The 226558-nt window shown below is 74.1% G+C and carries 211 protein-coding genes, 3 tRNA genes and 6 pseudogenes (1 of these 220 cut by a window edge); 82 read left to right on the forward strand and 138 right to left on the reverse strand.

Annotated features, from left to right (window positions below):
* Positions 1-854 (reverse strand): RNA-guided endonuclease TnpB family protein (locus ACVCAH_RS09095; protein WP_447135812.1); only part of this gene is annotated, 854 nt, incomplete at its 3' end.
* A gap of 384 nt (positions 855-1238) precedes the next feature.
* Positions 1239-2465 carry an MFS transporter gene (locus tag ACVCAH_RS09100; RefSeq protein WP_447135620.1) on the reverse strand — a complete coding sequence of 409 codons (1227 nt, stop codon included), beginning with the start codon at positions 2463-2465 and terminating at the stop codon, positions 1239-1241.
* Positions 2466-2585: 120 nt separating this feature from the next.
* On the opposite strand from ACVCAH_RS09100, the gene ACVCAH_RS09105 reads away from it, so the two are divergent.
* Positions 2586-3188, forward strand: a complete 603-nt coding sequence (locus ACVCAH_RS09105; RefSeq protein WP_447135813.1) for a PadR family transcriptional regulator — start codon at positions 2586-2588, stop codon at positions 3186-3188.
* 143 nt (positions 3189-3331) lie between these two features.
* Here the strand turns inward: ACVCAH_RS09105 and ispG are convergent, their stop codons facing one another.
* The 5 genes from ispG to ACVCAH_RS09130 form a co-directional block, all read right to left on the reverse strand.
* A complete protein-coding gene (gene ispG / locus ACVCAH_RS09110) occupies positions 3332-4504 on the reverse strand; it encodes a flavodoxin-dependent (E)-4-hydroxy-3-methylbut-2-enyl-diphosphate synthase (protein ID WP_447135621.1) in 1173 nt (390 codons plus the stop codon).
* 9 nt (positions 4505-4513) lie between these two features.
* Positions 4514-5764: a M50 family metallopeptidase gene (locus tag ACVCAH_RS09115; RefSeq protein WP_447135622.1), complete on the reverse strand. Its 1251-nt coding sequence runs from the start codon at positions 5762-5764 to the stop codon at positions 4514-4516.
* Complete coding sequence (dxr, locus tag ACVCAH_RS09120; RefSeq protein ID WP_447135623.1) at positions 5764-6975, reverse strand: 1-deoxy-D-xylulose-5-phosphate reductoisomerase; 1212 nt, start codon at positions 6973-6975, stop codon at positions 5764-5766. The genes ACVCAH_RS09115 and dxr overlap by 1 nt, the downstream gene beginning before the upstream one ends.
* An 88-nt stretch (positions 6976-7063) precedes the next feature.
* Entirely contained in the window at positions 7064-7555 is a 492-nt protein-coding gene (locus tag ACVCAH_RS09125) for a YcxB family protein (RefSeq protein WP_447135624.1), read from the reverse strand.
* Between the two features lie 72 nt (positions 7556-7627).
* Entirely contained in the window at positions 7628-8173 is a 546-nt protein-coding gene (locus tag ACVCAH_RS09130; RefSeq protein ID WP_447135625.1) for a GNAT family N-acetyltransferase, read from the reverse strand.
* A gap of 51 nt (positions 8174-8224) precedes the next feature.
* On the opposite strand from ACVCAH_RS09130, the gene ACVCAH_RS09135 reads away from it, so the two are divergent.
* Entirely contained in the window at positions 8225-9067 is an 843-nt protein-coding gene (locus ACVCAH_RS09135; protein ID WP_447135626.1) for a YhjD/YihY/BrkB family envelope integrity protein, read from the forward strand.
* A 73-nt stretch (positions 9068-9140) separates the two neighbouring features.
* Here the strand turns inward: ACVCAH_RS09135 and ACVCAH_RS09140 are convergent, their stop codons facing one another.
* Both ACVCAH_RS09140 and ACVCAH_RS09145 read right to left on the reverse strand, forming a co-directional pair.
* Positions 9141-10307 (reverse strand): alkaline phosphatase PhoX, encoded by a 1167-nt coding sequence (locus ACVCAH_RS09140; protein ID WP_447135627.1) that lies wholly within the window; start codon positions 10305-10307, stop codon positions 9141-9143.
* Between the two features lie 67 nt (positions 10308-10374).
* Complete coding sequence (locus ACVCAH_RS09145; protein ID WP_447135628.1) at positions 10375-12534, reverse strand: MMPL family transporter; 2160 nt, start codon at positions 12532-12534, stop codon at positions 10375-10377.
* Between the two features lie 101 nt (positions 12535-12635).
* On the opposite strand from ACVCAH_RS09145, the gene ACVCAH_RS09150 reads away from it, so the two are divergent.
* On the forward strand, positions 12636-13355 hold the full coding sequence (locus ACVCAH_RS09150; protein ID WP_447135629.1) for a TetR/AcrR family transcriptional regulator: 720 nt from the start codon (positions 12636-12638) through the stop codon (positions 13353-13355).
* A gap of 93 nt (positions 13356-13448) precedes the next feature.
* On the forward strand, positions 13449-15044 hold the full coding sequence (locus ACVCAH_RS09155) for a phytoene desaturase family protein (RefSeq protein ID WP_447135630.1): 1596 nt from the start codon (positions 13449-13451) through the stop codon (positions 15042-15044).
* Between the two features lie 44 nt (positions 15045-15088).
* Here ACVCAH_RS09155 and ACVCAH_RS09160 read toward each other — a convergent pair whose 3' ends face one another.
* From ACVCAH_RS09160 to ACVCAH_RS09170, 3 genes are all read right to left on the reverse strand, one after another.
* Entirely contained in the window at positions 15089-15709 is a 621-nt protein-coding gene (locus tag ACVCAH_RS09160; RefSeq protein ID WP_447135814.1) for a TMEM175 family protein, read from the reverse strand.
* 192 nt (positions 15710-15901) lie between these two features.
* Positions 15902-17482 carry a Rieske 2Fe-2S domain-containing protein gene (locus ACVCAH_RS09165; RefSeq protein WP_447135631.1) on the reverse strand — a complete coding sequence of 527 codons (1581 nt, stop codon included), beginning with the start codon at positions 17480-17482 and terminating at the stop codon, positions 15902-15904.
* 188 nt (positions 17483-17670) lie between these two features.
* Positions 17671-18537: a tetratricopeptide repeat protein gene (locus ACVCAH_RS09170; protein WP_447135632.1), complete on the reverse strand. Its 867-nt coding sequence runs from the start codon at positions 18535-18537 to the stop codon at positions 17671-17673.
* 92 nt (positions 18538-18629) lie between these two features.
* Between ACVCAH_RS09170 and ACVCAH_RS09175 the strand changes: the two genes are divergently transcribed.
* Entirely contained in the window at positions 18630-18851 is a 222-nt protein-coding gene (locus ACVCAH_RS09175; RefSeq protein ID WP_447135633.1) for a DUF2631 domain-containing protein, read from the forward strand.
* A 105-nt stretch (positions 18852-18956) separates the two neighbouring features.
* Here ACVCAH_RS09175 and ACVCAH_RS09180 read toward each other — a convergent pair whose 3' ends face one another.
* From ACVCAH_RS09180 to ACVCAH_RS09220, 9 genes and pseudogenes are all read right to left on the reverse strand, one after another.
* On the reverse strand, positions 18957-20012 hold the full coding sequence (locus tag ACVCAH_RS09180) for a DivIVA domain-containing protein (protein ID WP_447135634.1): 1056 nt from the start codon (positions 20010-20012) through the stop codon (positions 18957-18959).
* A 31-nt stretch (positions 20013-20043) separates the two neighbouring features.
* Positions 20044-21195 carry a 23S rRNA (adenine(2503)-C(2))-methyltransferase RlmN gene (gene rlmN / locus ACVCAH_RS09185; RefSeq protein WP_447135635.1) on the reverse strand — a complete coding sequence of 384 codons (1152 nt, stop codon included), beginning with the start codon at positions 21193-21195 and terminating at the stop codon, positions 20044-20046.
* 104 nt (positions 21196-21299) lie between these two features.
* On the reverse strand, positions 21300-22508 hold the full coding sequence (locus ACVCAH_RS09190) for a phosphatidate cytidylyltransferase (protein WP_447135815.1): 1209 nt from the start codon (positions 22506-22508) through the stop codon (positions 21300-21302).
* A gap of 323 nt (positions 22509-22831) precedes the next feature.
* A complete protein-coding gene (gene frr, locus ACVCAH_RS09195) occupies positions 22832-23389 on the reverse strand; it encodes a ribosome recycling factor (protein ID WP_109904139.1) in 558 nt (185 codons plus the stop codon).
* A 78-nt stretch (positions 23390-23467) separates the two neighbouring features.
* Entirely contained in the window at positions 23468-24235 is a 768-nt protein-coding gene (gene pyrH / locus ACVCAH_RS09200; RefSeq protein ID WP_447135636.1) for a UMP kinase, read from the reverse strand.
* 161 nt (positions 24236-24396) lie between these two features.
* Positions 24397-25251, reverse strand: a complete 855-nt coding sequence (gene tsf, locus ACVCAH_RS09205) for a translation elongation factor Ts (RefSeq protein ID WP_447135637.1) — start codon at positions 25249-25251, stop codon at positions 24397-24399.
* Between the two features lie 137 nt (positions 25252-25388).
* Positions 25389-26234, reverse strand: a complete 846-nt coding sequence (rpsB, locus tag ACVCAH_RS09210) for a 30S ribosomal protein S2 (RefSeq protein ID WP_447135638.1) — start codon at positions 26232-26234, stop codon at positions 25389-25391.
* A 403-nt stretch (positions 26235-26637) separates the two neighbouring features.
* Positions 26638-27759: a hypothetical protein gene (locus ACVCAH_RS09215; protein ID WP_447135639.1), complete on the reverse strand. Its 1122-nt coding sequence runs from the start codon at positions 27757-27759 to the stop codon at positions 26638-26640.
* A 445-nt stretch (positions 27760-28204) separates the two neighbouring features.
* A pseudogene (locus tag ACVCAH_RS09220) lies at positions 28205-28387 on the reverse strand (alpha/beta fold hydrolase); the annotation flags it as partial.
* Here ACVCAH_RS09220 and ACVCAH_RS09225 point away from each other — a divergent pair.
* A pseudogene (locus ACVCAH_RS09225) lies at positions 28310-29050 on the forward strand (DNA-processing protein DprA); the annotation flags it as partial. The pseudogenes ACVCAH_RS09220 and ACVCAH_RS09225 sit on opposite strands and share 78 nt — an antisense overlap.
* 47 nt (positions 29051-29097) lie before the next feature.
* On the opposite strand, the gene ACVCAH_RS09230 reads toward ACVCAH_RS09225, so the two are convergent.
* Positions 29098-29475, reverse strand: coding sequence for a hypothetical protein (locus ACVCAH_RS09230; RefSeq protein WP_447135640.1), 378 nt, complete (start codon positions 29473-29475; stop codon positions 29098-29100).
* Between the two features lie 276 nt (positions 29476-29751).
* Between ACVCAH_RS09230 and ACVCAH_RS09235 the strand changes: the two are divergent.
* The 3 genes and pseudogenes from ACVCAH_RS09235 to ACVCAH_RS09245 form a co-directional block, all read left to right on the forward strand.
* Positions 29752-30223: pseudogene (locus ACVCAH_RS09235) on the forward strand (site-specific integrase); the annotation flags it as partial.
* Positions 30224-30372: 149 nt separating this feature from the next.
* A pseudogene (locus tag ACVCAH_RS09240) lies at positions 30373-30867 on the forward strand (tyrosine-type recombinase/integrase); the annotation flags it as partial.
* Positions 30868-31020: 153 nt separating this feature from the next.
* On the forward strand, positions 31021-32202 hold the full coding sequence (locus tag ACVCAH_RS09245) for an aminotransferase class V-fold PLP-dependent enzyme (protein ID WP_447135641.1): 1182 nt from the start codon (positions 31021-31023) through the stop codon (positions 32200-32202).
* Positions 32203-32222: 20 nt separating this feature from the next.
* Here the strand turns inward: ACVCAH_RS09245 and ACVCAH_RS09250 are convergent, their stop codons facing one another.
* The gene (locus ACVCAH_RS09250) at positions 32223-32813 is read right to left on the reverse strand and encodes a murein hydrolase activator EnvC family protein (protein ID WP_447135816.1); all 591 of its coding nucleotides are present in this window, start codon (positions 32811-32813) and stop codon (positions 32223-32225) included.
* A gap of 364 nt (positions 32814-33177) precedes the next feature.
* On the opposite strand from ACVCAH_RS09250, the gene ACVCAH_RS09255 reads away from it, so the two are divergent.
* Positions 33178-33822 carry a methyltransferase domain-containing protein gene (locus ACVCAH_RS09255; protein ID WP_447135642.1) on the forward strand — a complete coding sequence of 215 codons (645 nt, stop codon included), beginning with the start codon at positions 33178-33180 and terminating at the stop codon, positions 33820-33822.
* 101 nt (positions 33823-33923) lie between these two features.
* Positions 33924-35030 (forward strand): sulfite oxidase, encoded by a 1107-nt coding sequence (locus ACVCAH_RS09260; RefSeq protein ID WP_447135643.1) that lies wholly within the window; start codon positions 33924-33926, stop codon positions 35028-35030.
* A gap of 112 nt (positions 35031-35142) precedes the next feature.
* Here ACVCAH_RS09260 and ACVCAH_RS09265 read toward each other — a convergent pair whose 3' ends face one another.
* From ACVCAH_RS09265 to proS, 12 genes and pseudogenes are all read right to left on the reverse strand, one after another.
* A complete protein-coding gene (locus ACVCAH_RS09265) occupies positions 35143-35466 on the reverse strand; it encodes a DUF2469 domain-containing protein (protein ID WP_007075222.1) in 324 nt (107 codons plus the stop codon).
* On the reverse strand, positions 35463-36275 hold the full coding sequence (locus tag ACVCAH_RS09270; RefSeq protein ID WP_447135644.1) for a ribonuclease HII: 813 nt from the start codon (positions 36273-36275) through the stop codon (positions 35463-35465). The genes ACVCAH_RS09265 and ACVCAH_RS09270 overlap by 4 nt, the downstream gene beginning before the upstream one ends.
* Positions 36269-36745, reverse strand: coding sequence for an NUDIX hydrolase (locus tag ACVCAH_RS09275; protein WP_447135645.1), 477 nt, complete (start codon positions 36743-36745; stop codon positions 36269-36271). Before ACVCAH_RS09275 ends, ACVCAH_RS09270 begins: the two co-directional genes overlap by 7 nt.
* A 74-nt stretch (positions 36746-36819) precedes the next feature.
* Positions 36820-37455: a signal peptidase I gene (gene lepB / locus ACVCAH_RS09280; RefSeq protein ID WP_447135646.1), complete on the reverse strand. Its 636-nt coding sequence runs from the start codon at positions 37453-37455 to the stop codon at positions 36820-36822.
* A gap of 9 nt (positions 37456-37464) precedes the next feature.
* A pseudogene (lepB, locus tag ACVCAH_RS09285) lies at positions 37465-38333 on the reverse strand (signal peptidase I).
* 183 nt (positions 38334-38516) lie between these two features.
* Positions 38517-38873, reverse strand: a complete 357-nt coding sequence (gene rplS, locus ACVCAH_RS09290) for a 50S ribosomal protein L19 (RefSeq protein ID WP_447135647.1) — start codon at positions 38871-38873, stop codon at positions 38517-38519.
* Between the two features lie 143 nt (positions 38874-39016).
* A complete protein-coding gene (trmD, locus tag ACVCAH_RS09295) occupies positions 39017-39790 on the reverse strand; it encodes a tRNA (guanosine(37)-N1)-methyltransferase TrmD (protein WP_447135648.1) in 774 nt (257 codons plus the stop codon).
* Between the two features lie 15 nt (positions 39791-39805).
* Positions 39806-40357, reverse strand: a complete 552-nt coding sequence (gene rimM / locus ACVCAH_RS09300; protein ID WP_447135817.1) for a ribosome maturation factor RimM — start codon at positions 40355-40357, stop codon at positions 39806-39808.
* Positions 40358-40359: 2 nt separating this feature from the next.
* Positions 40360-40620, reverse strand: a complete 261-nt coding sequence (locus ACVCAH_RS09305) for an RNA-binding protein (RefSeq protein WP_447135649.1) — start codon at positions 40618-40620, stop codon at positions 40360-40362.
* Positions 40595-41053, reverse strand: a complete 459-nt coding sequence (gene rpsP / locus ACVCAH_RS09310) for a 30S ribosomal protein S16 (RefSeq protein WP_447135650.1) — start codon at positions 41051-41053, stop codon at positions 40595-40597. Before rpsP ends, ACVCAH_RS09305 begins: the two co-directional genes overlap by 26 nt.
* Before the next feature lie 268 nt (positions 41054-41321).
* Positions 41322-41969, reverse strand: coding sequence for a DUF402 domain-containing protein (locus tag ACVCAH_RS09315; RefSeq protein ID WP_447135651.1), 648 nt, complete (start codon positions 41967-41969; stop codon positions 41322-41324).
* A 111-nt stretch (positions 41970-42080) separates the two neighbouring features.
* Complete coding sequence (gene proS / locus ACVCAH_RS09320; RefSeq protein WP_447135652.1) at positions 42081-43487, reverse strand: proline--tRNA ligase; 1407 nt, start codon at positions 43485-43487, stop codon at positions 42081-42083.
* Between the two features lie 104 nt (positions 43488-43591).
* On the opposite strand from proS, the gene ACVCAH_RS09325 reads away from it, so the two are divergent.
* A complete protein-coding gene (locus tag ACVCAH_RS09325; protein ID WP_447135653.1) occupies positions 43592-44188 on the forward strand; it encodes a TetR family transcriptional regulator in 597 nt (198 codons plus the stop codon).
* 130 nt (positions 44189-44318) lie between these two features.
* On the opposite strand, the gene ACVCAH_RS09330 is transcribed toward ACVCAH_RS09325, so the two are convergent.
* The 11 genes from ACVCAH_RS09330 to ftsY form a co-directional block, all read right to left on the reverse strand.
* Positions 44319-45398, reverse strand: a complete 1080-nt coding sequence (locus tag ACVCAH_RS09330) for an amidohydrolase family protein (protein WP_447135654.1) — start codon at positions 45396-45398, stop codon at positions 44319-44321.
* A gap of 161 nt (positions 45399-45559) precedes the next feature.
* Positions 45560-47110, reverse strand: a complete 1551-nt coding sequence (ffh, locus tag ACVCAH_RS09335; protein ID WP_447135655.1) for a signal recognition particle protein — start codon at positions 47108-47110, stop codon at positions 45560-45562.
* A gap of 166 nt (positions 47111-47276) precedes the next feature.
* Positions 47277-47933: a response regulator gene (locus tag ACVCAH_RS09340; RefSeq protein ID WP_447135656.1), complete on the reverse strand. Its 657-nt coding sequence runs from the start codon at positions 47931-47933 to the stop codon at positions 47277-47279.
* Positions 47930-49069 (reverse strand): sensor histidine kinase, encoded by a 1140-nt coding sequence (locus ACVCAH_RS09345; RefSeq protein ID WP_447135657.1) that lies wholly within the window; start codon positions 49067-49069, stop codon positions 47930-47932. Before ACVCAH_RS09345 ends, ACVCAH_RS09340 begins: the two co-directional genes overlap by 4 nt.
* A gap of 17 nt (positions 49070-49086) precedes the next feature.
* A complete protein-coding gene (locus tag ACVCAH_RS09350; protein WP_447135658.1) occupies positions 49087-49908 on the reverse strand; it encodes an ABC transporter permease in 822 nt (273 codons plus the stop codon).
* A complete protein-coding gene (locus ACVCAH_RS09355; RefSeq protein ID WP_447135659.1) occupies positions 49898-50800 on the reverse strand; it encodes an ABC transporter ATP-binding protein in 903 nt (300 codons plus the stop codon). The genes ACVCAH_RS09350 and ACVCAH_RS09355 overlap by 11 nt, the downstream gene beginning before the upstream one ends.
* A 93-nt stretch (positions 50801-50893) precedes the next feature.
* Complete coding sequence (locus ACVCAH_RS09360; RefSeq protein WP_447135660.1) at positions 50894-53221, reverse strand: [protein-PII] uridylyltransferase; 2328 nt, start codon at positions 53219-53221, stop codon at positions 50894-50896.
* A gap of 16 nt (positions 53222-53237) precedes the next feature.
* The gene (locus ACVCAH_RS09365) at positions 53238-53576 is read right to left on the reverse strand and encodes a P-II family nitrogen regulator (protein WP_170839442.1); all 339 of its coding nucleotides are present in this window, start codon (positions 53574-53576) and stop codon (positions 53238-53240) included.
* Positions 53577-53601: 25 nt separating this feature from the next.
* Positions 53602-55068 (reverse strand): ammonium transporter, encoded by a 1467-nt coding sequence (locus ACVCAH_RS09370; RefSeq protein WP_447135661.1) that lies wholly within the window; start codon positions 55066-55068, stop codon positions 53602-53604.
* A 222-nt stretch (positions 55069-55290) separates the two neighbouring features.
* The gene (locus ACVCAH_RS09375; RefSeq protein ID WP_447135662.1) at positions 55291-56154 is read right to left on the reverse strand and encodes an aminoglycoside phosphotransferase family protein; all 864 of its coding nucleotides are present in this window, start codon (positions 56152-56154) and stop codon (positions 55291-55293) included.
* Between the two features lie 7 nt (positions 56155-56161).
* Positions 56162-57349 (reverse strand): signal recognition particle-docking protein FtsY, encoded by a 1188-nt coding sequence (gene ftsY / locus ACVCAH_RS09380; RefSeq protein WP_447135663.1) that lies wholly within the window; start codon positions 57347-57349, stop codon positions 56162-56164.
* A 148-nt stretch (positions 57350-57497) separates the two neighbouring features.
* Between ftsY and ACVCAH_RS09385 the strand changes: the two genes are divergently transcribed.
* The 5 genes from ACVCAH_RS09385 (at position 57498) to ACVCAH_RS09405 (ending at position 62483) form a co-directional block, all read left to right on the forward strand.
* The gene (locus ACVCAH_RS09385; RefSeq protein ID WP_447135664.1) at positions 57498-59210 is read left to right on the forward strand and encodes an alkaline phosphatase D family protein; all 1713 of its coding nucleotides are present in this window, start codon (positions 57498-57500) and stop codon (positions 59208-59210) included.
* A 21-nt stretch (positions 59211-59231) separates the two neighbouring features.
* Positions 59232-59672 (forward strand): MarR family winged helix-turn-helix transcriptional regulator, encoded by a 441-nt coding sequence (locus tag ACVCAH_RS09390; protein WP_447135665.1) that lies wholly within the window; start codon positions 59232-59234, stop codon positions 59670-59672.
* A gap of 126 nt (positions 59673-59798) precedes the next feature.
* Positions 59799-61418, forward strand: coding sequence for an MFS transporter (locus ACVCAH_RS09395; RefSeq protein ID WP_447135666.1), 1620 nt, complete (start codon positions 59799-59801; stop codon positions 61416-61418).
* Position 61419: 1 nt separating this feature from the next.
* Positions 61420-61917 (forward strand): universal stress protein, encoded by a 498-nt coding sequence (locus tag ACVCAH_RS09400; RefSeq protein WP_447135667.1) that lies wholly within the window; start codon positions 61420-61422, stop codon positions 61915-61917.
* A gap of 44 nt (positions 61918-61961) precedes the next feature.
* Complete coding sequence (locus tag ACVCAH_RS09405) at positions 61962-62483, forward strand: DinB family protein (protein WP_447135668.1); 522 nt, start codon at positions 61962-61964, stop codon at positions 62481-62483.
* Positions 62484-62511: 28 nt separating this feature from the next.
* On the opposite strand, the gene ACVCAH_RS09410 is transcribed toward ACVCAH_RS09405, so the two are convergent.
* From ACVCAH_RS09410 to ACVCAH_RS09420, 3 genes are all read right to left on the reverse strand, one after another.
* Positions 62512-63132 (reverse strand): HAD family hydrolase, encoded by a 621-nt coding sequence (locus tag ACVCAH_RS09410; protein ID WP_447135669.1) that lies wholly within the window; start codon positions 63130-63132, stop codon positions 62512-62514.
* Positions 63133-66732 (reverse strand): chromosome segregation protein SMC, encoded by a 3600-nt coding sequence (smc, locus tag ACVCAH_RS09415; RefSeq protein ID WP_447135670.1) that lies wholly within the window; start codon positions 66730-66732, stop codon positions 63133-63135. It lies immediately after the preceding gene.
* Between the two features lie 325 nt (positions 66733-67057).
* Positions 67058-67252 (reverse strand): hypothetical protein, encoded by a 195-nt coding sequence (locus tag ACVCAH_RS09420; RefSeq protein WP_120778149.1) that lies wholly within the window; start codon positions 67250-67252, stop codon positions 67058-67060.
* A 372-nt stretch (positions 67253-67624) separates the two neighbouring features.
* Here ACVCAH_RS09420 and ACVCAH_RS09425 point away from each other — a divergent pair, with 372 nt between their 5' ends.
* Entirely contained in the window at positions 67625-69043 is a 1419-nt protein-coding gene (locus ACVCAH_RS09425) for a CAP domain-containing protein (protein ID WP_447135671.1), read from the forward strand.
* 106 nt (positions 69044-69149) lie between these two features.
* Positions 69150-69992: an endo alpha-1,4 polygalactosaminidase gene (locus ACVCAH_RS09430; RefSeq protein WP_447135672.1), complete on the forward strand. Its 843-nt coding sequence runs from the start codon at positions 69150-69152 to the stop codon at positions 69990-69992.
* A gap of 81 nt (positions 69993-70073) precedes the next feature.
* Here the strand turns inward: ACVCAH_RS09430 and ACVCAH_RS09435 are convergent, their stop codons facing one another.
* The 9 genes from ACVCAH_RS09435 to rsmD all read right to left on the reverse strand — a co-directional run bounded on the left by ACVCAH_RS09435 (position 70074) and on the right by rsmD (position 77903).
* On the reverse strand, positions 70074-72293 hold the full coding sequence (locus tag ACVCAH_RS09435) for an MMPL family transporter (protein WP_447135673.1): 2220 nt from the start codon (positions 72291-72293) through the stop codon (positions 70074-70076).
* Positions 72294-72514: 221 nt separating this feature from the next.
* Positions 72515-73372, reverse strand: a complete 858-nt coding sequence (gene mutM, locus ACVCAH_RS09440; RefSeq protein WP_447135674.1) for a bifunctional DNA-formamidopyrimidine glycosylase/DNA-(apurinic or apyrimidinic site) lyase — start codon at positions 73370-73372, stop codon at positions 72515-72517.
* On the reverse strand, positions 73365-74150 hold the full coding sequence (gene rnc, locus ACVCAH_RS09445; protein WP_447135675.1) for a ribonuclease III: 786 nt from the start codon (positions 74148-74150) through the stop codon (positions 73365-73367). The genes mutM and rnc overlap by 8 nt, the downstream gene beginning before the upstream one ends.
* Complete coding sequence (locus tag ACVCAH_RS09450; protein ID WP_447135676.1) at positions 74147-75136, reverse strand: phosphate acyltransferase PlsX; 990 nt, start codon at positions 75134-75136, stop codon at positions 74147-74149. The genes rnc and ACVCAH_RS09450 overlap by 4 nt, the downstream gene beginning before the upstream one ends.
* Before the next feature lie 113 nt (positions 75137-75249).
* Positions 75250-75423: a 50S ribosomal protein L32 gene (gene rpmF, locus ACVCAH_RS09455; RefSeq protein ID WP_447135677.1), complete on the reverse strand. Its 174-nt coding sequence runs from the start codon at positions 75421-75423 to the stop codon at positions 75250-75252.
* A 5-nt stretch (positions 75424-75428) separates the two neighbouring features.
* Positions 75429-75992 carry a YceD family protein gene (locus ACVCAH_RS09460; protein ID WP_447135678.1) on the reverse strand — a complete coding sequence of 188 codons (564 nt, stop codon included), beginning with the start codon at positions 75990-75992 and terminating at the stop codon, positions 75429-75431.
* A 109-nt stretch (positions 75993-76101) separates the two neighbouring features.
* Positions 76102-76599, reverse strand: coding sequence for a hypothetical protein (locus ACVCAH_RS09465; protein WP_447135679.1), 498 nt, complete (start codon positions 76597-76599; stop codon positions 76102-76104).
* Positions 76600-76854: 255 nt separating this feature from the next.
* Positions 76855-77343, reverse strand: coding sequence for a pantetheine-phosphate adenylyltransferase (gene coaD, locus ACVCAH_RS09470; RefSeq protein ID WP_447135680.1), 489 nt, complete (start codon positions 77341-77343; stop codon positions 76855-76857).
* Positions 77340-77903 carry a 16S rRNA (guanine(966)-N(2))-methyltransferase RsmD gene (gene rsmD / locus ACVCAH_RS09475; protein ID WP_447135681.1) on the reverse strand — a complete coding sequence of 188 codons (564 nt, stop codon included), beginning with the start codon at positions 77901-77903 and terminating at the stop codon, positions 77340-77342. Before rsmD ends, coaD begins: the two co-directional genes overlap by 4 nt.
* 316 nt (positions 77904-78219) lie before the next feature.
* On the opposite strand from rsmD, the gene ACVCAH_RS09480 reads away from it, so the two are divergent.
* Positions 78220-79728, forward strand: coding sequence for a cell wall anchor protein (locus tag ACVCAH_RS09480; RefSeq protein WP_447135682.1), 1509 nt, complete (start codon positions 78220-78222; stop codon positions 79726-79728).
* Positions 79729-80047: 319 nt separating this feature from the next.
* Here the strand turns inward: ACVCAH_RS09480 and recG are convergent, their stop codons facing one another.
* A complete protein-coding gene (gene recG, locus ACVCAH_RS09485) occupies positions 80048-82246 on the reverse strand; it encodes an ATP-dependent DNA helicase RecG (RefSeq protein WP_447135683.1) in 2199 nt (732 codons plus the stop codon).
* Positions 82246-83853, reverse strand: coding sequence for a DAK2 domain-containing protein (locus ACVCAH_RS09490; RefSeq protein ID WP_447135684.1), 1608 nt, complete (start codon positions 83851-83853; stop codon positions 82246-82248). Before ACVCAH_RS09490 ends, recG begins: the two co-directional genes overlap by 1 nt.
* A 272-nt stretch (positions 83854-84125) precedes the next feature.
* Between ACVCAH_RS09490 and rpmB the strand changes: the two genes are divergently transcribed.
* The gene (rpmB, locus tag ACVCAH_RS09495; RefSeq protein ID WP_088963534.1) at positions 84126-84317 is read left to right on the forward strand and encodes a 50S ribosomal protein L28; all 192 of its coding nucleotides are present in this window, start codon (positions 84126-84128) and stop codon (positions 84315-84317) included.
* Positions 84318-84506: 189 nt separating this feature from the next.
* Positions 84507-85760, forward strand: coding sequence for an ATP-grasp domain-containing protein (locus tag ACVCAH_RS09500; RefSeq protein ID WP_447135685.1), 1254 nt, complete (start codon positions 84507-84509; stop codon positions 85758-85760).
* A 22-nt stretch (positions 85761-85782) separates the two neighbouring features.
* On the opposite strand, the gene ACVCAH_RS09505 is transcribed toward ACVCAH_RS09500, so the two are convergent.
* Together ACVCAH_RS09505 and ACVCAH_RS09510 are read right to left on the reverse strand one after the other, a co-directional pair.
* Positions 85783-86244 carry a GNAT family N-acetyltransferase gene (locus ACVCAH_RS09505; protein WP_447135686.1) on the reverse strand — a complete coding sequence of 154 codons (462 nt, stop codon included), beginning with the start codon at positions 86242-86244 and terminating at the stop codon, positions 85783-85785.
* Between the two features lie 28 nt (positions 86245-86272).
* Positions 86273-87211, reverse strand: coding sequence for a thiamine-phosphate kinase (locus ACVCAH_RS09510; RefSeq protein WP_447135687.1), 939 nt, complete (start codon positions 87209-87211; stop codon positions 86273-86275).
* Positions 87212-87387: 176 nt separating this feature from the next.
* Here ACVCAH_RS09510 and ACVCAH_RS09515 point away from each other — a divergent pair, with 176 nt between their 5' ends.
* On the forward strand, positions 87388-87621 hold the full coding sequence (locus ACVCAH_RS09515; protein WP_013284547.1) for an Lrp/AsnC ligand binding domain-containing protein: 234 nt from the start codon (positions 87388-87390) through the stop codon (positions 87619-87621).
* A 9-nt stretch (positions 87622-87630) separates the two neighbouring features.
* A complete protein-coding gene (locus ACVCAH_RS09520) occupies positions 87631-88251 on the forward strand; it encodes a DUF3515 family protein (protein ID WP_447135818.1) in 621 nt (206 codons plus the stop codon).
* Positions 88252-88272: 21 nt separating this feature from the next.
* Here ACVCAH_RS09520 and ACVCAH_RS09525 read toward each other — a convergent pair whose 3' ends face one another.
* Positions 88273-89373, reverse strand: coding sequence for a D-alanine--D-alanine ligase family protein (locus tag ACVCAH_RS09525; protein ID WP_447135688.1), 1101 nt, complete (start codon positions 89371-89373; stop codon positions 88273-88275).
* A gap of 209 nt (positions 89374-89582) precedes the next feature.
* Between ACVCAH_RS09525 and ACVCAH_RS09530 the strand changes: the two genes are divergently transcribed.
* Complete coding sequence (locus tag ACVCAH_RS09530) at positions 89583-90872, forward strand: ATP-binding protein (RefSeq protein ID WP_447135689.1); 1290 nt, start codon at positions 89583-89585, stop codon at positions 90870-90872.
* A gap of 50 nt (positions 90873-90922) precedes the next feature.
* Here the strand turns inward: ACVCAH_RS09530 and ACVCAH_RS09535 are convergent, their stop codons facing one another.
* Positions 90923-91141: a hypothetical protein gene (locus ACVCAH_RS09535; protein ID WP_447135690.1), complete on the reverse strand. Its 219-nt coding sequence runs from the start codon at positions 91139-91141 to the stop codon at positions 90923-90925.
* 278 nt (positions 91142-91419) lie between these two features.
* Between ACVCAH_RS09535 and ACVCAH_RS09540 the strand changes: the two genes are divergently transcribed.
* Entirely contained in the window at positions 91420-92265 is an 846-nt protein-coding gene (locus ACVCAH_RS09540; RefSeq protein WP_447135691.1) for a helix-turn-helix domain-containing protein, read from the forward strand.
* A gap of 4 nt (positions 92266-92269) precedes the next feature.
* Positions 92270-92470 (forward strand): DUF397 domain-containing protein, encoded by a 201-nt coding sequence (locus ACVCAH_RS09545; RefSeq protein WP_447135692.1) that lies wholly within the window; start codon positions 92270-92272, stop codon positions 92468-92470.
* Positions 92471-92524: 54 nt separating this feature from the next.
* Here the strand turns inward: ACVCAH_RS09545 and ACVCAH_RS09550 are convergent, their stop codons facing one another.
* The 6 genes from ACVCAH_RS09550 to ACVCAH_RS09575 all read right to left on the reverse strand — a co-directional run bounded on the left by ACVCAH_RS09550 (position 92525) and on the right by ACVCAH_RS09575 (position 99021).
* The gene (locus ACVCAH_RS09550; RefSeq protein WP_447135693.1) at positions 92525-93577 is read right to left on the reverse strand and encodes an ROK family protein; all 1053 of its coding nucleotides are present in this window, start codon (positions 93575-93577) and stop codon (positions 92525-92527) included.
* A 102-nt stretch (positions 93578-93679) separates the two neighbouring features.
* Complete coding sequence (locus ACVCAH_RS09555) at positions 93680-94909, reverse strand: trypsin-like serine peptidase (RefSeq protein ID WP_447135694.1); 1230 nt, start codon at positions 94907-94909, stop codon at positions 93680-93682.
* 270 nt (positions 94910-95179) lie between these two features.
* On the reverse strand, positions 95180-95965 hold the full coding sequence (locus tag ACVCAH_RS09560; RefSeq protein ID WP_447135695.1) for a putative protein N(5)-glutamine methyltransferase: 786 nt from the start codon (positions 95963-95965) through the stop codon (positions 95180-95182).
* Positions 95966-96164: 199 nt separating this feature from the next.
* Complete coding sequence (locus ACVCAH_RS09565) at positions 96165-97280, reverse strand: cystathionine gamma-lyase (protein WP_447135696.1); 1116 nt, start codon at positions 97278-97280, stop codon at positions 96165-96167.
* Between the two features lie 5 nt (positions 97281-97285).
* Positions 97286-98284 (reverse strand): NAD(P)H-dependent glycerol-3-phosphate dehydrogenase, encoded by a 999-nt coding sequence (locus ACVCAH_RS09570; RefSeq protein ID WP_447135697.1) that lies wholly within the window; start codon positions 98282-98284, stop codon positions 97286-97288.
* Positions 98281-99021: a lysophospholipid acyltransferase family protein gene (locus ACVCAH_RS09575; protein ID WP_447135698.1), complete on the reverse strand. Its 741-nt coding sequence runs from the start codon at positions 99019-99021 to the stop codon at positions 98281-98283. Before ACVCAH_RS09575 ends, ACVCAH_RS09570 begins: the two co-directional genes overlap by 4 nt.
* A gap of 127 nt (positions 99022-99148) precedes the next feature.
* On the opposite strand from ACVCAH_RS09575, the gene cofC reads away from it, so the two are divergent.
* From cofC to ACVCAH_RS09595, 4 genes are read left to right on the forward strand one after another with little or no spacing between them, the layout of a single operon-like run.
* Positions 99149-99784, forward strand: a complete 636-nt coding sequence (cofC, locus tag ACVCAH_RS09580) for a 2-phospho-L-lactate guanylyltransferase (RefSeq protein WP_447135699.1) — start codon at positions 99149-99151, stop codon at positions 99782-99784.
* 23 nt (positions 99785-99807) lie between these two features.
* Positions 99808-100005, forward strand: coding sequence for a cold-shock protein (locus ACVCAH_RS09585; protein WP_447135700.1), 198 nt, complete (start codon positions 99808-99810; stop codon positions 100003-100005).
* A 54-nt stretch (positions 100006-100059) separates the two neighbouring features.
* Complete coding sequence (locus ACVCAH_RS09590; RefSeq protein ID WP_447135701.1) at positions 100060-102387, forward strand: RNA degradosome polyphosphate kinase; 2328 nt, start codon at positions 100060-100062, stop codon at positions 102385-102387.
* A gap of 24 nt (positions 102388-102411) precedes the next feature.
* Positions 102412-103347, forward strand: coding sequence for an NUDIX hydrolase (locus tag ACVCAH_RS09595; protein WP_447135702.1), 936 nt, complete (start codon positions 102412-102414; stop codon positions 103345-103347).
* A gap of 126 nt (positions 103348-103473) precedes the next feature.
* On the opposite strand, the gene ACVCAH_RS09600 is transcribed toward ACVCAH_RS09595, so the two are convergent.
* The 4 genes from ACVCAH_RS09600 to leuC all read right to left on the reverse strand — a co-directional run bounded on the left by ACVCAH_RS09600 (position 103474) and on the right by leuC (position 108448).
* Positions 103474-105423: an endonuclease/exonuclease/phosphatase family protein gene (locus ACVCAH_RS09600; protein ID WP_447135703.1), complete on the reverse strand. Its 1950-nt coding sequence runs from the start codon at positions 105421-105423 to the stop codon at positions 103474-103476.
* A gap of 179 nt (positions 105424-105602) precedes the next feature.
* Entirely contained in the window at positions 105603-106220 is a 618-nt protein-coding gene (locus ACVCAH_RS09605; protein ID WP_447135704.1) for an HU family DNA-binding protein, read from the reverse strand.
* A 173-nt stretch (positions 106221-106393) separates the two neighbouring features.
* Positions 106394-106981 (reverse strand): 3-isopropylmalate dehydratase small subunit, encoded by a 588-nt coding sequence (gene leuD / locus ACVCAH_RS09610; RefSeq protein WP_447135705.1) that lies wholly within the window; start codon positions 106979-106981, stop codon positions 106394-106396.
* Between the two features lie 15 nt (positions 106982-106996).
* Entirely contained in the window at positions 106997-108448 is a 1452-nt protein-coding gene (leuC, locus tag ACVCAH_RS09615; RefSeq protein WP_447135706.1) for a 3-isopropylmalate dehydratase large subunit, read from the reverse strand.
* Between the two features lie 49 nt (positions 108449-108497).
* Between leuC and ACVCAH_RS09620 the strand changes: the two genes are divergently transcribed.
* Entirely contained in the window at positions 108498-109184 is a 687-nt protein-coding gene (locus ACVCAH_RS09620; RefSeq protein ID WP_013284529.1) for an IclR family transcriptional regulator, read from the forward strand.
* A 165-nt stretch (positions 109185-109349) separates the two neighbouring features.
* On the opposite strand, the gene ACVCAH_RS09625 is transcribed toward ACVCAH_RS09620, so the two are convergent.
* The 4 genes from ACVCAH_RS09625 to ACVCAH_RS09640 all read right to left on the reverse strand — a co-directional run bounded on the left by ACVCAH_RS09625 (position 109350) and on the right by ACVCAH_RS09640 (position 110766).
* Positions 109350-109425 (reverse strand) — tRNA-Glu (locus ACVCAH_RS09625).
* Between the two features lie 151 nt (positions 109426-109576).
* Positions 109577-109649, reverse strand: a tRNA-Glu gene (locus ACVCAH_RS09630).
* Between the two features lie 133 nt (positions 109650-109782).
* A tRNA-Gln gene (locus ACVCAH_RS09635) sits at positions 109783-109854 on the reverse strand.
* Between the two features lie 108 nt (positions 109855-109962).
* A complete protein-coding gene (locus ACVCAH_RS09640; RefSeq protein WP_447135707.1) occupies positions 109963-110766 on the reverse strand; it encodes a fumarylacetoacetate hydrolase family protein in 804 nt (267 codons plus the stop codon).
* A gap of 175 nt (positions 110767-110941) precedes the next feature.
* Here ACVCAH_RS09640 and ACVCAH_RS09645 point away from each other — a divergent pair, with 175 nt between their 5' ends.
* Together ACVCAH_RS09645 and ACVCAH_RS09650 are read left to right on the forward strand one after the other, a co-directional pair.
* Complete coding sequence (locus tag ACVCAH_RS09645; protein WP_447135708.1) at positions 110942-112252, forward strand: hypothetical protein; 1311 nt, start codon at positions 110942-110944, stop codon at positions 112250-112252.
* A 34-nt stretch (positions 112253-112286) separates the two neighbouring features.
* A complete protein-coding gene (locus tag ACVCAH_RS09650; RefSeq protein ID WP_447135709.1) occupies positions 112287-113231 on the forward strand; it encodes a 3-methyladenine DNA glycosylase in 945 nt (314 codons plus the stop codon).
* Here ACVCAH_RS09650 and ACVCAH_RS09655 read toward each other — a convergent pair.
* The 9 genes from ACVCAH_RS09655 to ACVCAH_RS09695 form a co-directional block, all read right to left on the reverse strand.
* Complete coding sequence (locus tag ACVCAH_RS09655; RefSeq protein ID WP_447135710.1) at positions 113188-113784, reverse strand: TetR family transcriptional regulator; 597 nt, start codon at positions 113782-113784, stop codon at positions 113188-113190. The genes ACVCAH_RS09650 and ACVCAH_RS09655 overlap by 44 nt on opposite strands.
* A 73-nt stretch (positions 113785-113857) precedes the next feature.
* The gene (locus ACVCAH_RS09660) at positions 113858-114856 is read right to left on the reverse strand and encodes an aldo/keto reductase (protein ID WP_447135711.1); all 999 of its coding nucleotides are present in this window, start codon (positions 114854-114856) and stop codon (positions 113858-113860) included.
* A 126-nt stretch (positions 114857-114982) separates the two neighbouring features.
* Positions 114983-115408: an alternative ribosome rescue aminoacyl-tRNA hydrolase ArfB gene (gene arfB, locus ACVCAH_RS09665; protein WP_447135712.1), complete on the reverse strand. Its 426-nt coding sequence runs from the start codon at positions 115406-115408 to the stop codon at positions 114983-114985.
* Between the two features lie 9 nt (positions 115409-115417).
* Complete coding sequence (locus ACVCAH_RS09670) at positions 115418-115714, reverse strand: hypothetical protein (RefSeq protein WP_447135713.1); 297 nt, start codon at positions 115712-115714, stop codon at positions 115418-115420.
* Positions 115715-115826: 112 nt separating this feature from the next.
* Positions 115827-116690: a S1C family serine protease gene (locus ACVCAH_RS09675; RefSeq protein WP_447135714.1), complete on the reverse strand. Its 864-nt coding sequence runs from the start codon at positions 116688-116690 to the stop codon at positions 115827-115829.
* A gap of 28 nt (positions 116691-116718) precedes the next feature.
* On the reverse strand, positions 116719-117678 hold the full coding sequence (locus tag ACVCAH_RS09680) for a VWA domain-containing protein (RefSeq protein ID WP_447135715.1): 960 nt from the start codon (positions 117676-117678) through the stop codon (positions 116719-116721).
* Complete coding sequence (locus tag ACVCAH_RS09685; protein ID WP_447135716.1) at positions 117675-118688, reverse strand: DUF58 domain-containing protein; 1014 nt, start codon at positions 118686-118688, stop codon at positions 117675-117677. Before ACVCAH_RS09685 ends, ACVCAH_RS09680 begins: the two co-directional genes overlap by 4 nt.
* Positions 118685-119734 carry an AAA family ATPase gene (locus tag ACVCAH_RS09690; RefSeq protein WP_447135717.1) on the reverse strand — a complete coding sequence of 350 codons (1050 nt, stop codon included), beginning with the start codon at positions 119732-119734 and terminating at the stop codon, positions 118685-118687. The genes ACVCAH_RS09685 and ACVCAH_RS09690 overlap by 4 nt, the downstream gene beginning before the upstream one ends.
* A 154-nt stretch (positions 119735-119888) precedes the next feature.
* A complete protein-coding gene (locus ACVCAH_RS09695; protein ID WP_447135718.1) occupies positions 119889-120386 on the reverse strand; it encodes a hypothetical protein in 498 nt (165 codons plus the stop codon).
* Between the two features lie 372 nt (positions 120387-120758).
* Here ACVCAH_RS09695 and ACVCAH_RS09700 point away from each other — a divergent pair, with 372 nt between their 5' ends.
* Positions 120759-121751, forward strand: a complete 993-nt coding sequence (locus ACVCAH_RS09700; protein WP_447135719.1) for an endonuclease/exonuclease/phosphatase family protein — start codon at positions 120759-120761, stop codon at positions 121749-121751.
* A 65-nt stretch (positions 121752-121816) separates the two neighbouring features.
* Here ACVCAH_RS09700 and cimA read toward each other — a convergent pair whose 3' ends face one another.
* On the reverse strand, positions 121817-123400 hold the full coding sequence (gene cimA, locus ACVCAH_RS09705; protein ID WP_447135720.1) for a citramalate synthase: 1584 nt from the start codon (positions 123398-123400) through the stop codon (positions 121817-121819).
* A 339-nt stretch (positions 123401-123739) separates the two neighbouring features.
* On the opposite strand from cimA, the gene ACVCAH_RS09710 reads away from it, so the two are divergent.
* The 4 genes from ACVCAH_RS09710 to ACVCAH_RS09725 all read left to right on the forward strand — a co-directional run bounded on the left by ACVCAH_RS09710 (position 123740) and on the right by ACVCAH_RS09725 (position 126227).
* Positions 123740-124300 carry a peroxiredoxin gene (locus ACVCAH_RS09710; RefSeq protein ID WP_447135721.1) on the forward strand — a complete coding sequence of 187 codons (561 nt, stop codon included), beginning with the start codon at positions 123740-123742 and terminating at the stop codon, positions 124298-124300.
* A gap of 2 nt (positions 124301-124302) precedes the next feature.
* Positions 124303-124833: a carboxymuconolactone decarboxylase family protein gene (locus ACVCAH_RS09715; protein ID WP_447135722.1), complete on the forward strand. Its 531-nt coding sequence runs from the start codon at positions 124303-124305 to the stop codon at positions 124831-124833.
* Between the two features lie 142 nt (positions 124834-124975).
* A complete protein-coding gene (locus tag ACVCAH_RS09720; RefSeq protein ID WP_447135723.1) occupies positions 124976-125428 on the forward strand; it encodes a PRC-barrel domain-containing protein in 453 nt (150 codons plus the stop codon).
* Between the two features lie 61 nt (positions 125429-125489).
* The gene (locus ACVCAH_RS09725) at positions 125490-126227 is read left to right on the forward strand and encodes a tyrosine-protein phosphatase (protein WP_447135724.1); all 738 of its coding nucleotides are present in this window, start codon (positions 125490-125492) and stop codon (positions 126225-126227) included.
* A gap of 84 nt (positions 126228-126311) precedes the next feature.
* Here the strand turns inward: ACVCAH_RS09725 and ACVCAH_RS09730 are convergent, their stop codons facing one another.
* Positions 126312-127409, reverse strand: coding sequence for a branched-chain amino acid aminotransferase (locus ACVCAH_RS09730; RefSeq protein ID WP_447135725.1), 1098 nt, complete (start codon positions 127407-127409; stop codon positions 126312-126314).
* 170 nt (positions 127410-127579) lie between these two features.
* Positions 127580-128611, reverse strand: a complete 1032-nt coding sequence (locus tag ACVCAH_RS09735; protein ID WP_447135726.1) for a 3-isopropylmalate dehydrogenase — start codon at positions 128609-128611, stop codon at positions 127580-127582.
* 152 nt (positions 128612-128763) lie between these two features.
* Here ACVCAH_RS09735 and ACVCAH_RS09740 point away from each other — a divergent pair, with 152 nt between their 5' ends.
* Positions 128764-129609: an FAD:protein FMN transferase gene (locus ACVCAH_RS09740; protein WP_447135727.1), complete on the forward strand. Its 846-nt coding sequence runs from the start codon at positions 128764-128766 to the stop codon at positions 129607-129609.
* Positions 129610-129962: 353 nt separating this feature from the next.
* Entirely contained in the window at positions 129963-130319 is a 357-nt protein-coding gene (locus ACVCAH_RS09745) for a hypothetical protein (protein WP_447135728.1), read from the forward strand.
* Between the two features lie 82 nt (positions 130320-130401).
* On the opposite strand, the gene serA is transcribed toward ACVCAH_RS09745, so the two are convergent.
* The gene (serA, locus tag ACVCAH_RS09750) at positions 130402-132000 is read right to left on the reverse strand and encodes a phosphoglycerate dehydrogenase (protein WP_447135729.1); all 1599 of its coding nucleotides are present in this window, start codon (positions 131998-132000) and stop codon (positions 130402-130404) included.
* 273 nt (positions 132001-132273) lie between these two features.
* Between serA and ACVCAH_RS09755 the strand changes: the two genes are divergently transcribed.
* The gene (locus ACVCAH_RS09755) at positions 132274-133623 is read left to right on the forward strand and encodes a hypothetical protein (protein WP_447135730.1); all 1350 of its coding nucleotides are present in this window, start codon (positions 132274-132276) and stop codon (positions 133621-133623) included.
* 111 nt (positions 133624-133734) lie between these two features.
* Here ACVCAH_RS09755 and ilvC read toward each other — a convergent pair whose 3' ends face one another.
* From ilvC to ACVCAH_RS09775, 4 genes are all read right to left on the reverse strand, one after another.
* The gene (gene ilvC, locus ACVCAH_RS09760) at positions 133735-134748 is read right to left on the reverse strand and encodes a ketol-acid reductoisomerase (protein ID WP_447135731.1); all 1014 of its coding nucleotides are present in this window, start codon (positions 134746-134748) and stop codon (positions 133735-133737) included.
* 85 nt (positions 134749-134833) lie between these two features.
* Complete coding sequence (ilvN, locus tag ACVCAH_RS09765; RefSeq protein ID WP_447135732.1) at positions 134834-135349, reverse strand: acetolactate synthase small subunit; 516 nt, start codon at positions 135347-135349, stop codon at positions 134834-134836.
* Complete coding sequence (locus ACVCAH_RS09770) at positions 135349-137235, reverse strand: acetolactate synthase large subunit (protein ID WP_447135733.1); 1887 nt, start codon at positions 137233-137235, stop codon at positions 135349-135351. Before ACVCAH_RS09770 ends, ilvN begins: the two co-directional genes overlap by 1 nt.
* A gap of 232 nt (positions 137236-137467) precedes the next feature.
* Positions 137468-139816 (reverse strand): putative bifunctional diguanylate cyclase/phosphodiesterase, encoded by a 2349-nt coding sequence (locus ACVCAH_RS09775; RefSeq protein WP_447135819.1) that lies wholly within the window; start codon positions 139814-139816, stop codon positions 137468-137470.
* 129 nt (positions 139817-139945) lie between these two features.
* Between ACVCAH_RS09775 and ilvD the strand changes: the two genes are divergently transcribed.
* Positions 139946-141793: a dihydroxy-acid dehydratase gene (gene ilvD, locus ACVCAH_RS09780; RefSeq protein WP_447135734.1), complete on the forward strand. Its 1848-nt coding sequence runs from the start codon at positions 139946-139948 to the stop codon at positions 141791-141793.
* Between the two features lie 55 nt (positions 141794-141848).
* The gene (locus ACVCAH_RS09785) at positions 141849-142559 is read left to right on the forward strand and encodes a hypothetical protein (protein ID WP_447135735.1); all 711 of its coding nucleotides are present in this window, start codon (positions 141849-141851) and stop codon (positions 142557-142559) included.
* A gap of 63 nt (positions 142560-142622) precedes the next feature.
* Here the strand turns inward: ACVCAH_RS09785 and ACVCAH_RS09790 are convergent, their stop codons facing one another.
* The gene (locus ACVCAH_RS09790) at positions 142623-143816 is read right to left on the reverse strand and encodes an ROK family transcriptional regulator (RefSeq protein ID WP_447135736.1); all 1194 of its coding nucleotides are present in this window, start codon (positions 143814-143816) and stop codon (positions 142623-142625) included.
* Between the two features lie 192 nt (positions 143817-144008).
* Here ACVCAH_RS09790 and ACVCAH_RS09795 point away from each other — a divergent pair, with 192 nt between their 5' ends.
* Genes ACVCAH_RS09795 through ACVCAH_RS09820 form a run of 6 tightly spaced genes read left to right on the forward strand, consistent with a single transcriptional unit; the run spans position 144009 to position 148996 of the window.
* Positions 144009-144737, forward strand: a complete 729-nt coding sequence (locus ACVCAH_RS09795; protein ID WP_447135820.1) for an amino acid ABC transporter ATP-binding protein — start codon at positions 144009-144011, stop codon at positions 144735-144737.
* 17 nt (positions 144738-144754) lie between these two features.
* Complete coding sequence (locus ACVCAH_RS09800; protein ID WP_447135737.1) at positions 144755-145708, forward strand: glutamate ABC transporter substrate-binding protein; 954 nt, start codon at positions 144755-144757, stop codon at positions 145706-145708.
* Between the two features lie 15 nt (positions 145709-145723).
* Positions 145724-146368, forward strand: coding sequence for an amino acid ABC transporter permease (locus ACVCAH_RS09805; RefSeq protein ID WP_447135738.1), 645 nt, complete (start codon positions 145724-145726; stop codon positions 146366-146368).
* A complete protein-coding gene (locus tag ACVCAH_RS09810) occupies positions 146365-147234 on the forward strand; it encodes an amino acid ABC transporter permease (RefSeq protein ID WP_447135739.1) in 870 nt (289 codons plus the stop codon). Before ACVCAH_RS09805 ends, ACVCAH_RS09810 begins: the two co-directional genes overlap by 4 nt.
* A complete protein-coding gene (locus ACVCAH_RS09815; RefSeq protein ID WP_447135740.1) occupies positions 147231-148253 on the forward strand; it encodes an asparaginase in 1023 nt (340 codons plus the stop codon). Before ACVCAH_RS09810 ends, ACVCAH_RS09815 begins: the two co-directional genes overlap by 4 nt.
* Positions 148253-148996: a copper homeostasis protein CutC gene (locus ACVCAH_RS09820; protein WP_447135741.1), complete on the forward strand. Its 744-nt coding sequence runs from the start codon at positions 148253-148255 to the stop codon at positions 148994-148996. Before ACVCAH_RS09815 ends, ACVCAH_RS09820 begins: the two co-directional genes overlap by 1 nt.
* 45 nt (positions 148997-149041) lie before the next feature.
* Here ACVCAH_RS09820 and ACVCAH_RS09825 read toward each other — a convergent pair whose 3' ends face one another.
* Both ACVCAH_RS09825 and ACVCAH_RS09830 read right to left on the reverse strand, forming a co-directional pair.
* Positions 149042-150745 (reverse strand): SulP family inorganic anion transporter, encoded by a 1704-nt coding sequence (locus ACVCAH_RS09825; RefSeq protein WP_447135742.1) that lies wholly within the window; start codon positions 150743-150745, stop codon positions 149042-149044.
* Complete coding sequence (locus tag ACVCAH_RS09830; protein WP_088995600.1) at positions 150742-151080, reverse strand: ArsR/SmtB family transcription factor; 339 nt, start codon at positions 151078-151080, stop codon at positions 150742-150744. Before ACVCAH_RS09830 ends, ACVCAH_RS09825 begins: the two co-directional genes overlap by 4 nt.
* A 258-nt stretch (positions 151081-151338) precedes the next feature.
* Here ACVCAH_RS09830 and ACVCAH_RS09835 point away from each other — a divergent pair, with 258 nt between their 5' ends.
* Positions 151339-152358 carry a LacI family DNA-binding transcriptional regulator gene (locus ACVCAH_RS09835; protein ID WP_447135743.1) on the forward strand — a complete coding sequence of 340 codons (1020 nt, stop codon included), beginning with the start codon at positions 151339-151341 and terminating at the stop codon, positions 152356-152358.
* A gap of 12 nt (positions 152359-152370) precedes the next feature.
* Here the strand turns inward: ACVCAH_RS09835 and ACVCAH_RS09840 are convergent, their stop codons facing one another.
* On the reverse strand, positions 152371-154032 hold the full coding sequence (locus ACVCAH_RS09840; RefSeq protein ID WP_447135744.1) for a putative bifunctional diguanylate cyclase/phosphodiesterase: 1662 nt from the start codon (positions 154030-154032) through the stop codon (positions 152371-152373).
* Positions 154033-154247: 215 nt separating this feature from the next.
* On the opposite strand from ACVCAH_RS09840, the gene ACVCAH_RS09845 reads away from it, so the two are divergent.
* On the forward strand, positions 154248-154625 hold the full coding sequence (locus tag ACVCAH_RS09845; RefSeq protein WP_447135745.1) for a PH domain-containing protein: 378 nt from the start codon (positions 154248-154250) through the stop codon (positions 154623-154625).
* Positions 154626-154643: 18 nt separating this feature from the next.
* On the opposite strand, the gene ACVCAH_RS09850 is transcribed toward ACVCAH_RS09845, so the two are convergent.
* A complete protein-coding gene (locus ACVCAH_RS09850) occupies positions 154644-155570 on the reverse strand; it encodes a 2-hydroxyacid dehydrogenase (RefSeq protein WP_447135746.1) in 927 nt (308 codons plus the stop codon).
* Positions 155571-155761: 191 nt separating this feature from the next.
* On the opposite strand from ACVCAH_RS09850, the gene ACVCAH_RS09855 reads away from it, so the two are divergent.
* The 3 genes from ACVCAH_RS09855 (at position 155762) to ACVCAH_RS09865 (ending at position 160449) form a co-directional block, all read left to right on the forward strand.
* Positions 155762-157582, forward strand: coding sequence for a SpoIIE family protein phosphatase (locus ACVCAH_RS09855; RefSeq protein WP_447135747.1), 1821 nt, complete (start codon positions 155762-155764; stop codon positions 157580-157582).
* Between the two features lie 66 nt (positions 157583-157648).
* On the forward strand, positions 157649-158824 hold the full coding sequence (locus ACVCAH_RS09860; RefSeq protein WP_447135748.1) for a PQQ-dependent sugar dehydrogenase: 1176 nt from the start codon (positions 157649-157651) through the stop codon (positions 158822-158824).
* 47 nt (positions 158825-158871) lie between these two features.
* A complete protein-coding gene (locus ACVCAH_RS09865) occupies positions 158872-160449 on the forward strand; it encodes a metallophosphoesterase (RefSeq protein ID WP_447135749.1) in 1578 nt (525 codons plus the stop codon).
* An 85-nt stretch (positions 160450-160534) separates the two neighbouring features.
* Here ACVCAH_RS09865 and ACVCAH_RS09870 read toward each other — a convergent pair whose 3' ends face one another.
* The 3 genes from ACVCAH_RS09870 to ACVCAH_RS09880 form a co-directional block, all read right to left on the reverse strand.
* Positions 160535-162904, reverse strand: coding sequence for a transketolase-like TK C-terminal-containing protein (locus ACVCAH_RS09870; protein ID WP_447135750.1), 2370 nt, complete (start codon positions 162902-162904; stop codon positions 160535-160537).
* 75 nt (positions 162905-162979) lie between these two features.
* Positions 162980-164479 (reverse strand): Asp-tRNA(Asn)/Glu-tRNA(Gln) amidotransferase subunit GatB, encoded by a 1500-nt coding sequence (gene gatB, locus ACVCAH_RS09875; protein WP_447135751.1) that lies wholly within the window; start codon positions 164477-164479, stop codon positions 162980-162982.
* 149 nt (positions 164480-164628) lie between these two features.
* The gene (locus tag ACVCAH_RS09880) at positions 164629-165735 is read right to left on the reverse strand and encodes a WD40/YVTN/BNR-like repeat-containing protein (RefSeq protein ID WP_447135752.1); all 1107 of its coding nucleotides are present in this window, start codon (positions 165733-165735) and stop codon (positions 164629-164631) included.
* Between the two features lie 15 nt (positions 165736-165750).
* Here ACVCAH_RS09880 and ACVCAH_RS09885 point away from each other — a divergent pair, with 15 nt between their 5' ends.
* Positions 165751-166797: a helix-turn-helix domain-containing protein gene (locus ACVCAH_RS09885; RefSeq protein WP_447135753.1), complete on the forward strand. Its 1047-nt coding sequence runs from the start codon at positions 165751-165753 to the stop codon at positions 166795-166797.
* A 111-nt stretch (positions 166798-166908) separates the two neighbouring features.
* Here the strand turns inward: ACVCAH_RS09885 and gatA are convergent, their stop codons facing one another.
* From gatA to ligA, 4 genes are all read right to left on the reverse strand, one after another.
* Complete coding sequence (gatA, locus tag ACVCAH_RS09890; RefSeq protein WP_447135754.1) at positions 166909-168390, reverse strand: Asp-tRNA(Asn)/Glu-tRNA(Gln) amidotransferase subunit GatA; 1482 nt, start codon at positions 168388-168390, stop codon at positions 166909-166911.
* The gene (gatC, locus tag ACVCAH_RS09895; RefSeq protein WP_447135755.1) at positions 168387-168692 is read right to left on the reverse strand and encodes an Asp-tRNA(Asn)/Glu-tRNA(Gln) amidotransferase subunit GatC; all 306 of its coding nucleotides are present in this window, start codon (positions 168690-168692) and stop codon (positions 168387-168389) included. The genes gatA and gatC overlap by 4 nt, the downstream gene beginning before the upstream one ends.
* Positions 168693-168852: 160 nt before the next feature.
* Entirely contained in the window at positions 168853-171555 is a 2703-nt protein-coding gene (locus ACVCAH_RS09900) for an EAL domain-containing protein (protein ID WP_447135756.1), read from the reverse strand.
* 195 nt (positions 171556-171750) lie between these two features.
* The gene (gene ligA / locus ACVCAH_RS09905; RefSeq protein ID WP_447135757.1) at positions 171751-173886 is read right to left on the reverse strand and encodes an NAD-dependent DNA ligase LigA; all 2136 of its coding nucleotides are present in this window, start codon (positions 173884-173886) and stop codon (positions 171751-171753) included.
* 512 nt (positions 173887-174398) lie between these two features.
* Between ligA and ACVCAH_RS09910 the strand changes: the two genes are divergently transcribed.
* Positions 174399-175022, forward strand: coding sequence for a type II toxin-antitoxin system PemK/MazF family toxin (locus tag ACVCAH_RS09910; RefSeq protein WP_447135758.1), 624 nt, complete (start codon positions 174399-174401; stop codon positions 175020-175022).
* Between the two features lie 272 nt (positions 175023-175294).
* On the opposite strand, the gene ACVCAH_RS09915 is transcribed toward ACVCAH_RS09910, so the two are convergent.
* From ACVCAH_RS09915 to ACVCAH_RS09935, 5 genes are all read right to left on the reverse strand, one after another.
* Positions 175295-176311, reverse strand: a complete 1017-nt coding sequence (locus tag ACVCAH_RS09915) for an ADP-ribosylglycohydrolase family protein (protein ID WP_447135759.1) — start codon at positions 176309-176311, stop codon at positions 175295-175297.
* 111 nt (positions 176312-176422) lie between these two features.
* Positions 176423-176788 (reverse strand): VOC family protein, encoded by a 366-nt coding sequence (locus ACVCAH_RS09920; protein WP_447135760.1) that lies wholly within the window; start codon positions 176786-176788, stop codon positions 176423-176425.
* A gap of 36 nt (positions 176789-176824) precedes the next feature.
* Positions 176825-177829 (reverse strand): methionine synthase, encoded by a 1005-nt coding sequence (locus ACVCAH_RS09925; RefSeq protein ID WP_447135761.1) that lies wholly within the window; start codon positions 177827-177829, stop codon positions 176825-176827.
* 103 nt (positions 177830-177932) lie between these two features.
* A complete protein-coding gene (gene mnmA / locus ACVCAH_RS09930; protein WP_447135762.1) occupies positions 177933-179006 on the reverse strand; it encodes a tRNA 2-thiouridine(34) synthase MnmA in 1074 nt (357 codons plus the stop codon).
* Between the two features lie 232 nt (positions 179007-179238).
* A complete protein-coding gene (locus tag ACVCAH_RS09935; protein ID WP_447135763.1) occupies positions 179239-180414 on the reverse strand; it encodes a cysteine desulfurase family protein in 1176 nt (391 codons plus the stop codon).
* Between the two features lie 74 nt (positions 180415-180488).
* Here ACVCAH_RS09935 and ACVCAH_RS09940 point away from each other — a divergent pair, with 74 nt between their 5' ends.
* Positions 180489-180719: a hypothetical protein gene (locus tag ACVCAH_RS09940; RefSeq protein WP_447135764.1), complete on the forward strand. Its 231-nt coding sequence runs from the start codon at positions 180489-180491 to the stop codon at positions 180717-180719.
* 62 nt (positions 180720-180781) lie between these two features.
* Here ACVCAH_RS09940 and ACVCAH_RS09945 read toward each other — a convergent pair whose 3' ends face one another.
* The 5 genes from ACVCAH_RS09945 to ACVCAH_RS09965 all read right to left on the reverse strand — a co-directional run bounded on the left by ACVCAH_RS09945 (position 180782) and on the right by ACVCAH_RS09965 (position 187063).
* Entirely contained in the window at positions 180782-183490 is a 2709-nt protein-coding gene (locus tag ACVCAH_RS09945; protein ID WP_447135765.1) for an HAD-IC family P-type ATPase, read from the reverse strand.
* Between the two features lie 233 nt (positions 183491-183723).
* Positions 183724-184683: an electron transfer flavoprotein subunit alpha/FixB family protein gene (locus ACVCAH_RS09950; protein WP_447135766.1), complete on the reverse strand. Its 960-nt coding sequence runs from the start codon at positions 184681-184683 to the stop codon at positions 183724-183726.
* A gap of 11 nt (positions 184684-184694) precedes the next feature.
* Complete coding sequence (locus tag ACVCAH_RS09955) at positions 184695-185474, reverse strand: electron transfer flavoprotein subunit beta/FixA family protein (RefSeq protein WP_447135767.1); 780 nt, start codon at positions 185472-185474, stop codon at positions 184695-184697.
* A gap of 381 nt (positions 185475-185855) precedes the next feature.
* Positions 185856-186269, reverse strand: coding sequence for a hypothetical protein (locus ACVCAH_RS09960; protein WP_447135768.1), 414 nt, complete (start codon positions 186267-186269; stop codon positions 185856-185858).
* Positions 186266-187063 carry a GNAT family N-acetyltransferase gene (locus tag ACVCAH_RS09965; RefSeq protein ID WP_447135769.1) on the reverse strand — a complete coding sequence of 266 codons (798 nt, stop codon included), beginning with the start codon at positions 187061-187063 and terminating at the stop codon, positions 186266-186268. Before ACVCAH_RS09965 ends, ACVCAH_RS09960 begins: the two co-directional genes overlap by 4 nt.
* A gap of 40 nt (positions 187064-187103) precedes the next feature.
* Here ACVCAH_RS09965 and ACVCAH_RS09970 point away from each other — a divergent pair, with 40 nt between their 5' ends.
* From ACVCAH_RS09970 to ACVCAH_RS09985, 4 genes are read left to right on the forward strand one after another with little or no spacing between them, the layout of a single operon-like run.
* Complete coding sequence (locus tag ACVCAH_RS09970) at positions 187104-187496, forward strand: YidH family protein (protein WP_447135770.1); 393 nt, start codon at positions 187104-187106, stop codon at positions 187494-187496.
* A complete protein-coding gene (locus ACVCAH_RS09975) occupies positions 187493-187873 on the forward strand; it encodes a DUF202 domain-containing protein (protein ID WP_447135771.1) in 381 nt (126 codons plus the stop codon). Before ACVCAH_RS09970 ends, ACVCAH_RS09975 begins: the two co-directional genes overlap by 4 nt.
* Before the next feature lie 27 nt (positions 187874-187900).
* Entirely contained in the window at positions 187901-188320 is a 420-nt protein-coding gene (locus tag ACVCAH_RS09980; protein ID WP_447135772.1) for a PLDc N-terminal domain-containing protein, read from the forward strand.
* 26 nt (positions 188321-188346) lie between these two features.
* Positions 188347-191646 (forward strand): AfsR/SARP family transcriptional regulator, encoded by a 3300-nt coding sequence (locus ACVCAH_RS09985; RefSeq protein ID WP_447135773.1) that lies wholly within the window; start codon positions 188347-188349, stop codon positions 191644-191646.
* On the opposite strand, the gene ACVCAH_RS09990 is transcribed toward ACVCAH_RS09985, so the two are convergent.
* From ACVCAH_RS09990 to ACVCAH_RS10005, 4 genes are all read right to left on the reverse strand, one after another.
* Positions 191630-192439: an ABC transporter permease gene (locus ACVCAH_RS09990; protein ID WP_447135774.1), complete on the reverse strand. Its 810-nt coding sequence runs from the start codon at positions 192437-192439 to the stop codon at positions 191630-191632. The two genes, ACVCAH_RS09985 and ACVCAH_RS09990, sit on opposite strands and share 17 nt — an antisense overlap.
* Complete coding sequence (locus tag ACVCAH_RS09995; protein WP_447135775.1) at positions 192436-193410, reverse strand: ATP-binding cassette domain-containing protein; 975 nt, start codon at positions 193408-193410, stop codon at positions 192436-192438. The genes ACVCAH_RS09990 and ACVCAH_RS09995 overlap by 4 nt, the downstream gene beginning before the upstream one ends.
* Positions 193411-193603: 193 nt before the next feature.
* Entirely contained in the window at positions 193604-195226 is a 1623-nt protein-coding gene (locus tag ACVCAH_RS10000; protein WP_447135776.1) for an acetolactate synthase, read from the reverse strand.
* A gap of 104 nt (positions 195227-195330) precedes the next feature.
* Complete coding sequence (locus ACVCAH_RS10005) at positions 195331-196104, reverse strand: enoyl-CoA hydratase-related protein (RefSeq protein ID WP_088997912.1); 774 nt, start codon at positions 196102-196104, stop codon at positions 195331-195333.
* A 98-nt stretch (positions 196105-196202) separates the two neighbouring features.
* On the opposite strand from ACVCAH_RS10005, the gene ACVCAH_RS10010 reads away from it, so the two are divergent.
* Positions 196203-196679, forward strand: coding sequence for a DUF6232 family protein (locus ACVCAH_RS10010; protein ID WP_447135777.1), 477 nt, complete (start codon positions 196203-196205; stop codon positions 196677-196679).
* Here ACVCAH_RS10010 and ACVCAH_RS10015 read toward each other — a convergent pair.
* Positions 196676-197077 (reverse strand): nuclear transport factor 2 family protein, encoded by a 402-nt coding sequence (locus ACVCAH_RS10015; RefSeq protein WP_447135778.1) that lies wholly within the window; start codon positions 197075-197077, stop codon positions 196676-196678. The genes ACVCAH_RS10010 and ACVCAH_RS10015 overlap by 4 nt on opposite strands.
* Positions 197078-197160: 83 nt before the next feature.
* On the opposite strand from ACVCAH_RS10015, the gene ACVCAH_RS10020 reads away from it, so the two are divergent.
* Entirely contained in the window at positions 197161-197643 is a 483-nt protein-coding gene (locus ACVCAH_RS10020; RefSeq protein WP_447135779.1) for a DUF6232 family protein, read from the forward strand.
* A gap of 44 nt (positions 197644-197687) precedes the next feature.
* A complete protein-coding gene (locus ACVCAH_RS10025; protein ID WP_447135780.1) occupies positions 197688-198416 on the forward strand; it encodes a hypothetical protein in 729 nt (242 codons plus the stop codon).
* Between the two features lie 21 nt (positions 198417-198437).
* Here ACVCAH_RS10025 and ACVCAH_RS10030 read toward each other — a convergent pair whose 3' ends face one another.
* Positions 198438-198896, reverse strand: a complete 459-nt coding sequence (locus ACVCAH_RS10030) for a rhodanese-like domain-containing protein (protein ID WP_447135781.1) — start codon at positions 198894-198896, stop codon at positions 198438-198440.
* 78 nt (positions 198897-198974) lie between these two features.
* Here ACVCAH_RS10030 and ftrA point away from each other — a divergent pair, with 78 nt between their 5' ends.
* The gene (gene ftrA, locus ACVCAH_RS10035; protein ID WP_447135821.1) at positions 198975-199967 is read left to right on the forward strand and encodes a transcriptional regulator FtrA; all 993 of its coding nucleotides are present in this window, start codon (positions 198975-198977) and stop codon (positions 199965-199967) included.
* A gap of 51 nt (positions 199968-200018) precedes the next feature.
* On the opposite strand, the gene ACVCAH_RS10040 is transcribed toward ftrA, so the two are convergent.
* A complete protein-coding gene (locus ACVCAH_RS10040; protein ID WP_447135782.1) occupies positions 200019-200588 on the reverse strand; it encodes a hypothetical protein in 570 nt (189 codons plus the stop codon).
* 185 nt (positions 200589-200773) lie between these two features.
* Between ACVCAH_RS10040 and ACVCAH_RS10045 the strand changes: the two genes are divergently transcribed.
* Positions 200774-202129: a BTAD domain-containing putative transcriptional regulator gene (locus ACVCAH_RS10045; protein ID WP_447135783.1), complete on the forward strand. Its 1356-nt coding sequence runs from the start codon at positions 200774-200776 to the stop codon at positions 202127-202129.
* A gap of 112 nt (positions 202130-202241) precedes the next feature.
* Here the strand turns inward: ACVCAH_RS10045 and ACVCAH_RS10050 are convergent, their stop codons facing one another.
* Positions 202242-203138 carry a ribokinase gene (locus ACVCAH_RS10050; RefSeq protein WP_447135784.1) on the reverse strand — a complete coding sequence of 299 codons (897 nt, stop codon included), beginning with the start codon at positions 203136-203138 and terminating at the stop codon, positions 202242-202244.
* Positions 203139-203159: 21 nt separating this feature from the next.
* On the reverse strand, positions 203160-204002 hold the full coding sequence (locus ACVCAH_RS10055) for an ABC transporter ATP-binding protein (RefSeq protein ID WP_447135785.1): 843 nt from the start codon (positions 204000-204002) through the stop codon (positions 203160-203162).
* A 131-nt stretch (positions 204003-204133) separates the two neighbouring features.
* Here ACVCAH_RS10055 and ACVCAH_RS10060 point away from each other — a divergent pair, with 131 nt between their 5' ends.
* Both ACVCAH_RS10060 and ACVCAH_RS10065 read left to right on the forward strand, forming a co-directional pair.
* The gene (locus ACVCAH_RS10060; RefSeq protein WP_447135786.1) at positions 204134-205162 is read left to right on the forward strand and encodes an ABC transporter ATP-binding protein; all 1029 of its coding nucleotides are present in this window, start codon (positions 204134-204136) and stop codon (positions 205160-205162) included.
* Positions 205159-206172, forward strand: a complete 1014-nt coding sequence (locus ACVCAH_RS10065) for an ABC transporter permease subunit (protein ID WP_447135787.1) — start codon at positions 205159-205161, stop codon at positions 206170-206172. Before ACVCAH_RS10060 ends, ACVCAH_RS10065 begins: the two co-directional genes overlap by 4 nt.
* A 147-nt stretch (positions 206173-206319) precedes the next feature.
* Here ACVCAH_RS10065 and ACVCAH_RS10070 read toward each other — a convergent pair whose 3' ends face one another.
* Entirely contained in the window at positions 206320-207495 is a 1176-nt protein-coding gene (locus ACVCAH_RS10070; protein ID WP_447135788.1) for an ROK family transcriptional regulator, read from the reverse strand.
* Positions 207496-207672: 177 nt separating this feature from the next.
* On the opposite strand from ACVCAH_RS10070, the gene ACVCAH_RS10075 reads away from it, so the two are divergent.
* Positions 207673-209124, forward strand: coding sequence for a glycoside hydrolase family 3 N-terminal domain-containing protein (locus tag ACVCAH_RS10075; protein WP_447135789.1), 1452 nt, complete (start codon positions 207673-207675; stop codon positions 209122-209124).
* A 117-nt stretch (positions 209125-209241) separates the two neighbouring features.
* Positions 209242-210441 (forward strand): PP2C family protein-serine/threonine phosphatase, encoded by a 1200-nt coding sequence (locus ACVCAH_RS10080; protein WP_447135790.1) that lies wholly within the window; start codon positions 209242-209244, stop codon positions 210439-210441.
* A gap of 56 nt (positions 210442-210497) precedes the next feature.
* On the opposite strand, the gene ACVCAH_RS10085 is transcribed toward ACVCAH_RS10080, so the two are convergent.
* Complete coding sequence (locus ACVCAH_RS10085) at positions 210498-210890, reverse strand: STAS domain-containing protein (RefSeq protein ID WP_447135791.1); 393 nt, start codon at positions 210888-210890, stop codon at positions 210498-210500.
* Positions 210891-211044: 154 nt separating this feature from the next.
* On the opposite strand from ACVCAH_RS10085, the gene ACVCAH_RS10090 reads away from it, so the two are divergent.
* Genes ACVCAH_RS10090 through ACVCAH_RS10100 form a run of 3 tightly spaced genes read left to right on the forward strand, consistent with a single transcriptional unit; the run spans position 211045 to position 212724 of the window.
* Positions 211045-211575 (forward strand): hypothetical protein, encoded by a 531-nt coding sequence (locus tag ACVCAH_RS10090; RefSeq protein WP_447135792.1) that lies wholly within the window; start codon positions 211045-211047, stop codon positions 211573-211575.
* Complete coding sequence (locus tag ACVCAH_RS10095) at positions 211572-212063, forward strand: thiol-disulfide oxidoreductase DCC family protein (protein ID WP_447135793.1); 492 nt, start codon at positions 211572-211574, stop codon at positions 212061-212063. The genes ACVCAH_RS10090 and ACVCAH_RS10095 overlap by 4 nt, the downstream gene beginning before the upstream one ends.
* On the forward strand, positions 212026-212724 hold the full coding sequence (locus ACVCAH_RS10100) for a TetR family transcriptional regulator (RefSeq protein WP_447135794.1): 699 nt from the start codon (positions 212026-212028) through the stop codon (positions 212722-212724). Before ACVCAH_RS10095 ends, ACVCAH_RS10100 begins: the two co-directional genes overlap by 38 nt.
* A gap of 209 nt (positions 212725-212933) precedes the next feature.
* On the opposite strand, the gene ACVCAH_RS10105 is transcribed toward ACVCAH_RS10100, so the two are convergent.
* Together ACVCAH_RS10105 and ACVCAH_RS10110 are read right to left on the reverse strand one after the other, a co-directional pair.
* On the reverse strand, positions 212934-213593 hold the full coding sequence (locus tag ACVCAH_RS10105; RefSeq protein WP_447135795.1) for a GNAT family N-acetyltransferase: 660 nt from the start codon (positions 213591-213593) through the stop codon (positions 212934-212936).
* Between the two features lie 90 nt (positions 213594-213683).
* Positions 213684-214259 (reverse strand): DUF4396 domain-containing protein, encoded by a 576-nt coding sequence (locus ACVCAH_RS10110; RefSeq protein ID WP_447135796.1) that lies wholly within the window; start codon positions 214257-214259, stop codon positions 213684-213686.
* A gap of 134 nt (positions 214260-214393) precedes the next feature.
* On the opposite strand from ACVCAH_RS10110, the gene ACVCAH_RS10115 reads away from it, so the two are divergent.
* From ACVCAH_RS10115 to ACVCAH_RS10130, 4 genes are all read left to right on the forward strand, one after another.
* A complete protein-coding gene (locus ACVCAH_RS10115; protein ID WP_447135797.1) occupies positions 214394-215089 on the forward strand; it encodes a response regulator transcription factor in 696 nt (231 codons plus the stop codon).
* Positions 215082-216110, forward strand: coding sequence for a sensor histidine kinase (locus tag ACVCAH_RS10120; protein ID WP_447135798.1), 1029 nt, complete (start codon positions 215082-215084; stop codon positions 216108-216110). The genes ACVCAH_RS10115 and ACVCAH_RS10120 overlap by 8 nt, the downstream gene beginning before the upstream one ends.
* 64 nt (positions 216111-216174) lie before the next feature.
* Complete coding sequence (locus tag ACVCAH_RS10125) at positions 216175-216366, forward strand: DNA repair protein (RefSeq protein ID WP_447135799.1); 192 nt, start codon at positions 216175-216177, stop codon at positions 216364-216366.
* A 107-nt stretch (positions 216367-216473) separates the two neighbouring features.
* Positions 216474-216992, forward strand: coding sequence for a hypothetical protein (locus tag ACVCAH_RS10130; protein ID WP_447135800.1), 519 nt, complete (start codon positions 216474-216476; stop codon positions 216990-216992).
* A 9-nt stretch (positions 216993-217001) separates the two neighbouring features.
* On the opposite strand, the gene ACVCAH_RS10135 is transcribed toward ACVCAH_RS10130, so the two are convergent.
* The gene (locus tag ACVCAH_RS10135; protein WP_447135801.1) at positions 217002-217730 is read right to left on the reverse strand and encodes a Clp protease N-terminal domain-containing protein; all 729 of its coding nucleotides are present in this window, start codon (positions 217728-217730) and stop codon (positions 217002-217004) included.
* A gap of 9 nt (positions 217731-217739) precedes the next feature.
* A complete protein-coding gene (locus ACVCAH_RS10140) occupies positions 217740-218564 on the reverse strand; it encodes a methyltransferase domain-containing protein (protein WP_447135802.1) in 825 nt (274 codons plus the stop codon).
* A 28-nt stretch (positions 218565-218592) separates the two neighbouring features.
* Between ACVCAH_RS10140 and ACVCAH_RS10145 the strand changes: the two genes are divergently transcribed.
* Entirely contained in the window at positions 218593-219003 is a 411-nt protein-coding gene (locus ACVCAH_RS10145) for a MerR family transcriptional regulator (RefSeq protein WP_447135803.1), read from the forward strand.
* Between the two features lie 60 nt (positions 219004-219063).
* On the opposite strand, the gene ACVCAH_RS10150 is transcribed toward ACVCAH_RS10145, so the two are convergent.
* The 3 genes from ACVCAH_RS10150 to ACVCAH_RS10160 form a co-directional block, all read right to left on the reverse strand.
* Positions 219064-220896 (reverse strand): glycoside hydrolase family 15 protein, encoded by a 1833-nt coding sequence (locus tag ACVCAH_RS10150; protein ID WP_447135804.1) that lies wholly within the window; start codon positions 220894-220896, stop codon positions 219064-219066.
* The gene (locus tag ACVCAH_RS10155; protein WP_447135805.1) at positions 220853-222031 is read right to left on the reverse strand and encodes a DNA glycosylase AlkZ-like family protein; all 1179 of its coding nucleotides are present in this window, start codon (positions 222029-222031) and stop codon (positions 220853-220855) included. The genes ACVCAH_RS10150 and ACVCAH_RS10155 overlap by 44 nt, the downstream gene beginning before the upstream one ends.
* Before the next feature lie 77 nt (positions 222032-222108).
* Entirely contained in the window at positions 222109-222381 is a 273-nt protein-coding gene (locus ACVCAH_RS10160; protein ID WP_447135806.1) for a hypothetical protein, read from the reverse strand.
* Positions 222382-222657: 276 nt separating this feature from the next.
* On the opposite strand from ACVCAH_RS10160, the gene ACVCAH_RS10165 reads away from it, so the two are divergent.
* A complete protein-coding gene (locus tag ACVCAH_RS10165; protein WP_447135807.1) occupies positions 222658-223344 on the forward strand; it encodes a DNA alkylation repair protein in 687 nt (228 codons plus the stop codon).
* A 74-nt stretch (positions 223345-223418) separates the two neighbouring features.
* On the opposite strand, the gene ACVCAH_RS10170 is transcribed toward ACVCAH_RS10165, so the two are convergent.
* A complete protein-coding gene (locus ACVCAH_RS10170) occupies positions 223419-224615 on the reverse strand; it encodes a low temperature requirement protein A (protein ID WP_447135808.1) in 1197 nt (398 codons plus the stop codon).
* 355 nt (positions 224616-224970) lie between these two features.
* Complete coding sequence (gene map, locus ACVCAH_RS10175) at positions 224971-225789, reverse strand: type I methionyl aminopeptidase (RefSeq protein ID WP_447135809.1); 819 nt, start codon at positions 225787-225789, stop codon at positions 224971-224973.
* Positions 225790-225865: 76 nt separating this feature from the next.
* Between map and ACVCAH_RS10180 the strand changes: the two genes are divergently transcribed.
* Positions 225866-226159 (forward strand): helix-turn-helix domain-containing protein, encoded by a 294-nt coding sequence (locus tag ACVCAH_RS10180; RefSeq protein ID WP_447135810.1) that lies wholly within the window; start codon positions 225866-225868, stop codon positions 226157-226159.
* Between the two features lie 10 nt (positions 226160-226169).
* Here the strand turns inward: ACVCAH_RS10180 and ACVCAH_RS10185 are convergent.
* Positions 226170-226308 (reverse strand): annotated as a pseudogene (locus ACVCAH_RS10185) (IS701 family transposase); the annotation flags it as partial.
* Between the two features lie 166 nt (positions 226309-226474).
* Between ACVCAH_RS10185 and ACVCAH_RS10190 the strand changes: the two are divergent.
* Positions 226475-226558 carry the beginning of a hypothetical protein gene (locus ACVCAH_RS10190; protein ID WP_447135811.1) on the forward strand. Its footprint extends 603 nt past the window's final position, so the window shows 84 of its 687 coding nt (coding positions 1-84); the start codon lies at positions 226475-226477; its stop codon lies off the right edge, out of view.

Raw genomic sequence — 226558 nt, forward strand, 5'->3', positions numbered from 1 at the left:
CGGGGGTCACGTCGGGACTGGCCGGCGCCGGGGAGGTGCCGGCCGGCTCGACGGTGCGTGACCACCTCCGGCAGCACAGCCGCTGCGGTGGGGGTGGTGGGTCCGCCGCCCGGGGTGCGGGTGGCGATGCTGGCGGCCGCGACGAGGTCGCGGTGCCCGGAGAATGCGCAGTGCGGGCAGGTCAGGGTCCGCCCACGAGGTTTCGGCACCCGCTGGCGGCAGGCGGGGCAGGTCGAGGAGGTGCCGCGTTCGTCGACGAGGCGGACGGTGATGCCCGCTTGGGTGGCCTTGTCGGTGAGGATCTGCAGGTGTCGGCCGATCTGCCACTGCCGCAGCCGCAGGTTGTGCCGCCGCCCCGCAGCGATGTCGAGCACACCACGGGGGTCACCGACGTGCAGCACACCCACCCGCTGCTGCTGCTGCGCCCAGGTGACGACCGTGCGGGCGGCTTCGTGCTGGGCCTGGCGGACCCGCCGCCGATGCCGGCCCTCCACCAACCGGGCACGACGCCGATACTTCCGCCACCGCCGTGACCCCCGCTGACCCGGCTTCGGGGCCCGCCGGGCCACCGCCCGGCGGCGGGCTTTGCTGTCGGCCAGGTGCATGCGATGCTCAGCGCGGATCGCCCGCCCCGACACCAACAGAGCCTCGCCGTCAGGACCGGCCACCGCGTACGGGTGAATGATCCCCAGGTCCACCCCGGCCACCCGGCCCGGATCCGGCTCCTCACCAGGCGGATAGGTGACGACTGGGACTTCGGCGGTGACGTCGAGAAACAGCCGCCCACCCTCGCACAGCAGGGTGAGCGACCGAACCTGCTCCACCGCATACGGCAGGTCCCGGGCCAGCCGCACCCACAACGGCGCGGCAGGATCCCGACGGCGAGGCACAAGCCCAGCCAGCACCACCCCTACGACACTTCCCCAACCCCGACCAACCCGGCGAACGTTAGTGGACACCGCACCAGAGAGGCTCCGCCTCGGACCGCCGAGCAGGCCGGTTGAGCTGGACAAACAGCCTGTGGCCCTACCTCGGGCCAAGCTCACGCAGGGACCTGCGGCCCGATCTTGGCCGGCCGCCGCCACCCGCTGCGCCGATGTCCGGCCGCCGTGGCGACCGGCTGTGCCACACCAAAGTGGCTGGTCAGAACCCATGTCTGCAAAATGTGGAGCGGGCAACACAACGTTACGCCCGCTCAAAAACTTGACACAAACGTCGAGAATCTGGCGGCCAAGGATCTAGCCCACGGTGACCGGGTGGCCGGCGGGCGGGGCGACCCGGGTCCGGGCGGCCCATCGGACCACCACCGGCACCAGCGCCCCGAGCAGCAGGAACAACCCGCCGAGGAGCAACCACCCCGGTACGCCCCAGCCGATCGCCAGCGTGGTCACCACCACCGGCGCGAGCATCTTGCCCAGCTCGTAGCCCATGCTGTACGCGCCCTGGTACTGCCCGTGGGCGTGCTCGGGCGCCAGCCCGAACGAGATGCCCCACCCGGCGGCGGAGTGCCAGAGTTCGCCGATCACGTGCGCCAGCGCCCCGCAGGCCAGCAGCCCGATCGCCGCGCCGGTCGGCAGGTCCCCCGCGGCGGCGAACAGGACGCAGGCGGCAGCGATCGCAACACCCGCGCGCCGGGCCGCCCGACCGGCCCCGACGAGGCTCTCGGTGCCCCGGGCGGCGCGCACCTGGAACAGCACCACCATGCCGGTGTTGACCAGCATCAGCCCGGAGATCACCCAGGCCGGGGCCCGCGTGTGCCCGGCGATCCAGAGCGGCAGGGCGATGTTGAGCAGGCCGAAGTGCATCGACATCAGCCCGTCGAGCACGGTGAACGCCAGGAACGGGCGGTCCCGCAGCGCGATCAGCCGCGGGCCGTGCGCCGGGGCGGGGGCCGGCGCGATCACCGGCAGCCGGGTGAACACCGCGGCGGCGGCCAGGTAGGTCGCCGCGGCGGTCAGGATCAGCGCCAGGTAGCCGGCGCGGGTGTCCAGGGCGATGGCGAATCCGGCGAGCACCGCGCCGAGCGAGATCCCGACGTTGGTGGTGGCGCGCAGGTAGGCGCGGGTGCGGACCCGCTGCTCGGCCGGGACGGAACCGGCGATCAGCGCGCCCCGGGCGCCCCGGTCCGCGGCGTCCGCGAGGGCGGTGGCGGCGCCCACGGCCAGGAACGCCGGGAACGACCTGACCGTCACCAGGCCGGCGGTCAGCGCACCGCCGGCCACCAGCGCGGCGATCTGGGTGCCGCGCGGGCCGAGCCGGTCGGCCAGGTAGCCGGTCGGGGCGCTGGCCAGCAGGCCGACCAGCGCCGAGACCGTCAGGCCGAGTCCGACCTCGGTGGCGGTGAGCCCGACCGAGCGGGTGAGGAAGAGCGCGCTGGCCACCAGCCAGAGGCCGCGGCCGACGGTCCGGACCAGGGTGCCGAGGGTGAGGATCCGGGCCGGGCCCGGGTCGGGAAGCAGTCGCACCCCGCAACCTTAACAAGACGTACGTACGGTTTGCAGCCGCCTCCGCCGCTGGCTTGTCGGCGACACATTGCCGATATATCGTTGATGCATCAGCGACAGTTACAAAGGAGAGTGGTGACGATGGGACTCCATCGCAGACTGCACGAGTTGCACGGGGCGCGGATGCGCGGCTTCGGCTTCCCGCCCGGCCCGCCCGGCCACGGCGGTTGGGGCGGCTTCCCGCCCGGCCACGGCGGGGGCCGGGGCGGCGGTTGGGGTGGCCGCGGTCGGGGCCGGGGACGCCGGCCCAACGTCCGCCACGCCGTCCTGGCGCTGCTCGTCGAGCGGCCGATGCACGGCTACGAGATGATCCAGGAGATCGACTCCCGCACCGGCGGCGCGTGGCGGCCGAGCCCGGGCTCGGTCTACCCGACCCTCCAACTGCTGGAGGACGAGGGCATGATCGTGGCCGCCACCGACGAGACCGGCGGTGGGCGGAAGCGGTTCGCGCTGACCGACGGCGGCCGTACGGAGGCGACCGAGGCGGCGCAGACCCCGCCGTGGGCGGAGTTCGCCCAGGGCACCGTCGACAGCTGGCACGACATCCGGGACGCCGGAGCGCAGGCGATGCACGCCCTGCGCCAGGTGATGATGACCGGCACCGACGACCAGCGGGAGCGGGCCGCGCAGGTGCTCGACGAGACCCGGCGCAAGCTGTACGCCATCCTCGCCGAATCCGAGTGACCCCCACCCCGGGAACCGCGCGCGAGCTCCCCCGGAGCGTTCGCTCAGACAGAGAAAGAGTGGCCATTCCCCGTGGAATGGCCACTCTTTCTCGGTACGTGCGTGCGCGCCGGCCGGTGGGGTCCGGCCGGGCGCCGGACCGGTCAGTGCACCGTGACGGTGGGGCCGGGGACCATGCCCCGCAGCTCCTCGGGCAGCTCGGCGCCCATCTCGTCGGCAATGCGCAGCGCCTCTTCGATCAGCGTCTCCACGATCTGCGCCTCGGGCACGGTCTTGACCACCTGCCCCTTGACGAAGATCTGACCCTTGCCGTTGCCGGAGGCGACGCCGAGGTCGGCCTCCCGGGCCTCGCCGGGGCCGTTCACCACGCAGCCCATCACGGCCACCCGCAGCGGCACCGGCAGCCCCTCGAGGCCGGCGGTGACCTCCTCGGCGAGCTTGTAGACGTCCACCTGGGCCCGGCCGCAGGACGGGCAGGAGACGATCTCCAGGCCGCGCTCGCGCAGGCCGAGCGACTCCAGGATCGCCGCGCCGACCTTGATCTCCTCGACCGGCGGGGCGGAGAGCGAGACCCGGATGGTGTCGCCGATCCCCTCGGCCAGCAGCGCCCCGAAGGCGACCGCCGACTTGATGGTGCCCTGGAAGGCCGGGCCGGCCTCGGTGACGCCCAGGTGCAGCGGGTAGTCGCACTTCTCGGCGAGCAGCCGGTACGCCCGGATCATCACCACCGGGTCGTTGTGCTTGACCGAGATCTTGATGTCCCGGAAGCCGTGCTCCTCGAAGAGCGAGCACTCCCAGAGCGCCGACTCGACCAGCGCCTCGGCGGTGGCCTTGCCGTACTTGGCGAGCAGCCGCTTGTCCAGCGAGCCGGCGTTCACGCCGATCCGGATCGGCACCCCGGCGTCGCCGGCCGCCCTGGCGATCTCCTTGACCTTGTCGTCGAACTGCCGGATGTTGCCCGGGTTGACCCGCACCGCGGCGCAGCCGGCGTCGATCGCGGCGAAGACGTACTTGGGCTGGAAGTGGATGTCGGCGATGACCGGGATCTGCGACTTCTTCGCGATCGCCGGCAGCGCCTCGACGTCGTCCTGGCTGGGCACTGCGACCCGGACGATCTGGCAGCCGGACGCGGTCAGTTCGGCGATCTGCTGGAGCGTGGCGTTGACGTCGGCGGTGAGGGTGGTGGTCATCGACTGTACGGAGACCGGCGCGCCACCGCCGACCGGCACCGAGCCGACCATGATCTGGCGGCTGGCCCGGCGCGGCGCGAGCGGCGGGGGCGGTACGGCGGGGATACCGAGACTGACAGCGGTCACTTCAGGCACTCACCTTGAAAAGAGCGTGATCGGGTTGACGACGTCCGCCGTGATGGTCAGCAGCGTGAAGGCGCCACCGATCAGGATCACCGCGTACGTGAAGGGCATGAGCTTGAGGTAGTCGACCCGGCCCGGGTCGGGCCGGCCGATCCGGGCGTACACCCAGGTGCGGGCCCGCTCGAACCAGGCGATGGCGATGTGGCCGCCGTCCAGCGGCAGCAGCGGCAGCAGGTTGAACACGCCGATGAAGAAGTTCAGCGACACGAACAGCATGAAGAACCCGTACCAGGCGTCGTTCGCCACGAACTCACCGCCGAGCCGGCTGGCGCCGACCACGCTGATCGGGGTGTCCATGTCCCGCTCGCCGCCGGTGATCGCCGTCCACAGGGCCGGGACCTTCTGCGGGATGCGCTGCATGGCGTGCGCCGTCTGCACCGCCATGTCGCCGGTGAAGTCGGCGGTGGCGCCGAACGCGGCGACCGGCCCGTACGACACCCGGGTCGGGGTGCTGGGGATGAGGCCGACACCGAGCGCGGCCACGTCGCCGACGGTGCCCTTCGGGTCGTCCAGCGGCGGGCGCTGGGTCTTCGCCAGCACCGCCTCCGTACTGCCCGGCTGGCCGTCCCGGACATACGCGATCTTCGCCGTCTCGCCCGGCTTGAGTGTGCGCAGCGTGGTGAGCAGGTCGCCGTAGCTGTTGATCGGCGCGCCGTTGAGCGCGGTGATCCGGTCACCGTCGCGCAGCTGCGCCTGGCCGGCCGGGCTGGCGGCGTCGGTGGCGGTGCAGGCGCGCAGCGTGTTCTCCGGCACCACGCACTCGGAGAGCTGAATGACGGCCGGCTCCTTGCGAACCTCGGCCTCGGTGCTCGGGAAGTCGGGGTTGGGCAGGCCGACGGAGACCGCCATGATCCAGAGCGCGCCCAGGGCCAGCGCGAAGTGAACGATGGAGCCCGCGGACATCACGATCGTCCGCTTCCACACCGGGTAGCGCCACATGGCCCGCGGCTCGTCCGCCGGGTCGACGTCGTCGTCCTGCGGCGTCATGCCCACGATCTTGCAGAAGCCGCCCAGCGGGATGCCCTTCAGCCCGTACTCGGTCTCGCCCCGCTTGAACGACCACAGCGTCGGGCCGAAGCCGACGAAGTAGCGCGTGACCTTCATGCCGAACGCCTTGGCGGTGAGCATGTGCCCCGCCTCGTGCAGGCTCACCGAGACGAGGATGAACACGGCAAAGAGCGCCACCCCGAGCACGTTTGCCATCAAGCTCCTTCCACCGATGCCTCGATGATCTCCTGCGCGTGCGCGCGCGCCCACGACTCCGCCGCGAGCACGTCCTCGACGGTACCTGGTTCGGCGAAGTCGGGAGCCTCCTCGAGGACCCGCTCGAGGGTGTCGACGATGCCGAGGAACGGCAGCCGGCCGGCCACGAACGCGGCGACGCACTCCTCGTTCGCCGCGTTGTAGATCGCCGGGCGGCAGCGCCCGGCCGCGCCGGCGGCCTTGGCCAGCGCGACCGCCGGGAACGCCTCGTCGTCCAGCGGGGCGAACTCCCAGGTGTGGCTCCTGGTCCAGTCGACCGCGGCGGCGGAGTCCGGCACCCGGTCCGGCCAGCCGATGCCCAGCGCGATCGGCAGCCGCATGTCCGGAGGGCTGGCCTGGGCGAGGGTGGACCCGTCCACGAACTCGACCATCGAGTGGATCACCGACTGCGGGTGCACCATCACGGTGATGTCGGCGTACGGCACGTCGAACAGCTCGTGCGCCTCGATCACCTCCAGCGCCTTGTTCACCATGGTCGCGGAGTTGATCGTGACGACCGGGCCCATGTTCCAGGTCGGGTGGGCCAGCGCCTGCTCCGGCGTGACCTCGGTCAGCTCGTCGCGCCGCTTCCCCCGGAACGGGCCGCCGCTGGCGGTGACGATCAGGCGGCGCACCTCGCCCCGGCTCCCGCCGCGCAGGCACTGGGCCAGCGCCGAGTGCTCGGAGTCCACCGGGACGATCTGCTCCGGCCGGGTCACCGCCGCCTTGACCAGGGAGCCGCCGGCCACCAGCGACTCCTTGTTGGCCAGCGCGAGGGTACGTCCGGCGCGCAGCGCGGCCAGCGTCGGCGCCAGCCCCAGCGAGCCGACCACGCCGTTGAGCACGATGTCGCAGGGCCACTGCGCCAGCTCGGTCATCGCGTCCGGCCCGGCGACGATCTTCGGAAGCTTGAAGTCGCCGGTGGCCCAGCCCCGGCGGCTCGCCTCGGCGTAGAAGGCGAGCTGCAGGTCCTGCGCCGCGGACGCCTTGGCCACCCCGACCGCGTCGACGCCCAGCTCCAGCGCCTGGGCGGCGAGCAGGTCGACGTTGCCGCCGCCGGCGCCGAGCGCGACCACCCGGAACCGGTCCGGGTTGCGCCGCACGATGTCGATGGCCTGGGTACCGATCGAGCCGGTGGAGCCGAGCAGGACCAGTTCTCGGGGGGAGGTCACTCGGCCATTCTTCCCCAGCCCCACTCCGCCCCCGCCGGGAGCCTCAATCCTCCCCCCTGGCCTGCTCCTCCACCGGCGTGCGCAACCGTCAGGCAGTGAGCCGGGTTCCGGCGGGGAGCAGGCCTCGGCCAATGAGGAAGTCGGCGAGCGTGTCGCGGTCGGGCGGGGTCAGCCCGGCGATCGGGACCGGGATGACCTGCTGGCGGTTGATCTTGAGGAGCAACTGGCCGGCGATCGGTTCGACCGATTCCAGCGCCTCCCAGCGGAGCAGGCTCTCCATCAGCGCCGAATCCATCCGCACTCCCTCGTCGGTGAACCGCCAAGCGATCGGGACGCCGTAGGTCTTCCAGCTCGCCTGGACCGCACTCCGCACCACCAGCGGCGGCAGGAGCCAGAAGACGACCGCTCCCACCAGCCAACCCACCGCCACCACCGGGTCGTCGTCGAGCACGGCGACCACCGCCGGCAGGAGCAGGACGAAACCGCAGAGCCTGAACGGGCGCAGGCCCCGGCGCAGCGTGCGGCGCAGCGCGTGCGTCAGCAGGCGCCGGTCCGGCTGCGTCTCGAAACTGATCATCACGGCCGAAGACGATACGGCCGTCCCGGCCCAGCCGCTGCCCCCGGCGTGTCGGGCGATCCTGCGGGCCGGTCCTCAGACCGGGGCGGTCAGCACGAAGGTCTCCAGCAGCTCGCCGCCGTACCAGTCGGTGCGGCGGCCGAGGTGGGTCATGTCGAGCCGGCGGCACACCGCCATCGACGGGTCGTTGCCGGGCGCGACCACCGCGTACACCTGCCGGCTGCCGGCGGCGAACTCGCGGGCCAGCACCGCCCGGGCCGCCTCGGTGGCGTACCCGTGGCCCCAGGAGTCGGGGTGCAGGTGCCAGCCCACCTCGATGTCGCCGGTGGGGGTCACCCCGTCCGCACCGGGCAGCGGCTTGAGGATCAGCGTGCCGGCGACCGAGCCGGTGTCGCGCACCTCGATCGCCCAGGTGCCGTACCTGCCGCCGTGGTCGGCGTGCCGCTCGCGCCAGATCCGCAGCCGGTCGGCTGCCTGCGCCGGGTCGGTCAGCGGCAGCCCGGACGCGGCCAGCCAGCGGGTGATCTCCGGACGGGAGTAGATGTCCCAGATCCGGTCCAGGTCCGCCGGGTCCTCAGTCCAGTCCCGCAGGATCAGGCGCTCCGTGGTGAGAACGGTCATGGCCGGCGATCTTAATGAGTGCCGGCCGCCGCGAGGGGGAATGAGACCACGATGGGGGGCGGCTGGCGGCGGGCGAAGCGGATCACGGCTGCGGCGTTCCGTCCGCTGCGCGGCCGGGACCTCTCGCTGCACGCCGCCGCCATCACCTTCTACGGCGCGATCGCCGTGGTCCCGGTCGCCCTGCTGGCGATCTGGTTGACCGCGCTGGTGGCGGGCGCCGAGCGGGTCCGCCGGCTCACCTCGTACGCCGTGCGGACGCTGCCGACCGAGATCGGCGCGCCGCACGCGGTGGCCGCCCTGGTCGACGCCGGGGTGGAACTGACCCCGTGGCTGGCGCTGGCCTCGCTGCTGCCGGCGTCGCTCTACGGCGAGGGGCTGCGCCGGGCGTTCGTCTCGGTGGCCAACTCACGTACCGACGAGTCGCTGGTCGGCTGGCGGGGCCGGCTGCTGCTGTTGCCGCTGCTCGCCCCGGCCCCGGTCCTGCTGCTGTCGATCCTGCTGGCGCTGCCGACCACCACCGGGCTGGTCCGCCAGGGCGGCTGGCTCGGCGCGCTCGGGGTGGTGCTGTCCTTCCTGGGCGTGTGGCTGGTGCTCACCCCGGTGCTGCTCTGGGTGTTCCGGGTGGTCGGGCCGGCGTCACCGGACTGGCTCTCCGCGCTGGGCGTCGGCTCGTTCACCGCGGCGAACCTCTCCGGTTTCCTGCACGGGTTCGTGCTCTTCGCCTCGCTCCCCATCGACCTGGGCGCGCCGTTCGGCGGCTTCGACGAGATCGGCGCCGGCGTCGCGGTGCTGCTCTGGCTCTACCTCTTCCACGTGATCGTGCTGGCCGGCTACTCCGCCACCCTCGCCCTCTCCCACTGGCGCGCCCGCCGCGCCGCCCAGGAACCGCGTTGATCATGAGCTTGGCGGCGCGGAGAGCGCTTCCCGACGCCGCCAACCTCATGATCAACGCCGGGGCGCCGACGGGCTAGGGGCGGAAGGGGCCGGTGATCTCGTAGGTGACGCCGGCGGAGCCGGTGCGGTCGCCGGTGGTGCCGCGCTGGGAGGAGAAGTAGAGGCGGGAGCCGTCGGGCGAGAAGGCGGGGCCCGTGATCTCCGACTCCGCGTGGCCGTGCAGCCGCAGGAACGGGGTGACCACGCCGGCCGGGGTGATCATGTTGATCTCCATGTTGCCGCCGTCCTCGGCCACGTAGAGGTCCCCGCCGGCGGTGCCGGTGATGTTGTCCACCCCGGTCAGCGGCGCCGCGCCGGCCGGCACCAGCGAGTCGTCGTACGCCAGGTCGAGGCGCTGGCCGACCGCGTCGTACGCCCAGACCCGGTTGTCGCCCTTGGTGGTGAACCAGCAGGTCCCGTCGGCGTACCAGCAGCCCTCGCCACCGTCGAAGTGCTTCGCCGCGCCGACCTGCCAGCGGGTCGGGACCGGGAAGCCGTCCCGGTCCGGCACGTCCCGCCAGGTCACCGGCCCGGCGGTGGCCTCGGCGGGCGCGCAGAGCACCTGCAACCGGCCGGTGCGCAGGTCGCCCCAGGTGTCCGGGACGAAGCGGTAGAAGCAGCCGTCGCCCTCGTCCTCGGTCAGGTAGACCACCCGGCGGTCCGGGTCGCAGGCCGCCGCCTCGTGGGTGAACCGGCCCATCCGGGTGCGCTCCTCGGCGGCCCGGCCGCCGTCCGGCCAGGTCTCGAAGACCCGGCCGAGCGGCACCTCCTCGCAGGAGAGCCAGGTGCCCCAGGGGGTGGCGCCGCCGGCGCAGTTGACGTTGGTGCCGCCGAGGATGCGGTACGCCGCCGTGATCGAACCGTCGGCGGCGAAGCGCACCGCCGACGCCCCGCCGACCAGCGGGACCTCCGAGTTGGAGACGTAGATCCAGCCGGTGCCGGCCGGGAAGCAGGCGCCACCGTCGGGCGCCCAGTGCCAGAGGTACGAGGTGCCGGCGACCCGCTGCCCGGAGCGGGCGACCACCCGGCTGGTGAAGCCGGCGGGCAGCTGGATGCCGTTGGCGTCGGCGGCGAGCAGTTCCCCGTACGGGCCGGGGCCGGGCTGGGCGGGGGCGGCCAGCGCGGCGCCGGCCCAGAGGCTGCCGGAGAAGGCGGCGGCGCCGCCGGCGACGGTGGCGCGCAGGACGGTACGACGGTCCATCGGAGACCTCCCGGAGATGGTCGATGCCCCGTCGACGCTAGAGCCGACAGGGCATCGATGGAAGTCTCTACCGAGTGAACGCGGGGTGATGGTCCACCGGCTCCGGCTCGGCGCCTTCCCGGATGCCGTACCGGCGGTAGACCCGGCCGAGCGGGCCGGGAGCCCACCAGTTCCACCGCCCGAGCAGCCGCATGGTGGCCGGCACCAGCAGCGCCCGCACCAGCGTGGCGTCGACCACGATCGCCACGATCATGCCGACCCCGATCAGCTTGATGTACGCCATGCCGCCGGTGGCGAAGCCGGCCACCACGATGATCAGCAGCAGCGCCGCCGCGGTGATGATCCGGCCGGTGTGCTGCAACCCGGCGGCCACCGAGGCGGTGTTGTCCCCGGTCCGGTCCCACTCCTCGCGAACCCGGGAGAGCAGGAACACCTCGTAGTCGGTGGCCAGCCCGAAGAGGACCGCGAGCATGAGGATCGGGTTGCTCGGCTCGATGAACCCGGTCGGGGTGAAGCCGAGCAGGTCGGCGAAGTGGCCGTCCTGGAAGATCCAGACCACCACGCCGAACGACGCCCCGATCGAGACCAGGTTCATCAGGACCGCCTTGACCGGCAGCACCACCGAGCCGAAGGCGAGGAAGAGCAGCAGCAGGGTGGCGGCGGCCATCAGCAGCGCCATCCACGGCAGCCGGTCGGCGAGGCTGTCCAGCAGGTCCCGGTCGGCCCCGGGGCGGCCGCCGACCAGCACCTCGGCTCCGTCCGGCGCGGGCAGCTCGCGCAGCTTCCGGACTAGGTCCTGGGCGACGTCGCCGGTCGGCTCGCCCGGGTAGCTCACGGTCAGCAGCGTCGCATCGCCCCGGTTCGCGGCCACCCGCACCCCGTTCACCCCGGGCAGCTGCGCCACCCGGTCGGCGAAGGGACGTACCGCCTCGGCCGGCGCCCCGGAGACCAGCACGTCGATCGGCGCGACGGTGCCGCCCGGGAACTCGGCGGCGATCCGCTCGGAGACCGCCCGGGGCGCGGCGTCCGCGGGCAGCACCCGCTCGTCGAAGCCGCCGAACTCCATCCGCACCGACGGCACGGCCAGCACGACGAGCAGCACCACGACCCCGACCAGGTAGCGCATCGGCCGGCGCATCACACTGCGCGCGATCCGGGCCCAGGCGCCGCCGCCGCCCGCCGGCCGCCCACCCCGCCGCCACGGCAGCGGTACGCGCAACGCGTCGATCCGCGGGCCGAGCACCGCGAGCAGGGCCGGCAGCACGGTCAGCGCGGCGAGCATGGCGACCAGCACCGCGGCCATCCCGCCGAGCCCCATCGAGCGCAGGAACGCCTGCGGAAAGATCAGCAGACTGGCCATGGCGAGCGCGATGGTGAGCCCGGAGACCAGCACGGTACGGCCGGCGGTGGCCATGGTGCGCCGGATCGCGGTGGCGGTGTCGTGGCCGGCGGCGAGTTCCTCGCGGAACCGGCTGACCACGAAGAGCGCGTAGTCGACGGCCATGCCCAGGCCGATCAGCGTGATGATGTTGATCGCGAAGATCGACACGTCGGTGAACAGGTTGACCAGCCGGACCGCGACGAACCCGCCGAGGATGGCCAGTCCGCCGATCAGCAGCGGGGTGGCCGCGGCGACCAGGCCGCCGAAGATGAGCACGAGCAGCACCAGCAGCACCGGCATGGCGAGCAGCTCCGCGCGGCTGATGTCCTCGGTGGTCTGCCGGTTCGCCTCGTGCAGGAACGGCACGTTGCCGCCCGTCCCGGTTCGTACGCCCGGCGTCTCCAGCGCCGGCCGCAGCTCCTCGTACGCCGCGGTCTTGCCGTCCTCGTCGGCGGCCCGGAGCTGGACCAGCGCGTAGGTGGCCCGCCGGTCGGTGGCGAGCAGCGCGGGCGCCCGGGTGTCGTACCAGGTGGTGACGCTGGCCACCGCCGGGTGCCCGCGCAGCCGGGCGACGGTCGCGGCGACGGGGTCACGGAAGGCCGGCTGGTCGGCGGTCACCGAGTCGCTGGACCAGAGGACGATCACGTCCGCCCCCTGCGGCCCCAGCTCGTCGGTGATCCGCTCGTAGGCCCGGCTGGACTCGCTGGCCGGATCGTCGTACCCGCCTCCGGTGAGCTGCCCGAAGACCCCGGCCCCCCAGGTCGATCCGACCGCGACCAGCAGCACGGCGGCGGCGAGCACGACCCACCGCAGCCGCACCACCGCTCGACCCCACCACGCGAACATGGCCTCCCCCTTCGGCGACGGCTAAACTGTGACCATCGCTCATTTGAGTGAACGCCGTTAACTATGGCAACGGCGTTCGCTTTGGTCAAGGGGGTTAGCCGATGACCGCACCGACCCGACGGGAACGCCTGCGTACGGCGACCCTCGCCGAGATCAAGGACGGGGCGCGACGGCTGCTGGTGGGCGGCGGGACCGAGGCGATCTCGTTGCGGGCCATCGCCCGGGACATGGGCATGACGGCGCCGGCCATCTACCGCTACTTCCCCAGCCTGGAGGCGCTGGTCGCGGCGCTCGCCGGGGACCTCTACGACGAGCTGCGGCTACGCCTGGAGGCGGCCCGGGACGCCGCCGGGGGCGCGCCGGTCGACCAGCTGATGGCCATGTGCCGGGCGTTCCGGGCCTGGTCGGTGGCGCACCCCGCCGAGTTCGGGCTGATCTTCGGCGCACCGACCCCCGGACTGGCCGCCTTCGCCGACGACTGCGTCGACCCCGACCACCCCGGCGCCCGGTTCGGGGCGGTCTTCCTCGCACCGATGATCGACCTCTGGCACCGGTCGCCGTTCCCCACCCCGCCGGCCGAACTGCTCCGGGAACGCCTCGGCGACCGGCTGGAGCCGCTGCGGCTCAGCCACGGCGAGATCCCGATCGAGGTCACGTACACCTTCCTGAGCGGCTGGACCCGGCTCTACGGGCTGGTCGCGGCGGAGGTCTTCGCGCAGCTGAGCTGGGCGGTCACCGAACCCGAGGCGCTGTTCGAGCTGGAGCTGGCGACGTTCACCGCCCAGTTGGGCGGCGAGCGGCCGGGCCCGGCGCCCAGTTAGGCCCGGCGAGGGCGGGGCGGCGTGCCGGGCCGGCGGAGGCGGCCGAGGCGAAGGGCTGCCCGGCGGGCCCGGCGGGCACTAGGCTCCCCCGGCATGAGTGACGAGCTGCCGACCCGGGCCGACGTGGTGATCGTCGGGTCCGGGCACAACGGTCTGGTGTCCGCGATCCTGCTGGCCCGCGCCGGTCTCGACGTGCTGGTGCTGGAGGCGGCCGAGGTGATCGGCGGCGCGACCCGGACGGAGAACCCCTTCCCGAAGGTGCCCGGGCTGCGCCATTCCACCGGCTCCTACCTGCTCGGGCTGATGCCGCCGGAGCTGCTCGCCACGCTGGACGTGCGCATTCCGGTGCTGCGCCGCGACCCGCACTACTTCCTGCCCACCCCCGGCCCGGAGGGCTCCCCGTACCTGCTGTTCGGCAGCGACACGGCGGCCACCCGGGCCCAGCTCGCCGAGTTCTTCTCCCCCGCCGACGTGGCCGCCGACGACGCTCTCCAGGCCGAACTGGCCGCGCTGCGCGCCGACCTCGCGCCGGCCTGGCTGGCCGAGCCGCTGCCGGTCGAGGAGACCGCCGAGCGGTACGTCCGCCCGGCGCTGCGGCAGGTCTTCGTCGACCTGGTCCGCGGCTCGGTCGCCGACTACCTGGCCCGCTTCGACTTCCGCTCCGAGCTGCTCGTCTCGATGTACGCGGTCACCGACGGCCTGTCCGGGCTGAACGCCGGACCGGACGACCCGGGCACCGGGCACAACTTCCTGGTGCACAACATGTGCCGACTGCCCGGCTCGGACGGCACCTGGATGATCGCCGAGGGCGGGATGGGCACCGTGTCGCGGACCTTCGCCGAGGCCGCCCGGGCCGCCGGGGCGCGGATCGTGACCGGCGCCGGGGTCAGCGCGATCACCCTGGACGGCGGCGCGGCCAGCGGGGTGGTCCTCGCCGACGGACGGGAGGTGGGCGCCCGGGTGGTGCTCGGCGCGTGCGACCCGTACCGGCTGATGGAGCTGCTGCCCGACGGCTCGCCGCCGGCGCCGCTGGCCGAGCGGATGGCGGCGGTCCGCCGCCCCGGCACCACGCTCAAACTCAACCTGGCGCTGACCGGCCTGCCGCGCTTCTCCTGCCTGCCCGCGGACGCGCCGAGCCCGTTCGGCTCGACCATCCACCTGCTGCCCGGCTCGGCCTCGCTGCTCGGCGGCGGCGGGGAGGCGCCGATGGCGGCGCTGCGCGCGATGTGGGCGGACGTCCAGGCGGGCCGGCTGCCGGCGGAGCCGACCATCGAGTGGTACCTGCACACCACCGTCGACCCGTCGCTCTCGGACGGGCAGGGCCACCACTCCTCGGCACTCTTCGTCCAGTCGGTCCCCTACGAGCTGGCCGGCACCACCTGGGACGAGGCGCTGCCCGGGTACGTCGAGCAGCTGATCGCGATCTGCGAGCGGTACGCCCCCGGCACCGGCGACCTGATCGCCGACGCGGTGCCGCTGACCCCGCCCGGCATCGAGGCGCACTTCGGCATCACCGGCGGGCACATCCACCACGTCGACAACACCGTGTCGTTCACCGACCGGATGCCGTACGCCACCGGCGTCGACGGGGTGTACGCCGGAAGCGCCGGCTGCCATCCGGCCGGCAGCGTCATCGGCGCCGCCGGCCACAACGCCGCCCACCGCATCCTCACCGACCTGACCCCCTAGCCCCCCTCTCCCGCCCCCGCCCGTTGATCATGACGGCGGGTGGGTCAGCGGGCGGAGGAGGGGAGGTCGCCGGGGCCGCGGACGAGGTAGACGCCGACCAGCAGGAGATAGAGGCACAGGCTCAGGACCGGGTCGACGAAGACGAAGCCGAACGCGATCAGGTAGAGCACCGGGCCGAGCAGGAAGCGCAGCGCGACCGCCCGGGCCAGCCGCGGGTCCATGTCGGGGTGCAACAGCCGGCGGCGACGGGCCCACCACCAGCTCAGGTTGAAGAAGAGCGCCTCGCCCAGCACGGTGCCGACATAGAGCCCAGCGGTCAGCCGCTGGTCGGTCACCGTGCCGCGCAGGTTGTCGGCGAGCAGGTCGGCGGTGAACGGGATCGCCGCGACGAAGAGCAGCAGGAGCAGGTTGAGCACCAGCAGCATCTGGTCGACCCGGACGACGTACCGCCACATGTTGTGGTGGGTCAGCCAGACCTGGCCGACGATCGCGAAGGTGATCACGTACGCCAGGTAGGCCGGCCACGAGTGGGCGAGCGCGGCCGGCAGCGCCTTCCCGTCCGCCCGCACCGGGCCGAACTGGAGCAGCTCGACCGCCATCAGCGTCAGCACGATCGCGATGACGGCGTCGCTGAACGCCTCCACCCGGGACGCGTCCCGCGCCATCTCCCGGTTACGGGCGTACCGGTACCCCGACTCCTCGGCTTCCTCGGCGTCCGTCACGCCACCCCACCCGCCCTTTCCCACCGATCAAGGTGGTGGTGCCCGTCCCGCCCCGGTCCGGGGCGATCAGGGCGGCACCACCACTGATGGTCGCGAAGTCGGGGCGGGGCGGGTGGGGTTTGCGGCAGGAGAGGGTCAGCTGAGCGCTTCGCCGGCCGGGGCGGGAGCTTCGGCGTCGACCCGGCGCGCGCGGACCTTGTGGCCGACGCTGGTCAGGCAACGGCCGCTGGCCAGGTCGAACCGCCAGCCGTGCAGCTGGCAGGTGAGCTGGTCACCCTCGATGATGCCGAACCGGCTCAGGTCCGCCTTCAGGTGTGGGCAGCGCCGCTGCACCACCCAGTCGCCGAGGGTGATGTCCTCGGCGTCGACGGCCCGCTCGTGCTCGTCGTACCAGCCCTCGGCGTACTGGAGGCGCTCCTCCGAGAGGCACTTGAAGAACGCGTAGACGAACTCGTTGTACTGGCCGATCCGGGCCGCCGAGAACCGGCAGGAGAGGAATAGCGAGTTGACCCAGTCCACCTCGCCGCTGTGCAGCAGCTGCTCGATCAGCGCCCGCTCGGTGCGGAACCGGTACCGCACCTTCTCGTCCGCGTACGGCCGGACCTGCTTGCCGGGGAAGTCCACCACGATGGATTCGACGCTCTCCCCGTCGTAGCCGACCAGGTCGAAGCGGACCGGACCGCCGACCCCCTTGGCCAGGTAGATCGACTCGTCCAGCAACGGCTCGACCCGCCGCTTCATCTCCTTGAGGACGTCGATCTCCGGGTGCCGCCAGGACGCCTTCTCGGCCTCGATGATCGGGCGCTTGCGCTCGCGCATCTCCTCCAGGTGGGCGACCTTGTTCGCGAAGAACTCCTGGACCGGCACCGGGTGGGTGGTCTCGCAGCTGTCGGTGGTGATCTCGGCGACGCTGCCGGGCAGCAGCACCACGCCGTTGGTGCCGCCGACCTTGGCGTACTCGCTCAGGAAGACCGACTGGTCGGGGAAGATGTTGCCCTCGTCGCCGAAGATGTCGTTGAACTGCCACAGCTCGTCGTCGAGGAAGCACGGCGGGCCGGCGATCGGGAAGACGTGTGAGGCCTTCAGGTCGTCGATGTAGCGCCAGGTGCGGTCGAACTGCCGGTCCCGCTTCTGCTTGCCGAACGCGGTCTTCGCGGCCTGGGGCAGCTCGTAGACCATCGGGTACCAGATCGCCCCGGAGAACTGGAGCAGGTGGGCGTGCACGTGGCCCAGTTCGGCGAAGACGCTCAGGTCGGTGGGGCGGGCGTCGTTCTGGTTCAGCAGCCGGACCCCGTCGTACTCGACCCAGAGCGAGGAGTCGCCGATCGGGCCGTCGGTCGGGCTTGTGAGCGCCTGGATCATGATCTTCAAACCGCCGGGCAGCTCCACGACCTGCTCGTTCGGCGCCTTGAGGAACTTGGTGAAGCCCAGCTCCCGGAACTCGTCCTCCATCTCCGAGGTGGGGAACTCGGGGAGCAGCACGGTCGCGTCCTTCGACACGAAGTCCCGCAGGTGCTTCGCGTCGAAGTGGTCCCGGTGCAGGTGGGAGACGTAGAGGTAGTCGACCTGGCCGAGGGTCTCCCAGTCGAGCTGGGAATTGTCGGGGAATGGGAACCAAGAGGCGAAGTAGGCCGGATTGACCCACGGGTCGCACAGGATGCTGCCCGCGGCCGTGTCGATCCGCATGCTCGCGTGCCCCGTACCGGTCACTCGCACCGCAGTTTCCCCCTCAAACAGACCATCAAGGTGTACGCCAAACGCTACCGGAGTGACTGTGGCCCCCGGTCCGCGACGCCGGTAGTGCCGTTCCGCCCGGGCCTGACCGCCCTTCGGCCCGGAGGTCCGCCCGGCGCCACCCCACTCGATCGACCGGCGCCCGCCCAATCGGGCCGGCGCGCCCCCGCTCAGTCGGCCGGCAGCGCCGCCCAGCCGCGACTGCCGGGCGCCCCGGCCCGCCAGGTCTCCAGCAGCACGGGCACCTCGTCCGGAGGTGCGGCGAGGCTCATCCGCTGCTCCCCGGTGACGGCGTGCCGCGGATCCTGGTTGACCTGGCCCTCGCTGCAGCAGGCGCAGATCATCTCGTGGCTGCTCCACGGCTCGGCGCCATACTCCCGCTCCTCGAAGAGCGCCACCAGCGCGTGCACGTCCTCGACGCTCGCCGCCGTGATCGACACGGTGGTGGTGGGCAGCTCCGAGCCCCGCCAGAGCAGCAGCTCGTCGAAGACGGAGAAGGTCTGCCCGTCGACCACCCGTTCCCCGTTCGGCGCGCCGTCGTGCACCACGATCTCCCCGAACCGACGCCCTGAGCCGGGGGTGGGCACGTTGAGCACCCGCGCGCGGGTCGGGCAGAGCCGCCGGGCCCACACCACCTCCGCGCGCCCGCCCGGATCCAACCGGACCGGAGTCACCCCGAAGTCCTCGACGATCTCTCCCTCGCCGTCCGGCACCGGGATGCCGAAGCCCTGCCACGCGTCCCGCGCCGTGGCCCAGTCCCCCATGATCGTGGCGGCGATGCCCAGGTTCCAGAACGCCGGGTCCTGCGTCCCGCGCTCGGCCCGGGCGGCCGCCTCCCGCCCCAGCTCGTACGCCTTGGCCCAGTTCCGCAGGAACTTGTAGGCCAGCGCCGCGTCGTACCACCAGACCGCCGCCCGCGGATGGTCCGGATGCCGCCGGACGAGCCGCTCCAGCGCCTCCCCGGCGACCGGCCAGTCCTCCGCGTCCCACGCCTCGTAGGCCCGCTTAAGCAGGTCGCGATCGTCGGTGCCGGGCATGCGGTGACTCCCATCCGGTCGGACCCTGCGCCGGGCCCGGCACGGGGCGTGCCAGACTAACCAGAGATCCGATCGCGAGGGAAGGACCGACAGTGGCAGGAAGCGAGCCGGTAACGTCGCCAGACCAGCACAAGCCCGGGCACCGCAAGTCCGGGCGGATCGGCGCGGTGCTGACCGCGCTGGTGCTGCTGGCGATGATCTGCGGCAACCACGAGGGCAGGGTCGAGGACATCTGGCTGGTCGGCCTGGCCGCGCTGCTGCTGGTCATCGTCATCGGCGACGTGGTGCTGCGGCGCAACGGCCTGCGCTCCTGACCAGGCCGGCCGTCGGCCCGCACCGCCCCGCGACACGCACGAGGGCCCGCCCCCACACCGGGGAGCGGGCCCTTCGTCGTCGTGCTCAGCGGCCGATCGTCCTGGTCAGCGGCCGAAGAGGATGTCCTGCACGTCCTTGAGCGCGGCGTCCACCTCGGCCTCGAAGTAGCCGCCCTGCACCAGGCCGAAGCGCAGCGTGTCGAGGTCCTTCGGGTTGACCGGCATCGGGTTGCGCCCGGCCATCCCGCCGAGCAGGCTCTCGAAGAACCGGTCGACCTGGTCCGGGTCGTAGCCGCTGCCGAACCGGCGTACCTGGAAGCTGCGGCGGATCTGGTCGACCCGGTAGAGGTCGCTGCCGGGCGGACCAGCCATCGGCGGGCCACCCATCGGCGGGCCACCGGCCGGCGGGCCGGCCATCGGCGGGCCGCCGAAGCCCTGCTGCGGCGGCATCGGTGGCGGACCGGCGGGGCCGCGGCCGCGCATGTCCCGCTCCCGCTCCGGCATCCGGATCTCGGCGGTCATGTCGGTACGCCCTCGCCGGCCGGCCTCGAAGCCGTCGAAGTGCTGCTCGTCCGGGCCGTAGCCACCGCCCGGGCCGGCGGGCAGGCCGCGCGGCGGCGGGCCGCCGTGCCCCATCGGGCCCATCGGTGGGTTCGGGCCGGGACCGGCGGGGCCGCGCGGTGCGTCGTAGCCCCCGCGCGGGGCGTCGTAGCCACCGGTGAAGGCGCCGGTCGGCTCGTCGTAGCGGCCGTAGCGGTCAGCCGGCGGCGGACCGGCCTGCGCCGGCATCGGCCGGGGCGGCAGCGGCTGCGGGACCGGGGACATGCCGCGGTCGTCACGCATCGGCGGGCCCATCCGGTCGGGCGGGCCGAGCCGGTCGCCCATCCGGGGGTCGCCGCCGCGGCCACCCGCGCCACCGCGCTCCTCCAGCTCGGCGAGCTGCCGCTCCACCCGGTCCAGGTGCAGGTCGACCTGCCACTCGTCGTAGCCGTTGAACCGGACCCGGAAGACGACGTCGTGGACCTCCTGCGAGGCCACCGGGGCGCCGACCGGCTGACCGGCGAGTGTCGCCTCGACCCGGTCGAGGAAGGCGTCCACCTCGTCGACCTTGTATCCCCGGCGGAGCGCCTTACGCCGGAAACGCTGACCCTGACTCGCCACTATGTCTCCTGGTCTCGTTCGCTACGGCCGGTCACGCCGTCGTCTCCGTGGTCCGGTCGGTGTCCCTGTCCTCGGTGGCGGCCAGCTGCCCACACGCTCCGTCGATCTCACGCCCCCGGGTGTCCCGCACCGTGGTGGACACCCCGGCGTCGCGCAACCGCCGGACGAACTCCCGCTCGACCGGCTTCGGGCTGGCGTCCCAGCGGCTGCCCGGAGTCGGGTTGAGCGGGATCAGGTTCACGTGGGCCAGCTTGCCGGCCAGCAGCCGGCCGAGCAGGTCCGCTCGCCACGGCTGGTCGTTCACGTTCTTGATCATCGCGTACTCAATCGACACGCGACGCCCCGTCCGGGCGGCGTAGTCCCACGCTGCGTCCAGCACCTCGGCTACCTTCCAGCGCTGGTTTACCGGCACGAGTTCGTCGCGCAGATCATCATCGGGGGCGTGCAACGACAGCGCAAGGGTCACTGAGAGGTCTTCGCTGGCCAGTCGGCGGATGGCCGGAACCAGCCCGACCGTGGAAACGGTGATGTGCCGCTGGGACAGCCCGAGCCCCTCGGGCGCCGGGGCGATCAACCGGCGGATCGCCGCGACCACCCGGTTGTAGTTGGCCAGCGGCTCGCCCATGCCCATGAAGACCACGTGCGACAGCCGCGGCGGCGACCCGGCCACCGCCCCGGAGGCGGCCACCCCGGCCAGGTAGACCGCCTGGTCGACGATCTCGGCGGTGGAGAGGTTGCGGGTCAGCCCGGCCTGGCCGGTGGCGCAGAACGGGCAGGCCATGCCGCAGCCGGCCTGACTGGAGATGCAGACGGTGACCCGGTCCGGGTAGCCCATCAGCACGCTCTCCACCAGCGAGCCGTCGTGCAGCCGCCAGAGCGCCTTGCGGGTCGCGCCGTCGTCGCAGGCCAGCTCGCGCACCGGGGTGAGCAGCCGGGGCAGCAGCCGGTCGGCCAGCCGTTCCCGGGTGGCGGCCGGCAGGTCGGTCATCTGCGCCGGGTCGCGGACCAGCCGGCCGAAGTAGTGGGTGGAGACCTGCTTGGCGCGGAACGCCGGCTCACCCAGCTCGGTGACCAGCGCGCGGCGGCCGGCGAGGTCGAGGTCGGCGAGGTGGCGGGGTGGCATGGTCGCCCGGCGCGCGCCGGGGGCGTCGGGGTCCACGGGGATCAGGGGCAGGCTCGTCATGGCGCGTCCAGTCTGTCACGCCGAAAGGCGGACGCACCTGTCCGGAGGTGCCGAATCGACCCTGGCCTCGCGGAGGACCCCGACGCCCGGACGTGATCCATGCCTCAGCCCACCATCGGCGCGAAGACCGCCAGCAGCAGGTACGCGGTCGGCAGGGCGAACAGGATCGAGTCGAGCCGGTCCATCAGCCCGCCGTGGCCGGGCAGCAGGTTGCTCATGTCCTTGATGCCCAGGTCCCGCTTGATCATGGATTCGGCGAGGTCGCCGAGGACCGCCGCGACCGAGACCGCCAGGCCGAAGAGCGCGCCCCACCACGGCGCGACGTCGAAGAGCAGCCAGAGCAGCAGGGCGCTGCCGAGGGCCGCCGCGCTGACCGAGCCGGCGAAGCCCTCCCAGGACTTCTTCGGGCTGATCGTGGGCGCCATCGGGTGCTTGCCGAAGGCGACCCCGGCCGCGTACCCGCCGGTGTCGGAGAGCACCACCGCGACCAGGGTGGCCAGCACCCGCAGGTGGCCGTCGTCCGGCACCGCCGCCAGCAGCGCGGCGAACCCACCGAGGAACGGCACGTAGACCGCGATCAGGGTGGCCGCGGTGAGGTCGCGCTGGTAGCCGCCGGGACCGTCGCCCAGCCGCCAGACCATCGTGCCGAGCACGGTGACCAGCAGGCCGAGACTGAGCGCGTCGGGGCCGGCGAACCAGGCCAGCCCGACGGTGAGCACCCCGCCGGCGATCAGCGGCACCAGCGGCGGGTGGGCCCCGCTGCGGCGTACCGCCCGGGCCATCTCCCAGCTGCCGATGCCGACCGCGGCGGCGACCACCACCAGGAAGGCGGGCCGGAAGAGGAAGAGCGGCAGCACGATGGCGCCGACGCCGAGGCCGAGGCCGACCGCGATGGCGGCCGGCAGGTTGCGCCCGGCCCGGCTCGGCTGGGACGGCGGCCGGCTGGCGCTGGCCCGGCGCCGTCCCGGCTGCCGTCGGCCGCGCGGCGGCTCCGCCTCGGGCTCCGGTCCGGGTGCCGGGTCGCGGTCCGCGCGGACCGGTTCCAGCTGGGCGGTCGGGTAGTCGTCGTGGTCGCGGTGACCGTTCGTTCCCGCCGGCCGCTCGTCGTACGGCTGGCCGGGGTACCCGTCGACGCCGGGGTACGGGTCGGCGGGTGGGCGGTTCAGCCCGCGCGGCTCGGCGTACCGGTCCGGGGCGGGGTGGCGGGCCCACGGGCCCGGTTCGATGTCCGGCTCCGGCCAGGGCAGGGCGGTCGGACGGTCCGGCCGGTCCCAGCCACGCGGCTCACTGCCGTAGGGGTCGAGGTGGGACATCACGCACCGAGCGGAGCCGGCTCGAGATCCACCAGATGACGCAAGAGCACAACCATCCCCTACAGGCGCGACTGTTCCTCCGGTTGACCGGCCCGTCGACCGGTCGATCCCCGTCGTTCACCGCGAGGTGGCCGGGAATCCTGCCGAGCCTACTGCACCCGTCACCCCGGCACGGCGGACGATGACCCGCCTGCGGTCCGGCCCGGCCCGGCGCCCTGTCGACCGGGCCCGGCCGGTGCGCGTACGCGTCCGCGCCGGCCGCCGGATCGGCACGAGGCCCGCTCCCCGGGCCGGGGGGCGGGCCTCGCGTGACGACGTACGGCTCAGACTTCGAGCAGCTCGGTCTCCTTGTGCTTGACCAGCTCGTCGACGTTGGCCACGTAGCGCTGGGTCAGGTCGTCCAGCTCCTTCTCGGCCCGGCGACCCTCGTCCTCGCCGACCTCGCCGTCCTTGACGAGCCGGTCGAGTTCCTCCTTGCCGCGGCGGCGGATGTTGCGGATCGCCACCTTGGCCTCCTCACCCTTGTGCCGGGCCACCTTGATCATGTCGCGGCGGCGCTCCTCGGTCATCTGGGGGAGCAGGATGCGCAGCTGGTTGCCCTCGTTGTTCGGGTTCACCCCGAGGTCGGAGTCGCGGATCGCCTTCTCCATGGCGTTGATCTGCGAGTTGTCGTACGGCTTGATGATGGCCATCCGCGGCTCGGGGATGGCCACGGACGCCATCTGGGTCAGCGGCGTCGGCGTTCCGTAGTAGTCGATGATGACCTTGGAGAACATCGCCGGAGTGGCGCGGCCCGTGCGGATGGCCCCGAACTCCTCCTTGGCGTGCTCGACCGCACGCTCCATCTTCTCCTCGGCCTCGAGGAGGGTGTCGTCGATCACCGGTCTCCTCGCCTCCTTCTGTGCTCGTCGTGGGCTGTGCTGTGTGTCGGAGGACCGTCGGTGGGCCGCGGCGCCCGCTCAGGCGGTGATCAGGGTGCCGATCTTCTCGCCCGCCACGGCACGGATGATGGTGTCGTCGCCCTGCGCGCCGAAGACCAGCATCGGCAGGCCGTTCTCCATGCAGAGGCTGAACGCGGCGGCGTCGGCGACCCGGAGGTTGCGCTGCAGCACCTCGGAGAAGGTGATCGAGTCGAACTTGCTGGCGGTCGGGTCGATCCGCGGGTCGGCGGTGTAGACCCCGTCCACGCCGTTCTTGCTCATCAGCACCACGTCGGCACGGATCTCCAGCGCGCGCTGCGCGGCCACCGTGTCGGTGGAGAAGTACGGCATGCCGGCGCCCGCGCCGAAGATCACCACGCGGCCCTTCTCCAGGTGCCGGATGGCGCGCAGCGGGATGTACGGCTCGGCGACCTGGGCCATCGTGATCGCGCTCTGCACGCGGGTCTCGATGCCCTCCTTCTCAAGGAAGTCCTGCAGCGCGAGGCAGTTCATCACCGTGCCGAGCATGCCCATGTAGTCGGCCCGGGCGCGGTCCATGCCGCGCTTCTGCAACTCGGCGCCGCGGAAGAAGTTGCCGCCGCCGACCACCACGGCGACCTGCACACCGCGGCGGGCCACGGTGGCGATCTGCCGGGCGACGGCCTGCACGACGTCCGGGTCCACGCCGACGGCGCCGCCACCGAACACCTCGCCGGAGAGCTTCAGCACCACCCGCCGGGCCCGGCCGGGGGGCGGCGCCGTCGGGTCGTCCGCCGCCAGCGTCCGGTCACTCACAACCTGCGTCATCCGCCCCGCCCTCTCCCACGCGCGCGCCCCGCGCGCCGCATACCGCGAAACTGCCGCTGCCGACCCTATGTGACAAGGAGGCCGCGGTGCCTGTCACGTACACCGGCGGCCTCCTCGTCGACGTTCCTGCCCACGGGCGCGGTCGCGCCCGATCAGGCGGCTCAGGCCTGGCCGACCTCGAACCGCACGAAGCGGGTGACCTCGATACCGGCCTCGGCCAGCATCTGCTTCACCGTCTTCTTGTTGTCGGCGACCGACGCCTGCTCGATCAGGACGTAGTCCTTGAAGAAGGCGTTCACCCGACCCTCGACGATCTTCGGCAGCGCCGCCTCGGGCTTGTTCTCCTCGCGGGCGGTCTGCTCGGCGATGCGCCGCTCGGACTCGACGACGTCGGCCGGCACCTCGTCGCGGGTGAGGTACTTCGGCCGCATCGCCGCGATCTGCATGGCGACCGCGCGGGCGTCCGAGTCCGACGCCTCGTCGTCCGGGGTCGACCGGCCGGCGCTCGCCGCGGCGGTGGTGTACTCGACCAGCACGCCGACGGCCGGCGGCAGGTCCTGGCTCTTGCGGTGCAGGTAGACGGCGGTGGTGCCCTCGACCTTGGCGAACCGGTTGAGCACCAGCTTCTCGCCGATCTTGGCGGACTGCTCCTGGATCAGGTCGGCGACGCTCTTGCCGTCCAGCTCGCTCGCCAGCAGCTCCTCGGCGTTGCTGACGCCGCTGCGCTCGCCGTGCTCGACCAGCTGCTGGGCCAGCGAGATGAAGGCGTCGGTCTTGGCGACGAAGTCGGTCTCGCAGTTGACCTCGAGCAGCGCCTTGCCGGAGTGCGCGATCAGACCGTTGGCGGCCGTACGACCGGCCCGCTTGCCGACGTCCTTGGCGCCCTTGACCCGCAGGATCTCGATGGCCTTGTCGAAGTCGCCCTCGGCCTCGGTCAGCGCCTTCTTGCTGTCCATCATGCCGGCGCCGGTGAGGTCGCGGAGCTTCTTGACGTCCGCGGCGGTGAATTGGGACATGGCTCTCTCTTCGGTGTTGAGACGGCGTGTGGATGGTCAGAGATGCCGGTTACCCGGATCCGGGCCGGATGTGCCCGGCGGGCCCGCCGCTGCCCCGCCATACGTCGAAACGGACGGCGGGGCAGCGACGGTACGCCTCACTCCGCGGCGGCGGTGGCCGGCTGCCCGGCGGGCTGCTCCGGCTGCTCCTCGGCCTTCTTCGGCTCCTCGAGCAGCTCGCGCTCCCACTCGGCCAGCGGCTCGTCGGAGGCCACGCCCGGCTCCGGCTTCTCGTCGGCGCCCCGGCGGCGGCCGGAACGGGCGATCAGGCCGTCGGCGACGGCGGCGGCGACGACCTTGGTCAGCAGCTCGGCCGAGCGGATCGCGTCGTCGTTGCCCGGGATCGGGAAGTCGACCTCGTCCGGGTCGCAGTTGGTGTCGAGCACGGCGATCACCGGGATGCCCAGCTTGCGGGCCTCGTCGACGGCGATGTGCTCCTTCTTGGTGTCGACCACCCAGATCGCGGCCGGGAGCTTCTGCATGTCCCGCAGGCCACCGAGGGTGCGGGACAGCTTCTCCTTCTCGCGGGAGAGCTGCAGGGTCTCCTTCTTGGTGTAACCGGCGGCGGTGCCGCTCAGGTCACCCAGGGCCTCCAGCTCCTTCATCCGCTGCAGCCGCTTGTACACGGTCTGGAAGTTGGTCAGCATGCCACCGAGCCAGCGGTGGTTGACGTACGGCTGGCCGACCCGGGTCGCCTGCTCGGCGATCGCCTCCTGGGCCTGCTTCTTGGTGCCGACGAAGAGGATGCTGCCGCCCTCGGCGACGGTGCCGCGCACGAAGTCGTACGCCTTCTCGATGTAGTCGAGCGTCTGGCGCAGGTCGATGATGTAGATACCGTTGCGCTCGGTGAAGATGAAGCGCTTCATCTTCGGGTTCCAGCGCCGGGTCTGGTGCCCGAAGTGGACACCGCTCTCCAGCAGCTGACGCATGGTCACGACGGCCATGGTGGGGTACTCCTTGCGTCCCTGGTTGTCCCGCCCGGCCGGCGGCCGGGCGTCCTGGCGCCCGGTCGCCGGCCATGACGGGCCCGACCAAGATCGGGACCAGGGAGGCCGTCGCCCCACGACGGCTCGTGGAGAGGGCGCGCGAGGTCGACCGCGCGAGGCGGTCGCCAGTCGACCAGTGTACGCCCCTCCCCCGTCCGCCGACCCCCGGGTGCGCGCGGCACCCGCCGCCGCCCACGGTGTCGATCTCCGCCACGAGACCGGACGCCCGGGCGGCGGGTGCCGGCCCGGGCGGCGGGTGCCGGCCCGGGCGGCGGGTGCCGGCCCGGGCGGCGGGTGCCGGCCCGGGCGGCGGTGAGCACCGCTGGCAGCCGGCTGTGAGTTGGCGGCGAGCGTTTTGCTGTCAGTTGGCGGCGAGCGCGGCGGCGACGAAGAGCACCAGGCCGACGGTCAGGTAGGCCGTCGGCGGGCGCAGCCAGCCCCGGCCCCCGTCCGCCAGCGACAACCCGCCGGTCCGCAGCCCGTACAGGCCGACCGCGAAGATTGGCAGGCCGCAGACCAGGAAGGTGCCGACGACCACGTCGGCGGCCGACACCGGGTCGCCCGTCACGCCGGTGAGCAGCACCCGCAGGGCGGGGATCTCGAAGACCGCCACCAGCACCGCGAAGAGCGCGGCCAGCGCCGGCCGCCGGGTCCGGTAGACGCCGTCGCCGACCGGCACACCCGGGCCGGCCACCGGTGGGTACGCCGGCGGCTCGCCGCGCGGACCGACCGGCGGCATCGGGCCGGTCGGCATCTCCAGCGGGTGCGGCGGTTCCGCGGCCGGCGTGGCCAACTGCACCGGGGGCGCCGGCTCGGCCGCCCGTCCGGGTGCCTCCACCTGGCGCACCGGATCACTCACCCGGGCGGACTCCACGATCGGGTATCCGGCCAGCGGCGCGGGCCGCGTCGGGTCGGCGGGGGCGCCGGCCAACGCCTCGGCGGCGGGCGTAGCGACGTCCCGCGGCTCCCGGCCGGCCCGCCGCCCCGCCCGGTCGCCGGGCAGCTCACCGGAGGTCTCCACCGGGTCCGGTTCCGCCCGGCGCGAGCGCGCCGGCCGGTATCCGTCGGTCTCGGCCCGCGCGTCCTCGATCGGGTCGACCGCGGCGAACCGCCCCGACTCACCCACCGTGCCCGCACCGAACCGGCCGGCGTCGGCGTCGCCCGCGCCGAAGCGCCCTTGACCGGGGTCGACCGCGGCGAGCCGCCCAGAGTCCGGCTCCGCCCCGAAGCGACCCGTGTCCGCGTCCGCAGCGAAGCGACCGGTGTCCGGGTCGACGCCGAAGCGACCGGGGTCGCCGTGGCGGGCGGCGGGGTCGGCGTAGCGGGTGGGGTCGGCGCCGCGCTGCTCCGGCGGCCGGAACTCGTCGTCCCGGTACCGGGGCTCGGCCGCCCCACGCCAGTCCGCTTCGCCGTAGCCGCGCTCGCGTTCACCGGGATACCAGCGGGGCTCCTGATCTTCGGCAGAACTCCGTCGTCCGTCCACGTCCGGCACCGTATGCGACCGGTCGCGCGGGCGCCATTCGCCCCCCGGCCAGGCCTTCCGTCCGGTCGGGTCCCGGCCAGCCGCCGCCGGGCCGGTGGCCGGGGGCCCCGCCCGGCCCGCCAACGTCCACGGCGGCGGGGATCGAGGGCGAGATCGGGGCAGGCGGCGGGCACCCTCCAAGATCGTCTGATGCTCAGTAGGCGCGGGCAAGCCTTTCCGCCCTGATCAGCAATAGACGATCACGGGCCAGAAGAAGTGCGCCAGGGGGAAGGCCGGTGGCGCCCCCGCCCCTGCCGGCTCAGCCGGCCCCGGTCGGGACGGGCCGGTCGGTCGCGTCGCCGGCGTCAACCCAGAAGTCCACCAGCAGCCGCTGGAACTCCTCGGCACGCTCGATCTGCGGCATGTGCCCGCAGTCGGAGAACAGGTGGGTGCGGGCCCGGGGGAACCGCTCCCGCGCGGCGTCCAGGTGGGCGGCGGGGAGAACGAGGTCCCGGTCGCCCCAGACGACCAGCGTGGGGACGTCGCGCCGGGCGACCCGACGATCAAGGCGGAGCTCGGCTACGGGCTTGCGGACCGGGGCTGGACGATGGTCTCCGGCGGCGCCTTCGGCATCGACGCGGCGGCCCACCGGGGCGCCCTCAACGCCGGTGGCGTCACGGTCGCCGTCCTCGCCTGCGGCGTGGACCGCCCCTACCCGATGGGCAACGCCGCGCTGTTCGACCGGATCGCCGACACCGGGCTGCTGATCAGCGAGTGGATGCCCGGGGCCGAGCCGCTGCGGCCACGGTTCCTGATCCGCAACCGGATGATCGCCGCAGCCACGCTCGGCACCGTGCTGGTGGAGGCCGCGGCCCGCAGCGGTGCGACCCAGACCACCCACCGCGCGATCGCCCTGGGCAAGCCCGGGATGGTCGTGCCCGGGCCGGTCACCTCGGCGATGTCCGTCGGCGCGCACGAACTTCTTCGGGAGGACCCGAAGGCCCGGGTGGTGACCGGGGTGGCGCAGGTGCTGGAGGAGGTGGGGCCGATCGGCGAGCTGGCGCCCGTCGCGCGCGGTCCGCAGCGGCCGGCCGACCTGCTCGACGACGAGGCGCGGTCGGTCGTCGAGGCGCTCCCCCGGCGGGGCACGGTGGGGGTGGACGCGCTGGCCGCGCGGGCCGGCGTCGACGTGCGCACCGCGCTGCGAAAACTGTCCATGCTGGAGGAACTCGCGCTGGTGGTCCGCCGCGACGACGGATACCGCCTCGCCACGCCGGCGGGCAAGCGAGCGGCGAGCGGCCCGAACCGGTGAGAACTGGATCGTGAGCCCGGCCGCCCTCTCCCGAGCAGCGCCCGGGGTCAGTCGCCCTCGAACCGGATCTCCATGTCCCGGTCCTGCCGGCACCGCCGGGCCAGCCGGTCCAACCGGCGTACGTGGGTCAGTTCCGGGATGGTCCGGGCCAATTCGGTCAGGCAGCATAGTTCGGCGAGGAGTTGCGGCGCCTGCTCGGCGGGGATCAGCAGCTCACCCACCGGGTCCACCCGGTCGAGCAGCGGCGTGCGGCCATTGCCCCGGACCCGTCTGATCAGGTCCAGCAGCACGTCGTCCGGGTCGGGCAGCACCTCGGCCGGCACGTACGACAGGCGACGCCGGCCGGGGCCGACACCGATCACCCGGTAGAGGACGACTTCCACCCCCATGGCCGGTCCCCCTTCGTCGAGCTCGGCCGGTCGCACGGGCGGAGCCGACCTGGGCTCATCGCGCCCCGTTGATATGACAGTCTGCTCGTCCCGGCGGCCGGAATCCATCACTGGCGGGAGTGGACAGTCGGCGGAATCCCGCCGCGCACCCCGTTGCGGGGTCGGCGAGGCCGGGCACCCGGTCTGGTACTCGGCCGGCACCGTGCGTCGACCGTATGGTGGGACGGTGCGGCGCGACAACGAGAACTGGCCGGTGACCGGGGCGATGACGCCCGCCGAACCGGCCACCGGCCCGGTGGTCGGGTGGCCGGGATGAGCCGCGAGGCGCACGGCACCCGGGCGACGCACGAGGCGCTGCCGGCGGGGATGCGCGAGGCGGTGGACGACTTCGCGGGCCACCTGGCCGGGGTGCGCAACCGCTCCGCCCACACCGTGCGGGCGTACGTCGCCGACCTGGTGTCGCTGCTCGACCACGCGCGCCGGATGGGCTGCGCCGAGCTGGCCGAGGTCGACCTGGCGGTGTTGCGCAGCTGGCTGGCGAAGCAACGCACCATGGGCGCCGCGCGCGCGTCACTGGCCCGGCGGGCGGCCGCGGCGCGTACGTTCAGCGCCTGGGCCCACCGGTCCGGCCTGCTCCCCACCGACGTGGCGGCCGCCCTGGCCAGCCCGCGGGCGCAGCGCGAACTGCCCACCGTGCTCCGCGCCGACCAGGCGGCCGCCCTGGTGGAGGCGCCCGGCGCGCCGGCCCGGCCGGCACCGCCCGCCGCCGGGGCGCCGCCCGCCACCGGCACGCCACCCCGGCCGATGCCGCCCGACACCGCCGGCCACCGAGCGGGCGATGGCGACCGGCCCGGGAGGACACCGGACGAGGACAGCGACCCCTACCCCGGCGGGGGCGAACCACCGGTGGACCCGACCGCCGAGGCGGTGCTGCTGCGCGACCGGGCGCTGCTCGAACTGCTCTACGGCACCGGGGTCCGGATCAGCGAGGCGTGCGGGCTGGACGCCGCCGACGTGGACCACGGCCGGCGGGTGGTTCGGGTGCTCGGCAAGGGCGGCCGGGAGCGGGCGGTGCCGTACGGGGCACCGGCGCACCGGGCGCTCGACGAGTGGCTGCGCCGGGGCCGCCGGGTGCTGGCGACGCCGCGCTCCCGGGACGCCCTGTTCCTGGGTGCCAAGGGCGGCCGGCTCAACCCCACCACCGCCCGCCGGATCGTCGGCGGCTACGCCGAGGCGGCCGGCCTGCCCCGGATCAGCCCGCACGGACTGCGCCACTCGGCGGCGACCCACCTGCTGGAGGGTGGTGCGGACCTGCGCGCGGTGCAGGAACTGCTCGGCCACTCGTCGCTGGCGAGCACCCAGATCTACACGCACGTCTCGGTGGAGCGGCTACGGGCGGCGTACCGGCAGGCCCACCCGCGCGCCTGACGCCCGGCCGGACGACCCTCGTCGACGGTGCCGGCCGAACGACGAGGCCGACCCCCGGTCGCCGCGAGAATCCCCTCCGGCTCGCCGAACAGACCCCGCGGCGGCGCCGACGAACCCGGCGGTGGAAGATCGACCAGCGGTTACGATCATCCGGTGAGCGTCCCGCAGCCGCCCGAACCGATCGCGGGCGCCCGCCTGCTCTTCTCCCTCGACCCGGCGGTCAGCCACCTCAACCACGGCTCGTTCGGCGCGGTGCCGATCGGCGTGCAGCGGGCCCAGCAGCGGCTGCGCGACGAGATGGAAGCCAACCCGCTGCGCTTCTTCACCCAGGGGCTGGTCGACCGGGTCACCCACACCCGCCGGCACCTGGCCGCCGCCCTCGGGGCGGACCCGGACGGCACGGCGCTGGTCGCGAACGCCACCACCGGGGTGGCGGTGGTTCTCCAGTCGCTCGGCCTGCGCCCGGACGACGAGGTGCTCACCACCGACCACGGCTACGGCGCGGTCGACCTGTCCATCCGGCGCGAGTGCCGCCGTACCGGGGCGGTGACCCGAACGGTGCGGGTGCCGTTGGCCGCCACCGACGAGGAGGTCGTCGAGACGATCCGGGCCGGGCTGCGCCCCGGCCGGACCAGGCTGCTCGTGGTCGACCAGCTCACCTCGGCCACCGCCCGGCTCTTCCCGGTCGCCGCGATCGTCGGGGTGGCCCGCGAGCACGGGGTGCCGGTGCTGGTCGACGCCGCGCACGCCCCGGGCATGCTGCCCACCCCGGTGGAGAGCATCGGCGCCGACTTCTGGGTGGGCAACCTGCACAAGTGGGGGTACGCGCCCCGCGGCACCGCGGTGCTCGTGGTGGCCCCGCCGTGGCGGGAGCGGATCGAGCCGCTGGTGGTCTCCTGGGAGCAGGAGACCGGGTTCCCGCAGCGGATCGAGTGGCAGGCGACGCAGGACTACACCGCCTGGCTGGCGGCGCCGGCCGGCCTGTACACGCTGCGCACCCTCGGCGTCGACCGGGTACGCGCGCACAACGCCGCGCTCGTCGCGTACGGCCAGCGGGTGCTGGGGGACGCGCTCGGGGTGGCCCCGGCCAACCTGCCGGACCCCGGCGGACCGGGGATCGCCATGCGGATCGTGCCGCTGCCGCCGGGTATGGCCACCACCATCGACGAGGCCCGGGCGCTCCGTGCCCGGATCGCCGAGCGGCTCGCCACCGAGGTGGCGGTCATGGCCTGGGACGGGCGCGGCTGGCTGCGGCTCTGCGGGCAGGTCTACAACACCGCCGACGAGTACGAGCGGCTCTCGGTGCGGCTGCCCCCGCTGCTCGCCCAGCGCTGACCCGCCGGCCGGCCACATAGTCACGACTGGCCGCCGGCGCCGCCCGCCAGCGGCAGCAGCCGAACCTTCCCCAGCCCGAGCAGCGCCAGCGGGTCGAGGTACTCCCGGCCACGGCGCAGTCCCCAGTGCAGGCAGGCCGGTGCCGGGCAGCCGGCGTGCCCCGGCAGCAGGACGCCCAACGGGGTGCCGGCCGCGACCGGGGTGCCGGGGGCGATCGCCGGTTGGACCGGCTCGTGGGTGGTCCGCAGGCCGCCGGCGTGCCCGACGGTGACCACCGGGCGGCCCGCGACCAGCCCGGCGAAGAGCACCGTGCCCGGCCCGGCGGCCCGCACCGTCGCGCCGGGGGCGGCGGCCAGGTCGACCCCGCGGTGACCGGGCAACCACGGCCCCGCCGGCGGATCGAAGCGGCGCACCAGGTGCGGGGTGCCGTCCAGCGGCCACCGGAATCCCGCCCGGACGGCACCGGCGGCCGGCGCGGCCACCCGAAGAGCCGCCACGGCCGGCGGAGCCACCGGAAGGTTCGCCACGGCCGGCACCGCCACGGGATCCAGCACGGCATGCGCGGTCACCAGACGTTTCAGCACTGCCGGCGCGGTCACCGGATCCACCACGGCCGGCGGGGCCGCCGGCAGATCCGGCACGGGCGAGTGCGGCGCCGTCCGCCCGGTCACCTGACTGCCAGAGGTGAGCACGGGCGGCGTGGCGACCGGCGGCGTGGCGGCGGGCCGCGCCGGTCGGGTGGCCGGCGAACGGGCCGGGCTGGGCAGCGCCGGTCCCGCGGTCAGCAGGGCGGCGCAGAGCGCGGCGACGGCGCGGGTCGAGGCAGGTCGCATGGGATGCAGGCTGCCCCGGGGCGGCCGGATCCGCCGCCCGTCGGAGCCGGGCTGTGGACGGCGAGGCCCGCTGTGGACAGCCACCGTTCCGAGGGATGATCTGCTATGTGTCGGCCGGGTGACCCGCCCCTACGCTGGGCCGGTGACAAAGGACTGGTACGCCTGGCACGAGGACTACGACGAGCCGGGGTCGCCGCTGTCCCGCCGGCTGGCCGAACTGCGGGCGCGGATCGGAGAGGCGCTCGACAGTGCCCGTCCCGGGCCCCTGCGGGCGGTGAGCCTCTGCGCCGGCCAGGGCCGGGACCTGATCCCCGTGCTGGCCGCCCACCCGCGTCGGGACGACGTGACCGCCCGGCTGGTCGAGTTGGACCCGCGCAACGCCGAGGTGGCCCGGGCGTCCGCCGCTGCCGTCGGCCTGACCGGGGTGGAGGTGGTGGTCGGGGACGCCGCCCGCACCGACGCGTACGCCGATCTGGCACCGGCGGACCTGGTGCTGGTCTGCGGGGTGTTCGGCAACGTCGCCGAGGCGGACATCCGGCGCACCGTGCGGCACTGCGCGGCGCTCTGCGCCACCGGCGGGACGGTGTTCTGGACCCGGCACCGGCGCGAGCCCGACCTGGTGCCGACGATCTGCGACTGGTTCGCCGAAGAGGGCTTCGTGCCGGTGTCGGTGAGCAGCCCGGCGGACGGGGTCGGCGTGGGCGTGCACCGCTTCCGCGGCGAGTCCCGACCGCTGCCGCCGGGGGTGACGATGTTCGAGTTCGTCGGGTACGACCGCCTGCCCTGACACGTGCGCCCGATCCCCGCCGGCCGAGCCGCCGCCCGGCGGAGGTTCTAGGCTGGTCCGGGTACGGCGGGGCGCCGCCGTCACGGACCGGGGAGGCCACCATGACCACTGTGGACGAGGTGAGCCGGCCGTCCCGGCTGGCCGAGCCGGGCGAGGCGATCAGCGCCGAGGAGCTGCAACTGGCGGCCCGCAACCACGGCATCCCGCTGGAGGCGCTCCGCTACGACGTGACCCCGGCCGGCCTGCACTACCTGCTCATCCACTACGACATTCCCGACCTCGACCCGGGCAGCCACGCGCTGCGGGTCGACGGCGCGGTGGACCGTCCGCTCACCCTCGGCCTGGCCGAGCTGCGGGAGCGGCCCCGGGTCACCCACCGGGTGACGCTGGAGTGCGCGGGCAACGGGCGGGCGCTGCTGCACCCCCGGCCGGTGAGCCAGCCGTGGCTGGTCGAGGCGGTCGGCAACGCGGAGTGGACCGGCACGCCGCTGGCGCCGCTGCTGCGCGAGGCGGGCGTCGGCGCGGACGCCGTGGACGTGGTCTTCACCGGTGCCGACCACGGCGTCGAGCGCGGCGTCGAGCAGGACTACCAGCGCGCGCTGCCGGTCGCCGAGGCGCTGCGGGAGGAGGTGCTGCTGGCGTACGAGATGAACGGCGCTCCCCTGCTGCCGCAGCACGGCGCGCCGCTACGGCTGATCGTGCCCGGCTGGTACGGGATGGCGCACGTCAAGTGGCTGCGTTCGATCAGCGTCCTGACCCAGCCGTTCGAGGGCTACCAGAACGCGGTGGCCTACCGGCTCCGGCAGGACGCCGACGACCCGGGCGTGCCGGTGACCCGGATCGAGCCGCGCGCGCTGGCCCGGCCGCCCGGCTTCCCGGACTTCATGTCCCGCACCCGGGTGCTCCGGCCCGGACCGTGCACCCTGGACGGTCGCGCCTGGTCGGGGCACGCGCCGGTGGTGGCGGTGGAGGTGACCACCGACGGCGGAGCGACCTGGGCGCCGGCCACGCTGGACGAGCCGACCGGCGGCGAGTTCGCCTGGCGGCGGTGGCGGTACGAGTGGGACGCGCAGCCGGGGCGGCACGTCCTCGCCGCACGGGCCACCGACGCCGCCGGGCGGACCCAGCCGATGGAGCAGCCGTGGAACCGGGGCGGCTTCGCCAACAACCTGGTCCAGCGGGTCGAGGTGGCGGTCGTCCCGGAGTGACCTGGCGGGCCGCGGCGGATCTGGAGGCCAGCGGGAACCGACAGACCGGGTCGCGGCGGGCGGGGGGCGCCGACGACCACCCGGCGACCGGGGCCGCCGGGCGCGCGGTGGATCAGCCGCCGAAGCCGGAGTCGGCGGGCAGCGAGATGTCGGGCTTCTCCAGCTCCTCGACGTTGACGTCCTTGAACGTCATCACCCGGACATTCTTCACGAACCGCGCGGGGCGGTACATGTCCCACACCCAGGCGTCGTGCATCTCGACCTCGAAGTAGACCTCGCCGTCCGAGTTCCGCACGTGCAGATCGACCTGGTTGGCGAGGTAGAAACGGCGTTCCGTCTCCACCACGTAGGAGAACTGGCGGACAATGTCGCGGTACTCCCGGTAGAGCTGCAGCTCCATCTCGGTCTCGTACTTCTCGAGATCTTCCGCGCTCATCGCACTCCGCCTTCCATGACCACATCTTCCCCCACCGGCGCCGGAGGCCGAGGCTGCTCGCCCAACGCCACGCCGACGGTACCCCCTGACGCGCCGAAGCGCTCCATCGGCTCGTCCGGGCTTGCGCCCACCGGTCGACGCGACCGTGGTGGGCGGCCGTCGCGCCCGGAGACGGCGGCCACGTTGACGTACGAGAACCGGTGCTCGCGGCACGGCCCGCGCTCGCGCAGCGCCGCGCTGTGCTCCGGCGTGATGTAACCCTTGTGCTCGGCGAACCCGTAGCCGGGGAAGGACCCGTCCAGCTCGACCATGATCCGGTCCCGGGTGACCTTGGCGAGCACGCTCGCCGCGGCCACGCAGGCGGCCACCCGGTCGCCCTTCCAGACGGCCAGCCCCGGCACGTCCAGGCCGTCCACCCCGAAGCCGTCGGTCAGCACGTACTCGGGGCGGGTGGTCAGCGAGGCCAGCGCCCGGCGCATCGCGGCCAGGTTGCACACGTGCAGGCCGCGGGCGTCGACCTCCTCGGCCGGGATGACCACCACGGCGTACGCCAGCGCCCGGGCGACCACCTCGTCGTAGACCCGCTCCCGGCTGGCCGGGGTGAGCAGCTTGGAGTCGGCCAGCCCGTCGATCTCGCCGCGCCGCCCCTCGGGCAGGATCGCGGCGGCGGCGACCAGCGGCCCGGCGCAGGCGCCCCGGCCGGCCTCGTCGGCTCCGGCCACGTGCCGGAAGCCGCGCCGCTGCAGGGCCCGCTCCAGCGCGTAGAGCCCGGCCTCGCGGCGCACGACGGTACGCGGCGGGGTCAGCACGGTGCACCTCCGGTCGTCTCGGGTAGCACCCGGGCCAGCACCGCGGGCAGGTCGACCGGGTAGTAGCGCTCGGCGGTGGCCGCCAGCTCGTCGACCGGCCACCAGCGGTGCCCGTCGACGCTGGCCCGCTCGTCGTCGTTGAAGCCGGTCGTGTCGACCTCCCAGGCCGGCACCCGGACCAGGAAGAACTCCTGGTCCTGCCGGTACCACACCCCGTCGAAGGGGAACTCGACGGTCTCCCGCCAGACCGGCTCGCCGAGCTGCTGCGGGGTCAGCCGGAGCCCGGTCTCCTCGGCCAGCTCGCGGGCCGCGCCGACCGCCGGGGACTCCCCCGGGTCCAGGCCGCCCCCCGGAGTGAACCAGTAGCGGTGGTCGGGCCGGGCCGGGTCGAAGCCGGCGAAGAGCAGCACCCGACCGGTCGCGTCGACGAGCAGCACGCGGGCCGCGCGCCGAGGGGTGTAGACCGTCACCGCACCAGCCTGCCAGACGCCGCCGACAACGCCCACGCCCCCGCCGGGATCGGCCCGGCGACCGGACCCGCCGCTCAGGAGTTCGGAATGGCCTCGTACTGATCCGGGACACTGAGCCAGGTGGCCCGGTTGACCGGCCAGAAGACGGTGAACGCCCGCCCGACGACCTCGTCCTCGGGAATGGTGGCGACGGTGATGTCCTGCCCGGACTGCTGCCAGTGCTCCAGCGAGTCGCCGGACGCGGACCGGTGGTCGCCCATCACCCAGAGCCGCCCCTCCGGGACGGTGATGTCGAACTCCTGGTCGGCCGGCTTGTCCCGCTGCCCGTCGGCGGAGAAGATGTACGGCTCGTCGAGCGACCTGCCGTTGATCACCAGCCGGTCCTGCGGGTCGCAGCAGACCACGTGGTCGCCGCCGACGCCGATCACCCGCTTGATGAAGTCCTCGCCGTCGGGGTTGCTGCTCCACTCCAGCGGCGCCTTGAACACGATCACCTCGCCCCGCCGGGGCGAGCGGAAGTCGTACACCAGCTTGTTGACCAGCACCCGATCGTCGATCTGGAGCGTGTTCTCCATGGACGGCGACGGAATAAAGAAGGTCTGCAGTACGAAGGCACGCACCAGCACCGCGACCAGGATCGCCACGCCCAGGAGGATGGGCAGCTCCTTCCAGAAGGAACTGCGGGGCTTGTCGGTCTGCTCGTCAATCACGGATGGAGCCTACGTTGCCCGGCTGGACGCCACCGTCCGGAACGCGCGAGATGCCCCAGCCCGGCCGCGAGCGGGAGGAGCAGGACGACGCCCCCATCCGGGGCGGGCCGCACCGGCGGCGGCCCGCCGGTGGCGACGGCCGGCCCGCGCACGTCGGCGAACGTCTCGGGCACCGACAGGGCGTTCCAGCGGGAGGACGGCCAGACCACCGTGAAGGCCCGGCCGACCACGTTCTCGATCGGCACCGGGCCCTGGCAGCGGGCGTCCTGGGAGACCAGCCGGTGGTCGCCCATCACGAAGAGCTGGCCGGGCGGGACGACGACCTCCTCGAAGCGCCGGGAGCGGCACTCGCGGGGGTTGGGCGGGATGTCCAGCGGCGAGTCGCGGACCACGTAGGTCTCGTTCAGCGGCGTGCCGTTGACGGTCACCCGGCCCTGCGCGTCGCAGCACTTCACCCGGTCGCCGGGCAGCCCGATGACCCGCTTGATGAAGTCCTTCTCGCCGGGGCGGCTGACCCCGACTAGGTCGCCGACGGTGCGTGCGAGCTTGCCCACGAAGCCCGGGTCGGGCTCCTCGTCGACCTGCGGGGCCCACCGGTCGGTGCCGCGGAAGACCACCACCTCGCCGCGCTGCGGGTCGCGGACGTCGTAGACGACCTTGTTGACCAGCACCCGGTCGCCGACGAGGAGGGTGTCCTCCATCGAACCGGAGGGGATGAAGAACGCCTGGAGCAGGAAGGTGCGGATCAGCACCGCGAGGCAGAACGCGACGACCAGCAACAGCGGCAGTTCCTGCCAGAGCGGCATCTGCCGGCGACCGCGCCGGGACCGCCGGCGCCACGGATCGACCGCGCCGCCCTCGTCAAGCGTCTGCACCACGCCACTCCCCGGTCCGCAGAAATGACACTACCGCCCGGGAACCCTGTCAAGGCTCCCCGGGCGGTAGTGGACGTCTCCCCGCCGCTGTCGCGGGGTGACCGCCCCGCCGCGCCCGTGCGCCCAGCCTAATGTGGTCCGGGTCGTACGACATACGCGCGGCTCAGGCGGCGTGGCGAGCGGAAGTCAGCTGGGCTGCTTCTCGCGCTTCTCCTTGATCTTGGCCTTCTTGCCCCGCAGCTCACGCAGGTAGTAGAGCTTGGCGCGGCGGACGTCACCGCGGGTGACGATCTCGATCCGGTCGATGGCCGGGCTGTTGATCGGGTAGGTGCGCTCGACGCCGACACCGAAGCTCACCTTGCGGACCGAGAAGGTCTCGCGCAGACCGTCACCCTGGCGGCGGATGACCACGCCCTGGAAAATCTGGACACGGGACCGGTTGCCCTCGACGACCCGGGCGTGCACCTTGACGGTGTCACCGGCCCGGAAGTCGGGGAGGTCGGTCCGCTTCGACTGGGCGTCAAGGGCGTCCAGGATGTTCATCGCAGCAACCTCGTGAGGCTCACGGCGCACCGTCACTCGGTGCGCGGATGGGTGATTCTGATCCTCGGGTGGTGATCGGTGGCGCCGACCCCGGTCGGGGATCCTCGCAGCCGTCCGCGGCGCGGCCGGCTGCGGCAACCCCTCTACTTTGCCACATCCCCCAATGGCACCTGAAATCCGGCCCGCTCCAACGCGGCGACGTCCCGTTTGTCCAGGCGCTCCGGGTCGACCGCGGCGAGCAGGTCGGGCCGGCGGCGCGCGGTGCGGACCAGCCCCTCCTCCCGCCGCCAGCGGGCGATCTTCCCGTGGTCGCCGGAGCGGAGCACCTCCGGCACGTCCAGACCGCGCCAGCTCGGCGGCTTGGTGTAGACCGGGGCCTCCAGCAGGCCGTGGGCGTACGACTCCTCGTCCAGCGAGCCGGCGTTGCCGAGCACCCCGGGCAGCAGCCGGGTGACCGCCTCCAGGATCACCAGCACCGCGACCTCGCCGCCGAAGAGCACGTAGTCGCCGAGGGAGACCTCGGTGACCGGCATCCGGGTGGCCGCGTGGTCGAGCACCCGCTGGTCGATGCCCTCGTACCGGCCGCAGGCGAAGAGCAGGTGCGGTTCGGCGGCCAGCTCGTGGGCCAGCGCCTGGGTGAAGGGGACGCCCACCGGGGACGGCACCAGCAGTCGCGGCGGGGTCAGCTCCGCCGGCGCGAGGGCGTCGAGCGCCTCGCCCCACGGTTCCGGCCGCATCACCATTCCCGGCCCGCCGCCGTAGGGTGTGTCGTCGACCGTGCGGTGCACGTCGTGGGTCCAGGTCCGCAGGTCGTGTACGGCCAGCCGGAGCGTGCCGCTGGCCCGCGCCTTGCCGATGAGGGAGAGCTCCAGCGGGGCGAGGTACTCCGGGAAGATCGACACGATGTCGACGCGCATGCGGGGATGCTCCGGCTAGAGGTCGAGCAGACCGGCGGGCGGGTCGACGACCACGCGACGGCCGGCCAGGTCGACCTCGGGGACGATCGCCTTGACGAACGGGATCAGCGCGGTACGCCCCTCGGGACGACGCAGCACCAGCAGGTCGGAGGCGGGCGCGTGGTCGATCCGGGCCACCTCGCCGAGCGGCTCGCCGGCCGGGGTGACCGCGGTGAGCCCGACCAGCTGGTGGTCGTGGAACTCCTCCGGATCCTCCGGCGGGGCCACGTCGGCGCTGTCCACGCCGAGCAGCGTGCCGCGCAGCGCCTCTGCGACGTCCCGGTCCGGCACGCCGGAGAAGGCGACCAGCAGCCGGCCCTGGTGCCAGCGGGCCGCCTCCACGGTCAGTTCGGCGGGAACCCGGAACGGCTCGCCGTGCTCGGGCGCGGCCGGCGGCGGAGCCGCCCCCGGCTCGGTGCGCAGCACCGTGCCAGGGGCGAACCGCGCTTCGGGCTCGTCGGTCCGCACCTCCACGGTGACCTCACCGCGGATACCGTGCGGCTTACCGATCCTGCCGACGATGAGCAGCATCAGTACGAGTCGACGATGTCGACGCGTACGCCGCGCCCGCCGATGGAGCCGATCACCTGGCGCAGCGCCTTGGCGGTCCGGCCGGACCGCCCGATCACCGTGCCGAGATCCTCCGGGTGCACGCGGACTTCCAGCCGCTTGCCCCGACGGTTGTCGACCAGCCGGACGCGGACATCGTCAGGGTGATCGACGATGCCCTTGACCAGGTGCTCCAACGCCGGACGCAGTGCCACGTCAGGCCTGCTCGCCGGAGCCCGCACCGGCCTGCTCCTCAGTCTTCGGCGCCTCCTCGGCGGCCGGAGCCTCGGCCTTGGCGGCCTTCTTGGCCGGCTTGGCCGGAGCCTCGGCCAGCCCGGCGGCGGCCTTCGCCTCGGCCTCGTACGCCGCGGTGCGGTCGGCCCGCTCCGGGGCCACCTTCAGCGGCGGCGGGGCCGGCAGGCCCTTGAACTTCTGCCAGTCACCGGTCAGCTCCAGCAGCCGCTGCACCGCCTCGCTCGGCTGGGCGCCGACGGACAGCCAGTACTGGACCCGGTCCGACTTGACCTCGATCACCGAAGGGTCCTCCTTCGGCTGGTAGACCCCGACGAACTCGATCGCCCGGCCGTCGCGCTTGGTGCGCGAGTCGGCGACGACGATGCGGTACTGCGGGTTGCGGATCTTGCCCATCCGCAGGAGCCGGATCTTTACGGCCACAGTTGTTTCGCTCCTGTTGCGATCTCACCGGCCCGGTACGGGCGGTGCACGGGTGAGCGCCGACCGGCACAGTGGGGTTGGGCCGGAGACTGCTCGGTGGACTGGCGACGTGCCCGGGTTAGAGGGCGCCGGGCACACGCCGGATACCAGCCGACCATTCTGCCAGATCCGACCCGGATCTCTCACACCGGACCGGCTCGGGTCACCCGGCGGGCGGGCGAGGTGACCGGAAACACACCCGCGCCGGCGCCGGCGGGCCTCGATACGGTCAGCGCACCGGCGGCCGGTCCCAGCCGGCGGGCAGCGCCTCGGGGGTGGTCCAGTGCGGCGGCGGGGTGAAGTCGCACCAGGTGCCGTCGAAGGGGAACTCCCCCGCCTCGGCCAGCGCGATCACCCGCTTGCCCTCGGCGCGGACCGCGTTCTCGTCCGCCACCCAGTAGTCGTCGGGGTACGCCAGCCGTTCGAGGAACTCCTCCTCGTCCTTCCACTCCCAGCTCCGGTCCGGGCGGACCAGCACGTCGAGGTCCTGGTCGACCACGTCGACCCCGGCGAGCACGCCGTCGTCCCAGCGCACCCCCGGTTCCTCCAGGTTGACGTACCAGGTGGCGAAGCGGTCCTGCGCGTCCCGGAACCACCAGACCGAGTGGGCCGCCCCGGTCGGCAGGAACTTCAGCAGCGGCGGGCCGTTCCACCGGCCGACCGCCAGCCGGTACGACGCGGCGATCCAGTCGGCGAACGGCATCGCCCGCATGCCCAGCCCGGCCGCGGTGACCTCGCTGGCCACCGGGGTGTCCCGGGCGATCCAGACCAGCAGCCCGCGGTCGTCGTCGCTGACCACCCGGGCCGGGCGGACCCAGCCGAGCCGGCCGCGCCGCACGTTTCGGTGCACGATCAACCGCCCCGGTTCGAACCTCACGGGTGCGACCCTACCGCCGGCCGCCGCGGGCCCCGCGCCGAGACCGGACCCGACGCCGGAAACGCGACAGCCGGCCCCGCCGAGGCGGAACCGGCTGCCGGACGATGCGGGTCAGTAGGCGCGGGCCAGGATGGCGACCAGGTCGGGCTCGTCCTCCGAGTCGGGCACCGAGCCGTCGGCGCGGACCAGGCAGCGCACCGTCACGCCCTGGCCGTTCGCCTCCGCCTCGCCCTTGACGCCGACCGCCGACCACGGCACCCGCGCCCAGCCGGTGGCCGCCGCCTCGATCGCCTCCGCGAGAGTGGCGACCTCCACGGTGCGCGACTGCCGGTGGGCCAGCGCCTGGTCGTGCAGCGCCTGCTGGTCGGCCTCCAGCGCGGCCAGCACCGCGCCGACCACGTCGGCCACCGGCACCGGCGACTTCGAGCCGTCCGTACGCCGGACCACGACCGCGTTGCCGGCGGCCAGATCGCGGGGGCCGACCTCGACGCGTACCGGATAGCCGCGCAGCTCGGCGTCGACGGCCCGGCGGCCGAACGGGGTGTCGGTGCGGTCGTCGAGCGCCACCCGGACGCCGGCGTCGCGCAGCGCGTCGCGCAGCTTGGCCGCCGCCTCGCCCACCCCCTCGCCGTCCTTGACCACCATGACGTACGCCTGCACCGGCGCCAGCTTCGGCGGCACGCGCAGGCCGTTGTCGTCGCCGTGGCACATGATCAGGCCGCCGAGCATCCGGGTCGAGGTGCCCCAGGAGGTGGTCCAGGCGTGCTCCCGGCCGCCCTCGGCGGAGGAGTAGCTGATGTCGAACGCCTTGGCGAAGTTCTGCCCCAGCTCGTGGCTGGTGCCGAGCTGGAGCGCCTTGCCGTCGCCCATCATGCCTTCGCAGGTGTAGGTGGCGGTGGCCCCGGCGAACCGCTCGCGGGCGGTCTTCAGGCCGACCACCACCGGGATGCCGAGCACGTTGACCATCAGGTCCTCGTACGCCTCGTGCAGGATCCGGCGGGCGTAGGCGCGGGCGTCCTCGCGGGTCGCGTGCGCGGTGTGCCCCTCCTGCCAGAGGAACTCGCTGGTGCGCAGGAAGATCCGGGGGCGCAGCTCCCAGCGGACCACGTTGGCCCACTGGTTGAGCAGCAGCGGCAGGTCCCGGTACGAGTCGATCCACTTGGCCATGAACTCGCCGATCACCGTCTCGCTGGTCGGGCGGACCACGACCGGTTCGGCGAGCTGCTTGCCACCGCCGTGGGTGACCACCGCGAGCTCCGGCGAGAAGCCCTCGACGTGCTCGGCCTCCCGCTTGAGGTAGCTCTCCGGGATGAACAGCGGGAAGTACGCGTTCTCCGCGCCGGCCGCCTTGATCCGGGCGTCCATCTCGGCCTGCATCCGCTCCCAGATGGCGTAGCCGGCCGGTCGGATCACCATGGTCCCCCGGACCGGGCCGTTGTCGGCCAGCTTCGCCTTGGCGATCAGGTCCTGGTACCAGCGGGGAAAGTCCTCCGCACGGGGAGTGAGCACGCGTGCCATGACCGCACATCCTATGCGCCGTCCGGCGCGACGACGCGATCGGGCGGCCCGCGCCGCGCGCGGGTCGGGCCGAGGGGCCGGAGCGGCCGTAGACTTCGACCACCATGAACGAGGTACGGGACGCCGGACGTCAGCGGCTGCGGGACCACATCGTCGTCGCCGCCCGGGCCCTCACCGTCGACCGGGGCTGGGACAGTGTCCGGATGGGCGCCGTGGCGACCGCCGCCGGAGTGAGCCGGCAGACCGTCTACAACGAGTTCGGCAGCAAGGGCGGGCTGGCCGAGGTGCTGGCCCGGCGCGAGGTCGACCGGTTCGTCGCCGACGTCCGGGCGGCCCTGGACGCGCACGGCACCGACGTCCGCGCCGGCGCGTACGCGGCGATCGCGCACACTCTCGCCGAGGCGGCGGCCAACCCGCTGATCAAGGCGATCCTGACCAGCGCGCGGGGCGGCTCCGACGAGCTGCTGCCCTACCTCACCACCCGGTCCGGGCTGGTGCTGACCGAGGCGACTGGCGCGCTGCTGGACTGGGTCGCCACGCTGATGCCCGGCGCCGACCCGGTCGCCCTGGGCTTCGCCGCCGACACGGTGGTCCGCCTGGTGGTCAGCCACATCGTCCTGCCCGGGGCGCCGGTCGAGCAGACCGCCCGCTCCCTGGCCGACCTCGCCGTCCACCTCTTCACCCGCGCCACCACCCCCTGACCCGCCCACCCCACCTCGCCCTCGTCCCCGCCTGAGTCGATCATGGAGTTCGCGTCAGGATTCTCCAGATCGGTGACGCAAACGTCATGATCAACCAGGTAGGCCCCGGGCGGGCCCGGGCGGGTGGGGGTCAGCGGATGGGGCGGCCGCGGAGGACGATTCGGGTGGGGCCGCGGACGACGCGCAGGTCGACGCGCGGGTCCTCGGCGTAGACGACGAGGTCGGCGAGGCCGCCCTCGACCAGGCCGGGGAAGCCGAGCCACTCGCGCGCGCCCCAGGAGGCGGCGGCGAGGACGTCCACGGCCGGCATGCCGGCCCGCTCGTGCAGCAGCAGCATCTCCTCGGCCGCGAGGCCGTGGTCGATGCCGCCGCCCGCGTCGGTGCCCACGTAGATCGGCACCCCCGCCTGGTACGCCGAGCGCACCACCTCGGGGAAGCGGTCGCGCAGGGCGAGCATGTGGTCGGCGTATCCGGGGAACTTGGCCCGCGCCTGCTCGGCGATCCCGCCGAAGGTCTGGATGTTGATCATCGTCGGGACGAGTGCCGTGTCCCGCCGGGCCATCTCGTCGATCAGGTCCAGGCTGAGCCCGGTGCCGTGCTCCACCGAGTCCACCCCGGCGCGCACCATGATCTCGACGGCCGACTCGGAGAAGGTGTGCACGGCGGCGCGCACCCCGGCCGCGTGCGCGGCCTCGACCGCGGCGGTCATGGTGTCGGCGTCCCAGGCCGGCGCGAGGTCGCCGACGCCCCGGTCGATCCAGTCGCCGACCAGCTTGACCCAGCCATTGCCGGCCCGGGCCTGCTCGGTCACCGTGGCGGCCACCTCGGCGGCGCCCACCTCGACGCCGATGTCCCGCAGGTAGCGCTTGGGCGGGGCGACGTGCCGGCCCGCGCGGGCCAGCCGGGGCAGCTCCGGGTCGTCGTCGAGCTCCGGGTACGGGTACGGCGAGCCCGCGTCCCTGATCGCCAGCACCCCGGCGTCCCGGTCGACCCGGGCCAGCTCACGGGCCTGGTCGAGCGAGGTGATCGGCGCGCCGCCCCGGGCGATGCCGATGTGGCAGTGCGCGTCGATCAACCCCGGCAGCACGAACCCGCCGTCGACGATCGTCTCCGCACCGGGCACCGGGTCGAAGGTGACCCGGTCGCCGACCAGCCAGAGATCCCGGACCTCGTCGTCGGGGAGCAGCACACCGCGTACGTGCAGAGCCATGTGCACAGTCCTACCGGATCACTCCCCGTCGGGTGCGAGCAGCCCGGCCGGACGCGCCGGCGGGCGCCGATCGACCCGGCATACGGCATGTCGCGGTGTCCCGTCGTCCGGACACCGCGACATGCCGCACTTCGAGTGGATCTTCAATCCGCACCGCGCGGTCAGCGGGGCCGGTTGTCGCCCTTGCCGAGCTTGTTGAAGTCGATCTTCGGCAGCTTGAAGCCCGGGGGCAGCCCCTGGCCGGCGGCCAGGTCGTTCGGGTCCAGTCCCGGCGGGAGCTGCGGCATGCCGCCCGGGAACCCGCCCGGCATCCCGGCGCCGGCGCGCGGCCGACCGCCGCCCTTGGTGCCCTTGCGCTTGTTCTTCGGCGACTTGGTCGCCTTGCGCCGGCCGCCGCCGGGCAGGCCCATCATGCCGCCCATCTGCTTCATCATCTTCTGCGCGTCGGCGAAGCGGTTGAGCAGCTGGTTGACGTCCATCACGGTGACGCCCGAGCCGTTGGCGATGCGGGCGCGGCGGGAACCGTTGATGATCTTCGGGTTGGTGCGCTCGCCCGGGGTCATCGACCGGATGATCGCGGTGACCCGGTCGAAGTGCTTGTCGTCCAGCTCGGCGAGCTGGTCCTTCATCTGCCCCATGCCCGGCATCATGGCCAGCACGTTGGCGATCGGGCCCATCCGCCGCACGGCGATGAGCTGGTCGAGGAAGTCCTCCAGGGTGAACTGCTCGCCGCCCATCAGCTTGGCGGTCATCTTCTCCTTCTGATCGGCGTCGAAGGCCTGCTCGGCCTGCTCGATCAGAGTGAGGACGTCGCCCATGCCGAGGATCCGGCTGGCCATCCGGTCGGGGTGGAAGACGTCGAAGTCCTCCAGCTTCTCGCCGGTGGAGGCGAAGAGGATCGGCTGGCCGGTGACCTCCCGGACCGACAGCGCGGCGCCACCGCGGGCGTCGCCGTCGAGCTTCGACAGGACCACACCGGTGATGCCGACACCGTCGCGGAACGCCTCGGCGGTCCGGACGGCGTCCTGACCGACCATCGCGTCGATGACGAAGATGACCTCGTCCGGGTCGACCGCGTCGCGGATGTCGGCGGCCTGCTGCATCATCTCCGCGTCGATGCCGAGCCGGCCGGCGGTGTCGACGATGACGATGTCCCGGGCGGCCCGCCGGGCGTGCTCGATCGACGCCCGGGCCACCTGCACCGGGTCACCGACGCCGTTGCCGGGCTCCGGGGCGTACACCTCGACGCCGGCGCGGCCACCGAGCACCTGGAGCTGCCCGACCGCGTTGGGGCGCTGGAGGTCGGCGGCGACCAGCAGCGGCTGGTGGCCCTGGGTCTTGAGCCAGCGGGCCAGCTTGCCGGCGAGGGTGGTCTTACCGGAACCCTGGAGACCGGCCAGCATGATCACGGTCGGCGGCTGCTTGGCGAACTGGAGCCGCCGCCCCTCGCCACCGAGGACGTTGATAAGCTCCTCGTTGACGATCTTGATGATCTGCTGGGCCGGGTTCAGCGCCTGGGACACCTCCGCGCCACGGGACCGCTCCTTGACCCGGGCGATGAAGCCCTTGACCACGGGCAGGGCGACATCCGCCTCCAGCAGCGCGAGGCGGATCTCGCGCGCGGTGGCGTCGATGTCGGCGTCGGTGAGCCGCCCCTTGCCGCGGAGCTTGGTGAAGATCCCGGAGAGGCGGTCACTCAAGGTGTCAAACACGCGAACATCCTGTTTGTCGGGGTTCCGGCGGGTAACGGGCCGGCGGGTGCGACACACCCGGCCACCGCTAGGGTAGCCGCCCACCACCCCGATCGCCGCGTCACCGCGCAGTCCCGCGATCTTGCCCCGGCGGGCGGCGCCCGGCCAGGCCCGCCGGCCGCCGGGGTCAGAGCTCGACCAGGCCGGACTGGTAGGCGTAGACCACGAGCTGGGCGCGGTCCCGGGCGCCGAGCTTCACCATGGCCCGGCTGACGTGGGTCCGCGCGGTCGCCGGGCTGACCACCAGCCGGTCGGCGATCTCCGCGTTGCTCAGCCCCTCGCCGACCAGCCCGACCACCTCCCGCTCCCGGTCGGTGAGCGCGTCGAGCCGGGGATGCGGCCGGGGCACCCGGGCCGGCCGGGCGGCGAACTCGCGGACCACCCGCCGGGTCACCGACGGCGAGAGCAACGCCTCGCCGGCCGCCACCAGCCGGATCGCCCGCAGCAGCTCGACCGGCGGGGTGTCCTTGGTGAGGAAGCCGCTCGCCCCGTGCCGCAGCGCGTCGAAGACGTACTCGTCCAGCTCGAAGGTGGTGAGCACGACCACCCGGGTGGCGGCCAGATGCGGGTCGGCGACGATCCGCCGGGTCGCCTCGATCCCGTCGATACCGGGCATCCGGACGTCCATCAGGACCAGGTCGGGCCGCTCCCGCCGGGCCAGCTCGACCGCGCCCAGCCCGTCGGCCGCCTCGCCGGCCACCGCGAGGTCGTCCTCGCTCTCCACCAGCGTCCGCAGCCCGATGCGGACCAGGTCCTGGTCATCGGCGATCAGCACACGGATCATCTGGTCTCCTCCACCGGCAGCGTCGCGTACACCCGGAATCCTCCGCCGGACGCGGGACCGGCGGTGAACGACCCGCCCAGCGCGGTGACCCGCTCCCGCATGCCGGCCAGCCCGTGACCCCGGCCGGTGGACGGCCGGGCGGGGGCGCCGGCCGCCGCGCCCCGGCCGGTGTCGGTGACCTCCACGCTGACCCCGCCGGGCGCGTAGCCGACCCGGACGGTCGCGGTGGCCGGGCCGGCGTGGCGCAGCACGTTGGTCAGCGACTCCTGCGCCACCCGGTACGCGGCCAGGTCGACCGCCACCGGCAGCGGCCGCGGCTCCCCGGCGACCTCGACCGTGACCGGCAGCCCGGCGCCGGCCAGCCGGTCGCGCAGCTCCGGCAGCTGCGCCAGCCCCGGCGCCGGCGCCCGCTCCTCGCCGGCGTCGCCGCGGCGGACCACGGTCAGCGTGACCCGCAGCTCGTCCAGCGCCTCCTTGCTGGTCCGGCTGATCGCGGTCAACGCCGCGTCCGCCTGCTCCGGCCGCTTGGCCAGCAGGTGCAGCGCGATCTCTGCCTGCATGTGGATGGCGGCGAGGCCGTGGCCGACCACGTCGTGCACCTCCCGGGCCACCCGCAGCCGCTCGGCGTCGGCCAGCCGGCGGGCCTCGTCCACGCGACCGCGAGCCGCGCTCTCCCGGACCAGCCGCACCGTGGTCCCGACCGCGAACGGCACCACCACCCAGGCGGCGGCGGGCATCAGGCCCGGCAGGCCGGGCGACCGGACGCCCACGACGACGTGGGCCAGCAGCGCGACCAGGGCCGCGCCGCAGGCGATCGCCGCGGTGCGCAGCGGCAGGTACGCGGCGACCGTGTAGACCGCCACGAAGAACGCCAGCAGGATCGGTCCGTACGGGTAGCCGAGCACCAGGTACGCCGTGACGGCCGCGGCGCCGGCCGCCAGCGTCGCCAGCGGCCACCGCCGCCGGACGGCCAGCGCCAACGCCGCCACCACCACCAGCGGGAAGGTGGCCCGGCCGGTGGGGATCCCCTGGTTGGCGCCGGCCGGCCCGGTGCCGACCAGGCCGATCGCGAGCACCGCCAGGGCGACGAGGACGTCGAAGACGTCGTCGCGCCACCCGGTCCGGTTCCGGTCCACGCCGCCTCCTCCCCGCCCTAACCGATGTCCCGCCGCTGCAGCAGCAGCCCGCCCACCGCCGCGAAGGCGACCAGGTAGCCGGCCACCACCAGCGCCGCCTGCCCGCCGCCGACCGTCGCCGCGACCCCCGGCGTGTCGCCGGACGCCCCGAGCGCCGCCGCCAGCGACCCGGCGTTGGGCCCGGGCAGCCCCTTCTGCGCCTGGGCCACCCAGTCGAGCAGGGGCGCGGCGATGGCGGCCAGCAGGTTCTGCACCGCGAGCAGCCACACCAGCCCCAGGCCGACGGGCAGCGCCACCGCCCGCAGCGCCACCGCGAGCCCGGCACCGAGCATCGCCCACATGGTGGCGATGAGCCACCCCGCCCCGACCCCGACCACCAGGTCACCGGCCGGCGGCCAGCGCACCGGCTGCGACTCGGCGACCCCGATCAGGGCGCTGGCCACCGCGCCGACGGCGAAGACCGAGAGCACCACGACGAGGGCGGCCGCGGCCATGGCGAGCAGCTTGCCGGCGTACACCTCGAGCCGGGACGGGCCCTGCGAGAGCACGGTCTTCCAGGTGCCCCAGCCGTACTCGCCGCCGACCGCCAGCACGCCGAGGATGAGCAGGATCGCACCCAGGAAGACCGGCAGCCCGCCGAGCGAGTTGCCCACCAGCCGGTCCGGCAGCAGCATCGGCAGCGTCCGCTCGCTGTTCGGGCCGCTCGTGCCGCCGGCGATGCTCGCGTACGGGAAGAGGTAGGTGAAGACCAGCGAGAGCGCCAGCGTGATGGCCAGCAGCAGCCAGGACGCCGGCCGCCGGACCAGTTTCGCCGTCTCGGCCCGGAAACTACGCGACATCGGCCGTTCCCTTCTCGATGAGGTCGAAGAACACCTGCTCCAGATCACGTTCGCGGGGTCGCAGCTCGCGGACCGCCACCCCGGCGCCGACCAGTTCGGTGTTGAGCCAGGCGGCCCGGTCCGGCTCGACCGACAGCTCCAACCCGCCGTCCACCACCCGCACCCGCTCCGCCCCGACCAGCGCCCGGGCCCGCTCCGCCGCCTCGTCGAGCGGGTCGGCCAACACCCGGAGGCCGGCCGCGCCGCGCAGGTCGGCGACGGTCCCCTCGGCGATCAGCCGGCCCCGGGAGATCACCCCCACCCGGTCGCAGACCTGCTCGACCTCGCCGAGCAGGTGACTGGAGACCAGGACCGTGCACCCGGCCGCGCCGAGCCGGCGGATCAGTGTGCGCATGTCCGCCATGCCGGCCGGGTCGAGACCGTTGGTCGGCTCGTCCAGGATCAGCAGCCGCGGGTCCTTGAGCAGGGCGGCGGCCACCCCGAGGCGCTGCTTCATGCCCAACGAGTAGCCGGCGTACCGGTCGCCGGCCCGCCCGGTCAGGTCGACCAGGTCCAGCACCAGCGACACCCGGTCGGCGCCGACCCCGGCGTAGCGGGCGAGCACCCGCAGGTTCTCCCGCCCGGACAGGTAGGGGTAGAAGGCCGGCCCCTCGATCAGCGCGCCGACCCCGGTGAGCCGTCCGGCGCCGGGCGCCCGGCCGAGCAGCCGGACCGTGCCGGCGGTCGGCCGGACCAGCCCGAGCAGCATCCGCAGCGTGGTGGTCTTGCCGGCGCCGTTCGGGCCGAGGAATCCGTACACCTCGCCGGCCCGGACGGTCAGGTCGAGGTCCCGCACGGCGGTCAGCCGGCCGTACCGCTTGGTGAGTCCTTCGGTCTGCACTGGCGTGTCCATGCCCTGACGGTGCCCGACGACGGGGCGTCCGGCGTCGGCGCGCGGGCGGCTGTCCGCGTACGCAACCGGACGTAGTGCGGCCGACGCCCGCGCTCAGACGGCGGCGAGCACGGCGGTCTCCAGCCGGGCCCGGGTGTCGTCGTCCGGCCAGCCGCCGACCAGGTAGAACGCGTCCACCACGTCCCCGCCGAGGGTGGAGATGCGGGCCGCGCGCACCTGCGCGCCGGCCTCGTCGAGGGCGCAGGTCACCCGGTAGAGCAGGCCGGCCGCGTCGGCCGCGCGCAGCTCCAGCAGCACCGCGTCGGTGGCCGCCTCCCGGTGCCAGACCACCCGCGGCGCCGCCCCGGACCCACGCGCGGAGAGCGCCCGGCCGCGCAGCCGCTGGGTCACCGAGACGTCCCCGGTCACCGCCCGCCGCAGGTCGCTGCCGAGCGCGATCGGATCCGGCGGCAGGCCGTAGCGGGGCTGCACCCGGCACTGCACCAGCGCCCGCCCGTCCACCGTGCTGGCGTCGGCGGAGAGCACCTCCAGCCGGTGCAGCGCCAGGCACCCCGCCACCGTCGCGAGCAGGCCGCGCCGGTCCGCCGCGGCCACCGCCACCCGGTCTCCGGTCAGCTGTACGACCGGCAGCGGCCCGGCCACCAGCGCCGGGTCCGGTGCCGGCGGGGCGGGCAGCGCGCCGGTGTCCAGCGCGGTCCGGACCCGGGCGACCAGTTCGGCGACCAGCCGGCCCTTCCAGTCCGACCAGGCGGCCGGCCCGGTGGCGGCGGCGTCGGCGCGGACCAGGGCGTGCAGCAGGTCGAGGGTGGCCGGGTCGCCGACCGCCTCGGCCACGCCGGCGATGGTCTTCGGGTCGGCGAGGTCGCGCCGGGTGGCCACGTCGGGCAGCAGCAGGTGCAGCCGGACAAGCGTGCCGATCAGCGCCACCTCGGACGCGGGCAGGCCGATCCGGGTGGCCACCGCCTCGGCGATCGGCGCCCCCACCGTGCTGTGATCTCCGGGTAGGCCCTTGCCGATGTCGTGCAGGAGCGCGCCGAGCAGCAGCAGGTCGGGGCGGTCCACCTCGCGGGCGTGCCGGCTGGCCTCGGCCGCGGTCTGCACCAGGTGCCGGTCGAGGGTGAACCGGTGCACCGGGTTGTGCTGGGGCAGGCTGCGCAGCCGGGTCCACTCCGGCAGCCAGCCGTCCACCAGCCCGTACCGGTCGCAGGTCTCCCAGGCCGGCACCAGGCCGGGGCCGGCGCCCAGCAGCGTGACCAGCGCGGCCCGGGCCTCGGCCGGCCAGGGCGCCGGCAGCGGCGGGCAGTAGGCGGCCAGCCACTCGCAGGTGGCCCGGGCGATCGGCAGCCGGGTCGTGGCCGCGGCGGCGGCGATCCGCAGCGACAGGCTCGGGTCGGGCCGGGCCCCGATGGCGGTCCGGGCCAGCACCAGTTCGCCGTCGTGTTCCACCACGTCCCGGGCCACCGGCCGGCGCGGCGGACGCCCGCCGGCACCCCGCCGACGCCCCGACCGGAGCCGGTCCGCCGCGCGGAAGGCGTCGTCGAGGGCGTGGCTGACGGTACGGGCGTCGCCGGCGACCCGCCGCAGCAGCGCGTCACCGTCGCCCACGACGGCTCCCGCTCGCCGCGCGGGCCCGGCTTCGGACCCGCCGGGCTGGAGTTGTCGCAGGCCGAGCAGCGCGGCGACCCCGTCGCGTTCCTGCGCCACCAGCCGGTCCACCCGCCGGCCGACCTGCTGGTGCAGCGCGTCCCGGGTGTCCAGCAGGCGCAGGTGCGCGGCGCGGACCGCGGGGCGCAGCGCGTCGGTGACGCCGGCCATCGCGATCGCCCGCAGGATGCCCACATCGCGCAGCCCGCCGGCGGCCTCCTTGAGGTCACCCTCGAGCAGGAAGGCCAGCTCGCCGTGGGCCTGCCAGCGGGCGGCGGTGGCCTCCCGGAGCGCGGGCAGCTGGCGCACGGCGGTCCGCCGCCAGTGGTCGGCGGCGGTGCGGGCCAGCGCCTCGGCGAGCGCGGCGTCCCCGGCGACCAGCCGGGCGTCGAGCAGCCCGAGGGCCACCTTCACGTCGTCCTGCGCCACCGAGAGCGCCTCGGGCACGGTTCGCACCGAGTGGTCCAGCCGCAGCCCGGCGTCCCAGATCGGGTACCAGAGGGCGGCGGCCAGCTCGTCGGCGCCCGGCACGCCCGCGTGCAGCAGCACCAGGTCGAGGTCGCCGTGCGGGGCGCACTGCCGCCGCCCCAGCCCGCCGACGGCCAGCAGCGCCACCCCGGCCCGCCGCGGCAGCAGCGACCGCAGCCAGGCGTCGTACGCCTCCGCCCGGGCCGCCCGCGCCGCCGCGCCGATGCCCCCGCGCACGCCGACGACCTCGTTGATCAAGAGGTCGGCGTCGCCGGTGCCGGCGGCGTCTCCCCTGATCAACGAGGTCATGTCGGTCGGTGCGGGCTCAGAGCGCGTCGAGGCCGCGCTCGCCGGTACGGACCCGGACGACCTCCTCGACCCCGGTCACCCAGACCTTGCCGTCGCCGATCTTGCCGGTCCGGGCGGCCGCCACGATGGCGTCCACGATCTTCTCGACGTCCATCTCGTCGGTGAGCACCTCCACCCGGATCTTGGGCAGGAACTCGACCGTGTACTCGGCACCCCGGTAGACCTCGGTGTGCCCCTTCTGCCGGCCGTAGCCTTGGACCTCGCTGACGGTCAGGCCGGCCACGCCGAGGGCGTGCAGGGCCTCCTTCACCGCGTCCAGTTGGTACGGCTTGATGACCGCGGTCACCAGCTTCATGTCCAACCCCTCCATCCCAGGAACGTTAACCGCCGACCTTCTCGTCGACCGACTCCGACGCCGGCTCGGCGGGCGCCGCCGCCGGCTCGGCGACCGGCTCGGACGCCGGCTCGGCGGGCGCCGCCGCCGGCTTGGCGGCGCCCGCGGTCGTGCCGGCGGAGCCGATTCCGGCCATCGCGAACGCGCCGGCGGCGCTGCCGCCAGCCGGGGAGAGGTCGTAGCCGCTCTCCGCGTGCTCGGCGATGTCGATGCCCTCGACCTCGGCCTCGGGCCGGGCCCGGAAGCCGATCGTCTTCTCGATGGCGACGGCGAGCAGCCAGGCGATGCCGAACGACCAGACGCTGACGATCAGGCCGGCCAGGGCCTGCCGGCCGAGCTGGGTCAGGCCTCCGCCGTAGAACAGGCCGTCGGAGGCGCCGACCACGTCGGAGATGGCCGCGTTGACCGAGTTGGTGGCGAACAGGCCGAGCCAGAGCGAGCCGATCCAGCCGCCGACGAAGTGCACGCCGACCACGTCGAGGGAGTCGTCGTAGCCGAGCTTGTACTTGAGGCTGACCGCCAGCGCGCAGACCGCGCCGGCGACGAGGCCGAGCAGCACCGCCGCCCACGGGGCGATGAAGCCGCAGGCCGGGGTGATGGCGACCAGGCCGGCGACGGCGCCGGAGGAGGCGCCCACCATGGTCGGCTTCCGGTCCTTGATCCACTCCACCGCGATCCAGCCGAGCAGCGCGGCCGCCGTGGCGAGCTGGGTGTTGAGGAAGGCGAGACCGGCCACCGAGTCGACGGTCAGCTCGGAGCCGGCGTTGAACCCGAACCAGCCGAACCAGAGCAGGCCGGCGCCGAGCGCCACCAGCGGGATGTTGTGCGGCTTCATGCCCTCCCGCGGCCAGCCGAGCCGCCTGCCGAGCACCAGGGCCACCGCCAGGGCCGCCGCACCGGCGTTGATGTGCACCGCGGTGCCGCCGGCGAAGTCGAGGGCGTGGATGTCGCCGCCGATGATGCCGCCGCCCCAGACCCAGTGCGCGACCGGGAAGTAGACCAGCGTGGCCCAGCCGAAGGCGAACAGCAGCCAGCCGGCGAACTTCGCCCGGTCGGCGATCGCGCCGCTGATCAGCGCCACGGTGATCACCGCGAAGACCATCTGGAAGGCCATGAACACGTACAGCGGGACGCCGATGCCGCTCGGGTTCTCCGCCGTCGCGCCCCACAGGTCGGTCTCGGCGAGGAAGGTCTTGGTGCCCAGGTATGCGGCCGGGTCGCCCCAGAAGCCGTTGACATCGCTGCCGAAGGCGATGCTGAAGCCGTAGAACCACCACAGAACGGAGATGAGCCCGATCGCGGAGAAGCTCATCATCATCATGTTGAGTACGCCCTTGGCCCGGTTGAGGCCGCCGTAGAACAGCGCCAGTCCGGGCGTCATGAGCAGCACGAGCGCGGTCGACACCAGCAACCAGACGGTGTTGCCGGAGTCGATCGTCGGTGCTTCAGGCACGCTGGCCTCCTAAAGGTGAAGTTCCCTCCTTCACGGCTTCCGGGGCAGCGTCGCCCGTACGCCGGATGCGCGGAAGCCTCGCCGCTGGCTGTTTCCTCCAGCGTCACCCGTCGATTTCGGTACGGTGACGGCTTGTTTCGGACGTGTGAAGAGAACCTCACCGCCCGCGAGGACGGCGGGCGCGAACCGGGCGGAACCGGGACGGAACCGGGACGGAACCGGTCAGCGCAGCGCGTACTCCAGGGCGTTCCGCTCGTAGTCGAGCAGCCGCAGGTCGCGCATCGGCCGGCGCAGGTGCCCCTTGTGCACGATCCGGACGAACGCCGGCTCGCCGGCGGCGGCCATCCGGCGGATCCCCTCCACGTGGTCGACGATCCGCTTGCGGATGGTCCGGATCAGCCGGTGCCGGTCCCGCGGGATCAGCCCGTACGCGTCGGCGAAGAGCCGCAGCCGGCGGGGCCGGTCCGGGCGCTTCCAGCCGAGCGTGATCGAGTCCCGGTCGGAGAAGATCGGCACCCAGGTCCAGGCGGCGTACGCCACGTCGTAGATCCGGGCGCCGGGCGAGGCGAGGTCGAAGTCGATCAGCCCGAGGGTGCCGTCCGGCCGCCAGATCACGTTGTGCGGGGCGGCGTCGTGGTGGCAGATCACCTCGGTGTCCGGCGGCGGTGGGCCGAACGAGCGCCAGACCGCCCCGGGCGGCGGCACGAAGCCGTACTGGGCGTCGTGGAACATCCGCAGCATGGTGGCGACGGTCACCAGTGCCTCGTCGGTGACCCAGTGCGCGGCCAGCGGGTACTCCCCGCACTCCCCCTCCAGGTACGACAGCACCTCCCGGTTGCGCTCGTCCATGCCGAGCGCCCGGGGAGCGCCGGTGAACCCGACGTACTCCAGGTGCCGCAGCAGGGCGTGCACGCTGGGCGTCCACGGCCCGGCGTTGCGCCGCACCGTGTCGCCGACCCGGACCACGGTGCTGACGTTCCCGCCGTGCAGTGGGATCTCTTGCGAAGTCACGTACGGTCTCCCGAGGCGTGGCGCCGGGTGGCTGGGGTCGCGCCACCCCGCGTAGGCGCGATCGTCAGTCGTCACTTCGAGGTTACGCGTCCCGTCCGGGGGCTTCGGTGCCCAGCAGCGCGTCGACGAACTGCGCGGGGTCGAAGGGGGCCAGGTCGTCCGGCCCCTCGCCGAGCCCGACCAGCTTCACCGGGATGCCCAGCTTGCGCTGCACGGCGATCACGATGCCGCCCTTGGCGGTGCCGTCGAGCTTGGTCAGCACCACGCCCGACACGTTGACCACCTCGGTGAAGACCCGGGCCTGTTCCAGCCCGTTCTGGCCGGTGGTGGCGTCCAGGATCAGGATCGTCTCGTCGATCGGGCCGTGCTTCTCCACCACCCGCTTGACCTTGCCGAGCTCGTCCATCAGGCCGACCTTGTTCTGCAGCCGCCCGGCGGTGTCGATCAGCACGGTGTCCACGCCGGTCTCGATCCCGCGCTTGACCGCGTCGAAGGCGACGCTGGCCGGGTCGGCCCGTTCCGGCCCGCGGACGGTCTCGGCGCCGACGCGACCGGCCCAGGTCTCCAACTGGTCGGCGGCGGCGGCCCGGAAGGTGTCGGCCGCGCCGAGGATCACGCTCCGGCCGTCGGCGACCAGCACCCGGGCGATCTTGCCGCAGGTGGTGGTCTTGCCGGCACCGTTGACGCCGACCACCATCAGCACCGCCGGCACGCCCTCCTTGGGCGCGGTGTTCAGCGAGCGGTCCAGCGTCGGGTCCAGGGCGTTGACCAGCTCGGCGGCGAGCAGGGCGCGCAGCTCGCTGCCGGACCGGGTGCCGAGCACCCGGGTGCGCTCGCGCAGCCGGTCGACGATCTCGCGGGTGGCGTCGATGCCGACGTCGGCGGTGATCAGGCTGTCCTCGATCTCCTCCCAGGTGTCCTCGTCGAGGTGGTCCCGGCTGAGCAGGCCGAGCAGGCTCTTGCCGAAGACGTTCTGCGAGCGGGACAGCCGGGAGCGCAGCCGGACCAGCCGCCCGGCGGTCGGCTCGGGCACCTCCAGCACCGGCGCCGGGGCCTCGACGACCGGCGGCTCCACCAGGATGCCGGTGGTCAGGTCGGCCTCCGGCGCCTGCACCGGCGGGCCGGCGAGGTCCTCCTCCGCGCGGGTGCGCACCTCCTGCTCGGGCAGCGGCGGCTCCGGCCGCCGGCGCAGCCGCGGCACGACCAGCCCGATGGCACCGAGGATCAGCACGCCGAGCAGGGCGAGGGCGATGAGGAGGTATTCCGTCATGCCGAAATCCTGTCAGATGCCGGCGCGGCCGTCCCAGCCACCGCGCCCCGCGGCGTCATTCCCCGCCGGTAGGCTCGGCCACAGCCAGCAGTGGTGCGACCGCCGGTGGGGTAGTAAAGAAGAAGTCCGCTCACCTCGGAGGTCCGCCATGCCCGCGGCTCATCTGCTCATCGGCCCGCTGCTGCGGCGGGTCGTCGGCACGCGGGCCACCGTCTGGGTCGAGACCAGCGCACCGGCCGTGGTCACCGTCCGCACGGCCGACGGCGCCGGCGGCACCGCGCCCACCTTCTCGGCGTACGACCACCACTACGCGCTGGTCGTGGTGGAGGGGCTCACCCCGGACAGCGCGACCAGCTACGAGGTGCTGGTCGACGGTGAAACGGTTTGGCCGGTGCCGAGGAGCGGCTTTCCGGCCAGCGTGATCCGGACCCGGGCCGCGGACGACCGGGACCAGCCGGTCCGGCTGCTCTTCGGCTCCTGCCGGGAGACCACCCAGCACGCCACCACCCGGCGGCTGCCCCCGGACGCGCTGGACGCGTACGCCCGGCGGCTGATGGCCGACCCGGACCCGGCCGCGCTGCCCGACCTGCTGGTGCTCCTCGGCGACCAGGTGTACGCGGACGTGACCTCGCCCACGGTGCGGCGGCTGCTGAAGCGGCGCCGGCGCCGGCCGAAGGGCGCCCCCGGCGACCAGGTGGTGAGCTTCGACGAGTACACCAAGCTCTACCTGGAGTCCTGGCGCGATCCGGAGATCCGCTGGCTGCTCTCCACCGTGCCGAGCGTGATGATCTTCGACGACCACGAGATCATCGACGACTGGAACACCTCCGCCTCGTGGCGGACCGAAACCCGGCGGCAGCCCTGGTGGGCCGAGCGGATCGGCAGCGGACTCGCCTCGTACTGGGTCTACCAGCACCTGGGCAACCTGTCCCCGGACGAGATCGCCGCCGACCCGGTCTTCGCCAAGGTGAGCGTCGCCGAGGACGCCACCGGCGTGCTGCGCGAGTTCGGGCACCGGGTCGACCAGGAGAGCGACCTCGCGCACGACACCGAGCGCTGGCGGGCGGTGCAGTACCAGTGGAGCTACGCGCTCGACCTGGGCCGGACCCGGCTGGTGATGCTGGACAACCGGTGCAGCCGGGTGCTGGACCCGAACCAGCGGGCGATGCTCCCGCCCGGCGAGTGGTCCTGGTTCCTCGACCAGGCGCACGGCGTCTACGACCACCTGGTGGTCGGGGCCTCGCTGCCCTGGCTGCTGCCGCCAGGCATCCACCACGTGGAGTCGTGGAACGAGAAGCTCGCCGATTCCCGCCGGCGCTGGGTGGCCGGCCTGTCCGAGAAGCTGCGCCGCGGGCTCGACCTGGAGCACTGGGCCGCCTTCCGGCGCTCGTTCGACGCGCTCGGCGCGCTCTTCGCCCGGATCGGCAGCGGCACCCCGGGCGCGCCCGGTGACCGGGTCGGCGCCGGGCCGGCGTACGCGCCACCGGCCTCGATCAGCGTGCTCTCCGGTGACGTGCACCACTCGTACGTGGCCCGGGCCCGGTTCGACGACCCGGCGGTGGCCACCCCGGTGCACCAGCTCACCTGCTCCCCCATCCACAACCAGGTGCCGGCCGGGATCCGCCCGCTGATGCGGTTGGGCTGGTCGGCCGGCCCGGCCGGGGCCACCCGGGCGCTGGCCCGCTCGGCCGGGGTACGCCGGCCGGCACTGCGCTGGCGGAAGCTGGCCGGCCCGTACTTCGGCAACGCGGTCGCCACCCTGGTGCACCGGGGCCGCTCGGCCGAGGTGACCATCGAGGGCACCACCAGCGACGGCCACCTGCGGCCGGTGATGCGACGGCGGCTCACCGACGCCGCTTGATGCGGCCCGTACCCTCTACGCGTGGACGACGAGCTTCCGGAGCCGCTGCGGGCGGTCGAGCACGAGCTGACCGTCCTGCTGCGCCGGGGGCGTGCGGTCTCCTGGGAGATCGCCCGGGAGGTGCACCCCAACCTGGAGCCGAACGCGTACGGACTGCTGCTCTGGCTGCGCCGGTGCGACTCGATCCGGCTCACCGACCTGGCCGCCCGGCTCGGTGTCGGCAAGGGCACGCTGAGCCGGCAGATCAACGGGCTGGAGTCGCTGGGTCTGGTCCGCCGTGACCCGGACCCGAGCGATCGCCGGGCCGCCCAGCTGAGCCTCACCGAGGAGGGGCGGCGCCGGTTCGACATCGCCCGGTCGGCCCGGCTCCAGCAGTTCCGGCGCACCCTGGAGGACTGGCCGGCCCGGGACGTCGAGGAGTTCGCCCGGCTGCTGAGCCGGTTCAACGAGATTCCGCTCTGAGCTGACCCGCACCGCCGGGAACAATGTCTCGCAGCGCAGAGTTGTTGCTTCAGGCAACCAAGGCATACGGTTGCCCGGGGCAACGCCCTGCCAGACTCTCCTCGACTTCCGCCGGAGGCAGCCACGATGAGCTCCGCGCCAGCGCCCGCCCGGGCTACCGCCGTCGACATGACCCACCGGCAGGTGCTGGAGGCCCTCTCCGGCCTGCTGCTGGGCATGTTCGTCGCGATCCTCTCCGGCACCGTCGTCTCGAACGCACTGCCGAGGATCATCACCGAGCTGGGCGGCGGCCAGTCCGCGTACACCTGGGTGGTCACCTCGGCGCTGCTCGCGACCACCGCGACCACCCCGATCTGGGGCAAGCTCGCCGACCTGACCAACAAGAAGATCCTGGTCCAGATCTCGCTGCTGATCTACGTCGTCAGCTCGGTGCTGGCCGGCCTCGCGCAGGACACCGGGCAGCTGATCGCCTGTCGGGTGCTGCAGGGCGTCGGGGCGGGCGGCCTCACCGCGCTGGCCCAGGTGATCCTGGCCACCATCATCGCCCCGCGCGAGCGCGGCCGGTACAGCGGCTACCTCGGCGCGGTGATGGCGGTCGGCACCATCGGCGGCCCGCTGATCGGCGGCGTGATCGTGGACACCTCCTGGCTCGGCTGGCGCTGGTGCTTCTACGTCGGCGTGCCGTTCGCGCTCGCCGCCCTGGTGGTGCTGCAGAAGACGCTGCACCTGCCGGTGGTGAAGCGGAAGGCCACCATCGACTGGTGGGGCGCCACGCTGATCACCGCCGCCGTCTCGCTGCTGCTGATCTGGGTCTCGCTGGCCGGCGACTCGTTCGCCTGGGGCTCCTGGCAGACCGCCGCCATGGTGGCCGGCGCGCTGCTGCTCGGCGCGCTCGCGGTGCGGGTCGAGCACCGGGCCGCCGAGCCGATGATCCCGCCGCGGCTGTTCCGGTCCCGGACGATCACCCTGGCCACCGTCGCCAGCATCGCGGTCGGCGTCGGCATGTTCGGCGCCTCGGTCTTCCTCAGCCAGTACTTCCAGATCAGCCGCGGGCAGAGCCCGACCATGTCCGGCCTGATGACCCTGCCGATGATCCTCGGCCTGCTGGTCTCCTCCACGGTCACCGGCCGGCTGATCACCCGCACCGGCCGGTGGAAGCGGTACCTGGTCGCCGGCACCGCGCTGCTCACCGTCGGCTTCGCGCTGATGGGCACGCTCCGCGCGGACACCAGCTTCGTCCTGCTCGCCGGCTACATGGCGGTGATCGGTGTCGGGCTCGGCATGAGCATGCAGAACCTGGTGCTCGCGGTCCAGAACACCGTCGGCACGCACGAGCTGGGCGCCGCCAGCTCGGTGGTCGCCTTCTTCCGCAGCCTCGGCGGGGCGGTGGGCGTCGCCGCCCTCGGCGCGGTGCTCGCCCACAAGGTCAACGACTACCTGGCCGAAGGGCTCGCCGCGCTGGGCATCCCCAGCTCCCGCTCCGGCAGCGGCGGCACTCTACCCGACGTGCACACCCTGCCGGGCCCGATCCGCGGCGTGGTGGAGGGCGCGTACGGCCACGCGGCCGGCGACATCTTCCTGGTCGCCGCCCCGTTCGGGCTGATCGCCCTGATCGCGGTCTGCTTCATCCGGGAGGTGCCGCTGCGCCGGCACACCGGCGACCCGGTCGCCACCGAGATCGAGCAAGAATCGACAGTGGCGGCCGGTGCCGGGGCCGCCGTGATCCGGACCGGAGAACGGAGCTGACGTGACCGTCGACACCCCTCGGGAACGCGAGGACTACGGCCCGCGCACCCGTCCGCTGCCCTTCGAACGGGGCACGGACGGGCCCCGGGTGGTGCTGGTGGGCGTGGACGGCACCCGGACCTCCGAACGGGCCGGCTCGTACGCGGCCGGCCTCGCCCGCCGGCAGGGTGCCGCCCTGGTGGTGGTGCACGTGCGCGCGGCCGCCGGGTTCACCGCCCTGGTCCCCGGGGTGGACGCCGGCGCGCTGGAGCGCTGTCACGACGAGCTGACCGAGGAGCTGCGCCGGGAGTGCCGGCGCGGCGCCGAGGAGCTGGGGCTGCCGGTGACCTTCGTGTGCCGGCGCGGCGACGCGTACACCGAGCTGCGGGCGGCGGCCGACGAGTTCCGGGCGGACCTGGTGGTGGTCGGCGCGTCCGAGCAGGCCGGGCACCGCCTGGTCGGCTCGGTCGCCACCCGGCTCGTCCGCGCCGGCCGCTGGCCGGTCGTCGTGGTGCCCTGATATCCGGTCGCCGGTTGTCGGACGTACCGAGCAAGATGGCCGGCATGACCTGGAGAGCACCGGAGATCGTCCGGACCCCCGAGCCCTACGTCGGCGACGAGCGCACGATGCTGGAGGGCTGGCTCGACTACCACCGGCAGACCCTGCTGCTCAAGTGCGCCGGGCTGACCGCCGAACAGCTCCGGACCGCGAGCGTCGAGCCCTCCGGGCTCACCCTGCTCGGCCTGGTCCGCCACCTAGCCGAGGTGGAGGCCTGGTGGTTCCGGGAGAACTTCGCCGGCGAGAAGGTCGACTACCCGTACTACACGCCCGACAATCCGGACGCCGACCACGACGTGCGCGACGCGGACGCCGAGGCCGACTTCGCCACCTTCCACCGCGAGGTGGAGCTGGCCCGGGCCGCCGCGGCGGACCGCTCGCTGGACGAGACCTTCACGGAGGTCGGCCCGAAGCGCCGGACGTTCAACCTGCGCTGGGTCTATGTGCACATGATCGAGGAGTACGCCCGGCACAACGGCCACGCCGACCTGATCCGGGAACGCATCGACGGCGTCACCGGCGACTGACCCGACCAGGACGGCCGGGCGGCGCCGGTCAATACGCCAGCGCCGCCCGCAGGTAGCGCAGGTCGTCCGGGCCGCTCCAGCGGTGCGCCGACAGCCCGGCCGCCCGGGCGCCGCGCACCGACCAGTCCTCGTCGTCGACGAAGAGCACCCGGTCCGGCGGGGCGGCCACCGCCTGGCAGGCGGCCTGGAAGTACTCCTTGGCCGGCTTGTTCACCCCGAGCCGGTAGGAGCTGACCACCACGTCCAGCTCGCCCACCAGGCCGAGCGCGGCCAGGTCCTCGTCGAGCAGGTCGGTGGCGTTGGTGGCCAGACCGACCCGGATGCCGCCGGCCCGGGCCTCGCGGACGAAGTCGAGCACGTCGGTGTCCACCTCACCGCGGTAGCGCTGCCACTCCTCGACGGCGGCCCGGGCGCGCTGGGCGCCGCCGGCGGGCTCGGCCAGCGCGTCGGCCACGCTGGTCATCCAGTCGGCGTGGCTGACCTGACCGGTGAGCACCGGCTGGAGCCGCCCCCACTGCATGGCGATCTCGGTCAGCACCCCCTCGGCGAGCCCGTAGCGCCGCTCCACCCCGGCGGCGACAGCCGGATCCCAGCGCCGCAGTACGCCGTCGAAATCCACCAGGAGCGCCGTCGCGCGTTCCCGAGCCACTCAGTTCTCCTGCCGTTCGTCGTCGCCCTCGGCTCGGTTGAGCCGCTGGCTGATCACCTGGGTGACGCCGTTGCGCATGGTCACCCCGTAGAGGGCGTCGGCGACCTCCATCGTCCGCTTCTGGTGCGTGATGACGATCAGCTGACTCTTCTCCCGCAACTGTGCCAGCAGCGTGATCAGCCGTCCCAGGTTCACGTCGTCCAGGGCCGCCTCGACCTCGTCCATGATGTAGAACGGGCTGGGCCGGGCGCGGAAGATCGCCACCAGCATGGCCACCGCGGTCAGCGACCGCTCGCCGCCGGAGAGCAGCGACAGCCGCTTGATCTTCTTGCCGGGCGGCCGCGCCTCCACCTCCACCCCGGTGGTGAGCAGGTCGTCCGGGTCGGTCAGCACCAGCCGCCCCTCACCGCCGGGGAAGAGCACCGTGAAGACCTGCTCGAACTCCCGGGCGGTGTCGGCGAACGCGCTGGCGAAGACCTCCAGGATCCGGTCGTCGACGTCCTTGACCACGGTGAGCAGGTCCCGGCGGGTGGCCTTGAGGTCCTCCAGCTGCTCGGAGAGGAACTTGTAGCGCTCCTCCAGCGCGGCGAACTCCTCCAGCGCGAGCGGGTTGACCTTGCCCAGCAGGGCCAGCTCGCGTTCCGCCTTGGCGGCCCGCTTCTCCTGCACCGGCCGCTCGTAGCGGACCGGCTCGGGCACCGGCCGGCCCTCCTGCTCGGCCAGCGCGAGGTCCGCCTGGGTGGGCGGGACCGGCTGGTTCGGGCCGTACTCGGCGACCAGCGTCTCCACGTCCAGGCCGAAGTCCTCGGCGGCCTTCGCCTCCAACTGCTCGATGCGCAGCCGCTGCTCGGCGCGGGCCACCTCGTCCCGGTGCACCTGGCTGGTCAACCGCTCCAGCTCGGCGCCGAGCCGCTTGGCGGCGCCCCGCACCTCGGAGAGCTCGGCCTCGCGGGCGGCGCGTTCCCGCGCCACCGCGTCGCGGTGCTCCTCGGCCGCGGCGATCGAGGCGGTCAGCCGGGTGAGCGCCTCCCGGGCGCCGGCGGCGACCGCGCGGGCGATCCCCGCACCGCGGGTCCGCGCCGCCCGCCGCGCCGCCGCGCGTTCCCGCGCGGCCCGCTCGGCGGTGGCCTGGCGCCGCAGCGAGTCGGCCCGGCCCGCGATCGAGGCCACCCGCTCCTCGGCGGTACGCACCGCGAGCCGGACCTCCATCTCGTTCTGCCGGGCCTGCGGCACCATCGCGGCGAGCTGGTCGCGCTCCTCGGTGGAGGGCTCGGCGTCGACCGGGGTCTCCTCTGCCAGCCGCAGCCGCTCCTCCAGTTCGGCGAGCCGCAGCAGGTCCTGCTCCCGGGCGGCCTCGGCGCGGGCCCGGGACTCGCCGAGCCGGTCGGTCTCCGCCTTCGCCGACCGGGCGGCGGCGCCCAGCTCGGCCAGCCGCCGGGCGGCCGCGTTGCGCTGCCCCTCCGCCTCCCGCTTCGCCGCGGCGGCGTGCTGCACGGTCTCCTTCACGGCGGCCACCTCGGCCCGCGCCTCGGCCAGTTGCTCGCGCAGTTCGGCGCTGCTCCGTTCGGCGGCGAGCCGGTTCGACCGAGCCTCCTCGACCGCCGCCTGCACCTCGATGAAGCTGGGCGCCTTGGCCGAGCCGCCGGCCGCCGCGTACGCCCCGAGCACGTCGCCGTCCGGGGTGACCGCGCGCAGCTCGGGGTTGCCCGCGGCCACCTCGGCGGCGGCGGTCAGGTCGTCGACCAGCACCACGTCGCGCAGCGCCCGGTGCACGGCCGGGCGGATCTCGGCCGCGCACTCCACCAGGTCGGGCGCCCAGCGCGCGCCGTCGGGCAGCTTCGGTCGCAACGCGTCGGCCGATCCGGCCATGCCCGGCCCGGCGGGGCTGCCCACCAGCAGCCCGGCCCGGCCCGCGTCGGAGATCTTCAACAGCCGCATCGCCTCGACGGCCTCGTCCACCCCGCTCACCGCGACCGCGTCGGCGAGGCCGCCGAGCGCGGCGGCGAGCGCGGCCTCGTGCCCGGGCGCGACGGTGAGCAGCCCGGCCAGGCTGCCCAGCAGTCCGGGCACCTCGTCGGCGCGGGCCAGCAGCGCACCGGCGCCGTCCTTGCGGCGCAGGCCCAGGGCGAGCGCTTCCTCACGGGCCTTCCAGGTGGCGGCGTCCTTCTCCGCCGCCCGCTCCGCGTCGGTCAGCGTCCGGACGGTGGCCTGCGCCTTCTCCAGGGCGGCGACCGCCTCGGCGTGCCGGACGTCCAGGTCGGCGTTGTCCCGGTCCGCCTCGGTGGACTCGGCGGCCACCGCATCCAGGTCGGCCTGGGCCTGCTCGGCCCGGGCCAGCGCGTCGGCGTGCGCGGCGGCGAGCCGTTCGATCTCCTCCCCCGCGCTGGTGGTCCGGGCCCGGGCCGAGTTCACCTGCCCGGTCAACCGGGCCAGCCCCTCCCGGCGGTCGGCGATCGCCTTCGCCGCGGCGACCAGTTCGCGCTCGGCGGCGGCCAGCTGGCGTTCCAGCTCCTGCCGGTGCTCGACCGCCTCGGCGAGCCGGATCTGGTCGTCGGTCAGCGCGGCGCGCAGCTCCTCCTCCTGCTCGCGGACCCGCTCGGCCTCGGCCTCCAGCTGGTCCGGGTCGCGCCCGGGGCGCTCGTCGTCCGGGGTGGCGCTGAGGTGGCGCAGCCGCTCCCGGGCCAGCTGCTCGATCGAGCGGAACCGCTCCTGCAGGGCGGAGAGCTTGTACCAGGTGTCCTGCGCGGCGGCGAGCAGCGGGGCGTCCTCGGCCAGCGCCGCCTCCAACTCGCCGAGGCGGCGCTGCACCTCGGTGTGCTCGCCCTCGACCTGCTCCCGCCGCTCGCGCAGCGCGGTCTCGTCGGCGATCTCCTTGTCCAGGGTGGCGCGCAGGGTGGCCAGGTCGTCGGCGAGCAGCCGCAGCCGGGCGTCGCGCAGGTTGGCCTGGATCGCGGCGGCCCGGCGGGCCACCTCGGCCTGCCGGCCCAGCGGCTTGAGCTGGCGGCGCAGCTCGGCGGTGAGGTCGGTGAGCCGGTTGAGGTTGGTCTGCATCGCGTCGAGCTTGCGCAGCGCCTTTTCCTTGCGCTTGCGGTGCTTCAGGACGCCGGCCGCCTCCTCGATGAACGCCCGGCGGTCCTCCGGCTTGGCGTGCAGCATGCCGTCGAGGCGGCCCTGCCCGACGATGATGTGCATCTCCCGGCCGATGCCGGAGTCGGAGAGCAGCTCCTGGATGTCGAGCAGCCGGCAGGAGTTGCCGTTGATCTCGTACTCGCTCTCGCCGGAGCGGAACATCCGGCGGGTGATCGACACCTCGGTGTACTCGATCGGCAACGCGCCGTCGGTGTTGTCGATGGTCAGCGTCACCTCGGCGCGGCCCAGCGGGGCCCGGCCAGCGGTGCCGGCGAAGATGACGTCCTCCATCTTGCCGCCGCGCAGCGCCTTGGCGCCCTGCTCGCCCAGCACCCAGGCGATGGCGTCGACGACGTTGGACTTGCCGGAGCCGTTCGGGCCGACCACGCAGGTGATCCCGGGCTCCAGCTTGAGCGTCGTCGCGGAGGCGAAGGACTTGAAGCCCTTCACCGTCAGGCTCTTGAGATGCACTTCTCGATCCTCGTCCGGTGGCCGCCGTACCGTCGCCGGCTGCGCGGACCTGGGTGAACCCGCAGACTAACCCGGCGCCGGGTGCGGCGCGGCACGTGACCCGCCCCCGCCGTTTCCGACGGCGGCCGGCAATGGGGCAGACCGGTTCACATCCGGGCCTGCCGGAGCTGTTTATCCCGGCCCGGTCGATCGCAGTTCCGCGAACCCCGGTCAGTTACAAGATCGCTTTATGCGCCTGCGAAAAGGGAGCGGACAGAGCTGCGCGCCGGCACAAATGTGTCGGCGCGCTTTTTTGCGTGGTGCGATTCAGTTTTCCGACCCAGAGTTAGGTGAGCGCCGGCTCGGCCAGACGGAGCAGATCGTCCGCCTCCGCCGCGGCCGCCGCGAGCCGATCGTTCTCGGCACGCACCCGGGTGAGCTCAAACTCCAGTGCCTGAACCCTGGCACGCAGTCGGGTGACCTCGTCGAGCAGGCGCCGGTCAGGCGCCGCACCTACGTGGCCGTAGAGGGCCTTCGCCATGTTGACTCCTTGATATGCGCTGCCGGAAAGGCCGGCCAACGCGCGCCCCTGTGTTCGCGGCTGTCATTCCAGCTGGTTCTTGGGCATGACCGGGCGCGACTGGCGACACCTACATATTGAGCCGATACCCCCTCCTTCGTCAAGTTCTCGCAGGCCGTAGATCATCTCCACGTCGACCTGTCCACTTGCCGGGGGGCCGCCACAAGGCACAGACACGCTCTGTCCGGACACCTTTACTGTACGCCTTGGTTCGTGGGAACTCCCTGCCCGGACGCCCGACTTCCCCTTAACTCTTTCTTAGCCACGTTGCCGCAGCTAGAACGCGGCCCGTAGCGTCACCCCGGCCCGCAACCGACCCGTGGAGGCTACGGCGTGTACGGATGGACCGACCCGAACGACCCGGACGGCGCTCGCCGGCGCCCCGAGCCACCGGCCGATGAGCCGTCCTGGCTGACCGACCGTCCGGCACCTCGGTCGTCCTACCTGTTCGGGGACGAGCCGGAGCAGCCGGCCGACGAACGGCGCCAGGAACAGTCGACCGGCAGCCGGCACGGCGACCAGCCGGCCGGCGGGTGGCACGGCGACCAGCCGGCCGGCCACCGGTGGACCGGCCCGACGGCCGACGGCCCGGTGACCGAGCCGTACCGGGACCAGCCCACCGAGCAGTGGCAGCCGGGCAGCGCCTGGGACGCCGCCCCGCCCGCCGCCAGCGGCGGGTGGCGTGAGCAGCCGGGCGACGCGTGGCGGGCGGAGCCGGGCGCGGCGGGGTACCACGACCAGCCCACGGAGCAGTGGCAGCCGGGCGAGGCGTGGCACGGCGACCGGCCGGGCGCCGGGTGGCACCAGGACCAGCCCACCGAACGGTGGCAGGCGGAGCCGGACACCGGCTGGCACCGCGAGGAGCCGGCCGACCGGTGGGCCGGCGAGCCGGTCACCGGGGAGCTGGACCCGACCGGTGGCTACCCGGCGTACGCGGGCGGGGCCGACCTCGGCGCGCACCGGGCTGCCGGCGCCGACCAGGAGCCGGCCGACGGCCGGCACCGCACCTCCCGCCGGTTCCGCCGGCCGGCGCTGATCGGCGGCGCCGCCGCGGCGGCCACGCTGGTGGTCAGCCTCGGCGTCGGCGCCGTCACGCTGACCGGCGGCGACGACCGGCCGGACACCACCACGGCCGGCGACGACACGGTGGCCGCGGCGCCCTTCGACGCCGGATCGGAGTCGACTCCCGCCGACGCGCTGGTCGCACCGACTCCGAGCACCGCGCCGACCACGGCGAAGCCCACCCCGTCCCCGACGAAGGCGGTCAAGCCGACGCCGGCGCCCGCGCGGACCACGGCGCCCTCGCGCCGGACCGCCGAGCGCAGCACCACGCCGGCCGGGGGCGCCGGCGTCGCCCCGGGCGGCAACGTCAGCAGCCAGGCCCGCGAGGTGGTCAACCTGGTCAACGCCGAGCGGGCGAAGGCCGGCTGTCGCGCGCTGAGCATCGACGACAAGCTGATGACCGCCGCCCAGCGGCACAGCCAGGACCAGGCCGACCACCAGAACATGTCGCACACCGGCAGCGACGGCAGCGACGCCGGCGACCGGCTGGACCGGGTCGGCTACTCCTGGCGTACCTACGGCGAGAACGTGGCCTGGAACCAGAAGACCCCGGCCGCCGTGATGGACGCCTGGATGAACAGCTCCGGTCACCGGGCCAACATCCTCAACTGCGCCTTCACCGAGATCGGCGTGGGCATCGCGAGCAGCAACGGACCGTACTGGACCCAGGTCTTCGCCGCGCCGCGCTGAACCGCGAATCGTGGTCGGGTCCGCGCTCGTTTGACCGGGTGAGGTACGCCGGGTCCGGCGTACCGGCTCGGGCGGCGGGACGCCGCCCGCGACCCGGGAGCTGCCGATGCGGATCCGGCTGCGTGCGCGCGCCGTCGGGCGGGGCCTGCGCCGGGCGCTGCCGGCGTGCGTGGCGCTCGCGCTGGCGGTCCCGCTGTACGCCTGCCGGGTCGAGCTGATCCCGCCGGACGCGCCGACCACCTGGCCGGCCGAGTCGGCCCGCCGCTGGCAGTGGCAGTGGCAGCTGAGCGGGGTGCTGGACCCGGGCGTCGACGCCGACGTCTTCCTGCTCGACCCGGTGGCCACCACCGCGGCGCAGACCGCCGAGCTGCGGTCCCGGGACCGCCGCCTGGTCTGCCAGGTGCACGTCGGCTCGTTCCTGCCCACCGACCCGGACGCCGAGCGCTTTCCGGCCGGGGTGCGCGGCGCCGCGTCCCGCCGCCCGGACAGCCGCTGGCTGGACGTACGGCAGTGGGACACGCTGCGGCCGGTGCTGGCCGACCGGTTCCGGCTCTGCCGGGGCAAGGGGTTCGGCGCGGTGGCGCTCGCCGACGCCGACGGCTACGCGCACCGCTCCGGTTTCCCGCTGAACTTCGACGACGCGCTGCTGTTCAACCGTCGGCTGGCCGAGCTCGCCCGCGGGCTGGACCTCTCCCCCGGCCTGCTCGGCAACACCGAACAGCTGACCGCCCTGGCGCCGGACTTCGACTTCGCCGTCGACGAGGAGTGCGTACGGCTGCGCCGGTGCGCGAAGCTGCTGCCGTTCGTCGAGGCCGGCAAGCCGGTCTTTCACGTCGAGTACACCGGCTCGACCGAGGACTTCTGCGTGGAGACGGTCGGGTACGGGTTCGCCTCGATCCGCAAGGAGCGGCGCCTGGACGCCTGGCGGATCTCCTGCCCGGTGCTCTGAGCGGCCCGGCGTGCCCCTGGCCGGGCCGCCGCGCATGGCGAGGGCCGGACCGCGGCGCGGTCCGGCCCTCGACGGGGGTGGTCAGCGGACGCCGACCAGCTCCGGCGCGGGCGCCGGCGGGTCGGCCGGCGCCTGCGGCGCGCGGGGGCGCAGGAAGCGCGGTGCCCACCAGTTGGCGTCCCCCAGCATGGTCATCAGCGCCGGCAGCACCACCGCACGGATGATCGTGGCGTCCAGCAGGATCGCCGCCGCCAGGCCGATGCCGAGCTGCTTGAAGTCGATCATGCTCAGCGTGGCGAAGATCGAGAAGACCCCGACCATCACGATCGCCGCGCTGGTCACCACGCCGGCCGACGAGGTGATCCCGTACGCCACCGCGTCCCGGTTGGACATACCGGCCCGGATCCCCTCGCGGATCCGGCTGACCACGAAGACGTGGTAGTCCATCGAGAGCCCGAAGAGCACCACGAAGAGGAAGAGCGGCAGCCAGGCCACGATCGCGCCCATCGAGGTGAAGCCGAGCAGGCCCTCGGCCCAGTCGCCCTGAAAGACCAGCACCAGCAGCCCGTACGCGGCGCCGGCGGAGAGCAGGTTGAGCAGGATCGAGCTGAGCGCGATCACCACCGAGCGGAAGGTCAGCACCATCACCAGGAAGGTCAGCACCAGCACGAAGCCCACCACGATCGGCAGCTTCTCCCGGATGTGCTGCGCGTAGTCCTCGCTGCCGGCGATGTCGCCGCCGACCGCGTACTCCACGCCGGGGACCCCGCCGAGCGCCGCCGGGACCAGGTCGTCGCGGAGCCGGTCCAGCGACTGACCGGCCTGCTCGTCCCGGCTGGTGTACGGGGTGGCGACCGTCAGCACCGACACCTGCCGGTCCGCCGACACCCGGATCTTTGGGCCGTCCGCCTCGGTCGGCGCGAAGAGCGGGTCGGCCGACGCCCGGCCGGCCAGGTCGGTCAGCGCCGCCTGCACCCGGTCGGCCTCGGCGGCCGACGCCCGGACCGCCACCGTGTGGCTGGTGCCGTTGCTCGGGAAGGCCGCGGTGAGCCGGTCGTACGCCTGCATCGCCGCCGTGCTGCGCGGCACATCCTCCATGCCGGGGAACTTCAGCTTCATGCCGAGCGCCGGCACGGCCAGCAGGAGCAGCAGCGCCACCGAGATCACCAGGGTGGCCACCGGAGCCCGCAGCGCGGGCTTCAGCACGGCCGGCCAGAACCGGGGCGACGCCGGCTCGCCGTGCCGCCCGGTACGCGGCGCGGTCAGCCGCCACAGCAACGGCACCCGGGGGCGGTCGACCCAGCGCCCGAGCTTGGCCAGCAGCGCCGGCAGGACGGTCAGCGAGCCGGTCACCGCGACCGCGACCACCAGGATCGAGCCCACCGCGAGGGAGGAGAAGACCACGTCACCGGCGAGCAGCAGCCCGGCCATCGAGATGATCACGGCGAAGCCGGAGACGACCACGGCGTGGCCGGAGGTCTCTGCGGCGATCTCCACCGCGTCCAGGCCCGAGCGGCCCTTGGCCCGCTCCTCCCGCTCGCGCCGCACGTAGAACAGCGAGTAGTCCACCCCGACCGCCATGCCGATCAGCAGGATGACGCTGGCCGTGGTGTCGGTCGCCGGCACCAGGTGCGAGGCGAGGGTGGAGAGCCCCATCGCCGCGGCCACCGAGGAGAGCGCCAGCAGCACCGGCACGCCGGCGGCGATCAGCGCCCCGAACGCGATGATCAGGATGGCCAGGGTCACCGGCAGGCTGAGCAGCTCGGCGCGCTTGAAGTCCTTGCCGAGCGTGTCGTCCAGCGCCTTGTTGATCGACGGGCCGCCGACCTGCTCGATCCGCAGCTGCGGGTGCCCGTCCTGCACCCGGGCGGTGGCGTCGCGCAGCGGCTGCACCCGGTCGGACGCGGTCTCCGGGTCGCCGGACATGGTGATCGGCAGCAGCAGTGCCGAGCCGTCCCGGGCGGGCACCGGCTCGCCGACGGAGGCGACCCCGGTCACCGAGCGCAGCTGGGCCGCCGCGTCGTCGGCCGCCGCCTTCGCGGCGGCCTGGTCCAGCGTGCCGCCGCGCGGCGTGATGAGGACGTTCTCCGTCGCCGGGTCGTCGAACTTCCCGGCGTCCACGATCACGCCCGCCCGGCCGGACTCGCCGATGGCCTGGTCCGCGGAGGTGGCCTCGTTGAGGCCGGCGGCGCTCCCCCCGACGAAGCACACCGCCACGAACACCACCCACATCGCGACGGCCCGCCACGGGTGCTCCGCGCTCCAGCGTGCCAACCGCACCGTTACCGGTCTTGCCCCCATCACGGGTCCCCCTGTCACGTCAACCCCCTGTCAACGGTGCTGACGCTATGGGCGCGACGGGGTGGAGACATCAGGGAACGGCCCCGGTGCGGCCCGGAACCTGTGCGCGCCCTGAACGGCCGGCGCCGCCGGGCGACCCGGGTCGAAACGGGCGGCTCACCGGGCCCTTCCCGGACCCGGCCCGGCCGACGCGCCGACGGCGACCCGGACCCGGCTCGGGGTCATCCCCGAAGCGGTCCCCGAGGGCGGGGCTGGCAACGCGGGCAGCTGTACGACGACCGGTTCATGAACGCCTCACGGCGGATCGGCGCGCCGCAGCGGCGGCAGGGCCGGCCCTCCCGGCCGTAGACGTTCAGCGACCGGTCGAAGTAGCCGCTCTCGCCGTTGACGTTGACGTAGAGGGCGTCGAAGCTGGTCCCGCCCTCCTTGATCGCCTCACCGAGCACGTCCCGGACGTGACCGAGCAGCCGCAGCGCGGCCGGGCGGGTGAGCACGTCGGTGGGACGGGCGCCGTGCAGGCGGGCCCGCCAGAGCGCCTCGTCGGCGTAGATGTTGCCGACTCCGGAGAGCAGGGTCTGATCCAGCAGCGCCCGCTTCACCTCGGTACGCCGCCGGCGCAGCGCGGCGACGAACTCCGCGTCGGAGAACTGCGGGTCCATCGGGTCGCGGGCGATGTGCGCGATCTCCGCCGGCAGCTCCGCCCCGCCGGCCGAGACGGACAGCCCGCCGAACGTGCGCTGGTCGACGAAGCGCAGCTCGGGGCCGCCGTCGGCGAACCGGAACCGGATCCGCAGGTGGGTCTCGTCCGGCGCGTCGGCGGGTTGCAGCAGCAGCTGCCCGGACATGCCGAGGTGCCCGATGACCGCGTCCCCGCTGTCCAGCGGCAGCCAGAGGTACTTGCCCCGGCGGCGGACGTCGAGCACGGTCCGCCCGGCGAGCACGTCGGCGAAGTGCGCGCCGCCGGGGGCGTGCCGGCGTACCGCGCGCGGGTGGCGCACCTCGACCGAGGCGATCCGGCGGCCGGTGACCCACTGGGCCAGGCCCTGCCGGACCGTCTCCACCTCGGGCAGCTCAGGCACGGCGCGCGCCCGCCTCGGCGGCGTCGGAGGCCGTCTCGGCGGCCGGGGCCGGTGCCCGCTCCTGCTCCGCCTGCTCGGTCAGCGTCCGCCAGGCCGACTCGGCGGCGCGCTGCTCGGCTTCCTTCTTGCTCCGCCCCTCGGCGCCGCCGTAGCGGTTGCCGGCCACCACCACCCAGGCGGTGAAGGTCTTCAGGTGGTCCGGCCCGGTGCCCTCGATGCGGTACTCGGGCACGCCCAGCCCGAGCGAGGCGGTCAGCTCCTGCAGGCTGGTCTTCCAGTCCAGCGCGGCGCCGCGACCGGCCGACTCGGCCATCAGCGGGTCGAACAGTCGGTGGATCACCTCCGCCGCGGTGTCCAGGCCGTACTGGAGGTAGATCGCGCCGAGCAGCGCCTCGAGGGTGTCGGCCAGGATGCTGGCCTTGTCCCGGCCGCCGGTGGTCTCCTCCCCCTTGCCGAGCAGCAGGTAGGCGCCGAGCCCGTCCGGGCCCAGGCCCCGGGCCACGTCGGCCAGCGCGCGCATGTTGACCACGCTGGCCCGCAGCTTGGCCAGCTGCCCCTCGGGCAGGTCGGGGTGGTTGTGGAAGAGCGCGGTGGTGATCACCACGCCGAGCACCGAGTCGCCGAGGAACTCCAGCCGCTCGTTGGTGGGCAGGCCGCCGTTCTCGTACGCGTACGAGCGGTGGGTCAGCGCCCGCTCCAGCAGTTCCGGGTCCAGCGTGACGCCGAACGCCGCCTCCAGGTGACCGACGGATGCCCGCCGCCGCTTGTCGTTGATCATGATGTGCGTACCTCGGTGTCGGTGGTGCGGTCGATGCGGTCCTCGGCGACCTCCGCGGCGTCCAGCAGCGCGGAGATCAGGTCGGTGGCGCCCCGCCGCCACAGGTGAGCGGCGAGCGCGATGCCGGAGGCGACGTCGTCGGCCCGGGCGGCGCCGTGGCAGACGACCACGGTCCCGGCCACCCCGAGCAGGGCGGCCGCGCGCGGCGCCCCGCCGCCGGCCGGTGGTCCGCCGGCCATCGCGTACGCGCCCTCAATCGCCTTGAGCAGCACGTTACCGGTGAAGCCGTCGGTGACCACCACGTCGGCGCGCGCGCCGAGCGAGACGTCGTAGCCCTCGACGAGGCCGACGTAGCGGCCGCCGCAGGGCAGCGGCTCGGCGGCGAGGGCGGGGTCGGCGAGCCGGCGGACCCGGTCGCCCTTGCCCGCCTCGGTGCCCACGGAGAGCAGCCCGACCCGGGGTTCGACGACGGCGTGCGCGACCGCCGCGTAGGCGGCGCCGAGCACGGCGTGCCGGGCGAGGGTGGCCGGGCGCGGCTCCAGCGAGCCGCCGACGTCGAGCAGCACGACCGGGCCGGCGACCGCCGGCAGGGTGGCGACCAGGGCCGGCTGGCGGACCTCCGACCAGCGGCCGAGGCCGAGCGCGGCGGCGGTGACGGTGGCACCGGTCGAGCCGGCGGAGACCAGCGCGTCGGCGGCGCCGTCGCGGACCGCGGTGACGGCCGCCCGGACGGTGCTGTGCGCGCGGGCGGCGCTGGGGTGGTCGGCCATGCCGACGGCGGCGCGGACCGGCCGGACGGCGACCCGGGCGCGCTGCGTCGGGTCGAGGGCGGCGATCAGCTCGCCGGCGACCTCGGTCGGGCCGACGAGCAGCAGGTGCAGGTCAGGGTCGGCGCGTACGGCCCGCAGAGCGCCGTCAACCACGACGGCGGGAGCGTCGTCCCCGCCGAGGAGGTCAACGGCGATCCGCGCGATGCCCGGCTCCACCGGAACGCCGGCCGGAGCAGGCCGGCCGGCGTCGGTGGGAGCCGGGGCACCGGGCGTTCGCCAGGGCGCGCGCGCCGCCCGACCTGTGGTCGGGGGCGTCACTCGGCGTCCGGTCAGACCTCGATGACCTGACGACCGTTGTAGGTGCCGCAGACGGAGCAGGCGGCGTGCGGCAGCTTCGCGGACTTGCACTGCGGGCAGGCCACGGTCGCGACCGCCGCGGTCTTCCACTGCGCCCGGCGGGACCGGGTGTTGCTGCGCGACATCTTGCGCTTGGGGACGGCCACGGTTCTTACTCCTCTTTACGGGTCAGTTGCGACAGGCCCGCCCAACGCGGGTCGATCTGCTGGTGACTGTGGTCGGCCGGCAGCTCGTCCCGGTGCACCCCACACTCGGGGCACAAGCCTGGGCAGTCCTCCCGGCAGAGCGGGTTGGTCGGCAGTGTGAGCACCACCGCGTCCCGCAGCGCCGGTTCCAGGTCGATCAGATCTCCCTGCATCCGGCCCACCTCGTCCTCGTCGGTCGTGGTGTCCGTGGTGCTGTTCTCGTACGCGTACAGCTCCTGGATCCGCACGGCCACCGAGTCGTTGATCTCGCGCAGGCAGCGCCCGCACTCGCCCCGGACGGGACCGCTGACGGTGCCCGAGACGAGCACGCCCTCGGACACCGACTCCAACCTCAGGTCGAGGTCGAGGTCCGCGCCCTCCGGCACGCTGATCAACTCCACGCCGAGGTCCGCCGGTGCCGTTACCACCCGCTTGACCGTACGCAACGCACCAGGCCGACGCGGCAGCTCCCTCGTGTCGAGGACCAGCGGCGACCTGGGGTTGAGTGGGGAAGGCGTGTGTTTGGGCATAGTCAGACTCCGGCCGGTGAGAGGCCGACAAAAAAGGGTACCTGGGCGACCGCCGGACCGTCGAACCGGGGGCGACGCCCACCCGCCCTGCCGGCTGCTGAGGTGCCGCTCAGAAGGGTAGCGGCCGTTCCGCCTCGTCGCCCCCGAAGGTGCCGATCTCCCGCAGCGCGTGCATCTTGTCACGGCCGCGCTCGATCGAGGCCAGCGCCCGGGTGAGGAACTGCTCGAAGTTGGCCAGCGCGGTGTCGACGTAGTCGTCGACCTCCTCGCGCAGCCGCTGCGCCTCGGCGCGGGCCTCGGCGATGATCCGGGCGCCCTCGTGCTCGGCGGAGACGGTGATCTCGTTCACCGAGACCAGGCGGGCGTGTTCCGCCTCACCCTCGCTGATGATCCGGTCGGCCTCGCGCTTGCCGGCCTCCATGATCTTGTCCCGCTCCTCCAGCAGAGCGGCGGCCCGGCGCAGGTCGGCGGGGAGTTCGGCACGCAACTCCTCCAGCACCGCGATCATCTCACCCCGGTCAACCATGCAGTTGTTGCGCGACATGGGGACGGAGCGGGCCGTCTCCACCATGGCGATCAGTTCGTCGATGCGGTCGAGCGGGTCCACCGGTACCTCACTCCTGTCGTTCGTCGGCCGACCTACATGATGCGGGCTACGGCCGGGTTCGCGCTCCACCCATGATGTCGTGCGCGGGCGAGCCGGCGCTCCACCGCCCGGCCCGGCGCGTCGCGCCGATCGTCGGCACACGCCCCCGGCCGGCCCGCGCTCCGGTCGCGTTCGGCGGTCGGCGTCGCCCCCGGCGCCCCGGTCGCGGGCGCGGCGGTCAGCCGCGGGCGGGGCGGTCAGCCGCGGGCGGGGCGGTCAGCCGCGGGCGGCCGGCCCGAGCCGGGCCTGCAACTCCGCCCGGACCCGGTCCGGCACGTGCGCGGAGATGTCGCCGCCCCACTTGGCCACGTCCTTGACGAGGCTGGACGAGAGGAACGAGTAGAGCGGGTTGGTCGGCATGAAGAGGGTCTCGACGCCGGCCAGGCCGATGTTCATCTGGGCCATCTGCAACTCGTAGTCGAAGTCGCTGACCGCGCGCAGGCCCTTGACCAGCACGCTCGCCTGCTGGGCCCGGCAGAAGTCGACCAGCAGCCCGCGGAACGACTCGACCCGGACGTTGTCGTACGAAGCGGTCACCTCGCGGAGCATGTCGATCCGCTCCTCGACGGTGAACAGGCCGCTCTTCGCCTGGTTCATCAGCACACCGACGATCACCTCGTCGAAGAGCCGGCTGGCCCGGCCGATGATGTCGAGGTGTCCGTTGGTGACCGGGTCGAACGAGCCGGGACACACCGCACGTCTCATGATCGGCGACCGTACCAAAGGGTGGTCTCGCCGTACCGGCGACTGCGCTCGCCGGTGACACCCGGCACCCACTCGACCGGCCCGGTCCGGCTGGAGCGCTCCACCACCACCAGCGCGTCGGGAGTCAGCCAGTCGCCTTCGACCAGCGCGGCCAGCATCGCGGTGATCTCCGCGTCCGGCACCGCGTACGGCGGGTCGGCGAAGACCACGTCGTACGGGCCGCCCTCCGGGCCGGCGGCCAGCACGGTGGCGACCCGGCCGGTGACCAGCCGGGCGGCCGGGGCGGCGCGCAGGGCCGCCATGTTCTCCCGGACCACCCGGGCGGCCCGCGGGTCGGACTCGACCAGCAGCACGTGCCCGGCGCCCCGGGACAGCGCCTCCAGCCCGACCGCGCCGGAGCCCGCGTACAGGTCGGCGAAGCGGGCGCCGGTCAGGTCGACCTCGGCCTGCACCGCGCTGAACAGCGCCTCCCGGACCCGGTCGGACGTGGGCCGGGTGCCGGCGCCCGGGGGCGCGGCGATCCGCCGCCCGCCGAGCGTCCCGGCCACGATGCGGGTCACCGTCTCCTCCTGCTCATGCCCCGACGCTACGCGAGCCGCGGGGACCCGCCGACGACACCGCCGGTATGCGCGTCGCGCCGATCCGGCCACCCTTCGTATATCAATGATCTCGCATTCATAACATCATCCTTAGGTCCCGCTGAGCGCTGTAACGCGAGCGGCGATCTCGCTAGGGTCTGCCGGGTGTCGGCGGTGGACCGCCGGCCCATGGCACGGAGCGGCGCCCGCACCGGCGGCGCGGTGACGCACCTGCGACCGTCCGACCGCCTCACTCCGCGCCCACCCCCTTTCAAGCTTCCTCACCCCGGGAGTACGCGTGATCCGTACCAGAGCGTCGCTGCGGCGACCACTGGCCGTGCTGGGGGCCGCCTTCCTCGGCCTCACCGCGGCCGTCGCCGTGGCCGCGCCGGCCAGCGCCCACCACACCACCATCACCGCCACCGCCGGCTGTGACCAGCTCAGCGGCGAGCGGATCATCACGTGGAAGGTGGTGAACAGCGAGCGGGAGAAGGCCGCCACCATCACGAAGGTCACGGCCGACCCGGCCACCCCCGTGACCGTTACCGTGGACGGCGCTGACAGCAAGCCGCTGGACACCGTGGTCATCCCCGAGGGTGCCTACGTCGAGGCGATCCAGCGCGTCCCCGGCGACACGTCGCGCGCCACCCTCAAGGTGGACGCGGTCTGGCTGACGAACAACGCCAAGTCGAGCGACGAGGGCAGCATCAACCTCGGCGCGGACAAGCCGTGCACGCCGGCGCCGAAGTGCGTGGACGCCAGCAAGGCGAAGTACAGCCACACCTTCGACGGCCCGAAGGGCACCGCGACCGTCAAGCTCGACGGTGACCTGCCGCTCTGCGGTGACAGCAAGCAGCACTTCACGCTGGTCTCGTACTTCGCGCCGCGGCCGCAGTTCGCCACCCCGCAGTACGTCTACGGCACACCGGACAGCGACTGGATCGGCGGCACCCAGACCGAGATCGACCTGAAGGTCGACATCCCGGACTGCCACACCCAGGTTGACCTGATCTGGGGGGGCCTCGACGAGGTCATCGACCCGCTGGTCGAGGGCGGCGAGCGGTACGGCGACAAGAAGCTCGGCTCCAAGGGCGCGCCCGGCAACCGGTCGACCGGCCCGCAGGGCTGGTACAACGGCGGCGACAAGAGCTGCACCACCCCGGCGTCGACCTTCGCGTCCAACTGCGACGGCACCGTCACCGTGTCGCTGAGCAACGACGGCAAGATCTCCAAGTACCCGGTGGAGTTCGAGGTCCGGGGCGAGAACGGCTGGTCCAAGAAGGTCACCGTCGAGCCGGGCAAGGCCGACAACGGCACCGTGGTGCCCGCCGAGAACGCCGGCAAGGTCGAGGTGCTGGTCGACGGCAAGGTGATCGAGAACGGCACCTACTCGTGGCAGCGCCCCGAGGACTGCCCGCTGCCGACCATCACCACCGAGGCCGACTGCAAGACCTTCAGCCTGACCGCGACCAACCCGGAGGGTGGCCTGCCGGTCAAGGTGGAGTTCACCTACGGCGGCAAGACCGAGACCCGGACCGTGGCGCCGGGCAAGTCCGAGACGGTCACCTTCAAGGCCGGCAAGGACGAGACCGCGCTGGTCGTGCTCCCCGACCTGGAACTCGAGATGGAGGCCGTCTACGCCCCCGAGGGTGACTGCGGCGGCGGAGGCGCCGGTGGCGAGGAGCCGGGCCTGCCGGTGACCGGTGCGGCTGCCGGCGGCATCGCCGCGGGCGCGGTCGCCCTGCTCGCCCTGGGCGCGGTGCTCTTCGTGATGGCGCGGCGGCGTCGGGTGCGCTTCACCGCCTGACCTGATCCGAGCTGAGCGCTGAGGGCGCGTCGACCCACCCGGGTCGGCGCGCCCTCACCATGTCCACCCGGCACGGCCACCCACCGCGCCAGCCCGGCACGCAGCGCGGGCCGATGCCGGTGCTGCCGCAGGCCGCGGGTCCGCTCGGGAGCATGTCCGCGGCAGCTCTGATGCCGCTGCGTATAAATATGACGCAGCGGCATCACGCTCACCGCGACATGGCACGGGCGGACGATGCCGGCGCGGAGCGCCGGGCAACACCCTCCCCGCGACCCGACACCGGGAGCCACGAGGGGTGGAGCAGGAGGCGGCGCTCCGGTCAGCCCTTCTCCAGGTATTCCGCGCGCTCCTCGTCAACCAGGGCGGCCACCGAGGCGGCCAGCGCCGGATGCCGGGACAGCTCCGGGTCCTCCTCGACCAGGGTGATCGCCTCGGCCCGGGCGTCGCGGATCAGGTCGGCGTCGCGCAGCAGGGAGAGCAGGCGCAGGTGGGAGCGGCGCCCGGACTGGGTGGCCCCCAGCACGTCGCCCTCGCGGCGCTGCTCCAGGTCGAGTTCGGCGAGCTTGAACCCGTCGGTGGTGGAGGCGACCGCGTCCAGCCGTTCCCGCGCCGGGCTGGCCTCGGCCGCCTCGGTGACCAGCAGGCAGAGCCCGGCGGCGGCGCCCCGGCCGACCCGGCCGCGCAGCTGGTGCAGCTGGGAGACGCCGAACCGGTCGGCGTCCAGCACGATCATGACGGTGGCGTTCGGCACGTCGACGCCGACCTCCACCACGGTGGTGGCCACCAGCACGTCGAGGTCGCCGGCGGCGAAGGAGCGCATCACCGCGTCCTTCTCGTCGGCCGGCAGCCGGCCGTGCAGCACGCCGATCCGCAGCCCGTGCAGCGGCCCCTCGGCCAGCAGCGGGGCCACCTCGGTCACCGCCAGCGGCGGTCGCCGCCCGGAGTCGTCCTCCCGGGGCGCCTCCTCCTCCGACCCCGGGCCGTCACCGATCCGCGGGCAGACCACGTACGCCTGGTGGCCGGCGGCGACCTCCTCGCGCAGCCGGCGCCAGGCCCGGTCCAGGAACGCCGGCTTCTCGGCGGCCGGGACGACGTGCGAGGCGATCGGTGACCGGCCGCGCGGCAGCTGGGACAGGGTCGACGTCTCCAGGTCGCCGTAGACGGTCATCGCCACCGTGCGCGGGATCGGGGTGGCGGTCATCACCAGCACGTGCGGCGGCTGCTCGGCCTTGGCGCGCAGGGCGTCGCGCTGCTCGACGCCGAACCGGTGCTGCTCGTCGACCACGACCAGACCCAGATCGGCGAAGTCGACCCCCTCGTAGAGCAGGGCGTGGGTGCCGAGCACGATGCCGGCGGCGCCGCTGGCCACCTCGGCCAGCGCCCGCCGGCGCGCCGCCGCGCCGAGCGAGCCGGTGACCAGCTCGACCCGGGTGGCGTGCTCGGCGGCGCCCAGCTCGCCGGCCCGGCCGAGCGGCCCGAGCAGGTCGAGCATGCCCCGGTGGTGCTGGGCGGCGAGCACCTCGGTCGGGGCGAGCAGCGCGGCCTGACCGCCGGCGTCGACCACCTGGAGCATCGCGCGCAGCGCGACCACGGTCTTGCCGGAGCCGACCTCGCCCTGCAACAGCCGGTGCATCGGGTGCGGGGTGGCCAGGTCGGCCGCGATCTCGACGCCCACGTCCCGCTGGCCGGGGGTCAGCTCGTAGGGCAGCCGGGCGTCGAACGCGTCCAGCAGGCCCCCCGGGCGCGGCGGTCGGGGCCGGGCGGGCCAGTCGGCGGCCCGGTGCTTGCGCTGCACCAGGGTCAGCTGCACGGCGAACGCCTCGTCCCACTTCAGCCGCCGGCGGGCCCGGTAGAGATCCTCCTTGCTGGACGGCCGGTGGATCTCGCGCAGCGCGGTGCCGAGCCCGACCAGGTTGCGGCTGGCCCGCACGGTGGCCGGCAGCGGGTCCTCCGGCGGGGTGAAGGTGTCCAGCACCACCCGCACGCAGCGGGCGATCACCCAGGTCGGCACCGCGGCGGCGGCCGGGTAGACCGGGATCAGCGCGCCGGCGAACTCCTCGATCTCCTCGCTGGCCGCCGCCTCGCCGTCGCCGCCCTCGCCGAGCAGGACGTACTCCGGGCCGTTGAGCTGCCGCTTGCCCCGGAACTCGGTGACCTTGCCGGCGAACAGCCCCCACCGGCCCGGGCGCAGCTCCCGCTCCCGCCACGCCTGGTTGCCGAAGAAGGTCAGGGTGAGCAGGCCGCCGGAGCCGTCGCCGACGGTCACCTCCAGCAGGTTGCCGCGACGCTGGCGCATCGGGCGTACGGCGGTGCGCTGCACCTGGGCCAGCACGGTGACCTGTTCGCCGACGTCCAGCGAGCGGATGTCGGTGTGCTCGCCGCGCTCGTCGTAGCGGCGGGGGAAGTGGTAGACCAGGTCGCCGGCGGTGTGCAGGTCGAGGTGGCTGGCCAGCGCCTTCGCCGTCTTCTCGCCGACCAGCTTCTTCAGCGGCGTGTCCACCGTGGCCGTCTCGGGCATCACTCGACCCCCACCAGGAGCGGATAGTGCGGCTGGCCGCCCGGGTAGGCCTGCACCTCGACGAACGGCCACCGCCGCCCGACGTGCTCCCGCACCGCCTCGGCCAGCCCGTCCGGGGCGTCCGCCCCGGCGAGCAGGGTGACCAGCTCACCCCCGCCGCCGAGCATCCGGTCGACCACGGCGACGCAGGTGTCGAGCAGGTCGGCGCCGATCAGGTGCACCTCCCCCTCGACCAGCGCCAGCACGTCGCCCGGACGGCACGGGCCGGCCACGGTCAGCGCCTCCCGGCTGGCGTGGCAGACCTCGGCGTAGCGGCAGGCGCCGGCCGCCTCGGCCATCGCGATCACGTCGTCCTCGAAGCGCCGCCCCGGGTCGCGTACGGCGAGCGCGGCCAGCGCCTGCACCGGCGACCGGGTCGGCACCACGCTGACCTTGACCCCGAGCCCGTGCGCCTCCCGGGCGGCGGCGCTCGCCACCGCCTGCGTGTTCGGGTCGTTGGGCAGCACCACCACCCGGGCGGCGGCGGTGGCCCGGATCGCGTCCAGCAGCTCGCCGGTCGACGGGTTGCCCGGCACCACGGTGGCGCCCTCGCCGGCGAAGAGCTCGGCGATGCCCGCGCCGGCGGCAACCACCACGGCGGCCCGCCCGTCCGCCGCGACGGCGGGCGACACCGGCGCGACCTGGTCGGCGAAGCGGGTCACCGAGATCCGGTGCGGCCGGCCGGCGACCACCCCCGCCTCGATCGCCGCGCCGACGTCGTTGACGTGCACGTGCACGTTCCAGGTGCCACCGTGGCCCACCACGACCAGCGAGTCTCCCAGCGCCGCCAGCTCGACCCGCAGCCGCGCCACGGCCGCCTCGTCGTCGGCGTCGAGCAGGAACTGCACCTCGTAGGCGTACTCGTCGGAACCGGTCTCGCGGACGGCGGTGGCCGGCGGGCGGGCCACCCGCGGCGCGGGCGCCGGCCGCTGCGGGCTCTCCCCCGTGACCACCTCGACCAGGGCGTCGAGCAGCAGGCACAGCCCGCGCCCGCCGGCGTCGACCACGCCGGCCCGGGCCAGCGCGGGCAGTTGCTCGGGGGTGCGGGCGAGCGCCCCGGACGCCTCGCCGGCCGCCGCCCGGGCGACCGTGCGGAGGTCGTCGCTGTCCGCCCGCTCGGCGGCCCCGGCGGCCGCCGCGGCGACGCTGAGCAGAGTGCCCTCGACCGGCCGGGCGACCGCGGCGTAGGCGGCGGTGGCGGCGGCACGCAGCGCCACCGCCAGCTCCCGGCCGCGCACCGCGGGCCGGGCGGCCAGCGCGTCGGCGAAGCCGCGCAGGATCTGCGACAGGATCACGCCGGAGTTGCCCCGGGCGCCGAGCAGCGCGCCCTGGGCCATCAGCCGCAGCGCGTGGCCGTGCGGGGTGGGGCTGTCGTCGGGGAGGGTGTCGAGATCCATGGCCAGCGCCTGCTGCGCCGAGGTGAGGGTGAGCACCAGGTTGGTGCCGGTGTCGCCGTCGGGCACCGGGTAGACGTTCAGGTCGTCGATCTCGCCCTGGTGCCGCTTGAGCGCGGCCAGCCCGCCCGCGCACCAGCGGCGGACCGCGGCGGCGTCGAGGGTGTCCAGCACGGCGAGAAGCCTACTGGCGCGCACCGACAGCCGCCGGGGTCGGCCGGGCCGGCGCGGCGTGTCCCGCCGGACGACCGCGCGCCGGCCGGCCGGTACGCTCGTCGGGCGTCCCGCCGCGCCGCGGGCCGCTTCCGCGACGCCGACCCGGCCCACCGCGGACCGGGGCGACCGGGGCGGTTGGGCGGCACGGCGGTTCATCGGGTAACCTGGCCAGGTTGCCCGGGCAGCGCCTGGCGGCGACCTCATGAACGTTTCAATCCCAGGAGTATCCCGTGGCTAGCGTGTGCGACGTCTGTGGCAAGGGACCGGGCTTCGGCCACAACGTGTCCCACTCGCACCGGCGGACCAACCGCCGCTGGAACCCGAACATCCAGTCGGTGCGGACCCCGGCCGGTGGCGGCAACACCAAGAAGATGCAGGTCTGCACCTCGTGCATCAAGGCCGGCAAGGTCACCCGCGCCTGACGCGGTAGCGCCGACCTCCATACTCGCCAGCGCCGGCGGGCCCTCGTGGTCCGCCGGCTCTGTCGTGTCCGGGCACCGGCGCTGACCGGTACGCGACGCTGCGTCGACGCACCCGCCCGGGTCCGGTTAGGGTCTGCCTGCGCCGGCCGTCCCCTTTCCCGGCGCGCACCCGAGCACGGAGGACGACTGGTGCAGCTGGACCTGGGCCGAGACGAGATGATCATTGTCGGGGCGTCCCTCGGCATGCTGCGCTGGTACGCCGAGGAACTGCCGGCCGGCAGCGTGGTGCTGGTCGAGGAACCGGACGTGATCCGGCGCCGCGGCATCGAACAGCTGGCGGGCGAGCTGCCGTTCATCTCCCGGGTGGTCGCCGCGCGCTACCAGACCGGCCTGGACGCGACCGCGCTGGTCGCCCGCGAGCCGGCACTGCGTGCCGCCCGGCTGGTGGTGCCCGGCCTGGAGTACGCGGTCGCCGGCGCCGCCCGGCTCGCCGCCGCGCTCGGCCTGCCCGGCGCCGGGGCGGGGGCCGCCGACGTCTTCTCCGACAAGCACCGGATGCGGCTGCTGGCCGCCGACGCCCAGTTGGCGAACCCGGCGTTCGAGCTGGTCGGCACGCCCGCCGAGGCGGTCACGTTCGCCGAGCGGCACGGCGGCCGGTGCGTGCTGAAGCCGACTCGCCGCTCGGGCAGCCTCGGCGTGCAGATCATCGCCGACCCGGCGGAGATCGCCGGCGCCTGGGCAGCCACCGCGTCGCCCGAGCCGCCGCCGGAGGCGACCGACGGGCTGCCCACCGGGGTGCTCGTCGAGCAGGTCCTCGACGGTCCGGAGCACAGCGTCGAACTGCTCATCGCCGACGGCGAGGTGATCTTCGGCAACGTCACCGACAAGCGGGTGCTGCCCGGTCGCTGCCCGGTGGAGACCGGCCACACGGTGCCCACGGCGCTGCCCGCGGCCACCCGCCGGGAACTGCTCGCGGTGGCGACCCGGCTGGCCACCGCCGCCGGCTTCCGCACCGGGGTGCTGCACAGCGAATGGATCATCGCCGACGGCCGGCCGGCCCTGGTGGAGTGCGCCGCCCGGCTGCCCGGCGACATGATCACCGCACTGGTCTCGATCGCCTACGAGTGCGGGTTCATCGAGGCGTACCTGCGCACGTTGCGCGGGGAGCGGCCGGCGCTGCGGCCACGGCCGACCGGCGCGGCGGCGGTGGAGTTCCTGCTCGCGCCGCCGGGCACGGTCACCGGCATCGACGGGCTGCGCGACGCCCGCCGGGTGCCGGGCGTGCTGGACGTGCAGCTCGACGTGGCGGTGGGCGACACCGTGGCCGAGGTGACCTCGTCGCCGCGGCGCAGCGGCCACGTGCTGGCCTGGGGCATCGACGGCGCCGCCGCGACGCACGCCGCCGGCAAGGCCGCCGAGCAGATCCGGATCACCACCGGCTGACCGGCCCGGTCCGAATGTCGGATCAGAGGGTGCGGCCGAACGAGAGGCAGCCCGGCGCGTCCTTGTAGAAGCCGAAGTTCGGGATCCGCTGGTAACCCGCCGAGCTGTACATGGCGATCGCCTCGGGCTGCTTGTCGCCGCACTCCAGGATCATCCGCTTGCGCCCCTGCTCGCGGGCCGACCGCTCGACCGCCGCCAGCACCGCCCGGGCCACCCCACGGCCCCGCGTCGCCGGCGCGGTGTACATCCGCTTCAGCTCCGCGGTCCCCTCGCCGTGGCTGCGCCAGCCACCGCAGCCGACCGGCTCGCCGTCGAGCATCGCGATCAGGAACGCGCCGTTCGGCGGCTCGAACTCGGCGGCGTCGACGGGGGTGTCGTCGCCGCTGCCGCCGTACCGGGCGCCGAGGTCGGCCAGCGCGTCCCGGATCAGGCGCTGCGCCACCGGCGAGTCGAACCGCGCGGCGTGGATCTCGATCTCCGTCACGGGTAAAGGGTACGACCGCGCGGAGCCCTTACCGGAAGTGGTCCCAGCCGGTGACCCCCTGGTACGGCTCGCCGTCGACGGTGACGCCCCCGCCGGTCACCACCCGCCCGATCGGGCGCCACTGCTCGGGCAGCGTCACCTCGGGCGGAAAGGTGGCGGCCAGGGCGTGGTCCTCGCCACCGGCCAGCAGCCAGGTGTACGGGTCGACGCCGAGCGCCTGGGCCGCGTCGCGCATCTGCCGGGGCACCTCGAAGGCGTCCCGGCGCACGTCGATGCCGACCCCGCTGGCCCTCGCCACGTGCCCGAGGTCGGCGAGCAGCCCGTCCGACACGTCGATCATGGCGGTGGCGCCGAGCCGGGCGGCCTGCGGGCCGGCCCCGTACGGCACCTCCGGCCGCCGGTACGCCTCGACCAGCAGCCGGGGGGTGCGGAAGCCGCGGGAGAGCACGGTCAACCCGGCCGCCGCGTACCCGGTGCGACCGGCGAGCGCGACCACGTCCCCCGGCCGGGCACCGGAGCGCACCACCGGCGCCCGGCCGGCCAGGTCGCCCAGGGCGGTCACCGCGATGGTGAGCGTGGGGCTGCCCGACATGTCCCCGCCGACCACGCTCGCGCCGACCGTCGCCGCCTCCGCGGCCAGCCCGTCGGCCAGTTCCTCGGCCCACCCGACGGCCAGGTCCGCCGGGATGCAGAGGGCCACCAGCAGGGCGGTCGGGGTGGCCCCCATGGCCGCGATGTCGGCCAGGTTCGCCGCCGCCGCCCGGTGCCCCACGTCCCGCGCGCCGGACCAGTCCCGCCGGAAGTGCCGCCCCTCGACCAGCACGTCCGTCGAGGCGACCACCCGGGCGTCCGGGGCGGCCACCAGCGCCGCGTCGTCCCCGGGACCGAGCAGCACCGTCGAGCCGTACGACAGCCGGGCGGTCACCCGGTCGATCAGACCGAATTCGCCCACCCCCGCGACACTCACGCCAACCCCTCCCCGCCGCCGCGTCCGGGACGCGCCGCACCCGGTCCGACGCCCCACCCGCTCCTGCCGCGCTCGCTCACCGCTTCTCCTTGACCACCGATAGGGATCAGACCTGGTCCGTAAGGTACTTTCTCCTCTCGGGCCGCTCGCGGGCGGCGACGGACGGAGGTCGAGTCGTGGTACAGGCGTACATCCTCATCCAGACCGAGGTCGGCCGGGCGCGTGACGTGGCCGGTCTGATCGCGGACCTTGCCGGCGTGGTACGGGTCGACGCCGTCACCGGGCCCTACGACGTGGTCGTCCTCACCGAGGCGAACACCGTCGACGAACTCGGCAAACTCATCGTCAGCAAGGTGCAGATGGTGCCCGGCATCACCCGCACCCTCACGTGTTCGGTGGTACGGCTGTAAGTGGACAAGATCACTGATTCTCCGCGCCCGGAGGCCGGTCGGGCGGACCGGCCCGCGGCCAAGGCGCCGGACGGGACCAACCGCCGCGCCGCGCTGATCGCGACGCTGGTCGCGCTGCCGGTGACCGTGCTGGTGGCCGGGCTCGCCTTCGCCCAGCTCTCCCCGGACGAGCCGGCCGTGTCGCCGAGCCCGTCCGCGACCACCGCCCGTGCCCAGTCCACCGCGCCGGTCGAGATGGCCGCCCCGACGCTGGCCGAGCGCCCGGCGACGGTGTGCCGCGCCCTGCTCTCCCAGCTCCCCGCGACCGTCCGCGACCTCCAGCAGCGCCCGGTCACCGCCGGCCCGGAGCAGAACGCCGCGTACGGCGACCCGGCGCTGACCGTGGCCTGCGGCGGCGCCGAGCCCGCCGTGGCGGCCACCGCCGACGTCTGGCTGGTGAACAAGGTCTGCTGGCACGCCACCGAGGAGACCGACGCCACTGTGCTCACCACGCTGGACCGGGAGACCGCGGTGACCGTCCGGGTGCCGCGCGCCTACGAGCAGCCGTTGCAGTGGGTTGGGCCGATCTCCGACACGGTGGTCGCCTCGGTCCCCTCCGGCGGCGACGCCCCCACCGGCTGCCAGGGCTGACCCGCCACCCCGCGGGCGGCGTCAGTGCAGGCCGACGCCGCGGGTGAGGGCGGTGCGGATGAGGCGGTCGACGAGCTTCGGGTACTCCAGGCCGGAGGCGGCCCACATCCGCGGGAACATCGACGTCGGCGTGAAGCCCGGCATCGTGTTGATCTCGTTGAGGTAGACGTCCAGCTCCGGGGTGACGAAGAAGTCGACCCGGGCCAGCCCGGCGCAGTCCAGCGCAGTGAACGCGCGCACCGCGTACTCCTGGACCTGCCGGGTCACCCGGTCGGGCAGGCCGGCCGGGATGTCGTACTCGCAGGCGTCGTCGAGGTACTTGGCCTCGAAGTCGTACCAGTCGTGGTCGGCGATCACCCGCACCTCGGCGAGCACGGACGCCTCCGGCGCCCCGCCGGCCTCGCCCTCCAGCACGCCGCACTCGATCTCGCGGCCGACGATCGCCCCCTCGACGAGCACCTTCGGGTCGATCTGGCGGGCCGTGGCGACGGCCGCGTCCAGGTCGGCCCAGTCGTCGACCTTGGTGATGCCGAACGACGAGCCGGCCCGGGACGGCTTGACGAAGACCGGCAGGCCGAGGCGCTGCTTGTCCTCCTCGCTCAGGGTCATCCCGTTGCGCAGCACCGCGTACGGGCCGACCGGGATGCCCTCGACGGCGCAGAGCTTCTTGGTGAACTCCTTGTCCATCGCGGCGGCGGAGGCGAAGACGTTCGCCCCGACGTACGGGATGCCGGCCATCTCCAGCATTCCCTGGATGGTGCCGTCCTCGCCGTACGCGCCGTGCAGCACCGGGAAGACCACGTCCACGTCGGCCAGCGCCCGGGGGCCCTCGGCGGGGTCGAGCACCATCAGCCCGTTGCCGGTCGGGTCGGCGCGCAGCACGATGTCGCTGCCGGACTCGGCGGTGATCTCGGGCAGCCGGCGCGAGTTGATCGCGAGCTGCCCCGGGTCGCCGTTGGTCAGCACCCACTGCCCGGCCCGGGTGATGCCGACCGGGACCACCTCGAACTCGTCCGGGTCGAGCGCGCCGAGCACGCTGCCCGCGCTGACGCAGGAGATGCCGTGCTCTGGGCTGCGGCCGCCGAAGACGATCGCCACGCGGGTCTTGCCTGGGGTGCTCACTCCGGTCACCTCTCCGTACGCGACTGCGGGCTGGCGCTCACCCGGTTGACCTTACTGTGCGTGGCGGGGAACCGATGCCGATACCCGGGGAGAGGCGGCGGAGTGCGGCAATCGGTCACCGCGTGATTTACGGTGCGTAACCGGGTGGCCGGTCGTCGCGGGATGAGGGTGCGCGGGCACGGTGCCACGCCCACTACGCTGCTCGTCCTATGAGCCCTGATCCCCTCATCGACTCGCTCTCGGCGGCCCTCGACGCCCGCCCGGACGACCTGCCGCTCCGACTGCACCTCGCCGCGCTGCTGCTGGACGCCGGCCGGGCCGGTGAGGCGATCGCGCAGATCGGGCAGGCGCTCGCCCGGGATCCGGGCAACGGCGAGGCGCAGGCGCTGATGCAGCGGGCGCTGGCCGGCTCCGTACCCCCGGCCCCGGCGGGGGCGCAGCCGCCGGCGGCTGCGCGACCGGCCGCGCAGCGACCCGCGCCGGCCGGGCCGGACGCGCCGCCCGCGGCCGACGGGTCGGACCCGCTCGCCGCCTACGAGCAGGAACTGGCCGACATCGTGCCGCCGCGCTTCGCCCGGGCCGGCGACGAGCCCGAGCCGGTGGCCGGCGAGGCCGACCGGGTGTACGACGTGGAGACCTCGGGGATCCGGCTGGCCGACGTGGGCGGCATGGCGGCCGTGAAGGAGCGGCTGGAGCTGGCCTTCCTCGGCCCGTTGCGCAATCCGCAGCTGCGCAAGATGTACGGCAAGAGCCTGCGCGGCGGGCTGATGCTCTACGGGCCGCCCGGCTGCGGCAAGACCTTCCTGGCCCGGGCGGTGGCCGGTGAGATGGGCGCCAAGTTCATCTCGCTGTCCATCGTGGACGTGCTCGACATGTGGATGGGCAACTCCGAGCGCAACCTGCACGAGCTGTTCGAGGCGGCCCGGCGCAACGCGCCGTGCGTGCTCTTCCTCGACGAGATCGACGCGCTCGGCCACAAGCGCTCCCAGGTCAGCTCCAGCTCTATGCGGACGCTGGGCAACCAGCTGCTGGCCGAATTGGACGGGATGGAGGGCAACAACGAGGGCGTCTTCGTGCTGGCCGCCACCAACACCCCGTGGGACGTGGACCCGGCGCTGCGCCGCCCGGGCCGGCTCGACCGGGTGGTGCTGGTGCTCCCGCCGGACGCCGAGGCGCGGCGGGCGATCCTCGAGTACCACCTCCGGGACCGGCCGATCGCCGGGATCGACCTGCGCAAGGTGGTCGCGGCGACCGAGGACTTCTCCGGCGCCGACCTGGCCCACCTCTGCGAGACGGCGGCCGAGTTCGCGATGGCCGACTCGGTGCGCACCGGCGAGGTGCGGATGATCGAGCAGCGGGACCTGGAGCGGGCGCTGAAGGAGGTCCGGCCGTCGACCCGGCCGTGGATGGCCACCGCCCGCAACGTGGCCATGTTCGCCAACGAGGGCGGCGTCTACGACGACCTGGTGGCGTACCTGAAGCGGCGCAAGCTGCTCTGAGCCGGGACGGCCCGGCGGGGCGCCGGGCCGCGCCGCCCGCCGGGCCGGGCTCAACCGCTCGCGTGCCGCCGGCCGATGGCGATCACCTTGACCCGCTGCCGGCCGGCCCGCACCATGCCCAGCGCCATGAACGCGCCGGCGATCCGGTCGGCCGCCTCCCGGCTGCTCGCGCCGACCACCTGGCGGCGCCGCTCGGGGCAGGTCCGCTCGTTGCGCCAGCTGCCGTCGATCGGGCGGACGTCGGTGAGCACCACCAGGAACCGGGTCATCGCCGGCCGCCGGCGCGCTCGGCGGGATCCTGCTGACCAGTACGCACGTCGAGTCCCTTCCGGTGTGCCGGCCAGGTGGCGTGGCACGCGGCGATCGGGTACGGGGGAGAAACCCGACCGCCGCGCGCCCCATCCCCTCCGGTCGCTCACCGCCGCCGTCGCCACGACAACCGGCGGTGAGGACGCGATGACAGATTGACACCTCTACAGCAATGAATGCAACTCTCATCGGCGTTCTCTCATGTACTAATTCCCGATACGTGTGCGACCATCGATGCATGGCCCCCAAGACCGCGCGCGCCCGCCGGCTCGGCATCGCCCTGCGCACCCACCGGGAGGCCGCCGGGCTCACCCTGGAGGCGGCGGCCGACGAGATCAACAGCACCCGCAGCACGCTCTCCCGCTACGAGAACGCCCAGACCCTGGTCAGTCCGGCCACCGTGCGCGCCCTGCTCGCCCTCTACGGGGTCGCCCCCGACGAGGTGGCGGCGGCCGTGCAGTTGGCCAAGGACGCCCGCAAGCCGGGCTGGTGGGTGTCCTACTCGTACCTGCTGGACCGGCGCACCATCGACTTCATCGCGCTGGAGGCCGAGGCGACCGGGATCGCCAACTTCGAGCCCTCGGTGGTGCCCGGGCTGCTGCAGACCGCCGACTACATCCGCGGCGTGATGCGGGGTGGCCCGCACACGCTCGGCGACGACCAGGTGGAGCAGCGGGTCCAGCTACGCCTGGACCGCCAGCAGCGGCTCACCGCCGACGAGCCGCCGATCCTCGACGCGATCATCGACGAGGGCGCGCTGCTCCGGCCGGTGGGCGACCGCGGTGTGATGGAGGGGCAGTTGCGGCACCTGCTGAAGATGGCCGAGCTGCCCAACATCACCGTCCAGGTGATCCCGCTAGCCGCCGGCTACCACCGGGGCACCCGGGGCTCGCTGCACATCCTGGAGTTCGCCGACCCGGAGGATCCGATCATCGCGTCGGTGGAGACGGTGGCCGGGCAGATGGTCCTGGACCGGCCCGGCGACCTGCGTACCTGCACCAAGATCATGGAGCACCTGCGGACCGTCGCGCTCAGCCCGGCGGACAGCCGCGACCAGCTCGTCCAACTCCTGAAGGGACGGTAGGACCATGACTCCGACGATCAGCGCGGCGCTGGCCTCGGCCGGGTGGCGCAAGAGCAGCCACAGCGGCGACGAGGGGGCCTGCGTGGAGGTGGCGGTGATCCCCGGCACGGTGGCCGTCCGCGACTCCAAGGACCCGGCCGGGCCGGCCCTGCTCTTTCCGCCCGCGGCCTGGGCGGCCTTCGCCACGGCGCCGCCGCGCCGCTGACCGCCCCGGCACGCCGGATCTCCGCCGGCGCCGCCGGCCGGTCGGCCCGCCGGCTCAGCCGGCGACCAGCGGCCCCGGGGCCGGCTCGGCGCGCAGGGCCTCCAGCGCCGCGATCGCCACGCCCCGGGCACCGGCCATGTCGCGCTCGGGCACCAGGGCGAAGGTGGCCACCGCCGCCTGCTCCGCGCGCAGCACGGTGTGCTCGCGTACGGTCGCCAGGAACCAGTCCCGGAACTCCGGCTCCGCCTCCACCACGCCGCCCCCGACGAAATACGCGTGCGGGTCGGTGAAGTTCGCCGCGACGGTGAAGAGCCGGCCGAGTGCCATCGCCTGCTGGGTGAAGATCTCCCGGGCCAGCGCGTCGCCCCGCTCCCCGTAGCCGCGTACCAGCTTCGCCGCCCGGGCCGGCGGCTCGGCCGCGAGCGGATGCCCGGGATACCGGGTCAGCCAGTACGGCAGCAGGCTGCGGACGATCCCGGTCAGCGAGGCGACGCTCTCCACGTCCCCCGCGAAGCCGCAGGCACAGGTCGGCACGGGCTGGTCCGGGGCGAGCAGGCCGGTGAGCGGGATGTGCACGTGCCCCAGTTCCCCCGCCATCCCGGCGGCGCCGGCCACCACCCGGCCGTTCTCCACCACGCCGCCGCCCAGCCCGGTGCCAACGATCGCCGAGACGGACGAGCGGCGCATCGCCTCACCGCCGAAGTGCGCGTGGTGGGCGTAGAGCGCGGCCGCGTTCCCGTCGTTGTGGTAGACCACCGGCAGCCCGAGCCGTTGCTCCAGCGCGCCGCGCACGTCGAAGCCGCGCCAGGCCGGCTGGGAGAAGTTCGTCGAGCCCCGGGAGGAGATGACCCCGGTGGCGCTGGCCGGGCCGGGGGTGTCCAGGCCGACCGCGCGCACCAGCCCGCGCGGCACTCCGGTCAACGCCAGCACCCCGTCGAACGCGCGGGCCAGCGCCTCGATCGCCGCCTCCGGGCCGGCCAGCACCTCGCTGGGGATCTCCACCAGCCCGTCCACCAGGAACCGGCCGTCCACGGTGAGCACCGTGGCGTTGTTGCTGGTGCCGCCGTTGTCCAGGCCGACGACCACCGGACCCTCCACGCCCCCCACCGTGCCCGCCTCCCGTCGTGGTGATCTGCAGGAAGGCTAGTTCCGGGGCCGGATACCGACAACCGCCGGAGCGCGTCGCGCTCCGGCGGCCGCTGTCGTCCGTCAGCCGTTGTCGATCAGGCTGGCGATCTCGTTGTAGATCAGGTGGGCCTTGGCGCCCTGGTTCGACGGACAGCCGCCGAGGTGGTGCAGGGCGATCACGCGATGACTGGCGTTGAGCACCGGCGAGCCCGAGTTGCCGCCCGAGGTGTCACAGCTGTAGCTGATGTTGTAGGTGTTGTAGTTCGCGTTCTTCACGGTGCACAGCGCGCCGCCCTGGGTGTCTTCGTAGATCGACAGCCGCTTCGGCCTGCCGTCGCCGTGCCCCGGGATGTACATCCGGGTGCCGGTGGTGGTGGCGGTCGTTGCCAGGTACAGCGTGCCGAACCCCTGGATGCTGGTGAAGTTGTTGACCGAGTACAAGGTGTAGTCCAGCTGGCTGGAACCGCCGGCACTCACCCTGTACAAAGTGGCGCCGCTGACCTTGGTGCCGGCGCCCGGGTTGTTGCCACCGCAGGTGGCGCACTGGTAGTTGAACTGCATCTCGCTGCCGCTGACGGTGGACTGCGTCGACATGCAGTGCTTGTTGGTCAGCATCCGGTTGGTGTTGCCGACCCGCCAGGTGGTGCACATCCCGCCGCCGCTGATCAGCAGCCGGGCCACGGCGTTGCCCCTGGCGAATTCGGTGGGGTGGCTGCTCTGGTAGCAGACCACGTCACGGCGGGCGTCCGTGCTGCAGACGGACTGCGTGGAGAAGTTGTGCTGGGTGATCTCCGCGCCGTCGTACCCGCGCCAGAGCCGGTCGATGGTCGCGGCTTCGCCGCCCGAGCGGCGGCTGCTGTGCAGCTTCACCACCGCGGTGTCGCCGTCCACGGACATGGCCCAGAAGCCCGGCTGCCCGTCGGTAGTGTAGTCCGAGCCGGTCGCCCGGTTCAGGGAGCGGTCGTACCGGTAGCTTTCCCGGCCGTCCGGGCTGGATACGGTGACGTAGTCGCCGTGGGCGAGCCGCAGTGAGCTGAAGTGCACCTTGACGTACGTCGCGCCGGGGTGCCGGAGGATCTGCGTCCTGCCGTCCCGGGCGTAGGACAGTGAACTGTCGACCGTGCGCAGTTCACCGACCGTGGTGACGCCCTCCGCGGAGAACTGTTCCGACTCGGGAGCCCGCTCGGACTGTGGTGCGAGGGGCTGCTCCGGGTCCGCCGCGACGGCGGGCGCCGACACCAGGGTCAGCCCGAGCGCGCAGGCGGCGAGTGCGACCGCCGCCGTTCGCATGCGGAGTCGGGAATGGTTCATCGTCGCTCCTCCCCAAGGAGGCGGCCCTTCACCGCCCTTGCGGCCTTCATACACCAGCCAATAGACGCATACAAGATTATCTATTTGGTGGTATGCCCCGCACCAGCTGGGGACGGGCTGGCCGGGTATACCTGCGCGACGAGCGTGATGCCGCGGCGGCATGTTCATGACTGCGCGGCATGACGCTGTCGGGCGCGGAGGTCCCGGCAGCCGCGCTGGCGACGAGGGTGAGGTGGCGGCGACGGTCGCCCGGGCAGGCCGGGCACGGCGTCAGGAGGGGCGGCAGGCGGTGACCGCGGTGGCCTCCCGGTCGTCGTCGCGCACCACCGTCGGGATCAGTCCGGCGGCGGAGAGCGCCGCGCACAGCCGGTCCGCCTGTGCGGCGCTGGTCTCCACCGCCAGGTGCCCGCCGGGGGCCAGCCAGTCGACGGCGCCCTCGGCGACCCGGCGCAGCACGGCCAGGCCGTCCGGCCCGCCGTCCAGCGCCACCGGCGCCTCGTGCAGCCGCGCCTCGGGCGGCATCAGCGCCACCGCCGCCGTCGGCACGTAGGGTGCGTTGGCAACCACCAGGTCCAGCCGCCCCCGCCATCGCGGCGGGACCGGAGCGAACAGGTCACCCTGGTACACCGGGATGCCCAACGGGCCGAGATTGCGCCGGGCGCAGGCCACCGCGACCGGGTCGATGTCGGCGGCGGCCAGCCAGCGGGGCGCCAGCCGACCGTGCAGCACCAGCGCGGCAGCGCCGGACCCACAGCACAGGTCGAGCACTGCGGGCGCCGCAGGGGCCACCGCCGCCGCGGCGTCGACCAGCAGGGCGGTCCGCCCGCGCGGCACGAACACGCCGGGGTCGACGGCGACCCGCAAGCCGTGGAACTCGGCCCAGCCGAGCAGGTGCTCCAGCGGCAGCCCGGCGACCCGGCGTTCGACCAGGTCGGCCAGCGCCGCCGGCGAGTCGGCGGCGTCGATGAGCAGGGCTGCCTCGTCCTCGGCGTAGACGCAACCGGCGGCGCGCAGCCGGGCGACGAGAGCGGGACGGTCGGGATGTGACGGTGCCATGGGCATGCCTTTCGGAACGCTCGTCGGCGCTCCCGGCATCGCCTAGCAGGTGGGCGACGCGGATGCGGAGGGAGCGCCGGTCCTTCGCTGGTGGATCGGTCTCACCTCCTCCGGTCGGGGCCCGGGCGGGCCGTGGCCGCCGCTCACGATAGCGGAACCGGTGCCACCCCGTCGCCGGCGCCCGGCGTCCAGCCTGGCGTCAGTCGCGGCTGGCGTCGAGCGCGGCGGTGACGTCGGCGACCAGGTCGACGGTGTCCTCCACGCCGCAGGAGAGCCGGACGAAGCCGGGCGCGGTGTCGTCGCCCCACTGGGCCCGCCGGTCGGCGCTGGTGTGCAGGCCGCCGAAGGAGGTGGCCGCGGCGACCAGCCGGGCGGCGTCGAGGAACCGGGCCACCCGGTCGGCGTCCCCGAGGTCGAAGGAGAGCACCCCCGGCATCCGGCGCATCTGCGCCGAGGCCACCGGATACGCCGGGTCGCCCGGCAACCCGGGCCAGCGCAGCCCGGTCACCTCCGGACGGCCGGCGAGCAGCCGGGCGAGCGCCTCGGCGTTCGCGGTCTGCCGGGCCAGCCGCAGGTCCAGGGTGGCCAGCGAGCGGTGCGCCAGCCAGGCGTCGAACGCGCCGGGCACCGCCCCGGTGGTGGTCCGCCAGCCGGTGATCTTCTCGATCAGGTCGGCCGACCGGCTGGCCAGGTAGCCGAGCAGCAGGTCGGAGTGGCCGGTCAGGGCCTTGGTGCCGGAGGCCACCACCAGGTCGGCGCCGAGGTCGAGCGGGCGCTGCCCGAGCGGGGTGGCGGTGGTGTTGTCCACCGCCAGCAGCGCGCCGGCGGCGTGCGCCCGGGCGGCCAGCGCGGGCACGTCGACGACGTCCAGGCCCGGGTTGGCCGGGGTCTCGACCAGCACCAGGCGGACGCCGTCGAGGGACGGGTAGGGGCCGGCGGTCGGCACGAAGCGCACCCGCACGCCCAGCTCCTCGAGGGTGCCGGTGGCGAACGCCCGCACCGGGAAGTAGCCGTCGGTGGGGAGCAGCACGGTGTCCCCCGGCCGCAGCACCGCCAGCAGCAGCCCGGTGATCGCGGCCTGCCCGCTCGCGAAGACCCGGCAGTCTCCCCCCTCCAGTTCCCCGATCGCCGCCTCCAGCAGCCGCCGGGTCGGATTGTCCGGGCGGCCGTACCCGTTCGGCGCCGCCGCGGGGCCCTGCCACGGGTCGAGGTGGTACGGCGCGGCGAAGACCGGCCCGGGCAGGAACGGCTGCCCCGGCGCCGGCTCGGGCAGGCCGGCGTGCACGCAGCGGGTGCCGTCGTGGTGGTCGGTCATGTCCCTCACTCCGGCTTGGTGGTGCGGCTCATCAGGGCGTCCACCGCCAGTCGGGGATCGACCCCCTCGTGGCAGACCAGTTCGACCTGCTCGGTGATCGGCATCTCCACGCCGTGCGCCCGGGCCAGGTCGCGGATGGCCAGCGCGCTCTTGACCCCCTCGGCGGTCTGCCGGGTCGCCACCCGGGCCTCCTCCAGGGTCGCGCCCCGACCGAGGTGCTCGCCGAAGGTGCGGTTGCGGGCCAGCGGCGACGAGCAGGAGGCGACCAGGTCGCCCATCCCGGCCAGGCCGGCGAAGGTCAGCGGGTCGGCGCCGAGGGCCACCCCGAGCCGGGCCGTCTCGGCCAGCCCTCGGGTGACCAGCATCGCCCGGGTGTTGTCGCCGAACCCCATCGCGGTGGCGATGCCGTACGCCAGGGCGATCACGTTCTTGACCGCGCCGCCCAGTTCGCAGCCGATCACGTCGTCGTTGGTGTACGGCCGGAAGTAGGGCGTGGTGATGGAGCGCTGCACCAGCGCGGCCCGGCCCGGGTCGGTGCCGGCGACCACGGTGGCGGCCGGCTGCTCGGCGGCGATCTCCGGGGCCAGGTTGGGACCGGAGACGACCACCACCCGGTCCGCCGCCACCCCGGCGGTCTCCACGATCACCTCGCTCATCCGCCGGGTGGTGCCCAGCTCGATGCCCTTCATCAGGGAGACCAGGGTGGCGTCCGGGTGCAGGTGCCCGGCCCAGCCGGCGAGGTTGCCGCGCAGCGTCTGCGAGGGCACGGCCAGCACCACCAGTTCGGCGCCGGTGATCGCCTCGACGGCGTCCCCGGTCGCGGTCACCCCTGGCGGCAGGACCAGGTCCGGCAGGTACTCCGGATTGCGCCGCTCGGCGCGGATGGTGTCGGCGACCGGCTGCCGGCGGGCCCAGATGGTGACGCCCCGGCCGGCGTCGGCGAGGATCTTGGCGAACGCCGTTCCCCACGAGCCGGCCCCCAGCACCGCGACGTGCCCGCTCACGCCGCCGCCTCCGGCCGCTGCTCGCCGGTCGGGGTGGGGCGGGACGGTCGTTCCCACAGCGGTGGCGGGGTGCCGCCGCGGATCTCGGCGAGCAGGTCGCGCAGGCTCAGCATGATCGCGTCGGTCATCTCCTCCAGGGTGGCCCGGGTCGGGGTGGCACCCGCCCACGCGCTCAGGTCGACCGGCGGACCGGCGGCCACGGTCACCGGGATGCGGGGCCGCAGGCTCAGCCGCTTGGTCCGCGGGTCGAAGATCCGCTCCGGGCCCCACATGGCGACCGGGACCACCGGGGCGCCGGTGGCCAGCGCCAGCCGGGCCGCGCCGGTCTTGCCCTTCATCGGCCACAGGTCGGGTTCCCGGGTGGTGGTGCCCTCCGGATAGATCACCACCGCGCCGCCCTCGGCGAGCGCGGCGATCAGGGCGTCCAGCGACTTCACCGCGTCGACCGTGCCCCGCTCCACCGGGATCTGCTTGCAGCGGTGCAGGATCCAGCCGATCACCGGGACCCGGAACACGCTGGCCTTGCCGAGGTACTGCGGCCAGCGCCCGGAGTCGTAGATGAAGTGCGCGGAGACCAGCGGGTCGGCGTGCGACAGGTGGTTCGGCACGATGATCACCCCACCGTCGCGGCGGAGGTGCTCCATGCCCCGCCAGGTACGCCGGGTCCAGACGGTCATCACCGGCTTGACCAGCACCACGGCGAACCGTTGCCAGAACCCCAGCCTCCGCCGTGTCACTGCGCCTCCTCCTGCCGCCCCGACCTGCGCACCGGACCCCGCCGGTGACGCCCGCCGCGGAAATCATGCCTGGTCGCCCTCGGTACGGCCAGTGAGGGTACCGCCGCCCGGCTGGCAGGATTGCGGTGTGAGTCAGCCGACCTGGACCGTGGTGGTGCCGGTGAAACGCCTGGCCGCCGCGAAGAGCCGGCTGCGCGGCGCGCTGGCGGGCGTACCGCACGAGGAGCTGGCGCTGGCCCTGGCGGCCGACACCGTCGCCGCGGTGCGGGCCTGCCCGGCGGCGGCCGAGGTCCTGGTGGTCACCGACGACGCCCGGGTGGCCCGGACGGCCCGCGACGCCGGCGCCCGGGTGCTGCCGGACCGGCCGGGCGCCGGGCTCAACGCCGCCTTCCGGCACGGCGCGTCCGCCGCCCGCGGCGGGTGGGTGGCCGGGCTCACCGCCGACCTGCCCGCGCTGCGCCCGGCCGAGCTGGCCGAGGCGCTGCGCGCGGTCTGCGCCGGCCCGCCGGGGGTACGCCGGTTCGTGGCCGACGCCCCGGGCGGCGGCACGGTGCTGCTCGCCGCGCCGCCGGGCGTACCGCTGGACCCCCGGTTCGGGGTCGGCTCGGCCGCCGCGCACGCGGCGAGCGGAGCGCTGCCGCTGACCGGGAGCTGGCCGAGCCTGCGTCGGGACGTGGACACCGCGGACGACCTGGCGGCGGCGGCCCGGCTCGGGCTGGGGCCGCGCACGGCTGCGCTCGCCGCGGCCCGCTGCCCCGCCTGACCCGCCCGGTGTACGGTGCTGGCATGCAGGGCACGGTGGCCACCTTCGACGCGGCGACCCGCAGCGGCGTGCTGCTCCTCGACGACGGCACCGAGCTGGCCTTCCCGGCCCGGGCGTTCGACGCCTCCGGGCTGCGGCTGCTCCGCCTCGGCCAGCGGGTGCGGATCGACCGGGACGCCGCGGGTGAGGTCGTCCGGGTGACGTTGCCGACGATGGCCTGACCCGACCGCGCCAAGTTCATTTTGCGTTAACCCGGGTCGGGTGATTATGAGCAGGTGAGCACCCCTCGCGAGCACCCCGCCCGCCCGCCGCACGCCGCCGACCCGGCCGCCCCCCGCAACGGCACCCGCCCCCGGGGCACCGACGGCCGCTTCCGGCCCACCGGCCCCGCCGAGGCCGCACACGCCGGCGCCGACGCCCCGGCCGACGCGCCCGGCACCGACGCCGGGGCCGCCTCGGCGGGGCTGGAGGAGGTGCTCGACCCGGAGGTCGGCCCGCCGGCACCCGTCGCACCCGACGACGAGGCGCCCGCCCCGCAACCGCTGCCCGAGGACCGCTTCTTCAACCGGGAGCTGTCCTGGCTCGACTTCAACGCCCGGGTGCTCGCGCTGGCCGAGGACGCCCGCACGCCGCTGCTCGAGCGGGCCAAGTTCCTGGCCATCTTCGCCAGCAACCTGGACGAGTTCTACATGGTGCGGGTCGCCGGGCTGAAGCGGCGGCTCCAGGCCGGCCTGCCGGTACGCGGCGGCGACCGGATGCCGCTGCGCACCCAACTGGAGCTGATCGCCGAGAAGTCCGCGACACTGGTCGCCCGGCACGCCGGCTGTTTCGTCGAGGACGTGCTGCCGAAGCTGGCCGCCGAGGACATCCGGATCCTGCGCTGGGCCGACCTGGACGACGCCGAGCGGGAGCGGCTGCGGGCGTACTTCCGGGAGCAGATCTTCCCGGTGCTGACCCCGCTCGCGGTCGACCCGGCGCACCCGTTCCCGTACATCTCCGGGCGGTCGCTGAACCTGGCGGTGGCGGTCCGCGATCCGGACGGCGGCTCGGAGCTCTTCGCGCGAGTGAAGGTACCGAACAACGTGCCCCGGTTCGTCCGGGTACGTCGCGACCAGCCGGGCATGCGGATGCTGCCGGTGGAGGACCTGATCTCGGTGCACCTGGGGCAGCTCTTCTCCGGCATGCAGGTGGTGGAGTGCCACCTGTTCCGGGTCACCCGCAACGCCGAGGTGGAGGTGGACGAGGACCGCGACGAGGACCTGCTCCAGGCGCTGGAGCGGGAACTGGCCCGGCGGCGATTCGGCCCGCCGGTACGGCTGGAGGTTGCCGCCTCGATCTCCGACCACATGCTGGACCTGCTGGTCCGGGAGCTGGACATGGCCGACCAGGACGTGCTGCGGGTACCTGGGCTGCTCGACCTCTCCGCGCTCTGGCAGCTCTACAACGAGACCGACCGGCCGGACCTGAAGGACCCGCCGTTCGTGCCGGCCACCCATCCCCGGCTGACCGAGGGCGAGGTGCCGCGCAGCGTGTTCGCCACGCTGCGGGACGGGGACGTGCTGGTGCACCACCCGTACCACTCGTTCGCCACCAGCGTGCAGCGCTTCATCGAGCAGGCCGCGGCCGACCCCGACGTGCTGGCCATCAAGCAGACCCTCTACCGCACCAGCGGCGACTCCCCGATCGTGGACGCGCTGGTCGACGCGGCGGCCGCCGGCAAGCAGGTGGTGGTGCTGGTGGAGCTGAAGGCACGCTTCGACGAGGTGGCCAACATCGGCTGGGCCCGCACCCTGGAACGCGCCGGCTGCCACGTCGTCTACGGCCTGGTCGGGCTGAAGACGCACTGCAAGACCGCCCTGGTCGTACGCCAGGAGGGCAACCAGATCCGCCGCTACTGCCACATCGGCACCGGCAACTACCACCCGAAGACCGCCCGGCTCTACGAGGACTTCGGCATGCTCACCGCCGACCCGGAGATCGGCGCCGACCTCACCGACCTGTTCAACGTCCTCACCGGCTACAGCCGGCAGACCGGGTACCGGCGGCTGCTGGTGGCCCCGCAGGGCATCCGCAGCGGGCTGATCGAGCGGATCGAGCGGGAGATCGCGCACGTCCGGCTCGGCATGCCCGGCCTGGTGCAGTTCAAGGTGAACGCGCTGGTCGACGAGGAGATCACCGACGCGCTCTACCGGGCGTCGCGGGCCGGCGTGCACGTGGACCTGCTGATCCGGGGCATGTGCACGCTGCGGCCGGGGGTGCCGGGGCTGTCGGAGAACATCCGGGTCCGCTCGATCCTCGGCCGGTTCCTGGAACATTCCCGGATCTTCCGGTTCGGCAACAACGGCAACGCCGAGTTCTGGATCGGCTCGGCCGACCTGATGCACCGCAACCTGGACCGCCGGGTGGAGGCGCTGGTGCAGGTGAGCGACCCGGTCGCCCGGGCCGAGCTGGACCAGGTGCTGACCGCCGCGATGAGCCCGGAGGTGGGCGCGTTCGAGCTGGCCGCGGACGGCAGCTGGACCCGGCGGGCCGACACCCCGGACGTGCCCCTGACCCACCTGCAGGAACTCCTGCTGCATCGGGTCGGTGGCACCGCGGGCTGACCGCGGCGCGCATAGGCTGACCAGATGCTGGATGAACGGGGTTCGACCGGCGCGAGCCGGAGCGCGCCGGCCGACGACCCCGGGGACGGAACGGGGATCCGGGCCGCCGGCGGGGTGGTCTGGCGCCCGTCGGGCGGCCCCGACGGCGCGGCGGTCTGCCTGGTGCACCGCCCCCGATACGGCGACTGGTCGCTGCCCAAGGGCAAGCTGGAACCGGGTGAGCGCCCGCTGGTGGCCGCCGTCCGCGAGGTGGCGGAGGAGACCGACGTCCGGGCGGTGCCGCAGGTGCGGCTGCCCACCGTGCGTTACCGCAGTGAGGGCCGGCCGAAGGTGGTCGACTACTGGTCGATGCGGGCCGTGGCCGACGGCGGCTTCGAGCCCGGCACCGAGGTCGACGAGGTGCGCTGGCTCGGCGTCGACGAGGCGATCCGGCTGGTCAGCTACCCGCACGACGCTGAGGTGCTGGCCGCGTTCGCCGCGCTGCCGACGGTCACCGCGGCGATGGCGCTGGTCCGGCACGCGCACGCCGGCGAGCGGGGCACCTGGTCCGGGCCGGACGCCGGCCGGCCGCTGGACGCCCGCGGCTGGTCGCAGGCGCACGCGCTCGTCCCGCTGGTGGCGCTGGTGCGGCCGGCGCGGCTGGTGTCGGCCTCGGCGCGCCGGTGCGTGCAGACCCTCGACCCGTCCGCGGCGGAACTCGACCTGCCCATCGAGGTGGTCGGCGACCTGGACGAGCCGCGCCCGGGGCAGCAGCCCGACGAGTGTGCGCTGGCCGCCGCCGCCCGACTGGTCGAGCTGGCCGCCGCCGGCGAGCCGGTGGCGGTGTGCAGCCAGGGCAAGGTGATCCCGGGTGCGCTGGCCCGGCTCACCGGGCGTACGGACGACTACACCACCCCGAAGGGCGGCGGCTGGCTGCTGGCGTTCGCCGGCGACCGCCTGCTCGCCGCCGACCGGCTCTGAGCCGGCGCCCGCCCGGCCCGGGACGCCGCAGCCCGGACGCCCCGCCGCGGTCTCAGACGTCGCCACGGGCCGGTGCGTCGCCGGGGTCCAGGGCGCCGCTGCGGCCCGGAGCGCCGCCGGCCCGGGTCAGGGCAGGGTGAGCGTCACCGCGACCGGCAGGTGGTCGCTGGCCAGGGCGCGCGGCGCCACGGCGTCGGCGGCGGCGAGGCCCGGCGAGACGAAGACGTGGTCGATCTGCTGGCGCGGATCGTCGGCCGGGCTGGTGGCCAGCGGGCGGGCCGCCGCCAGCGCGTCGACCAGGCCGGCCCGGGTGAACTCGGCGAAGGCCTCCTCGCCCGGTTCGGTGTTCAGGTCGCCGGCCACCACCAGCGGCCGGCCGGCCGCGTACCCGGTGGCGAACTCGGCGACCGCGCGGGCCTGCACCACCGGCCCCCGACCCGGCGGCGGTTGCAGGTGGGTGCTCACCACCGCGAGCCGGACGCCGCCGCCGAGGTCGAGGCCGACCGCGAGGGCCTGCGCCCCGGTGGGCGCCCCGACCGCCGGCAGCGCCAGGGTGCGGGGCGCGGTGGTCGGCCAGCGGCTGAGCACCGCATCGCCCCAGACCGGGTCGGCGGCCGGCGCGAAGACGTAGGGCATGCCGAGCCGCTTCGCCAGCAGGGTGAGCGTGTCGTGGCCGCCGTTGAGCAGCCAGGCCCTGTCCACCTCGCTGAGCACCATTACGTCCGGCGACTCGGCGCGCACGACCCGGGCCAGGCCGTCCAGGTCGAACCGCCCGTCCAGGCCGAAACCCATCCGCACGTTGTAGGCCACCACCCGGACCATCTCCGGCGGGCCCGGCCGGTTGCCCGACGCCAGCCAGGGCCCGTGCCCCCACGCGGCGAGCAGGGTCACCCCGGCGAGCACGGCGGCCGTCCGGACCGGCGGCAGCGTCGCCGGCGGGCGGTGCGCCGGGGCCGGGGCGGTCACCGCCACCCCGGCGACCAGCACGGCGACGGCGACCGGCGCCCAGCCGTTGGGGTAGCCGAGGTCGTAGGCGGCGTAGTAGCCGACGGCGGCGATCGCGAAGACCAGCATCCCGGTGACGGCGGCGTACCCCCGCCGGACGTCCGGGCGGTCATCCCGCCCGCCGGCGCCGTCCGCGGGCGTGGCGGCGGAGGTGGCGGCCTCGTCCGGCGGCGGGCCGGCGGCGGGTGCGGGCGCATCGGTGCGGGCCAGGCAACCGCCGAGACCGGCGGCGGTCAGCAGGACGGCCGGGGCGAGCAGCGCCGGCCGGTCGAGGGCGAAGAGCAGCGCGCCGAGCACCAGGGCCACGGGCGCGACCGGCCACCAGCGCCGCGCCGGTGCCAGCGCGGCGAGCACGAAGAGCCCGACCGCCCCACCGGCCAGCGCCAGGCCCAGCGGCGGTGGCTCGGCGATCGACCCGCCGGGGCCGTAGAAGTAGGACATCGCCGTTCCGGCGAGCGCCGGGGAGAGCGCCACCATGCCGGCCAGAAGCAGTCCCGGACCAGCCAGCAGCCAGGCGCGGGCCCCACCGGCCGCCGCGTCCGGTGCGGACGACCCGGTCGACGGGCGCCGCAGGGACGCCGCGGCCAGGAAGAGCACGACCAGCGCGCCGCTGACCAGCCAGGCCTCCCACCGCCCCCACCAGACCAGGTCGTACGTGTCGAGCAGGGCGTGCCCGACCGCGCCCAGGGCCAGTCCCAAGGCCAGACCGGGCACCGGCCGGGGCGTGCCGGTGGCGGTGCCGGCCAGCCACAGCAGACCGGCGAGCAGGCCGGCGGTGGCCAGCCAGAGCTGGGCCAGGCCGCCCGGCGCGGCGGTGAGGGCCAGCCGGATCCCGGCCAGCACCACCGCCGCGGCGAGGGTGACCGGCCGGGCGCCGAGCCGCCGGACCAGCGGCGGCGCGGCCAGGGCGAGCAGGAACCAGCCGAGCGCGAAGGCGCCCATCAGCTCCGCCGGGGTGGACGCCGCCTGCCCGAAGATGGTGATGATCGACGGGAGCCAGACCCGCAGCACGTCGGTGAGGAGGACGAGGCCCAGCGCCAGCGCGGCGGTTGTGAGGTGACGGTTGCGCACCGGCGCCCTCTTCTCGTGACCGGCGGGGGTGGGTCGGCACGGCGATTGTCCGTGCCCTACCGGTCCGGGTCAACGCCGCGAGGCTCCCCCGTCAGCGGCCCGGATCAGCCCCTCGGAGCGCACCGGAACGCCGAGGGGCGCCCACCACGACGGTGGACGCCCCTCGGGTACGGGCCGGGTCAGCGGCGGGTCGCTGCCTTCTTGGCCGGGGACTTCTTCGCCGGCGCCTTCTTGGCCGCCGCGCTCTTGCTGGCCGTGGCGGTCTTCTTCGCCGCGGCCGTCTTGGTCGCCGCGGCGCTCTTCTTCGCCGGGGCGGTCTTCTTGGTGGTGGCGGCCTTCTTCGCCGCGGCGGTCTTGGTGGCCGGGGCGGTCTTCTTCGCCGCGGCGGTCTTCTTGCCCGCCGCGGCCGCCTTGGCCCCGGTCGCCTTGGCCCCGGTCGCCTTCGCGCCGGTGGCCTTGGCGCCGGTGGCCTTGGCGGCGGCCGCGGTGGTCTTCTTCGCCGCGGCCGTGGCCTTCGGCACCTTGCCGCTGGCCACCATCTCCTTGAATCCGGCGCCCGGCCGGAAGGTCGGCACGGATGTCTTCTTGACCTTCACCGCCTCACCGGTACGGGGGTTGCGCGCTGTTCGCGCGCCCCGGATGCGCTTTTCGAACGCTCCGAAACCGGTGATGGCCACCTTCTCGCCCTTGGTTACCGCCGCCTGGACCTCAGTGAGGACCGCGTCGAGCGCGGCCGTCGCCGTCTTCCGGTCCCCCAGGCGAACGGCGAGCGCCTCGATGAGCTCGGCCTTGTTCACGACTTCCTCCCGATTGTGCAACTGACTCGACGCGAGCCATTCTGCGCGCACGGTATGCCCTGTGCTGCCGGGACACAAACATTCGGTGGAAAAAAGCCCTTGTGTCGCAACGGATTCGCCCCCACCGGCGGGACCGGTGGGGGCGGAAACCGATGCTCCGGCGGGGCGTACGACTATCCGACGGTCGGCAGGAACGCCGGCCGGCGGGCCTCGAAAGCACTGATCTCCGCCTCGTGCCGGAGGGTGAGTCCAATGTCGTCCAAGCCCTCCATCAGCCGCCAGCGGCTGAAGTCGTCGAGCGGGAACGACCAGGTGGAGCCCCCGGCGCGGACCTCACGGGCGGCCAGGTCGACGGTGACCGCGGCGGCCGGATCGGCCTCGACGAGAGCCCAGATCTCTTCGACCGCTTTCAATTCCAGCTCGACCGGGAGCAGACCTTCCTTGAGCGCGTTGCCACGGAAGATGTCGCCGAAGCGCGGGGAGATCACGGCCCGGAACCCCCAGTCGCGCAGCGCCCAGACGGCGTGCTCGCGGGAGGACCCCGTGCCGAACTCCGGACCGGCCACGAGAATCGACGCCCCGGAATACGCGGCATCGTTCAGCACGAATTCCGGATCTTCCCGCCAGGCGTTGAACAAGCCGTCGGCGAATCCGGTCCGGGTCACCCGCTTGAGGTACACGGCCGGAATGATCTGGTCGGTGTCCACGTTGGACCGGCGCAGCGGCACGGCGGTGCCGGTGTGGGTGGTGAACCTCTCCATCTGCGGTGTGCCCTTCTACAGATCGGCGGGAGCGGCCAGCCGGCCCACCACGGCGGTGGCGGCGGCGACCGGCGGGGAGACCAGGTGGGTGCGTCCGCCCCGGCCCTGCCGCCCCTCGAAGTTGCGGTTGGAGGTCGAGGCGCAGCGCTGGCCGGGCTGGAGGGTGTCCGGGTTCATGCCCAGACACATCGAACAACCGGCGAAGCGCCACTCGGCGCCGGCGTCGGCGAAGACCTTGTCCAGCCCCTCCGCCTCGGCCGCCTCGCGGACCGCGGCGGAGCCGGGCACCACCAGCATCCGGACGCCGTCGGCGACCCGGTGCCCGCGCAACACGTCGGCGGCGGCCCGCAGGTCCTCCAGCCGGCCGTTGGTGCAGGAGCCGACGAAGACCACGTCGATCGGCAGCTCACGCAGCGACGTGCCCGGGCGCAGGTCCATGTACTCCAGGGCCCGGCGGGCGGCGGCCCGCTCGCTGTCGGTGGCGAACTCCTCCGGGTCGGGCACCGACGCGCCCAGTGGCGCACCCTGGCCCGGGTTGGTGCCCCAGGTCACGAACGGGGTGACAAGGCTGGCGTCCAGGGTCACCTCGGCGTCGAAGGTCGCCCCTTCGTCGGTGGGCAGCGTCCGCCACCAGGCCAGCGCCGCGTCCCAGTCCGCGCCGCGCGGGGCGTTCGGCCGCCCCTTGAGGTACGCGAAGGTGGTCTCGTCCGGCGCGATCATGCCGGCCTTGGCGCCCCACTCGATGGACATGTTGGCGATGGTCATCCGGCCCTCCATGGACAGCGACCGGATCGCCTCGCCGCGGTACTCCACGATGTGGCCGCGCCCGCCCCCGGTGCCCACCTGGGCGATCAGGGCGAGCACCAGGTCCTTGGCGGTGACGCCCGGGCCGAGTTGCCCGGTGACGTTGACCGCCATCGTCTTCGGGCGGGACTGCGGCAGCGTCTGGGTGGCCAGCACGTGCTCGACCTCGCTGGTGCCGATGCCGAAGGCGAGCGCACCGAACGCGCCGTGGGTGGCGGTGTGCGAGTCGCCGCAGACGATGGTCATGCCCGGCTGGGTGAGGCCGAGCTGGGGGCCGATCACGTGCACGATGCCCTGGTTGTCGTCGCCCAGCGGGTGCAGCCGGATGCCGAACTCGGCGCAGTTGCGGCGCAGCGTCTCGATCTGGGTGCGCGAGGTCGGGTCGGCGATGGTGAGCAGGTCGCCGCGCCGCTCCCGGAACGCCGGCTCGGCGTACCCGGTCGGGGTGTTGTGGTCCTCGGTCGCGATCGTGAGATCGGTGCGGCGCACCCGGCGGCCGGCGAGCCGCAGTCCGTCGAACGCCTGCGGGCTGGTCACCTCGTGCAGCAGGTGCAGGTCGATGAAGAGCAGATCCGGCTCGCCCTCGGCAGACCGTACGACGTGCGCGTCCCAGACCTTCTCGGCCAGGGTCCTGGGCGCCGGCTCGGGAGTGACTCCCACCATCTGGACATCCTAAATTCTGGGAGGTAAATTTCGGCTTGTGGGACACAGTATGAGCGGTGTCGGCGTTCTCGACAAGGCGGTGGTCATCCTGGCCGCCTGCGTCGACGGCGCCAGCCTGGCCGAACTCGTTGAACGCACCAAGCTGCCGCGAGCCACCGCGCACCGGCTGGCGCAGGCGCTGGAGATCCACCGGATGCTGGTCCGGGACACCCAGGGCCGCTGGCGGCCCGGCCCGCGCCTGGGTGAGCTGGCGAACGCCGCGCCGGACGTGCTGCTGACCGCGGCCGAGCCGCTGCTGGCCGCGCTGCGCGACGCCACCGGCGAGAGCGCCCAGCTCTACCTGCGCCGCGCCGACGAGCGGATCTGCGTGGCCGCCGCCGAGCGGGCCAGCGGCCTGCGCGACACCGTGCCGGTCGGCTCGGTGCTGCCGATGACCGCCGGGTCGGCGGCGCAGATCCTGCTCGCCTGGGAGCCGCCGGAGGCGGTGATGCCGCTGCTGCCCCGGTCGAAGTTCACCGGCCGCACGCTGGCCGAGGTCCGCCGGCGCGGCTGGGCGCAGAGCGTCGCCGAGCGGGAGGCGGGTGTGGCGAGCGTCTCCGCCCCGATCCGGGACCGCACCGGCCGGGTGATCGCCGCGATCAGCATCTCCGGCCCGATCGAGCGCCTCGGCCGCCGCCCCGGCGAACGCCACGCCATGGCCGTCGTCCGCGCCGGCCAACGCCTCTCCGGCCTCTGACCCCGCCCGCTTCCGAGTCCCCGGAGCAGTCGGTTGATCATGGGGTTAGCGGCGAGTTCGATCTCCCGGACCGCCGCTAACCCCATGATCAACGGCGTGGGACCGGGGAGGCGCAGAGGTGGGGAACGGGGACGGCCCGCCTCGCGGGAGCGAGGCGGGCCGTTGTGGTAGCCCCGACCGGATTCGAACCGGCGCTACCGCCTTGAGAGGGCGGCGTCCTGGGCCGCTAGACGACGGGGCCAGGCACTTTCCTGCGTTCACCGCCCTGCCGGGCGGCCGCCGCTGTAGTGTAGCGGCGTCCCCTCACCGGGTGTGGACCGGGTCGGGGTGGGTAGACCGCGCAGAAGCGGAACGGCCCGCCTCGTCGAAACGAGACGGGCCGCACCCGGATGTAGCCCCGACCGGATTCGAACCGGCGCTACCGCCTTGAGAGGGCGGCGTCCTGGGCCGCTAGACGACGGGGCCAGAACCTTCTTGCCTCGCCGCTCCTGCGAGCGGCGCCGCTGAACCCTATCAGAGACCCCGCCCGACCCCTTGCGGGGACGGGCGTGGACTCCGGCAGAATCCAGCGACCGACATTCTCACGAACACCGGTTTGCTGGGGTACCAGGACTCGAACCTAGACTAACTGAACCAGAATCAGTCGGGCTGCCAATTACCCCATACCCCATTGGCCCCTTGCGGCGCCGGGGACAAACTTTACCCTCCCGGTGCCAGCAGGCCAAATCGAGCCCCCCGAAACCGCCCTTGAGCTGCGCAAACGGGCTCTCGACGCGGTTCAGGCGACGGGCACCACCGGGTTGGTGAGCTCGCCGATGCCCTCGATCCGCACGGTGACCGTATCCCCGTCGGCGAGCGGGCTAACCCCCGCCGGCGTGCCGGTCAGCACCACGTCCCCGGGCAGCAGCGTCATCACGTGCGAGATGTACGACACCAGCGCCGGCACGTCGAAGACCATGTCCCGGGTGCGGCCCAGCTGCCGGACCTCCATCTCCTCCGGGCCGCGCCCCACCTCGCAACGGATCTCCAGGTCGCTGACGTCCAGCCCGGTGGTGATCCAGGGCCCGATCGGGCAGAACGAGTCGAAGCCCTTGGCCCGGGTCCACTGGCCGTCGGAGCGCTGCAGGTCCCGGGCGGTGATGTCGTTGGCGCAGGTGTAGCCGAAGATGGCCCGCTCCGCGGCGGCCCGGTCGGCCCGGCGGGCACCCGGCGCGCCGATCACCACGGCCAGCTCCGCCTCGTGCTCGACCTGCTTGGAGAAGATCGGCAGCCGGATCGCGTCCCGGGGGCCGATCACCGAGGTGGACGGCTTGAGGAAGAGCAGCGGCTCCTTCGGCACCTCGCTGCCGTGCTCGGCGGCGTGCTCGGCGTAGTTGCGCCCGACACACACCACCTTGCTGGGCAGGATCGGCGAGAGCAGCCGGACGTCGGAGAGCGCCCAGCGGGCGCCGCTGAAGGTGAGCTGGCCGAACGGGTGGCCCTCGATCTCGGCGATCGTGAGGCCCTGCGGACCGGCCCCCGACTCCCCCTCGACGACCCCGAACGACATTCCCTTGGCATGAGCGAAACGAGCGATACGCACCAGGCCAATCTATCCCCGGCCGGAGCAGGCCCGGCCGGCGCCACGACCGGCGAGGCGGAACCGGGGCCCGGCCGGGGCAGGCTACCCGGTCCGCCGGCCGTCGGGGCGGTATTCCACGCTTCGTACCCGCACGACGTCCGGCCGCCCCTAGCGTCGGCTGCGGAGGTTCGTTCGTATGCCTGCATCGACACGACACCACAGAGCCCTCGCAGTGTTCGTCCACTGCCTCGGCGTCCTCGCCGCCCTGCCGGCACTGCACCCGTCGGCCCCGGAGGCCGCGGCCGCGGAGCCACGGCCGGTGGCGGCCACACAGCCGCGGCCGGCGGCGGCCCCGGAGGCAGCCGCACCGGCGATGCCCTCCGCGCCACCGGCGGTGCCGACCCCGACCCGGGCCGCGCCGCCACCGGCCCCGTCACCCGTCACCGTGGCGGTGGCGCCGGAGAGCACGCCGGCCCCGCGCTACCGGATCCAGGTGCGCAACACCGGCAGCGCGCCTGTGGACACCACCGTCCGGCAGGAGCTGCCGGCGGGCTCCTCGGCGACCGCCATCTCCCCCGGTGGCCGGGCCACCCGCGCGGGGCAGTCGTCAGCCACCGAGGTGACCTGGCGGCTGCGGTTGCCGGCCAGGAGCACCACCACCCTCGGCACGGCCCTCACCATCGCCGCGCCGGGCCGCCCGCTGACCGCGCCGGCCTGCGCCTTCGCCGGTGACGGCGGCCGACCGTACGACTGCGCGACGGCGACCTGGAACGCCGCGCCGGTGCCGGCCGCCGAGGTGACCGAGGCGCCGGTGTGGCGCCGGCCACCCGTGGTGCTGGCGGGACTGGTCGGCGTGCTGCTGCTCGCCGCCGGCGGCTTGCTCTGGGCCTGGCGCCGCCGGCGGCGGCCGGTGGCCGCGGCGCTGGCGACCGACGGGCCGGGCACCGTGTACCCGCGACCGGCCGCGCCACGGCCGCCGGAGCGTCGCCGCACCCCGCCGGTGTGGCTGCTGGTCGGGGTGGCCGCGGCGGTGCTGGCCGGCACGATCGGCGCGGCCGGCTGGACGGCCACCCAGCGGGTCGCCGCGGTCGACACCGGCAGCCAGCCGACGAGCGGGGCGTGGATCGGCCGCGGGGTGAACGGCCCGGTCGGCGTGCCGCTGCGCGAGTCGGCCTTCGAGTTCACCGTCTACCGCATCGCCTGCGACCCCGGAGTGGGCGGCCGGCGGTGCCAGGCCACCGTGGGGCTCCGCAACGTCAGCCCGGAGAAGCAGAGCTGGCACGGCCGGCTGCAACGGGCGTACCTGCCGGACGGCAACTTCGTCAGCACCGACGAGCTGGCCACCCGGGCGGCCAACCAGGGCCGGGACGTTTTCGCCCAGCCGGTGGCGGCGGGCACCCGGATGGTGCTGCCGCTGGTCTTCACCGTGGCCGGGTGGAAACCGCCGACCCAGTTGGAGCTGCGCAGCGGGGTCTTCTCCGCCGGGGTGCGGGTGGACGTGCCCTGACCGGCCGGTGGGCGGCGGTCGTACCCTGGGGTCCGTGACCGCCGCCCTCGCCCCCGCCGCCGCGCTCGACGCCGCGGACTGGCAGGCCCGGCGGCGGGCGCACGAGGAGCGGGTCGACGCGTGGCTCACCCCGCACCTGGCCCGGCGCCGCCGCGCTGAGAAGCACCCGGTGGAGGACTTCCTCTTCACCTACTACTCGCACCGGCCGGCTCAGCTGCGCCGCTGGCACCCGGGTGCCGGCGTGGTGCTGCGGGACGCGGATCCGGCCGAGTTCGGCCGGGACTACCGCGCCACCGCCGCCGGGGTCGCCCTCGACACCGCCGCGGTACGCGCCCGCCGGGACGACTCGGTCGACTGGATCCGCTCGCTGCTCGCGGCGACCGCCGGCCGGCCGGCGCACCTCGGCTGCTTCGGCATGCACGAGTGGGCGATGGTCTACCGGCAGACCCAGGCGGAGGTACGGCACAACGCGTGGCCGCTGCGGCTGAGCCCCGAGCAGACCGCGCGGACGGTGGAGGCGAACCGGATCCGGTGCAGCCACTTCGACGCGTACCGGTTCTTCACCGCGCCGGCCCGGCCGCTGAACCTGCTCACCCCGACCCGGGAAACCCAGCACGCCAACGAGCAGCCGGGCTGCCTACACGCCAACATGGATCTCTACAAGTGGGCGTACAAGCTCTCTCCGCTGGTGCCGTCGGAGCTGGTCGCGGACTGTTTCGCGCTGGCCCGGGAGATCCGCGCCCTGGACATGCGGGCCAGCCCGTACGACCTCGCCGCGCTCGGCTACCCGCCGGTGCGGGTGGAGACCGCGGAGGGGCGGGCCGAGTACGTGACCGCCCAGCGTGGTTTCGCCGAGCGGGCCGCCCGGCTGCGGGAGCGGCTGCTGGCGGCCGTACCGGACCAGCGAACGGAGGTTGGCCGGACCAGCGCGGAGGTCAACCGGCCGGGCGGGCGCGCAGGCCGTCCAGCAGGAGGGTGACCACCGCGTCGAAGTCGTCGTCGAGGTCCGGTTCGGTCCAGTCGGCGACGTGGGCCGGGTGGTGGAACCGCGCGGTGGCCTGGAGCAGGGCCCGGGCGGCCAGCGCGGGATCGGCGACGGCGAACTCGCCGGCCGCCACCCCGTCGGCGACGACGATCGCGAGCTGCCCGGCCAGCTCGTCCAGGTGTCGTGCGACGACCGTGCGAGACTGGGTGGCCAGCTGCTGGAAGTTGTCGAACAGCTCCGGGTCCTCGCGGGCGATCCGACGCTTGGTGCCACTGAGCTCGGCCAGCCAGCGGCGCAGCCGGGCCGGGGCGGGGTCGTCGGCGGTGGCCACCGCGACCAGCGGGGTGGAGACCCGGGCCAGCCAGCGTTCGGCGACCGCGTCGCGCAGCGCGGCCTTGCTCGGGAAGTGCCGGTAGACGCTGCCGTGGCTGACCCCGAGCGCCCGAGCGATGTCCAGCACGGTCGCCTTGGCCGGGCCGAACCGGCGCAGCACCTCCTCGGCCGTGTCGAGGATGCGCTCGGCGGTGAGGATCGACGGGTCGGTCATCAGCACAGCCTCCCTGACGGCGGGACCGGCCGGGACGCGGCCCCCGCCCGGGGGTCGCGTCCCGGCCGCGGGCTCACGCCCGCTCGCTGTCCAGGTGCGCCATCTGCGCCTCGTCGTACCGGCTGCCGGCCACCTCCCCGAGCGGCACGGCGGCCTCGATCGCGGCGAGGTCGTCGGCGCCCAGGCCGACCTCGAGCGCGCCCAGGGCCTCGGCCAGCCGGTCCCGACGCCGGGCGCCGACCAGCGGCACGATGTCCTCACCGCGGGAGAGCACCCAGGCGATGGCGATCTGCGCGACCGTGACGCCCTTGGCCTCGGCGACCTTGCGCAGGGCGTCGACCAGGGCCAGGTTCCGGTCCAGGTTCTCGCCGGTGAAGCGGGGCAGGTAGGTCCGGAAGTCGGTGGGCCCGGTGCCGCGCCCGGCCGTCCAGTGCCCGCTGATCAGGCCCCGGGACAGCACCCCGTACGCGGTGACGCCGACGCCGAGTTCGCGGGCGACCGGGAGGATCTCGGTCTCGATGCCCCGGGAGATCAGCGAGTACTCGATCTGGAGGTCGGTGATCGGGTGCACGGCGTGCGCCCGGCGCAGCGTCTCGGCGCCCACCTCGGAGAGGCCGATGTGCCGGACGTGGCCGGCGGTGACCAGGTCGGCCAGCGTCCCGACGACGTCCTCGACCGGGACGTCCGGGGACATCCGGGCCGGCCGGTAGATGTCGACGTGGTCGGTGCCCAGCCGGCGCAGGGTGTACGCCAGGAAGTTCTTGATCGCGGCCGGCCGCAGGTCGATGCCGTTCCAGCCGCCCTCGGCGTCGCGCAACGCGCCGAACTTGACGCTGATCACCGCGTTGTCCCGGTTCCGGCCGCGCAGCGCGTCGCGGAGCAGCATCTCGTTGTGGCCCATGCCGTAGAAGTCGCCGGTGTCGAGCAGGGTCACGCCGGCGTCGAGCGCGGCGTGGACGGTGGCGATGCTCTCGGCCTCGTCGGCGGCGCCGTAGAGGTCCGACATGCCCATCAGGCCGAGCCCGAGGCGGGAGACGGTCGGGCCGGTGGTGCCGAGCGTGCGGGTGTCCATGGGTGCGTCCTCTCACCGTGGTGGTTGACGCGCTCAACGCTACATCGTCGGAGTAACAGATTCCAGATTCTGTCAGTCCAACGCACGAGACGCCGCTCACAGGCGGTGCTCCACGATGTGGTCGCGCTAATCGCCGTCGACGCGGCGGTCCCGCTTGCGCTGCGACTGGCGCTTCTTCTCGGCCAGCCGACGCTCCTTGGCGCCTCGGGACGGCCGGGTCGGCCGGCGCGGCGGGGGCGGCGGGGCCACCGCCTCGCGCAGCAGGGCGATCAGCCGCTCCCGGGCGGCCTCCCGGTTGGCCAGCTGCGCCCGGTGCTCGCTGGCGGCGATGGTGAGCACCCCGTCGACCAGCCGGTTGGCCAGCCGCTCCAGGGCCCGCGCCCGCAGCGACGCCGGCACGCTCGGCGACGAGCCGAGGTCGAAGCTCAGCTCGACCCGGGAGTCGGCGGTGTTCACCCCCTGCCCGCCGGGGCCGGACGAGCGGGAGAACCGTTCCCGCAGCTCCCCGGCGGGGACGACCCACCGGTCGGTCACCCGCAGTCCGTCGTCCACCCCCTGAGGCTAGCGCCCGGGCCGGTCACCGGGCGTGGCACTCGGGGTGGGCGACGGTTGCGCGGCCTCGTCGTCGGCGCCGACGGCCGCGTACGCGACCGCCCCGACCAGCAGCAGGGCGATCGCCCCGATCTTGGTGGTGACCGCCCGGACGAGCAGCCACGCGGCGCGACGCGCGCCGGGCACGGACTTCTTGACGGTCTGGTAGTCGGCCCAACCGCGCCGCGCCCGGGCGTACGCCGACCCCACGCCGCAACCGATGATCAGGCCCACCAGCAGGAGGACCGCGATGAGAGGACGCTCCACCCACGCCAGTATCCATACTCAGCGTAATATTTCCATGGCCCGATCATTTCGCGCCGGGTATCCGACACTTCCCGCTTTCCCAGCGCGGCCCCGACGGGGCGATGCCGGCAGCTCAGCCCCCCTTGCCGATGATCGTGTCGGCGGTCTGCTGCACCTGGTCGATCGGGATCGCGAAGCCGATGCCGATCGAGCCGTTGCCGTCGATGGTGGCGATCGCGGTGTTCACCCCGACCACCTCGCCGCGCGCGTTGACCAGCGGGCCGCCGGAGTTGCCCGGGTTGATCGAGGCGTCGGTCTGCACCGCGGAGTGCCGGTTGTCGCCGAGCCGGACCTGCCGGTCCAGCGCGCTGACGATGCCGGCGGTGACGGTGCCGGGCAGCCCCAGCGGCGATCCGACCGCCAGCACCGGCTCGCCGACCCGGGTGGAGCCGGGCTTGGCCAGCGGCAGCGCCGCCAGCCCGGCCGACGGCGGCACCTTGAGCACCGCCAGGTCGCTGCGCGGCTCCCGGCCGACCACCTCCGCGGCGAACCGCCGGCCGTCCGGCAGTTCCACCGTCACCGAGCCGTTGCGGCCCTTGGCCAGGATGTGGTCGTTGGTGATGATGTGCTGCTCGTTGTCCACGGCGAAGCCGGATCCGGTCGCCGACGCGCCGCCGGCCCCGCCGACCAGCACCGACACCACCCCCGGCACGGTCTTGCCGGCGGCGGTGACCAGCTCCGCCGGCACCGGCGCTGCGGAGGCCGGCGCCGCGCCGGGCACGCCGTCCCGGCCGGCCACCCAGCCGCCGGCCACCGCACCCGAGACGGTGGAGAGGGCGATGACCGCCAGCGCGGCCAGCAGCCGGGCCCGCCAGCGCGGCCCCGCCGGGCCCCGGCCCGCCCCGGTCCCGTCCCATCCGCCCCGCCCGTCCGGGTCCAGCTCGGGCGAGGTGAACCAGGGGCCGCGCGGCTCGCCCAGTCCAGTCTGCACAGCCATGCGTACGCTCCTCACTGTCGGTCCGCGATCAGGGCAGGCGGGAGAACCAGCGCATCGAGCCGGCCGCCGCACCCATCGCGAACACCAGCCCGAGGCCGATGAAGCGGGCCGACACGTCCTGCCGCTCGGTGCGGTACCCGACCGAACTGCCGATGTCGTCGTAGACCGCGCGCAGCTCGTCGCTGGTGCTGGCCTCGTGGAAGACGCCGCCGGTCTCCTCGGCGACCGCGCGCAGGGTCTGCCCGTCCACCGGCACCTGGATCGGCCGGCCGCCTCGGTCGACGAACCCGGTCGGGGTGCCGAAGGAGATGGTGTGCACCGGGACCTCGACCGCGACAGCGCCCGCCGCGGCCTCCATCGGATCCATCCCGGAGGTGTTCGCCCCGTCGGAGAGCAGGATGATCCGGGCCGGTGGCGGCTCCTTCGCCGCCTGGCTGTCCAGGCCCTTCAGCGCGCCGAGCGAGGTGCTGATGGCCTCCCCGATCGCGGTGCCCTGCACGCCGGTGGCGCCCTCGGCGAGCCGGTCGATGCCCTCGTGCAGCGACTCCCGGTCGGTGCCCGGCGGCACCAGCACCGCCGCGCTGCCGGCGAAGGCGACCAACCCGACGTTGAACTCGTCCGGCAGGCCGTCGACGAACCGGCGGGCCGCCTCCTTGGCAGCGCTGAGCCGGTCCGGCTCGACGTCGGTGGCGAGCATCGAGGTGGAGACGTCCACCGCCACCATCACGGTGGCGCGCTCCCGGGGCACCTGCACCTCGGCCGTCGGCCGGGCGAAGCCCACCACCAGCAGCGCCAGCATGGCGAGGAAGAGTCCGGCCGGCACGTGCCGCCGCCACGCCGGCCGTTCCGGGGCCACCCGGTCGAGCAGCCGCAGGTTGGTGAACCGGACGGCGTACCGGCTGCGGCGGCGCTGCATCATCAGGTAGCCGACCGCCAGGGCGAGCACGCCGAGGAGCAGCCAGAGCCGGACCGGGGACTCCCAGATCACGCGGCACCTCCCCGGGCCGGGCCGGCCGGGGCGGCCACCAGCCGGCGCTGGGCCTGCACGTGCCGCACGATGTCGGCGCCCCAGTCCCGGTCGGTACGCAGCGGCAGGTGGGTCGCCCCGCTGCGGCGCACCGCCTGGCGGACCTGCTCGCGCTGGGCGGCCGCGGCGGCCGCGTACCGCTCGCGCAGCAACCGGTCACCGGTCCAGACCTCGCGGCGGCGGCCGGTCTCCGGGTCGACCAGGGTGATCAGGCCGACGTCCGGCAGCTCCAGCTCGCGCGGGTCGGTGATCTCGACGGCGAGCACCTGGTGCCGGACGGCGAGTCGGCGCAGGGCGCGTTCCCAGGGTGGTTCCCGCCGGGGGTCGTCAGGCAGCCCGTCGAGGAAGTCCGAGACCACCACGACCAGGCCGCGCCGGGTGGCCACCCGGTGCACGGCGTCCAGCGCGTCGGCCAGGTCGGGTGCCGCCGGGGGCACGTCCGCCGGGTCGTACCCGCCGGTGCGGGGTGCGGCCAGCAGCGTGCGGAGCAGCCCGAGCAGGTGGGTACGCCCGCTGCGGGCCGGATACCGGCGCAGCCTGTCCGGGCCGAGCACCTGCGCGCCGAGGCGGTTGCCGAGCCCGGCGGTGAGGAAGCCGACCGCCGCGACCGCCGCCACGGCCAGCTCCCGCTTGTCCAGCTCGGCGGTGCCGTACTCCATGCTGGGGCTGGCGTCGACCAGCAGCCACGTGGTCAGTTCCCGATCGGCGTCGACCTCGCGGACGTGCGGCACCGTGGTGCGGGCGGTCACCGCCCAGTCCATCCGGCGTACCTCGTCCTCACCGGGGCGGTACTCCCGGCTGCCGGCCGGCTCGCTGCCCGGGCCGGGCAGCAGTCCCCGGTACTGCCCGTGCAGCAGGCCGTCGAGCCGACGGGTAACGGTCAGCTCCAGCCGGCGCAGCCGCCGGTCGGGGGCGAGATCGGCCAGCCCCGGATCGGTCGGCGCCGGCGTGGTGGCGGCGCGCCACCTCATGCCGCCGCCAGATCGGGCGCGTGCTCCGGATGGTGGTTGGCGATCCGGGGTGGCGGCACCGCGTCGACCAGCCGGCGGACCACCGACTCGGCGGCCACCCCGTCGGCGATCGCGTCGAAGGAGAGCACCAGCCGGTGGGCGAGCACGTCCACGGCCAGTTCCCGGACGTCCTCGGGCAACACGTACTCGCGGCCGCGCAGCATCGCCTGGGCGCGGGCGGCGGCCACCAGGCCGAGGGTGGCCCGCGGGCTCGCCCCGTACGCGAGCAGCGGGGCGAGTTCCGCCAGCCCGAACCGGCCCGGGTCCCGGGTGGCCAGGATGAGCCGGACCACGTACTCGGCGATGGCGTGGTGCACGAAGACGTGGGCGGCGCGGAGCTGCAGCTCACGCAGCCGCTGCGGGTCGAGCACCGGGCGGGCCCGCGGCCGGTCGGTGCTCATCCGGTAGAGGATCGCCAGCTCGTCGGTGTCGCTCGGGTAGTCGACGACGATCTTCATGAGGAAGCGGTCGCGCTGCGCCTCGGGGAGCTGGTAGACCCCCTCCGACTCGATCGGGTTCTGGGTGGCGAGCACCAGGAACGGCTCGGGCACCTCGTAGCTCCGCCCGCCGATCGAGACCTGCCGCTCGGCCATCGCCTCCAGCAGCGCCGACTGCACCTTCGCCGGGGCCCGGTTGATCTCGTCGGCGAGCACCAGGTTCGCCATGATCGGGCCCAGCTCGATGTCGAAGGTCTCCTTCGAGGCCCGGTAGATCCGGGTGCCGACGATGTCGGACGGGACGAGGTCCGGGGTGAACTGGATCCGGGAGAAGGTGCCACCGACCACCGTGGCGAGGGTCTGCGCGGCCAGTGTCTTGGCCACGCCGGGTACGCCCTCCAGCAGGCAGTGCCCCTCGGCGACGAGGGCGGTGAGCAGGCGGTCGACGAGCCGATCCTGCCCGACGATCACGCGTTTGACCTCGAAGAGGGTCTGTTCCAGCTCCGCTGTCGTCGCGTCGGGATCGACCGGGCTGGGCACGCTGGCCAGGGTGTCCGAGATGTCCGTCACGGTGCTTGCTTCCCGTGGCGGTGGTCGGACAAACGTCGGAATTACCGGCCCTGAGCAGCCCATACGGCGCCGCCGATCCGGAACGTCTCAGCCCGGCAGGAACCGGAGAAGCCGGCCCGCACGGCTGGCGTGCGGGCCGGCTCCCCGGCGGGGGTCAGAGGTGTACGACGAGGTGGAACGGCAGGTCGACGGCAGCCCCGGCCGAGTTGCGGGTCTGCACGAACACCCCGTTCGGGGTGAGCAGCCGGGGCGCCACGGCGACCTCGCCGCCCGCCGGGATGCAGCAGGAGTCCGGCCGGCCGATGGTCGCCACGTAGACGCCGCCGGTGACGACGTAGGGGAACTGGACCTCGTACTGGCCGACGCCGTACTTGATCACGGTGCCGGTGCCCCGGGCCCGGGTGCCGTTGGCGTTGACGATGATGGTGTAGTGGGTGCCGGCGGCCGCGGTCGCCTGGACGCCGTTGGCCAGCGCCGCCTTGGCCATGCGCGCCGACTGCGCGGTCACCGGCGGCTGGGCGCCGTTGCCGGCGCGGGCGGCCGGCTGGGCGCCGTCCGGGGCCTGGGCGACGGCGACCCCGCCGCCGGCCAGGGTGAGGGCCAGGACGGCGAACGCCACCGCCACCGCCTTACGTCTGAGGATCTTGGTCATGACAGGTCTCCCTTTTGTGACCGTGGTGATACGGCCGACCCGCGCTGCGCGGGACGGTTCATTACCCTTTTTCAGCCCGGGACGATAATTGACCGTAGCCAACCCATAAATAATCCCGGTCGCACCTGAAACGTTGAATACTTTTTTAGCTCGCACCCTTGCTGAGCAGCGATAACTACTCACAGTTCCGACGCCTTAACCATGTGGAACGTAGCACCACAAAAAGCTGGGCGTCAATAGTCGATCACGCTTTTCGGGGTTGTCGTATCGGCGTCGTAAAACCGTGAAAGGCGAATGCTTCGGTATTCGTGAAATGCGTTCGCCGCGGTTGGTCGGGCCACGGCGCGGCGGCGGGCCGGATAGTCTCCAGCCATGATCACGCAGACCGCGCCGCACCCGGCCGGCACCCGCTCCGACCGGATCCGGGCGGCGCTCTGCTGGGTCGTCGTGGCCCCCGGGTTCGCCTGGGCGGTGGCCCGCCTGGCCGGGCTGGACCGCGGGCCGCTGGTGCAGGCGCTCGCCTTCACCCCGTACGTCGCCGCCGGGAGCCTGGTGCCGTTGCTGCTCGCGCTCGCCCTGCGGCGCCGCTGGCCGGCGGTGGTCGCGGCGGTGACCGCGGTCGCGCTGGTCGCCGTGGTGGCGCCCCGGGGGCTGGGCTCGGCGCAGCCGGCGGCGGCCGGGCTGACGCTGCGGGTGCTCACCGCGAATCTGCTGGCCGGCGCCGCCGACCCGCGCACGCTGGTCGACCTGGTCCGCACGCACCGGGTCGACGTGCTGGCCGTGCAGGAGTTCACCCCCGGCGCGCAGGCGGAGCTGGACCGGCTCGGCCTCGACCAGCTGCTCCCCCACCGGCAGCTGAACCCGCAGGTGGGCACGCCCGGCTCCGGGCTCTACGCCCGCCACCCGATCAGCGACGGCGGCGTGCGGCAGCTGCGCGGCGGCTGGGGCTTCACCCAGGCGTACGGCACCGTGACGCCGCCGGGCAGCCCCCCGGTGCGGGTGGAGTCGGCGCACCCCGCGGCACCGTACGCGGTGGACCAGGTCGGCTACTGGCGCGACGATCTCGCGGCGCAGCCGCGGGCCACCCCGGACGGCCCACTGGGCATCCTGGCCGGGGACTTCAACGCCACCCTCGACCACGCCCCGCTGCGCGCCCTGCTGGCGACCGGGTACGTCGACGCGGCCGACGCCGCGGGCGCGGGCCTGACCGGCACCTGGGGCCCGTACGACGGCGACCCGATCCCCCCGGTGACCATCGACCACGTGCTGGTCGACCGCCGGATCGCGGTCCGCTCGGTGCGGGTCCACCCGCTTCCCGGCAGCGACCACCGCGCCGTCCTCGCCGTCCTCACCCTCCCCGCCTGACCCGCCCCTCGTCCGGCCGCTTCCGGACCGGGCCGGCCACCGCCGGTCCGTCCGCCGGAGCGGGGTCAGACCCGGGTGCGGTCCAGGCCGTAGGTGAGGGCGTCGACGAGGGCGTGCCAGCTCGCCTCGACGACGTTGGGGTGCACACCGACCGTCGTCCAGTCGCGGCCGTTGCCGTCGGCGGTCTCCAGCAGCACCCGGGTCACCGCGCCGGTGCCGCTGGTGCCCTCCAGGATCCGCACCTTGTAGTCCGCCAGCTCGAAGTCGCGCAGCTCCGGGTAGTGCCGGGCCAGCCCGACCCGCAGCGCCTCGTCCAGGGCGTTGACCGGGCCGTTCCCTTCGGCCGTGGCGATCACCCGCTCCCCGCGCACCCGGATCTTGACGGTCGCCTCGGAGACCACCGCGCCGTCCTCTCGGTGCTCCACCAGCACCCGGTACGACTCCAGCGCGAACGGCCGCACCGGGGCGGCGTCCGGCAGCTCGGAGCGGACCAGCAGCTCGAACGAGGCGTCCGCGGCCTCGAACGACCAGCCCCCGGCCTCCAGTTCCTTGACCCGACCGGTCACCCGGGACAGCGCCTCCGGATGGCCGGCCAGGTCCAGTCCGAGCTCACGACTCTTGAGCTCGACGCTGGCCCGGCCGGCCATCTCGGTCACCAGGATCCGCATGTCGTTGCCCACCACCTGTGGGTCCACGTGGTTGTAGAGCAGCGGATCCACCTTGATCGCGCTCGCGTGCAGCCCCGCCTTGTGGGCGAAGGCGGCCGCCCCGGCGTACGCCTGGTGGGTGTCGGGGGCGATGTTGGCGATCTCGGCGATGGCGTGGGAGACCCGCACCATCTGTTCCAGGCAGCCCTCCGGTAGGACGGGCAGCCCGAGCTTGAGCTGGAGGTTGGCGACCACCGCGAAGATGTCGGCGTTGCCGGGGCGCTCGCCGTAGCCGTTCGCGGTGCCCTGGACGTGGCGCACCCCGGCCTCGACCGCGGCGATGGTGTTGGCAACCGCGCAGGCGGTGTCGTTCTGGGCGTGCATGCCGAACAGTTCCGGGCCCACGCCGAGCCGGTCAGTCAGGTCGGCGATCGCCGCGGTGACCTGCGAGGGGAGCATCCCGCCGTTGGTGTCGCAGAGCACCACCCGCTCGGCGCCCGCGGCGAGCGCGGTCTCCACCACCGCGGCGGTGTACGCCGGGTCCTGCCGGTAACCGTCGAAGAAGTGCTCCCCGTCGACGAAGACCCGCCGCCCCTGCCCGACCAGGTACGCCACGGTGTCGCGGACCATCGCGAGGTTCTCCGCGGCGGTGGTGCGCAGCGCCCGTTCGACGTGCCGCAGGTCGGCCTTGGCGACCAGGGCGACCGCCGGGGTCCGCGCGTCGAGCAGGCCGCGCACCTGCGGGTCGTCGGCGACCGCCACGCCGGCCCGCCGGGTGGCGCCGAACGCGACCAGCACCGCGTGCTTCAGGTCGAGTTCGCCGTACGCCCGGCGGAAGAACTCGGTGTCCTTCGGCACCGCGCCCGGCCAGCCGCCCTCGATGAAGCCGACCCCGAACTCGTCGAGCAGCCGGGCCACCGCGAGCTTGTCGACCACCGAGTAGCTCAGCCCCTCGCGCTGCGCGCCGTCGCGCAACGTCGTGTCGTACACCTGGAACGTCATGCGGAGTCCTTTCGGGGAGCAACAAAAAGACCCCCCGCGAATGCGGGAGGTCTGCGCGCTCGGCGGAGGGGGAGCCGGCGCGCTAGCTGCGAATAATCAGGACGGTGCTGGTCACGATCGGTACTCTGCCACCCTCCCCCTGGTTTTGGGAGGCAAAATCCACATGTCGAGACGGTGACGGAGGGTCGCGATACCCCGTCCGCCTCGCACTTCGGGACAGAATCCGCCGTTCGTGATCGACTTCACAAGTCGCCCGGCCGCCACCAGCCGGAAACCCCGCTGCGGAAGTATTTGGAACTGATCCAGTTACCGGCCTCGTGCCGCTGTCAAGGAGGACCTGTGCTCACTGTCGGTGACCGCTTCCCCGAGTACGAACTCACCGCCTGCGTGTCCCTGGAGGCCGACAAGGCCTTCGAGACCATCAACCACAAGTCCCACGAGGGCCAGTGGCGGGTCGTCTTCTTCTGGCCGAAGGACTTCACCTTCATCTGCCCGACGGAGATCGCCGAGTTCGGCCGGCTCAACGGCGAGTTCGCCGACCGGGACGCCCAGGTCCTCGGCGTGTCGGTGGACAACGAGTACGTCCACTACGCCTGGCGCAAGGACCACCCGGACCTGCGCGAGCTGCCGTTCCCGATGCTCAGCGACATCAAGCGCGAGCTGACCAGCGCCTGCGGCGTGCTCGGCGAGGACGGCGTGGCCCAGCGGGCGACCTTCATCGTCGACCCGAACAACGAGATCCAGTTCGCCATGGTGACCGCCGGCTCGGTCGGCCGGAACGTCTCCGAGGTGCTGCGGGTGCTCGACGCGCTGCAGACCGACGAGCTCTGCCCGTGCAACTGGAACAAGGGCGGCGAGACCCTGGACGCCAACGCGCTCCTCGCCGGCGCCGGGGCCTGAGCATGGGCCTGGACGCGGTCAAGGCGGCTCTGCCCGAGTACGCCAAGGACATCAAGCTCAACCTCGGCTCCACCATCGGCACCAGCACGCTGAACCCGATCCAGGCCTGGGGCACCGCGCTGGCCTGCGCGGTCGCCGCGCGCAACCCGGTGGTGCTGCGGGAGATCGCCGCCGAGGCGACCGGCCATCTCAAGCCGGAGGCGGTCGAAGCGGCCAAGGGCGCCGCCGCGATCATGGCGATGAACAACATCTACTACCGGTCCAAGCACCTGATCGGCGACGAGCAGTACCAGTCGATCCCGGCCCGGCTGCGGATGCAGATCATCGCCCGGCCCGGGGTGGAGAAGGCCGACTTCGAGCTGTGGTGCCTCGCCGTCTCGGCGATCACCGGCTGCGGCGTCTGCCTGGAGTCGCACGAGAAGACACTGCGCGCCGCGGGCTTCAGCCGCGAGCAGGTGCACGAGGGGCTGCGGATCGCCGCCGTCGTGCACGCCGCCGCGGTCACCCTGGACGCGGAGGCCGCGCTGGCCTGAGCGGTCTCGTCAAGGGCCGGCCGGTCACACCGGCCGGCCCTTTTCGTGGGTACCGGACAGGTGTACCGATCTCGACACCGGGTAGGACATGGGGCTGACAGGGCACCAACCCCCGATCAGTCGAGTAGAGGAGTGAAACGCCATGGAGCGGCTCGACCCTCGAACGACCCACGGGACGCCGGACCCGCTCGTGCCCGGTGGCACCGTCATGGGCGGCACGCCCGGCGGTACCTTCGACCCGTGGCGCTACCGGGACGACGCCGGGGTGACCGGCGCCGACCTGGTGGGCTACAAGGTGGAGGCGAGTGACGGCGGCATCGGCAAGGTGGACCGGGCCAGCCACGAGGTGAATTCCAGTTACCTCGTGGTCGACACCGGTCCGTGGATCTTCGGCAAGAAGGTCATGATCCCTGCCGGCACCGTCAACCACGTCGACCACGACGAGCGGAAGGTCTACGTCGACCGGAGCAAGGACCAGATCAAGGCCGCGCCCGAGTACGACGAGACCGCCGACACCGACCCGGCCTACCGGGAGAAGCTCGGTGGTTACTACGGCGACTCGTACTCGGCCATCCCGCCGGGTACCGCCAGGTAACGGTTAATCCTGTTTGGACGGCCGGTGGGGCCGCGGCCCCACCGGCCGTTACCGTGTCAGGGTGGACGCTATCGAGGTCAACCGCCGGATCCCGTTCTCCGCCATGTTCAACTTCCGCGACGTCGGTGGCTACCCCGGCCACGACGGCAGGACGGTGCGCCCGGGACGGCTGTACCGCTCCGACTCGCTGCACCGCATCGACGAGACCGACCGGGCCGCGTTCGCCGCCCTCGGCGTCCGGACCGTCATCGACCTGCGCCGTCAGTACGAGGTGGAGCGGGACGGCCGAGTGCCCGACTTCCCCGGGCTCACCTGGCGGCACGTGCCGCCGGAGCACGCCGAGTGGGACCTGCAGCCGTACCAGCCGGGCAGCGACCTGGCCCGCTACCTCGCCGACCGGTACGCCGACCTGGCCGACACCGGCACCGCCGGGCTGGCCCGGGCGGTCGGGCTGATCGCCGACGCCGGCAACGCCCCGGTGGTGGTGCACTGCGTAGCCGGCAAGGACCGCACCGGCATCGTCTGCGCGCTGACCCTCGCCGTGCTCGGGGTCGCCGACGAGACCATCGGCGCCGACTACGCCCTCAGCACCGAGGCGGGCGAGCGGTTCCTCGCCTGGTTCGCCAGCACCGGCAAGGAGATGCGGCCGGGCCTGCCGCCGCTCACCTGCCCGGCCGAGGCCATCACGCTCTTCCTCGCCGAGCTGCGGGAGCGGCACGGGTCGGTGGAGGACTACCTGCGCCACGCCGGCGTCACGGACGCCCAGCTCGCCGCGCTCCGCGACCACCTGCTGGCGTAGCGGGCGGCGCGGACGGGCCCACCGCCGCCCACCGGAGCCCGTCGGCTGCGCGGCGACCCGCGAACGGGCCGCCGCGGCGGCGAATCAGAGGACGCGGGTGACCCAGCCGTGCGGGTCGGCGACCTTGCCGCGCTGGAGGTCGACCAGCTGCTGGCGCAGGGCCATGGTGACCCGCCCCGGCTCGCCGCCGCCGACCAGGAACTCGCCGTCCGGGAACCGGACCTCCCCGATCGGGGTGATCACGGCCGCGGTGCCGCAGGCGAAGACCTCGCGCAACCGGCCGCTGGCCGCGTCCGCCTGCCAGTCGGCGAAGGTCACCGGGCGCTCCTCGACCCGGTGCCCGGCCTCGGCGGCCAGGGTGAGCACCGACTCCCGGGTGATGCCGGGCAGGATGGTGCCGGTCAGCGGCGGGGTGACCAGGGTGTCGTCGTCGTAGACGAAGAAGACGTTCATGCCGCCCAGCTCGTCGACGAACCGGCGCTCCACCGCGTCGAGGAAGACCACCTGGTCGCAGCCGTGCTCGATGGCCTCCGCCTGGGCGACCAGCGAGGCGGCGTAGTTGCCGCCGCACTTCGCCGCGCCGGTGCCGCCGGGTGCGGCCCGGGTGTAGTCCGGCGAGACCCAGACCTTGACCGGCGTGACGCCGCCGGCGAAGTACGCCCCGACCGGCGAGGCGATCAGCACGTAGAGGTATTCGTTGGCCGGCCGGACGCCGAGGAACACCTCGCTGGCGAACATGAACGGCCGCAGGTAGAGGCTGCCGTCCTCACCCTCCGGGATCCATTCCCGGTCGATCTCGATCAGCCGGTGCAGCGAGTCGACGAACGCCTGCGGCGGCAGCGGCGGCATCGCCATCCGCTGGGCCGAGGCCACGAACCGGGCGGCGTTGGCCTCCGGCCGGAACATGGTCACCCCGCCGTCGGCGGTGCGGTAGGCCTTCAGCCCCTCGAAGATCTCCTGCGCGTAGTGCAGCACGGCACTGGCCGGGTCCATCGGGATGGGGCCGCGGGCCTCGACCCGGGCGTCGTACCAGCCCTTGCCGTCGGCGTACCGGATGGTCACCATGTGGTCGGTGAAGACCCGGCCGAACCCGGGGTTGGCCAGCAGGGCGGCCCGGTCGGCGGCGGATACCGGCGCGGGATTCGGACGGATCTCGAAGTCGAGCTTGTCACCACCGCTCATCGCGCTGACCTCCCTGCGGGACAACGGCATGCGGGACCGCACGCCGGAGAAACTGGTGCCAGAAACTTACCCCGAACGGTCGTTCAGCGGGTAGCGCCGCCCGGGCGTACCGGGGCGGCCGAACCGGTCGGCGTGCGCGGCGGCCAACGGGCGGCGCGCGGCGGCTCCGTTCAGGAGGCGGCGTAGGCCGCCAGCCGGTCGCCCACCTCGGCGGTGCGCAGCGGTACGCCCGGCGTCCGCGCGGCCAGCTCCTGAGCCACCGCGGCGGTGACCCGGGCCGCGGCGTCGGCGTGGCCGAGCTGGTCGAGCAGCAGGGCGGCGGAGAGCACCGCCGCCACCGGGTCGGCGACGCCGCGCCCGGCGATGTCCGGTGCCGAGCCGTGCACCGGCTCGAACATCGACGGGTACGTCCCGTCGGGGTTGATGCTGCCGCTGGCGGCCAGCCCGATGCCGCCGGTGACCGCGGCGGCGATGTCGGTGAGGATGTCGCCGAAGAGGTTGTCGGTGACCACCACGTCGTAGCGCTGGGGCTGGGTGACCAGGAACATCGCGGCCGCATCGACGTGCTGGTACTCGGTGGTCACGTCCGGGTGCTCGGCGGCGACCGCCTCGAACGCGCGGGCCCAGAGCGAACCGGCGTGGGTGAGCACGTTCGTCTTGTGCACCAGGGTGACCTTGCGCCGCTCCCGGCGCGCGGCCCGGGCGAAGGCGTCGCGGATCACCCGCTCCACCCCGTGCCGGGTGTTCAGGCTCTCCTCGGTGGCGATCTCAGCCGGGGTCCCCCGGTGCAGCGCGCCGCCGGCGCCGGCGTAGAGGCCCTCGGTGCCCTCGCGCACCACGACGAGGTCGACCTCGCCGGGCTTCACGGTGGCCAGCGGGCCGGGCACGCCGGGCCAGAGCCGCGACGGGCGGAGGTTGACGTACTGGTCGAAGGCGAACCGGAGCTTGAGCAGCAGGCCCCGCTCCAACACGCCGGGCGGGACGCTCGGGTCGCCGACCGCGCCGAGCAGGATGGCGTCGTGCCCCGCCAGCTCGGTCAGCACCGACTCGGGGAGCACCTCGCCGGTGCGGTGGTAGCGGGCCGCCCCGAGGTCGTACTCGGTCGCCGCCACCCCGGGCAGCACGGCGTCGATGACCTTGCGGGCCTGGGCGACCACCTCGGGTCCGATCCCGTCACCGGCCACCACCGCGATCCGTGCCACGTCCTGTGCTCCTTCGCCTCGACGTCGCCCCGACGGTACGTCGCCGTCCCGTCTCCCGGTACGCATCTTCCAGTATCCGGGAAACGGCGATGCACAGGAGGCTCCCAGGTGGGATTCATGGTGCGGTCAACTCCGCTGGTTAGCGTGGCGCCATGCGGATCGACCAGCAGCCCCGAACCCGCTGGGTGGACCAGTCGGCCTTCTCCAGCCGCCGCCCGGACCTGCGACTCGGCCCGCGGAGCCCGCGGCTCGACCGGTCCGACACGGTGACCGGCGGTCGGATCGCCGTCCAGCACACCGTACGCACCTCCACCGCGGAGTACTCGCTGCTGCTCAACGCCCCGGAGTGGCTCGGCCGCCGGAACGTCGGCGAGGCGCTGCGGGACGCGGTCGCCGAACTGCGCGCGATCGACCTCACCTACGGCCCCAACCGACCGGAGAGCCTGGTCTCCCGGCTGCGCCGGGGTGAGATCAGCCCCGAGTCGTACCCGCCGCTGGCCGACCTGGTGGACCGGTGCGCCGCGATGCGGGCGGCCACCGACGGCTGGTTCGACGCCTGGGCGGTGCCCGGCGGCTTCGACCCCGGCGGCCTGCTCGGCGGGTGGGCGGTGGAGCGGGCGGCGGCCCGGCTGCGCGCCGCCGGCATCCACGACTACGCCGTGCTCACCGGCGCCGACCTGGTGGTACGCGGGCGCGCCCCGCACGGCGGCCCGTGGCGGGTGGCGGTGCACCACCCCACCGACCGGCACCGGGCGCCGCTCGTGCTGGAGATGACCGCGGGGGCGGTCGGCACCTCCGGGGTGACCGGCCGGCAGGGGCACGTGGTGGATCCGCACACCGGGGAACCGGCCGACCAACTGGTGGCGGCAACCGTCGTCGGACCGGATCTCGCGGTGGCCGACGCGTACGCCACCGCGCTCTACGCCGCCGGCCCCGCCGGGCTGGCCTGGTTCGGCAGCGGCTCGGACTATCGCCCGCTCTTCGCCCACCGCCGCTGAGCCCGTTCTGCGCCCGCCGGCGCTGAGCCCGGCCCCGCCCACCGCGGCGGACCGACGCGCGATCGGCCCCCACGGCCGCGGCAACGACCGTGGAGGCCGGTCAGCGACGAGTGCGCGTGGCTCGCGCAATCGAGGGGTGCGGGCCGGTCGGGCCGGAACGTCGACCTCGCCACCCGAAGACGGGCCGACGCCGCGAGCTCGGCCAGTGACCGCACAGGTACGCTAGCGAATCGACGCAACTCGACGCAAGAGTCTCCACAGCGGACCGTCGTGGCAGGAGTGTGGCAACTCGGGAACCCACCTGCGGCGGGGCAGTTTCGACATGGTGAACGACTGATGGCACGCTGTGCGCCGTGAGTTTCGATCTGAGCGTGTGGGCCCTGGCGGACGGGGCGACACCCGAGGACGTCCGGGCCGCGGTGCAGCGGTGCCGGCAGGGACAGCACCTGGACCGGCACCCGGACCCGCGGGTCGTGGGCTTCTACCGGGCGATCACCGCCTCGTATCCGGACCGGCACCCCGGCCCGGACACCCCGTGGGCGGTCAGCCCGCTGCACGCGGCGCACGACCACGTCGAGCTGAACCTGCACCCGACCTGCGAGGACCAGGTGCTGCTCGACATCGAGCGGCTGGCCGGCGAGCACGGGCTGATGCTCTTCGACGCGCAGGACGGCACGGTCTACCCGCCCCCGGCGCGACTGAACACCTGAGCGCCCGGCCGGTACGAGGGCCGCTCGACGTACGACGGGGGGCCCGGCGATCCGCCGGGCCCCCCGTCGTCGTGCCCGCGGGCTACTCGTCGCGCAGGTCGGCGGCGCTGGCCGCGACCGCCCCGATCGACTCGGCGGCCGAGGTGAGCAGGTCGGCGCCGAGCGCCTGGTCGACGGTGAGCGTCATCAGCGTCTCGCCGCCGGCCTCCCGGCGGGCCACCTGCATCGCCGCGATGTTGATGCCGGCCTCGCCGAGCAGCGTGCCGACGGTGCCGACCACGCCCGGTCGGTCGACGTAGCGCAGGAAGAGCAGGATGCCCTCGGCGCCGATCTCCACGTCGAAGCCGTCGACCTCGGTGAGCTTGATGATGTCCCGGGTGCCGGCGGTCGTCACCGTGCCCGAGACGCTGACCGTGCGGCCGTCCGGCAGCGCGCCGCGGACGGTGACCAGGTTGGGGTGGTCGGCCGTCTCGGCCTGGGTGGTCAGGGTGACCTCGACGCCGCGCTCGGCGGCCAGGTGCGGCGCGTTGACGTAGGTGACCTGCTCCTCGACGACCGAGCTGAACAGCCCCTTGGTGGCGGCGAGCTTGAGCACCGAGACGTCGTGGTTGACGATCTCGCCGCGGACCTCGACGGTGACGCTGGCGGCGATCCCGCCGGCGACGGCGGTGAAGGCCCGGCCCAGCTTCTCGGCCAGCGGCAGCAGCGGCCGGACGTCCTCGGCGACCACGCCGCCGGCCTGCACGTTCACCGCGTCCGGCACGAACTCGCCCTGCAGCGCCAGCTTGACGCTCTTGGCCACGGCCAGCCCGGCCTTGTCCTGCGCCTCGTGGGTGGAGGCGCCCAGGTGCGGGGTGGCCACCACGTTGTCGAAGGCGAACAGCGGCGAGGAGGTGCACGGCTCCTTGGCGTAGACGTCGACGCCGGCGCCGGCGACCCGGCCCTCGGCGATCGCGTCGGCCAGGGCCTGCTCGTCGACCAGACCGCCCCGGGCCGCGTTGACGATCCGCACGCCCGGCTTGACCAGGGTCAGCTCCTTCTCGCTGATCAGACCGACGGTCTCCGGGGTCTTCGGCAGGTGGATGGAGATGAAGTCGCTCTCCCGCAGCAGCTCCTCCAGACCGACCAGGCGGACGCCGAGCTGCGCCGCGCGGGCCGGCTGGATGTACGGGTCGTACGCGATCAGCCGGGTGCCGAAGGCGGCGATCCGCTGGGCGAAGAGCACGCCGATGCGCCCGAGGCCGACCACGCCGACGGTCTTGCCCTGGATCTCCACGCCGGTGTACTTGGACCGCTTCCACTCCCCCGCCTTCAGCGCGGCACTGGCGCTGGCGGTGTTCCGGGCCACCGCCAGCAGCAGCGCGACGGCCTGCTCGGCGGCGGAGACGATGTTGGAGGTGGGGGCGTTGACGACCATGACGCCGCGGGCCGTGGCGGCGGGCACCTCGACGTTGTCCAGCCCGACGCCGGCCCGGGCGACGACCTTCAGTCGCGGCGCCGCGGCGATCGCCTCGGCGTCGATCTGGGTCGCGCTGCGCACGATGACGGCGTCGGCCTCGGAGAGCGCCGAGAGCAGGGCCGGGCGGTCGGTGCCGTCGACGTGGCGGACGTCGAAGTCGTGGGCGAGCACCTCGATGGCGGCGGGGGCGAGTTCTTCGGCGATCAGTACGACAGGAGTCATTGGTCCTCGTAGATGTCGTCAGAGCGGTCGGCCGGGCTGCCGGACGCTGCACTGCGCCCCGCGTTGATCCGTGCCTTTTGCCGTCAGGTGCCGGCTACGCACCTACCCGCGATCGTAGGGGGCCGGCCGGCCGGCATGTCGCGGACCGTGGGGTGAGTGCCCTCACAACCGGCGGTGACCGTCCGGTGAACGCCGGGCGGCGCCCGTTGTAGCGCTGATGCCTTGTTCCTCCCCGGTACAACGGAGCCAGCATCTCCCGGGGAGGAGCCGCCCGTGCCGCTCGCCGTTCGCATCGCGCTGCTCCGCCGGCTGGCCCGGCTGGACTTCTGGCACTTCGGCCCGGCCCTCGCTGAGGCGTTGGTCACCCGGTCCCGGCAGGTGAGCATCCGGCGCCGCTTCGTGGCCCGGCGCACCGCCGCCGGCGAGGAGGCGATCGCGCTCTACCGCCGCCTCGACCGGGAACGACCCGACCGGTACCGGATCGGGCTCGCCCGGGCCCTGGTCGCGCGGAGCTGGGTGCCCGACGACGAGACAGCCGGCTCCGCCATCGCGCGCGGCCGGGAGGCGGTCGCGTACCTCGAGGACGCCACCGACCGCGACGCGCTCAGCGTCCTCGCCGAAGCCCGGTTGCTGGTCGCCGCGATGCTCTCCGACACCGGGGCGGCACGGGAGGCCCTGCCGCTGGCCGTGAAGGCCCGGTCGACCTGGCTGCGCTGCGCGCCGCTCCGCGTTCGGGAGCAGGTGGCACTCGGTCGCACGCTGGCCTTGATCGGCGACTGCCGGGAGGCGCTGGACCGGCCGGCCGAGGCGCTCACCGCCCGGCAGGAGGCGGTCGACCTCTACCAGCGGCTGTCGCTGCTGCACCAGGCGCGGTGGACGCCGGCTCGACTCCACGCGGCGGAGGGGCTCGCCCGCTCGCTGGCCGCCGCGGAACGCTGGACCGAGGCCCTGAAGATCATCGACGACGCCCGCGACGAACTGGGCTTCTGGGTCCGTTGGGAGCCGCTGCGGGCACGCCCGCGGCTGGGCGGGATGCTCCGGGTGGCGGCCGAGTGCCGGGAGGCGCTCGGCGACCCCGGGGCGGCCCGGGAGGATGCCGAGGAGGCGGCCCGGCACTTCCGGTGGCTGCTCGACGCGCGGCCCGGCCGGTACGACGACCGGCTGGCCTTCGCCCTGCACACCCTCGCCGTCCGGCTAGCCCGCGCCGGCCGGCGGGACGAGGCGATCGAGCGGCTCCGGGAGGCGGTCGAGGTGTCCCGGGGCGCATCCGGCGACGCGCTGGTTCCGGCACTGGCCTGGCTCTCCGACCTGTTGCACGCGGGTGGAGACCGCAACGAGGCGGACGAGCTGCTGGCGGAGGCCGTCGAGTGGTGCCGGCACCTCGCCCGAAAGCGGCCGGAGGCGTACCGGCACCGGCTGGCCGCGGTGCTCGCCGTGCGGTGCCGGCGGCTGGTGGACAGCGGGCGGCCGGCAGCCGCGCTGGCCCCCGGGCAGGAGGCGGTCGAGCTGGCCGAGGCGCAGGCCGGGGCGGACGAGCGCTACCGCCGCCTGCTGGACGACTGCCGGTCCTGCTACGACCTGGCGGTCGCCGCCGTCGACCGCTCCCGCCGTACCGAGCCGTGAGAGTCGGCCGGACTCCCGACGGCCCCGGCCGGGCGCCGGGGAGAGCGCCGGGTCGGGGCCGCCGGTGCGGAGCCCGGTCGTGCGGGACGACCGGGCACCGCGGGGAAAGCGTCAGGCGGTCTCGGTGATCGGGCGGTCGACCCAGCTCATCATGCCGCGCAGCTTCCGGCCGGTCTCCTCGATCGGGTGCGCCGCGCCCTCGGCCCGCCACTTGGCGAAGTTGGGCCGGCCGGCGTCGTCCTCGGCGATCCACTCGCGGGCGAACTCGCCGGACTGGATCTCGGAGAGGATCTTGCGCATCTCCTCCTTGACCCGGGCGTCGATGACCCGCGGGCCCCGGGAGAGGTCGCCGTACTCGGCGGTGTCGGAGACGCTGTAGCGCATCCGGGCGATGCCGCCCTCGTACATCAGGTCGACGATGAGCTTCAGCTCGTGCAGGCACTCGAAGTAGGCGACCTCGGGGGCGTAGCCGGCCTCGGTGAGCACCTCGAAACCGGTCTGCACCAGGGCCGCCGCGCCGCCGCAGAGCACCGCCTGCTCGCCGAAGAGGTCGGTCTCGGTCTCCTCGGTGAAGGTGGTCCGGATCGCGCCGGCGCGGGTGCCGCCGATGCCCTTCGCGTACGACAGGGCGAGCGCGAAGGCCGAGCCGGAGGCGTCCTGCTCGACCGCGACCAGGCACGGCACGCCCTTGCCGTCGGCGTACTGGCGGCGGACCAGGTGGCCCGGGCCCTTCGGGGCCACCATCGCCACGTCGACGTCGGCCGGCGGCTTGATCAGGTCGTACCGGATGTTGAAGCCGTGCCCGAAGAGGAGCGCCTTGCCCGGGGCGAGGTTGGGCGCGATCGACTCGGCGTACAGGCTGCGCTGCACCGTGTCCGGCGCGAGCAGCATGATCACGTCGGCCTCGGCCGCCGCCTCGGCCGGGGTGACCACCCGCAGGCCCTGTTCCTCGGCCTTGACCCGGCTCTTCGAGCCGGTCGGCAGACCGATCACCACGTCGACCCCGGAGTCCCGCAGCGACAGCGCGTGGGCGTGGCCCTGGCTGCCGTAGCCGATCACCGCGACCTTCTTGGCCTGGATCAGGCCGAGGTCGGCGTCGTCGTCGTAGTACACCTCAACGCTCATGACTTCCCTTTCGTACGGCGGCCCGGGCGGCCCGTCGTGGATCGTGCGGCTGGATGGGCGGCCCGCGGGGCCGCCCGGCGGGTGGTCAGGCGGCCCGCAACGCCGGCCCGGCGGTGATCGAACGCGAGCCGCGCCCGATCGCCACCAGCCCGGACTGGACCATTTCCTTGATTCCGAAGGGTTCGAGGTCGCGCAGCAGCGCGTCGAGCTTGTCCGGGGTGCCGGTGGCCTCGATGGTCAGCGTGTCCGGCGCCACGTCGACCACCCGGGCCCGGAACAGGCTGACCGTCTCCAGCACCTGGGCCCGGGCCGTGCGGTCGGCCCGCACCTTGACCAGCAGCAGTTCCCGGGCCACCGAGACCTGCGGGTCCAGCTCGACGATCTTGAGTACGTTCACCAGCTTGTTGAGCTGCTTGGTGACCTGCTCCAGCGGGGAGGACTCGGCGTTGACCACGATGGTGATCCGGGAGACGTCCGGGTTCTCCGTCTCGCCGACGGCGAGGCTGTCGATGTTGAACCCGCGCCGGGAGAAGAGGCCGGAGACCCGGGCCAGGACACCCGGCTTGTTCTCCACCAGCACCGAAAGCGTGTGCATCGTCATCAGATGTCATCCTCGTCGAAGACCGGGCGGACGCCGCGGGCGAACATGATCTCGTCGTTGCTGGTGCCGGCGGCGACCATCGGCCACACCATGGCGTCCTTGCCGACCACGAAGTCGATGACCACCGGGGCGTCGTTGATGGCCATCGCGGCCTCGATGGTCTTGTCGACGTCCTCGGCCGTCTCGCAGCGCAGCCCGACGCAGCCGAGCGCCTCGGCGAGCTTCACGAAATCGGGGATCCGGTGCTTGTGGGTGCCGAGGTCGGTGTTGGAGTAGCGCTCCCCGTAGAAGAGGGTCTGCCACTGCCGCACCATGCCGAGGTTGCCGTTGTTGATCAGGGCGATCTTGACCGGGATGCCCTCCAGCGCGCAGGTGGCCAACTCCTGGTTGGTCATCTGGAAGCAGCCGTCGCCGTCCACCGCCCAGACCACCGTGTCGGGCTTGCCCACCTTGGCGCCCATCGCCGCCGGCACCGCGTAGCCCATGGTGCCGAGGCCGCCGGAGTTCAACCAGGTGTACGGCTTCTCGTAGGAGATGAACTGCGAGGCCCACATCTGGTGCTGGCCGACGCCGGCCACGTAGATGGCCTCCGGGCCGGCGATCTCGCCCAGCCGCTTGATCACGTACTGCGGGGAGAGGGTGCCGTCGGCCGGCTCCTCGTAGCCCAGCGGGTAACGCTTGCGCAGGTCGTCGAGCTGGGTCCACCAGTCGGCCAGGTCGACGCCGCGGCCGGCCGCCTGCTCCGTCGTCACCGCCGTGATCAGCTCGTCGATCACGTGCCGGGCATCGCCGACGATCGGCACGTCGGCGTGCCGGTTCTTGCCGATCTCGGCCGGGTCGATGTCGGCGTGCACCACGGTGGCGTCCGGGGCGAAGGAGTCCAGCTTGCCGGTGACCCGGTCGTCGAACCGCGCGCCGAGGGCCACGATCAGGTCGGCCTTCTGCAACCCGTAGACCGCGGCGACCGTGCCGTGCATGCCCGGCATGCCGAGGTGCTGGGAGTGCGAGTCGGGGAACGCGCCGAGCGCCATCAGGGTGGTGACCACCGGGATGCCGGTCAGCTCGGCCAGCCGGCGCAGCCCCTCGGTGGCGCCGGCCTTGAGCACGCCGCCGCCGACGTAGAGCACCGGTCGCCGGGCGCCGGTCATCAGGCGGGCCGCCTCCCGGATCTGCTTGCCGTGCGGGTGCAGGGTCGGCCGGTAGCCGGGCAGGTCCAGCGCCGGCGGCCAGGCGAAGGTGGTGGCCGACTGGAGGACGTCCTTGGGGATGTCGACCAGCACCGGCCCGGGCCGACCGGTGGCCGCCAGGTGGAACGCCTCGGCCAGCACCCGGGGGATCTCGTCGGCGCTCTGCACCAGGAAGTTGTGCTTGGTGATCGGCAGGGTGATGCCCTGGATGTCCGCCTCCTGGAAGGCGTCCGTGCCGATCGACGGCCGGGCCACCTGGCCGGTGATCGCGACCACCGGCACCGAGTCCATGTACGCGTCGGCGATCGGGGTGACCAGGTTGGTCGCGCCGGGACCGGAGGTGGCGATGCAGACGCCGACCTTCCCGGTGGCCTGCGCGTAGCCGGTCGCCGCGTGCCCGGCGCCCTGCTCGTGCCGGACCAGGATGTGCCGGACCGTGGAGTCGTAGAGCGGGTCGTAGGCGGGCAGGATCGCCCCGCCCGGGATGCCGAAGACGACGTCCACACCGAGCGCCTCGAGGGAGCGCACCAGCGAACCGGCGCCGGAGACCTGGGCCGGGGCGGGTGTGCGTACCCCCGGGACCGCCGGGGTGGCCGCGGAGCGGGCGGCGCCGGCGTGGTCGGCGTCGCTCGCCGGCTCGGCGGCCGTGCGCGCCCGCCGGGCGGAGTGGGCGAGTGTCTCTGGCGTGGGTCTCGTCATGGCGGTTCAGGCCTTCGGCTGGAGTGGGTGCGGCTCAACAGATGAGTGGAACGCGGGCGAGGCCCGCTCCGACGGGTTTCGATGGCAACAAAAAAGCCCTCGTGCAGGATGCACGGGGCCAGCGCACTCTCAGCGGTGGAGAGTGCGCTCAGGTAAGTACTCGCAGCGACCGGGACATGTGGTCAAGCCTGACGCATCTCACGCGATGAGTCAACTGATCCCACATGTTGGTTCACGGATCGCGGCGCGTCGCCCCCGACGCGCCCGGGACACCCGGCCCGACCTGCCCGGACGCGGTCTGCGCGGGGCGCGGAGCGGGTGGCCGGACCGCCCCGACGACCGGCGGAGCCGGGAACGGTGCCGGCGGCCGCGCCGGGCGGGCGCCGGGCGAGGTGGCCGCCTCCAGCATCGCCTCCAGGTGCTCGGCGGGGACGCCCCAGCCACAGAGCGCGCCCTGGCCGAAGCGGCAGCCGGCGGCGACCACCGCGGCCAGCTCCGTCGGCGTGGTCACCCCCTCGGCGATCACCTCCAGGCCGAGCTGGTGGCCCAGCCGCATCACGATGTCGACCATCGGCGCGAACGCCGGACCGTCCCGCCCCACCGGCCGGACCGGCTCGTGCTCGGCGACCAGGCTGTGGTCGATCTTGAGGATGTCGATCGGCAGGCGGCGCAGCTGCCCGAGCGACGAGTAGCCGGCGCCGAAGTCGTCCAGCGCGATCCGGACCCCGGTCAGCCGCAGCGCGGTCAGCCGCCGGATCAGCTCGTCGAGGTCGGTGGCCACGGCGTGCTCGGTGACCTCCAGCACCAGCCGCTGCGGCGGGACGTGGTGGGCGCGCAGCGCCTCGGCCACCTGGACCACGTATTCCGGGGCGTGCAGCTCGCGGGGCGAGACGTTCACCGACACCCACACGTCGTGGCCGTCGGCCAGCCAGCGGGAGAGCTGGTGGCAGGCCTGGTGCAGCACCCAGGCGCCGAGCCTGGCGATCATCCCGCACTCCTCGGCCAGCGGGATGAACTCGTCGGGGCGCACGTTGCCCAGCTGCGGGTGGCGCCAGCGCAGCAGCGCCTCGGCGCCGACCGGGCGTACCGAGGGCAGCGAGGCCACCGGCTGGAACACCAGCCGCAGCTCGTCGCGCTCGATCGCGCCGCGCAGCTCGTGTTCGAGCGTGGTACGCCGGCGCAGCAACTGGTCGTACGCCGCGTCGTAGCGCTCGATCCGGTTCTTGCCGCGCTGCTTGGCGTAGCGCAGCGCCAGGTCGGCGTGGCGCTGCAGCAGCTCCACGTCCGGGTTGCCGGCCCAGCCCGCCAGCCCGATGCTCACCGAGAGGAAGACCGGCCCCTCGGGCTGGTCGTAGGCGCGGCCGAGCACGCCGAGCAGCCGCTCGGCGACCCGGTCCGCGTCGGCCGGCAGGCCGTGCAGCAGCACCGCGAACTCGTCCCCGCCGAGCCGGGCCGCCACGTCGCCCGGGCGCAGGTTGCCGCGCAACCGCCGGCCCACCTCGGCCAGCACCGCGTCGCCCACGTCGTGGCCGCGCATGTCGTTGACGTTCTTGAAGCCGTCCAGGTCGAGGCCGAGCAGCACGCACGGGGCGCCGGCCTCGGCGCAGCGGTGCAGCGCGCGTAGCAGCCCGCGCCGGTTGGCCAGCCCGGTGAGCGCGTCGGTGTGCGCCAGCTCGCGGAAGTGCGCCTCGCGCTCGGCCAGCCGGCCGGCGTAGCCGCGCATGTCGTGCAGCGTCAGGTACTGCCGGGCCACCATGGCGAACCCCACCACGGTGCCGCCGGCGACGGCGAGCGCGTCGAACCGGCCGTCCTGCAGCAGGTGGTAGATCGCGGAGGCCGCCATGGCGAGCATCGGGAGCAGGGCGTACTCGCCGTCGCGACGGATCAGGTCCGGGCCGACCTCGGCCGGCGGATCGACCCGGCGGACCGCCAGCGCGGCGGTGAGCGCGCCGCCGCCGAGCACCGCCGCCGAGGCCAACGCCGTCGCCGGCCCGGCCCGGCAGAGACCGGTCGCCAGCCCCAGCCCGCCACAGGTGACCGCGATGACCCCGGCGCCGGCCGCGACGAGCCGCGCGCGTGGAGCCGGGGCGCGGATCACCACGATCAGGGCCAGCCCCGCGCTCAGCGCGGCGCTGACGGTGGCGATCAGGATCGGCGGGCAGGCCACCGGGGTGGCGTCACCCAGCACCCGGGTCGGTTCGGTGCAGAGCACCCAGCCGACGAACCAGAACGCGGTCGCCATGATCAGCCCGTCGAGGGCCAGCCGGGTAGCCGCCGCCACGGTCGGGACGATGCCCGGCAGCCGGAACAGCCCGGCGCAGAAGAGCAGCCCGGCGACCGCGGTGCCGACCGACACCACGGTGGCCCAGTCGGTGCGGGCGCCCTGCTCGTGCTCCCAGTGCGCGGCCGCACCGGACACCGCCGTCAGCCCGGTCAGCACGGTGCCCAGCGCCACCGCGCCGGCCGGGGCGAACAGCAGGTGGGCCTGCCGGTGCGGCGCCGGCCGGCCCCGGGCGGCGGCGGTCAGCAGCGCGACGGCCGAGGCGGTCACGAGCCCGCTCAGCACCGCTACCGCGACCATGCCCGGGGGGAGATGCACGTTCTCAACTGTGCCGGATGAGCGCCCCCCGTGGGGGACCGGGTGTGCATCTGTTGGGACACGTCGTACACGCCCACCGGCGGTCGCGCCGGCGGTGCCAGACTGGTAGTCATGCCTGAGCTGCGGTCGAAGACCTCCACGCACGGTCGGACGATGGCCGGCGCCCGGGCCCTCTGGCGGGCCACCGGGATGACCGACGACGACTTCGGCAAGCCGATCGTCGCCATCGCCAACAGTTTCACCCAGTTCGTACCCGGTCACGTGCACCTCAAGGACCTCGGCGGCCTGGTGGCGGACGCGGTGGCCGAGGCCGGCGGCGTGGGGCGGGAGTTCAACACCATCGCGGTCGACGACGGCATCGCCATGGGGCACGGCGGCATGCTCTACTCGCTGCCCAGCCGGGAGTTGATCGCCGACGCGGTGGAATACATGGTCAACGCGCACTGCGCGGACGCCCTGGTCTGCATCTCGAACTGCGACAAGATCACTCCGGGCATGCTGCTGGCCGCGCTGCGGCTGAACATCCCCACCGTCTTCGTCTCCGGCGGCCCGATGGAGGCCGGCAAGACGGTGGCGATCGAGGGCGTGGTGCACTCCAAGATCGACCTGATCGACGCGATGATCGCCTCCTCCAACGAGGCGGTCACCGACGACCAGCTCGGCGCCATCGAGCGGTCGGCCTGCCCGACCTGCGGCTCCTGCTCGGGCATGTTCACCGCCAACTCGATGAACTGCCTGACCGAGGCGATCGGGCTGGCGCTGCCGGGCAACGGCTCGACGCTGGCCACCCACGCCGCGCGCCGGTCCCTCTTCGTCGAGGCCGGGCGCACCGTCGTGGAGATCGCCAAGCGGTGGTACGACGGCGACGACGCCTCGGTGCTACCCCGCGCGATCGCCAACCGGGCCGCGTTCGAGAACGCGGTGGCCCTGGACGTGGCGATGGGCGGCTCGACCAACACGATCCTGCACCTGCTCGCCGCCGCCCGCGAGGCCGAGCTGGACTTCGGCGTGGCCGACATCGACGCCATCTCCCGCCGGGTGCCCTGCCTGGCCAAGGTCGCGCCGAACTCGCCGCAGTACCACATGGAGGACGTGCACCGGGCCGGCGGCATCCCGGCCATCCTCGGCGAGCTGGACCGGGCCGGGCTGCTCAACCGGGAGGTGCACGCCGTGCACTCCCCCACCTTGACGCGGTGGCTGGCCGACTGGGACGTCCGGGGCGGCTCGGCGACGCCGGAGGCGGTCGAGCTGTTCCACGCCGCGCCGGGCGGGGTGCGCACCACCGAGCCGTTCTCCACCACCAACCGCTGGTCGTCGCTGGACACCGACCCGGCCGGCGGCTGCGTGCGGGACCGCGAGCACGCGTACTCCGCCGACGGCGGCCTGGCCATCCTGCACGGCAACCTGGCGCCGGACGGCTGCGTGGTGAAGACCGCCGGGGTGCCCGAGGAGTGCCTGACCTTCCGCGGTCCGGCCAAGGTCTACGAGTCCCAGGACGCGGCCGTCGAGGCGATCCTCAACAAGCAGGTCGTCGCCGGCGACGTGGTGGTGATCCGCTACGAGGGGCCGAAGGGCGGCCCGGGCATGCAGGAGATGCTCTACCCCACCTCGTTCCTCAAGGGCCGGGGTCTGGGCCGGGCCTGCGCGCTGCTCACCGACGGGCGGTTCTCCGGCGGTACCTCCGGGCTCTCCATCGGGCACGTCTCCCCCGAGGCGGCCTCCGGCGGGCTGATCGCGCTGGTGCAGGAGGGCGACGAGATCGTCATCGACATCCCAGGCCGCTCGATCGAGCTGAACGTCCCGGAGGACGTGCTCCAGGCCCGCCGGGTCGCCGAGGAGAAGCGGGACCGTCCGTACACCCCGACCGACCGGCAGCGGCCGGTCTCGGCGGCGCTGCGGGCGTACGCCTCGATGGCCACCTCGGCCAGCGACGGCGCCTACCGCCGGGTCCCGGAGTAGCCACCCCCACGCCACTCCCCGGCGCCGGTAGGGTCCGGCGTCGGGGGAGGCGATCATGAGTTACGCGGGGCTGGTCCGGCCGGTGATCGACCGGGTGTACGTGGGTGCCCGGCAGGCCGCCCGGGCCCGGATCGCGGCGTACTACGCCGAGCGCGGGCTGCGGCCGGGGTTCGAGGTGAGCTTCAACTTCGGGCTGCTGGCCCGGCCGATGCCGGCCCGGGCGCTGGACGACGTGCTGGTCTACGTCGGTGCGGACATGACGGCGGAGCTGGCGCAGGGCGTGGCCGAGGTGGACGCCGACGGCGCGTGGCGGCTGACCGGGCTCGGGCGTGAGCTGGCGGCGGCCGTGCAGCGGATGACCGCCGAGGCGGCCGAGGAGCGCTGGGCGGCCGCGCCGCCGTACCTGCCCGGCCTGGCCGCGGTGCCCCGGCTCGCCGACCTGGTCGGCCGGCTGCTGGCGCACGGGCTGGCCACCGGCGGCCCCGGGTTCCGGGCGATGGCCCCGGTCCACGAGCCGGCGGACGCCTCGCCGGCGCTGCGGCTGACCTCGCGGCTGGGCGCGCTGCGCCACCATCGCGGCGACGCCCACCGGGCGGCGTGGCGGGCGGCCGGGCTGACCGTGGACGAGATCCGGGCGCTGCCGGACGGGCCGGCGCGGCGGGCGATCGAGGCCGAGACGAACCGCCTCGACGAGCCGGTCTACGCGGTGCTCACGGCCGGGGAACGGGTGGAGCTGCTGGCCGGGCTGGGCGCCCTGCCCGACTGATGGACGCGCCCGGCGCCGGCTCCTGGTGAGCGACGGGTCCCTTCGTGGCAGGGTCCGGAGCCGTCAGGCGGGGTCGACGACCCGGTCGATGACCAGCTGTGCCGCGCCCATGATGCCGACGTCGGGGCCGGTGACGACCCGCTCGATCAGCAGCGCCTGGGTGGCCAGCGGCAGGCACCGCTCGTAGAGGGTGGCCCGCATGCTGGCCAGCAGCGGCTCGCACTCGGCGAGCCGGCCGCCGATCGCGACGACCTGCGGGTTGAAGAAGTTGACCACCACGGCGAGGATCTCGCCGATCGACCGGCCGGCCCGGCGGGCCAGCGCCGTGGCGTGCCGGTCGCCGTCGTCGATCAGCCGCATCACGCCGGTCAGGTCCTCGACCGGTACGCCCTGTTCGCGCAGCGCCGCGACCAGGGCCGCGCCGCTGGCCACCGCCTCCAGGCAACCGGTGTTGCCGCAGCTGCACAGCGGCCCCGGGTCGGCCAACACCCGGCAGTGGCTGATGTCCCCGGCGGAGCCCTGCGCGCCCCGGTGCAGCCGGCCGCCGGAGATGACGCCGGCGCCGATGCCGGTGCCGGCCTTGACGTAGACCGCGTGGTCGAGGTCGGCGTGGACCGCCCGGTGCTCGCCGAGCGCCATCAGGTTGGCGTCGTTGTCCACCACGACCGGGACGTCGGTCCGCCGGGCGCAGAACTCGCGCACGTCGAAGCCGTTCCAGCCGGGCATCCGGGAGGGGCTGACGATCCGGCCGGTGCCGTACTGGACCGGGCCGGGGATCCCGATGCCGATGCCGCGCAGCGCGCGGTCCGGCGCGGGGGCGGCCTCCCGCTGGCCGGGCACCGTGCCGTCGGCGCCGGGCGCCAGCGCGGTGACCTCGTCGAGCAACGCGCCGAGCACGGCCTCCGGCCCGTCCTCGATCCGGACCGGCCGGGACCGGACCTCGACGACCCGTCCGGTGAGGTCGAGGGTGCCGAGCCGGGCGTGGTGCGCGCCCAGGTCGATCGCCCCGATCAGCGCGCCCCCGGTGGGCACCGCGAGCTGGCGCGGGCGACGGCCGCCCCGGGACTTCCCGGCGCCGGTCTCCTGGAGCAACCCTTCGCTGATCAGCGCCTCGACCCGCTGGGAGACGGTGGACGGCGACAGCCCGGAGAGCCGGGCGAGATCCGCACGACTGACCGCCGCCCCGCTGGCCACCAACCGGAGCAGCTCCCGTGGGCCGCCGCGCAGGCCGTCACGCGGGGCGTCGTCAATCGTCACGCGAGGTTCATAGCATCCGAACTTCGTCCCGGCAAGCTGTTGACTTCGTTTGCCCTCTCGCATTAGATGGCGACGTTGATTTGAGAAGTGCTTAACTTCGTTCGTTCATCGTAGAAAGTGAGGCGAGCTGTGGCATCGACGGCGGCACCCGACCTCGCGGGCCGGACCGGGCCCACCCGCCCGGACCGGCCGATGGTGGCCGTCCGCGGCCTGCAGAAGTGGTTCGGCCCGCTGCACGTGCTCAAGGACGTCGACCTGACGGTGGCCGCCGGCGAGGTGGTGGTCGTGGTCGGCCCGTCCGGGTCCGGCAAGTCGACGCTCTGCCGCTGCCTCAACCGCCTCGAGGTGGCCGGCGCCGGCAGCATCGAGATCGACGGCGAGCCGCTGCCGGCCGAGGGCCGGAAGCTGGCCCGGCTGCGCGCCGACGTCGGCATGGTCTTCCAGTCGTTCAACCTGTTCGGCCACCGGACCGTGCTGGACAACGTCACGCTCGGCCCGGTCCGGGTCCGCCGGGTGCCCCGGGCCGAGGCGCGCGAGCAGGCACTGGCCCTGCTCGACCGGGTCGGCATCGCCGACAAGGCCGACCACTACCCGGCCCAGCTCTCCGGCGGGCAGCAGCAGCGGGCGGCGATCGCCCGGGCGCTGGCCATGCGGCCGAAGGTGCTGCTCTTCGACGAGCCGACCTCGGCCCTGGACCCGGAGATGGTCAACGAGGTCCTGGACGTGATGGTCTCCCTCGCCCGGGAGGGGATGACCATGATCGTGGTGACCCACGAGATGGGTTTCGCCCGCCGCGCCGCGGACCGGGTCGTCTTCATGGACGACGGCCGGATCGTCGAGTCCGGCACCCCCGACGAGTTCTTCGCCGCCCCGAGCACCGAGCGGGCGCGCGACTTCCTCTCCAAGATCCTCCAGCACTGACCCCCGAGGAGGGTGGCATGTCGTTCCTGCACACGACCTTCACGCGACGCCGCGCGCTGACCGTGGCCGCGACGGCGGTGACCGTCGCGCTCGCGGCCGCCGGCTGCGGCGACGGCGGCTCCGCCCCGGCCCTGCCGGGCAACGCCGGCGGCGAGAAGGTGGCCCAGTCCGTGTTCGACGCCGCCCCGGTGGCGTCGGACGCCGAGATCCCGGCCGGCTCCACCATGGACATGATCCGCAAGCGCGGTTACCTGAACGTCGGCGGCTCGCTCGACGCCCCGCTGCTGTCCCAGCAGAACCCGGTCACCGGCCAGATCGAGGGCTTCGACGCCGACATGGCCAAGCTGCTGGCCACGTACATCATCGGCAAGCCCGAGGTGAAGACGGTGACCATCGGCACCCAGACCCGGGAGGCGATGCTCCAGGCGAAGTCGGTCGACGCCGTCTTCCAGACCTACACGATCACCCCGCAGCGGGCCACCCAGGTCGCCTTCGCCGGGCCGTACCTGACCTCCGGGCTGGCCGTCGCGGTGCGCAAGGACGAGACGGGCATCAAGGGCGTCCAGGACCTGGCCGGCAAGACCGTCATCGTCGGCGCGAACACCCCGGCGGTCACCGCGCTGCCGACCGCCGCCCCCGGCTCGAAGCAGGTCGCCTTCGCCACCGACCCGCAGGCGGTGCAGGCGCTGCTGCAGAAGCGCGGCGACGCGTACGTGCAGGACTTCACCCTGCTCGCGTCGGGCGCCAAGGCGAACCCGGGGATGAAGGTGGTCGGCGAGCCGTTCACCACCGAGGCGTACGGCATCGGCCTCAACCGGGAGGACGCCCAGTTCAAGGAGTTCGTCAACAACTGGCTGCGGAAGATCCAGGCCGACGGCACCTGGGCCAAGGTCTGGGAGAGCACCCTCGGCTCGGTGGTGGAGGGCGGCACGCCCACCCCGCCGGCGATCGGCTCCGTCGAAGGTTCCTGAGGACCCCCAACCGCCATGGAAGCCCTCACCGCCCACCTCGACGAACTCGGCCACGGGCTGGTCACGACGGTCCAGCTGACCGTCGTGACCACCATCGGCGCGCTGCTGCTCGGCGTCGTCGTGGCGACGCTGCGGGTCTGCCCGGTGCCGCTGCTGCGTTCCGTCGGCATGGTCTACGTCGAGGTGCTGCAGAACCTGCCGCTGCTGGCCCTGCTGGTGCTCTTCGTCTTCGCGCTGCCCACGATCGGCATCACGTTCCCGCTGTTCACCTCGGCGGCCATCGTGATCGCCGCCTACGAGGGGGCGTACCTGGCCGAGGCGATCCGGGCCGGGATCAACACGGTGGGCGTGGGGCAGGCCGAGGCGGCGCGCGCCATCGGGCTCACCTTCAGCCAGTCCCTGCGGTACGTCATCCTGCCGCAGGGACTGCGCGCGGTGATCCAGCCGATGGGCAACATCTGCATCGCGCTGCTGATGAACACCTCGCTGGCCGCCGCGGTCGGGGTGGTCGAGCTGACCCAGGCCGCCAACAACGTCAACCTCGTCGAGGCCCAGCCGATCGCCGTCTTCACCGGCGCCGGCCTCGCCTACATGCTGCTGGCGCTGTTGATCGGTCGGCTCACCGGCACGCTCGAACGAAGGTTGGCGATCGTCCGATGAAGCCGAACCAGCAGGTCCTCTTCGACGTACCGGGGCCGCGGGCGCAACGCCGGATCCGGATCGCCACCGTGCTGGGCGCGCTCGCCGTCCTCGGTGGGCTCGCCTGGGCGGTGCACCGATTCGCCAGCTACGGCGAACTCGCCGCCGACCGGTGGCAGCCCTTCACCACCTGGCCGATCTGGCGCTACCTGCTCGACGCGCTCTGGGCCACCCTGCTCGCCGCCGCGGCGACCGCCGTGCTCAGCGCCGCGCTCGGGCTGCTGCTCGCGCTCGGCCGGCTCTCCGCGCACCGGCCGGTACGGTGGCTGGCCGGCGCGTACGTGGAGATCTTCCGGACCGTGCCCGCGCTGCTGCTGATCTACGTGACGCTCTTCGCGCTCCCCCAGTACGGCCTGAACTTCCCGCTGTTCTGGAAGCTCGTGGTGCCGCTGGTGGTCTCCAACTCGGCGGCGTTCGCCGAGATCTTCCGGGCCGGCATCAAGGCGCTGGACCGGGGCCAGACCGAGGCCGGCCTGGCGATCGGGTTGCGCCGGGGGCAGGTCATGCGGCTCGTCGTGCTGCCGCAGGCCCTGCTCCAGCTGACCCCGTCACTGGTCAGCCAGCTGGTCGGGCTGCTCAAGGACACCTCGCTCGGTTTCGTGGTCAGCTACACCGAGCTGCTCTACAGCGGCCAGGTGCTCGCCTCGTACACCAACCTGCTGATCCAGACGTTCCTGGTGGTGGCGCTGATCTACCTGGTGGTCAACGCCTCGCTGTCGAAGCTCGCCCGCGTCCTGCAGGCCCGCAACGGGCGGTTCACCGCCCGCAGCCGGTCGGCCGAGCCGGACCCGGCCGCACCGCTGCTGCAAGGGGGTAACGCCCGATGACCACCCTCCCGTACGCCGAACTGGCCCGGGTGACCCGCAACGGCTTCGTGGAGAGCCGGCACCTGGGCAGCGTGGTGGTGCTCGACCCGTCCGGCGCCGTCGCGCTGAGCGCGGGCGTACCCGACGAGCCGGTGCTGCCCCGCTCCACCCTCAAGCCGGTGCAGGCGCTGGCCTGCCTGACCGCCGCGGAGGCCGCCGGCGCCGGGTCCCCGGCGGCCCGGGCCCTCACCGGCCCCGCGCTGGCCGTCGCCGCCGGCAGCCACACCGGCGACGACCGGCACGTGGCCGTGGTACGCGACCTGCTGGCCACCGCCGGGCTGACCGAGGAGGCGCTCGGCTGCCCGGTCGACTGGCCGGAGGACGAGGCGACCCGGGACCGGCTGATCCGCGCGGGCGAGCGGCGCAGCCGGATCCGGATGAACTGCTCGGGCAAGCACGCCGCGATGCTGGTGGCCGCCGTCGCCCGGGGCTGGTCGACGAAGGACTACCTCGACCCGGCGCACCCGCTGCAACGGCACGCCGCCACCGCCGTCGCCCGGCTGTCCGGCACCCCGGTCAGCACCGTCGCGGTGGACGGCTGCGGCGCGCCGCTGTTCGGCCTGCCGCTGACCGGCCTGGCCCGCACGTTCCAGGCCCTCGCCCAGGCGGCGCCGAGCAGCGCCGAGGCGCGGGTGGCCGAGGCGATGCGCCGCCACCCGGAGTACGTCGGCGGGTGGCACGGCCATCCGAACACCGACCTCATGCGGGCGCTGCCCGGGGTGCTCGCCAAGGGCGGCGCCGAGGGCGTGCTCGGGGTGGCGACCCCCGACGGGTACGCGGTCGCCGTGAAGGTGATCGACGGCAGCCCCCGGGCCACCACCGCGATCGCGCTGGACGCCCTGGCGGCGGCCGGCGCTGCGGTCGACGGCGCCCCGGAGCTGCGCCGGGTGCCGGTGCTCGGCGGGGGCGAACCGGTGGGCGCCGTCACCGCCGCCATCGATTGGACCGCGGGGCCGCCCCGCACGGAGAGGGAAGACTGATGACGACATTCGAGATCTGCATCGACAGCGTCGAGGGGGCGATCGCCGCCGAGGCGGCCGGCGCCGATCGGGTGGAGCTCTGCTCCGCGCTGTTCGAGGGCGGCCTGACGCCCAGCATCGGCACCATCGAGACGGCGCTGCGCAGCGTGGACCGGATCCGGGTGCACGTCATCGTCCGGCCGCGGGCCGGTGACTTCATCTACTCCCTGGCCGAGGTCGACGCGATGGTGCGCGACGTGCAGGCGGCGGTGGCGGCCGGCGCGCACGGCGTGGTGATCGGGGCGCTGACCGCCGAGGGCGACATCGACGTCCCCACCACCCGCAAGCTGATCGAGGCGGCCGGCACCGCCAGCGTCACCTTCCACCGGGCGTTCGACATGGTCCGGGACCCGTTTCAGGCCCTGGAGCAGCTCGTCGAGCTGGGGGTGGACCGGGTGCTGACCTCGGGCCAGGAGGTGAGCGTGCTGGAGGGCGCTCCCCTGATCGCCGAGCTGGTCCGCCGGGCCGCGCGGCGGATCGTGGTCATGCCGGGCGGCGGCATCACCCCGCGCAACATCGCCCGGATCATCGAGGCGACCGGCGCGGAGGAGTACCACTTCGCCGCGCTAGTGCCCTCGGACAGCCCTGCCGTGCACCGCAACCCCCGGCCGCTGATGGGCGGCACCCTGCACCGGCCCGAGTACGAGCGCTCCGGCACCTCCGGGGAGCTGGTCGGCCAGGTGCTCGCCGCCGCCCGGCGCTGACCGCCCGCGTCGGGCAGTGCCCGCGCCCGCCCGCCGGTACCGTGGTCAGCGACCGGTGGTGCCGGCGGGCGCGGGCTCGGGCGGCCGGGCCCCGGCGAGCGCGACGGCCCGGGCGTGCCGGATGGCGCTGGGGGTGTCCGGGAAGACCAGTCCGTCGTGGCGCAACTGGTCGGCCACCCCGAGGGCGGCCAGCACCTGGTCGTGGCCGGGCGCGATGCCGGAGAGCAGCACGGTGATCCCGCGGCCGTGCAGCCGGAGGATGGCGTCACCGAGGACCTGCGCGCCGGTGGCGTCGATGGTGGAGACCCGGGACATCCGCAGGATGACCACCCGGACGTGGGCGACGTCCGAGAGCTGGAGCAGGAAGTTGTGGGCCGCCGCAAAGAAGAGCGGTCCGTCCAGCCGGTAGGCCACAATGTGGTCGGCGAGCAGCGCGTGCTCCTCTGCGCTGTGCTCACCCCGGTCGAGCGGGACCTGCTCCACCCGCGCGGTGCGGGCCACCGCCCGCAGGGCGATCACCACGGCCACGCCCACGCCGACCGCCACGGCGGTGACCAGGTCGAGCGCCACGGTGACGGTGAAGGTGAGCACGAGCACCAGGGCGTCGCCGTGGGTGGCCCGGGCCAGCGCCCGCAGCGAACCCGCCTCGACCATGCGGATCGTGGTGGCGAGCAGGACGCCGGCCAGCGCGGCCAACGGGATCCGGCCGACCAGCGGGGCGGCGGCCAGCACGATGGCGGCGAGCGCGACGGCGTGGGTGAGTGACGCCAGCTTCGAGCTTGCGCCGGCGCGTACGTTCACCGCGGTCCGGGCGATGGCGGCGGTCGCCGGGATCCCGCCGAACACCGGGGCGGCCAGGTTGGCCAGCCCCTGTCCGAACAGTTCCCGGTCGGGATCGTGCCGTTCGCCGACTGTCATGCCGTCCGCGACGGTGGCGGAGAGCAGGCTCTCCAGCGCGGCCAGCGCCGCCACCGCCAGCGCGGACGGGAGCAGCACGCCGACGGCGGCCGGGTCGAGGAAGCTCAGCGACGGTGCCGGCAGCCCGCTGGGCAACGCGCCGATCCGGGCCAGCTCGACCGGGACGGTCTCCGCGAGCACGGTGGCCAGCGCCACCCCGATCAGCGAGAACGGCAGGCCGGGACGCCACCGGGCGCCGAGCAGCATGAGCGCGGCGACGCCGAGGGCCACCGCGAGCGGCGCCGGCGCGGGGTGCGCCGCGAACCGGACCACCGCGTCGGCGGCGACCGCCCAGACCCGCTCGCCGTGCGCGTCGGCCACGCCGAGCGCGGCCGGCACCTGTTGCAGGGCGATGACCACCGCGATGCCCGCGGTGAACCCCTCGATGACCGGCACCGGCAGGTAGCGGACGTACCGGCCGAGGCGGGCGAGCGCCAGCGCGATCAGGACCAGCCCGGCCATCGCCCCGACCATCAGCACCCCGGTGGCGCCGAACTTCTGCACCACCGGCACCAGCACCACGGTCATCGCCCCGGTGGGGCCGGACACCTGGAGGTTGGAGCCGCCGAAGACGGCGGCGACCGCCCCGGCGACCACGGCGGTTACCAGGCCGGCCTGGGCGCCGAGGCCGGAGGTGACGCCGAAGGCCAGGGCCAGCGGCAGCGCCACCACGGCCACGGTGACCCCGGCGAGCAGGTCCCGCCGGGGTGAGCGGCGCACCGCCCGCCAGTCGGCGGGCTGCGGCAGCAGGCCGAGGAGGCGGTCGCGGACCCGGACGACCGCGGCGCTCACCGGGCGGACCCGTCGGCCCGCAGCTCGCCGAGCAGCCCGTCGCGGTCGGTGAGGACCGCGCCGAGGATGCGGCGGCCGGCGGCGAGCAGGTCGGCCACGTCCGGGGTGCTGAGCGCGTACATGACCAGAGAGCCGTCCCGCCAGGTGCTGACCATGCCGGCGCGGCGCAGCACGGCGAGCTGCTGGGAGAGGTTGGACGCCTCGACGTCGATGGCCGCGAGCAGGTCGCGGACCGGCTTCGGCCCGTCCTGGAGCAGCTCCAGCACCCGGATCCGCACCGGATGCCCGAGCGTGCGGAACAGCTCGGCCTTTGCCTGGTACAGCGGCACTGACACGCCGTCGCCTCCCCCTGCCGCACGGCCACTTGCCGCACGCCCTGAAGACTTTAGCACTTGCAGAATCTTTCAAGTCTACCGTGCGGTCCTGCTGGGAAGTGCCCCGTCTCATCTCACCCTCCGAAGGCTGGGAACACTCCCGCACATCGAGAGACGCTGACTTAACCGGATAAGTGGAGACACGGGTGCAGTAGCGTGAGGCCCGCCGGTCACCCGGCGCGGGGCCCGCCATGGGCGGGAGGGAGGAGGGGTACGCCGGTGAAGCGGCCGACCATCGCCGACGTCGCCCGACGGGCCGGGGTCTCCAAGGGCGCGGTGTCGTACGCGCTCAACGGCCAACCCGGCGTCTCCGAGGCCACCCGCCAGCGGATCCTCGCCATCGCCGCCGAGATCGGCTTCAGCCCCAGCAGCGCGGCCCGGGCGCTCTCCGGCGCCACCGCCGAGGCGGTCGGGCTGGCGCTGTGCCGACCCGCCCGCACCCTCGGCATCGAGCCGTTCTTCATGGAACTGATCAGCGGCGTCGAGGCGGAACTCGCCGCCCGGTCGTACGCCCTCACCCTCCAGGTGGTGGCCGACCCGACGGCCGAGATCGCGGTCTACCGGCGCTGGTGGGGCGAACGGCGGGTGGACGGTGTGCTCGTCTGCGACCTGCGCACCGACGACCGCCGGGTGCCCGTGCTGGAGGAACTCGGCCTGCCCGCTGTGGTGATCGGCGGCCCGGGCGGCACCGGCCGGCTGGCCAGCGTCTGGTCCGACGACGCGGCCGCGCTGGTGGAGACGGTGGAGTACCTGGTCGCGCTCGGGCACCGGCGGATCGCCCGGGTCGGCGGCCTGCCCGACCTGCTGCACACCGAGATCCGCACCGAGGCGTTCACGCAGGCCTGCCGGCGGCTCGGGCTGCCCGACGTGGTGACCGTCCCGTCGGACTACACCGGCGAGGAGGGCGCCCGGGCCACCCGGCGGCTGCTCAGCTCCGCCGGCCGCCCGACCGCAGTGATCTACGACAACGACGTGATGGCGATAGCCGGCCTGTCGGTGGCGCAGGAGATGGGGCTCGCCGTCCCCGGCGACCTGTCCATCGTGGCCTGGGACGACTCCCCGCTCTGCCAACTGGTGCACCCGCCGCTGACCGCGCTCAGCCGGGACATCCCGGCCTACGGCGCGCACGCCGCGCGGCAGCTGCTGGCGGTGATCGGGGGCGCCGCCCCGGCCGGGTTGCAGGACGAGACGGCGCACCTCACCCCGCGCGGGAGCACGGCACCGCCGCGGCATCGGTGAACCGGTTCAGGCTCACCGGAACGCGGACGGGAACTCCTCGAAGTACGCCTCGACCCGCTCCGCGGTGGCGGGCCGGGCCAGTGCGAACCCCTGGCCGTACCGGCAGCCGGCCCGGCGCGCCCCGTCGACGTGGGCGGGCGACTCCAGCTCCTCGGCGACGATTTCCAGCCCCAGTCGCTCGCCGACGTTCACCACCACGTCGATCAGCGGGCGCTGCGGGTCCGCCGGGTCGACCAGCTCCGGGCCGACCTTGAGCAGATCGATCGGCAGCCGGCGCAGCTGGGCGAGCGAGGCGTGCTCGGGCCGGAAGTCGTCCAGCGCGGTGCGGATGCCGAGCGAGCGCAACCCGGCCAGCCGGGCGACCACGGTGGGCAGCTCGGCGCCCACCCGCGGCTCGGCCACCTCGACCACCAGCCGGTCCGGCGGCATCCCGTACGCGTCCAGCACCGCCGCGGTACGCGGCACGAAGTCCGGCGAGACCAGTTCGCGGACGCTGACGTTGATCGCCATCCAGAGCTCCCGGCCGCCGGTGGACCAGGCGGCGAGCTGGCGACAGGCCCGGTCCAGCACCCAGCAGCCCAGCTCGCCCACGATGTCCAGGTCCTCGGCCACCGGCAGCAGCTCGGCCGGCAGGACGGTGCCGAGCACCGGGCTGCGCCAGCGCAGCAGCGCCTCGGTGCCGACCGGCAGCCGGTCGGCCAGCCCGATCACCGGCTGGTAGACCAGGTCCAACTCGCCCCGGGCGAGCGCCCCGGGCAGCTCCCGCTCCAGGTCCAGCCGGCGGACCAGCTGCTCCTCCAGGTAGGCGTCGTACCACTCGACCCGGTCCCGGCCGAGCTGGACGGCCCGTCGCCGGGCCAGGTCGGCCTGGCGCAGCACGTCCTCGGGGCCGGACCCGTCGATCTCGGCCAGCCCGATGCTCGCCCGCAGCCGCAGCTCCGCCCCGGGCACCTGGTAGGGCTGGGTGAGCGCGGCCAGCAACCGGGTGCCGAGCGCGTACGCCAGCACCGGGCCGGCGGCGGTAAGCACGGCGAACCCGGCGCCGCTCGGGTCGGCGAACAGGTCCCGGGGGCCGAGCACCGCGCGAGCCCGGTGGCCGGCCTCGGCCAGCACGTCCTCGCGGACCGCGTGCCCCGAACCCTCGGCGGTCAGTTCGACGACCAGCAGCGCCCCGGACGGCCCGGGCGCGTCCCGCAGCGCGTCGAGGGCCCGCATCAGCTCCGCCCGGTCCCCGGGCGCCGGCGGCCGGCCGTCGGCCGTCGGTACGTCAGCGGCCGGCGCCCGCCGCCGGGCGGCGGTGAGCAGTTGGCGAAGGACCAGCGGCGGCACGACGGCGAGGGCGAGCAGGACGGCGGTCGGGTCCGGCACCGCGCCGGCCCGGAGCTGGTGCCCGGCGGCCAGCACGACCAGCGTGAGCAGGCTGAGCGCCCCGACCACCTGGCAGCGCCCGACCCCGCCGTACCGGTAGGCCTCGGTCAGCGTGGTGAGCGCGCAGGCGGCCGACGCGCCGAGCGCCACCGCCGCGGCGAGCCGGGCGGGGCCGGCGAGCGCGCCGGGCAGCAGCAGCCAGCCGGCGAGTACCAGCGCCACCGCCGGGCCGGCCGCGTCGGCGGCGTGGCGCAGCAGGCGATGGTCCGCCGGCGGTACGGGGTGGGAGGGGTACGGAGGGGGCACGGCGATCGCCTTCGTGAGGGGGGCACGGGGCGGTGCGGGGCGCGGCGGCGGTACGGGGTGCGGAGCAGGGAGTCCGCCGCCCACCTGAGTCGAACGACCCGCGGGCCGGCCGGGTGACGGGCACCGGACAGTGACCTGCGCCACTGTCGGAGTCGGCACGCACCGGCTTCCCGCCCGGGCGGAACCGCGCCGGCCGGAGGTGGGATCATCGGGGGGTGAGCCGCTCCGACACCGTCCGCTTCCGGTACAACCAGGCGATCCTGGTCGCCGCGATCATCGCCGCCATCGGCGCCCTGCCGCTGGCCAGCGCGCGCTGGTATCTGGTGCCGGTGCTGCTCGTGCCGCTGGCGGTGGCGGTCTGGGCGTGGCGGGCCGGCACCGACGCCGATACCCGGGAGCTGCGCCTGCGGGCGCTCACCGGGCAGCGCCGGATCGGCTGGGACCACGTCGTGGAACTGGCCACCGATCCGCGCGGGCGGGCGGTCGCCCGGCTCGACGACGGGCAGCAGGTGGTGCTGCCTGCGGTACGCGGCGCGGACCTGCCCCGGCTGGTCTCGGCCACCGGGCAGGCCCTGCCGGAGTCGGCCGGCTGAGCACCGGCGAGCGGCGGCTCAGTAGCCGTCGACCACCGCGTTGATCAGCGGTTCACCGGCCACGAACCGTCGCACCTGGTCGCCCACCAGCCGGTACGCCCGCGGCAGCAGCCCGCGCACCGAGCCGGCCACGTGCGGGGTGAGCAGCACGTTCGGCATCGCCCAGAGCGGGTGGTCGGCGGGCAGCGGCTCCGGGTCGGTGACGTCCAGCGCGGCGGAGATCCGGCCGGTGGAGAGCTCGGCGACCAGCGCGTCGGTCCGGGCGACCGGCCCGCGGGCGGCATTGACGAGCAGCGCGCCGTCCCGCATCGCGGCGAGGAACTTCTCGTCGACCAGTCCCCTGGTCTGCTCGGTCAGCGGCACCAGCAGCACCACCACGTCCGCCTCCGGCAGCAGCCGCGGCAGCTCGTCGACGCCGTACACCCCCTGGTCGGGGCGCGCGGTGCGGGCGACCAGGGTGAAGCCGACCTCGAACGGGGCGAGCCGGGCCCGCACCGCCGAGCCGATCGAACCCGCCCCGACGATCAGCACCCGCTTGCCGGCCAGCTCGTCGGTCGGGGCCACCGCGTCGTACGCCCATTCCCGGCGGGCCTGGGCCCGGGCGAACGTGGGGAAGGCGCGCAGCTGGGACAGGATCGCGGCGACCACCCACTCGGCGGTGGACGGGTCGTGCACTCCCCGCGCGTCGCAGAGCGTCACCCCCGCCGGGATCCGGCCGACCCAGGCGTCCGCGCCGGCGGAGAGCAACTGCACCACCTCGAGGTCCGGCAGCTCGCGGACCAGCGCGGTGGCCGTCGGGCCGGCCAGGAACGGCGGCACCCAGAACCGGACGTCGGCCACGTCCGAGGGAAGCCGGGTCGGGTCCTCGACCACCTCGACGGTGACGCCCGGGGGCAGCTCGCCGAGGAGCGCGCGTCCGGCCTCGTGCGGGATCCATACCTTCACGCCCGCCGACGATAGGCCCCCGCTCCGGCCGTGGGGCGGTCGGGGCGGGGCCGGGCACCCGAACGGGCGCCCCCCGACAGTGACCGACGCGACCGTCCGGCGGCACGAGTCGGCGGCGGACGGCCGGGGTATAACGGGTGGCCGGAGCGCCGGTCGGCCTCCCTCCGCCGCTCCCGCCAGACAGGTGCCCGATGACCGACGGCCCCCGTGAACAGCGCACCCCGCGCGCCGTTGCGATCCCCGCGCTGACCGACCCCGGCCGGCTGCGGTCGCTGGACGAGACCGGCCTGGCCGCCGCGCCGGACGAGGCGTTCGACCGGTTCGCCCGGCTGGTCGGCGACCTGCTCGACGTGCCGGTGGCGCTGGTCTCCCTGGTCTCCGCCGACCGGCAGTTCTTTCCCGGGGCGGTCGGCCTTCCGGAGCCCTGGGGCACCCGCCGGCAGACCCCGCTGAGCCACTCGCTCTGCCAGCACGTCGTCGACCTCGAGACGCCGATGGTGCTGCCGGACGCCCGCCTGCATCCCCGGGTGCGGGACAACCTGGCGGTGCCCGACCTGGGCGTGGTCGCGTACGCCGGGATGCCGCTGACCGACCTGCAGGGCCGGGTCCTCGGCGCGCTCTGCGCCATCGACAGCAAGCCGCGCGACTGGACCCCCGGCCAGCTGCGCACGCTCGCCGACCTGGCCGCCGCCTGCTCGTCCGAGCTGCGGCTGCGGATCGCGCTGGACGGCGCCGAGCAGGCCCGGCGGCGGGCGGAGGAGGCGCACGACCGGTTGGCGCTGCTGGCCGGGTTGAGCGAGACGCTGGCCGGGACCCTGGAGCTGACCACCGCGCTCGGCCGGCTCGGCGACACCATGGTCCCCCTGCTGGCCGACTGGTGCCTGGTGACCCTGGTCGGCCCGGACGGGACGCCCCGGGAGGTGTTCGCCACCCACCGGGACCCGGCCCGCGCGGCGGACGTGGCCCGCTTCGCCGAGCTGATGCGCACCCGGCTCGCCCCGGAGTCGATCACCCGCGCGGTGCTGCGTACCGGCCGGCCGGTGCTGGGCACCGACGGCACCCTCGGCGACGTCCGGCGCGGCACGATCGGGCCGGAGATGCCGGAGATCGCGGCCCGGGCCGGCTTCGCCTCCCACCTGAGCGTGCCGGTCAGCGACGCCGGGCGCGGCCGGGTACTGGGCTGCATCACCCTGGTCAACGGCCCGGGGCGGCGGACCTTCGACGACGGCGATCTGCTCACCGCGCTGGACGTCGGCCGCCGCGCCGGGCAGGCGATCGGCAACAGCTCGATGTACGGCGAGCAGCGGCACGTCGCCCACGTGCTGCAGCACAGCATGCTGCCGGCGCTGCCGGCCACCCGGGACCTGGAACTGGCCGCCCGCTACCAGCCGGCGGCCGACCGGGTGGAGGTCGGCGGCGACTGGTACGACGCGTTCGTCCAGCCGGACGGCGACCTCGTCGCGGCCATCGGGGACGTCGCCGGCCACGACATCGAGGCGGCGGCGACCATGGGGCAGCTGCGCAACCTGGTCCGGGGCAACGCCTTCGGCCGACCGGACGCCCCGGGCGAGCTGATGACCCACCTGGACGGGGTGATCCGGGGGCTGTGCATCCCCACCGCCGCCACCGCCACCCTGGTCCGGCTCCGGCGGGACGACCCGGGCGGCTGGTCGGTCAGCTGGTGCAACGCCGGGCACCCCGCCCCGTTGGTGGTGCGCGCCGACGGGACCGTCCAGGCGCTCGCCGGACCGCCGGAGCCGCTGCTCGGACTGGCCCGGCCGGTGCCCCGGACCACCCGGACCGCCGGGCTGGCCCCGGGCGACACGCTGCTGCTCTACACCGACGGTCTGGTGGAACGCCGGGACCGGTCCATCGACCACGGCACGGCCGAGCTGCTCGACCGGCTGGCCGGCACCCACGGCCTGCCCCTGGCCGAGCTCTGCGACCTGCTGCTGGCCGGGGCGCAGAGCCGCGAGGACGACGTCGCGCTGCTCGCCGTCCGGGCCCGTTGACCCGCGCGGCGCGGGTCGGCTCCGTCGGGCCCGGTTTCCGGGCGTCGGCGGGCTAACCTTGGGCCGGTGAGCGCCCGTCCCCCGTACCCTCGCACCCGCCGCCTCCGGGCGGCCCTCGCGGCGCCGTGCGCGGCGCTGCTGCTGGCGGCGACCGGCTGCAGCTTCGGCGAGCCGGAGCCCGACCCGGCCGGCGAGCCACCCAACCTCCCCACGCCCTCGGCCTCGGCCAGCCCCGGCGGGGCCGGCCAGCAGGTGGTCACCACCGTGCTGGCCAAGGGGCTGCGGGTGCCGTGGGGGATCGCCTTCCTGCCCGACGGCGGCGCGCTGGTCACCGAGCGGGACACCGCCCGGATCCTCAAGGTCGGCCCCGAGTCGGGGCCGGACGGGCTGAAGGTCACCGCGGTGCAGACCATCGCCGACGTCGCCGCGGCCGGCGAGGGCGGCCTGATGGGGATCGCGGTCTCCCCCGACTACGCCAAGGACCGGGCGGTCTTCGTCTACTACACCACGGAGCGGGACAACCGGATCGCCCGGCTCCGGCTCGGCGAGGAACCGACGCCGATCCTGACCGGCATCCCCAAGGCCGGCATCCACAACGGCGGCGGGCTCGCCTTCGGCCCGGACGGGCGGCTCTACGCCAGCACGGGCGACGCCGGTGACCGGCCGCAGTCGCAGGACCCGAAGCGGCTCGGTGGCAAGATCCTCCGGATCAGCACCGACGGCAAGCCGGCCCCCGGCAACCCGTTCCCCGACTCCCCCGTCTGGTCCTTCGGGCACCGGAACGTGCAGGGCCTGGCCTGGGACGCCGGCAAGCGGATGTACGCCGTCGAGTTCGGCCAGAACACCTGGGACGAGATCAACGAGATCACCAAGGGCCGCAACTACGGGTGGCCGCAGGTCGAGGGGCGCGAGGACGACAAGCGCTTCGTCAACCCGATCGTCCAGTGGGCGACCTCGGACGCGTCCTGCTCCGGGATGGCGGCGGTGGACCGGGTGCTGGTCACTGGGTGCCTGCGCGGCAAGCGGCTCTGGCTGGTCGAGCTGACCGACACCGGCACCGTCCTCGGCCAGCCGCGGGAGCTGCTGACCAACCGGTACGGCCGACTCCGCGCGGTGGCCGCCGCCCCGGACGGATCGCTCTGGGTGAGCACCTCCAACCACGACGGGCGGGGCGACCCGGCACCGGAGGACGACCGCCTGCTGCGGCTGGTCTTCGCCGGCGGCGGGGCCGGCCGGAGCTGACGGCACGCGGGTTTGTCAAGATCCTCAACTGGGCAGGTCGGTAACTCATGGACGGGCAGCAGAACGAGCAGCACGGGACCGGGGACGAGGAGACCCCGGCGACCGGACGTGTCCACGACGTGCCGTTCGGCGCGCGGCCGGCCACCCGGACCAGTTGGCGCCGCCCGCTGCGCATGCTGGGGATGACCCTGGCCGTGCTGGCCGTCACGCTGGTCGGGGTGGTGATCGGGGTGCTCGCCGGCGGGCGGGTCAGCACCGACATCGGCCCGTTCCACGCCGACCTGCGGGTCGCGCCGGCGGCCAGCGGAAGCACCACCGTGGACGTCCCGCCGCTGGGCGCGCTGCTGCTGGACAGCCACGACGGGCCGACCCACCTGACCGTGGAGCTGGGCGCGCTCGACCAGGGGCGCACCCAGGCGCTGCTCGACGACCCGGCCAGCATCAACCGGGCGAGCCAGTCCGCCGTCGACGACGTCCGCGAGGGGGTGATGCGGCTCGGCCTGCGTACCGTCGCCTCCGCCGTGCTGGCCACCCTGGCGCTCGCCCTGCTGGTGTTCCGGAACACCCGGCGGGCGGCGTGGGCCGGCACGCTCGCGCTGCTGGTCACCGGCGGCAGCCTCGGTGCCGCCGCGGCCACCCTGCGCCCGCAGGCCATCGAGGAGCCGCGCTACGAGGGGCTGCTGGTCAACGCCCCGGCGATCGTCGGTGACGCACGCCGGATCGCCAACGACTACACCCGGTACGCCGAACAGCTCCAGCGGCTCGTCGGCAACGTCAGCCAGCTCTACACCACGGTGTCGGCGCTGCCGGTGTACGAGCCGGCGCCCGACACCACCCGGGTGCTGCACGTCTCCGACATGCACCTCAACCCGACCGGCTGGCAGCTGATCCGCACGGTGGTGGAGCAGTTCGGCATCGACGTGGTGATCGACACCGGTGACATCACCGACTGGGGCAGCGAGCCGGAGGCCAACTACGTCGGGTCGATCGGGCTGTTGCGGAAGCCGTACGTCTTCATCCGAGGCAACCACGACTCGGGCCGGACCGCCGCCGCGGTGGCCCGGCAGCCCAACGCGATCGTGCTGAACAACAGCACCACGACCGTCGCCGGGCTCACCATCGCCGGCATCGGCGACCCGCGCTTCACGCCCGACAAGAACACCTCGCCGGCCGGCAGCGGCCTCACCAAGCAGGTCGCCGACCAGGTCATCGGCGCCGGCGAGCAACTGGCGGCGACCGTACGCAGCTCGCCGCGGCCGGTGAACATCGCGCTGGTGCACGACCCGGCCTCCGCGGGCCCGCTCTCCGGGACCTGCCCGCTGGTGCTCGCCGGGCACACGCACAACCGGCAGGTGTCGAAGCTGCCGGAGGTGGCCGGGAAGATGCCGACCCAGCTGATGGTGCAGGGCTCCACCGGCGGCGCCGGGCTGCGCGGCCTGGAGGGCGAGAAGCCCACCCCGCTGACCATGAGCGTGCTCTACTTCGACAAGGACAAGCTGCTCCAGGCGTACGACGACATCACCGTGGGCGGCACCGGCCAGGCCCAGGTGAACCTGGAGCGGCACATCGTGGAGAACCCGAAGGCGGGCGCCCCGGTCCCGGTCACCCCCACCCCGACCCGCTGATTCGGCCTCGTGCCGTGCGCGTGCGGCCCGGGCCGGCGCTCGGACCACCGCCGGAAGGCCGGAGCCAGGGCTCCCCAGGTCCGGGTCAGCGCAGGGAGAGGGCGGCGAGGGCGGCATTGACGATGCTGCCCGGGAGCAGGTCGTGCAGCTCGTACAGCTCTCCGACGCTGCCGGACTGGCCGAACTCGTCCACCCCGAGCGGCACCGCCGGGGCGCCGAGTGCCGACCCGAGCCAGGCCATCGCGTGCGAGGCGGCGTCGTGCACGGTCACCACCGGCACCCGGTCGGCGAACGCGGTGCGCAGCGCGCCCGGCACGCTCGGCACGGTGGCCGTGCGGACGCCCTGGCGCAGGGTGCGCTGCCAGGCCCGGTAGAGCCGGTCCAGGCTGGTCACGTCCACCACGTGCGCGGCGATGCCCTCCTCGGCGAGTTCGGCCGCCGCCGCCAGCACCTCCGGCAGCACCGCGCCCGAGGCGGCCAGCTGCACCACCGGGGCGTCCACCAGGTGCGGGTACGCCTGATGCGCGTCGACCAGCCGGTACGCCCCGGCGACCGCCTGCCGGCGCAGCACCGCGTCGCCCAGCCGGGCCCGGGCCGCCTCGAAGGGCCCCTGGTCGATCGGGCGGGTGCTGAGCCGGAAGTAGTACGCCCCGTCCTCGGCCGGGGCGGCGGTAGCCGACGGGCTCGCCCCACCGGCGATCTGGCCCAGCGCGTCGCAGAGCAGCCAGTCCAGGGTGGCCGCGTACGCGGGCTCGACGAAGGTCACGCCGGGCAGTTCCAGCCCCACCGAGGCGGTGATGGTGGACTGGTGGGCGCCGCCCTCCGGGGCGAGGGTGATCCCGGACGGGGTGCCTGCGACCACGAACCGGGAGCCGGAGTAGGTGCCGTACAGGAAGGCGTCCAGCCCGCGCAGCACGAACGGGTCGTAGACCGTGCCGACCGGCAGCAGCGGCTGGCCGGAGAGGTCCCAGGCGAGGCCGAGCTGGCCGAGCAGCAGGAACAGGTTCATCTCCGAGATGCCCAGCTCGATGTGCTGGCCCGCGGGACTCTCGGTCCAGCGCAGCATCCGGTCCTCGGTCCAGGAGCGCTGCTCCGTCGGGGCGAACACCCCGGTCTTGTTGATGAAGCCGGCGAGGTTGGTGGAGGTGGCCACGTCCGGGGCGGTGGTCACCAGGTAGCGGCCGACCTGTGGATCGCGGGCCAGGTCCACCAGCACCCGGCCGAAGACCTCCTGGGTGGAGATGGGCTTGTTGGCGCGTACCCGGGTGCTCTCCGGGACGGTGACACCCAGCGCCCGCTCGCGCGGCGCGCGGGACAGCGCCTCCCGGCGCTCGCCGGCCCGGATGCCGGCCGGGGACGCCGGGTCGAGGCGGTCCCACTCGGTCTCCGGGGTCAGGCCGTGCGCGGCGCGCAGCGCGTCGACCTGCTCCGTGCTGAGCAGCGCCGAGTGGTTGCGCGGGTTGCCGGCGATCGGCAGCCCCCACCCCTTCACCGTGTACGCGAAGACCACGCTGGGCCGGTCGGTGACCGCGTCGCACTGGGCGTACGCGTCGAGCAGCGCCGCCAGGTCGTGCCCGCCGAGGTCGGTGACCAGCGGCCCCAGCTCCTCGTCGGGGATGTCGGCGATGAACGCCGCGATCCCGTCCGGCGCGCCGTCGAGGAACTGCTTGCGCAGCGCCGCCCCGGCGAGCCCGAACAGCGACTGGTACTGCTCGTTGGGCATCGCGTCGATCCAGGCCCGCAGCGCATCGCCGCCCGGCCGGGCGTACGCCTCGGCGAGCCGGCGGCCGTACTTGACCTCGACCACGTGCCAGCCGGCCGCCTCGAACTGCCCGCGCCACTGGTTGATCCGCACCCCGGGCACCACCCGGTCCAGCGACTGGCGGTTGAAGTCGACCAGCCACATGACGTTGCCCAGCCCGGTGGTGGCCGGGTCGGCCACCGCCTCCCAGATGTTCCCCTCGTCCAGTTCGGCGTCGCCGATCAGGGCGACGAACCGGGACCGCGGGCGGGGCCCGAAGTGCGCGTCGACGTAGCGCCGGGTGGCCGCGGCGAACAGCGGGGCCGCCGCACCCAGCCCGACCGAGCCGGTGGAGAAGTCCACCTCGTCCGGGTCCTTGGTCCGCGACGGGTACGACTGGAGGCCGCCCCGGGCGCGCAGCCGGGTCAGGTAGGAGCGGTCCAGGTTGCCCAGCAGGTACTGGATGGCGTGGAACACCGGCGAGGCGTGCGGCTTGACAGCCACCCGGTCCTCGGCGTCCAGGTGCGCGAACCACAGCGCGGTCATCGCGGTGACCAGCGAGGCGCTCGACGCCTGGTGCCCGCCGACCTTCACCCCGTCGCCGGTGTCGCGGTCGTGGTTGGCCGCGTCGACGATCCGGGTGGCGAGCCAGAGCACCCGGCGCTGGATCTCGTCGAGGACCTCCAGGTCGGTGCGGGACGGCTGGTCGTTCACGGTGGCTCCATCCAGGCGTCGCCGTTGACGCCTCGCGAGGGGTGGGGTGGCGCTACGCCGGCTGGGCGGGGTGGGTCAGGCCTGGGCGCCGAGGCGGGACAGGATCAGCTCGCGGACGGTCTTGGCGTCGGCCTGGCCGCGGGTGGTCTTCATGACCGCGCCGACCAGGGCGCCGGCCGCCGCGACCTTGCCGCTGCGGACCTTCTCGGCGATGTCGGGGTTGGCGGCGATCGCCTCGTCCACGGCGGCGGTGAGCGCGCCGGTGTCGGAGACCACCTCCAGGCCCCGGTTGTTCATGATCTCGGTCGGACTGCCCTCGCCCGCGACCACGCCCTCCAGCACGGTACGGGCCAGCTTGTCGTTGAGCTTGCCGGCGTCCACCAGGCCCTGCAGCTCGGCGACCTGCGCCGGGGTGGCCCCGGCGTCGGCCAGCTCCACGCCGGTCTCGTTGGCCCGCCGGGACAGCTCGCCGAGCCACCACTTGCGGGCGGCGGCCGGGCTCGCCCCGGCGGCCACCGTCTGCTCGATCAGCTCGACCGCGCCGGCGTTGAGCACCGACTGCATGTCCAGGTCGGACAGGCCCCACTGCTCCTGCAGCCGGCGCCGGTGCAGCCGGGGCAGCTCCGGCAGGGCGGCCTTGAGCTCGGCGACCCAGGCCGGGTCCGGCGCGAGCGGCACCAGGTCCGGCTCCGGGAAGTACCGGTAGTCGGTCGCGGTCTCCTTGGACCGGCCCGGGGTGGTGTCCCCGGTGTCCTCGTGGAAGTGCCGGGTCTCCTGCGTGATCCGGCCGCCGGCGTCGAGGACGGCGGCCTGCCGCAGCATCTCCGAGCGGACCGCCCGCTCGACCGAGCGCAGCGAGTTGACGTTCTTGGTCTCGGTGCGGGTGCCCCACTCCTGGCCGGGCAGGTTCAGCGACGTGTTGACGTCGCAGCGCAGCGAGCCCTCCTCCATCCGCACGTCGGAGACGCCCAGCGAGCGGATCACGTCGCGCAGCTCGGTGACGTACGCCCGGGCCACCTCGGGGGCGAGCGCTCCGGTGCCGGCGACCGGCTTGGTGACGATCTCCACCAGCGGGATGCCGGCCCGGTTGTAGTCGACCAGCGACTCGGTCGCGCCGTGGATCCGGCCGGTGGCGCCGCCGACGTGCAGCGTCTTGCCGGTGTCCTCCTCAAGGTGCACCCGCTCGATGCCGATCCGCACCAGCTCGCCGTTCACCTCGACGTCCAGGTAGCCGTCGACGCAGAGCGGCTCGTCGTACTGGCTGATCTGGAAGTTCTTCGGCATGTCCGGGTAGAAGTAGTTCTTCCGGGCGAACCGGCACCACTCGGCGATGGAGCAGTTCAGCGCCAGGCCGATCCGGATGGTCGCCTCGATGGCCGCCTTGTTGGCCACCGGCAGCGAGCCGGGCAGACCGAGGCAGACCGGGCAGACCCGGGTGTTCGGCGCGCCACCGAAGTCGGTCGGGCAGCCGCAGAACATCTTGGTGTTCGTGCCCAGCTCGACGTGGGTCTCCAGGCCGATCACCGGTTCGAAGCGCGCGACGACCTCGTCGTACGCGGGCAGTGTCGTCGTCATCTGAGCTCCAGGCGCGATCCGGACGGAACCGGTCCAGCCTAATGGGGTTGGCTGGGCTCACCACGCCCGGGTTTGCATCCGGGCTCGTCCGTGCCCCGGCCCGCCCCCGGCGGCCCGCCCGAGGAGCGATCCCCGGGCGGGCGCCCGGGTCAGCGTTCCTCGACCAGGCCGAGGTACATCACGCGCGGGTCGGCCGGGTTGAAGGCGACGCTGGCAATACCGTCGTGCGGGTTATGCTGCGAGGTCAGCCGGCCGGTCGACGCCTCGTACCGGTAGAGGTCGGTGCCGTAGCCACCCCACCACGTGCCGAACGCGAAGTACAGCACGTCGGGGTCGACCGGGCTGGGCCACATGGGGGTGCCGTTGATCAACGTGGCCTGCGTGCCGTCGAGGACCGACAGGAAGCTGCGCCCGCCGTCGGTCGAGCGCCAGATGCGCCGCGCGGAATTGTCGTTCAGGCTGAGGTCGTAGCCCTCCAGCCACACCGTCCGCGGGTCAGCCGGAGAGAAGGCCACGGAGAAGCCGTTCGCGCGCCCAGTGGCCCCGACCCCGGACGACCGCAGCCAACTACGGCCGCCGTCGAACGTCACGAAGCTGCCGTTGCTCATGGTGCCGGCGATGACGTGGTCGCGATCACTCGGATCGATCGCCGCCTCGTAGAGGAACTGGTCCGTCCCGACCAGCGCCCCCACCGGAGCCCAGGTGGCGCCACCGTCCACGGAGTCGTAGATCTGCCCGGCCTTGCTGACCACCCGCAGGACCCGCGCGTCGGTCGGGTCCACCGCCAGCGCGACCACGCCGTCGTACGGTACCGGGCCGTCGACCTCGCTGACCTGGTCGCCCTGCACCCGGTAGATCGGCTGATCGTTGATGCCGTACACGTACGCGTGCCCGTCCGGCCCGGCGGCGACGTCGTACGCCGCCAGGTCCAGCTGCGTGGTGGCGATCTGCTGCCAGTTGCAGCCGGCGTCGGTGGAGCGCTGGATCGACCGCTTCGAGATGGCGACCAGGGTGTCCGGCGTGTTCAGCGCGGTGAGCTTGGTGTAGGCGACCGGGGTGAGCGCGGTCGTGGTGGGACTCAGGAACGCGCCGCCGGAGCGGGTGAACGTCGCCGAGCCGTCGCCCTGCACCACGCCGCACTGCGGGCGGTGCCAGCCGTCGTCAGCGGCGGCGGGGACTGCGGTGGAGAGATTGACGGCGCCGGCGGCCGTAACGGCCAGTACCAGGGCACCGCCCTTCAGTCGGGAGAAGATCATGAAGCATGTCTAGACGTGGACGTGCTCCGATCGCCACAGTTGCGGGTGACCGAGCCCGGCCATGGCCTGGATCGGTCACCGCACGAACGGGAGGGGCTCGGGGTGTTCGAGTCGTTGGGTCTGACCCCGGTGGAGGAGTCGGTCTACCTGGCCCTCCTGGAAAGACGACAGTCGAAGGTGCCGGAGCTCGCCCAGCAGATCGGGGAGAGCCTCCGCGTCGTCCGTGCGGCCACCGAACGGCTGGAGGACCTCGGCTTCGTCAGCCGCCTGGTCGGCACGGAGACCCGCCTGGTGGCGACGCGCCCGGACGTCGCCGTGAACGCCCTGGTCGTGCGGCGCACCGAGGAGTTCACCAAGGTACGCCGCGCCGCCGAGCGGATGGCGGAGGAATTCCCGCAGGAGCAGCTCACCAGGCCGGACCAGCTGCTCGAGATCGTCACCGGCCGGGCGGCCGTCGAGGCTCAGTTCGTCCAGCTCACGCACGGCGTGACGAAGGAGCTACTGGTCCTGGATCGCCCGCCGTACGCCCAGGAGGTGGCGTCCGCGAACATGTCCGAGAACGATCTGCTCGGCCGGGACGCCAGCGTGCGCGGGATCTACGCCCCGGAGGCCTTCGAACTGCCCGGCGCCTTCGAGCAGGCGATGGCCTCGGTGGCCGTGGGAGAGCAGGCCCGGGTACACACCGACGTGCCCCTCAAGCTGGCGATCGGCGATCGGTCCGTGGCGCTGCTGCCACTGGCCAGCGAACGCGCCGTGGACGCGGCGCTGGTGGTGCGCGCGCCGATGGTGGTGTCGGCGCTGGTGAAGCTCTTCGAACTGCTCTGGGCGCAGGCCACGCCGTTGCCGGCCTGGGATCCGGAGCAGCCCGCGACCGGGGCCGACGACCTGGACCTGCGGCTGCTGCAACTGCTCGCCACCGGCCTGAAGGACGAGGCCATCGCCCGCGAACTGGGGGTGAGCGTACGCACGCTGGGGCGCCGCTCGTCCGCTCTGCTCACCGCCCTCGGTGCCCGCACCCGCTTCCAGGCCGGGCTGCAGGCCGGGCGCCGCGGCCTGGCCTGACCGGCGACCGCCCGCCCGGACCGCCCACCTCGGCCACTCGCCGAGGTACCTGCCGACCGGACGGGACCGGCGCTGGCGGAAGTCGCCGGCGCCGGTGAGCCGCGTCATGTGCTACAGCGCCGGTGGGGTGAACGTGCCGACCGTGGACTCCAGCGCGGCGGCGACCCGGTACATCCGGTCGTCGGCCATCGTCGGGGCCATGACCTGCAGGCCGACCGGCAGCCCGTCGGAGAGTCCGCACGGCACCGAGATGCCGGGGCCGCCGTACAGGTTGGTCGGGATGGTGAACAGGTCGGCCAGGTACATCTGGTACGGGTCGGAGGTGCGCGCCCCGACCGGGAAGGCCACGAACGGGGTGGTCGGCGAGATCAGCGCGTCGACCTTCTCGAAGGCGGCGGTGAAGTCCCGGGTGATCAGGGTGCGGACCTTCTGCGCCTGCCCGTAGTAGGCGTCGTAGTAGCCCGACGAGAGCGCGTATGTGCCGATCATGATCCGGCGCTTGACCTCGGGGCCGAAGCCGGCCTCCCGGGTCAGCGACATGACCTCCTCCAGCGACCGGTTGCCGTCGTCGCCGACCCGCAGGCCGAACCGGACGCCGTCGAACCGGGCCAGGTTGGAGGAGCACTCGCTCGGCGCGATCAGGTAGTACGCCGGCAAGGCGTACCGGAAGTTCGGGCAGGACACCTCGACGATCTCGGCGCCCAGCTTGGTCAGCGTGTCGACCGACTCGCGGAACGCGGCCATGACGCCCGGCTCGGCGCCCTCGCCGACGAACTCGCTGACGATGCCGAGCTTCACCCCGGTCAGGTCGCCGGTCGCGCCGCGCTTCGCCGCCGCCACCACGTCCGGCACCGGCTGCGGGATGGAGGTGGAGTCGGCCGGGTCGTGCCCGCCGATCACCTCGTGCAGCAGCGCCGCGTCGAGCACGGTACGGGCGCACGGGCCGGGGGTGTCCAGCGAGGAGGAGAACGCCACCAGGCCGTAGCGGGAGGTGCCGCCGTACGTCGGCTTCGCCCCGACGGTGCCGGTGACCGCGCCCGGCTGGCGGATCGAGCCGCCGGTGTCCGAGCCGATCGCCAGCGGCGCCTCGTACGCGGCCAGCGCCGCCGCGCTGCCGCCGCCGGAGCCGCCCGGGATCCGGCTCAGGTCCCACGGGTTGTGGGTCGGGCCGTACGCGGAGTACTCCGTGGAGGAGCCCATCGCGAACTCGTCCATGTTGGTCTTGCCGAGCATCACCGTGCCGGCCTCGCGCAGCCGCCGCACGATCGTCGAGTCGTACGGCGGGCGCCAGCCCTCCAGGATCTTCGAGCCGACGGTGGTCGGCACGCCCTTGGTGGTGAGCACGTCCTTGACCGCGACCGGCACCCCGGCCAGCGGGCCGAGCCGCTCGCCCGCGACGCGGCGCTCGTCCACCGCACGGGCGGCGGCCAGCGCGCCCTCGGCGTCCACGTGCAGGAAGGCGTGCACCCGGTCGTCGACCGCGGCGATCCGGTCCAGGTGGGCCCGGGTGACCTCGACGGCGGAGGTCTCGCCCGCGGCCACCAGGCCGGCGATCTCCGTCGCGGTCATTCTGGTCAGATCGGTCTGGGTCATGACGCCACATCCTCATCCAGGATCCGCGGTACGCGGAACCGCTGCTCCTCGGCGTCGGGCGCGCCCGACAGCGCCTCCTCCGGGGTCAGGCACGGCGTCACCACGTCCTCGCGCAGGACGTTGGTCAGCGGCACCGAGTGCGAGGTCGGCGGAATGTTCGCGGCGGCGACCTCGCCGACCTGGGCGACCGCCTGGAGGATCACGTCGAGCTGACCGGCGAAGGTGTCCAGCTCCTCCTCCGTGACGGCGAGCCGCGACAGTCGCGCCAGGTGCGCGACCTCCTCGCGGGAGATGGCGGCCATCAGTGCCCCCTTCGTGACTGTGCTGCTTCCTCCGGGCGGTGTGCCACGCGGCGGTGGAGCGTGACGCGCGGTGACCGGAGCGAGTCTATTGTTCCGCCCCGGCGGCGCGTCCCCGACTCCCCCTCCCGCCACCGGTCGGATCTCCGCGCGGCGGGCCGGGTCACCGGGTCGGGCGGCGCGGCAGGTCGCCGTCCGGGCCGCCGGCCGGCCGCACCGGGCGGTAGCGGGCCAGCCAGCCGACGAGTTCCTCGGCCGGCATCGGGCGGGCGTAGAACCAGCCCTGCGCGGCGTCGCAGCCGGCCGCGTACAACATCCGCCAGGTCCGCTCGTCCTCGACCCCCTCGGCGACCACCCGCAGCCCGAGCGCCCCGGCCAGCTCGATCATCGACCGGACGATCGCGGCGTCGTCGGCGTCCTCGGCCATCCCGAGGACGAACGAGCGGTCGACCTTCACCTCGGAGAGCGGAAGCCGGCGCAGGTGCTGCAACGACGAGTAGCCGGTGCCGAAGTCGTCCAGCGCGATACCGACCCCGATCCGGTGCAGCCGGGCGATGGTGGCCAGCACCCGGCGCGGGTCGGCCATCAGGGCGCCCTCGGTGATCTCCAGTTGCAACCGCTGCGGCGGTACGCCGTACCGGGAAAGGCGGTCGGCGATCTGGTCGGCGATCTCCCCGGTGTGCAGGTCCCGGACGCTGACGTTCAGCGCGGCCCGCAGCCCGATGCCGGCCGCCGACCACTTCGCGAGCTGCTCCACCACGTCGTCGACGACCCGCCGGGTGAGCAGCCGCATCACCGCGCTCTGCTCGGCCACCCGGATCAGCTCCTCCGGGTCGACCATGCCCCGCCGCGGGTGCCGCCAGCGCAGCAGGGCCTCGACGCCGACCACCTCGCCGGTGGCGATGGCGATCTGTGGCTGGTAGTACATGGTGATCTCGCCCGCGTCGGTGGCCGGACCACCGGCCTGGGCCGCCCCGGACGCCGGCCGGGCCTCGCCGTTGCGGCCCGGCAGCGACACTTGGCCGCCGGGCCGCGCCCCGCCCACCGGTTCCCGCTGCCACCCGGTCTCCGCCGCCGGTCGCCGATCGACGGTGGGGGCACCGGCCGCCCGCTCGCGCGGCTGCCGGTCGACCAGGGGATCGGTGCCGCTTCGGCGCCGGATCGGGTCGGCGCCGGTGAGGATCCGGGCGATCAGTTCGTCGTCCTGGTGCGCCGGGTCCGGCCGGTGCCGCCGGCGCCGGGACCACCACCGGCGGGCGGGGCGGCCGTCCGCCGTCCGGCGGGCGGGCCGCCCGGGCCCGGCCGTCGCCGGGTCGTCCGGCACCGCCTCCGCGCCGGGCAGCGCCGCCGCACCGTTCGACACCGCCTCCGCGCCGGGCAGCGCCGCCGCACCGTTCGACACCGCCGGCGTGCCGGGCAGGCTCGTCCCCGGCGCGGGCAGGGTGGCGCCGTCGCCGCCGCGCGCCCCGGTCGGCCCGACGGCCGATCCGGCCCCCACCGGGCCGGCGCCGGCCCGGCCGCCCGTGGACGGATCCCCGGCGGCCGGGTCGCCGGTGGACGGGCCGGCCTCCAGCACCCGGCGCAGGTCGGCGAGGAGCCCGAGCCGCTCGGCGGAGTTGTGGTCGGACTCGGCCGCGTACACCGCCACTGTGTCGTTGCGGTGCTTCGCGTCGTACATCGCCACGTCGGCGTGGCGCATGAGGGTGGCGAAGTCCTCACCGTGCTCGGGGAAGAGGGCGATGCCGATCGACCCGCCGACGTCCAGCGGCAGCCCGTCCAGCGACACCGGCTCGGCCAGCGCCCGCACCACCCGGTCGGCCAGGTCCCGCGCCTGCCCGACGTCGGTGAGCCCGGTCATCACGATGGCGAACTCGTCACCGCCGAGCCGGGCGACCATGTCCGGCTCGCCGACCACCGTGGTCAGCCGGGCGCTCACCTCGACCAGCAGCCGGTCCCCCACCGCGTGGCCGAGGGCGTCGTTGACGTTCTTGAACCGGTCCAGGTCGATCAGGAGCAGCGCCAGGTGCGCGTCCGGCTCCCCGCGGGCCGCCCGCTCGGCGTGCCGGTGCACCTGCTCGCCGACCTCGGCCAGCAGCGCCTTGCGGTTGGGCAGGCCGGTGAGCGGGTCGAGGGAGGCCACCTGCTGCTGCTCGACGGTGAGTCGGGCCATCCGGTACACGGCGAAGAGCGGCACCAGCACCAGCGGGATCAGCGCGGCGCTGGCCCGCGCCGCGGCGACCAGCACCGGAGCCAGCAGCAGCAGCGAGCCGGTGGACAGCAACTCGAACGGCAGGCCCTGTCGGGCGGCGGGCCACCAGCGGTCGCCGAAGCGCAGCCGGACGGCCGCGCTGACCAGGCCGTAGTTGACCACGAACCAGGCCAGCGTGGCACCACCCACCGCAGCCACGTCCGCCCCGTGCAGCCGGCCACCCTCGAAGATGCCGTCCGGGCCGAGCCGGGTGACGCCGTACGCGGCGGCCAGGGCGCAGGCGTACTGGCCGGCGTTGAAGGCGGTGCGCCATGGCGCGTGCCCCATCCGCCACCCGGAGACCAGCACCGCCACCGCCTGCACCGCCACCGCCGGGCCCAAGCCCCAGCCGAGCAGGATGGCGAAGGTGAAGCAGGTCGACGGGAAGACCGCGGAGGACTGCCGCCGGCCCGGCGGGACGAACGGGCGGGCGTCGCAGCCGATCGCGAGCACCGCCATCGTCCAGAACGCCGCCGGCAGCCCCGACACCTGCTCCGGAAGCGCGGCCACCGGCCCCGCCGAGACCAGTACGGCGAGGGCGAGCACCGCGGCCACGAAGGCGGAGAACGGGCCCGCCCGTCCAGGTGGGACGGAGTTGCGCGGATCGGCGGTCTCCATCACACCTCCCGGGACGACGTCGCGGCGCGCGTTCACGCGCCGTGCACCAATGAAACGCCCTCGGTGCCGGGTTCCCCGGTACGACAGTCACGAATCGGTCGTACTCGTAATTAAGTTGGTATACGCGGCTGAGTGCCCGCAAGATCCCCATCCGTCCCGATGAGCTGGCAACCGCCCCGCCGGGACGGGCGGCGGTCAGCCCTCGACGCGGGCGACCTCGCGGGCGGCATCCGGCCCCGCGTCGAGCAGCACCCGGAAGCCCTCCTCGTCGAGCACCGGCACCTTGAGGCTGGCCGCCTTGTCGGCCTTGGAGCCCGGGTTGTCGCCCACCACCACGAAGCCGGTCTTCTTGGAGACCGAGCCGCTCACCTTCCCGCCCCGGGACTGGATCGCCTCGGCCGCCTGGTCGCGGGAGAAGCCGGCCAGGGTGCCGGTCACCACCACGGTGACCCCCTCCAGCGGGCGCGGGCCCTCGTCCACCGCCTCCTCGGCCATCCGTACCCCGGCCTCGGCCCACTTGCGGACGACCTCGCGGTGCCAGTCGACGGCGAACCACTCGCGGATGCTGGCGGCGATGGTCGGGCCCACCCCGTCGACCGAGGAGAGCTCCTCCTCGCTGGCGGTGTCGATCGCCTCGATGGAACGGAAGTGCCGGGCCAGCGCCTGCGCGGCGGTGGGGCCGACGTGCCGGATGGAGAGCGCCACCAGCACCCGCCACAGGTCGCGTTCCTTGGCCACCGCCAGGTTGTCGAGCAGCTTCACGGCGTTGCTGCCCAGGCTGCCGTCCTTGTTGACAAAGAACGGCGACTTGGCCAGCTGGTCGGCATCGAGCTGGAACAGGTCGCCCTCGTCGCTGATGATCTGCGCGTCGAGCAGCGCCGCCGCCCCCTTGTAGCCGAGCACCTCGATGTCGAAGGCGCCCCGGCCGGCGAGGTGGAAGACCCGCTCCCGCAGCTGCGCCGGGCAGCTGCGGGTGTTGGGGCAGCGGATGTCGACGTCGCCCTCCTTGGCCGGCGCCAGCGGGGTGCCGCAGGCCGGGCAGGTGGTGGGCATCACGAACGGGCGGGCGTCGGCGGGGCGCAGGTCGACCACCGGGCCGAGCACCTCCGGGATCACGTCGCCGGCCTTGCGCAGTACCACCGTGTCGCCGATCAGCACGCCCTTGCGCTCGACCTCCCGGGCGTTGTGCAGGGTGGCCAGCGCCACCGTGGAGCCGGCCACCCGCACCGGCTCGAGCACCGCGAACGGGGTCACCCTGCCGGTACGCCCGACGTTGACGTCGATGTCGAGCAGCTTGGTGGTCACCTCCTCCGGCGGGTACTTGAAGGCGATCGCCCAGCGCGGCGCGCGGCTGGTGGAGCCGAGCCGGCCCTGGATGGAGACCGGGTCGACCTTGACCACCACGCCGTCGATCTCGTGCTCGACGTCGTGCCGGTGCTCGGCGTAGTAGGCGATGTACTCCGCGACGCCGGCCAGGTCGGGCACCACCCGCCACCGGTCGCTGGTCGGCAGGCCCCAGGCCTTCAGCGCCGCGTACGACTCGGACTGCGCCGTCGGCTGGAAGCCGCGGCGCGCGCCGATGCCGTGCACCACCAGGCGCAGCGGGCGGGACGCGGTGATCCGGGGATCCTTCTGGCGGAGGCTGCCGGCGGCGGCGTTGCGCGGGTTGGCGAACGGGGCCTTGCCCTGCTCGACGAGGCCGGCGTTGAGATCGGCGAAGCCCGCCACCGGGAAGTAGATCTCGCCGCGGACCTCGAGGAACTCGGGCACGTCGGGGAACTCGGCCGACGGCGTCAGCTGGCTCGGCACGTCGCGGATGCTGCGCACGTTGGCGGTGACGTCCTCGCCGGTGCGGCCGTCGCCGCGGGTCGCCGCCCGGACCAGCCGGCCCCGCTCGTAGGTGAGGTTGATGGCCAGGCCGTCGACCTTGAGCTCGCAGAGGTAGGGAACCGGGCCGCCGGCGTCCCGTTCGACCCGCTCGGCCCAGCCCGCCAGCTCCTCGTCGGCGAAGGCGTTGTCCAGCGAGAGCATCCGCTCCGCGTGGGCGACCGGGGTGAAGTCGGTGGAGAAGGTCCCGCCCACCCGCTGAGTCGGCGAGTCAGGCGTCCGCAGCGCCGGGAACTGCTCCTCCAGCGCCTCCAGCTCGCGCAGCTGCCGGTCGAACTCGGCGTCGGTGATCGTGGGCGCGTCCAGCACGTAGTAGCGGTACTGGTGCTCGGTCAGCTCACGGCTCAGCGTGGCGTGGCGCTCCCGGGCATCCGGGGTCGGCTCGCCACCCGCAGCCGCCTCCTGCGCCGGGCTCACCTGCTGCGGGACGGCATCCTCGGACACGGCGCCCCCTCCGAACCCGTCGCCGGTCCCAGACACGTCGCCGCTGTTGGACACGCTGCCCCGCCTGGACACGTTGCCGCTCTTGGACACGTAGTGCGACCTCCCTGATCACGCTCTCCCCGCACGGTATCCGGCGGGTGGGACAATCCGCCGCCCACCCGCCGCGCCCGGCACGCGACCCCGGCCGGGTTCGTGATCGACTCGACAGACGGCACGTCGCGGTGTCCCGGCCAGTCGCGAGCCCGACATGCCGCAACCCGAGTCGATCGCGGCCTCCGCAACCGGCACCGCGCCGGCCCGCGCCGCACCGCTCGCGCCAGGCCGCCTGTAGCCAGCCGCCGTGCCGACCGTACCGGCGCCGGCGGCAGGCTGGCGTCGGAAGGTGCGCTGGCCCGGCCGGCCAGGGCTTCCGGCGACGCGGCCTCCACCGTGCGAGGATCGCCGGACGGTGGGCGCGCGGCCACCGCCGGACGAGCTCGCGCGCGCCGGACCGGCGAGAGGCAGGGGTACGGATGCCGGAGTGGCTGCTCTGGGCGGCGGCGATCGTGCTCGCCGTCGCGGCGGGTTGGGCCTGGAGTGAGCTGCGCCGGCGCTCGGGCCGCCGCGCCCCGGCCGGCCGCCGGAGCGCCGGCGAGCGTCCCGCTGCCCGGGGTGGGCCGGGGCGTCCCGGCGACCGGGGGCGTCCCGAGCGTCCCGGCGACCGGGGGCGTCCGGAACGTCCCGGCGCCCGACCCGGTCGTGGTGCCCCGCCGCGCTCCCCGGGGCGGTCCACCGCCCCGCCCCGCCCCCGTGGCGCCGACCGGGCGCCCGCCGGCGCGCCCCGGCCGGGCGAGATCTGGTGGGCCGACGTCCCGTACGCCGACGGCACCGGCTCCAAGGTGCGCCCCTGCCTGGTGCTGCGCGTGGACGGCCGGGCCGCCGAGGTGCTGAAGATCACCAGCCAGGACAAGAGCGACCGGGACGACCACATCCGGATCCCGACCCGGGACTGGGACCCGGACGCCGACCACGACAGCTACCTCGACATCGGCGACCCGATCCCGGTTCCCCTACCGGCCTTCCAGGACCGGGCCGGCCCCTGCGACGCCATCCTCTGGCGCCACCTCCGCACCCTCCCCCACCTCCCCACCCCCTGACCACCAGCTGCGGGCGTTGCCCGCCTCGATGATCTGCGGATACCCCTGGCCTCCCACCGGCCCAGGGCCCCCACCCGCGGCCCACCGGCCCACCGGCCCACCGGCCCACCGGCCCACCGGCCCACCGGCCCACCGGCCCACCGATTGATCATGAAGTTTGCGTCAGAATCGGCGGCTCCGATGACGCAAACCTCATGATCAACACGAGCGGGACGGGAAGGGGCGGGGGTCGGTCGGAAGGGGGCGTCGGCGGGTGGCGGGTGGCGGGAGGGTCAGGGGTGGGTGGTGGCGAGGGTGGTGAGTTGGTCGGCGTACTCGATGCGGGTGGCCCAGTCGGCGGGCCAGGCGGACATGCCGGCGGCCGCGCCGACGAAGGCGCCGGCCAGGGCGGCGATCGAGTCGGAGTCGCCGGCCGTGGTGGCACCGCGGGCCAGGGCGCCGACCGGGTCGTCGGCGTGCCGGATGGCGCAGTACAGGGCGGTGGCCAGCGCCTCCTCGGCCACCCAGCCCTCGCCGGTGTGCCGGCACGGGTCGCCGCCGTCGTCCGGACCGGCCAGCGCGGCGGCCAGCCGGTCCAGCGCCGAGCGGCACTCGTCCCAGCCCTGGGCGATGAAGTCCGCCGGCGTCGCCGCCGCGCCCGCGCGCTGCCAGAGGTCGCCGAGCCAGTCCGCCCGGTACGTACGGCGCTGCTCCCGGGCCCGGTCGGTGAGCAGCCCGGGCAACTCGGCGAGCGCGGCACCCTCGCGCAGCAGCCGCACCGCGTACGCGGTCAGCTCGCTGGCCGCCAGGCCGGTCGGGTGACCGTGGGTCAGGCCGGCCTGGAGCTGGGCCAGCCCGGCGAGGACGTCGAGGTCGACGTCGAGCAGCCCGACCGGGGTGACCCGCATGTTCGCGCCGCAGCCCTTGGAATCGACCACTGTCGCCTCCTGCCAGCGCAGCCCCCGGTCCAGCTCGGCGCAGGCCCGCAGGCAGGTCACGCCCGGGGCCCGGTTGTTGTCGGGGCTGACCGCCCAGTCCAGGAAGCGCCGGCGCAGCAGCGGCTCGACCGCCTCCGACGTCCACGCCGGAGCGTCGTGCAACGCCCAGCCGACCGCCAACGCCATCTGGGTGTCGTCGGTGACCAGCACCGGGTCACCGACGAGTTCCCGGGGGCCGGCCGGGCCGTACCGGCGGACGATCTCGGCGACGGTCAGGAACTCGGTCGGGCGGCCCAGCGCGTCACCGTAGGCGAGGCCGAAGAGCGAGCCGGCGGCCCGCTGGAGCGAGGAGTCGATCACACCCGCGATCATGCCCGGCGCCCGCCACACCGGCCGCACTCCGCCAGCGGCGGGGCACGGTGAGAACGCGCCGGCGGCCCCTCGCGGTCGCGTGAGCCGGCGTCGACCCGAGCCGGTGCCTGGTCAGTCCCAGCAGAGGCAGAACGGGTGACCGGCCGGATCCGCGTAGACCCGGAAGCCCTCGCCCTCGCCGGGCAGCCGCCGGGCGCCCAGCGCGAGCGCCGCCTTCTCGGCGGTCTCGATGTCGTCCACCGTCACGTCGAGGTGGAACTGCTGGGGCCGCTCCGGATCCGGCCAGGACGGCGGACGCAGGTTGGGCGCGTACTGGAACGCCAACCTCGGCTGGTGCCCGGGCCGGCCGCCGAGGACCACCCAGTCGTCCTCGCAGTCCTCCTCGATCAGCGGCAGGCCGAGCAGCTCGGCGTAGAACGCGGCCAGGGCCCGCGGGTCGGGGCAGTCGATCACCGTTGAGCGCAGCTGTCCAATCATGCCCGTCATCCTGCCCAGCGGGTACGACAGGAAACGTCAGTCCTCGGCGAGCCGCCGGCCCGCGTCCCGGCAGGCGGCCAGCACGGCGCGGGCGTACTGCGGCGGGGCGCCGGCGAGCCCGCAGGCCGGGGTGACCACGACCTGCTCGGCGAGCCGGCGGCGGGGGAAGCCGAGGCGGTCCCAGAGCTGGCGTACCCGGTCGGCGACCTCGGCCGAGGTGGGTGCGCGGCCGGTCGACGGCGGCCGGGTGGGCGCGGCGCCGGCCAGCAGGCCGAGCCCGGCGTCGATCGCCTCGCCCAGCGGATCCAGCTCGGTGACCAGGCTCAGGTCGAGCGCCACTGCGGCGGCCCCGGCCGAGCGGATCAGCTCCAGCGGCACGTCGGGGGCGCAGCAGTGCACCACGGTGGGCACCCCGGCCGCCTCGACCACCGTCCGCAGCAGGGCGGCGGCGTCGCCGGACTCCACCGCCCGGTGGGTGCCGAGCCCGCTCTCGGTGGGCACCCGCCCGGCCAGCACGGCCGGCAGCGACGGCTCGTCCAACTGGAGCAGCACGGACGCGCGCGGCAGCCGGCGGGTGACCGCCGCGACGTGCCCGCGGATTCCCTCGGCGAGGGACCCGGTGAGGTCACGCACCGCGCCGGGGTCGCCCAGCATCCGGCCACCGATCGGCAGCTCCAGCGCGGCGGCCAGGGTGAACGGCCCACCGGCCTGCACCTTCACCGGTCCGGCGTACTCCTCGGCCTGCTCGGCGAGCTGATCGAGGTCGCGTTCCATCAGGTCGCGGGCCCGGCGCAGGTCCCGGCCGGGCCTGAGCGCGATCCGCCAGCGGGCGGCGTAGAGCTCGACCGGCAGCTCGACCAGCAGCCCGGCCGTCCGGCCGATCAGGTCGGCCCCGGGGCCGCGCGCCGGCAGCTCCGCGAGGTGCGGCAGGGCGGGAAGCTCACCGAGGACGATCCGCTGCGCCTCGGCGATGTCGGTGCCGGGTAGCGAGCCGATGCCGGTCGCCGCGCCGGCCGGCCACGGCCATGCCTGGTCTGTCACGGCCGAAGACTATCCGGTGCGCGGGCCCCGGCACGTCGCCGCCGGTCACCCCACCGGTCCGGGCGTCGGGTGGAACCACCGGCAGCGGGTGCGGACGGTGCGGTCAGCCGGTGATGGTGGCGGAGCCGAGCACGACGTCGCCGGCCGGATCCGGCCGGTACGCCACCACGGCCTGCCCGGCCGCCACGCCACGGACCGGCCGGCGCAGCTCGGCCCGGAGCGTGTCGCCGTCCAGGGTCACCGTGGCGGGCACCACGTCGCCGTGCGCCCGCAGCTGCACCTCGCACTCCACCGGCGCCTCGGGACGCGGGCCGCCGGTCCACACCGGACGCTCGGCGCGCACTCGGGCGACCTCCAGCGCCTCGGCCGGGCCGACGGTCACCGTGTTGGTCTTCGGGGTGATGGAGAGCACGTAGCGCGGGCGGCCGTCCGGGGCCGGGCGGTCCAGGTGCAGCCCCCGCCGCTGGCCGACCGTGTACGCGTACGCCCCGGTGTGGCTGCCGACCACCGCGCCGGTGGTCGCGTCGACCACGTCGCCCGGGGTCTCGCCGAGCCGCTGGGCGAGGAAGCCGCGGGTGTCGCCGTCGGCGATGAAGCAGATGTCGTGCGAGTCGGGCTTGTCGGCGACCGCCAGCCCCCGTCGCGCGGCCTCCTCGCGGACCTGCGCCTTGGTGGAGTCGCCGAGCGGGAAGATCGACCGGTCCAGCTGCTCGCGGGTGAGCACCGCGAGCACGTACGACTGGTCCTTGGCCAGGTCGACGCTGCGGCGCAGCAGGCCGTCCGCGCCGAGCCGGGCGTGGTGGCCGGTGACCACCGCGTCGAAGCCCAGGGCCACGGCCCGGTCCAGCACCGCGGCGAACTTGATCTTCTCGTTGCAGCGCAGGCAGGGGTTCGGGGTACGCCCGGCGGCGTACTCGGCGACGAAGTCGTCCACCACGTCCTCGTGGAACCGGTCGGCCATGTCCCAGACGTAGAACGGGATGCCGATCACGTCGGCGGCCCGCCGGGCGTCCCGGGAGTCCTCCAGGGTGCAGCAGCCGCGCGCCCCGGTGCGGTAGGTCTGCGGGTTCCGGGCCAGCGCCAGGTGCACGCCGGTCACGTCGTGCCCCGCCGCCACGGCGCGCGCCGCCGCGACCGCCGAGTCGACCCCGCCGGACATCGCCGCCAACACCCTCACCAGCCCACTCCCTTCACCCCACCGAGCCTATCCCCACCCTCACCCCCAACCCGCTCCCCGGCCCGGCCGCCGCGGTCGACCGCGATCTCGCACTTGCCACCCCGGCAAATAGGTATGAACACCGCGAACGAGGGGCCGAAGGTCAAGATCGCGAGGCGGGACGGGGGCAGCGCGGAGGCGGGACGGGGGCAGCGCGGAGGCGGCGCAGCGGGCGTGGGTGAGGGGGTGTGGGTCAGCGGGGGGTGCGGAGGGCGGCGGCGCGGCGGGCGCGGTCGACGGCGGCGGGGAGGGCCGCGATCAGGGCGTCGACGTCCGCCGGGGTGCTGGTGTGGCCGAGGGTGAAACGCAGCGAGGAGCGGGCCCGGTCGTCGTCGGCGCCCATGGCGAGCAGCACGTGCGAGGGCTGGGCCACTCCGGCCGAGCAGGCCGACCCGGTCGAGCAGGCGATGCCCTGGGCGTCCAGCAGGAGCAGCAGGGCGTCGCCCTCGCAGCCGGGGAAGGAGAAGTGCGCGTTGCCGGGCAGCCGGTCGACCGGGTCACCGTTGAAGATCACCTCGGGCACCGCCTGCCGGACCCGCTCGACCAGGTCGTCGCGGAGGGCGGCCACCCGGGCGGCGTACTCCTGCTGGCCCTTCACCGCCGCCTCCACGGCGACCGCGAAGGCCACGATGCCCGCGGTGTCCAGGGTGCCGGAGCGGACGTCCCGCTCCTGGCCGCCGCCGTGCAGCAGCGGGGTGGCCGGCACGTCCCGGGCCAGCAGCAGCGCGCCCACCCCGGCCGGCCCGCCGAGCTTGTGCCCGGTGACGGTGAGCGCGGCGACCCCGCTGGCGGAGAAGTCGACCGGCACCTGGCCGACCGCCTGGATCGCGTCGGTGTGGAACGGCACCCCGTACTCGGCGGCGACCGCGGCCAGTTCGCTGACCGGCTGCACGGTGCCGACCTCGTTGTTGGCCCACATGGCGGTGACCACGGCCACCCGGTCGCCGTGCTCGGCCAGTTCGGCGCGGAGCGCGTCGGGTTGGAGCCGGCCGGCGTCGTCGACCGGCAGCCAACCCACGTCGGCGCCCTCGTGCCCGGCGAGCCAGTCGACCGCGTCGAGCACCGCGTGGTGCTCGACCGCGCTGGAGACCACCCGGTTCCGCCGCGCGTCGGCGCCCCGGCGGGCCCAGAAGACGCCCTTGACCGCGAGGTTGTCGCTCTCCGTGCCACCGCCGGTGAAGATCACCTCAGAGGGCCGGGCGCCGAGCGCGGCGGCCACCCGCTCCCTCGACTCCTCCACCCGCCGGCGGGCGCGACGCCCCGCCGCGTGCAGGGAGGACGCGTTGCCGACCTCGCGGGCGGTTTCGACGTACGCCTCCAGCGCCTCGTCGAGCATCGGCGTGGTCGCGGCGTGATCCAGGTAAGCCATCAGGACTCAGCCTACGACCGCCGGCGGATCGCCCGGACGCCGGAGGCCGGGCGGGCGGGCGGCTGCACCTGCACGTGGCGAATCTCCCGGACGTCCCGGGGTACTACGAGGTCCGGCTCATCAACCCACGGACCATGGAGATGTTCTCGGTCGGCGTGCCGGGCGACGCGACGGACGAGTTGCTCCCGGTGCCACCGAACGTCGACCTTCAGGCATACTCAGTTGTCGACGTTTCCGCCGAGGCGTACGACGACAACACCGCCCACTCCGGCGAGAGCCTGTTGAGGGGCGCCCTGACGGGCTGATCGGCGGGCCGGCTCAGCTCCCCGGCCCGCCGATCAGCTCCCCGCCGGAGTCTCCGGTCGGTTCATCCCAACCCTCGGCCGAACCGGCCGAACCGCTTGTCGAGCGCGACGACGGCGGCGACCAGCACGGCGATGCCGAAGATCCGCAGCCACGCCGTCCCGCTGATCGGGGCCGTCCGGAACAGGTCGTTCAGCACCGGCAGGTAGGTCAGGGCCAGTTGACCGAGCGCCTGCACCAGCACGCCGACGATCAGCCAGCGGTTACTGAACAGGCCCAACCGCCACGGCGACCTGGTCAGCGACCGGCAGCTGAACAGGTAGAAGGCCATCACGGTGACGAACAGGTTCACCGCCGCGGTGCGCGCCTGCGCCAGCTCCGCCCCGGCGCTCAGCTCCCACTCGAACAGCCCCCACGCCCCGACCACCAGCAGCGCGGAGACCAGCAGGATGCGGACAACCAGTGCGGCGGTCAGCAGCGGCTGGCCGGGGTCGCGCGGCGGCCGGTCCATCGTCCCGGGCTCCTTCGGCTCGAAGGCGAGCGTCAGCCCGAGCGCCACGGCGGTGGTCATGTTGATCCAGAGGATCTGGCTGGGCAGGATCGGCAGCACCGTGCCGAGGACGACCGCGACCAGGATGACCATGCCCTCGGCGGCGTTGGTGGGCAGGGTCCAGGTGATGAACTTGGTCAGGTTGGCGAAGACGCCACGCCCCTCCTCGACCGCCGACTCGATGGTGGCGAAGTCGTCGTCGGTGAGCACGATGTCGGCGGCCTCCTTGGCCACCTCGGTGCCGCTGCGCCCCATGGCCACCCCGATGTTGGCCTGCCGCAACGCCGGAGCGTCGTTGACCCCGTCGCCGGTCATCGCCACCACCTGGCCGTCGGCCTGCAACGCCTCCACCAGCCGCAGCTTCTGCTCGGGCGAGACCCGGGCGAAGACCGACGCCTGCCGTACCGCGGCCGGCAGCTCCGCCGGAGGCAGCGTCGCCAGCTCCGCGCTGGTGAGCACGTCAGTCGGGCCGGGGGTGCCGCGGAGCAGGCCGAGGCGGCCGGCGATGGCGGTCGCCGTGGCGCGATGGTCCCCGGTGATCATCTTCACCGCGATGCCGGCCCGCTGGCACGACCGGACGGCGGCCGCGGCGGCGGCCCGGGGCGGATCGAGCATCGCGTGCAGCCCGGTGAAGACAAGGGTGCCGGGCAGCTCCTCCTCCACCAGCCCGTGGTCGGGGCCGACCGGCCGCATCGCGGTGGCCAGCACCCGTAGCCCCTCGGTGGCCAGCTCGTGCGCGGCGGCCAGCACCGACGCGGCGTCGAGCGGGCCGGTCGAGTCGTCGTCGCGCAACGTCGCGGAGGACCACTCGACCACCCGCTCGACCGCCCCCTTGACCAGCACCACCCGCCCACCCTCGCGCCGGTCGTGCAGGGTGGCCATGAACTGCCGCTCGGAGGTGAACGGAACGGCGGCCACCCGGGGCAGCTCCTCGGCGACCCGCTGCGCGGAGAGCCCGACCTTGGCGCCCACCACCAGCATGGCCCCCTCGGTCGGGTCGCCCAGCACCGCCCACCGGCCGTCCCGCTCGTCCAGCCGGGCGTCGTTGCACGCCACGCCGGCCAGCAGCGACCAGTGCAACGTTCCCTCCCCGCTCGGGGCCGGACCGCCCTCGGCGTCCCGGATCTCGCCCACGGGGGTGTAGCCGGAGCCGCCGACCTCGTAGCGGCCCCGCGGCGTCCAGAGCAGCTGGACCGTCATCTGGTTCTCGGTCAGCGTGCCGGTCTTGTCGGTGCAGATCACCGTCGTGCTGCCCAGCGTCTCCACCGCGGGCAGGCGCCGGATCACGGCCCGGCGGCGGGCCATCCGGGACACCCCGATGGCGAGGGTGATCGTCACCGCGGCGGGCAGCCCCTCCGGGATCGCGCCGACGGCCAGCGCGACCGCCGCGGTGAAGGTCTCGCCGGCGTCCTGACCGCGCAGCAGACCGACCCCGAAGGTCACCGCGGCCAGCAGCAGGATCGCCACGGTGAGCAGCCGGCTGAACCGGGCCAGCTTCAGCGTCAACGGCGTGTCCAGCACCTGCGCGCCGCCCACCAGCCGGTGGATCCGGCCCAGTTCGGTCTCCGCCCCGGTGGCGACCACGACGCCCACCGCCGACCCGCCGGTGAGCAGGGTGCCGGAGTAGAGCAGGTTGCGACGGTCGGCCACCGGCGTCTCCACCGGTACGACCAGCTCGTCCTTGCGGACCGGCAGCGACTCGCCGGTCAGCGCCGACTCGTCCGCGCGCAACTCGGCGGCGTGCACCAGGCGCAGGTCGGCCGGGACCTTCTCGCCCGCCTCCATGAGCACCGGGTCGCCGGGGACCAGGTCCGCCGAGGGCACCCGCCGCTGCCGGCCGCCGCGCAGCACCCGCGCCTCGGTACGCACCATCGCCCGCAACGCGTCGAGCGCCGCCTCGGCCCGGGACTCCTGGAGGAACCCGACGACCGCGTTGACCGCCACGACCCCGAAGATCACGGCGGAGTCGACGTACTCGGCGAGCAGCAGGGTGATCACGCCCGCGGCGAGCAGCACGTAGACGAGCGGGTTGTGGAACTGCCGCAGCAACCGGCGGAACACCCCGACCTGGGCGGTCCGGGGCAGCAGGTTCGGGCCGAACCGCCGGAGCCGGTCCGTCGCCTCGGCGTCGGTCAGCCCGCGCTCGGTGTCCGTCGCGAGTAGCAGCACGACCTCGTGCGCGGCGAGGGCGTGGTGGTCACCCTCGGGCCTGGGGGCCGGCATGTCGCGCTCCTTCTGGGGACCGGTCGGCGGCCGGGCGTGCGCAGGGGTGCTTCCCGATGATCGCAGTTCCGCGTCGACCGCGTGCGGTTCCCGGGCACCTCGCCGGACATCGGGGCGAAGCCAGCGGCGAGGTCGTCAATCGGAGCGGAGCGGGCCGACGGCGCGGCGGCGTACGACGCGAAAGGCCGGGACCGCGGCGTGCGGTCCCGGCCTTCCGTCGGTCGAGCGTCAGCTCACTTGCGCTTGCGGATCTCCTCCGCGGCCTGCGGGACCACCTTGAACAGGTCGCCCACCACGCCGAAGTCGGCCAGCTCGAAGATCGGCGCCTCGCCGTCCTTGTTGACCGCGACGATGGTCTTCGAGGTCTGCATGCCGGCCCGGTGCTGGATGGCACCGGAGATGCCGAGCGCGATGTAGAGCTGCGGGGAGACGGTCTTGCCGGTCTGGCCCACCTGGAACTGGTGCGGGTAGAAGCCGGAGTCCACCGCGGCCCGGGACGCGCCGACCGCGCCGCCGAGCAGGTCGGCCAGCTCCTCGACCAGCTTGAAGTTGTCGGCGTTGCCGACGCCCCGGCCGCCGGAGACGACGACGGAGGCCTCGGTCAGCTCCGGCCGGGAGCCCTTCTGCTCGGCGACCCGGTCGACCACCTTGGCCAGCTTGTCGGTGTCGGTCACGGCGACGGTGAGCTGCTCGACCGCCGGGGTGGCGGCGGCCGGCACCGGGTTGACCGAGTTCGGCCGGAGGGTGACCAGCGGCAGGCCACGGGTGACCTTGGACTTCACGATGGTGGAGCCGGCGAAGGCCACCTGGGTGGCGGTGCCGTCGGCGTCCAGCGCGACCACGTCGGTCAGGATGCCGTTGTCCAGCTTGACCGCCAGCCGGGCGGCGATCTCCTTGCCCTCCTGGCTGGAGGCGAGCAGCACGGCGGCCGGCTGCACCCGCTTGACCAGCTCGGCCAGCACGGTGGCCTTGGGGGCCACCAGGTAACCGTCGATCTCCTCGCTCTCGGCGGCGTAGATCTTCTCCGCGCCGTACTCGCCGAGCTTGGCGCTCAGCGCCTCGGCCGCGCCGGCGCCGCCGAGCACCACCGCGCTGGGCGTGCCCAGCTCGCGGGCGAGGGTGAGCATCTCCAGGGTGACCTTCTTGACGCCGAATTCCCGGGTGGCTTCGACGACGACGAGAACCTCAGACATGTCCGGACCCCTCACACGAACTTCTCGGTGGCGAGGAACTCGACCAGCTTCACGCCGCCGTCGCCCTCGTCGGTGATCTTGGCGCCGCCGGAGCGCGGCGGCCGCTTGCTGTGCTCCAGCACGGCGCTGGTCGCGCCGTCGAAGCCCACCTCGGCCGGGGCGACCCCGAGGTCACCCAGGGAGAGCGTCTGCACCGGCTTCTTCTTGGCCGCCATGATGCCCTTGAAGGACGGGTAGCGCGGCTCGTTGATGGTGTCCCAGACGGAGACCACGGCCGGGGTCGAGGCGGTGACCACCTCGTAGCCCTCCTCGGTCTGCCGCTCGACGGTCAGCGTGCCGCCGTCGACGGTGAGCTTGCGGGCGCCGGTGAGCGCCGCCACGCCGAGCCGCTCGGCGATCATGTGCGGCAGGACCTGGACCCGGCCGTCGGTCGACTCGGCGCCGCAGATGACCAGGTCGGCGTTGAGGGTGCCGAGCGCGGCGGCGAGCACCTTCGAGGTCGCCACGGCGCAGGACCCGTGCAGCGCGTCGTCGACCACGTGCACGGCCTTGTCCGGGCCCATGGAGAGAGCCTTGCGGATCGACTCGGTCGCCCGGTCCGGACCCATGGTCAGGATGGTGACCTCGCCGCCGTGCGCCTCCTTGATCTTCAACGCCTCTTCGATGGCGTACTCGTCCATCTCGTTGATGACGTTGTTCGCCGAACCGCGGTCGACGGTGTTGTCGTCAGTACGCAGGTTGCGGTCCGCGCCCGAGTCGGGCACCTGCTTGACGAGTACGACGATGTTCATCGCGCTTCGACGACCCTCCTGTTTGGTGTAGCGATCGCTCGCCCGGTCTGGGGCGCAGCCTCGCGCGTCGGGTGACGCCGGTCAACCGCGGGCTGCTGTGCGGTTTCCCACGACGTCATGTTACCTGTCAGTAGCTTCCCGCTCCCCGGCCACTCAGAGTGACACAGCTCACGGACCGCCCGGCCTTCGGTAAACTAACGAAGCGGGAGGTATCCGACATGTCAGGACAACGCCGGATGACGCGGGGCGGGGCGGCGGCCCTCCCCTGCCGACGGGCGCTGCCCGAGACGTACCGCTGCGCCTGCGGCCGGATCCGTGACCGCTGCGTCCGGGCGGCCGTCCGGACGCTCTGGTCGCCGGCGCCGGCCGTCGCCGGCCCGCTCAGGCCGGCCCGCCCAGCGCATCCCTGATCCGGTCGATGATCGCCGCCTCGGCCGGCTGGACGCCCCGGTGCGCCCGGGCCACCCGCTCGGCGGCGGCCAGCACCACCGACCGGTAGACCGGCACGTCCTGCGGGGACTTCGCACTCAGGATCCCGACCGCCCGGCCAAGCGCCGGCAGCACCACCGCCTCGACCTCCATGGCCGAGTCCCGCGGCAGCTTCGGCAACGGGCCGGTGGTCAGCGCCTCCTTCACCACGCCGCTGGCGTCCGACATCGCCCCGGAGGCGGCGAAGCTCTCCCGGAACAGCGCCAGCATGCCGGGATCGGCGTTCGAGACCAGGAACACCGCGCCGAACGCGCCCGTCTTGAGGGTGAGGAGCTCCTCGGCCGTCAACCGCTGCTGCATGATCACGGAGTGTAGACGTACGGCGTGGTGGTGGTGACCGGGACGAAGCCGAGTCGCTCCAGGATCGGCCGGCTGTCCGGCGAGGCGTCCACCTGCAACAGCGTGCGGCCACGCTGGTCGGCCAGCCGGGCCCGGTAGCTGACCAGCGCCCGGTAGATGCCCCGCCCGCGCCACCGCGGCAGCGTCGAGCCGCCCCACAGGGTGGCGAACCCGGTGTCCGGCACGTACCGCACCCAGCCCGCGGAGACCACCGTTCCCTCCGCCTCCGCCACCACCACGGTGATCGACTGCGGGTCGGCGGCGATCTCCTTCTGCAGCCCGTCGGCGAGGTGGCTCCGGTCGGCCTGCCAGACCTCCTCCTCCATCGCCACGATCCGGTCCAGGTCCGCCCGGGCGGTCACCTCCCGCAGGCCTACGCCCTCGGGCAGCACCGGAAGCGCGGCCGCGAGCGGCGCGACCGGGCCGATCACCACGGTCTCCAGCTCGTCCGGCTCGAAGCCGGCCGCGCGCAGCCGGTCCGGCAGGTCGGCGGGCTCGTCGTGGCCGTGCAGCTTCCACTCCACCTGTTCGCCCCGGCGCCGGAAGAGCTCCACCTGGCGGGCGATCAGCTCGTCGAGCGCGGCGCCGGTCAATCCACCCAGGTCCCGGTAGGTGAGGAAGCCACCGCGGTCGAGGCCGAGGATCCGTACCAGCGGGCCGTCCCGCTCCACCGTCACCCCGGCTGGCAGCGGGTCGGGGACCGCGGCGCGCAGCTGGTTGTCGTACGCCGTCCGCAGGGTCGTCACATCAAGATCGGTCACCTGCTCAGGTTAGGCCCGTCGCCAACCGATAATCGGGGGCGTGTGGCAGTCGATTAGGCAATGGTTCGACCCGCGGGAGCTGCGGGCCGTGGGCAGCACCCCGGACTACCGCTTCTCGCTGGCCAACGAACGGACCTTCCTGGCCTGGCTGCGTACCGGGCTGGCGCTGGTGGCCGGCGGGCTGGCCGCCGCGCAGTTCCTGCCGCCCCTGCCGCTGGCGCACCTGCGGGAACTGATCGCCGTCGCGCTGCTGCTGCTCGGCGGCGCGGTCGCCGTCCACGCCGTCGACCACTGGACCCGGACCGAGCGGGCCATCCGGCTCGGCGAGGAGCTGCCCGCCTCCCGCTTCCCGGCGGTGCTCGCCCTGACCATCGGCCTCGGGGCGGTGCTGCTGGTGGTGGCGGTGCTGGCCCGGGTCGTCGGCGAGCCGTGACCGCCGACCGGCGGCCCCCCGACCCGCCGCGGCCGCCGGGGCGGGCCGGCGCGGCCGGGCCGGCGGGACGACCCACCGGGGCGCGTGATCCCGGGCTGCAACCGGAGCGGACCCGGCTGGCCTGGCGGCGGACCGCGCTGACGCTGACCGTGGTCCTGCTGCTGACCCTCCGGCTCGCGATCCCGGCCGGTCCGGCGGGCGTACTGCTGGCCGGGGCGGCGCTGCTCGGCTGGGTCGGGACGATCGCGGTCTGCTGGCCCCGGGCCGCGGCGGCCGGGCCCACCCGCGCGGGTGGCCGGACGCTGCCGCTGGTCGCCCTGGCCACCGCCGGGTTCGCGCTGCTCGGCACCGCGCTGGTGCTACGCGGGCTGTGGTGAGCGGCGCCCGTAGGCCATCATTGACGCATGGCCCGGCTGTACGTCCTCCTCTTCGTGGCGCAGATCGTCCTCGCCGTCTGCGCGCTGATCAGCTGCCTGTCCGCCGAGGAGGGCGAGATCCGCGCCCTGCCCCGGATCGCCTGGGTGCTGATCATCCTCTTCTTCCCGCTGCTCGGCTCGATCGCCTGGTTCGTCGCCGGTCGGGAGTCCGCGGGCGCCCGCCCCCGGACGGCCTGGCCGGTGGGCGACGGCTTCGCCGAGCAGAAGCGGGCCCGGCCGGTCGCCCCGGACGACGACCCCGAGTTCCTGCGCTCGATCGAGGAGCGGTCCCGGCGGCAGGATTCCGAACTCTTCCGCCGTTGGGAGGAGGATCTGCGCCGCCGCGAGGAGGACCTGCGCCGCCGTGACGGCGAGCCGCCCCGCGAGGAGGACCGCCCCGAGGTGTAGTGACCCGGGGGCGCAGAATCGACGACGTGCAGATCTGCCTGCTCGGGCCGCTGGAGGTCCGGGCCGACCCGGGCGCGCCGGCGCAGATCGGCGGGGCGCGGCTCCGCCGGCTGCTGATCCCGCTCGCGCTGGAACCGGGCCGGGTGATCACCGTCGGGCGGCTGGTCGACGCGGTCTGGCCGGACGAGCCACCGACCGGCACCGGCAACGCCCTGCAGGCCCTGGTCTCCCGGCTGCGCCGCAGCGTGCCGGGGCTGCCGGTCGAGGCCCGGCCCGGCGGCTACCGGCTCGACCTGCACCCGGACGCGGTGGACGTGAACCGGTTCGAGGCGGGCGCCGTCGCCGGCCGGGCGCTGCTCGGCGACGATCCGGCCGCGGCCGCCGAGCGGCTGCGCGCGGCGCTCGCCCTGTGGCGCGGGCCGGCCCTGGCCGACGTGGCCGACGCGGACTTCGCCCGCGCCCCGGTGGCCCGGCTGACCGAACTCCGGCTGGCCGCCACCGAGGACCTGGTCCAGGCGCGGACCGCGCTGGTCGACCCGGCCGAGCTGCTGCCCTGGCTGCACGAGCTGGTGGCCGCCCACCCGCTGCGGGAACGGCTGGCCGGGCAGTTGATCCGGGCGCTGCACCGGGCCGGCCGGCCGGCCGAGGCGCTCGCCGAGTACGAGCGGTTCCGCGCCACCCTCGCCGACACCCTCGGCGCCGACCCGGGACCCGAACTCGCCGCCCTGCACCTGGCCGTGCTGCGCGGCGAGCCGAGCGTCGACGGGCCGCCGAACGGCCGGCCCGCCGGCACCCGCCCAGGTCCGCCGGACCAGGTCGCCGGCCCGCGCCCGCCCGAGGGCGACGGCGACGGTCCGGCGGCGACGCCGCGACCCGCGCCCCGCGACCCGCTGCCGGCGCCGCTGACCAGCTTCGTCGGCCGGGAGGCGGCGGTCGACCGGGTCGGCGCGCTGCTCGAGACGTCCCGGCTGGTCACCCTGACCGGGCCCGGCGGCGCGGGCAAGACCCGGCTCGCCGTCGAGTCGGCGCGCACCGTCGCCGGCCGCTTCCCGGACGGCGTACGGCTGGTCGAGCTGGCCCCGGTCACCGACCCGGCCGAGGTGCCGCAGGCGGTGCTCGCCGCGCTCGGCCTGCGCGAGCAGGCGTTCTTCACCGGCAGCCGGTCCCGGATCCCGCCGGTCGAGGCGGTCGAGCCGGCGGTCCGGCTGATCGAGGCGCTCGCCCCCCGGGCCACGCTGCTGGTGCTGGACAACTGCGAGCACCTGCTGGACGCCGCCGCGAGGCTGGCCGACCGGCTGCTCGCCGCCTGCCCCGACCTGCGGGTGCTGGCCACCAGCCGGGAACCGCTGGGCATCACCGGCGAGACGCTGCAGCCGGTGGAGTCCCTCGCGCTGCCACCGGCCGGGGCCGATCCGGCGACCGCGCTGTCGTATCCCGCGGTGCGGCTCTTCGCCGACCGGGCCGACGCGGTCCGGCCCGACTTCGCGGTGGACGCCGCCACGGTCGGCCCGGTGGTGCGGATCTGCCGGGCGCTGGACGGGATGCCGCTCGCCATCGAGCTGGCCGCCGCCCGGCTGCGGGCGATGACGGCCGCCCAGGTCGACGACCGGCTGGACGACCGGTTCCGGCTGCTCACCGGGGGCAGCCGCACGGCGCTGCCCCGGCACCAGACGCTGCGGGCGGTGGTGGACTGGAGCTGGGAGCTGCTCGACCCGGCCGACCGCGCGCTCTGGCGGCGGCTGGCCGTCTGCACCGGGGGCGCCACCCTGGAGACCGTCGAGCGGGTCTGCGCCGGCGGCGAGCTGGCCCCGGCGGACGTGCTGGACCGGCTCTCCGCGCTGGTGGAGAAGTCGCTGGTGAGCGCGACCGGCGACGGTGAGCCGCGCTACCGGATGCTGGAGACCATCCGGGAGTACGGGCTGGACCGGCTGGTCGAGGCGGGCGAGGCGCACCGGCTCCGGCAGGCGCACGCCGCCGAGTTCCTCGCGCTGGCCGAACGGGCCGACCCGCGGCTGCGCGGGCCGGCGCAGCTGCACTGGGTCGAGCGGCTGCGCGCCGAGCACGACAACCTGCACGCCGCGCTGCGCTGGGCGCTCGGCGCCGGGGACGCCGACACGGCGGTCCGGCTGGCCGGGGCGCTGGGCTGGTACTGGTGGCTGCGCGGCCAGCGGGCCGAGGGCGCCGAGCTCACCGGGGAGGCGATCGCGCTGGCCGAGCGGCAGCGGCTGCCGCCGTCGCCGGCCCTGGCCGCCGCGTACACGGTCGGGGCGATGAACCGGGTCAGCGGGCACGCCGACATGGACGGGGCCCGGGACTGGGTGGTCCGGGCGGCGGAGCTGGCCGACGGTGGCTCCGGGCACGCGCTGCTGCGCCTGCTCGGCCCGATGACGCTGATGTTCGACCGGGGCGGGCTGCCGGAGGCGGCGGCCGCGCTGCGCGGGCTCTTCGCCGACGCGGACCCGTGGGTGGCCGGGGTGGCCCGGCTGATGCACGGCCACACGCTGCTCAACTGCGGCTCGTCGGCCGAGTCCGCGCTGGACGACTTCCGGGCCGCGCTGACGATGTTCGACCGCGCCGGCGACCGCTGGGGGCTCTCCACCACCCGGTACTCGCTGGCCGACATGGCCACCCGCACCGGTGACCACGACGCGGCGGTCGGGCACCTGCGGGCCGCCCTGGTGGACGTCGAGGAGCTGGGTGCGGCCGAGGACGTGCCGCAGATCCGCGCCCGGTTGGCGTACCTGCACTGGCAGACCGGTGCGCGGCAGCGGGCCGAGGCGCTGCTCGCCGAGGCGTACGAGGAGGCCGAGCGGCTCGGCGCCGACGAGCCCCGGTCCGGGGTGGCGTTCACCTGGAGCGAGATCATGCGCGACCGGGAGGACTGGACGGCGGCGGCCCGGTGGACCGAACGCGCCACCGGACTGGTCGGTCGGAGGGCGGTCGCCCCGCAGTGGCGGGCCTGGCTGGAGACGAGCATGGGACACATCGCGGCCGGGACGGGTGACCTGCCGGCCGCCCGCGCGCACCTGGACCGCGCGCTGGAGCTGGCGATCGAGTCCACCGACGCGCCGGTGGTCGCCGTGGTGCTGGTCGGCTACGCCGACCTGACGCTGCGGGCGGGCCGACCCGCCACCGCGGCCACCCTGCTCGGCGCGGCGCACGGGGTGCGCGGCGGGGACGACCGCGGCGCGCTGGACGCCCGCCGGGTGGCCCGGGCCGCCCGCGCGGCGCTCGGCGAACCGGAGTTCGCCGCGGCGTACGCGAGCGGCCGGGGCACCCGCTGGGACGGGGTGCGGGAGCTGGTGCGGGTCACACTCGACGCTTGAGCCCGCGCACCGCCAGCGGGGCGAAGATCGCGGCGAGGACGCCCGCCCAGAGCAGCGACTGCACCACCGGTGCGGCCACCGGGCCGCCGACCAGCAGGCCCCGCAACGCGTCGGCGAGGATGGTCACCGGGTTGACCTCGACCCAGGACTGCAGCCAGCCGGGCATGGTCTCGGTCGGCACGAACGCGTTGCTGGTGAAGGTGAGCGGGAAGATCACCATGAAGCCGAAGATCTGCACCTTCTCCGGCTCGTTGACCAGCACCCCGACCAGCACGGAGATCCAGGACGCGGCCAGCGAGAACGCCAGCAGCAGCGCGAACGCCCCGAGCAGGCCGAGCAGCCCGTTCTCCAGCCGGAAGCCGAGCACCATGCCGACGCCGACCAGCAGCGACACCGACCAGGCCTGCTTCACGGTGTCGGCGAGGATCCGCCCGGCCAGCGGCGCCCAGCGGGCGATCGGCAGCGCCCGGAGCCGGTCGAACACGCCCTTGGTGAGGTCGTTGTTCAGCCCGAAGCCGGTGGTCATGGTGGCGAAGAAGGCGTTCTGCACGATGATGCCGGGCAGCGCGAAGGTCAGGTAGTCCCCCGGCGAGCCGGAGATCGCCCCGCCGAACACGTACGTGAAGAGCAGCACGAACATGACCGGCTGGATGCTCAGGTCGAGCAGCTCCATCGGGTTGTGCTTGATCTGTACCAGGCTGCGCCAGGCCAGGGTGAGGGTGTGCCGCAGCCCGGCGGTCGGGCCGAGCCGGCGGGCCGGGGTGCGCGGGGTGGTCAGGGTGGCGGCGGTCATGCCACGGTCCTCTCCAGGTCGGCCCCCTGCGGGGCGTCGGACTCGGCGCGGTGACCGGTGAGCGAGAGGAAGACCTCGTCCAGGCTGGCGCCGCGCAGCGCCAGCTCGGCGACGGCGATCTCCGCCGCCTCGAGGCGGCGGACCACCGCGGGCAGCACGCCCGGGTCGTTGACCGGCACGGTCACGCTGCTCTGGGCCACCTCGGGGGTCGCCCCGGCCACCTCGCCGGCGATGGCCACCACGGTCGCCAGATCGTCGGAGTCGGCGGGGCGGACGGTCAGGGTCTGCCCGCCGGTCTTGGCCTTCAGCTCCTCCGGGGTGCCCTGGGCGATGACCCGGCCGTGGTCGACCACCGCGATCTCGCCGGCCAGCTGGTCGGCCTCCTCGAGGTACTGCGTGGTCAGCAGCACGGTCACCCCGCCGGCGACCAGGTCGCGGACGATGTCCCACAGCTCGTTGCGGCTGCGCGGGTCCAGCCCGGTGGTCGGCTCGTCGAGGAAGAGCACCTGCGGGCGGCCGACCAGGCTGGCGGCGAGGTCGAGCCGCCGGCGCATGCCGCCGGAGTAGGTCTTGGCGGCCCGGTCGCCGGCGTCGTCGAGGTGGAAGTCGGCGAGCAACTCGCGGGCGCGCGCCTTGGCGTCGGTCCGGCCGAAGCCGAGCAGCCGGCCGATCAGCAGCAGATTCTCGAAGCCGGTGAGCGTCTCGTCGACGGAGGCGTACTGACCGGTCAGCCCGATCAGCTGGCGCACCCGGTGGGCGTCGCGCACCACGTCGAAGCCGCCCACGGTGGCGTGCCCCTCGTCGGCCCGCAGCAGGGTGCTGAGCACCCGCACCGCGGTGGTCTTGCCCGCCCCGTTCGGGCCGAGCAGACCGAAGACCGTCCCGGTGGGGACCGCCAGGTCAACTCCGGCGAGGGCGGTGGTGTCACCGAATCGGCGCACCAGACCCTCCGCGCGGATCGCGTGATCCATCGCAACTCCTGTCGTGTTCGCTGGTCGCACCACCATGACCGGCGCCCCTGACATTCCGCCGACCCGACGCTGACGTTACGACGACAGGCGCTGACGTTCCGCTGATTTTTGCTGCTGGCAGAGCCCGTTCAGCTGCTGGTGAAACGCGACCGCCGCCGTCGCCGGGGTGGCGGCGACGGCGGCGGGCGGTGGTTCAGGCCAGGTTCGACGAGCGGGGGTACGCGTCGGCCGGGTCGGTGAGCACGTTCACCAGGTACGGCACGCCGGCGTCGAAGGCGCGCTGCAGGGCCGGCCCGAGGTCGGCCGCCTTGGCCACCGTCTCTCCGGCGCCACCGAGGGCGCTGACCACCTGGTCGTAGCGCAGCTCCGGCTGCAGGTCGGCGGCGACGTCGTAGCCGTACATGGCGCGCATCGGGTGCTTCTCCAGCCCCCAGATGCCGTTGTTGCCGACCACGATCACGACCGGCAGCTTCTGCCGCGCCAGCGACTCGACGTCCATCAGCGAGAAGCCGGCCGCGCCGTCACCCATCAGCATGCAGATCTGCCGGTCCGGGTGGCTGACCCGGGCCCCCATCGCGTAGCCCAGCCCGGTGCCGAGGCAGCCGTACGGGCCGGGGTCGAGCCAGGTGCCGGGCTGCGCGGGCTCCAGGTAGCGCCCGGCGTAGGAGACGAAGTCGCCGCCGTCGCCGATGGTGATGGCGTCGCGGGCGAGGACCTTGCGCAGCTCGCCGTAGACCCGGGCCGGGCGGATCGGGTCGGTCTCGGCGGCCATCTCCTCGGCGTCGCGGGCCTTCGCGGCGTCCTCGGCGGTGCGCAGGTCGGCGATCCAGCCGGCGTGGTCGGCCCGGTCGCCGGGGTGCTCGGCCAGCGCGGTGAGGATCAGCCGCAGGTCGCCGGCGGGGGCGGCGGCCGGCTGGATATGCCCGGCCCGCTGGCTCGGCGCGTCGACGACGTGCACCACCTTCGCGTCGCCGAAGTCGCCGAAGCTCAACCGGAAGTCCAGCGGGGTCCCGATCACCACCACCACGTCGGCGCCCTTGAGCGCCACCCGCCGGGCCTTGGCGAAGGCGAGCGGGTGCTCCGGCGGCAGCGCACCCCGGCCCATCCCGTTGGTGAAGACCGGCACCTGCAACGCCTCCGCGGCGGCGCGCAGCGCGTCGACCGCGTCCCCGGCGTAGACGTCTGAGCCGGCGATGATCACCGGGCGGCTCGCCGCCGCGATCAGCTCCGCCGCCGTACGGACCTCGTCCGGGTCGGCCTCGACGGGGGCGATACCGGGCGGCGCCGGCAGCTCGGCGTCGGCGACCGAGAAGACCGCCTCCAGCGGGAAGTCCAGGAAGACCGGCCCGCGGTGCGGGGTGAGCGCGGTGGTCAGCGCCGCGGTCACCGCGCGCGGGATGTCGTCGGGGCTGAACACCGTCTCGGCGTGCTTGGTGACCGGGGCGACCAGCGGCAGGTGGTCCATCTCCTGCAGGCTGCCCGAGCCCCAGCGGAACTGGGGCGCCCGCCCGCCGAGCACCAGCACCGGCGAGGCGTTGAAGTACGCGCTGGTCAGACCCGAGATGCCGTTGGTGACGCCGGGGCCGGCGGTGAGCACGGCCAGGCCGGGGCGGCGCTGGAGCTTCGCCACCGCCTCGGCGGCGAAGACCGCGGACTGCTCGTGCCGCACGTCGTAGATCGGGAAGTCGTTCTTGTGGGCGGCGTCGTAGAGCGGGAAGACGTGCCCGCCGGAGAGGGTGAACATCTCCCGCACCCCGTACGCGCGCAGCGCCGCGAGCGCCAGCTCGCCACCGTGGCCCTCGATCCGTTCCGTCATGCCGCTCCCCTTCGTCGCCCGACCGGAGTCACACGCTACTGGCCGGTAGGCGGAATGTGAACCGTCCTCGGGTCGGCGGCGGGTCGCCGCCGACCCGGGCCGGTTCAGCGGCCGGTGAAGTCCGGCTTGCGCTTCGCCACGAACGCGGCCATGCCCTCACGCCGGTCGTCGGTGGCGAACAGCGCCGCGAAGAGCTGGCTCTCCCAGGCCAGGCCGGAGTTGAGGTCCATGTCCAGGCCGCCGTCGACCGCGAGCTTCGCCGCGCGCAGCGCCTGCACCGGCCCGGTGAGGTACGGACGGACCAGCTCGACCGCGGTGTCGTAGACCTCGGCGGCCGGGGCGACCCGGTCGGCGAGACCGATCCGCAGCGCCTCCTGGGCGTCGACCATCCGGCCGGACATGATCAGATCCTTGGCCCGGGCCGGGCCGACCAGGCGGGCCAGCCGCTGGGTGCCGCCGGCGCCGGGAATGATGCCCAGCTTGATCTCCGGCTGGCCGAGCTTGGCGTCCTCCGCCACCACCCGCCAGTCGCAGGCCAGCGCCAGCTCGCAGCCGCCGCCGAGGGCGTAGCCGGTGATCGCCGCGACGACCGGCTTGGGGATGCGGGCGATCGCGCCGAGCGCGCTGGACAGGTCGGCCGCCCGCGCCGCCATGTCCACGTAGGACATGTCGGCCATCTCCTTGATGTCCGCGCCGGCGGCGAAGACCTTCTCCCCGCCGTACACGATGACCGCGCGGACGCCCGGGTCGGCGGTGGCCGCCGTCGCCGCGGCGCGCAACTCCTCCTGCACCTGGGTGTTCAACGCGTTCATCGGCGGCCGCTCCAGGCGGATGGTGCCGATCCCGTCCTTGGTCTCCAGCCGCACGAACTCGCTCACGCGCACCCTCACTTCCTCGTCGAAGTCGCGTGCCAACCTTACGGCCCGCGTCGTTTGGGTAAGTAGTCTGGTATCAGCCCCGCCCCGGGAGTCCAGCGATGATCACGTATTACGACGACAGATCGGTGCAGGTCACCTCCACCGCCGTCCGGGTGGACGGCCGGACGTTCCCGCTCGCCGAGATCAGCATGGTGTGGCACCAGCGCGGCAGCCGGTCCTGGCGGGTGCTGGCCGGCCGCGGCGCGATCGGCGCGGCGCTGGCCGGGCCGCTGGTGGCCGCCGCGCTCGGCATCGCGCTGGCGCTCTGGCTGGACCGCTCCGCCACCGTCACCATCGCGATCGTCGGCGCTTCGGTGCTGGTCGGGCTCGCCGTCGGGCCGGTCGCCGACTTCCTCTTCGAGCACCTGGACCGCTCGTACGCCCGGGGCAGCCGGCAGCTGGAGATCTGGGCGCGCTGGCGCGGCCACCCGGTCCGGCTGCTGAGCACCGGCGACGCGCTGCGCTTCGGCCAGATCTACCGCGCGGTGCAGCGGGCGGTGGAGCGCGGCCAGCCGGCTCCCGCCCGCCGGCACTAGAACTCGATCGGCCCGTCGGGCAGCATGCCCAGCCCGCGCAGCAGGCCGAACAGGTCCTGCTCGCCCCAGAACTGGACGATCCGCCCGCCGGCCAACCGGTACATCTTGCAGGCGCCCTGCACCGCGGTCGCGCCGGTGGCGTCCCGCCGGTAGGTCTGCGCCAGCGAGACCACGACCCGGTCCCCGGCCGCGAAGATCTCGACGATCTCCTGGTCGAGCACGGTCAGTCCGGGCGAGGCGACCGCCTGCTCGACGAAGTGACGACCCCGCACCGCCGTGCCCGAGCCGTAGATCGCCACGTCCTCGGCGACCACCGCGCGCAGCTCGGTCAGGTCCTTGGTGACGAACGTGCGCAGGTAGCGGCGGACCACCTCGACGTTGCGCTCCTGCTCGGTCATGACGCGCCACGCTACTGAATCCGCGTGCCCGGCACCGCCCCGGGGCGGACCGGAGGGTTGCCCGGGGGTGCTTAGGCTTAGTGATGGCCCTCTATTACCGGGACGACGCGGTGCAGGTGACCTCGGAGTCGATCCGGGCGGGTGGTCATGCGGTGCCGATCGCCGACGTGACGTACGTCTGGCACGAGCGGGGGCGGACGACGCCGGCGGTCCGGGGGCGGGTGCTGGGGCGGGGCGTGCTGGTCCTGCTGCTGTCGCTCCCGCCGCTGCTCGCGGTGGTCTGCGTACTCTCGCTGGCCTGGTCCGCGCAGGACCGCGGCGAATGGCAACTGGCGCTGGTCATCCTGGCCGCCTGCGGGGTCGGCGCGCTGGCCCTGGCCCCGTTCCTGGAGATCCCGTTGAGCTGGCTGGACCGCTCCTACGATCGCGGCAACCGGGTGCACGAGCTCTGGGTGCAGCACCACGGGCGCGAGGTGCTGCTGCTGCGGACGCCGGACGCACTCCGGTTCGGCCAGATCTACCGCGCCGTGCAACGGGCCGTCGAGCAGCACGGGTGGCCCCGCTGACGGCCGTCGGGCAGTTCTGGCGGCCGGGACGCACACTTGGTGCCATGGCGATTCCCCTCCCCCGGCCCGCCGCGGTCGTCGGTCTCACCCGCTCCGCTCTCGACCAGGCGCTCGGTTCGGCCGTGTCGTTCGCCGCCGTTCCCGTCCGCGCGTTCGCGGTGCTCGACGGGGTGGAGGCCCTGCTGACCCGGATCAACGGCGTGGTCGACCGGATCGAGCAGACGCTGGACCGCACCGACCGGGTGCTCACCGACGCCGAGGCCGCGGTGCGCGAGGTGGCGTTGATCAGCGCCGCCGCGACCGCCGCGATCGACACCGCCACCGAGGTGGCCGCCGCGGCCGCGGTGGTGGTCAACGAGGCCGACAAGGTGGCCCGGACGGCCGCCACGGTGGTCGCCGAGGCCGACTCGGTGGCCGGCCGGGCGGCGGGCACGGTGGGCGCCGCGGCGGAGGCGGCGGCCACCGCGGCCGAGCTGCTGACCGCGTACGAGCCGGCGCTGCGCCGGGCCGCGCCGATGGCGAACCGCTTCGTCGAGCAGCTCAGCCACGAGGAGGTGACCGCCGCGATCCGGCTCGTCGACGAGCTGCCGAAGCTCAGGCAGCACCTGACCGCGGACATCCTGCCGATCCTGGCCACCCTCGACCGGGTCGGCCCGGACCTGCACGACCTGCTCGACGTGACCCGTGACCTGAAGCTCGCCGTGGCGGGCATCCCCGGGCTGAACATGCTCCGCCGGCGGGGCGAGAAGCTTACCGACGACGCCGAGGCGTGACCGGCCCGCCGGCGGCGACGGTCAGCAGTCGCAGCTGACGGTGGTCCGGGGTGCGGTCAGGTCGTCGACCGGGCGGCGGGTCAGCCCCGTCCCGGTGACCACCGGCAACCCCTCGCGTACCCAGTACTCGTACCCGCCGAGCATCTCCTTGACGCCGAAGCCGAGCCGGGCGAACTCCAGCGCCGCCCGGGTGGCGCCGTTGCAGCCCGGGCCCCAGCAGTAGGTGACCACCCGGGACCCGGCCGGCACCAGGTCGGCGGCACGCCCGGCGATCTCGGCCGTCGGCAGGTGCACCGCGCCGGGCAGGTGCCCCTGGGCCCAGGCGGCGGCGCCCCGGGAGTCGACCACCACCAGGCCGGGCACGCCGGCGGTCAGGTCGGCGTGCACGTCACTGACGTCGGTCTCGAAGCTCAGCCGGGCGAGGAAGTGGGCGGCGGCGGCCGCCGGTGCGGCGGCCGGTACGGCGAAGGTCTGCGTCATGACCATGATCCTCCGGGGGAGTGGCCCGGCCGGACGAGTGGCGGGAACGACGTCGAGCGCTAACATCCGGCCTTGCCCCTGCGCGCCCCGGCCGACCGTAGCGTCGCGGTGCTGGCGTACCCGGGCATGTCGGTCTTCGAGACCGGCATCGTCACCGAGGTGTTCGGGCTGCCCAGGCCCGAGTTCGACGTCGACTGGTACGAGCTGACCGTCTGTGCGGAGCGGCCCGGCCCGGTGCCGGTCGTCGGCGGGGCCAGCCTGCACACCCCGTACGGGCTGGACGTGCTGGCCGGCGCGGCCACCGTGATCGTGCCCGGGGTCCCGGACGTCACCGCCGACCCGTCACCGGAACTGGTCGCCGCGCTGCGCCGGGCGCACCGGGCCGGCGCCCGGATCATGTCCATCTGCTCCGGCGCGTTCGCCCTCGCCGGCGCCGGGCTGCTGGACGGCCGGCGGGCCACCACCCACTGGCGGTACGCGGACCTGCTGGCCCGCCGGCACCCGCGGGTCGAGGTGGACCCGGACGTGCTCTACCTCGACGACGGTGACCTGCTGACCAGCGCCGGCAGCGCGGCCGGTCTGGACCTCTGCGTGCACCTGGTGCGCCGGGACCACGGCGCGGCGATCGCCAACGCTGTCGCCCGCCGGCTGGTGATCCCGCCGCACCGCGACGGCGGGCAGGCGCAGTTCATCGAGGCGCCGGTGACCGTCGACCCGGACGACGACCGGATAGCCGCCAGCATCACCTGGGTGCTGGCGCACCTGGCGGAGCCGGTCACCGTCGCCCGGCTGGCCCGGCAGGCGCACATGTCGCCCCGCACCTACCTGCGGCACTTCGCCCGGGCCACCGGCACCAGCCCGATCCGGTGGCTGGTCGACCAGCGGGTCCGGGCCAGCCTGGCGCTGCTGGAGGAGACCGACGCGCCGGTCGAGGAGGTCGCCACCGCGGTCGGATTCGACAGCCCGGTCACCTACCGCCACCACTTCGGCCGGGCCATGCGGACGTCACCGTCGGCGTACCGCCGGGCCTTCCGCACCGGTACGGCGGGGGCGCGGCCCGGAATCGGCTGACCGGTGCGGGCCGCCCGGCCGGGCGAACCCGGCCGGGCGCCGCCACCCGGCTCAGTCCACGTCGGTGCAGACGTCGTGCGTGGTGCCGCGCACCATCGTGATGGTCTTCTCGAACGTCGGGGTGAACTCGACGGTGAACACCCCGTCGACGATCCACAGACCGCGCGGCAGCGAGCCGGCGTTCTCCCGGAAGCCGAGCAGCACCGGCCCCACCACGTACCAGGTCATCGAGCCGTCCGTGCCGTGGACGACCAGCGAGCTGCCGCTGGCGTCCGCCGTGCTGGTGGCCCCCGTCTCCAGGTTCGTCACCTCGTTGATCAGGGCTCCGGTGTAGACCTCCCGCTTCGGCGAGCCGTCCGGGTAGGTCTCCAGCACCAGCTTGCGGACCTCGTCCACCACGGGCTGGACGCGGACGGCGAAGTCGCACCGCGCCCCGGCGGGCAGTTCGAACGCCTCCTGCGGCGCCGGCACCCAGCCGCCGTACCGGCTCGCCTCGGCCAGCGCGGCGGCCAGCTCGGCCGGGACCGCGGACGCCGCGGGCGCGGCCGACGCGGCGGACGGCACGCTCGCCACGAGAGCGGCCGCGGCCAGGTAGGTTCCGACGCTCGTTCTCCAACGCATGATCACTCCACCTGCTTCCGACGGTCGGGTCGGCCAAGGATCAGCGACGCGACTGACCACGTTCTGACCACCACGGGCGGGTCACACCCGACCGCCGCCGCCCTGCCACGTCCGGTGACCCGGGAAATCACCGGCGGCTCACCGCGCCCGGCAACCCTCGACGGAGGCCAGCCGGTCTGATCGGTATGGATTTCCGACTGCTCGGACCCTTCGAAGCGCGCCAGGACGGTCAGCCCGTCGAACTCGGCAGCCGCCGGCAGGAACGGTGCGTCCTCGGCGTCCTCCTGCTCGACCCGGGCCATCTGGTCAGCACGGACCGGCTCATCGACCTGCTCTGGCACGGCCAGCCACCCGCTTCGGCCCGCAGCGCCGTGCACACCTACATCGGCCGGCTGCGGGCGTCGCTGGCGCCCCACCGGGTCCGGATCACCACGCGGGGCGAGGGCTATCTCGTGGAACCCGACGGGCACCGGGTCGACGTCGAGGAGTTCAGCCGTCTCGTCCACCAGGCGAGCGGCACCGCTGATCCGGCCGAGCGGGTGCGACTGCTCGACCGGGCACTGGAGCTCTGGCGGGGGCCGCTGCTCGCCGACACGGCCGACGACGAGCTGCGCGGCCGGCTGGGCGGCCCGATCGAGGAGCTCCGACTCACCGGGGTCGAACTGCGGGCCGAGGCGCGGCTCGCGCTGGGCCACCAGGCCCGTGTGATCAGTGAGCTGACCCCGCTGGTCACCCGGTACCCGACCCGGGAACGCCTGGTGGCCTCGCTGATGACCGCGCTGTACCGGGCCGGCCGGCAGGCCGAGGCACTGCTGCTGTACCGGACGACCCGACGCACGCTCGTGGCCGAGCTCGGCGTCGAGCCGGGGATGCGGCTGCGGGAGGTGCACCGGCGGATACTCCGCGCCGATCACCGGCTCGACCGGCCCGATCTGCCCGTCTACGAGGTACGAGTGCGTGGCGAGAGCCTGCCGTGGAGCGTCGGCGGGCATCCGGCGTTGGAGTTCTGCAACACCTTCGCCGGCTGGGGCCACGAGCCACCGCTGCCCGGATCGGAGTGGCTCCGCGGCTACCGGACGCTGGCGGTCTGGGCCGGCCACGTCGGGCTGGTCGACGACGTGGCGGTGGGACGGCTGCTCGATCTCGCCGGACGGAGCCCGGACGAGGCCGCCGCCACGCTCGACGAGGCCCGCGCGCTGCGCACCCGGTTGTACGCCTGCCTGACCGATCCGGCGGACCGGGGTGCGTTCGACGCCGTCGCGCGGTCCGCGGAGGCCGCCGCGAAGACGATGGTGCTCCGGCGCGACCCCGACGGCCGGGGACGGTGGTGGCCCGATCTCTCGGCCGGGCTGCGCCTGCCCGTGCACGCCGCTGCGTGGAGCGCCGCCGCGCTGCTGGCCGATCCACGTCGGCTCACCGTCCGGGCGTGCCCGGACGCGCGGTGCGGTTGGCTCTTCCTCGACGAGAGCGGCCTACGCCGCTGGTGCAGCCTGGCGACCTGTGGCCGCTCGGCCGCGCAGGCGCCGTGCCGCAGCGCCTGAGCGCCGGCGGCGCCGTGCGGACGCGGCCGACCGGCCGGCAGGTGGCGAGAACGGCGCCGGTCGACCGAATCGGGTGGTCCGGACCGCACCCGCGCGACCGGCGCCTGCCAGATCAGCCGGGGACGTACAGCTCGTCGATCTCGACCCGGCGGGGCAGCGCCACCGAGGCGCCGAGCCGCCGCGCGCAGGCCGCGCCGGCCGCCGCCGCCCAGCGCACCGCGTCGACCAGGTCCCGGCCCTCGCCCCAGGCGACCGCCAGGGCGCCGGTGAACGCGTCACCGGCACCGGTGGAGTCCACCACGTCCACCTTGACCGCCGGGACGTGCACGTCGGTGCCGTCCCGGTCGCCGTACCAGGCGCCCTCGGCGCCGAGGGTGAGCACCGCCCGGGGCACGAGGTCGAGCAGGGCCCGCGGCTCGTCCCGCCCGCGGCCGGTGAGCGCCCGCGCCTCGTTCTCGTTGACCACCAGCAGGTCCACCGCGCCCAGCAGCTCGGCGGGCACCGGCCGGGCCGGCGCGGCGTTGAGCACCACCCGGGTGCCGGCCGCCCGGGCGGCCACCGCCGCGGCGGTCACCGTCTCCACCGGGACCTCCAGCTGGGCGACCAGGACGTCCGGCGCGCGTACGGCGGCCAGCTCGGGCTCGGTGAGGTCGGTCAGCGCGCCGTTCGCGCCGGGCGTGACCAGGATGGCGTTCTCCCCGTCGGCGTTGACCATCACCAGGGCGACCCCGGAGGCACCGTAGACCACCCGCAGCTGGCTGGTGTCCACGCCGGCCGCGGTGATCCGGGCCCGCAGGGTGACCCCGAACGAGTCGGAGCCGATCGCGCCGAGGAAGGCGCATGCGGCGCCGGCCCGGGCGGCGGCCACGGCCTGGTTGGCGCCCTTGCCGCCGGGGACGGTCACGAAGTCGGTGCCGAGCAGCGTCTCCCCCGGCCGGGGCAGGGCCGGGGCGGTGGCCACCAGGTCCATGTTGGCGCTGCCGACCACGGCCACCCGGGTCTGCCGCACGCTGGGCTCCTTCCCGCGGCCTCAGGCCGCGCGGGCGGTGTACCGGTCGCCGGAGCGCTGGACCACCAGCGGCAGGCCGAAGGTCTTGGTGAGGTTGTCGCCGGTGAGCGTCTCGCCGAGCAGGCCCTGGGCCGCCACGGCTCCCTCGCGCAGCAGCAGCGCGTGGGTGAAGCCGGGCGGGATCTCCTCCACGTGGTGGGTGACCAGCACCAGCGCCGGGGCGTCCGGGTCCTGGGCCAGCTCGGCCAGCCGGCCCACCAGGTCCTCCCGGCCGCCCAGATCGAGCCCGGCCGCGGGCTCGTCCAGCAGCAGCAGCTCCGGGTCGGTCATCAGGGCCCGGGCGATCTGCACCCGCTTGCGCTCCCCCTCGGACAGGGTGCCGTAGCTGCGGTCGGCGAGGCCGCCGACGCCGAGCTGGCCGAGCAGCGCGCGGGCCCGCGCCTCGTCGGTCGGGTCGTAGTTCTCCCGCCACCGGCCGACCACCGACCAGGCGGCGGTGAGCACCACGTCGCTGACCCGCTCGTCGGCGGGCACCCGCTCGGCGAGCGCGGCGGTGGAGAGCCCGATGCGGGTGCGCAGCTCGGTGACGTCGGTCCGGCCGATCCGTTCGCCGAGCACGTACGCGGTGCCGGTGGTCGGGTGCAGCCGGCCGGCCGCGAGGTTGAGCAGGGTGGTCTTGCCGGCGCCGTTCGGGCCGAGCACGACCCAGCGCTCGTCCAGCTCGACCCGCCAGGTCACGTCGTGCAGCAGGGCGGTGCCGGACCGGCGTACGCCGACGCCGTCGAGGCTGACCACCAGATCCGCGTCCACGGGCGAGGGTGCGGGTGCGGCGCCGCGGGCGCCGGGGATCAGGTCACCAGTCACCCGACCATCCAACCACGCAGGCCCGCGGTGCCCCCCACGGGCGGCGTGCCGGCCTTAGGGTGAGGCGCCGTGTCGTTGGTCACCCTATGTGAAGGACGGTCCATGCCCGGTCGGAGCACGGAGCCGCGCGGATGAGCGCGGTCATCGAGATCGAGGGTCTGCGCAAGACCTTCCACAGCCTGCGACACGGTCGCCGGGTGGCGGTCGACGGCTTCGACCTGCTCGTGGAGACCGGCCAGATCCACGGCTTCCTCGGCCCGAACGGCTCGGGCAAGACCACCACGCTGCGCGCCCTGCTCGGGCTGGTCCGCGCCGACGCGGGGCGGATGACGGTGCTCGGCGAGCGGTCGCCGGAGCGGCTGTCCCGGGTCTCCGGCCGGGTCGGGGCGATCGTGGAGAGCCCCCAGTTCTTCGGCAACTTCACCGCCCACCGCACGCTGCGGCTGCTGGCCCGCGCCGGCGGCGTTCCCGTCTCCCGGGTCGACGAGGTGCTGGCGCAGGTCGGGCTGTACGACCGCGGCCACGAGCGGGTCAAGGGCTACTCGCTCGGCATGAAGCAGCGCCTGGCAGTGGCGTCCGCCCTGCTCAAGAACCCGGAGCTGCTGATCCTCGACGAGCCGGCGAACGGGCTGGACCCGGCCGGCATCCGGGAGATGCGGGACCTGATGCGGTCGCTGGCCGCGGCCGGGGTGACCGTGCTGGTGTCCAGCCACATCCTGGCCGAGATCCAGCTGATCTGTGACCACGTCACGATCATCTCTCGGGGCCGGCGGGTGGCGGCCGGCCGGGTGGACGAGGTGCTGGCCGGCTTCGACCGGCACGAGTTCCTGGTCCGGGTGGCCGAGGCGGCGCGGGCGGTCGAGCTGCTGGGCGCCGCCGGGCTGACCGTCACCGGGCACGACGACGACCACCTCACGGTGGCCGACGTCGCCGACCCGACGGTGGTCAGCCGCACCCTCGGCGAGCAGGGCATCTGGGTACGCGAGCTGACCCCGCTGCGGCCGGACCTGGAGAGCGTCTTCCTGGAGCTGACCGGCACGGCCGGCCATCCGGGGGTGCCCCGGCAGGTGGACGACTCGGTGCTGCCCGACGACCCGGCACGGAACGCGATGATCGACGTCGACGCGGGGGTCGGCGAGGCCAGAGAGGTGGACGCGTGAACCTGGTCCGTGCCGAGCTGGAGCGGCTGGGCGCCCGGCGCTTCGTGCAACTCATGGTCGTCCTGCTGGTGCTGGCCTTCGGCATCACCGCGGCGACCACCCTGGCCGGCTCCCACCGGCCCACCGCCGCCGAGCTGGCGCAGGCCCAGCAGCAGGCGGCCGAGGAGCGGCGCAACCTGGAGGTCGTCCACGAGCAGTGCCTCGCCCGCGAACGCGGCGTGCTGCCGCCGGAGCAGGCCGACCAGTACTACCCGCCCAACTGCAGCGAGGTGGACCCGGCGCTGCGGGAGCGGCTGCCGGTGGCCGCCGACTACCTGGTCGGGGTGTTCACCTTCGCCGAGGAGGCCCGGCCGCTGCTCTACTTCCTGATCGCCTTCCTGGTCCTCTTCGGCTTCCTGGTGGGCGCCTCCTACATCGGCGCCGACCTGAACTCCGGCGGCGTGGTCAACCTGCTGCTCTGGCGTCCGCGCCGGATGACCGTGCTCGGGGCCAAGCTGGGCACGCTGCTCGGCGGGGTGCTGGCGCTGTCGCTGCTCGCCTCGGCGGTCTACCTGGCCGCCTTCTGGTTCATCGGGCAGACCGCCGGGCAACCGGGCCGGCTCGACGACGAGTTCTGGCGGTCGCTGGGAGTCATCTGGGGTCGGGGCCTGGTGCTGGTGCTGCTGGCCACCGTGCTCGGCTTCGCCATCGCCACGCTGGGCCGGCACACCTCGGCGGCGCTCGGCGCGGTCGCCGCCTACCTGGTGGTGTGGGAGCTCGGCGCCCGGCTGGTATTCGAGATCCTGGAGGTGGCCCGGCCCGACCAGCTGATGCTCTCCAGCCACCTGGCCGCCTGGCTGACCGGGCGGGCCGAGTTCTGGGACAACCAGGCCTGCGTGCGCGTCTTCGACGGCAACTGCGACGGCTTCTACGCGCTGACCTGGGCGCCGGCACTGGTCGTGCTGCTCACGCTGACCGCCGCGCTCACCGCGGCGGCCTTCGCCGTGTTCCGCCGGCGCGACCTGATCTGAGCTGCGTGGACACCCGGTCGGGGTGCGGCAAGACCTTGCAGCACCCCGACCGATGGTGAAGAATTCCTTCACATGACGGACGGCGGCGCGGGCGACGACGCTCGCCCCGCCGGTTCGGCGACGGCGGGCGGCCGCCCGGCGGCCGGGTCAACCGACGGTGGAGCCGAAGACCTCGTCGCGGACGGCGTCCAGCGCGGTCCGCAGCGCGCCGTTGAGGATCGGCTCCTCGGTCAGCCCGGTCGGCACCACCCGGGGCCGCACCAGCGTGATCGCCGCCACCTCGTGCTGCACCCGCTCGGCCAGCGCCACCCCGCCCGCCTGGCCGACCTCGCCGGCGAGCACCACCAGCGGCGGGTCCAGCACCACGCAGGTGCTGGCCACGCCGAGCGCCAGCCGCCGGGCCAGCTCGTCGAGCAGCGGGCCGCCCGCCGTGCCGTCCGCGATCGCCGCGCGCACTGCGCCGGCCGAGCTGTCGTCCGGGTAGCCGTGCTCGCGCGCCAGCGCGCGCACCGCGTCCCCGCCGACCAGCTGCTGGAACGCGGGCTTGGCCCGGCTGGACACGTCGCGCGGGATGGGCGCGCCGGGAACCGGCAGGTAGCCGATCTCGCCCGCGGCGCCGCTGCTGCCGTGGTGCAGCCGTCCCCCGAGCATGATCGCCAGACCGACGCCGGCGCCCACCCAGACCAGCACGAAGTCCGACACCCCGCGGGCCGCGCCGGACTGCGCCTCGGCGACCGCGGCCAGGTTGACGTCGTTCTCGAAGACCACCGGGGTGTGCAGGTCGTCGCGGAGCGCGGCGAGCAGTCCGCTGTGCCAGCGTGGCAGGTTGAAGGCGAAGGTGATGTCGCCGGTGGCCGGGTCCACCAGGCCGGGGGTGCCGAGCACGATCCGCCGCACGCTCGACAGCTGCGCCTGGGCGCTGCTGGCCGCCTGGACGACCGCGTTGTGCACCACGCCGACCGGGTCGTCGGTGTCCCGGGTGGACTGCTCGACCCGGCCGATCACCGCCCCGGTGATGTCCGCGCAGGCGGCGACCACCCGGTCCGGGCCGACGTCCACCCCGACCACGTGCGCGCTGCCCGGCCGCACCGCGTAGAGCTGGGCGTTCGGTCCCCGCCCGCCGGCCTGCTCGCCGACCCGGGTGACCAGCCCCCGCTCCTCCAGCCGTTCGACCAGCTGGGAGGCGGTGACCTTGGACAGCCCGGTCAGCTCGCCGAGCCGGGCCCGGGTCAGCGGCCCCTGCTCCAGCAGCAGCTCCAGCGCGGCGCGGTCGTTGAGCGCCCGCAGGAGGCGGGGGGTACCGGGCAACCGGGTCGCACTCATGCCACGTCCTTCAGCTTCTATAAACTTTGCTAACTGTAAACCGACCGGTGAGCGGGTAGCCGTAGCGTATCGGCCACCCGGGACCGGAGAACTCGGACGACCCGGCACCACCGCACCGCCGGGACGGCCGCCTCCGTCGCCACGTCCGTGCCGCCGGGCACCGAAAGGGGAGATCACGTGGGGCTCGATCCAGGACTGCGCCGGCTCGCGCTCGGCACGCTGCTCGCCGCGTACCCGGGCCCGGTGCCGCCGGACTGGGCGGTCGACCTGGTCGCCGAGGGGCTCGCCGGGCACACCCTGTTCGGCACCAACGTGCACAACCCGGCCCAGGTGGCGGCCAGCACCGCCGCGCTGCGGGCCGGTCGCGCCGACGTACTGATCGCCATCGACGAGGAGGGGGGCGACGTCACCCGGCTCGCCCATGCCACCGGCAGCCCCTATCCCGGCAACGCCGCGCTCGGGGCGATCGGCGACGTGGCCCTCACCCGGCGCGTCTACGAGGCGATCGGGGCCGAACTGGCCGCGCTCGGCATCACCGTCAACCTCGCCCCGACGGTCGACGTCAACACCGCCGACGAGAACCCGGTGATCGGCACCCGCTCCTTCGGGGCCGACCCGGTCCGGGTCGCCGCCCACTCCGCCGCGGCGGTGGCCGGGCTCCAGGCCGCCGGCGTCGCCGCCTGCGCCAAGCACTTCCCCGGGCACGGCGCCACGGTCGCCGACTCGCACCACGAACTGCCCACCGTGGACGTGCCGGTCGACGTGCTGCGCCAGCGCGACCTGCCGCCGTTCGCCGCGGTGGTGGCCGCCGGCGCGCGGGCGGTGATGACCGCGCACATCCGGGTGCCGGCGCTGACCGGCGACGGCCCCGCCACCTTCAGCCGGGCCGTCCTGGTCGACCTGCTCCGCGGCGAGTACGGCTTCACCGGCACCGTGATCACCGACGCGCTGGAGATGAAGGGCGCCGCGGTCGCCGCGGGCGGGGTGGGTCCGGCCGCCGTCCGGGCCCTGGCCGCCGGCGCCGACCTGCTCTGCATCGGCGCCCAGGTGGACGCAGAGCTGGTCGAACGGGTCGTCGCCGAGATCGTCGCGGCGCTCGCCGACGGCCGGCTGGACCGGTCCCGGGTGGAGGAGGCCGCCGGCCGGGCCGCGGCGCTGGCCGCCTGGACCGGCGCCGCCGGCGGCGTCTCCGCTGCCGCCATCGACCTGGGGTACGCGGCGGCCCGCCGCGCCGTCCGGGTCGAGGGCACGCTGACCGGGCTGGACCGGCCGCTGGTGGTCCAGGTGCATGCCGCCTCCACCATCGCCGAGGGCCGGGTGCCCTGGGGCCTCGGGCCGCACCTGGCCGACGCGGAGGAGATCCGGGTGGTCGCCGCCGAGACCGACCCGGCCACCCTGCGCGGGCTGGCCGGGTCCCGGCCGATCGTGCTGGTCGGCCGGCACCTGCACCGGCTGCCCGGCGGTCCCGAGCTGGTGTCCGCGTTGGCCGCCGAGCACCCGGTGACCGTGGTCGAGATGGGCTGGCCGGCGAGCTGGCGGCCGGCCGGCGTCCGGGCCTTCGTCACCACCTACGGCGCGAGCCACGCCAACGGCCGGGCCGCCGCCGAGGCGCTCGGGCTGGCCGGCTGAGCCCCGGCCGGGCGGGCCGGTGTTTCCCGGCCGCCCGCCGGGCACCGCCGCCAGCCGGAAGCCGGCCCGGCCCGGCCGGGCGGCATTGATCGGGTCGGACCGGGGTATCCGGGTCGAATGACCGCCACCGACCCCTGGCACCGGGCGCTGGCCGACCTCGTCTCCCGGTCGCATCGGTTGCCGCCGGACGAGCTGCCGGTGGCGGTCGGTGCCGTGCTGCGGCCACTGGGCGTCGCGGCGACCGTCTACCTGGTCGACGTCGAGCAGTGCGACCTGCGTCCGCTGCCCGAGCCCGGCCGGCCGGTGCCGGAGCCGCTGCCGATCGACAGCAGCCTGGCCGGCCGTGCCTTCACCCACGTCGAGGTGCACATCGGGCAGGGGCCGCCGCCCCGGCTCTGGGTGCCGATCGTGAACGGCACCGACCGGCTGGGGCTGCTGGAGTTCGTCCCGCCGGCCGGGGTGGATCCGGCCGACCGGTCGCTGCAGGACGGGTGCCGGCTGATCGCCGGACTCGTCGGGCACCTGGTGACCAGCAAGATCGCGTACGGTGACACCCTGCACCGGGCCCGGCGCAGCCGCCCGATGGCGGTCTCCGCCGAGTTGCTCTGGCACCTGCTGCCGCCGCTGACCTTCGCCAGCCCGGAGGCGGCGATCAGCGCCCTGCTGGAACCGTGCTACGAGGTCGGCGGGGACGCGTTCGACTACGCGCTGAACGACGGGATCGTGTCGCTGGCGATCCTGGACGGGGTGGGCCGCGGCCTGCCGGCCGTGCTCACCACCTCGGTCGCGCTCTCCGCCCTACGGGCGGCCCGGCGGGCCGGCACCGATCTTTCCGGGCTGGCCCGGGCGGTGGACGCCGCGATCGCCGGCCAGTGGCGGGACGCCCGCTTCGTCACCGGGGTGCTGGCCGAGTTCGACACCGCCACCGGTCTGCTCCGGTACGTCGTCGCCGGGCACCCGGCGCCGGTGCTGCTGCGCGGGGGACGGGTCGTGCAGGAGCTGACCGAGGGCCGGCGCCTCCCGCTCGGCCTGGCCGACCGGGTCGACACGGCGCAGATCCGGCTGGAGCGGGGGGACCGGCTGCTGCTGCACACCGACGGGGTGACCGAGGCGCGCAGCGCCACCGGGGAACTGTTCGGCCTGCCCCGGCTGGCCGATCTCGCCGAGCGGCACATCAGCTCCGGTCTGCCGGCACCCGAGGTCCTGCGCCGGCTGGCCCACGCGGTCGCCGAGCACCAGGTCGGGCCGGGCCGGGACGACGCCACGCTGCTGCTGGTGGAGTGGTCGGCCGAGGCGGCCGCGAACGCCGAACCCTGATCGCCGAGCGGCGGGCCGACCGGCCCGGCCTGACACCGCCGACCCGCTACGGCCGGTCAGTGCAACCCGCGCCAGCCACCGCCGGCGGGCCGTCCGCTGTCGCCGTCGGCGGACCGTCCACTGTCGCCGTCGGCGAGCCCGAGCAGGGTGTCGACCGAGGTGATTCGCAGCACCCGGGCCACCACCGGCTGCGGCCGGGTCACCCGGAGCGTCACGTCGTGCTCCCGGGCCACGGCCACGCCGTGGACCAGCACCCGGACCCCGCTGGAGTCGAGAAAGCCGACGTCACCGAGGTCGACGACGACCTCACCGACCCCGGCCTGCCGCACCGCGTCAAGCAGCGCCGCCTCCAAGGCGTCGGCGGTGGACATGTCGACTTCACCGGTCGGTCGCAGGACCACCTGCCGCCGCTCCGCGTCCCGCGCCTGCACGTGCGTCCACCGCCTCACGGGGAGAGCCTCGCCGCCGGCGTCCGCGCCGGTGCCAGCCGACCATACCCACCCGCCCGACCAACGGCCATCCACGGCAACCTTCTTGAACACGTTCAACTCTTCCCCTACGCTGACCCCAAGCGGATTTGAACGCGTTCAAGAAGGAGTCGGGATGGACACCAAGGTCTGGATGTATCTGGTCTATCTGGCGGTCAGCATCGGGCTGACCGTCTGGGTGGCCCGGGCGCTGTCCCGCAACGGACTGGTCTTCCTCGAGGAGGTGTTCGCCGACGAACGCCTCGCCAAGGCGGTGAACAGCCTGCTGGTGGTCGGCTTCTACCTGCTCAACCTCGGCTACGTCACGGTGGCGATGAAGCACCCCGACCCGGTGCGCTCCACCAGCGAGGCGATGGAGGAGCTGTCGCTCAAGGTCGGCCTGGTGCTGCTGGTGCTCGGCGCGCTGCACTTCTTCAACGTCTTCGCGCTCAACCGGTACCGCCGGGGCCGGCTCCGCCAGCTCGCCACCCACCCACCGCTCGCCCCGGTCGGCCAGCTGGCCGTGCCGCCCGTCCCGCGCACCGGCTACCCGGCCGGCCCGCACCCGCAGGCCGGCCCGTACGCCCCCGGCCCCCGGCCGCAGCCCGGCCCGGTGAGCGGCGGCCAGCCGGACGCCGGGCCGACCCCGCCCGCGTCGGGCCGATGAGCCTCCCGGCCGACGGGCCGGGCGGGCTTCCGGATGCCACCGCGCACTCCGGCGGTGGCATCCGGGGGTTCACCGTCCTGTTCGACGCGCACTGCCCGCTGTGCCGGGCCGCCCGCACCTGGCTGGCGTCCCGCCCCCAGCTCGTACCCCTGGAGTTCGTGCCGGCCGGCTCGGCGGAGGCCCGGCGGCGATTCCCCGGCCTGGACCACGACGCGACCCTGCGCGACCTGACCGTGGTCGCGGACACCGGCGAGGTGTACGCCGGCGACGGCGCCTGGTTCGCCTGCCTGTGGGCGCTCGCCGACCACCGGGCGACGGCGGAACGGCTGGCCCGCCCGCATCTGCTGCCGCTGGCCCGGCGCCTGGTGGCCACCGCCTCCGCGGTCCGTGAACGGGTCCGCGAGCCGTGGTCGGAGCCGGTGGGCGAACCGGCGGGTTACGGTGGCCCCGATGACCGAGCAGACTGCGCCGACGACCGCTGCGGGTGAGCCGGCGACCGCCCGGGGCGAGCAGACCCGGCAGCTCATCCTGGACACCGCGATGCGGCTGTTCCGCGAGCGCGGGTACGCCCGGACCACCATGCGGGCCATCGCGCAGGAGGCCGGGGTGGCGGTGGGCAACGCCTACTACTACTTCGGTTCCAAAGACCACCTGATCCAGGAGTTCTACACCCGCTCGCAGGAGGAGCACCGGGCGGCGGCGCGGCCGGTGCTCGACCGCGAGTCGGACTTCGCCGCCCGGCTCGCCGGGGCGCTGCACGCCGGCATAGACGTGCTCACCCCCTCGCACGGCTTCGCCGCCAGCTTCTTCAAGACGGCGGCCGAGCCGACCTCCCCGCTGAGCCCGTTCTCCGCGGAGTCCTCGGCGCCGCGCCAGGCGGCGATCGGGCTCTTCGCCGAGGTGCTGGACGGCTCCACCGCCAAGGTGGACGCCGAACTCCGCCCCGAGCTGCCGGAGCTGCTCTGGCTGGCGTACATGGGGGTGATCCTCTACTGGGTCTACGACCGGTCACCGGAGCAGGTCAGGACCCGGCAGCTGATCGACGGGGCGGTGCCGCTCGTCGACCGGCTGGTGGCGCTGTCCCGGTTGCGGGTGCTCCGGCCGGTCACCCGGCAGGTCCTCGACCTCATTCGCACGCTGCGTCACTGACCCGCCCGGCCGACCTCTCCGGCTCCCTTCCAGGTCAAGTCCGCTATTCGACACTCCGAAGCGAGTGCTGGCATCTTGCCGTCGAGTCTGCCGATACGTAGCGTAATCAGCGTCGCGTACCCACGGGAACCTGGGGGGAGGCTGCGGACCGTGGATCCGGCCCGGGATCCACGGTCCGCGCCCTGCCGTCCCCGGTGCCGCCGCGCCGGTCAGGTCGGGTAGACCCCGAACGACCGCCACCCCCGGTCCGGGAAGCCGGCCGCGGCCGCCACCCGGGCCGAGGCGGAGTTGCCGCGATCGTGCAGGTAGGTCGGGACAGCCCCGTCGTCGAGCACCCGGCGGGCCGCCTGGGCGACGAGGCGGCGGGCCAGGCCCCGGTTGCGGGCCGCGGGCACGGTTCCCACCGCCAGCTCGTGCCCGTACGCGTCGTGCCGCTTGATCCCGACTCCGGCCAGGTAGCGGCCCCGTTCGTCGCGGACCACCAGCACCGCCCGGTCGAACAGCCGCAGCCAGGCAGGCAGCCCCGGCTCCCCGGGGGAGGTCCACTCCCCCACGTCGGGCAGCGGGGCCGGTGCCACGCTCCACCGGAAGACGTCGTCGTGCACCGCCCAGCCCCGGTGGCCCACCGCCGCCGGCAACTCCGGCAGCAGCCGGTCCGGTCGCCGGGCCAGGTCCCGGACCGCCGGGACGCGGTCCGGTGGCACCGACAGCACGGTGCCCACGCCGGCCCGGACCGCGATCGCCGGCCGGAGTCGGCCGTCCCACGCCGGCCGGGTCCGGCGGTGCGAGCCGACCACGTGCAGCCCCGGGCCGGCGGGCCACTGCCCGAGCCAGGTGGCCAGGTGCAGGTGCAGCCGCCGGTCGAGCATCGGCTCACCTCCCCGCACCGCCGGCCGTCGCGGGGCCGGAACCCGCCGATCACCGTACGCCGGGCGGCTTCGCCCGGCGTACCGAACCGGTCAGTGCCCGAGGTGACCCGCGTCGTGGCCCGCGTGACCGGCTCGGTGATCGGCGTGGTCGGCCTCGTGACCGGCGTGACCGGCGGAGTGGCCGGCGTGGTGCCCGCCCGCGGACGTCGGGTGGTCGTGCCCGGCGTGGTACCGGTGGGTCACCGCGTGGCCACGGCCGCGGGCGATCAGCGCGCGGTTGACCGGCACGGTGACCACGAAGGCCACCGCGAGGGCGCCGGCCAGGCTGGCCCAGAACACCCAGCTGCTCAGGCCCGCCTCCATGGCCCCGGGAATGGCCAGCATGACGCCGTTGTCGACCACCTCCATCACGGCGATGCTGACGGTGTCGGCGACCAGCGCCACCTTGACCGCCGCCCGCAGCGGCACGCCGGAGCGGAGCACCGGCCGGATGGTGAGCGAGTAGCCGAAGAGGAAGGCCAGGCCGACCGCCAGCGCGATGGTGCCGAGATCGGACCAGCCGAGCGCGGTGCCGATGACCATGCCGAGCACCTCGCCGATGGCGCATCCGGTGAGGCAGTGCAACGTCGCGGTGATCGCCAGTCGGGTCAGGTTCGCGTTGTCCATGCCACCGACCATATACCCCCTAGGGGTATCCGTACAGTGACCCTCGCCACTGCCTGCCCCGAACCGTAAGGACATCGCAACACCTGCCGCGGCGCACCCCTGGCTACGCTGGCCCGGCGCGAGGGAGGTGCCGGGTGACCCAGCGGGTGCTGGTCGTCGACGACGACCGGACGGTCAGCGACGTGGTCTGCCGCTACCTGGAGCACGCCGGCTACCGGGTCGACCACGTCGGCGACGGGGCCGCCGCGCTGGCCGCGGTCGCCGCGGAGCCGCCCGACCTCGTCGTCCTCGACCTGATGCTGCCGGTGCTCGACGGCCTGGAGGTGTGCCGGCGGCTGCGGGCGCGGCCGGACGGCGTACCCATCGTCATGCTCACCGCCCGGGGCGACGAGGCCGACCGGATCCTCGGCCTGCAACTGGGCGCGGACGACTACCTGGGCAAGCCGTTCTCCCCCCGCGAGCTGGTGCTGCGCGTGCGCTCGGTGCTGCGCCGGGCGGGCGGCGAGCCACCCGGGACGGTGCCCGAGGTGCTCGTCGACGGCGGGCTGGAGGTGCTCACCGGCCCCCGGATCGCCCGGTTGCACGGCCGCGAGCTGGCGCTCACCCTGCGCGAGTTCGACCTGTTGGCGCACCTGATGCGGCATCCGGCGCGGGCGTTCCGCCGGGCAGAGCTGCTGGAGCGGGTGTGGGGCTGGAGCTTCGGCGACCAGTCGACGGTGACCGTGCACGTACGGCGACTGCGCGAGAAGGTGGAGGCCGACCCGGCCGACCCCCGGCGGATCGTGACCGTCTGGGGCGTGGGCTACCGGTACGAGCCGACCGATGCGTGACCTGGCCCTGATCTTCGCGGCGGCGCTCGCCGCGGCGCTCTGCGTCGGCGCCGCCGGCGCGCTCACCCTGCGACTGCTGCGTGGCCGGTCGATCACCGTCCACATCGTGGTGCTGCTGGCGGTGACCGTGACCGCGGTGGTGGCCGGCGTGGCCGTGGTCGCCGAGGCGATGTTCCTCTCCGCGCACGACCTGGAGGTGGTGCTGATCACCGTCTCCGCGGCGGCGGTGGTCAGCCTCGCGGTCGGTTGGCTCTTCGCCCGCCGGCTCGCCGCCGCGGCGGTCTGGGCCGACCAGGCGCGGGAGCGGGAGCGGCGGATCGAGCAGGGGCGGCGCGACCTGGTCGCCTGGGTGTCGCACGACCTGCGCACCCCGCTGGCCGGGCTGCGGGCGATGGCCGAGGCGCTGGAGGACCGGGTGGTACGCAGCCCGGAGACGGTCGCCGAGTACCACCGCCGGATCCGGGTGGAGACCGACCGGATGACCCGGCTGGTGGACGACCTGTTCGAGCTGTCCCGGATCAACGCCGGCGCGCTGCGGCTGTCGCTGTCGGCGGTGCCGCTCGGTGACGTGGTCTCCGACGCGCTGGCCGGCACGGCGCCACTGGCCGCCGCCCGGCGGATCCGGCTGGTCGCCCCGGAGACGGGCTGGCCGACCGTGCTGGCCAGCGAGCCGGAGCTGGCCCGGGTGGTGGGCAACCTGCTGCTCAACGCGGTCCGCTACACCCCCGAGGACGGCACTGTCCGGGTGGACGCCGGACGCGACGCCGACGCCGCCTGGCTGGCGGTGGCGGACACCTGCGGCGGGATCCCGGAGGCGGACCTGCCCCGGGTCTTCGACGTGGCGTTCCGGGGCGAGCCGGCGCGCACGCCGCGGCCGGGCAACGGGCATCCGGCCGGTTCGGGCGGGCTGGGCCTGGCGATCGTGCGCGGGCTGATTGAGGCGCACGGCGGGCGGGTAGACGTACAGAACCTCACCGACGGGTGCCGGTTCGTGGTCCGGCTGCCGGTCGCGGGAACCTGATCCATCGATCCCGCGTCATATTCATTTCCATACATGTACACCTTTCTTTGGGACGGTAATGGTCATGCCGAATCAGCCGAATGACCGGTACCAGCAGGACACCCAGCGCCTCTGGCGGACCCCCGAGGCCGCCGGACGGTTCCCGGGCCAGCCGCCGTACCGGGGCAACCGGGCCGCCGCCGACGCGCTGCCCTGGGGCGAGCTGAACAAGCTGCCGGCCGGCGCCTCCACCCGCCCTGGCCTCAACACCCGCTGACACCCGTACGGCGACACACCCGGGTGGTCCAGCGGGGGCTTTCGCACACCTGTCGGGTAATTTCTTGTGGTCCGGAATCCCGGCCTACGACAGGAGAAGCTCCGCGCATGGGCAAGAAGACGATCCACGTCTCCGACTTCAGCGGCACGGTCCTGCAGCCCGACGACGAGGTGGTCCGCGTCGTCGTGCTGGAGCACCCTGACCTGGTGGCCGGGCCCGTGCGACTGGACGCCACGCCGGTCGAGGTGGAGAGCATCGACGACGCCGCGCTGGATGTCGCGGTGGTCGAGATCCACGACCGGCACGGCGGCGGCGAGCCGCGGCGGGTGGTGCTGACCGCGAGCGAGTTCGACGCGATGGCGACCGACGTGCCGATGGCGCAGCTGCTCCGGACCGCCGAGCGGGTCCGCCCGCCCAAGGCCCGCCGCGGCGCCGAGCGGCTCGACTACGGCACGATCGAGCACGCGGGCAAGCCGCACCGGGGCCGGGTGACCGAGGAGGAGGCCCGTCTCGTGCGGGAGCGGCTCGACGAGGTCAACAAGCGCCTCGCCGACGCCGGGATCCGCCAGATCGATCCGGCCGACCCGGAGCACGCCGCCCGGTACGGCTTCCCCGCCGCATCCTGACCGCAGCGGTCAGGAGGCCTTCTTCGCCACGGCTTCGAGCGCCGCGACGAGCGTGGCCTCGGCGGCGGCCTTGTCGACGCCGAGGCCGGCCAGCACACCGCTGCCGTTCTCCAGCTCCAGCAGGGCGAGCAGGATGTGTTCGTTGCCGATGTAGTTGTGCCCCAGCCGGAGCGCCTCACGGAAGGTCAGCTCCAGCGCCTTCTTGCCCTGCGCGTCGTACGGGATCAGGTCGGGCACCTGCGCCGAGGACGGCGGCAGCGCGGCGGTCGCGGCCTCGCGGACCCGCTCCAGCGCTACGCCCTGCGCGACGATCGCCTTCGCGGCCAGCGCCTCCGGCTCGCTGAGCAGCCCCAGCACCAGGTGCTCGGGGCGGATCTCGGCGTGCCCGGTGGCCCGCGCCTCCTCCTGCGACGCCATCACCACGTTGCGGGCGCGCGGGGTGAACCGGCTGAAGCCCTGCTCCGGGTCGAGCGGGGTGTCGGCGGCCTTGGGCACGAAGCGCTTCTGCGCGGCCTGCTTGGTCACGCCCATGCTGCGGCCGATCTCCGTCCAGGAGGCGCCGGAGCGGCGGGCCTGGTCCACGAAGTGGCCGATCAGGTGGTCGGCCACGTCGCCCAGGTGGTCGGCGACGATGACCGCGTCGGAGAGCTGGTCGAGGGCGTCAGTGTGCGCCTTCTTGATCGCCTCGATCAGGTCGTCGAGCCGGACGGGGTTGCTCATGGGTATCGGATTGGTCATGCGTCAACCCTAAGTTGACGCAGCCGTGTCGTCAACCATCGGTTGACGACGCCGGTCCGGTCCACGCCACCGGCGTCGCCCGGTCATCCGCGGCGCGCGGCGGCCACGAAGAGCGGGAGGGCGAGGAAGGCCCGGTCCCGCGGCCCGCTGCCGCTGGTCGGCGAGCCAGAGCTCCGCCTGGGCCGGACCGATCGCGCCAGCCGCGACCGCGGCGCCGGCGAACCCGGCCAACACCGGCAGCACGTCCTCGCCCGTGCGCACCCAGGTGTGCACCTCCACCTCGGGCGCCACGAAGCCGGCGTCCAGCAGCAGGGCGCGGTAGCCACGGGCGGCCCGAGGGCTCGCGACGCGATCGGCCCGGGCGTGCACGACGGCGCGGGTGAGCGCGGGCTGGTCGGAGTCGACGACGACGGTGTCCCAGTCCTGACCGACCAGCACGATCCGGCCGCCCGGAGCGAGCACCCGCCGCGCCTCGGCGAGCGCCCGCTCGGGCTCGGCGAGGTCGTGGAGGACCTTGTCGGCGCGGTAGCCGCGGACCGCGCCGTCCGGCAGCGGCAGCGCGCAGGCGTCCGCCACCCGCAGGTCCGCCCCCGGCAGCCGGTCGCGGGCCACCGCGATCATCCGGGGGTCCAGGTCGACGCCGACCGGGCGCACCCCCCGCGCGGCCAACTCCGCCACCGCGCGGCCGGTCCCGCAGCCGACGTCGACCACGGCCGCGCCTGCGGCCAGGCCCAGCAGGGCGTACGAGCGGGCGCGCAGCGCCACCGCGTCCAGGCGGGCGTCGGCGGCGTCGAGCAGCCGGATCAGCCGGTCCACCTCGGCGTACGTTGACATGCCGCCGATCCTGCGACTTCATGTCGACATGAAGTCAAGCAGCGGCCAAGAAGAGCTGAGCATCGGCGAGATCGCCGCCCGGTTCGGCCTGCCCACCCATGTGCTGCGGCACTGGGATTCCGTCGGGCTGCTCTCCCCCGCCCGGGGCGTGGCCGGCCGGCGGCGTTACGGCCCCGCCAACCTGTACCGGATCGCGACCATCCTGCGAGCCAAGGAGGCGGGCTTCAGCCTGGACGACGTCCGCGCCGTGCTCGACGAGCAGGATCCCGCCGCGCGCCGCCGGATCCTGGCCCGGCAGCGCGCCGCCCTGCTCGAGCGGATCGCCCGGGCCCGGGCGTCGTTGGAGATCGTCGAGGTGGCGCTGCGGTGCGAGCACGACGACCTCACCGAATGCCCGCACTACCGGGCGAGCGTCGCGGCCCGCATCGGTGCTCGGTAGGTCCGGCGGCTCACGCGCGATCACGCCGGTGTCCGCGACCGGCGGCTCCGGATGGACCGGTCAGGCCCTCCCCGCGAGGAGCCGGTCGAGGTACCCCGCCGTGCTGATCAGGGACAGGTGGCTGAACGCCTGCGGGAAGTTGCCGATCTGCTCCCCGTCGGGAGCGATCTCCTCGGAGTAGAGCCCGAGCTGGCTGCTGTAGGTGAGCATCTTCTCGAAGGTCAGCCGCGCGTCGTCGAGCCGCCCGGACCGGGCGAGCGCCTCGACGTACCAGAAGGTGCACACGCTGAAGGTGCCCTCATTGCCGGGGAGACCGTCGGGTGAGGCGGCCGGGTCGTACCGGTAGACGAGGCTGTCGGAGACGAGTTCGGCGTCCATCACCCGCAGGGTCGACTGCCACATCGGGTCGGTGGGCGCCACGAAGTCGACGGACGGCATGACGAGCAGCGCCGCGTCCAGGACCTCGGTGGCGTAGTGCCGCGTGAAGGCGCCGCGCCCGGAGTGGAAGCCGCGGGACATGACCTGCTCGTAGGCGCCGTTGCGCGCGTTGGTCCACCGGGTGGTGCCGCCCGGCCGGCCGAGGCGGTGCGAGAGGCGCAGCGCCCGGTCGAACGCCACCCAGGACATCAGCCGCCCGTAGGTGAAGTCCTGGCGGCCGGCCCGGGTCTCCCAGATCCCGTCCTCGGGCTGGTCCCAGTTGTCACAGAGCCAGTCCACCACGCGGACCGTGTTCAGCCATTCCTGGTGGGACATGTGCAGACCCCGGGCGTCGGCGAGGTGCATCGCGTTGAGCACCTCACCGTAGATGTCGAGTTGCAGTTGGCTGGCGGCGCCGTTGCCCACCCGAACCGGCGCCGAGCCCCGGTAGCCCTCCAGGTGGTCGAGCACCTCCTCGGTGAGGTCGGGTGAGCCGTCGACGCGGTACATGATCTGCAACGGCGACCGCTCGTCCTCCGCCTCCCGGACCCGGTCGTTGAGCCAGCGCAGGTACCCGCGCGCCTCGTCGGTGAAGCCCAGGCTGAGCAGCGCGTGCACCGAGAAGGAGGCGTCGCGGACCCAGGTGTAGCGGTAGTCCCAGTTGCGCGCCCCGCCGACCTGTTCCGGCAGCCCGGCGGTGGGCGAGGCGATCAGCGCGCCGGTCGGGGCGTACGTCATGAGCTTCAGCGTCATCGCGGACCGCTCGACCATCTCCCGCCACCGGCCGCTGTACTGGGAGCGGGCGAGCCAGCGCCGCCAGAAGTCGCGGGTCTGCTCGAGCAGTTCCCGCGCCTCCTCCGGGGCGTAGGCGCGCGGCGGCTCCGACGACCCGGTGTCCAGGACCACGCCCCCGGCCTGGCCCTCGCGGAGCGTGCCGATCACCTGGACGCCTTCGGCGCTGCTGCTCCTGCCGTCCCGTTCACCGGGCAGGCGCTCGTTGAAGCGGACCACGTTCAGAGTGAGCGAGATCGTACGGCTGCGGAAGATGACGCCGCCCTCGTGACCCTCCAGCTCGTACGGGTCCCGCCCGTAGTTGAACGCGGGCCGGCAGTCGACCCGGAACGTCATGGTGCCCCGGACGACGCGGAGCAGCCGGACCAGGCGGTGCCGGTCGGTGGCGCGGTCCCCGGCGACGGGCATGAAGTCGATCAGCTCGCCCACGCCCTCCGCGCTGAGGAACCGGGTGATCAGGACCGGCGTGCCGGGCAGGTAGAGCTGCGTGCTCCGGTAGTCGATGCCGTACGGCGAGACCTGGAAGTGGCCGCCCTTCCGCCGGTCGAGCAGTCCGCCGAAGATGCTCGGCGAGTCGAAACGAGGCGCGCAGAACCAGTCCAGGGTCCCGTCCTTGGTGATCAGCGCCGCGGTCTGCAGGTCACCGATCAGGCCGTGGGCCTCCACGGCGGGGTACGTCTCCACCAGACCTCCCGACCCTCGTCGCACCGACCGCGGCGACTACCCCCGGATGGGTCCCGTACACCTCCCGCGCGGACGTCGCAAGGTCGACGGCGGACAGGCCGAGCCAGGACGCCAGCGCGTCGAGTTCGGCGTGCACGGCCGCGGTCATGGCAGCGGTGAAGCCGACGTCCTGGTGGATGGCGTCCACCCTCAGGACCGATCCCCTGCGATCGGCCGTGGCGTCCACCTTGCCGATCAGTCGATCGTGATGCAGCACGGGCAGCGCGAAGTAGCCCCAGCGCCGCTTCCCCTTGGGCACGTACATCTCCAAGCGGTAATCGAAGCCGAAGAGCTCGAGTGCCCGCCGCCGGTCGTGGACGAGCCGGTCGAACGGCGACAGCAGCGCGGTACGCCCGGCGAACGGCTCACCGACCGCCGTGGGATCGACCCGCCACACACCGGAGGTGCCCTCCACCTCGACCGGCTCCCCCGCCTCCCCGACGACCGACGGGCGGGCGATGCCGAGGGACCGCAGCAGTCGCTCGTCGCGGATTCGGCGGGCCTCCTCCGCCGGGACGACCGGCGTGCCCGCCGGGTAGACCCGCTCGGCCAGGTCCCACCGCCGCTGCCGCCCGACGCGGTCGGAGATGGCGATCTCGCCGCGGGCGGCGAGGAACTCGAGCATCTGGGTGACGTTGCGGTTGTTCGTCCAACCGGTGGACGGCCAGGGCACCACACTGCGATCCGGCACGTCGCGCGACAGCAGGGGCCCGGAGTCGCGCAGCAGATCGAGCACGTACCGGCGGAACGCGTCGTTGGCCCGCAACCAGTCCCGCCGCCGCGCCTCCTGAGGCCAGGCGGCCGTCTCCGCCAGGTGGAGCCCGAGGTCGGTCATCGGCCGCACCATGGCGCGGTGCTCGAACAGCGCCCGATCACGTTCGAGGGCCCGTTGCAGGTCGGCCGGCCGGTATCCGGCGCCGAGGCGGCCCCACGCGACGAGGTCTGCGCTGGGCGCCACCGCGGCCGTGGGATCCAGTTGCAGGAACGTCAGCTGCCGGACGACCCCGAGAAGGTCGGCCGGCCGGCGGGCGTCGAGCAGCTGCGCGCGGACCGCGATGCGCCGGGCCGCGGCACGGGTGAGTCGGGTGGACGACATGCCGCGAGGCTAGTGTTCGTGACAGACAAGCAGCGCTCTGAACCCGAGCAGGCCGCGCCCCGCCGGTCCCGGCCGGGCTACTCCTTCAGGTACCCGGTGGCGGGGTCGATCTGAGCGAGGAAGTCGCGGATGGCCCGCTCCATCTCGGGCCGGCTCATCGCGGCAGGCCCGGAGAGCCCGAAGCCGTAGTCGTGCGGCCCGTTGAGCCAGTCGAAGTCGTACCCGCTGGGCTCCTCGGCCCGGGCACGGACGCGGAAGTCCTGCCCGTCGACCGTGAGCAGGACCGGCTCACCCTGATATCTGGTTCGCATGTGCTCGGGCGCCAGCCCTGGCTCCGGCTCCGTTGACATGCCTGCCCCTCTCTCCCGCCCGCCGATCGGGCGGAGGCTCCCCGACGATCATGGAGCTGACCCGCGGCGAGGTGACCCGCGGGCTGGCGGTCGACCACAGCCAGTCTGGATCATCTGTTCGATGCCTGACGTGGGAGCGGCGAAAGAGGTCAGGGCCGGTCTCAATCGGGCTGCTCGTGCTGGCCGCGCTGACACCCGCCATGCTCCACGCGTGTACGACAGGAGGCCGACGTCGGTCGTAGGCTGCATCTCGCACGTGATGGACAGGAGGCTGAGGTGGCGGAGACGACGCTGACCGGGACGACGGTGGCCGAGGTGATGGCCGAGCTGGCCGAGCTCGAGGACCCGAAGGCACGCCAGGTGAACGAGAAACACGGTGACGATCACGGTGTGAACCTCAGCAAGCTGCGCGCGCTCGCGAAGCGGCTGAAGACGCAGCAGGAACTCGCGTGCCAGCTCTGGGAGACGGATGACACCGCGGCGAGACTGCTGGCGATCCTGATCTGCCGCCCGAAGGCGTTCGGGCGTGACGAGTTGGACGCCATGGTGCGCGAGGCGCGCACACCCAAGGTGCACGACTGGCTCGTGAACTACGTGGTGAAGAAGAACCCGCACTCCGAGGAGCTGCGCCTGGCCTGGTTCGCCGATCCGGATCCCGTGGTCGCGAGTGCCGGTTGGGCGCTGACCACCGAACGCGTGGCGAAGAAGCCCGAGGGCCTGGACCTCGCGGGACTGCTCGACGTCATCGAGGCGGAGATGAAAGACGCCCCGGATCGCCTGCAGTGGGCGATGAACCACTGCCTGGCGCAGATCGGGATCGACCACGCCGAGCAGCGCGCCCGTGCACTCGACATCGGTGAGCGCCTGGAGGTGCTCAAGGACTACCCGACTTCCCCGGGCTGCACGTCTCCGTTCGCGCCCATCTGGATCAGCGAGATGGTGCGCCGACAGCACGACACGTAGCAGGGTTCGCACTGACCTCGCTCGTGTGGGAGCCAGTGTCGGATGCGATCCGGAATCGCCTGCCTCGGTTGCGGTCAGCGTCGCCGTCGGGTCGACCCTGGCGGTGAGGGTTCCTCACCTGGGTGCTTCCGCTCGCGTATCGTGTCCCACGCCGCGACCCCGGCCAGGACGATGGCTGCGGCGCTGGTGGCGAACAGCGGCGGCAGGCGGACCATCACCGGCGTCAGAGCGGCAAGCGCGAGGAGTCCGATGACCCGGGACGCGGACACCCGGGCGAACACCTCGTACTCGAGGCGGGACCGCCCGACCAGGAACAGCGCGGGCCCACCCAGGATGACGGCGAGCCACAGCGGATCCTCGTGCAGGACCGGATGATGGATGACCAGTGCGTGGCCGACGCCGGTGGCGAGGATGCCGGTCACGATGATCAGATGGGTGTGAAACGCAGACCGACCGAGGCGGGCTGGGCTGGGGATGGCCTCGATGGCGGCGGGCAACACCGCCCCAGCACGGTGGAAGTAGATTCGCCACATCAGGATCGTGGTGGCGAAGGACACGACGCTCGGCACCACCCGATCGGGGGTGAACTCCTCGGCGAACGTTATTCCCGTGAGCAGGATCGTCTCGCCGAGCGCGATGACGATGAACTGCTGAAAACGCTCGGCGATGTGCTCGCCGGCGAGCTTCCAGTCTTCGATACGGGTGCGGCCAAGTCCCGGAACGGGCCAGCCGTGGACGAGTCCCGTGTAGTCCAGCGCCAACGCCAGCGTCCACAGGACCCCGCGCGCGGGACTCTGCGGGAAGAGAACCGCCCCGGCGATCCAGGGTCCGGCGGATACCGCTGCCCAGCAGAGCGCCCGCGCGGGGCTGTGCCGTTCACGGTCGTACCGGCCGAGCAGGAGCACGACGGGCTTGCCGAGTTGGATGGTGACGTAGGTGACCGCGAAGACCACGGCTCGATCGCCGGTCGCAAAGGGCAGTGTAACGGCCATGATCATGGTGCCGAACATGACCATGACGCACACGAGCCGGATCGCCCATTTTTGCGGATCGAAGGCGCTGGTCACGATCGCCGCGCGAACCCAGGTCAACCAGAGTGCCAGCAGCAACAACGCCGTCTGACCGAATTCCGGCAGAACGACCTGCCGCTGAGTGCTGAAATCTACGATCAACCGCTCCGAGATCCGGGTGAGCGCGAAGACGTAAACCAGGTCGAGAAGGAGCTCCCCCTCGCGGTCGCGGAGCAGGCCACGCAAGCCAGCGACCGTCATCTTCCACCCGTTTCCGTCCGCCTCGCGCCTTATTACGGCAGTCGTACCACACCGGTCAGGGCCTCCGACGCGGATAGGCGGATCCCTGGAGGCCAGCAGCTCGACCACGCCGAGCCGCTTGAGTGGGTCGGGGGAACCATGGCAGACGGCAGTCTCGCTGTCGGTTTCCCGTTCACCGGCGGGCAGCTGACGGTCTACAACACCTGGACTCCGAGCAACGGCGGTCGCCGGCTCGCATCGGCCGTTGCGACCGCCGGCTTCCGTCTCGGGTCGGTGTCACGCGCCTCGATTGCTGTCGCCGTTGCTGGCCCCATCCCCGGAACGCCCTGAGTCACGCCCCGAGGCGGGCGGTGGGTCAGGAGGCTGTGGCGGGCTTTTTGGTGGGATCGGCCGAGGTGGCGCCGTGAGTGGGGCGGCGGGTCAGGACCTGGGGGCCGGAAGCCGTGATGGCGACTGTGTGTTCGGAGTGGGCGGCGCGGGAGCCGTCGGCGGAGCGGATCGTCCAGCCGTCGTTGTCGAACGTGATTTTGTCGGTGGAGCGGCAGAACCAGGGCTCGATGGCGATGGTGAGGCCCGGGGCGAGTTTCATGCCGCGGCGGGCGCGGCCGTTGTTGGAGACGTGCGGGGCCTCGTGCATGGTGCGGCCGATGCCGTGGCCGCCGAACTCGGCGTTGACGCCGTAGCCGTAGGAGTGGGCGACCTCGCCGATCGCGGCGGAGACGTCGCCGAGGCGGCCGCCGGGCTGGGCGGCGGTGATGCCGGCCTCCAGTGCGACCTCGGTGGCCTCGATCAGCTTCAGGTCGGCCGGGTCGGGGGTGCCGACGATGACGGAGAGCGCGGAGTCGGCGACCCAACCGTCGATGCCGGCCGCCATGTCGATGCTGAGCAGGTCACCGTCCCGCAAGACATAGTCGTGCGGCAGGCCGTGCAGCACCGCGTCGTTGACCGACAGGCACAGCACGTTGCGGAACGGGCCGCGGCCGAACGAAGGGGCGTAGTCCCAGTAGCAGGATTCGGCGCCGCGTTCCTTGATCCGGCGGCGGGCGTGGTGTTCGAGGTCTATCAGGTTGACGCCGACTGCGGCGACACCGCTCAGCTCGGCGAGCAGCTCGCCGACGAACTGGCCGGTCACCGCCATCCGGCCGATCTCCTCGGCGGACTTGAGCTCGATCACGACAGGCCCCCTCTCCGTATGCGGTATTTTTATACCACGCCCGGTCGGGGATGCTCCGGAGGGATATCCTCCTGGCATGGTTCGCCAACCACTCACCGCCGAACAGATCGCAGCAGGCCAGCGCCTCGGAGCCGCCCTCCGGGCCGCGCGGGCCGGCCGCAGCCTCGTCGAGGTGGCCCTGGCAGCCGGCATCTCCCCCGAGACGTTGCGCAAGATCGAGGCGGGCCGCCTTCCCGCACCGGCGTTCGGCACTGTGGTCTGCCTCAGCCAGGCCCTCGACGTCCGACTCAGCGACCTGGCCGACGTCTGGCTGGCGGACATGCCCATCCGCCAGGCGTCCTGGAAACCAGCCGCCCAAGTACTCCAGTAGGAGATCCGTTTCAGGGTTCCGTGAGGGCTTGCCGGGTGTAATGGCTGGTCTTGGCGGCGGCTTGATGCCTGCGTCGGAAGTGGACCAGGCGATGACGTCAGGGCCCGCCGTGCGAGGTCGATGATCAGGGCGTGGAAGAGCCGGCGTAGTGGTGAGGTCCGCTAGGTCAGCTCGGACTCCGCTGTGCCCAGGACGGCACCCTTGACGTCTACACAGACTGGAAGATCGACTACTCCCCGACAAACGGTTGACGGGTTATCCGGGCCTTGAGCATGCCGGATACGGACCGTGACGCCAACGGTCCACGATGCTGGCGTGCCAGTTATCCGATCTGTCGATGAGCGGATGTCGGTCAGTATGATCAACTGGTTGGCCACCGCGTTGCTCGGCTGGAGGCGA

Source organism: Micromonospora sp. LZ34, from assembly GCF_052981855.1.

Bases quoted from the DNA above. Each gene is read 5' to 3' on its own strand.
- ACVCAH_RS09105 (WP_447135813.1), top strand. From the start codon at position 2,586: ATGGGACTCCATCGCAGACTGCACGAGTTGCACGGGGCGCGGATGCGC.
- ACVCAH_RS09115 (WP_447135622.1), bottom strand. From the start codon at position 5,764: ATGGCAAACGTGCTCGGGGTGGCGCTCTTTGCCGTGTTCATCCTCGTC.
- ACVCAH_RS09130 (WP_447135625.1), bottom strand. From the start codon at position 8,173: ATGACCGTTCTCACCACGGAGCGCCTGATCCTGCGGGACTGGACTGAG.
- ACVCAH_RS09135 (WP_447135626.1), top strand. From the start codon at position 8,225: ATGGGGGGCGGCTGGCGGCGGGCGAAGCGGATCACGGCTGCGGCGTTC.
- ACVCAH_RS09140 (WP_447135627.1), bottom strand. From the start codon at position 10,307: ATGGACCGTCGTACCGTCCTGCGCGCCACCGTCGCCGGCGGCGCCGCC.
- ACVCAH_RS09145 (WP_447135628.1), bottom strand. From the start codon at position 12,534: ATGTTCGCGTGGTGGGGTCGAGCGGTGGTGCGGCTGCGGTGGGTCGTG.
- ACVCAH_RS09150 (WP_447135629.1), top strand. From the start codon at position 12,636: ATGACCGCACCGACCCGACGGGAACGCCTGCGTACGGCGACCCTCGCC.
- ACVCAH_RS09155 (WP_447135630.1), top strand. From the start codon at position 13,449: ATGAGTGACGAGCTGCCGACCCGGGCCGACGTGGTGATCGTCGGGTCC.
- ACVCAH_RS09160 (WP_447135814.1), bottom strand. From the start codon at position 15,709: ATGGCGCGGGACGCGTCCCGGGTGGAGGCGTTCAGCGACGCCGTCATC.
- ACVCAH_RS09170 (WP_447135632.1), bottom strand. From the start codon at position 18,537: ATGCCCGGCACCGACGATCGCGACCTGCTTAAGCGGGCCTACGAGGCG.
- rlmN (WP_447135635.1), bottom strand. From the start codon at position 21,195: ATGACGAGCCTGCCCCTGATCCCCGTGGACCCCGACGCCCCCGGCGCG.
- ACVCAH_RS09190 (WP_447135815.1), bottom strand. From the start codon at position 22,508: ATGTCCCACCTCGACCCCTACGGCAGTGAGCCGCGTGGCTGGGACCGG.
- pyrH (WP_447135636.1), bottom strand. From the start codon at position 24,235: ATGACGCAGGTTGTGAGTGACCGGACGCTGGCGGCGGACGACCCGACG.
- tsf (WP_447135637.1), bottom strand. From the start codon at position 25,251: ATGTCCCAATTCACCGCCGCGGACGTCAAGAAGCTCCGCGACCTCACC.
- rpsB (WP_447135638.1), bottom strand. From the start codon at position 26,234: ATGGCCGTCGTGACCATGCGTCAGCTGCTGGAGAGCGGTGTCCACTTC.
- ACVCAH_RS09260 (WP_447135643.1), top strand. From the start codon at position 33,924: ATGACCACTGTGGACGAGGTGAGCCGGCCGTCCCGGCTGGCCGAGCCG.
- ACVCAH_RS09265 (WP_007075222.1), bottom strand. From the start codon at position 35,466: ATGAGCGCGGAAGATCTCGAGAAGTACGAGACCGAGATGGAGCTGCAG.
- rplS (WP_447135647.1), bottom strand. From the start codon at position 38,873: ATGAACATCCTGGACGCCCTTGACGCCCAGTCGAAGCGGACCGACCTC.
- trmD (WP_447135648.1), bottom strand. From the start codon at position 39,790: ATGCGCGTCGACATCGTGTCGATCTTCCCGGAGTACCTCGCCCCGCTG.
- proS (WP_447135652.1), bottom strand. From the start codon at position 43,487: ATGGCACGCGTGCTCACTCCCCGTGCGGAGGACTTTCCCCGCTGGTAC.
- ACVCAH_RS09325 (WP_447135653.1), top strand. From the start codon at position 43,592: ATGAACGAGGTACGGGACGCCGGACGTCAGCGGCTGCGGGACCACATC.
- ACVCAH_RS09330 (WP_447135654.1), bottom strand. From the start codon at position 45,398: ATGGCTCTGCACGTACGCGGTGTGCTGCTCCCCGACGACGAGGTCCGG.
- ACVCAH_RS09340 (WP_447135656.1), bottom strand. From the start codon at position 47,933: ATGATCCGTGTGCTGATCGCCGATGACCAGGACCTGGTCCGCATCGGG.
- ACVCAH_RS09350 (WP_447135658.1), bottom strand. From the start codon at position 49,908: ATGTCGCGTAGTTTCCGGGCCGAGACGGCGAAACTGGTCCGGCGGCCG.
- ACVCAH_RS09355 (WP_447135659.1), bottom strand. From the start codon at position 50,800: ATGGACACGCCAGTGCAGACCGAAGGACTCACCAAGCGGTACGGCCGG.
- ACVCAH_RS09360 (WP_447135660.1), bottom strand. From the start codon at position 53,221: ATGACCTCGTTGATCAGGGGAGACGCCGCCGGCACCGGCGACGCCGAC.
- ACVCAH_RS09365 (WP_170839442.1), bottom strand. From the start codon at position 53,576: ATGAAGCTGGTGACCGCGGTCATCAAGCCGTACCAACTGGACGCGGTG.
- ftsY (WP_447135663.1), bottom strand. From the start codon at position 57,349: ATGACGGAATACCTCCTCATCGCCCTCGCCCTGCTCGGCGTGCTGATC.
- ACVCAH_RS09385 (WP_447135664.1), top strand. From the start codon at position 57,498: ATGCCCGCGGCTCATCTGCTCATCGGCCCGCTGCTGCGGCGGGTCGTC.
- ACVCAH_RS09395 (WP_447135666.1), top strand. From the start codon at position 59,799: ATGAGCTCCGCGCCAGCGCCCGCCCGGGCTACCGCCGTCGACATGACC.
- ACVCAH_RS09405 (WP_447135668.1), top strand. From the start codon at position 61,962: ATGACCTGGAGAGCACCGGAGATCGTCCGGACCCCCGAGCCCTACGTC.
- ACVCAH_RS09420 (WP_120778149.1), bottom strand. From the start codon at position 67,252: ATGGCGAAGGCCCTCTACGGCCACGTAGGTGCGGCGCCTGACCGGCGC.
- ACVCAH_RS09430 (WP_447135672.1), top strand. From the start codon at position 69,150: ATGCGGATCCGGCTGCGTGCGCGCGCCGTCGGGCGGGGCCTGCGCCGG.
- ACVCAH_RS09435 (WP_447135673.1), bottom strand. From the start codon at position 72,293: ATGGGGGCAAGACCGGTAACGGTGCGGTTGGCACGCTGGAGCGCGGAG.
- rnc (WP_447135675.1), bottom strand. From the start codon at position 74,150: ATGATCAACGACAAGCGGCGGCGGGCATCCGTCGGTCACCTGGAGGCG.
- ACVCAH_RS09460 (WP_447135678.1), bottom strand. From the start codon at position 75,992: ATGCCCAAACACACGCCTTCCCCACTCAACCCCAGGTCGCCGCTGGTC.
- coaD (WP_447135680.1), bottom strand. From the start codon at position 77,343: ATGAGACGTGCGGTGTGTCCCGGCTCGTTCGACCCGGTCACCAACGGA.
- recG (WP_447135683.1), bottom strand. From the start codon at position 82,246: ATGCCCGAGACGGCCACGGTGGACACGCCGCTGAAGAAGCTGGTCGGC.
- ACVCAH_RS09530 (WP_447135689.1), top strand. From the start codon at position 89,583: ATGAGCCCTGATCCCCTCATCGACTCGCTCTCGGCGGCCCTCGACGCC.
- ACVCAH_RS09535 (WP_447135690.1), bottom strand. From the start codon at position 91,141: ATGACCCGGTTCCTGGTGGTGCTCACCGACGTCCGCCCGATCGACGGC.
- ACVCAH_RS09540 (WP_447135691.1), top strand. From the start codon at position 91,420: ATGGCCCCCAAGACCGCGCGCGCCCGCCGGCTCGGCATCGCCCTGCGC.
- ACVCAH_RS09545 (WP_447135692.1), top strand. From the start codon at position 92,270: ATGACTCCGACGATCAGCGCGGCGCTGGCCTCGGCCGGGTGGCGCAAG.
- ACVCAH_RS09555 (WP_447135694.1), bottom strand. From the start codon at position 94,909: ATGAACCATTCCCGACTCCGCATGCGAACGGCGGCGGTCGCACTCGCC.
- ACVCAH_RS09560 (WP_447135695.1), bottom strand. From the start codon at position 95,965: ATGGCACCGTCACATCCCGACCGTCCCGCTCTCGTCGCCCGGCTGCGC.
- ACVCAH_RS09565 (WP_447135696.1), bottom strand. From the start codon at position 97,280: ATGACCGACCACCACGACGGCACCCGCTGCGTGCACGCCGGCCTGCCC.
- ACVCAH_RS09585 (WP_447135700.1), top strand. From the start codon at position 99,808: ATGCAGGGCACGGTGGCCACCTTCGACGCGGCGACCCGCAGCGGCGTG.
- ACVCAH_RS09595 (WP_447135702.1), top strand. From the start codon at position 102,412: ATGCTGGATGAACGGGGTTCGACCGGCGCGAGCCGGAGCGCGCCGGCC.
- leuD (WP_447135705.1), bottom strand. From the start codon at position 106,981: ATGGAGAGGTTCACCACCCACACCGGCACCGCCGTGCCGCTGCGCCGG.
- leuC (WP_447135706.1), bottom strand. From the start codon at position 108,448: ATGGTGGGAGTCACTCCCGAGCCGGCGCCCAGGACCCTGGCCGAGAAG.
- ACVCAH_RS09620 (WP_013284529.1), top strand. From the start codon at position 108,498: ATGAGCGGTGTCGGCGTTCTCGACAAGGCGGTGGTCATCCTGGCCGCC.
- ACVCAH_RS09645 (WP_447135708.1), top strand. From the start codon at position 110,942: ATGCCTGCATCGACACGACACCACAGAGCCCTCGCAGTGTTCGTCCAC.
- ACVCAH_RS09655 (WP_447135710.1), bottom strand. From the start codon at position 113,784: ATGACCGACCCGTCGATCCTCACCGCCGAGCGCATCCTCGACACGGCC.
- ACVCAH_RS09660 (WP_447135711.1), bottom strand. From the start codon at position 114,856: ATGGACACCCGCACGCTCGGCACCACCGGCCCGACCGTCTCCCGCCTC.
- ACVCAH_RS09675 (WP_447135714.1), bottom strand. From the start codon at position 116,690: ATGGCTGTGCAGACTGGACTGGGCGAGCCGCGCGGCCCCTGGTTCACC.
- ACVCAH_RS09685 (WP_447135716.1), bottom strand. From the start codon at position 118,688: ATGAGGTGGCGCGCCGCCACCACGCCGGCGCCGACCGATCCGGGGCTG.
- ACVCAH_RS09695 (WP_447135718.1), bottom strand. From the start codon at position 120,386: ATGACCAAGATCCTCAGACGTAAGGCGGTGGCGGTGGCGTTCGCCGTC.
- ACVCAH_RS09700 (WP_447135719.1), top strand. From the start codon at position 120,759: ATGATCACGCAGACCGCGCCGCACCCGGCCGGCACCCGCTCCGACCGG.
- cimA (WP_447135720.1), bottom strand. From the start codon at position 123,400: ATGACGTTCCAGGTGTACGACACGACGTTGCGCGACGGCGCGCAGCGC.
- ACVCAH_RS09715 (WP_447135722.1), top strand. From the start codon at position 124,303: ATGGGCCTGGACGCGGTCAAGGCGGCTCTGCCCGAGTACGCCAAGGAC.
- ACVCAH_RS09720 (WP_447135723.1), top strand. From the start codon at position 124,976: ATGGAGCGGCTCGACCCTCGAACGACCCACGGGACGCCGGACCCGCTC.
- ACVCAH_RS09730 (WP_447135725.1), bottom strand. From the start codon at position 127,409: ATGAGCGGTGGTGACAAGCTCGACTTCGAGATCCGTCCGAATCCCGCG.
- ACVCAH_RS09740 (WP_447135727.1), top strand. From the start codon at position 128,764: ATGCGGATCGACCAGCAGCCCCGAACCCGCTGGGTGGACCAGTCGGCC.
- serA (WP_447135729.1), bottom strand. From the start codon at position 132,000: ATGACTCCTGTCGTACTGATCGCCGAAGAACTCGCCCCCGCCGCCATC.
- ilvC (WP_447135731.1), bottom strand. From the start codon at position 134,748: ATGAGCGTTGAGGTGTACTACGACGACGACGCCGACCTCGGCCTGATC.
- ilvN (WP_447135732.1), bottom strand. From the start codon at position 135,349: ATGACGATGCACACGCTTTCGGTGCTGGTGGAGAACAAGCCGGGTGTC.
- ACVCAH_RS09770 (WP_447135733.1), bottom strand. From the start codon at position 137,235: ATGACGAGACCCACGCCAGAGACACTCGCCCACTCCGCCCGGCGGGCG.
- ACVCAH_RS09775 (WP_447135819.1), bottom strand. From the start codon at position 139,816: ATGGTCGCGGTAGCGGTGCTGAGCGGGCTCGTGACCGCCTCGGCCGTC.
- ilvD (WP_447135734.1), top strand. From the start codon at position 139,946: ATGCCTGAGCTGCGGTCGAAGACCTCCACGCACGGTCGGACGATGGCC.
- ACVCAH_RS09785 (WP_447135735.1), top strand. From the start codon at position 141,849: ATGAGTTACGCGGGGCTGGTCCGGCCGGTGATCGACCGGGTGTACGTG.
- ACVCAH_RS09795 (WP_447135820.1), top strand. From the start codon at position 144,009: ATGGTGGCCGTCCGCGGCCTGCAGAAGTGGTTCGGCCCGCTGCACGTG.
- ACVCAH_RS09800 (WP_447135737.1), top strand. From the start codon at position 144,755: ATGTCGTTCCTGCACACGACCTTCACGCGACGCCGCGCGCTGACCGTG.
- ACVCAH_RS09805 (WP_447135738.1), top strand. From the start codon at position 145,724: ATGGAAGCCCTCACCGCCCACCTCGACGAACTCGGCCACGGGCTGGTC.
- ACVCAH_RS09810 (WP_447135739.1), top strand. From the start codon at position 146,365: ATGAAGCCGAACCAGCAGGTCCTCTTCGACGTACCGGGGCCGCGGGCG.
- ACVCAH_RS09815 (WP_447135740.1), top strand. From the start codon at position 147,231: ATGACCACCCTCCCGTACGCCGAACTGGCCCGGGTGACCCGCAACGGC.
- ACVCAH_RS09820 (WP_447135741.1), top strand. From the start codon at position 148,253: ATGACGACATTCGAGATCTGCATCGACAGCGTCGAGGGGGCGATCGCC.
- ACVCAH_RS09855 (WP_447135747.1), top strand. From the start codon at position 155,762: ATGACCGACGGCCCCCGTGAACAGCGCACCCCGCGCGCCGTTGCGATC.
- ACVCAH_RS09865 (WP_447135749.1), top strand. From the start codon at position 158,872: ATGGACGGGCAGCAGAACGAGCAGCACGGGACCGGGGACGAGGAGACC.
- gatB (WP_447135751.1), bottom strand. From the start codon at position 164,479: ATGACGACGACACTGCCCGCGTACGACGAGGTCGTCGCGCGCTTCGAA.
- ACVCAH_RS09880 (WP_447135752.1), bottom strand. From the start codon at position 165,735: ATGATCTTCTCCCGACTGAAGGGCGGTGCCCTGGTACTGGCCGTTACG.
- gatA (WP_447135754.1), bottom strand. From the start codon at position 168,390: ATGACCCAGACCGATCTGACCAGAATGACCGCGACGGAGATCGCCGGC.
- gatC (WP_447135755.1), bottom strand. From the start codon at position 168,692: ATGGCCGCCATCTCCCGCGAGGAGGTCGCGCACCTGGCGCGACTGTCG.
- ACVCAH_RS09900 (WP_447135756.1), bottom strand. From the start codon at position 171,555: ATGGAGACCGCCGATCCGCGCAACTCCGTCCCACCTGGACGGGCGGGC.
- ACVCAH_RS09910 (WP_447135758.1), top strand. From the start codon at position 174,399: ATGCCGGAGTGGCTGCTCTGGGCGGCGGCGATCGTGCTCGCCGTCGCG.
- ACVCAH_RS09915 (WP_447135759.1), bottom strand. From the start codon at position 176,311: ATGATCGCGGGTGTGATCGACTCCTCGCTCCAGCGGGCCGCCGGCTCG.
- ACVCAH_RS09920 (WP_447135760.1), bottom strand. From the start codon at position 176,788: ATGATTGGACAGCTGCGCTCAACGGTGATCGACTGCCCCGACCCGCGG.
- ACVCAH_RS09935 (WP_447135763.1), bottom strand. From the start codon at position 180,414: ATGGCTTACCTGGATCACGCCGCGACCACGCCGATGCTCGACGAGGCG.
- ACVCAH_RS09945 (WP_447135765.1), bottom strand. From the start codon at position 183,490: ATGCCGGCCCCCAGGCCCGAGGGTGACCACCACGCCCTCGCCGCGCAC.
- ACVCAH_RS09950 (WP_447135766.1), bottom strand. From the start codon at position 184,683: ATGTCTGAGGTTCTCGTCGTCGTCGAAGCCACCCGGGAATTCGGCGTC.
- ACVCAH_RS09955 (WP_447135767.1), bottom strand. From the start codon at position 185,474: ATGAACATCGTCGTACTCGTCAAGCAGGTGCCCGACTCGGGCGCGGAC.
- ACVCAH_RS09980 (WP_447135772.1), top strand. From the start codon at position 187,901: ATGGCCCGGCTGTACGTCCTCCTCTTCGTGGCGCAGATCGTCCTCGCC.
- ACVCAH_RS09990 (WP_447135774.1), bottom strand. From the start codon at position 192,439: ATGACCGCCGCCACCCTGACCACCCCGCGCACCCCGGCCCGCCGGCTC.
- ACVCAH_RS09995 (WP_447135775.1), bottom strand. From the start codon at position 193,410: ATGGATCACGCGATCCGCGCGGAGGGTCTGGTGCGCCGATTCGGTGAC.
- ACVCAH_RS10000 (WP_447135776.1), bottom strand. From the start codon at position 195,226: ATGACGGAACGGATCGAGGGCCACGGTGGCGAGCTGGCGCTCGCGGCG.
- ACVCAH_RS10010 (WP_447135777.1), top strand. From the start codon at position 196,203: ATGATCACGTATTACGACGACAGATCGGTGCAGGTCACCTCCACCGCC.
- ACVCAH_RS10015 (WP_447135778.1), bottom strand. From the start codon at position 197,077: ATGACCGAGCAGGAGCGCAACGTCGAGGTGGTCCGCCGCTACCTGCGC.
- ACVCAH_RS10020 (WP_447135779.1), top strand. From the start codon at position 197,161: ATGGCCCTCTATTACCGGGACGACGCGGTGCAGGTGACCTCGGAGTCG.
- ACVCAH_RS10025 (WP_447135780.1), top strand. From the start codon at position 197,688: ATGGCGATTCCCCTCCCCCGGCCCGCCGCGGTCGTCGGTCTCACCCGC.
- ACVCAH_RS10030 (WP_447135781.1), bottom strand. From the start codon at position 198,896: ATGACGCAGACCTTCGCCGTACCGGCCGCCGCACCGGCGGCCGCCGCC.
- ACVCAH_RS10040 (WP_447135782.1), bottom strand. From the start codon at position 200,588: ATGCGTTGGAGAACGAGCGTCGGAACCTACCTGGCCGCGGCCGCTCTC.
- ACVCAH_RS10045 (WP_447135783.1), top strand. From the start codon at position 200,774: ATGGATTTCCGACTGCTCGGACCCTTCGAAGCGCGCCAGGACGGTCAG.
- ACVCAH_RS10060 (WP_447135786.1), top strand. From the start codon at position 204,134: ATGAGCGCGGTCATCGAGATCGAGGGTCTGCGCAAGACCTTCCACAGC.
- ACVCAH_RS10070 (WP_447135788.1), bottom strand. From the start codon at position 207,495: ATGAGTGCGACCCGGTTGCCCGGTACCCCCCGCCTCCTGCGGGCGCTC.
- ACVCAH_RS10080 (WP_447135790.1), top strand. From the start codon at position 209,242: ATGACCGCCACCGACCCCTGGCACCGGGCGCTGGCCGACCTCGTCTCC.
- ACVCAH_RS10090 (WP_447135792.1), top strand. From the start codon at position 211,045: ATGGACACCAAGGTCTGGATGTATCTGGTCTATCTGGCGGTCAGCATC.
- ACVCAH_RS10095 (WP_447135793.1), top strand. From the start codon at position 211,572: ATGAGCCTCCCGGCCGACGGGCCGGGCGGGCTTCCGGATGCCACCGCG.
- ACVCAH_RS10100 (WP_447135794.1), top strand. From the start codon at position 212,026: ATGACCGAGCAGACTGCGCCGACGACCGCTGCGGGTGAGCCGGCGACC.
- ACVCAH_RS10105 (WP_447135795.1), bottom strand. From the start codon at position 213,593: ATGCTCGACCGGCGGCTGCACCTGCACCTGGCCACCTGGCTCGGGCAG.
- ACVCAH_RS10110 (WP_447135796.1), bottom strand. From the start codon at position 214,259: ATGGACAACGCGAACCTGACCCGACTGGCGATCACCGCGACGTTGCAC.
- ACVCAH_RS10120 (WP_447135798.1), top strand. From the start codon at position 215,082: ATGCGTGACCTGGCCCTGATCTTCGCGGCGGCGCTCGCCGCGGCGCTC.
- ACVCAH_RS10125 (WP_447135799.1), top strand. From the start codon at position 216,175: ATGCCGAATCAGCCGAATGACCGGTACCAGCAGGACACCCAGCGCCTC.
- ACVCAH_RS10130 (WP_447135800.1), top strand. From the start codon at position 216,474: ATGGGCAAGAAGACGATCCACGTCTCCGACTTCAGCGGCACGGTCCTG.
- ACVCAH_RS10135 (WP_447135801.1), bottom strand. From the start codon at position 217,730: ATGACCAATCCGATACCCATGAGCAACCCCGTCCGGCTCGACGACCTG.
- ACVCAH_RS10140 (WP_447135802.1), bottom strand. From the start codon at position 218,564: ATGTCAACGTACGCCGAGGTGGACCGGCTGATCCGGCTGCTCGACGCC.
- ACVCAH_RS10145 (WP_447135803.1), top strand. From the start codon at position 218,593: ATGAAGTCAAGCAGCGGCCAAGAAGAGCTGAGCATCGGCGAGATCGCC.
- ACVCAH_RS10155 (WP_447135805.1), bottom strand. From the start codon at position 222,031: ATGTCGTCCACCCGACTCACCCGTGCCGCGGCCCGGCGCATCGCGGTC.
- ACVCAH_RS10160 (WP_447135806.1), bottom strand. From the start codon at position 222,381: ATGTCAACGGAGCCGGAGCCAGGGCTGGCGCCCGAGCACATGCGAACC.
- ACVCAH_RS10170 (WP_447135808.1), bottom strand. From the start codon at position 224,615: ATGACGGTCGCTGGCTTGCGTGGCCTGCTCCGCGACCGCGAGGGGGAG.
- ACVCAH_RS10180 (WP_447135810.1), top strand. From the start codon at position 225,866: ATGGTTCGCCAACCACTCACCGCCGAACAGATCGCAGCAGGCCAGCGC.